The organism is Actinoallomurus soli (assembly GCF_024055715.1).
GTDB lineage: Bacteria > Actinomycetota > Actinomycetes > Streptosporangiales > Streptosporangiaceae > Actinoallomurus > Actinoallomurus soli.
Window position 1 is genome coordinate 113,421 of record NZ_JAMXMV010000008.1, and the last position, 225,341, is coordinate 338,761.

Genomic DNA, 225,341 nt, shown 5'->3' on the forward strand with positions numbered 1-225,341 from the left:
CGGAAGCTCCAGGCTCACTCACCTCTCTCCGGTCGCGGAACCGCCTGCTCGTCGTGGAGACCGTGCAGCGCCGCGGCAGGATCAGCAGGGTCGGCATCGCCCGGGCCACGGGCCTCTCGCGCACCACGGTCTCGAGCCTCGTCGCGGACCTGCTCGCCGAGGGCGTCCTCACCGAGGCCGACGGCACCGGACGCCGCGCCTCGCCCGGCGGCGGACGCCCCGCCACCCCGCTCACCCTCAATCCGGAGGGCGGCGGTGTCCTCGGCGTCCACCTGCGCCACGCCGGGATCCGGGTGCTGTTCGCCGACCTGTCCGGCGGGGTGCTCGGCGAGCGGTACCACGAGATCGACGTCGATCACCGGCCGGACGACGCGCTGGCCTACGTCGCCGACGCCGCGCTCGATCTGGTGGCGGCCGGGGGCCACGACGCCGGCCGCGTCTTCGGCATGGGGGTCGCGGTCTCCGCCCCGATCCGGTCGCGGTCGCACACGCTGCGGACCTCTTCGGTGCTGGCCGACTGGACCGGCGTCGACATCGCCGCGCGCCTGGAGGCGCGCGTCGGCATGCCGGTCCACGTGGGCAACGACGCGAACCTCGGCGCGCTCGCCGAGTGGACCTTCGGCGCGGGCCAGGGCGCCGACGACCTGATCTACGTGATGCTGTCCGACGGTGTCGGCGCGGGGCTCATCCTGGGCGGGGAACTGTACGAGGGGGCCACCGGATCGGCCGGCGAGCTCGGGCACATCCCCGTGGTCGACGGCGGCTACGTCTGCCGCTGCGGCAACCGGGGCTGCCTGGAGACGGTGGTCGGCCTGCGCGCGCTCACCTCGACCTTCGCGCACACGCGCGGACCGGACACCACGATCGCCGACGTGGTGGCGCTGCTCGCGGCCGACGACCCCGGCGCGCAGCGGGTCACCGCCGACGCCGGGCGCATGGTCGGCCGCGCCCTGGTCGGCATCTGCGCCATGCTCGAACCACGCCGCGTGGTGATCGGTGGCGAGGTCGCGGCGGTCGGCCGGCCCCTGCTGGAGGGCGTCCGTGACATGCTCGCCCGGCAGCTGCCTCCGCCGATCGGCCAGGAGGTCACCGTCACCGCCGGCCGCCTCGGCGACCGCGCCGAGGCGCTGGGCGCGATCGCGCTCGCCACCCAGAGCACGTCGGCGCACCTGCTGACCCGCTGACCTGCTGACCCCGGCCCCGAGCGGGACTTCTCCGCCCCGGGCCGGCCCGCCGGTTCCGGGCCGGAAGTCCGCTGGGACATCCCGGATCCGGCTCCGCCGGAGCGGCCTCTACGATCGGTCTGGGCGTTCAGGGAGGCGGCAGGATGAAGGTCTGGGTTCCGGACAAGGAGATGGCGGAGGCGCTGGCGGGCATCGCCGGAGCGGAGCCCGAGGTCTACCCGGGAGGAGACGATCTTCCCGGTGATCCGGCCGAGGTGGAGTTCTACGTCCCGCCGTTCGTCCCGACGCCGCAGAGCCGCGCGATCCTGGACCGGATGCGCGGGCTGAAGGTCCTCCAGCTGCAGGTGGCGGGCGTGGACGCCTTCCTGCCGCACGTCCCGCCGGGCGCCGTGCTCTGCAACGGCCGGGGAGTGCACGACGCGAGCACCGCGGAGTGGACGGTCGGGGCGATCCTCGCCGCGCAGCACGACTTCCCGCGCTTCGCCGACGCCCAGCGGGAGGGCCGCTGGGACTGGCACATGACCGACGCGCTCGCCGACCGCACCGTGCTGATCGTCGGGTACGGCTCGGTGGGCGCGGCGATCGAGCGGCGCCTGCTCCCGTTCGAGACCGAGGTCGTCCGGGTGGCGCGAACGGCGAGGGACGGCGTCCACCCGGTGGACGCGCTGCCGGAGCTGCTGCCCCGGGCCGACGTCGTGGTGCTGATCGTGCCGTTCACCGAGGAGACGACCGGCCTGGTCGACGCCGGCTTCCTCGCGCGGATGAAGGACGGCGCCCTGCTCGTGAACGCCGCCCGGGGCGCGGTGGTGGACACCGAAGCGCTGGTCGCGGAGCTGTCCCGGGGGCGGCTGCGCGCCGTGCTGGACGTCACCGACCCGGAGCCCCTGCCCGCGGGTCATCCCCTCTGGTCCGCGCCGGGGGTCTTCATCACTCCGCACGTCGGCGGCTCGACGCCGGCGTCGCGGCGACGCGCCGTCGCCCTCGTCCGCCGGCAGCTCGAACGTTACGTACGGGCCGAAACCCTAGAAAATGTCATCACCGGGGCCTACTGAATTCCGTAAAGGCTGCCCTTCCGGGCTTTTGCCGTTTCGAACGGAGCGCGGACCGGCGCTTTGCCGATTCGGGCGGTCGCGCGGAGAAAGCGGCCTGAAGCGCTCAGTGTCCGATTACGCAACGTCGCGAGTTGTCGCCGGGTGGACGCCCAGCCTCAATCGCTCCGTGACCTACGGACCGTACATTGAGCATCGAGGCTGACCAGAGTGACCGCCGCGCGGGCGCCGCCGGAGACCCCGGCACGTCCGCGTCCGGTGCGACCCACATCGGTGACGTCCCGTTCGCGGGTCGTCACCCTTACCGGCTGACACGGCATTCGACAGACAGGTTTACGGCGCACCGGAGACGGCCACGAGTCGTCACCCGAAAAGTCATGCGTTCGGCACCCGGCGCACCCGGTGCTCCGGAAGAATCTGATCAAGACTTAGAGAGCGAGTAAGTGATGACCGGCGAGCGGACCGAGCGGCGGCGCTGGGGGATACCGGCGGCCGCGCGGCCGTTCTACCCCATGCTCGCGCTCGCCGTCATCCACGCGGTCGCGTTCCTGTCCGGCCGGGGGATCGACCGGGCCTGGCTCACCGCCTGGGCCGCGGCGACCGCGTCGACCTCCCTGCTGTTCGCCATGTGGCGGGCGCCGCAGACCCCCGCCGGCAAGGTCGGCCGGGACACCTGGCGGTGGTTCGGCGTCGCAGGAATGGCCTGGTCCGCCGGTGCGGCGGTCCAGGCGATCTCCCGGATCGTCTTCAGCCGGTCCGCGGTGGCGGTCTCCCCGGCCGACCTGTTCTTCCTGATCGCACTCGGCGCGATGACGGCGGGCTTCGTCATGCCCATCGGCCTGCCGCGCAGCGCCCGTCCCTGGCTGCGCTACCTCGCCGACACGTACGTCTGCGCCTGCGCCCTGTTCGTGGTCGCCTGGGTGGCCGTGTTCGATCACCTGTACCGGCTGTCCGGTGAGGGCTGGGCGGACTTCCTCATCGAGCTGCGGTATCCCCTGCTCGACGCCGTGCTGGTCTGCGGGCTGCTGCCGATGGCGGTCGGCACGGTGCGCGGGTACCGCCGCTCCGCCATCGTCGCCTACTGCGCGCTCGCCGTCCTCACCGCGGCCGACGTCCTGTACGTCGTGGGCCGGCTCAACGGCCGCGGGCCGTACGACACCGCCGCCGACCTGGCGCACCTGGCCGGGCTGCTCTTCCTCGGCGCGGCTCCGTGGGTGCTGCGCCGGTGGCACGGCGACGCGACCCGGCGACGGCTGGTCGGGCCCGGCATCGCGCCGACCGCCACGGCCGCCGCCGCGGCGATCTTCGTGGCCGGGCACACGCTGACCGGCGCGCAGGGCCTGCGGCCGGTCGTCCCGATCATCGCGGGCTCCGCCGTCCTCGTCGTCCTGGCCCGCCTCGGCGAGCTCGTCCACGACAACGACCGGCTGCGGCGCGCCGCGCGGACCAGCGAGAAGCACTTCCGCGCGCTGACCGAGAGCATCAACGACGTCGTCGTCATCTGCGACCTCGGCGGCGTCATCGAGTACGTCAGCGCCGGCGCCCAGCCGTCGTACCACTACCCCGCCGAGGAGCTGCTCGGCCGGTCAGTGACCGAGCTCATCCACCCCGAGGACCTGCCGAAGGTCGTCGGAGCGGTGCGCCGGCTGCTCCGGGAGAAGGGCGACGACGTCGCCCGCCTCGCGTGCCGGGTCCGCGCCCCCGACGGCACCTGGCTGCCCACCGAGAGCACGATCTGCCGGTACGGCTCCTCGGGCGGCGGGGCCGCGGACCGGCTCCTGGTCACCGTACGGGACTTCAGCGAGCAGGCCGCGCTGCAGCGGCAGGTCACCCACCTGACGTTCCACGACGGGCTCACCGGCCTCCCGAACCGCGCCTACTTCGAAGAACGCGCCCGCGAGGTCGTGGAGCGGTCCCACGGCACGGTCGCGGTCATCTTCGTCGACCTCGACGGCTTCACCGCCGTGAACGACTCGATCGGCCACGCTGGCGGTGACCAGGTGCTGGCGCAGGCCGCCCGCCGCCTGCGAGCCGGGGTCCCGGCCGACGACACGGTCGCCCGCTGGGGGAGCGACGAGTTCGCCGTGCTCGTGGAGAACGCCACCGAGGTCCAGGCCGTCGTCGACCTCGGCGAGCGGCTCGTGCGGACGCTGGCGGGCGAGCCGTACCGCGTCGGCGACCGCAGCATCGTGCTGACCGCGAGCGTCGGGGTCGCCTTCACCGAGGACGGCATCGGCGGGCTCGAGCTCATCCGCAACGCCGACGTCGCGCTGTCCCGCGCCAAGGACCTCGGCGGAGGCCGGGTCGAGGTGTTCGCCGCCAAGATGCACGCCGACGTCGTACGCCGGCTCGAGCTCGGCGGCGAGTTGCAGCGTGCCCTCACCGAGCAGCGGTTCACGGTGGAGTTCCAGCCGGTGGTCGAGCTCGCCACGTCACGGGTCACGGGCGTCGAGGCGCTCGTGCGCTGGTGGCGGGACGGGGAGTTCGTGCCGCCCGAGGAGTTCATCGGCACCGCCGAGGAGTCGGGCCTGATGATCCCGCTCGGCAACTGGGTGCTGCGCGAGGCGTGCTCCCAGGTGGCCCGCTGGCGCGCGTCCGGCTGGGACATCGGGCTGTCGATCAACCTTCGGCCGCGCGAGATCGCCGCGCCGCGGTTCGTCGAGTCGGTGGCGACCGCCCTCGACGACAGCGGCCTGTGCCCCGGGATGCTCACCCTCGAGGTCGAGGAGGAGGTCCTCGTCGACGGCGGCGACGAGCTGATCGCCCGGCTGTCCGCGCTGCGCGACCTCGGGGTGCGGCTGGCCATCGACGACTTCGGCACCGGCTACGCCTCGCTGGCCTTCCTCCGGCAGCTGCCGGTCGACGTCATCAAGATCGACCCGTCGTTCGTCGCCGGCCTCGGCCGGGACGAGACCCTGACGCTGCTGACCCGCACGATCGTCCGGGTCGGCCGCGACCTCGGGCTGAGCGTCGTGGCCGAGGGCATCGAGCGGCCCGAGCAGCTCGTGCTCCTGAAGGAGATGGGCTGCCCGCGCGGTCAGGGATTCCTGGTCGCCCGCCCGATGGCGGCCCAGGGGGTCGAGGCGCTCGTGCGGACGAACCCGCGCGGCGAGGCGTCCATCCCGCTCCACGGCTCCGCTCTTTCCGCAGGCTGATCGCCGATCATCCCGAGAGCCACCGCGCCACATCCGCGTTGGTAGAAATCCTTCCTTTTGATCACGGTTCTGGAAAGATCTTGTCTCCGCTCGGGTCCTCTGCGATCGTTACCGCGACTTCACCCCGTAGCGCGGAGGCTGCCGATGAGCCTGCGAGGTCGTACCCTCGTCGCGGCGACCGTGGTCCTGGCCGGTCTTGGCACCGGACAGGCCCACGCCCAGCAACACGCACGTCCTGCCCCCACCACCCGCCAGCAGGTCTACGCCCAGGCGGCGCAGGCCTACCACGTCCCCGAGAACCTGCTGCTCGCCGTGTCGTACCTGGAGTCCCGCTGGGACGCCAACCAGGGGCGGCCGAGCATGAGCGGCGGCTTCGGGCCCATGCACCTCGTCGACGGCACACTCGTCCCGGCCGGTGAGCACCTCGCCGGCGGTCAGGAGGACCCCCGCGGCGACACGGCGCGTCCGGCCCTGCACCCCACGGCGCCGGCGACCTCCGCGCAGCAGACCGCGCGGACCGAGCAGACGCTGCAGGACGCGGCCCGCATCACCGGTGACGCGCCGAGCGAGCTGCGCACCGACCCCGCCGCCAACATCCGGGGCGGCGCCGCGCTGCTCGCGCGCTACCAGCAGGACTCGGGCGCGTCGCCGAGCGCCGACCCGGCCGCCTGGTACGCGGCCACCGTCCGGTACGGCGGCGGCGACTGGTTCGCCGGCCAGGTCTACGACCTAATCCGTACGGGCGCCTCGCGGACGACCGATGACGGGCAGCAGGTCACCCTGGCCGCCGACCCGGCCGTACAAAACCCGTCGAAGGCCGCCAACGACCCCGAGACCGAGTGCCCGAAGGACCTCGGCTGTGAGTGGGTCCCCGCGCCGTACCAGCTCCTCGACCCGAACGACCAGACGAACTACGGCAACCACGACCTGGGCGACCGGCCGAAGAGCCAGAAGATCGACTACATCGTCATCCACGACACCGAAGGCTCCTACGACACCAGCATCAACCTGGTGAAGGACCCGACCTACCTGGGCTGGAACTACACCATCCGGTCCGCCGACGGGCACGTCGCCCAGCACCTCAAGGCCAAGGACGTCGGCTGGCACGCCGGCAACTGGTACATCAACGCCAAGTCCATCGGCGTCGAGCACGAGGGCTTCCTGGCCCAGGGCGGCACCTGGTACACCGAGGCGATGTACCGCAGCTCGTCGGAGCTGGTGCGCTACCTCGCCCGGAGGTTCCAGATCCCGCTGGACCGGGCGCACATCCTCGGCCACGACAACGTTCCGGGGACCACCCCGGGCGGCGTGTCCGGCATGCACGAGGACCCCGGCCCGTACTGGGACTGGGCGCACTACTTCGACCTGCTGCACCGGCCGCTGCACGCCACCGCCGGGAAGAACTCCGGCGAGGTGATGATCCTCCCCGACTACGACGAGAACGTCGTCCCGTACACCGGCTGCGACGACAAGAACCCGTCGGCGCTCTGCCCGCCGCACGGCGGCGGCTCGATCATGCTGCACACGGAGCCCCGTGACGACGCGCCGCTGGTCAAGGACATCGGCAAGCACCCGACGACCGGCGGGACCGCGACGATGAGCGTGTACGACCACAGCGCCCGCGCGGCCACCGGCCAGAAGTTCGCCGTCGCGGACCGGCAGGGCGACTGGACGGCGATCTGGTACCTCGGCCAGAAGGCGTGGTTCCACAACCCGCCGAAGCAGCGGACGGCCGTCGGCGTTCACGGCCTGGTCGCCGTGGCCAAGCCGGGCGCGACCTCGGTCCCGGTCTACGGCCGCGCGTACCCGGAGCCGGCGGCCTACCCGGCCGGCGTGCCGGTCCAGAGCCTCACGCCCATGCAGTACACCTTCGCCGCGGGCCAGGCGTACGCCGTCGTCGGCTCCGAGCGCGGGGAGTACTACTACTCCAACACCTACGACCGGGCGGGCTCGACGGTCGTCAGGGGCGAGCTGAAGTACTACGAGATCCAGTTCGGCCACCGGGTCTACTTCGTCAAGGCCGACGACGTGGACCTGAAGCCGGTCCGGTAACGAGCCTCAGATCCGCGCCCACTCCGGAAGCCAGCCCTCTTCGGGCCCCGGGGTGGGCGCGGCCGCGTCCCGCAGGTGGTCGCGCAGCGTTCCCAGCGCGGGGTGGCGATTGACCGAGTGCCACGCGAGCGACCACGGGTAGATGGGCGCCGGGCGGCGGATCGGGATCCGCCGCAGCTCGGGACGCGCGGACCACGCGATGCGCATCCGGGGGCCGATGAAGGTCGTCAGGGTCGCCGAGTCGGTGATCGTGTCGAGCAGGTGCTCCATCCCGAAATCGGGCCCGGTCGCGTCGATGCGGAGCCCGAAGTCCTCGGCCATCGCCTCGTAGTAGTCGCCCCATTCGGTGCCGACGACGATGCCGGGCACCCACACCCGGTGCGCCGTGAGATCGGCCAGGCGGATCTCGGGGGCGGTGGCGAGCGGGTTCCGGTGTCCCACCAGGAGCTCCAGCGGCTCGTCGTACGCGCGCCGATGGGAGATCGCGGCCGGCAGGGAGCGGGGGTCGCGGACACAGCAGAAGGCCGCGTCGATCGTGCCGTCGAGCAGCGCGCCGAAGGCGGCCTGCGCACCCCCGAGACCGACGAGGTCGATCTCCACCTCCGGGTGCCGCCGGTGGAAGTCCAGCACGATGGCGGCCGAGGCCAGGCGCCGCTCGAGAACGTCGACGCGGAGCGCGCGGCGGCCCGGCCGGACGGACTCAACGGCGCCGCGCACCGCCAGGAGCACCGCCTTGGCGTGCGGCAGGAAGGCCCGGCCGTCCAGGGTCAGCTCCGCTCCGTGCCCGCCCCGCGTGAACAGGGGAACACCGAGGTACCGCTCCAGCGCGGCGATCCGCTTGGACACGGCCTGCTGAGTCACGCGGAGCTCGGCGGCCGCGTCCTGGAACCGGCCGTACTCGGCGATGAGGACGAACGCCCGGACCGCTTCGAGGTTCACCAGCGGAGCGTACAACCGGCGGTTGTGGGGCCGCCCGCCCGGTTGTTTGTGGCCGGGCCGCCGGCGGGTGTTGGATCGCTGACGGTCGACGGGCGGTCTGCGGAGAGGGGAGCACGGGATGGCGCGGGGCGAGGGGCTGGGACGGGACTTCGCGTGGCTGTGGCGCGCCTTCGCGGTCAGCACGCTGGGCACGTGGCTCGCGTTCGACGCGCTCCCGATCCTCGCGGTCCGGGTCGTCCACGCCAGCGCCGCGCAGGTGTCCCTCCTCGCCGCGGCCGGCGCGGTGGCCGCGGCGGCACTCGCCCTCCCGCTGGGCCCGTGGGTGGAGTACCGGCCGAAGCGGCGGCTGATGATCCGCGCGGACCTGCTGCGCTTCGTCGCGATGCTCAGCGTGCCGATCGGGTACGCGACGGGGACGCTGTCCTATCTGCAGTTGATCGTCGTGACCGTGGTCGTCGCCGTGGCCGACGTCGTCTTCACCGCGGCGGCCGGCGCGAACCTCAAGTCGCTGGTGGGCCGGCCGCACCTGCTGGAGGCCAACCGCCGCTTCGAGACCGTCACCTGGGTCTCGACGGCCATCGGCCCCCCGGCGGGCGGAGCGCTCATCGGGGCGCTCGGGCCCGTCGTGACGATCCTCCTCGACGCGGTCAGCTACCTGCTGTCCGCGCTGGGGATCCGCGCCATCGCCCGGACCGAGCCCGCGCCTCCCGTCCGGGCGGAGAGCGGCTCGCGCCTGGCCGACATCGGCGAGGGCTGGCGGGCGATCGCCGCCGACCGGGAACTGCGGCTGCTGTTCGCCAATGGCATGCTGGCCGGGGGACTGATCATGGCCACGGCCCCGCTGCTGATGTATCTCATGCTGCACGACCTCGGGTTCAGCACGCTTCAGTACGGGCTCGCGTTCGGCGTGCCCTGCCTGGGCGGCATCCTGGGCGCGCGGCTGTCCGGGCCCCTGGTCCGCCGGTACGGGCAGCGGAGGATCCTGCTCGTCTTCGGTGTCGGGAGGGTCCTCTGGCTCGCCGGGCTCGCCTTCACGGGGCGTGGCACGGCCGGTCTCCTCGTCGTGATGGCGACGGAGCTGGGGATCATCACGTGCATGGGGGTCTACAACCCCGTCATGGCCACGCGCCGCCTTGAGCGGACCGCCGACGACAAGACGGCCCGGGTCCTCACCACCTGGAGGGTCGGCTCCCGCGCGTCCATCGCCGGGATGACGGCCCTGTGGGGCGCCCTGGCTGGCCTCACGAGCGCCCGTACCGCCATCGCCGTGGCCGGCGTCCTGCTGATCGCGACGTCGTTCCTCCTGCCGTGGCGTACGGGGGAGGACGCGCCCCGCGGCGGGGAGGAGCACGGCCCGGCGGAGGTCGCGGACACGGCTCCGGAGGCGGCCGACGTCGGATCCGCCTGACCGGGCCCGCGGCCCTCAGCGGTCCTCGGTGTTCCTCTCGATGACCAGGTCGGCGATCTCCGCCAAGAGGGTGATCTGGCCGGGGGTGAGGTGGTCGAGGAAGAAGCGCCGGACGTCCTCCACATGCCGCGGGGCGGCGGCCGTGATCGCCTCTCGGCCCGCGGCGGTGACCACCACGTACGCCCCGCGCCTGTCGTCCGCGCACTCCTCGCGGGCGACCAGGCCGCGCTTCACCATGCGCGCGAGGTGGTGTGACACGCGGCTCTTCTCCCAGCCCAGGACGCGGGACAGCTCCTGGATGCGCAGCCGGCCGTCGGGCGTCCGGGTCAGCTCGGCCAGCACCGTGTAATCGGTGGCGGACAGCCCGAACCCGGTCTGCATCGAATGCCCGGCCCGGCTGACCAGCAGATCGCTCATCCTCAGGAGGCCGCGCCACGCCCGTTCCTCGGTCGCCGTCAGCCAGCGGGTCTCCGTGCTCATGAGACCACCGTACGGGGAAGTTGACGTGTCACGCTTCACTTCCGGAGCAAACGGCGACCACCGCCGTGTGAGCGAGGCCGGTCCCCGCCAGGCGTGCGAGGTCATCCGGGCCGCGGTGGGCCGGGCGGGCCGGATGTCGGCCGGCCCGGCCGCTGCCGTTCAGACCTGGGCGGCGCCGCCGTCGACGTAGAGCTCGGTGCCGGTGACGAAGCTGCTCTCGGACGAGGCGAGGAAGACGGCCACGGAGGCGACCTCCTCCGGCCGGCCCATGCGGCCCAGCGGCACGGTGCCCGCCAGCTGGTCCCGGAGCTGCGCGGCCTGCTCGTCGTCGGGGGCGAGCCCGTCGACGCCCGGGGTCGCGATCGGTCCCGGCGCGATGGAGTTGACGCGGATGCCGCGGCCCTTGAGCTCGTTGGCCCAGGTGCGGGCGAAGGACCGGATCGCCGCCTTGGACGCGCCGTAGACGCCGAACGCCTCGCTGCCCGCCGTCGCCGCGATGGAGCCGGTCAGGATGACCGACGCGCCGTCGTTCAGCAGCGGGAGCGCCTTCTGGACGGTGAACAGCACTCCCTTGACGTTCGTGCCGAACGTCGCGTCGAAGTGCTCCTCGGTGACCTCTTCGAGCGTCTTGAACTCACCGCCGCCGGCGTTGGCGAACAGGACGTCGATGCGCAGCCCCTGGTCGGCGAGGGTCGCGTAGAGGCTGTCGAGGTCCGCCAGGTCGGAGCTGTCGGCCTGGACCGCGGTCACCGATCCGCCGATGGCGGCGGCGGCCTCGTCCAGGGTCTCCTTGCGGCGTCCGGTGATGACGACGCGGGCGCCCTCCTGTGCGAACCGCCGGGCCGCGGCCAGTCCGATGCCGCTGGTGCCGCCCGTGACGACGGCGGTCTTTCCGTCGAGCTGTCCCATGGTTCTCTCCTGTTCGGGTTCGCCAACCCGGGTGGGTTGTTCAAGCTTCAACTAAGTTACCGCAACTAGGTGACGTGTCAACCAATTCCGCCGCAGAGAAAATGTGCAGCTCATACTGTTCAGGCTGAACTGGACAGTTTGGGCTGAAGGTTTTACCGTGGTCGGCATGGCAGAGATCGATCCGGCCGTCTCCGAATCGGCCGTCCGCGCGGCGCGCGAGGTCCGCGTGGTGGTCGGCCGCCTGCGCCGGCGGTTCCGGGAGACCTACGACACGGAGGGGCTGACGCCGTCGCAGACGTCCGCGCTGAGCAGGCTGAGCAAGGCCGGACCGGCGTCGGCGAGCGACCTGGCAGCCGCCGAACGCGTACGGCCGCAGTCGATGGCCGCCACGCTCGCGGTGCTGGAGGAGCGCGGCCTGATCCAGCGGCGGCGCGACCCCGGCGACGGCCGCCGGCAACTGCTCTCGGTGAGCGAGACCGGGCAGGCGTATCTGGAGGACAAGCGCCGCGCGGGCGAGGAGTGGCTGGCCCGCGCCCTCGAAGACGACTACACCGAGGGCGAACGACAGACCATCATCGAGGCGCTGGCCCTGCTGGACCGGCTGACGCACCGATGAGGGCGGAGGCCGAACGCTCCCGCCGTGCCGGGAGCGAGGCGGGGGAGGCCTTCGACCGCAGGCTGCTCGCCCCGATGATCCTCGGCGCGGTGCTCAACCCGATCAACTCCTCGATCGTCTCGGTCGCGCTGGTGCCGATCGGCGCCGCGTTCGGGGCGCCGCCCTCCCAGACGGCCTGGCTGGTCTCCGCGCTGTACCTCGCGACCTCGATCGGTCAGCCGGTGGTCGGGCGGCTGATCGACCTGTACGGGCCGCGTCGGCTGTTCCTCGCGGGCACCTCCCTGGTGGGGATCGCGGGGCTGGTCGGCCTCCTCGCCCCGAACCTGGGCGTGCTCGTGGTCGCGCGGGTGCTGCTCGGCTTCGGGACCTGCGCGGGCTATCCCGCCGCGATGCACCTCATCCGCAGTGAGGCGGAGCGTACCGGCAGGGGCAGCCCCGCCGGCGTGCTGACGGTGATCGCGGTCAGCACCCAGACCGTCGCCGTCATCGGTCCCACCCTGGGCGGACTGCTGATCGCGGTGGGCGGCTGGCGGACCACCTTCGCCGTCAACATCCCGCTCGCGGTGGCCGGCCTGGTCGTCGGCTCGCTGCGCCTGCCGAGGACACCCCTGCCCGAGCGGACTACCAGGGAGCGGCCGACGGCCCGGCTGGACCTGCCGGGGATGGCCCTGTTCGCCGTGACGCTGGTCGCGCTGCTGCTCTTCTTGATGAAGCCCGGAGCCGGTCACTGGTACCTCCCGGCGCTCGCCGTCGTGGCGGCGGCCGGTTTCGCCCTGCGGGAGTCGCGCGCGGCCGAGCCGTTCATCGACCTGGGCGTCCTCGGGGGCAACGTGCCCCTGCTGCTGACCTACGCCCGCGCGCTCCTCGCGTACGTCGTGTCCTACTCCTTCCTCTACGGCTACACGCAGTGGCTGGAGGACGGGCGTGGGCTGTCCGCGTCACAGGCCGGGCTGGCGCAGCTGCCGCTGTTCCTGACCGGCATCCTGGTCTCGACCCTGACCGGGCGGCACAAGGAGATCCGCGGCAAGCTCCTCGTGGGCGCGACCGGCCAGATCGCGGCCTGCGCGTTGCTCCTGCTGCTCCACCGGGGAAGCGCGGTGTGGCTGCTCGTCGCCGTGGCCATCGTCTGCGGCGTTCCCCAGGGGCTGAACAGCCTCGCCCTGCAGAACTCGGTGTACCACCAGGCCGACCCGGCGCGGATCGGCTCGTCCGCCGGGCTGCTGCGCACCTTCAGCTACCTGGGCGCGATGGTCTCCTCCGCCGCCTGCGGCGCCTTCTTCTCCCACCGCGCCGACACGGGCGGCCTGCACCACCTGGCCTGGTTCATGCTCGCCGCCGGGGCCGCGTTCCTGGCGGTCACCGTGACCGACCGCTCGCTGCGCCGGATCGGCAAGGACGACGACGAAACCTCCCTCCGGCCCGGAACGACCCGGGCCTGATCACCTACCAGAAATGGGAAAAAAATGACGGAGAACACCGCCCTGCTCGTCATGGACGTCCAGCAGGGGATCGTGAGCCGCGTATCGGACCCCGCCTACCTGCCGCGCGTGGTCCGCGCGATCGACGCGGCCCGCGCGGCCGGCATCCCCGTGATGCACGTCGTGATCGGCTTCCGCTCCGGCCATCCGGAGACGACCGAGCGGAACAAGGCGTTCGGGGCCCTGCCCGCGGGCGCCTTCACGCCCGAGGACCCCGGCGCGGCCGTCCACCCGGACATCGAGCCGCGGCCGGAGGACATCGTGATCACCAAGAAGCGGGTCAGCGCCTTCGCCGGCAGCGACCTCGAGATGGTCCTGCGCGCCCGCGGGATCGAGCATCTGGTCCTGGCGGGCATCGCCACCAGCGGCGTCGTCCTGTCGACGCTGCGTCAGGCCGCCGACCTCGACTACCGGCTCACCGTCCTCGCGGACGGCTGCCTCGATGGCGACCCCGAGGTGCACCGGGTCCTCACCGAGAAGGTCTTCCCCCGTCAGGCGGACGTGGTCTCCGTCGAGGAGTGGGTGTCGGCCCTGGCGTGACGCCGCCGCAGGCCGCCGGTCACGCGCTGGGCGTGGCCGGCGGCCACCGTGCGCGAAGCACCGGGTTGATCTCGTATAGTGAGACATACCGTCCAGGGATTTGACGCGGGCCGGGAAACCCACCATGGTTGACACCATGAACCGCAACCTGATTCTCGTACTTGGTCGGCGCGCAAGCTGACCGAGTAGATCGCTTGCGCGCTCCCCTCGACCGCCATCCGGCGCGAGGGGTTTTTTGTTGGCCATAACCCCGGCCCCGCGCACCGCGTCCCGGACGGCACCGCCCGCCCGGCACGCTCAGGGGCAGAGCCCAGCGCTCAAGACCACAAGGATGAAGCAGATGACCGAACGGATGACCGGATCCCAGGCGCTCATCAGAGCCCTGGAGGAGGTCGGCGTCGACACCGTCTTCGGGATCCCCGGCGGAGCCATCCTCCCCGCGTACGACCCCCTCTTCGACTCGCAGAAGATCCGCCACATCCTTGTACGGCACGAGCAGGGCGCCGGCCACGCCGCTCAGGGGTACGCGCAGGCGACGGGCAGGGTGGGCGTGTGCATGGCGACCAGCGGCCCCGGGGCGACGAACCTCGTGACGCCGATCGCCGACGCGTACATGGACTCGGTGCCGATCGTCGCGATCACCGGCCAGGTCGCGAGCGGCGCGATCGGCACGGACGCCTTCCAGGAGGCGGACATCTCCGGCATCACGATGCCGATCACCAAACACAACTTCCTGGTCACCGACCCGTCCGAGATCGGCCGTACGATCGCCGAGGCGTTCCACATCGCCTCGACCGGCCGGCCGGGCCCCGTCCTCGTCGACATCTCCAAGGACGCGCTGCAGAACGAGACCGACTTCACCTGGCCGCAGCCGATGCAGCTGCCCGGCTACCGGCCGGTGACGCGGCCGCACGCCAAGCAGGTGCGCGAGGCCGCCCGCCTGCTCGTCGAGGCCAAGCGGCCGGTGCTGTACGTCGGCGGTGGAGTGCTCAAGGCAGGGGCCGCCGACGAGCTGCGCGCCCTCGCCGAGCTGACCGGCGCCCCGGTGGTGACCACGCTGATGGCCAAGGGCGCGCTGCCCGACAGCCACCCGCTGCACATGGGCATGCCCGGCATGCACGGCAGCGTCGGCGCGGTGGGCGCGCTGCAGCGTTCGGACCTGCTGGTCACGCTGGGCGCGCGGTTCGACGACCGGGTCACCGGCCGGGTGGACAGCTTCGCCCCCGGGGCGAAGGTCGTGCACGCCGACATCGACCCGGCCGAGATCTCCAAGAACCGCCACGCCGACGTGCCGATCGTCGGTGACGCCCGCGACGTCCTCACCGACCTGGTCAACGCCGTGCGCGCCGAGCACGCGGCGGGCCGCAAGGGCGACTACGAGGACTGGTGGCGCCAGCTCAACGCCTGGCGCGAGACGTACCCGCTGGGCTACGACCAGCCGGAGGACGGCAGCCTGGCGCCGCAGTACGTCATCGAGCGCATCGGCAAGGTCGTCGGCCCGGACGCGCTGTACGTCGCCGGGGTGGGCCAGCACCAGATGTGGACCGCGCAGTTCATCGGCTACGAGAACCCCGGATCGTTCATCAACTCCGGCGGGCTCGGCACGATGGGCTACGCCGTGCCGGCCGCGATGGGCGCCAAGCAGGGCCGGCCCGACACCCCGGTCTGGGCGATCGACGGCGACGGCTGCTTCCAGATGACCAACCAGGAGCTGGCCACCTGCGCCATCGAGGGCATCCCGGTCAAGGTCGCCGTCATCAACAACGGCAACCTCGGCATGATCCGCCAGTGGCAGACCCTGTTCTACGACGGGCGCTACTCCAACAGCGACCTGCAGTCCCGGCGGATCCCCGACTTCGTCAAGCTCGCGGAGGCGTACGGCTGCGTCGGGCTGCGCTGCGACAACGCCGCCGACGTGGACGCCACGATCGCCAAGGCCATGGAGATCAACGACGTCCCGGTCGTGATCGACTTCGTGGTCCACCAGGACGCGATGGTCTGGCCGATGGTGGCGGCCGGCACCGGCAACGACGAGATCAAGATCGCCCGGGACATGGCGCCCGACTGGGAGAACGGTGACTGACTGACATGAGCAGGCACACGCTTTCGGTGCTGGTCGAGAACAAGCCCGGCATTCTCGCCCGGGTCGCCTCGCTGTTCTCCCGGCGCGGATTCAACATCGACTCCCTCGCCGTCGGCACGACCGAGCATCCGGACATCTCCCGGATGACGATCGTCGTCAACGTCGAGGAGCTCCCGCTGGAGCAGGTGACCAAGCAGCTGAACAAGCTGGTCAACGTCATTAAGATCGTCGAGCTGGACCCCTCGGCGTCGGTGCAGCGCGAGTTGGTGCTGATCAAGGTTCGCGCCGACTCCGAGACCCGCTCGCAGGTTCTGGAGACGGTCCAGCTCTTCCGCGCGAAGGTCGTCGACGTGGCCACGGACGCGGTCACGGTCGAGGCCACCGGCAGCAGGGACAAACTGGAGGCTCTGATTCGGGTCCTGGAGCCGTTCGGTATCAAGGAACTGGTGCAGTCGGGCATGGTGGCCATCGGCCGTGGCGCCCGCTCCATCACCGACCGCTCGTTGCGCGCCATCGAGCGCAGCGCGTGAGATCTAGAGAGGCAAGATCAAGTGGCTGAGATCTTCTACGACAACGACGCCGACCTGAGCGTCATCCAGGGCCGCCACGTCGCGGTGCTCGGATACGGCAGCCAGGGGCACGCGCACGCGCTCTCGCTCCGCGACTCCGGCGTCGACGTGCGCGTCGGCCTGCCGAAGGACTCCAAGAGCCGGGAGAAGGCCGAGAACGACGGCCTGCGCGTCGTCACGCCCGAGGAGGCCTGTGAGGAGGCCGACCTCACGATGGTGCTGATCCCGGACCACCTGCAGCGGCAGGTGTACGCCGACGCGATCGCGCCGTCCCTCGTCGAGGGCGACGCCCTGTTCTTCGGGCACGGTCTCAACATCCGCTACGGCCTCATCGAGCCGCCGGAGGGCGTCGACGTGGCCATGGTCGCGCCGAAGGGCCCGGGCCACCTCGTGCGCCGCCAGTACACCGAGGGCCGCGGCGTGCCGGTGCTCGTCGCCGTCGAGCGCGACGCCAGCGGCAACGCCTGGCCGCTCACCCTCTCGTACGCGAAGGCCATCGGCGGCACCCGTCCGGGCGCGCTGAAGACGACCTTCAAGGAGGAGACCGAGACCGACCTGTTCGGCGAGCAGGCCGTGCTGTGCGGCGGCGTCTCCGAGCTCATCAAGGCGGGCTTCCAGACCCTCGTCGACGCCGGCTACCAGCCCGAGGCCGCCTACTTCGAGTGCCTGCACGAGATGAAGCTCATCGTCGACCTCATGTACGAGGGCGGCCTGTCGAAGATGCGCTGGTCGATCTCTGACACCGCGGAGTTCGGCGACTACACCCGCGGCCCGCGCATCATCACCGACGAGACCCGCGAGGAGATGCGCAAGATCCTCAAGGAGATCCAGGACGGCACCTTCACCAAGGAGCTCGTGGAGGAGTTCGACGCCGGCCGGCCGAACTTCCTCAAGCGCCGCGAGGAGGAGCAGAACTCCCCGATCGAGCAGACCGGCGCCAAGCTCCGCCCGATGATGTCCTGGCTGCAGGACTGATCCACCGGACCGGCTGAACCTCGCCCCGGCGTGTGCGACCGCACCGCCGGGGCGACGTCGTCCGGGGGCGCGAAAGTCGGCAACCGCCGGAACCTCGGGCTTGGTCAATAGCACTTCGTAAGTCAGTGCTACGAATGCCGGTTCGGGGCGCGCCTCAACCTCATTTCGGCACAGACCGGCGGCGGGAAGGAGGATACTTACGGCGGTAAATGGGCGGTTTCGACGCCGGTGGTCGTGGGTGCCCGGAACCGTGCCCTGAGGCGCGAGAGCGGGACGGGCTCATGCGTAAGACATCTTTAGGACCCTCGAAGACCGAACACCACGAACGCCGGGCCGAGATCGACCCGACCGACTTCATCCCCCTCCTGGCCACCGACTTCGGCGGCATCTACCAGGTCTACCTCGCCGCCTCCGACGAGCGGCTGAAGATGCTGCGGCTGGCGATGAGCCTGCTCGCCGCGCCGTTCGCCGCGGTGGTCGCGCTGACCAGCGCCAAGGTTCTCGACCCGGCCGCGCTGACGTCCTGGCACCGCATCCCCGCGTACGTCTTCGCCCTCACGGCGATCTTCGGGGCGATGGGCGTCCTGCCGTACCTCCGCCTCATCGAGGCGACGTCCCGGCACCTGCGCACCGCGCGGGCGGTGAACAACTTCCGGCTGCTCTACGTCGAGGAGCTCCGCGACCACTTCAGCCAGGTCGGCTGGGCCCCGAACCTGCCGGTCGACCCCGCCTACCCGGAGGCGTTCGCGCCGACCTCCAGCTCCGGCCTCACCGCCATCGGGCTCGCGATCGTCGACGCAGCGTACATCTCGATCGGGCTGCTCGGGCTGTCGGGCGCACGGCCGACCATGATCGTCGTGACGGTCTGGATCGCGGTCACCGCCACGCTGCTGTTCCTCATCTACCACGTCCGCCTCGGCGCGGCCCGCCGGCGGCAGGGCCCGGCCAACCCGTACGGCTTCCCGTCGGTGGAGTCCTGAGGTGGAACGCTGGCACACGTGCGGCGAGGCGTGGATCGGCCTGATGCGGCACGTCTGGACGACGGGAGTGGCGGGCCTGGACGACCGGGGCCCGGTCATCGAGGCGCCGCCGCGGCTGTTCGAGATAGCGACGCTCGGCTGGGACGACCCGATCGTCCGCGCGTACGGCGACGCCGAGGCCGTCGCCCGCTACACCGCCAAGTTCACCCGGACGGACGTCGTGCCTCCCTTCAAGTACAGCTACGGGGCGCGGCTGCGCGACCTGCTCGGCGTGGACCAGATCGACTGGGTGATCGAGCTGCTGCGGGTCCGTCCGTGGACCAAGAGCGGGTGGATCTCCCTCACGGTCCCCGGCGAGCGGCAGGACGCCGTGCCGTGCCTCGCCGCCCTGGCGTTCCGCGTACGGTCCTCGCGCCTGTCGATGACCGCGACGTTCCGCTCGCAGAACGCCTTCACGAGCTATCTGAACTACCTGCCGCTGCGCGCGGTGCAGGTGGAGGTCGCCGGGGCGGTCGGCCTCCCCGCCGGGACGATGCGGGTCTTCGTCGACGTGCCGCACGTGTACATTGCCGACACCGGCGCCGTCACCGCCGTTCTGGCGCGGACCGCCATGCGCGGCGCCGCCTGAGCGAGCGCGGTCAGCGGCAGTCGTCCGGCGCGGGATCGCCGTGGAGGCGCGCCCTGATCCAGGCGTTCAGATCCGGGGCCGCCGAGGGCACGACGTTGTGGTAGGCGTGCGGGTAGAGCCGGTAGGCGATGACGCCGCCACGGCCGCACATCCGCCCGATGGCGGCCTTGGTCACCCCGGGCGGGATGATCGGGTCGCGCCCGCCCTGCAGGATGAGGACGGGGACGGCCCGGGGGAGCGCGCCGACGCTGTCGGCGGCCAGGCCGGTGGACCAGGGCGGTGTCGTGCGCGGATCCCGGGTGAAGACCTTGCCCGCGGACAGCTTGGAGTACGCCTCGATCACCTCGTCGTCACATCCCTTCTCCAGGACGCCCAGCCGGGCCCGGCCGGCGGCGGTCATGATCGACTCCAGCCGGGCCGACGGGTCGGCCGCGCTGTACCCGGCGGCCACCTCGACGAGCCGCCCGGTGCCGTAGTCGAGGTCCGTGACATGGCGCGCCAGCGCGGGCAGGTCGATGGGCGGTGACGCCGCCGCCACGCCGACGAGGCGGAGGCCGGGCGCGTAGGACGACGCGACCTCACCGGCGAACAGCGCCGCGTGCGCCCCCTGCGAGTGGCCGAAGACCACGACCGACCTGCCCAGGGCGGCGCCCGGCAGGCGGGCGGCGGCACGGACCGCGTCCAGGACGGAGTGCGCCTCGCTCTTCCCGACCAGGTAGGGATGGGGCCCGGGAGTGCCCAGGCCCTCGTAGTCGGTCGCGACGATCGCGTCGCCCGCCGCCAGCAGCGCGCGACCGTCCTCGATCCCGCCGATCGGGTCCGGGTCGGTGGACGGCGCGCAGGAGTCGCCCAGTCCCGTCGTCCCATGGGCCCACGCGACGACGGGCCGTCCTCCGGCCGGCGGCGCGCCCCCCGGGACGAACACCGAGCCGGACACGGCGATGTCCCGGCCCGCCGTGTCGCGCGAGTGGTAGAGGATGCGCCAGGCGCGCGCTCCCGCCGGCGCGGCGACCGATTCGCTGCGGATGAGGGTGCCGGGCGCTCGCCGCGGCAGGGGCACCGGCGGGCGGTAGAACGCCCAGGCGGGGCGCGGGTGCGGGCTCGCCTCGCCCGCGTCGGGATCCGTACCGGAACCGGAGCACCCGGTGAGCAGGATCGCTCCGGCGGCCCCGATGGAGATCAACCGTTTCATGCGTGACGACGCTAGGAGCGGCGCGGACGTCTGTCCTCGTGCCGGCGGCCGATCAGTGCCTCACCCGTTCGACGACCCGCCCGACCGGCGGACGGACCCCGGCTGCCCCGGATCCCCACGGCACGGCAGGCCGGCGGTGGGCGGCACGGCGGCGCCGGAACCCGTACGACACGGCCGCCCCGTCGTCGAATGGACGACCTCCGGTTCAGCCCGCCGGGGGAGGACCGCGCGGCCGTGACTGCCTACGGTCGGTGCCATGCAGGTGATCCGATGCGAGGGACTGACGAAGCGGTACGGCGACACCGTCGCGGTCGACCGGCTGGACCTGACGATCGGGGGCGGTCAGGTCTTCGGCTTCCTGGGGCCGAACGGCTCGGGCAAGACCACGACGATGCGCATGCTGCTCGGCCTCATCACGCCGACGGCCGGGCGGGCCTGGGTGAACGACCGGCCGCTCCCGGATCCGGACGGCCTGGCCCGGATCGGCGCGATGATCGAGGAGCCGGCGTTCCATCCGTGGCTGACCGGACGGCGCGCCCTCGACGTTCTCGCCCTGCACGGGCCGCCGCCGCGACGCCGTGACGCCGTGGCGGCGGCCCTGGACCGGGTCGGTCTGTCCTCCGTCGCGGACCGGAAGGTCAAGGGGTACTCCCAGGGGATGCGGCAGCGGCTGGGACTGGCGGCGGCGCTGCTGCGCGACCCGGCGCTGCTCGTGCTGGACGAGCCGACGAACGGCATGGACCCGGCCGGCATCCGGGAGTTCCGTGCCCTGCTGCGCGCTCTGGCCGACGACGGCACGACGGTGTTCCTGTCCAGTCACCTGCTCGCCGAGGTGGAGCAGGTCTGCGATCGGGTGGCGGTGATGAACCGGGGGCGCCTGGTCGAGGAGGGACCGGTCGCCGAGCTGGCCACGGTACGACGGCGGGTGCGGGTCGTCCTCGACGAGGGCGATCGGGATCGTGCCCGGGAGGTCCTGGCGGGGCGGCGGGCCCGTGTCGACGGCCCGGGGACGCTGCTGGTCGAGGAGGCCGACGGCCGTGAGGTCAACGAGGCTCTCGGCCGCGCCGGCGTGTGGGCCCGGGAGATCCTCGTCGAACGACCCGGCTTGGAAGAGGCGTTCCTGACCCTCACCGCGACCGAGGAGGACGACCGTGCGATCCCTGCGCGCTGAGTTGCGCAAGCTGAACCGGCCACTGCTGTACGGCGTCGCGTTCGCGGTCATGCTGTTCTGCGTTCTGCTGGCGGTGGGCGGCGCGTCCAACGCCGCGAAGAACGCCGCCGACGCCGGACGCGTGCCGTCCTCGTGCACCGAGTTGAGGATGCCGGAGGGACCGGCGTGCGAGGCCACGAAGGTGAGCGTCCGCGCGCGGGCGGCGCTCGACCGCGTTCGGCGGCTGCAGGACGCGAAGCGGACCGCGGCGCAGCTCGACCCGGCGGCCGCCGGCGCGGAGGCGGCCGGGCTCATGGCCTCGCTCCCCGGCGTGCTGGCCGTCGCCCTGCTCGCCGGCGGCCATGTCGGAGGCGAGTGGTCCGGACGGACCCTGAAGACCGTGCTCACCCACTGCGGCCGCCGCGAGCGGGTGCTCGCGGCGAAGCTGGTGAGCCTGTGGCTGGCCGCGGTGGGCCTCATCGCGGCGTGCTGGGCGGCGCTCGCCGTGGCCGGCCCGATCCTCGTACGGGCGTACCATCTGCCGTCCCCGCACGCCTCGGCGGCCGACGAGCTGCGGCACTCGGCAGGGCAGGTCGGGCGGGCACTGGCGGTCGTCGCGGTGTTCGCCGTGATCGGGGTGCTCGCCGCCGTCGTCACGCGCGGCTCCATCGGCACGATGGCCGCCACGGCCGGGATCTTCGTGACGGCGCTGGCGCTGGCCGGGCTGCCGGGCACCGCGCGCTGGACGCCCGCCACCTGGGTTCAGGAGTGGATGGGCTTCGCGGCCGGGCTCGGGTCGGTCACCACGCTGCCGGACAACTTCTGGTCGCGGTTCATCCCCGCGACCGGCTCTCCGCCGGGGCCGTCGGCCGGCCTGGCCGGCCTCGCGGCCACCGCCCTCGTCGGCGTGCTCGCGGCCGTCGTGCTCTTCCGCCGGTCCGACGTGGGCTGATGAGATCGTGATGGGACCGGCGAGCGGGAGGAACCGGCCCTGCCTGCCGGGGACGTGTGGGCGCGCCGGGTGGACTGGGAGGAGCCGGTCATGTCGGCTGGGGACGTGACGCCGTGCCGGGGGCCGAGCTGGAGGGACCCGGCCGTGCCCCGTGGGGTCCTGACGCCGCGCCGGGTCGACGCCGCCGTCGCGGCGGGCCTGTTCGCCTGGGGCGCGCCGGACGTCCCGTGGTGGTGGAAGCCGGCCTCGCACGTTCCGGTGACGCCCGTGGTGCTCGGCTACCTGGGCCTGGAGCTGGCGGCCTCCGTCCCGTTCCTGTGGCGACGGCGCGCCCCGGTGCCCGTCCTGCTGGCCACGAGCGGCGTGCTCGCGGTCCGTGCGGCCCTGCACCAGCACGCGATCGCGGCCTTCGCCGCGGTGCTGGTCGCCGCGTACGGGGTCGGCGCGTACGGCGTGCAGACGCGGAGACACGCACGGTGGCTCGGCTGGCTCGGACTGATCGCCGGAGCGGTCGTCGGCGTCATGGTCAACCTCCACCGCGTCGCAGGGGTGCCGTTCGCGCTGCTCGGCGCGGCCTTCCTCGCCGGGGACGCGGCGACCGCGCGCCGGGCCGAGGCCGCGCTCGCCGTGGAGGCCGCGCACCTGACCGAGCGCACCCGCATCGCCCGTGAGCTGCACGACGTCCTCGTGCACCAGCTCTCGGCGATCACCGTCCAGGCCGGTGCCGCCCGCCTGACCGGCTCCGCCCCGGCCGAGACGCTCGGCACGGTCGAGCGGCTCGCCCGCGAGGCGCTGAACGAGCTGAACCACCTGCTCGGCACGCTCCGGCGGGAGGACGAGAAGGGCGGCCCCCGGCGTCCGGTTCCCTCTCTGGCCGAGATCGGCGCGCTGATCGCGATGGCACGGGACGCCGGTGTCCCCGCGGACCTGGAGGTGACCGGCAGGGCGCGCGAGCTCAGTCCCGGCCTGCAGCTGTCGGCGTACCGCATCGTCCAGGAGTCGCTCACGAACGTCGCCCGGCACGCGCCCGGCGCCGCGACCCGGGTGACGCTGCGCTACCTCGACGACCGCCTCGCCGTCGAGATCACCAACGGGCCGCCGGGCCGGGGACGCCGCGGCGGCCGGTCGGCGTCCGGCGGCCGGGGCCTGCTCGGCATGCGCGAGCGCGCGGAGTCGCTGGGCGGGGATCTGCGCGCCTCGGCCACGGACCGGGGGTTTCGGGTGACCGCGGCGCTTCCGTACGGCGCGTGGAAGGGCGGATCATGACGGCGAGCGCGCCGATCAGCGTGCTGATCGCCGACGACCAGGCGCTCGTGCGCGCGGGTCTCGTCGCGTTGGTGGGCGCACAGGCGGATCTCACCGTGGTCGCCGAGGCGGCCGACGGCGCGGAGGCGGTGGCGCGCGCCCGCGAGGTCCACCCCGACGTCGTGCTGATGGACATCAGGATGCCCGTGCTGGACGGCCTGGCGGCGACCCGCCGGATCCTCACCGGATCGGCCGGCCCCGCGCCGCGCGTCGTCGTCCTGACCACCTACGACCTGGACGAGTACGTCTACGACGCGCTGTGCGCGGGGGCCTGCGGGTTCCTGCTGAAGCACGCGCCGCCGGAGGAGCTGCTCCTGGGCGTCCGCGCCGCCGCCGGCGGCGGCGCGCTCATCTCTCCGGCGGTGACGGGGCCGCTGATCGAGGCGTTCACCGGCAGGAGGCGCGCCCGGGCCCGGCCGCCGGTGGCCCTGGCCCGGCTCACCGCCCGCGAACGTGAGGTCTTCGACCTGGTGGTGGAGGGGAGGACGAACACGGAGATCGCCCGGATGCTGTCCATCGCCGAGACGACGGTCAAGACGCATCTCGGGCGCGTTCTGGACAAGCTCGGCCTGCGCGACCGGGTGCACGCCGTGATGTACGCGTACGAGAACGCGCTCGTCCCGCCCGGCACCCGGCGGTGAGGGCCGATCGGTCAGCGCCGGACGACGTCGGCGTTCATGTCGGCGAGGAACTCCTCGCTCTCGGCGTCGGCGACGTGGGCGAACAGACGAGGAAGCCCTGGATGTCGCTGAACGGGATGAGAGCGGCGTCGTCGCTCTCCGGGTCGATCACCATCGCCTGGACCTCGCCGCTGCGGGCGATTTTCGCCGGCCGCTGCCGGGCATCACCACGGTCGTCAGCATCGAGCGGTGGCCGGACCTGGCCCGGCAGGCCCGGCAGAGGCGGGACGGCAGGTGGCCGTCATGACCGTGATCCCCTTCTGCCATGCCCGCCGAGGAAGCCGTCCAGGCCTGAAGGTCAAGCAGCGGAGTCTGCAGATCGGTATCACCGAGGCATGCGCAAGTCCGCTCTCTCGGGATCAGAGGTCAAGCTCGGTAATGCTGTAGGGCGCGGAACTGGCGGCACCATGTGCGGTTTCTGCCGGGCAGGCCGCTGGGTTCGGGCTTGCACACGTACGGGCAGAACATGCTGTTGAGCACCCAGGGAGTGCTGTTCGGGCCGAAGTCCTTTGGCATCGCTGAGGCCTGGGTGATGCCGTAGGCGGCCACGGCCAGTTTCCCGGTGCTGCGGAAGCGCTCCATCTGGTCGGCCAGGAAGTTCTTGTTGTCCGCGTACCACGTGTTGGAGAGTAGGAAGTCGTTCCACTCCTGCTCGTCGAAGGGGCGCTGGGTGGCGTCCTTGATGACCTGCCACACGGGGGTCCCCTTCGCGATGCCGTGGCTGCGGGCGAAGGCAGGGTTCACCGCGTCGCTCATGTGCTGCTTCCAGAGCTGTACCAGGGAGAACTCGGTGGCGAGGAACCTCTGGTCGCTGCGGAGGAACGGCAGCACGTAGTCGAGGTACTTCTTCGCCGCGGCCGGGCCGGGTACGTGCGGGTGGATGTCCACGCCTGCGATGGACGGCGTGTGGGCGGTGAAGGTCATCCAGCGCCGCGTCTGCGCGGTTTCGGCGCCGGGCCGGTAGAGGGCGGTGAGCGCTCCCATGTAGATCTTGGTCTTGCAGTTCGCTCCGAAGTGCTTCTGCCGGTATTGGGCGGTGTGCAGGGCGAGCGCCTCGTAGAAGGTGTTGATACGGGGAGTTTCGCGGTCCGTCTTGCTCGTCTCGAAGAAGGGCTCGTTGCCGATGGTCAGGATGTCGACCTTGCCCATGGTCGCGGCCAGAACCTTGTCCAGCCGTGCCAGGGCGGTCGTCATGGCCGGGCTGCCGGGTGTGGGGATGGGCCTGTTCTGGTACTGGAACTTCGTGGTCAGTACGGTGCCGTAGCCGTGGGCGGCCGCCTGGAGCAACTTAGCGAATCCGGTCTGGGTCGCCGGGTTCCCCTGGTCGGCGTTGGACATCAGATAGAAGCCGCGTATCCAGGTGCCCGAGACCGCCTGCAGCTCGGCGTAGTCGATCTTCTCCAGAGCCTGGTTGACATTGGCGGCGAGTACGCCGGAGGCAGGCGGCGCGCTCACCGTGCCCGGGCTGGAGGAGGAGCCCGCGGCGGGAGAGGAATTGTTCCCGTCCGGGCCGCAGGCCGCCGTTCCCAGGGCCGCCAGCACGGCACCCCCGGACAAGGCAAGCATCTGCCGCCGGGAAGTCTCCCCGCGCTGCCGTCCCCTATCGAATCCCATTTCGCTCCCTCGCATGGGCCTGCCCGCCTCCCGGCTTGTCCGGCTCGTCCGTGCGGCCCCAACAGGTCCGGTTGAACCAGGCCATTACATATTAGGACGACACAATACCTATATCGCTTCTCGCCGAATTTCGGGATCACGGGGACGCAGGAACACCGACCGGTTCCTGGGCCCCAGTGACCGTACCGTCGGCGTTTTCGGTAAAGCGGATGACCAGAAAATGCTTGCGATCGGCTAGCGCAATCACCGAGAACGGCTGCCCATCCTTCAGGCCTGGCGCTTTGAAGTCCACCCGGGATCCAAAGGCCGAACCGAACTGCGGGCAGCGCCGGTGCCGGTCCTTGTCGAACGGGTCACGGCCGTGACCGGTGGGCGTCCTCACCCGTTCGCTGAATTTCCTGTTGTCGGGTCGGGTCTCGGTCCCGATGTTCGCGGTGTACCAGACGCGGAACGGCACGTCCGAGCAGACCGCGATAATGCCGTTCCCTTGAGGATCTGGATCCGTGTTGTTGAGCCTGTTGTTGACGTCGTTGGTGAAGACGGACGCGGCCAGCACGGCAATGCCCCCGAAAATACCGACCCCGGCGGCGATGGCGACGGCGACGAAGGCGAACCGGCGCGTGCGAACAAGCGGGAGCATGACCCTCCAGGTGTGTAGTCGAACCTAAGCCGCTTTGACGGACCAAACCCAGTAGGGCTACGGGGCGACGGCGGAGGGGATGACCCGGCGGGCGGTGCTGTGGCGGAGATCCCATCGGTGGCAGCACTCTTATCGGACACCGCCGAAAGCGATGAGCACGAATGGGAAGACTATGAAGAACGCACTGGCCACGAACCCGAGGATGATGCGCTGCCGTCGGTCCGAGCGCCGGTCAATGCGGGCGGTGGTGGAGGGGGAGTCGGGCAGGTAGATCACCGGGACGGCGAGGCCGATCGGCCGACGCCGGACGCCCGAGCGGGTGGGTTTGCATTCGTGCATATTGCCGTACGCGTCAGCGAAGCTCACCATCGCGAACGTGACCCAGCCGGCGGACTCGCCCGCTCCGGACCATTCCCTCTTGTAGCGGCTCACGGTCCCCTGGACCCGTATGCCCTGTCGCTGCAGCCGGCCCTGGAGCCGCACCTCACGTACCTGGACGACAAGGCACGCCAGCCCCGCCAGTACCGACAGACCCAGGAGTGCCACCGCCGCACCCGCCTTCCGCTCATGGCCAATCAAGGTGTTGCGACGAGAGGGAGAGCGGGACGGTTTGCGGACGTACGCGTGATCGTGATCACCCTCGGCGTCACCGGCAGGATCGGCCAGACATGCCTCCGGCGGGGGTTCTCCGGCTCGGGGATGCCCCCGGCACGCGCCACTGTCGGCCAGGGACCAGGAACTTCGACGAGGTGTTCACCTCGCTGGGCGCGCGGGTGACCCGCACACCGGTCCGCGCACCACGAGCGAACGCGATGGCCGAACGCCGGGTCGCCACCGTACGCCGAGAGTGCACCGACCGGATCCTGATCACAGGTGTCGTGACGGCCTCGCCCGGCGCCGGTGTGCGAGAACTCCTCCAGATGGGATCGCACACCGGCGTCGCCTATGAGGATCACTCGTGCCGGCGGCGGCGCGCTCATCTCTCCGGCGGTGACCGGGCCGCTGATCGAGGCGTTCACCGGCAGGAGGCGCGCCCGGGCCCGGCCGCCGGTGGCCCTGGCCCGGCTCACCGCCCGCGAACGTGAGGTCTTCGACCTGGTGGTGGAGGGGAGGACGAACACGGAGATCGCCCGGATGCTGTCCATCGCCGAGACGACGGTCAAGACGCATCTCGGGCGCGTTCTGGACAAGCTCGGCCTGCGCGACCGGGTGCACGCCGTGATGTACGCGTATGAGAACGCGCTCGTCCCGCCCGGCACCCGGCGGTGAGGGCCGATCGGTCAGCGCCGGACGACGTCGGCGTTCATGTCGGCGAGGAACTCCTCGCTCTCGGCGTCGGCGACGTGGGCGAACACCGGGACGTCGCTGGCCGGCAGCTTTTCCATCGTCGCCTGCAGCAGCTCATTGGCCAGCTGCGGGTCGGCGCCCTCGGAGACCACGACGTGCAGCATGATGCCCTCCACGCCGCTGGGCATCCGGACGTCGGAGATCCAGACCCGCTCGACCGCGGGGTAGTCCGAGAGCCGCTCGGCGACGCCCTCCTTCAGGGGCCCGACCAGCTCGTGCTCGCTGGCGCGGAACGCCACCTCGACGTCCTCGTCGACGCCCATGCCCTGGGTGACGAGGAAGCCCTGGACGTCGCTGAACGGGATGAGAGCGGCGTCGTCGCTCTCCGGGTCGATCACCATCGCCTGGACCTCGCCGCTGCGGGCGATCTCCAGCAGCAGGGCCGCGTCGGCGTGCTGGAACTCCTCGCTCGCGGACTTCTCGCTGTACGCCTCCGGGCGCGTGAAGGCGGCCAGCGCGACGGACTCGTCCTCCAGCTGCCCCACCAGGACCGAGCCGTCGGGGTTCGTCACGATGAGGACCCCGCCGTCGACGAGCGCGCGCAGGATCTCCTCAGGTTCACCGCGCTGAGCGAGCACGTCGGCCAGCTTCGGGTTTCCATTAGCCATACGCCCGACACTAGTGCGTGGGCGATGGCCCATGGGCCGATCCTGGCCACCGGACCGGTTATTCGCCTCGTCTCACTGGCATGTTCACCGGCCGTTACTACCATCGTGTAGGGCGAGGTCACGCCGAGGGCGCTCGGGATCGACGCACGCCCCCACGCCGTGCAGCCACACGTAGGGGGTCCTCGTGAGCAGGCCTGTGGTCCTCATCGCCGAAGAGCTCTCACCCGCCGGTCTGGCGCTCCTGGAGCCGGACTTCGAGATCCGCCGCGTCGACGGCGCCGACCACGACGCGCTGGTCGCCGCGGCCGCCGGCGCGGACGCCCTGATCGTCCGCAGCGCGAGCACGGTCGACGCGGCGGTGTTCGCGGCCGCGCCCCGGCTGCGCGTCGTGGCCCGCGCGGGAGTCGGCCTCGACAACGTCGACGTCGAGGCGGCGACCAGGGCCGGCGTCATGGTCGTGAACGCGCCGACCTCCAACATCGTGACGGCCGCCGAGCACGCGATCGCGCTGCTGCTGGCCACCGCCCGCAACATCCCGCAGGCCCACTCCTCGCTGAAGCGCGGCGAGTGGCGGCGCGCCGCGTACACCGGCGTCGAGCTGCAGGACAAGACGCTCGGCGTGCTCGGGCTGGGCCGCATCGGCGTGCTCGTCGCGCAGCGGCTCGCCGCGTTCGGAATGCGGGTGATCGCCTACGACCCGTACGTCCAGGCGGCCCATGCCGCGCAGCTCGGCGCGCGGCTCGTCCCGCTCGACGAGCTGCTGCGCGACAGCGACTTCATCACCGTCCACCTGCCGAAGACCCCCGAGACGCTCGGCCTGATCGGCGACCGTGAGCTGCGGCTGGTCAAGCCGTCCGTGCGGATCGTCAACGCCGCGCGCGGCGGCATCGTCGACGAGGACGCCCTCGACCTCGCGCTCAAGGAGGGGCGCGTCGCGGGAGCGGGCATCGACGTGTTCCGCACCGAGCCGTGCACGGACAGCCCGCTGTTCCAGCACGACAACGTCGTGGTCACGCCGCACCTCGGGGCGAGCACCCATGAGGCGCAGGAGAAGGCCGGCACCCAGGTGGCGCGCTCGGTACGGCTGGCGCTCGCCGGCGAGTTCGTGCCGGACGCGGTGAACGTACGCGGCGGCGTCGTCGCCGAGGAGGTCAAGCCCGCGCTGCCGCTGGCGGAGAAGCTCGGGCGGATCTTCACCGCGCTCGCCGGCGGCCTGCCCGTGCGCGTCGAGGTCGAGGCGCGCGGGGAGATCGCCGCCCACGACGTGAAGGTCCTGGAGCTGGCCGCGCTGAAGGGCGCGTTCACCGACGTCGTCGAGGAGGCGGTGACGTACGTCAACGCGCCCCTCCTGTCCCGGGCCCGGGGCGTCGAGGTGACGCTGACCGGCGACGAGGAGAGCCCGGACTGGCGCAACCTCCTGACGGTCCGCGGCACGATGCCCGACGGCGTGGTCGTCTCGGTCTCCGGCGCGCTGACCGGGCCGCGCCACGTGGAGCGGATCGTCGAGGTCAACGGCTACGCCATGGAGATCACCCCGGCGGCGCACATGGGCTTCTTCACCTACACCGACCGGCCGGGGATGGTCGGCGTGGTGGGCCGCCTGCTCGGCGACGCGGGCGTCAACATCGCCGGCATGCAGGTGGGGCGGCACGAGAAGGGCGGCCGGGCGCTGATCGCCCTGACCGTCGACTCCGCGCTGACCCCCGAGCTCGTCGACGCGATCGTCGAGGAGATCGGCGCCGAGCAGGGCCGCCGCGTCGACCTCTGACGGGGAGATCCACCGTCAGGGCGGGCGGCGAAGAATCCGCAGGTGGCAGGGGCTCACCCCGGAACGCGTCTTGCGATGTGAGATTCCTGGTCGCGAGGCGAGACACGCCGGGACGCAGCGGGTAGCGTCGGGAAGGTCATGCGGCGCTTCGTGCTCACCCTTCGCCGCCGTGGCGGGGCTTGATCCCGGGCAGGCCGGCGACCCGCCGCGGAGTGTGCCGCCGGCCGTCGGTCCCGCCTGATCCGCTCGCCCTGATGACGATCTTCACGGAGACGATTCCCATGAACGCCACTTCCGCTTGGACCCCAGCCGACGACGCCGCCGAAGAGGCGGTCAGAGCCGTGCAGACCGCGCTGGACCGCCGCGACAACGGCGGCGCCGCAGGCCGCTAGTTCCAGACGGCGCCGGCCTCAGACGGCCCCGACGCCGAGGGCCACCGCGCCGATCAGCGCGGCGTCGTCGACGAACCGCGCGGCCTCGACCGGCGGCGGGAAGGGCACGGCCCGGCCGACCGCCGCGCGTACGGCGGGCAGGAACGCCTCGGTCATCCCGCCGCCCACGACGACGCGTTCGGGATCGAGGAAGGTCGTCAGGTTGGCGACCGCCATCCCGACGGCCGCGGCGGCGTCGTCGAGCAGGGCGGCCACCGCCGGCTCGTCCCGGCGCGCGAACAGCGCCTCCGCGGTGACCCGCTCGCCGAGCAGCGCGGAGCCGCGGGCGGCCAGCCCGCTTCCGGAGGTGTACTCCTCCAGCGGCGCGCGTCCCTCCGCGTATCCCGGCTCGGCCGGTTCGCGCAGCAGGTACCCGATCTCGCCGGCCGCGCCGTGCGTACCGGGCACCACCCGGCCGCCGACCACCACCGCCGCGCCGGTCCCGGTGCCGAAGTTGACGTAGAGGCCGACGTCGGCGCCTTGGAGCCGTCCCCAGCGCAGCTCCGCGGCGGCCGCGGCGTTGACGTCGTTGTCGACGCGGACGGCCGGCACGCCGAGCCCGTCCTGGAGCAGGGCCGGCAGCGGCAGGTCGTCCCAGCCCGGCACGTTCGGCGCGAGGCGCACGCGACCCTCGCGGATCACCCCGAACGTCGACACGCCGGCCGCGGCGAGGCGGCCGGGCGTCTCGGCGATGAGGCCGTGCGCCGCGGCCAGGACCCGGCGCATCACCTCGTCCGCGCCGTCGGCGGCGCGGGTCGGCAGGCGCGTGCCGCGCAGCCGTTCCCCGGTGACGCTCGCCGTCGCGAGCGCCACCTTGGTCCCCCCGAAGTCGATCCCGAGCACGAACTCGCCGACCGACGTCATGCCCGTCGTCATGCGGCGGCCTGCCCCTGGGGCTCGGCGGGCCCGACGAAGGACTCCCTGATCTCCTTCGGCCCGAACGGCCAGGTCCTCTCGGCGCGGGCCCAGAGCAGGTAGGCGATGACGCCGAGGGCCAGCCAGGCGAGGGAGAGCAGGATCGGCTTGGCCCCGGCGGCCTGGTAGATGTAGACCCACCCGGCCAGCGCGACGATGCTCGGCAGCGGGTAGAGCCACATCTTGTACGGCCGGGGCAGGTCCGGCTGCCGCCTGCGCAGCACGGTGAGGGCGACGATCTGCGCGATCGACTGCACGAGCACGAACGCCGTGGTGAGCATGCTGATCACGTCGGTGAGGGTGAACAGCGAGCCGATCGCCGTGATGATGCCCATCGCGTACAGGCCGGCGGTGGGGAAGTGCAGGCGCGGGTGCAGCCGCCCGAACCACGGGAGGAACACCTTGTCGCGCGCCGCGTTGTAGGGCACCCGCGAGCCGCCGAGCAGCCCGGCGAAGACGGACGCGAACGCCGTGATGATGATGCCGACCGTGAAGACCTGCGCGACGCCCTTGCCCCAGGCGCGTTCGAGCACGAGCGAGGCGACCGAGCTGGAGTTCTTGGCCTCCTGCCACGGCACGACGCCGAGCACGCCGACCTGGAGCAGGAAGTACAGCCCCATGATGCCGAGGATCGCGTAGACGATCGAGCGCGGGATGACCCGGCCCGGGTCGCGGACCTCGGCGCCGAGGTAGGCGCTGGTGTTGTAGCCGAGGTAGTCGTAGACCGCGATGACCAGGCCGGCGCCCAGTCCGCTGAAGAACTTCGAGCCCGCGTCATGCGGGAAGCCGAAGGCCACGCTGCCGTGGAAGTGGGTGAACGCCGCGACGATCACGCCGAGCACCGTGACCAGCATGACGACGAAGAAGATCGAGGTGAGCTTGCCGACGTCGTCGATCCGGCGGTAGAGCGCCAGGACCACCAGCACGACGACGCCGACCGCGAAGACGTGCCCGAGTCCCGACAGCCCGTTGCCGTGGACGAGCGCGGGCCACAGGTAACCGGCGTACTGCACGAGCCCGATCGCACCGGTCGACATGATCAGCGGGATGAACAGCACCGCCGACCACACGAACAGGAACGGCATCAGGCGGCCCGTGCGGTACTGGAACGCCTCACGCAGGTAGAGGTACGTGCCGCCGGCGCCGGGCATCGACGCGCCGAGCTCGGCCCAGACGAGGCCGTCCGCGACGACGATGATCGCGCCGATCAGCCAGCCGAACATGGCCTGCGGGCCCTGCAGAGCGCTGACCATGGCGGGGATGGTGACGAACGGCCCGATGCCGCACATCTGGGTCATGTTCACGGTGGTGGCCTGGAACAGTCCGAGGCGTCGTTCGAACCCCGGAGCCGTGGGAGACGACATGACTCCCCACTCCCTTTCGTGGCGCGTTACCGCCTTCTCGCTGGTGAGCGACGTTGCAGAGAATGTAAGAGAGGCTCCCTAACAAAGCAAGCCCAGGGGGACGTGCGACACTTCCGTCAGCGACCCACGGGGAGGGGATGGCGGTGCCCAGCGGCGGGGAGACGGCCAACACGACGAGCGTGTTGCGCATCATGAACGAGCGGGCCGTGTACGAGCGGATCCGCCTGCTCGGCCCGGTCTCACGGCCGCAGCTGGCCGAGGCGACCGGGCTGTCCAAGCCGACGATCTCGCTGGCCCTCGCCGACCTGGAGCGCGCCGAGCTCGTCCGCCCGGTGGGGCACCGGACCGGCAACGCGGGCCGCGCCGCGCTGCTGTACGAGATCCGCCCCGAGGCCGGCTGGGTGATCGGCCTGGACGTCGGCCGCCAGTGGGTGCGCGCCGCCCTCGCCGACCTCGGTGGGGAGATCGCCGTACGGGAGGACGTCCCCGCGGACTCCGGCGACGCCGGCGCGTTGATCGACCAGCTCGGCGAGATCGTCGACAACCTCACGGCCGGGGCCGGAGGGCAGATCACCCACATCGTCCTCGGCACGCCCGGCGTGTACGACGCCGGCAACGAGCGCCTGCACCTCGCGCCGAACATCCCCGGCTGGAACGAACCCGGCGTCACCGCGAAGCTCGCCGAGCGGTTGCCCGCGCCGTTCGCGATCGAGAACGACATCGCCCTGGCCGCGCTCGGCGAGCAGGGCTACGGCCTCGGCGCCGACCTGCGGCACTTCGTCTACGTGTCGATCGGCACCGGCATCGGCATGGGGATCATCGTCGACGGCCGGCTGTACCGCGGCGCGCGCGGCGCCGCCGGGGAGATCGCCTTCCTGCCGATGGGGGAGACCGACCCGCTCGCGCACGCCGCGGACTCCCGGCGGCACGGGATGCTGGAGTCGGTCGCCTCGGCGCCGGCGGTGGTCGCCACCGCGCGGCGGATGGGGATGACCGGCGAGATCACCGCCAAGCGCGTCTTCGACGAGGCGCGCGACGGCGAACCGGCGGCGGTGCGCGCGGTGGCGCGGGAGGCCGACCACGTCGCCCACGCGCTGGCCGGTGTGATCGCCCTGCTCGACCCGGAGCTCATCGTCCTCGGCGGCGGGATCGGCGGGCACGGCGCCGACGTCTTCCTCGGCGAGGTCCGCGACCGGCTGGAGACGATGACCCCGCTGGGCGCGCCGCGCGTCGAGGTGTCGCCGCTGGGCGATGAGGCCGTCGTCCTGGGCGCGCTGGCGACGGGGCTGGCGACCGCCCGCGCGCTGGTGTTCGACCGGGCCATCACCGGCGCGGCCGACCTCCCCGGAACGGTCACGAATCGCCCATAGTTTGAGACGAGTTCTCATGGGATGAGACGAACCGCTAAGGTGCATGCATGGCTTCCCGCAGCATCCGGCTGGCCGTCGTTCCGGGCGACGGCATCGGCCCCGAGGTCGTCGCCGAAGGTCTCAAGGTCCTCGACGCGCTCGGCATGAAGATCGAGCAGACGCCGTACGACCTGGGCGCGACCCGGTGGCACAAGACCGGCGAGACGCTGCCCGACTCCGTGCTGGAGGAGATCCGGCAGCACGACGCGATCCTGCTGGGGGCCGTCGGCGACCCGAGCGTGCCGAGCGGCGTGCTGGAGCGCGGCCTGCTGCTCCGTCTGCGCTTCGAGCTCGACCACTTCGTCAACCTGCGGCCGGTCCGGCTCTACCCGGGCGTCGAGACGCCCCTCGCCGACACCCGGCCCGAGGACATCGACATGCTGGTCGTCCGGGAGGGCACCGAGGGCCCGTACGCCGGGGCCGGCGGCGTCCTCCGCAAAGGCACGCCGCACGAGGTCGCGACGCAGGAGAGCCTCAACACCGCGTTCGGCGTCGAGCGCGTCGTGCGCTACGCCTTCGAGCAGGCGGCCCGCCGCCCGCGCAAGAAGCTCACCCTCGTGCACAAGAACAACGTCCTGGTCTATGCGGGAGACCTCTGGTCGCGTACGGTCGACGCCGTGGCCGCCGAATTCCCCGACATCGACGTCGACTACTCCCACGTCGACGCCGCCACGATGTTCTTCGTCAGCCAGCCGGAGCGCTTCGACGTGATCGTCACCGACAACCTGTTCGGTGACATCATCACCGACCTGGGCGCGGCGGTGGCCGGCGGCATCGGGCTGGCCGCCAGCGGCAACATCAACCCCACCGGCGCGGCGCCGAGCATGTTCGAGCCCGTGCACGGCAGCGCTCCCGACATCGCCGGGCAGGGCAAGGCGGACCCGACCGCCACGATCCTCTCGGTCGCGTTGCTCCTGGACCACCTCGGGCTGACCGACGAGGCGCGCAAGGTCGAGCAGGCCGTCGCCGACGACCTCATCGAGCGTCAGGGCGCCTGGGCCGCGCGTTCGACCCGTGAAGCGGGCGACGACATCGCCGAGCGAGTAGCCGGCTAGGGCGCGCCTCTCCATAAGGAAACCCTCCGGGCGCGCCCCACGGCGCGCCCGTTTTGGGCTGCCGTGCGGTAAGGAGACTTGAACGCGACAAAAGGCGACAATGGGTACGGAGCGGCGACGAGGCCGTACCGCGAGAGGACCTCAGATGAGCATCGACTTCGACATCCGGCTCTCCGACCACCGCGTGTCGGCGGACGAGCGCGAACGACTCCTTGAGAAGCCCGGCTTCGGCCAGGTCTTCACGGACCACATGATCACGATCCGGTGGGACACGGAGCAGGGCTGGCACGACGCGCGCCTCGAGCCGTACGCGCCGCTGACCCTCGACCCGGCGACCGCGGTCTTCCACTACGCCCAGGAGCTGTTCGAGGGCCTGAAGGCCTACCGCCGGGCCGACGGATCGATCGTCGCCTTCCGCCCGTACGCCAACGCCGCCCGCTTCAACGCCTCCTGCGAGCGGATGGCGATGCCGCCGATCCCCGAGGAGACCTTCGTCCGGTCCCTGGAGCTCCTCGTCGACGCCGACCGCGACTGGGTCCCCACCCAGCAGGGCCACAGCCTCTACCTGCGTCCCTTCATCATCGCGACGCAGCGCGGCCTCGGCGTGAACAGCCCGTCCTCGTCGTACCTGTTCATCGTCATCGCCTCGCCCTCGGGCGCCTACTTCACCGGCGGGATCAAGCCGGTCTCGGTGTGGCTGTCGGAGGAGTACACGCGGGCCGCCCCGGGTGGCACCGGCGCCGCCAAGTGCGGCGGCAACTACGCCGCCGCGTTCGTCGCTCAGGCCCAGGCCGTCCAGGAGGGCTGCGACCAGGTCGTGTGGCTCGACGCCAACGAGCACCGCTGGGTCGAGGAGATGGGCGGCATGAACCTCTTCTTCGTGTACGGCTCCGGTGCGGACGCCCGCGTCATGACGCCTTCGCTGACCGGCACGCTGCTGCCCGGCATCACGCGGGACGCGCTCCTCAAGCTCGCCCCCGACCTCGGCGTCCCGGCCTCGGAGGACCGCATCTCCACCGACCAGTGGCGCGAGGGCAACGCCTCCGGGGAGCTGACCGAGGTGTTCGCCTGCGGCACCGCCGCCGTGATCACCCCGGTCGGCCGGGTCAAGAGCGCCAAGGACGAGTGGCTCATCGGCTCCGGCGAGCCCGGCCCGGTCACCATGCGGCTCCGCGAGGAGCTCGTCGGCATCCAGTTCGGCGACCGCCCCGACCCGTACGGCTGGATCCACAAGATCGCCTGACACGAACCCGCGGAGGCGCGTCTCCCGACGGGGACGCGCCCTCGGCCGGGCCGGCCGCCGATGCTCGTGTCCGCCGCGCCGCGCGCTACCGATCCGAGTCCCAGCGAAGGTCCAGCTCGGACCGGTAACCGGCGTGGTCGCCGGACTCGTCCTGTCCCCGGACCGTCGAGCCGGTGACATCCGATGCCCGGCGGACTTCGACCGCCCGGAAGGAGTAGCCGTCCTGATCGGCCTCCTCCCAGGTGAACAGGACGGCGTCCCGAGGGCGCAGCGCGCGGTAGCCGCCCGGGTCGGCGAGGCGGATGGCGGAGAAGTGCGCCCACACCTCGCCGGGCACCTCCGGCGAGGTCAGCACCCCCCAACCCGCTTCGTCGTCCCAGGAGGCGACCTGTCCCCGGACGGACCGTCGCTGCGTCATGCCCATGTGCTTCTCCCGGAGAGCGGCTAGCGGAGACGGCCGGGTCAGCCGGTCAGCCGGCCGGTGTCGATCGTGCGTAGACGTGGTCGTCGCCCCACAGGGGCGGATCCTGCGGCACGACCAGCACGTCCGGCCGGTACCGGTCCACCTGGGGACCGAGGAAGAGCGCGACGTCCTGCCAGATCTCCCAGCCGCGCTCGGTGACGAAGGGCATGAGCTGGAGCAGGAGCCGGAAGATGATCCGAGCGTGATCAGTGGTGGGCACCTCTCTCACCACGATCCGGCCGTCGATGACCTCGACCTTGCGGTCCGGCCAGCGCCGGCTGAGCTCCGCGTAGCGGCGCTCGACCTCGGTGCGTTCGTCGGTGTCCACGTCGATCGGCTTCTCCAGCACGATGGACATGTTCCCATCATCTCCCGTCGTCCAGAACGTAAAGTACGCGACAAGTCACGGAAGGTAGTCGATGGCGATGGTCGCGCGCAGGGGAATCGGCCGATAGTCCGTGTGATTCAGGTCCCCAGGTATGGTGAAACCGCTGGTGGACGAGTTGCGTCTCGGGTGATGAGACGGATGTGTCCGTCGCGGCGGGGATGTGGCAGACTCGGTGCCATCATGCGCAGCAGCCTGGTCATTATCGGCTGGCGCGCCGGCACCTAGACGAGCACTCCGCCGGCGCGCAGACCTCTCACGTCCCGTGAGGGGTCGTTTTGTTTTGCGGCGCCGGCGCACAATCCGGGACTACCAAGGGGATCGACCCATGCGGGATGACGGCTTCCACGTCTACGACACGACGTTGCGCGACGGGGCCCAGCAGGAGGGCCTCAACCTCACCGTGGCGGACAAGCTGATCATCGCGCGCCGCCTCGACGAGCTGGGCGTCGGGTTCATCGAGGGCGGCTGGCCCGGAGCCAATCCCAAGGACACCGAGTTCTTCCGGCTCGCCCGGACGGAGCTCGATCTCAAGCACGCGCAGCTCGCCGCGTTCGGCGCGACCCGCCGGGCCGGCGCGAAGGCCGCCGACGACCCTCTGGTGGCCGCGCTGCGCGAGTCCGGCGCGCCGGTCGTGACCCTTGTCGCCAAGAGCCACGACCGGCACGTCGAGCTGGCCCTCCGCACGACGCTGGAGGAGAACCTCGCGATGATCCGCGACACCGTCTCCCACCTGCGTGCGGAGGGCCAGAGGGTCTTCCTCGACGCCGAGCACTTCTTCGACGGTTACCGGTCGAACCCGGCCTACGCCCTGGAGGTCGTGCGGACCGCCGCCGAGGCCGGTGCGGACGTCATCGCCCTGTGCGACACCAACGGCGGGATGCTGCCCGACGAGCTGGCCGACGTCGTCGCCGCGGTCGCGGCCGAAGGCGCGCGGCTGGGCATCCACTGCCACGACGACAGCGGCTGCGCGGTGGCCAACACCCTCGCGGCCGTGCGCGCCGGGGTGACGCACGTCCAGGGCTGCGCCAACGGGTACGGCGAGCGCAGCGGCAACGCGAACCTCTTCACGGTCGTCGGCAACCTGCAGCTCAAGCGCGGCTACGACCTCGGTGTCGAGCTGCGGGAGATGACGCGGATCGCGCACGCCGTCTCCGAGGTGACCAACGTCGCGCCCAGCTCGCAGCAGCCGTACGTCGGCATGTCGGCGTTCGCTCACAAGGCGGGCCTGCACGCCTCGGCGGTCAAGGTCGACCCGATGCTGTACCAGCACATCGACCCGGAGCTGGTCGGCAACGACATGCGCATGCTGATCTCCAGCATGGCGGGCCGGGCGTCGGTGGAGCTCAAGGGCCGGGAGCTGGGGTACGAGCTGTCCGGCGACAAGGCGCGGCAGGTCGTGGAGCGGGTCAAGGAGCTCGAGTCGGCCGGTTACACCTTCGAGGCGGCGGACGCGTCGTTCGAACTCCTGCTGCGCGAGGAGGCCGACGGGGAGCGCACCCGCTACTTCGAGGTGGAGTCCTGGCGGACGATCGTCGAGCGCCGGCCCGACGGCGTCATGGTCAGCGAGGCGACCGTCAAGCTGCACGCCAAGGGCGAGCGGATCGTCGCGACCGGTGAGGGCAACGGCCCGGTCAACGCCCTGGACCGCGCCCTGCGGCTGGCCCTGGAGCGGATCTACCCGGAGCTGTCCGCCCTGGAGCTCGTCGACTACAAGGTGCGGATCCTGGAGGGTGCGCACGGCACCGACGCGCGCACCCGGGTGCTCATCGAGTCCAGCGACGCCTCCGGCGAGTGGGGCACCGTCGGCGTCGAGGACAACGTCATCGCCGCCTCCTGGGAGGCTCTCGCGGAGTCGGTGACCTACTGCCTCCTGCGCGCCGGATACGGCGCGTCCTGACGCACGGCCGGGCGGGTCACCCCTCCGGGTGACCCGACTCCTGGCTGTCAGGGCCGGAAGTGATCCTTGAGCCACGCGTCGAACTCGGTGGCCACGACCCGCTCGCCGGTCACGCCGTCCGAGTCCGCGGAGCAGAGCCAGCGAACGGGGTCCTCCATGATCGCCGGGTCCAGCAGGGCGTCACGGACCGCCGCGGGGACGTCGTCGGGGATCATCCCGGTGACCGTCGCGCCACCGGGCAGCAGCATGTTGACGGTGACACCGTGATCGGCGAGGTCCGCAGCCATGATCGCGGACAGCGACTCGGCGCCGGCGCGGGACGGCCCGTACGGGACGAAGCCCCGGCGCCGCATGGTCTCGTGGTTCATCGAGATGTTGATGATCTTGCCGTGGCCCTGTTCGACGAAGCGGGGGGCGACGGCGCGGGCGACGAGGAAGTACCCGGTGAGGTTGGTGTCGACGACGTCCCGGAAGCCGTCCGCGGAGACCTCCCAGAAGGGCTGCGGTTCGCTGAGGAAGCGGGGGTTGACGTGTCTCATCCCCAGGCCCGCGTTGTTCACCAGGACGTCCAGCCCGCTCAGCCTCTGGAGCGCCTCCTCGACGCCGCGGCGCACCGACGCCTCGTCGCGCACGTCCATGACGATCCCGTCGATCGAACCGGGGCTTCCGGACAGCGTGGACACGGCTCCGCGTACGCGGTCCGCGTCGCGGCCCGTGATCAGCACGCGGGCGCCGCCGTTGACGAGACCGCGCGCCATCGCCAGGCCGAGACCGCTCGTCCCTCCGGTGATGAGCACCCGAACACCTGCCACATCGGGCATGACGACCTCCTCCGGTGACTGCCGCGGTGGGGACGGGGACCCTCGCGGGTACGCCCGGTTCGCGGGACCTTGCCCGACGTACTCTAGGCTCCGTCGTCACGCAGAGTGCTCTGCCCCCCTGGGCGTCCGTCCGGTCACCGGCTCGCCGTCCTCCGGACCGGCCGGCGGGTCACCCCTTGGGCTCGGCCTGCTCGACCACCTCGAATGACCAGAGTTCGGCGCCGCTCGCGGCCGGGCCGCCGTGCCCATGGCCGTGTCCCTCGGCGGCCCCGCGCTCGGACGCGGCCTGGGCGTGTCCCTCCGCGAACGCCCGGCTCTCCGTCCAGCGCTGGAAGTCCTCCTCGCTGCGCCAGCGCGTGTAGACGAGGTAGCGGTCGGTCCCCTCGACCGGGCGCAGCAGTTCGAAGCCCTCGAAGCCGTCGGCCTCCTCGACGAGCCCGGCGCGACCGGCGAACCGGCGCTCCAGCTCCTCGCGCATGGGCTCGGGCACGGTCAGCACGTTGATCTTCACGACGCTCATGGGGAAATCCTCTCCTGACGCGCCCGCGGCTCCCCGCCAGGGGCACTCCGAAGGCCCCGGCGTGTCGTTGCGGTGTCGCGCGGATGCGCACGTGCCACGAAATGGGAACGTGCCTGTGCACGTGCAAATGAACGGCCGAATAGGGCGTGCATCGGCGGCGGTATGTCTGGATTCCGCCTCTTTGTAAGCCGATATCGTGATCACAATGAGTGGTCACCGTAGAGGTCGGGAACCGTTCGGAATCTAATTCTGTTTAACGCGGATCGCCACAGGTGAGAACCTCATCCTGGCGTCGTCGTCTAGAGGAAGAGACCTTCGGGATACCGAAAAGTCACCCGAGGTTGGAGAATCGGTAGCGGACGAAGGTCATTAAGCGCCAAACTCTCCCCGTACGGCCAGGGTCGTCGCGGCGCAAAAAAGCGACGGCCCCCTGTTGCAGCAGGAGGCCGTCGACTTCGGCAAGTCCGAATCTCAGGAGGTTCGAACGACCATGACTGTACGTGTCTTCGGCCGCAGTGGCCAGAGGAACGACGCGATGGGACCCGGTGAATCCGCGGCTCCGCGCGGTCCGCACTTCTCGCCGCGGACGGGGCTGATCGCCCTGTACGCCCTCGTCACCGCCGTGCTCGCCGGCGTGCTCACCTTCATCGGTGATCACCGGCCCGCGGCGGCGGTGGCGGCGGGCGGAGTCGCCTTCGTCAGCGCCTTCATGTTCTTCGACAAGATCATCGGCGATTGAGAGGTCGCATGCCTTCCAAGCGACGTACGAACTCGCTGCGGTACGACCGGGACGCCGAGCTCCGGCTGATCGCCGAGGCCGGCCACTGGCTGGCGGACGCCGGCCGCCGGCGGCCTGAGGCCGTCAAGTCGATCACGGCGATGCTGGACCGGCAGCAGCGGCTCGCCGCCTGCCGGGCCTTCGACCGGCCGCTCGAGTCCTCGTAGCCCACACCGGCGAGCGCCCGCCCGGACCCGGCCGTGCGGGCGCTCGCGCGTTCTGAACCAACCCGGCCCGCCGATCGTCAGAACCAGAAAGAGAGGGAGGTGGCGCGACGGTGGGTGATCGGGACGGCGAGGAGGTTCTCCCGCACCTGCGGGCGACCGAGGAGATTCCGCGCCCCGCGCGGCCCGTACCGGCGACCGACGTGCAGCTGCGGCCGGTCGTCCCGCCGCCTGAGCCGCCCGCCGCGCCGGCGACCGTACAGGAGAGCGTCCCGGCCTCCTACGACGCGCCCATGACCATCGCCGAGGGTGTCCCCACCTCGTACGACGCGCCGATGACCGTGGCCGAGGGGGCCCCCGCCCGACTCGACGCGCCACCGACCGTGGAGCAGGGCGTCCCCACCCCGCCGCCGGGCCCGTACGGCACGCCGGCGACCGTGGAGGAGCCGCTGCCGTACACGGGGGAGCAGGGCGCCCCCCTTCCGCCGGGCGGCCCGCGGCGGCCGTCGGGCACCTCGTGGCGGTCGCCGGACCCGGCCGGGACCCGCGGACGGGTCTCGCGGAGGCTCGCCCTGATCGTCGGGGGCGCGGCCGTGCTGCTGGCCGCGGTCGGGATCCTGGTCGTGGCGCACGGCACGTCGAGCCGCCCTGCGAAGGCGCCCGCCCCCTGCGGGCACGGGCCGTGCCCGTCCTCGCCGACCCACGTCGCAGCCGCCCCGGCCGCGCAGGTCGCGTACCGCACCGTCGAGCGCGACGCGGGCTACTTCGAGGGCACCGTCACGATCGCCAACCACGGGGACCGGCCGATGCGGTCCTGGACGCTGTCCTTCACGTATCCGGGCGCCGACATCCACAACACCTGGGACGCCGTACTGCAGCGGCGGGGAGCGGAGACGGTCCTCACCGGCACGGCGACGGCCCCGCCGATCGCGCCCGGGGCGTCCCTGCAGGTGCGGTTCGGGGGCTCCGGCACGCCGTCCATGCCGGCCGGCTGCCGTCTCAACGGCGCGCCGTGCGCCTTCGTCGCAGGCTGAGCCGCCGATTGCGGTGACCGGGCCCGGCCGGACCGAGGCCGGGGGCGGGCGCACTGCCGCGGTGTCGATAGCCTCGTATCGTGCGTATCGCGAGGTTCACCAAAGACGGCGGCCTGTCCTTCGGCGTGGTCGAGGACGACGAGACCATCGCCACCATCGCCGCCCACCCGTTCGGCGAGATCCAGCTCACCGGGGAGCGCCAGCCCCTGGCGGACGTGCGGCTGACGGCGCCGATCCTGCCGAGCAAGGTCGTCGCGATCGGCAAGAACTACGCCGAGCACGCCCGTGAGATGGGCGGCGAGCCGCCCGCCGAGCCGGTGATCTTCATGAAGCCGTCCACCGCGGTGATCGGTCACCGCGAGACGATCGCCTACCCGAGCCTGTCCGAGCGGGTCGACTACGAGGGCGAGCTCGCCGTCGTCATCGGCCACCTCTGCCGCGACGTTCCGGCGTCGCGTGCCGCGGACGTCATCCTCGGCTACACCTGCGCCAACGACGTCACGGCGCGCGACCTTCAGCAGCGCGACGGGCAGTGGACGCGGGCGAAGGGCTTCGACACGTTCTGCCCGCTCGGCCCGTGGATCGAGACGGAGCTCGACCCGTCGGACCTGGCCATCACCACCACGGTGAACGGCGAGACCCGGCAGTCGTCCCGTACCAAGCAGCTCCTGCACGGCATCCCCGAGCTGATCGAGTACGTCAGCCGGGTCATGACCCTCCTGCCGGGGGACATCATCCTCACCGGCACCCCGGAGGGCGTGGGGCCGCTGCAGGTCGACGACGAGGTGTCCGTGACGATCGAGAAGATCGGCACGCTCAGCAATACAGTGGTGTCCCGTGACTGACCCTTCTTCCCCGGAGCACGCCTCCGGCACCGTCAGAGTCCGGTTCGCGCCGTCGCCGACCGGAATGTTCCACGTCGGGGGAGCGCGTTCGGCGCTGCACAACTGGGTGTTCGCCCGCCAGCACGGCGGCACGCTCGTGCTGCGCATCGAGGACACCGACGCCTCCCGCAACCGCCCGGAGTGGACCGAGGGGATCATCCGCGCCCTCGCGTGGCTGGGCATCGACGAGGACGAGTACGAAGGGCCGTACTTCCAGTCCGCCAACGCCGACGAGCAGCGCAAGGCCGTCGAGCGGCTGCGCGCGGACGGCCGCGCGTACTTCTGCGACTGCACGCGCGACGACGTGATCGCGCGGACCGGCGACTCCTACCGCGGCTACGACGGCCACTGCCGCGACCGCGGCCTGGAGGCGGGCCCGGGGCGCGCCCTGCGCTTCCGCACCCCGGACGAGGGCGTGACCACCGTCGTCGACCTGATCCGCGGCAAGCCGACGTTCGAGAACGCCAACATCGAGGACTTCGTCATCGCGCGCGGCGACGGCTCGGTGCTGTTCATGCTCGCCAACGTCGTCGACGACATGATCCAGGGCATCACGCACGTCATCCGCGCCGAGGAGCACCTGTCCAACACGCCGAAGCAGCAGCTGCTGTGGGAGGCGCTCGGCGCGCAGCCGCCGATCTGGGCACACGTGCCGGTCGTCGTGAACGAGAAGCGGCAGAAGCTCTCCAAGCGCCGTGACAAGGTCGCGCTGGAGGACTACCAGGCCGAGGGCTTCCTCGCCGAGGCCATGCGCAACTACCTCATGCTCCTGGGCTGGGCGCCGTCCGGCGACCGCGAGATCGTCCCGTGGAGCGTGATCGAGGAGGAGTTCCGGCTCGAGGACGTCAACCCCTCGCCGGCCTTCTTCGACGTCAAGAAGCTGCGCGCGTTCAACGGCGAGTACATCCGGGCGCTGCCGGTCGAGGACTTCATCGAGCGGTGCGAGCCCTGGCTCCGCGAGCCGTACGCCTCGTGGTCGCCCGAGCGGTACGACCCGGCGGTCTTCGCCCGGCTCGCGCCGCTGGCCCAGACGCGTGTCGCGGTGCTGTCGGAGATCACGGCCATGGTCGACTTCGCGTTCCTGGACGAGCCGGTGATCGACGAGGCCTCCTGGAAGAAGGGCATGAAGGAGCCCGCCGCGGACATCCTCCGAGGTGCCCTGGAGGCCTTCCAGGACGCGGAGTGGACGGCCGAGGAGCTCAAGACGCGGGCCGAGGAGATCGGCGCCCGCCACGGCCTCAAGCTCGGCAAGGCCCAGGCCCCGATCCGCGTGGCCGTCACCGGCCGTACGGTCGGCCTGCCGCTGTTCGAGTCGCTTCAGATCATCGGCCGGGACCGCACCCTCGCCCGCGTACGGGCGGCACTCGACCGGCTCTCGGCGGAATAGCCGGACTCCCGACGGGCATGGACGGTCCCGCCACGACCGTCCACGCCCGAGGGAGCGTCATGAGCGACCGGCCCGAGCTGTCCTTGATCGGTTTCGTCCTGGACGCGCCCGACGCCCGCGAGCTCGCCGGCTTCTACCGGCGGCTGCTGGGCTGGGACACCGTCCACGACGATCCCGCGTGGGTGAAGCTGGCCCCGCCGGGCGGCGGACCGAGCGTGTCCTTCCAGACGGCGAAGGAGTACGTCCCGCCGACCTGGCCCACCGAGACGGACCACCAGCAGATGATGGCCCACCTGGACATCCGGGTCCACGACCTGAGCGCCGCCGTCGCGTACGCCCTCGAACAGGGCGCCGTCCTCGCCGAGCACCAGCCTCAGGAACGCGCCCTGGTCTGCCTCGACCCCGCCGGCCACCCGTTCTGCCTGGCCCTGCCCGGTTCCTGACCCCCACGCCTGGGGTGGGGCCCAGCGACCTAGTCTTGATCACCGTCCCCTCTGGGCCGGCCGGCCCGGTACAAGGAGTGCGATGAGCGACCGTCCGAGGTTGAAGCTGACCGGAGTCGTCCTGGACTCGACCGACGCGCGGGAACTCGCCGGCTTCTACCGGCGGCTGCTGGGCTGGGAGGCCGTGGAGGACGAACCCGAGTGGGTGGTGCTGGCGGCGCCCGACGGCGGAGCCGGCCTGTCCTTCCAGACGGACGAGGACTACGTACGGCCCGCATGGCCCGGCGATCGGGGCCACCAGCGGATGATGGCCCACCTCGACATCGCGGTCGACGACCTGGACGCCGCGGTCGCGCACGCCCTCACCCAGGGCGCCGTCCTCGCGGACTACCAGCCCCAGGACCACGTACGCGTCTGCCTCGACCCGGCAGGCCACCCGTTCTGCCTCTACCTGCCGAACTCCTGAGCCTCGGCGCCGAGGATTCTGGCTGCTGTGACGACCAGAAGCCACGGCGCTGAGCCTCGGGGTCAGGTGCGAGAGGTGAGCGTACGGGCCACCAGGGCGACCAGCAGGGCCGGGACGATCAAGTACGCGGTGCGCAGGCCGACCGTGTCGGACAGCCGGGCGAGGAGGAAGGGGGCCCCGCCGATCGCCAGACCGGAGGCCATCGCCGCCCGCGCCGCCGCCTTGTCCGGAGCATGCGGCCAGGCGGCGATCGTACGGCTCACGGTGGTGGGGTAGAGCAGTGCGACGCCCAGCCCGGCGACGGCCAGCCCGACGCCCGCGAGCGGCAGCGTCGGGGCGGCCCAGAACAGCGCGAACCCGGCCGCGGCGACGGCCGTGCAGCCGAGCAGCAGGGTCCGGTGCCCGTGCACCCGCCGGGTGACCGGGACCGCGAGGGAACGCCCGGTGGCCATGCCGACCAGGAACAGCGCCGCGACGGCGGGAGCCAGGCCCGATGAGGCGTGGTGCCAGTCACCGACCGCTGAGGCAGCCCAGAAGACCATGCAGAACTCCACGCTGACCGAGAGCAGCACCTCGATCCACGGACCGATCAGCGCGGCCCTGGAGCCCGCCGGGGCGTCGTCGGGAACGTCGGCGGCGTTCGGCATTGGCACGTTCCAGGAGAGCAGTGCGACGATCGCCAGCAGCACCAGCGGAGCCACCAGGTAGCCGGCCTGCCAGCCGAGACCGGCGGCGAGCGCCCCGGCCACCGCCAGCGGCGCCAGCACGGACACGGCGCTCGCCAGCCCGTTCGCCTCACCGACCGCCGCCGTCGGAGCATGTGGGTGCAGCGCGCCCAGCAGCGCGGGGACCAGCTGAACGAGCAGCGCCCCGCCGATCCCGAGGAGCAGCGCGCCCGCCAGGGTCAGCGACCGTACGGGCGTGGCCAGCAACAGCCCGCCTGCGATCATGCAGACGACCGAGATGCGGAGCGTCACGACCCTGCCGACGCGGCCGACCAGCGGCCCGCCCACCAGGCCGATCAGCAGGAGTCCCGCCGCGAAGAGCGTGGGGTAGAAGGCCACCTGCGCCCGGTCCACCCCGAGGTCGTCCTGCAGCGGCGCCAGCACCGCCCCCATCCCGTTGAGCAGGTAGCTCATACAGCTCAGCACGGCGTACAGCACCCAGGTCGCGGTGTCGCGCGTCAACCCGCCCGTCTGATCCACAAGCGGAGACTATCCGCGTCGGACGCTCCGGAACATGGCCGGACATCGCCCCCTCGGCGAGATCGCTCGCGGCATCCGCCGGCGTCGGATCGCGTTCGCGAGCACTGCGAAGGTCCGCTAGACTTCCTGAGGCGCTGGAGATCGGAAGATCCGCAGGCCAGTGGGGTATGGTGTAATCGGCAGCACGACTGATTCTGGTTCAGTTAGTCTAGGTTCGAGTCCTGGTACCCCAGCAAGTACCTGAGCAGGGCGGGAGTCTCACTGAGGCCCCCGCTTTTGTCGTTCCTGGGGTCGCCTGGGGACGTAGGGAGGAACAGTAGACCATGATCGTGCTCTCAGCGTTCTGATGCCGGCGTTTCGTCGGCTGTCGTAGCCGCGCGCTCGCGTCGGCCGTACGCTACGGCGCTGTGGACCCGGCTTACGGCGAGCTTCCCGCCGACGTCGAGATCTGCAGGCCTGTGACGAGCTAGGTCTGATGCGCCTGCCTGACAGCGTGTGCCAGCGCCTGGGCGATCCCCGTGAGCACTTTGTTCACCAACCGCCGTGCTCATTGTCGGCTGACGGCTCGGGTGATGCCGGCTACCACGGTCGTGGCCAGGATCCAGCCTGCCGCGATCAGTAGATAGGCGAGCCACTGGTAGAGGCCGTGGGGGTTGAACGCCTTCTCCTGGCCGAAGTCGATGATCGGCAGGAGTAGGTCGAGCGTGTAGATCAGGGCGTTGAAATCTGGCGCCTTGCCGGGTTCGACCGGCTGAGGGTGGTGGAGGCCGTAGACGACCGTTCCGGTGAGGAGGAGCGCGAGAAGCCAGGCCATGGCGCGTGTCGGTCGATAGCCGTAGCCGACGGTCACGTCTTGAACGGCGCCCCAGAGCTTGGCGTACCAGGACAGCGTTCTGCGGTGGCGGCGTTGCTTGGCCAGTTGCACGGTGCGTGCGCCGGCGTCGTCACCGATACGCCGGTATGCGGCGGAGAGTTGTTCGTAGGAGTGCGGCACGTAGCCGTCCTCATCGCGCTCCAGCAGCTCCAGTCGCTCGTCGGCGGGAAGCCGTGGACTGAGCGAGCTGAAAGTGAGACCGTCGAGCTTCACGCTGGCAGGCCATACGTCCGGAGTCGCCTCGATCAGGTCGAACTGTGAGCGGCGCAGCCTTACCGAGCCCTCGATGGGTGCCGCGTTGTGCAGCCAGAGCTCGCCGATCGCGCAGCTGCTGGCCCACAATGCCGTTCTTTCAGGGTTGGACAGGCGGGCCTCGATGAGGTCGAGATGTCCGGGGATCTTCGCGCCGCGCAGATCGACCGCTCCGCTGACGCGGAGCCGCGAGGCGCTCAGGTTCGTTCCGACCTTCAGGTTCTCGGCGTCCAAGGCGGTACGGCCTGGCTCGCTCAGTTCGGCCTCGTCCAGGTTGACGGCCCCCGCGACGGTTGCTCCGGCCAGCCTGACCGTTCCGTGCGCCACAAGGTGGGGTCCCCAGACGTCATCGTTGATGGTGGCGTGGTTGAGCTGCAGGACCGGGTTGCGTTCCAAGTCGTCGGAGCGTGCCCGACCGAGGTGCGCTCGGTCGAGGAAGAAAGCGCCGGAGATGCGCGCGCCACCGAGCCGTACTTCGCCGGGGATACGTGAACCGGTGATCCGGAGGACACCGTCAACGCGGATGGTGGCAGCGTCTAGAGCCGGAAGGTAGCACTCGCTGAAGTTGAGCTGGCGGACCGCCATGGCGTACAGGAGCGGAGCGCGTTCGAAGTAGCAGCCCCAAAAGCGAACCGCGTAGGGGACCTCCGCGTACCTCAGATCCAGCTGGCCGGAGATACGTACGCCCGCCAGGCGCAATGCCGCGACCTCCCCGTCAGCGGGGCGGCTGGTGAGAAGGAGCTTTCGGAGCACCTCGGCGCGTACCGTCCGATCGGGACCCCAGGAACGGCCTTCCTCGGCCTTGTCGTTGCCGGCGTCAGGAGACTCGACGCCCCGGCCGCGTGGAAACGCATCCCACACTTCGCGCTCGAAAGGTGTCAGATTGGCGATCCTCATCGGCCGGACCTTCTCGTGACGACGGCTGTCATGTCAACGGATCGACAGCAGACATGGGGGACCTGAAGCGATCACGGCTGCGCGAGTTCACCAGTCTCGACACCTGCCGCCGCGTCGGCGCGGAGTTCCGCCGCCCCTGAGCCACCCGAGGCAGCGCGGATCGCCGTATCCCGGCACCCCTGCGGCCGAGTGCTGTGAAGTCAGGCAGCACGGTGGGTCATCCGAACCATCTGAGACGCCGAGCAGTTGCGAGCTCATGACGCCGCGTGGCCGATACCGCCGGCATGAGGCCGTACGCTCCACCGCATCATTCCTGCCTTCCTCGACCTGCGCTATCACGGGATAGGGCGAAGGTGTGAAGCAACGTGCGGTCGCTCACGGCGTCGGAGTTCTGCTCGGGACCTACGCAGATTGCCTAGTCGGGCGGGACTGTTCGTAGGCTGATTGCCTAAGTCCGTGACTGGAAATCTCCGCACAGTGGACGAGGTCGCTGGAAGCGGATGGTGTGCGAAGGTGTGCACGAGACGAACGTTTGATTCAGAAGGTCTAGGAAGCACTCCGTGTACCGGCCCTACCGTCGGCGGGTGTCAACTTGCCGTGGGCTCCGAAATCGCGCCTAACAATCCGATCGATGGGAATCGAGCCGTGAACCTCAAGCGTATCGCCGTCGTCGCATCCGTCGCACTCTCCGGTGTCGGCCTTTTCGTCGCTCCGGCGCGGGCTGACACGGTGATCAGTGTCTGGGCGAACAGCGAGGCCGGCAGGATCGGCTGTACTGCCGTGGCCTCCTCCTTGGAGGCACGGAAAGAGCAGGCCGAAGGATACCCGGGGAATTGGTATTACTGCGCGCATGCACCCGATGGGTCGTGGGACGTCTACGAACGCTGAGTCGTCCCCGACCGGCCTACAGGGCGCAGGGCATGACCTGTCGTAGCGCCGAGCGCTCGGCGGCCTGAAAGTAGTGCTCAATACAAAGGAGAAATCTCGTGGGAGCTCGTATCAAGGCACTGGTGGGCCTGACCATGGCGGGGCTGGCCGCGTCCACTCTGGTCTCTCCGGCGGCGCACGCGAGTGCCGGATATTTCGAATTCTGCAACGTTCAGGGAAATATCCCCAGCCCGGTCTCCGAGTATGTGGCGTTCCCGTACCACGGATGGTACGCGTCGCCGATCATTACGTCGGGCGTGTCGCAGAGCCCGTGCTGGGTCACCTCGTTCGACGGTGTCGCCAACGATGAGGCTGTGGGCTACCGGTTGGTCAACGGCCAGTGGCTGGCCGTCGCCACGATGTGGTTCAACGACGGCCCCAATTCGGGCCCGTACAGGTTCGAATTCTGAGGTCTCCTGCCGTGGCCATGGCCCGGTCTCGCGATCGCGGACCGGGCCATGGCCTGTCATACGGCGGAGCGCGGGCGGTTGTCCGCGATCCAGGCGTCGATCTGCTCCCACCAGTCGAACAGCCACTGCTCCCGGCCGTCCTCGGGGATCTCCTCGCGCGGAACCCACCACCACCGCGCGCGCAGTGGCCGGTCCAGCGGGATGCTCCGCCAGATGTCCCCGGCGGTCATGAGGTCGTCGACCCCGGTGTGGGCGACGAAGACGACGTCGGCCTGCGGGGCGGCGTCGATCGCCGCGAGCGAGCCGGCCGGCCGCGGCGGCAGGACGTTCGCCATGTTCCGGGCGCGTTCGGCCGCGTCCCGACGGCCCTGCCGGCGTAGCCGGCGGATCGCGCGTACGCGGCGTCGTGGCGTGAAGTTCCCGCCCTCGGGGAAGATCAGCAGCGCGTCGTCGGGGCCGATGCCGGTCGCCAGCCGGCCGATCTCGTCGACGATCCCCTCGCGTGGTGCGGAGCCGTTCGGTGGGACGAAGGCGTTCGGCAGCCGGTTGAGCAGCACGTCGGCCGTGGGGTCGAGCTGCAGGGCGGCCTTCATGACGATCCGGGGCCGCCGCGCGTACACGTTGAGCAGGTAGTGCACGATCAGGATGGAGTCACCCGGCCCGCCGTGCCGGCTGAGCACGATCACGGGCCGTCCGGGAGCCACGCCGAGCGGTTCCTGGATCTCGACCACGAGCCCGAGCGTCCGGGCCGCGACGGCGTCGATGCGGGCGAGCAGCCATCCGCACAACGCGTAGTGCCGCGCCCGTACGGTCTCGGGGCCCCCTCCCGCCAGCCACAGGCCCAGGGACGCCGTGAGCACGGCGCATTCCAGGGCCAGCCAGCAGACCGTGAGGACCGCGACCCGCAGGAACCGGTGGCGGTGGCGGGCGGCCACCACGCCGATGAGCAGCAGCAGCGGCGAGACCGCCACCGCCGCGATCGCGATCGCGAACAGCAATGGGGTCAGGACCAGGCGCCTGACGAACCGCGGAGGCAGCATCGCAGGTCAGAGATCCGACGGATCCGACAGTCTCGACAGGTACGCGCGGCTCGCCTCGTACGCCCGCTCGATGTTCGTCTCGACCCGGGAGGCGTCGCGGTAGCGGAGCTGGGACAGGCCCACGCTCTGGCCGTTCGACCCGGTGGGCAGGAGGTGGACCGTGACGTCGTCCGGCAGTTCGGCCATCTCCTCGGCGAACCGGTGGCGCCGGGCGATCTCGAAGGCGACCAGCCCGACCTGCCAGGGCCTCGTCGGCGCGGTGAGGGGCTTCTCGATGCGGCCCACCTGCAGGACGTACACCGTCCGCGCCCCCTCTCGCAGAGCGCGGCCGATGGGGATGCTGTGCACGAGGCCGCCGTCGTAGAAGTGCTCGTCGCCGATGCGGACCGGCGGGAGGACGCCGGGGACCGCGCACGAGGCCAGCACCGCCGGGACGAGCGGGCCGCGCGTGAACCACCGCGCCTCGGCGCGTTCGATGTTGGCGGCCACACAGTGGAACGGCACGGCCAGGTCCTCGATCCGGTCGGCGGGGATCAGCGCGTCCAGCGCGGTCGCCAGGAGCTCGGTCGAGTGCAGGTGCGTACCGGAACGGATCAGGGTCGACACGCGGCTGAAGAACGAGCCGGCGAACACCGACCCCGCTCCCTTGCCCTGCCACGCCTGGGTCAGCAGGTCGGCGGCCTTCTCCGGGTCGGATGCCACGAACGCCCCGTTGAAGGCGCCGACCGAGGTCCCGACGATCAGGTCCGGCCGGATCCCCGCCTCGGCGAGCGCCCGCAGCATGCCGACCTCATGGGCGCCCAGCAGCCCGCCGCCACCCAGTACGAACGCGGTCTTGGGATCATTCACAGCGTCTCCCTGTCGAGAAGGCCACAGCCAGCGTCGAAAGACGACAGCGAGCCCCTCTTACCCCGATCGAGGCGATCGACGACCTTTGACCCGGTACGTACGAGCCGGGAGGAGCCGGCCACGGGGGAGACGGTCCCGCCGCGGCCGGTACGGAGGTCAGGGCAGGGTCCACTTCTGGTTGGCGCCGCCGTTGCAGTCCCACAGTTCGAGCTGGGTGCCGTTGGTGGTGCTGGACGCGGGATCGTCCAGGCAGCGGCCGGACTGGACGCCCTTGAGCGTGCCGTCCGCCTGCGGCGTCCACTGCTGGTTGGTTCCGCCGTTGCAGTCCCACAGCTCGACCAGGGTGCCGTTGGACGTGCCCTGGCCGGTGACGTCCAGGCACTTGCCGCCCGGCCCGCCGAGCCGCAGCATGCCGTTGCCCCACCACCACGTCTGGGCGGCGCCGCCGTTGCAGTCCCAGATCTGGACGCGGGTGCCGTCGGCGGTCGAGCCTGCGTTGTCGTCGAGGCACATGGCGGTCAGGCCGGACGTGACCGGGCCGAGGTGCTGCTGCCCTGCGGTGCCCGGCGTGAGGGCGAAGTTGTCGAACTGGTCGGTCTGGTAGCCGGTGACGCCGAGGCCCGCCTGGCCGGCGGTGTACGAGGCGTCGGTGGCGCTGCCGACGGTCACGCCGTCCACGGCGGCGGTCAGGGTGGTGTCCTGCAGTTTCAGCGACAGCCGGTGCCACCGGTTCAGCCCGAGCGCCGACGTGGTCCCGCTCGCCAGCGTCGTGAAGTGCCACGACGTGTCGCTCTTCACGATCGACCACGCCCCGCTGTCGGCGACCCGGAAATGGTAGGCGTTCAGGCCGTTGTTGTTGGTCCCCTGGAGGTTGACGCGGCCGAGCAGTTCGACGCTGCCGGACTGTTCCAGCATGGCGTCCGCGGCGACCGTGTAGTTGCCCCACGACCCGTCGCCCATGATCGTGTACGGCGCGGTGTACGACTCGCCGGTCCAGCGGATCGGCGTGGTCGCGGCCATCTGCCGTACGCAGGATCCGGACCGGCCACCGCCGCATGCCACCCGCTGGAACGCGCCGTTCATGTCGGAGAAGTACTTCGGCGAGGTGGTGGTGGCCGCGGTCTCGAAGTCGTCGGAGTACGGCAGGGCCATCGCGGCGGCGGCCGGAGGGGTCGCGGTGCCCTTGCCCTGCCCCGTCGTGGTGGTGAGGGTGTAGACGGTCCCGGGCTGGAGCGTCAGGGAGTACGCCCCGCCCGACGGCGTGACGTCCGCGACGTGCGCGAGCTGGTCGGCGGGGCTGGAGGAGTTCACCTTGGTGGACCAGACGTGGACCTGCCCGGTGGACAGGCCACCCGTCACGGTGAAGGACGCGGTCTGCGCCGCGGTGGCGTCGACCGTCTCGACCACGGTGGTGTAGTCCGTGTTGTTCGTCGACTTGAGCGTCACATAGCTGCCGTTGGCGCGGTCGCCGCCCAGGAAGCCGCTCGCGGAGTCGATGTAGTGCCAGCCGGGCTTGGTGAACTGGGTGGTCTGCGCGGTGACCCAGGTCGTCCTGCCGATGGAGTAGTTCCCCGACCACGGCTGCGCGGCGATCGACATGCCGTCGGTGCTGTAGTGGAGGTTGGGGTACAGGGCGGCGATGACCGGCCAGTTGATGTAGGAGGTCATCCGCCCGTCGATGTAGTCCCGGTTGATGGCACGCGCGACCGCCGGGGCGCCGCCGTCGGTGTCCTCCGAGCCGTTCTCACTCGCCCACAGCGGCTTGCCGAGGCCCTGCGCGGTGGAGGTGCTCGGGCAGGAGGTGAACGCGGTCATATAGCCGCAGGGGTAATGCGTCCCGACGATGTCGACGGCGTTCTTGAACGCCGGGTCGGAGGCCATGGCGTCGGCGACGTCCCACCCGCTGTCGGCCGCGACGACCTTGATCGACCCGTAGCCGTTCGCGGCGAGGGCGGACTTGAGGTTCTCGTACCAGCCGGCGTTCCAGTTGCGTTCGTTCCAGCCGCCGAGGTAGTCGATGCTCAGGTTGTGCTGTTTGGCGCAGCCGAGCCAGGACATCAGGTAGTCGATCATGTCCTGGGACCAGAAGTTCCCGCCGCCGATCCAGCCCGGCGCGCCCCAGGCGAGGCCGTACAGCCTGATGGCGGGGTTGCGGGCCTTGGCCTGCTCGGCCAGCCACCACTCGTACCCCTGGCCGCAGTCGACGGCGCCCCGGGTGTGCTCGTGGCTGGCCTCGGCGCCGTCGGTGGAGTTGGTGTCGCCGCCGATCTCGATCTTCAGCGTCTGCAGCGCGGCGCCGTACCCGGGCTTGAAGAGGTAGTCCAGCAACTGGCTCCGCTGCGGCTCGGGATAGTCGGCCAGCAGGCGGGAGTTCCCGCCGCCGCCGCTGATCGCGCCGACGCCGTCGAAGACCAGGCCGGGCTTGGTGCCGTCCAGGGTGATCGACGTGGCGACCGCGGCGTGGGCGGTACGGGCCGTCGTCACCCCGGCCAGTACGCCCAGCAGCAGGACCAGGACGGCGAAGAGAGGGATGCGAGGCCGTGCTGCGCGGGTCATGCCGACTCCCTTGGGCACCGTCACCGACGACGACCCCTCGGATCCGGCCGTTCGGCACCGACGGCCAGAAGCGGACGCCGGTCCCATCGGTTCGAAAGGTCGATCGGCCGGATGCTACGAAAGGGCTCCGGAGCGGTCAACGGCCGATGGCGAGGGGCCGGGTTCGCCCTGATGAGAGCCGCGTGTCCCGGCCGGCCGCCGTACGTCCTTTCATCGGTTTTCATGGGCACCGCCCGTGGGCCCGGCGGCACGCGTCTCCGTACGGGTGTCCGCACACCGCACCGTGTCGGTGCGTTCGTCGGATTAAGCACATATCGGCAGCTTTGCCGGGATTTGCCAAACGTTCGATTTCTCGCTCCCTTCCGGCCAACCGCGATCTTTAGCGTCCTCTTGCCGAAGATCGAGCCGAGGGAGACGCTCCCCTTGCTGATGATCAAGCTGAGGGAGACGCCATGCACGAAAGCCCCGCGGTCCGGGGTCGCCGAATCAAGAAGTCCTTCGGTGACGTGGTCGCGCTCGACGGTGTCGACCTCGACGTGGCGGCCGGTCAGGTCCACGGTCTGGTCGGTCCGAACGGCGCGGGAAAGACGACCCTCCTCGGTCTGCTCCTGGGCCTGGCGGTCGCCGACGGCGGCGAGCTGGAGATCCTGGGCACCCCGGTCGGCCGGACGCTCGCCGTCCCCGACGGCGTCGCGGGCTTCGTGGACGGGCCGGGCCTCTACCCCTCCCTGACCGCGCGGCAGAACCTCTCGGCCCTGGCCTCACTGCGCGGGTACGACGCGGGCCGGGGCGTCGACGACGCGCTCGAACAGGTCGGGCTCACCGACGTCGCCGACGACCGTATCCGGGGATTCTCCCTCGGGATGCGCCAGCGGCTCGGGCTGGCCGCCGCGCTGCTCACCAGACCGCGCCTGCTGGTCCTCGACGAGCCGGCCAACGGCCTGGACCCCGCCGGCAAGCACCACGTGCACCGCGTCATCACCGGGCTCGCCGCGGACGGGGTCGCGGTGGTCCTGTCCAGCCACCGGATGGACGACCTCGCCGCGCTGTGCTCCGAGGTCACCGTCCTCGCGACCGGGCGGGTCGTCTTCTCCGGGCCGGTGACCAAGCTCGCCGCCGAGAGCGGAGCGCTCGACTACCGGCTGCTCACCTCCGACACGGCGGCCGCCCGCCGGGTGGCACTGGACACGCCGGGGATCCGCGTCCCCTCCGGCGGCGACCGCGTCCAGCGGCCGGACGCCGACGTGCTCGTGGTCCGCGGGGCGGTGCCGGCCGTCGAGGAGCTGGTGGTGCGGCTGGTACGGGCCGAGGTGGCCGTACGGGAGCTGGCGCCCGTCGTCGCGCCGCTCGAGGCCGCGTTCCTGGCCCTGACCGGAGCCGTACCGACCGATGAGGAGGTCTCATGACCACCACCGTCACGCCGCCCGCCGTCGAGGCGCGGCCGGCGCCGGTGCTGCGCGGCTACCGGTTCGAGCTGGTCAAGCTGCTCTCCCAGTGGCGGATCCGCGTGCTGCTGCTCGCCTGCTGGATCGCCCCGGCGGGCTTCGTCGCGGCGGTCAGCCTGCAGAGCGTGCTGCCCGCCGACACGGTCTTCGGCCGCTGGATGCACGCCACCGGCTGGGCGGGGTCGCTCGTCGTGCTGGACTTCTCGCGCAGCTGGGCGCTCCCGCTGCTGACGGCGCTGGTCGCCGGTGACGTCTTCGCGGCCGAGGACCGGCTGGGCACCTGGCGTCACCTCCTCGTGGCGGTCCGCTCGCCGAGACGCATCTTCGTGTCCAAGGGCCTCGCCAGCCTCACCGTGCTCCTGCTGCTGGTGGCGGGGCTGGCCGGATCGAGCATCGCCGGCGGCCTGGCCGCGGTCGGGAACCACCCGCTCGTCGGCCTGGACGGCCATCTGCTCGCCCCGGCGGACGCGGCCGGCACGGTCCTGCTGTCGTGGGCCTGCGTGCTGGCGCCGACGCTGGCGTTCGCCGCGATCGGCCTCCTCGGCTCGGTGGCCCTGGGCCGCTCCACGATGGGGCTGCTGATGCCCGCGCTGCTCGCCTTCGCGCTGCAGCTCGCGCAGCTGCTTCCCCTGCCGGTGGCCGTACGGCTGGCCCTGCCGAGCCACGCCTTCCTCGCCTGGCGCGGCCTCTTCACCGGCCCGGCGCAGACGGGCCCCCTCTTCATCGGCCTCGCGGTGAGCCTGGCGTGGGCGGTCGTCGCGACCGTGGCGGCCTACCACCTGTTCCTGCGCCGTGACTTCACCGATCTGACGTACGACGGATCGGGCCGGCGCGTCCTCGTGGCGGGCGCGCTGCCGCTCGCCGCCCTGGTCCTCCTCACCTTCGCCGTCGTCACCGCGACGACCCCGGCCAAGGGCTCCGGGATCGAGCGGGCCAAGGTCGAGGGCTCGCTCGCCACGGCGTACGCCCACCTCTACCGGATGCAGACGCGGGAGCTCCATCGCCCCGACGTCACCGAGGCCCAGTTGCGGGCCACCGCGTCCTGCGACAAGGGCGGCTCCCGGGTCGCCGACCAGGGACCGGGCAACGACTGGCGGTGTGTCGTGTCCTGGCACCTCCCCGGCGCGACCGCCGTGGGCACCGCCATCTACCAGCTCGACGTCACCGCGGATGGGCGGTACGTCGCCGACGGAGACGGGCCGAAGGAGGTGAACGGCTACTTCCAGGTGCGCACCTCGACCGGGGACGCACCTAACCCCCTGTGGCAGTTCGACGGGAACGTCGACCTGCTCGCGAGCACTTCGAAGGACTGATCCATGCACGTCACCCGCCAGCGCGTCACGAAGAAGGCCCCCAGTGGGCTCTTCGGCCGACGCACCGGCCACCGCATCCGCCTGGTGGCCGCCGGAACCGCAGCTCTCGCCATCGCGAGCGCGAGCATCGCCTACGCCTCCACCGACGTCTTCGGCGGCAACCATGTCGGCTCCACCACCGACGCGGGTCTGCAGCTCGCGAGCGACCAGGCCCTCAACCCGATCGGTGACCGCCTGCTCGTCGACAACGGCAAGCTGCTCGCCTCGACGGTCAGCCCGGACGGCCGGTTCCTCGCGGCGCTCACCAACGACCGCTCGATCGCGCTGACCATCGTCGACCTGAAGAACTACAAGGTGCTGCAGCAGGCCGGGACCGCCTCCACCGCCGGCGTGCGCATCTCCAGCAACAGCGTCGGGCAGGAGGGACCGGCCTACTCACCGGACGGCAAGACCCTCTGGCTGCCGCAGCTCGACGGCTTCAGCCGGTTCCCGGTGAACGACGACGGCACCCTCGGCAAGCCGACGTCCATCCCCATCGCCGCGCAGGGCTCCAAACACGCGATTCCGGCCCAGGCGGTCTTCTCCGCCGACGGCAAGACCGTGTACGTGGCCGTCAACGGCCAGAACCGCGTCGTGGCGATGGACGCGGCGACTGGAACGATCCAGCAGAACTGGAACGTGGGCATCGCGCCGCGGGGCCTCGCGCTCGTCGGCGGCAAGCTCTACGTCAGCAACGAGGGCGGCCGTCAGGCCAAGCCCGGCGAGACGACGATCAACTCCTACGGCACCGACGTGCCCGCCGACCCGAAGACGGGCGCGACGACCACCGGCACCGTCAGCGTGATCGACGTCGCCGACCCGGCCGCCTCGGTCGGCTCCATCGAGGTGGGTCTGCACCCGACCGCGATGCACGCCGCCAGTGGCGCGCTGTTCGTCACCGACACGTTCGGCGACCAGGTCTCGGTCATCGACACGTCCAAGGACAAGGTCGTCCAGACGATCGCCACCCAGCCGTGGCCCGAGGCCAAGGTCGGCTACGCCCCGGACGGCGTGACCCTGACCAAGGACGGCCACCTGCTCGTCACCCTCGGGCGGGCCAACGCGGTCGCCGTCTACCGCTACACCAAGCCGCAGGAGCCGGTCAGCTACGTCGGCCTCCTCCCGACGGACTACTACCCGGAGGAGGTCACCACCGTCGGCGACGACGTGATCGTGACCAACACCCGCGGCATCGGTGAGCGCGGCCCGACGCGCACGATCAGCGAGGGCGCCGGCACCACGCCGGCCACGGGCCACAACACCCACGACTCGACCGGTTCGCTGCTCCGGTTCAAACTGCCGTCCGACCGGGCGATCACCAAGTCCACGGACACGGTCTTCGCGCTGAACGCCTGGGGCAAGCACGACGTCAAGGAGAGCCAGGGCAAGTCACGCAAGGCCGTGCCCGTCCCGAAGCGCCTCGGTGACCCGTCGACCATCAAGCACGTCTTCCTGCTGGTCAAGGAGAACCGCTCCTACGACCAGGTGTTCGGCGACGACACGCGCGGCAACGGCGACCCGACGCTGGCGCAGTTCGGCCAGAAGGTCACCCCGAACCAGCACGCCCTCGCGAAGCAGTTCGGCCTGTACGACAACACCTACGACATCGGCACGAACTCCGCCGAGGGTCACAACTGGCTGATGCAGGCCGACGACCCGGAGTACACCGAGTCCAGCGCCGGCGAGTACGAGCGCAGCTACGACACCGAGGACGACGCGCTCGGCCACCAGCGCTCCGGCTTCATCTGGACCGGCGCCCAGGCCGCCGGCAAGACGGTGCGCAACTTCGGGGAGTTCAACCAGTTCGAGACGATCCCGGCGGGCGCGACCTGGCAGAGCTTCTACTGTGACGCCAAGAACATGGACGCGACCGGCCAGGACACGACCCTGAAGACGGACACCGAGTCGCCGATCCCGTCGCTCAACGCCGTCACGGTGCACGACTACCCGAAGTTCGACACCAACATCCCGGACCAGTACCGGTACGAGATCTGGAAGCGCGACTTCGAGAAGAACGGCCCGGCCAACCTCAACATGTTCTGGCTGTCCAGCGACCACACCGGTGGGGCGCCGAACCCGGTCGCCCAGGTCGCCGACAACGACCTGGCCGTCGGCAAGATCGTGGACACCATCTCGCACAGCAAGTACTGGAAGGACTCCGCGATCTTCGTGATCGAGGACGACACCCAGAACGGCGTCGACCACGTCGACGGCGCCCGCGGCCCCGTGCAGATCATCAGCCCCTACGCCCAGCACGGCACCGTGGACAGCCACTACTACACGCAGATCACCATGATCCGCACCATCGAGCAGATCCTCGGGATCCACCCGATGAACCAGAAGGACAGCGCCGCCACCCCGATGGCCGGAGCCTTCACCACCACGCCCGACTACACGCCGTTCACGGCGGTGCCCAACCAGGTCTCGCTCACCGGCGGCCTGGCCACCCCGCCGGCCTGCGGCAACGACGTCCCCGCCGGGACGACCGCCGCGGCGGCCCGCTCCCTGGCGACGGCGTCGACCATCCCCACCGACATGCGGCACACCGCCGAGCTCTGGACGGCCTGGGAGCAGAAGCAGCAGCTGACCGGCCCGAACGCGATCCCCGACGTGGCCAACCCCCGGCTCATGAGCCACCTCACCTGGTACCAGGTGCACAACTGGAGCACCCCCTACCCGGGCGAGGACAAGATCTACACCCCGGACCAGGTCCCCGGCGGCTACCTGCCGGGCCCGGACGGGAACTGACCCCGGCAGAACCCCTCTCACGACGGCCCGCCGGAATCCCGGCGGGCCGTCCGCCTACCGGCACCACGGGCCAGGGCTGATCTCTAGAGATCGCCTGATCCGGCAGGAGTTTCGTTCTGACCGGTGCCGCGCCGTGGCGCCGTCAGTGGCGTCAGCACTTCGTCCACGATCGCCTGCACCTCTGCCTGGTCGACGGTTCCCTTCTCCAGCGACTCGGCGATGATCAGGCGAGGGCCCACGGACGCCACGCGCGGGGTGACGCACTGGTGGGCCGCCTCACCGCGGTCGGCGGCCGCCTGCAGAACGGCCAGCAGGATCCGCTGGTGCGGGAGGACGACCAGGCGGCGGACCTCATCGAAGATCTCGGGATGGCGGGCTCGCTGAGTCAGCAGGGGGCGCAGCGCTCGGCCTCGCGGCTCGTCCAGGACGCGGGCGAAGCGGCCGAGGAGCGCGATCAGGTCCCCGCGCAGGGAGCCGGTGTCGGGGGCGACGGGGTCGGCGAAGCCGGTGGACGGGTCGGTCAAGGCGGCGATGACCAGCTCCTTGGGAGTGGCCCAGCGGCGGTAGAGGGCCGACTTCCCGGTGCCGGCGAGGGGCGCGATCTTGTCGAAGGAGAGTTCCTCGAAGCTGGTGCACGCCAGTTCCTTCAAGGTGGCCTGGTAGATGGCGCGGGTCAGAGCCTCACCGCGACGCCGGGTGGCGCGGGGAGCGGCGGACCCGGGCGGCTGGGCCGCCGCGGCGGATGCATCGGGAGCGCGCGAGGTGGTGGCCACCCGTCGGTTATAGCCGCCAGGCGAGTGAGCGTCGACCAAGGGGCGGATGTACAGTCACGTTAGTGAACAAATCTGTCCCTTATTTTGGGAGCTTCCCCTGACGATGCCCACCAAGATCGCCCTGACCGATGTCCGGGTCTTCGACGGCCACCGGCTCACCCCTCCGCGCACCGTCGTCATCGATGGCGCGGTGATCGGCACCGACCCCACCGGCGCGCGGCGGATCGATGCCCCTGGCGCGGTGCTCCTGCCCGGCCTGATCGACGCCCACGTCCACCTGCACGGTCCGCAGACGCTGGACACACTGGCCTCCTGGGGCGTCACCACCGGATTGGACATGGCGTGCTGGCCGCACGAGCTCGTCATGTCCCTGCGCGAGGTCACCGGTTCCGCCGACTTCCGCACGGCGGGCCTGCCGGCGATCGGTCCCGTCGGCAACCACGCCCGCATGCCGGGCATGCCGGCCGAGGCCATCATCCTCACTCCCGAAGACGCCCGCAGGCACGTCGCGGCCCGTGCCGCCGAAGGCGTCGACTACATCAAGGGGGTCGCCGAGGCTCCCGGCGATGGCGGACCCACCCCAGAGGCCCTCCACGCCTTGGTCGCCGCCGCCCACGCGCACGGCCTGAAGGCCGTCGTCCACGCGGTCACCGTCGGCGCCTACACCGTCGCCGTCGACTCGGGCGCGGATTTCATCACCCACGCCCCGCTGACCGGCACCATCCGGCCAGAGGACATCGCCGCGATGCGGGCCGGCGACCAGGTCGCCATTCCCACCATCACCATGATGGAAGGCGTCCTGGCGGGCAGGGCCCCCATCGCCGACCTGCTCACCAGCGTGGCCGACCTGCATCGGGCGGGAATCGAGATCCTGGCCGGCACGGACGCCAACACCCAGCCCGGCTCACCCCACTCCGTCCCGCACGGCGAGAGCCTCCACCACGAACTCGAACTCATGGCCCGTGCCGGGATCGGTCCCGTGGACGTCCTGCGCTCGGCGACCGTCCTACCGGCCCGCGCCTTCGGCCTGACCGACCGCGGCGCCGTCGAACCGGGCCTGCGCGCCGACCTCGTCCTCATCGACGGCGACCCGACCACCGACATCACCGCCACCCGCAAGATCCGCGCCATCTGGTGCGCCGGCCACCGGATCACCCCTGCCGCCGGCGCCTGACCACCGGCCGCGCCACCACGGGCAGGACCGGCCCCACCATGCCGACGACCCGCACACCACAAGGGAAGACATGAGCAGCGACATCACCGAGATCACCCAACTCGTACTCCGCGAGCGGCAGGGCCGTGACCGTGGCTGGTGGGACCAGATGCGGTCCTGTTTCGCCGACGACGCGACCGTCCGCCTGAGCTGGTTCCGCGGCAGCGGCGCCGACTTCGTCACCGAGTCCGAGAAGATGGCCCGCCGCGGTGACACCACCGTTCACCGGCTCAGCCCTCCCGTCGTCCACCTCCACGGTGACCGCGCCCTGGTCGAACTGCCCGCCCTCATCGAGATGCGCACCGACCTCGACGGCACCGAGGTCGACCTCGTCTCCGCCGCCCGCCTCTACTACCGCGTCGAACGCCGCGACCGCTGGCTGGTGGTCCAGATCGACCCGGTCTACGAACGCGACACCCTCACCGCCGCCCACCCCGGCGTCCCGTTGTCCGTCGGCCCGCAGGACGTCGCGGCCTACCGGCCTGCCTACCGATTCCTGTCCTACGTGTTGTCCCGCCGCGGCTACACGATCGGCGACGACCTCTATGGAGACGACCGCCCCCAGGAGGCCGCCCGCTTCTACGACGACGCGCGTGCCTGGCTCAACGGCTGACGCTCCTTCGCGGCGGGCCCGAGGCGGGTCATCGGGCATCGTCGGTTCGTTTCGCGACGATCGCCACCGTGGTGTACGGCATCGTGAAGGCGCCTCCGAGCGCGTCGATGGCGGCCCCGACGCTGTCCAGGACCTCGGCCACCTTGTCCGCCGCGAGCCGGGTCAGCGGGCCCTGGGTGGGCAGTTGGTCCAGCCACTCGTCGCGGGTGTAGGTGCGCTCCCACTCGAAGCGCCACTGCTCCGGCTCGCCGAACCCGCCCGCCTCACGGATCCCGTCGCCGACCCTGCCGATGATCGTCTGGTACGCGTCCAGGGCCGATCGCGCCGCCCGCAGGTCGAACGGCGAGTCGGGCGCCACCCGCGCGTACACCGTGGCGAACGCCTCGGCCACTTCCGCCGGGAGGTCGGGCGTGTGCCAGAACGCGGCGAGCAGCCCGCCGGGGCGCAGCGCCTGCGCCGCCTTGGCCGCTCCCGCGACCGGGTCGATCCAGTGCCAGGCGGTCCCGGCCACGACCGCGTCGAAGCGCCGGCCGGCCGGGTCCCACGCCTCCAGGGTCGAGACCTCGGTCTCGACCCCGCTGCGCCGCGCGAACACGGCCATCCGCACGTCGGGCTCGACGCCCAGGACCGTGCAGCCGGCGGCCTGGAACTGCCGGGCCGCGATGCCGGTGCCGCAGCCGACGTCGAGCAGGTCGCGCCCGGGAGCGGCGGCCACGATCCGTTCCACCAGGGCGCCGGGATAGGCGGGCCGGGTCCGGTCGTAGCGCTCGGCGTCCACGCCGAACGACTCCGCGTACTCTCGGGCCTCATGGGGCCGGCGCCGAGGGGAAGGCGTCTGTTCCGAAGGAAGAGTGGGCATGCGCCCACTATGAGTGGGCGATCGCCCACTCGTCAACCGGGCAGAGAGAGGCGGGTTGCGCGGTGCCGACTGGAGTGGCCCTCCGCGACGTTCGTGAGCAGCTGTTCGACGCCGCCGAGCGCATCCTGCTGCGCGATGGGCCGAGCGCGCTGACCAGCCGGGCGGTCACCATCGAGGCGGGTTGCGCCAAGGGGGTCCTGCACCGGCACTTCGCCGACTTCGACGCGTTCCTCGCCGAGCTGGTGCTGGACCGGGCCGACCGGGTGAGCGGTCAGGCGGCCGCCCTGCGCGACTCCGCCGGTACGGGCACCGTCGTCGGCAATCTCGCCGAGGCGCTGACGGAGCTGTTCGGGTCGGTCGCCGTGGCCATCGTCGCCCTCGTCACCTTCCGCGACGAGGTGCGCGCCCGGCTGCGCGAGCGGTGGCCGGTCGGGGTTCCGGTCCTGAGGGAGGCCGGAACGATGATCGCCTCCTATCTCGCCGCCGAGCGTGAGCTCGGCCGCATCGCGGCCGACGCCGAGATCGATGTGCTCGCGCCCACCCTGATCGGCGCCGGGCATCTGCTGTTCGCCGACCGGAAGGGCGTACCCCCGGCGGCCGAAGCCGTCGAGAAGGTCGTGACCACGGTCCTCGCCGGCGTCCTGCGCTAGGGCCTGGTCAGAGGTCGTGTCGGGTGGCCGGCCTGCCGGGGTGGTGGCGGCGGGCGAGCCATAGGGTGAGATCTTTGGCGATCTTGCTGCGGTTGGTCTGGACGGTCAGTTCGTGCTCGCGGTGGCGGGGGTCGCGATATTCGACCTCGTAGCCGCCCTCCTCCAGTCGCGATACCGAGGCGTACCAGGCGGCTTCGGGGTCGGCGGGCGTGATGGTGACGAAGGTGTTCTCGGTGGCGTCGAGGTCTTTCAGCAGCATGAACAGGGCGTCTTCGGACGGGTCGTCAATGTGGTCGCCGTCCTCGGTGTCGGCCACGTAGTAGTCGGCGTCCATCGTTCCTCCGCACGCTCGCCCGGTCGCAGGCCGAGGATCCCATGCAGGCCCGTGCCCCCTGGCCGACCTCTCGCCACGCGAACGGCCGCACGACCAGGGGTCGTGCGGCCGTCGTGCGGTCCGGGTCGGCCGGCCGGCCACCGGACCGGGTGGTCAGCTCCCGGTGGAGATGAGCCGTCTCCAGGTGGCCGGGCCCACGATCCCGTCGACCGTCAGTGCCACCCGCTCCTGGAAGCGGCGCGTGGCGGTGTCGGTGTCCGGGCCGAAGACCCCGTCGACCTGGGCGGCCGTCTTGAGGTCACCGTGCTTCAGCAGCTCCGTCTGGGCCGCCTTGACGACCTCGCCCTGGGCGCCCTCGCGCACGGTGGAGCCGATCGTCGTTCCGTCGGTCAGCCTCTGCCAGGTCGCCGGGCCGGCGATCCCGTCGACGGTCAGCCCCGCGACGCTCTGGAAGCCGCGTACGACGCTGTCCGTGGCCGGCCCGAACTCCCCGTCGGCCGCGAGCGTGCGCCACTGGTCACGAGCGCCGCGCAGCAGGTACTGCAGCGTCGTGACGTTCGGCCCCGTGCCGCCCTGCCGTAGGACCGGCTATGCCGGTTCGGTCATGTGATCCACCTCCCCATGGTGGTTCCCCCGCCGTTCGGCGGGACATAGGGGGAGACGTGCGTCTGACCAGGAGAGTTTCCAGAAGTAAACGGCGAGTCGCCGTTCGGTCAGCGGTTCGTGGCCCTTGCGGAACAGCGGACCAGTGTCGTTCGGCCGCGAGGGCGCCGTTTTGTCGTTGCCGGATGCCAGGATCGCCGCATGTCGCCGAGAACGCTCAGCTCCGTCCTCCCCGCCGGGGACCCCGCGCCGGTCGATGAGCGGCCGGCTCCGGCCGTCCGGATCGTCCCGGCGGAGGACGCGCTGGCCGGACGGCTCGGCCGCACGACCCGTCAGGCGCTGGACCGGATCCGGGAGCAGAGCCATGACTCCCCTCCGACCCTGGATCACTGGGAGCGGCTCGCGGACTCGGCGTACGCCGGGTTCGCGCGGACGGCGCTGGAGGCCGCCGCCGCCCGGGCCGCCGCGATCCAGGCGGGGGACATCCCCTACGTCGCGGACAAGGCGTTCACGCCCGAGGAGGTCGCGGTGCTCGGCCGGGCCTGCCGGGTCGCCCTCCTCCGTGACGAGCCCTGGCTGCCGGAGCTGTTCGAGCGGCTCCTGCCGGCGATCGCCGTCGCCCCCACACCGGCCCGTACGCTCCCGTCGCAGGCGCTGCTGTTCGAGCTGGCCCGGTCGGCGCAGGAGTTCCCGACGCCCGAGGCCGCCGCCGCGCTGCGCGCCGTCCGCGGTGTCGTCCGCCACGCCGGGGTGCCCAAGCAGCTCGACCGCAACCTGAAACGGATCGACGCCGGGCTGAGCGAACGCCCCGAGGTCGCCTTCCGGCTGCCCGACCTCGGGTTCGGCCCGGACGGCGTACGGCGCGTGCCGTTCGGCGAGTACGAGGCGCGGATCACGATCGGTGACGACGTGACGCTGACCTGGCATCGCCCGGACGGGCGGGAGTCGCGCAGCGTGCCCGCGGCGATCCGGCGTGACAGGACCGCCCGGCTGGCGGAGCTGCGCGAGCTGGTCAAACGGACCCGTGCCCATCTCGCCACGCTCACCCGCGCCCTGGAGGCCGCGCTGCTCGGCGAGGCCGGGCAGCCGTACGGCCGGTGGCGCGTGGAGCAGGCGGAGCACCCGATCGGCCGTCCCCTCACCGAGCGCCTGCTCTGGGAGGTCGAGGTCGCTCCCGGGCAGTGGCGCGCCGGCCTGCCGGTGGAAGGCGGCCGCCGCTTCATCGACGCCGCCGGGGAGCCGTGGGCCGCCACGGAGGAGGACGCCGCCATCCGGCTGTGGCACCCGGCCCGCTCCACTCCGGAGGAGATCCGCTCCTGGCGCGACCACCTGACCGAGCGGCAGATCCGGCAACCGTTCGCGCAGGTGTTCCGGGAGATCTACGTGGTCGGCCCGGCGGAGCGGGAGACGCCGGGCTGCTCCACCCGCTACGCCGCGCGCACCCTGCGCTTCAGGGCGCTCTACGCGCTCATGAAGACCCGCGGCTGGGAGCCGGTCATGCTCGGCCCCTGGGACGGCGGGGACGAAGGGGAGGCGACGCGCGTGATCGCCGGTCGCGGCTGGCGCGGGCGCCTGTTCCTGAAGTACGCCGACGCCGCGCGGCACGAGGACCTCGCCACCACCGGCCGGGTCAGGTTCGAGCGCCGTACGGAGGACGGGTGGCGTGCGGCGGCACCGGCGGAGGTGCCCCCCACCGTCTTCAGCGAGTTGATGCGCGACGTGGACCTGCTCGTCGCCGCCGCCTCGACAAGCTGATGCCGGTCCGTCTGGTTTGGCGTCGATGTGATCACCCGGTAGAGTTAGGGACGTCGGAAGGCAGGGACGGACCGGTCCGGACCTGACAGCCGGCAGGGTCCTCCGGATCGCACCGGAAGCGGCCCGCTTCTCATGTAGGGCCCGGGTCCACCGAAACCCGGTTCGTGCAAGAGGAGAACGTCCGCTAAGCTGGGCGTCGCCCGCGAGGGAGACCGAGCGAGTGAGACACGAGGTCCCGTCGTCTAGTGGCCTAGGACGCCGCCCTCTCAAGGCGGTAACGCCGGTTCAAATCCGGTCGGGACTACGCAGGTCGAAGACCTGATCACCCAAGGGTGGTCAGGTCTTCGTCGTTTTCCGGCATTCTCCGAGGGCCGCCCGCGCGGACGCACCTCGGGTGCCCGCCGGTCTCGGCGGCGAGCGAAGCGAACGCCCCGTGAAGTGTCGTCGGTCACAGCGGTGAGCAGGGCGAGTGCGCCTCGGGCCTCGCCGGCCTCGGTGGTGAGCTAGGCGAACGTCCAGCCAGGCGAACGTCCCCTAAGGTGGCGTCGGTCACAGCGGTGAGCAGGGGAACGCGCCTCACGCCTCGTCGATCTCGGCGGTGAGCAGGGCGACGACCTGGTCCTGCGACATCGCCGCGCCCCGGGCCCGTGCGGCGGCGAACGCCTCCGCGCCGAGGAGCTCCCGGCCCCGGGCGGTGACCCGCGCGACGTCGGGGTCCCCCGCCAGGGACAGACCGCGCAGCGCGGCCGCGGACCCGAGGAGAAGGGCGGCCCGCTCACCCTCACCTCCGAGCACCGCCGGTCCGGCGAGGGCCTCGGCGACATGGGCCATGATCCGGGAATCCCTCTGGGGGAGACCGGCGGCGAGCGCCCGGCGGAACCACGCCCCCGCCTCGGCGACATCGCCCGCCGCCTCGGCGACCCGGCCGATCCCGATCAGCGCCATCGCGCGGGAGTGGCGGACGATGAACGCCTCCGCCGTGCACCGGCTCAGCGCGGCCTCGAAGTGACGGCGGGCCTCCGCCAGGTGGCCGCGGAGCCGGGCGACCTCTCCGAGGCCGATCAGCGTCTCCGCGATCTTCTCGACGCCGCCGGACCGGCGGGAGAGGGCGTGGGCGTGCTCGTAGCATTCCCCGGCACCGTCGAGGTCACCGCGGCGGATCAGCATCTCGCCGCGGAGCTGCAGGCAGTCCGCCATGTCCTCGGCCGAGTCGAGCCGCCGGACGTGCTCGTACGCCTCGTCGAGCAGGGCGCGCGCCGTGTCCCAGTCGCCGCGCCACACGGCGAGGCGCGCGCGTTCGCCCAGCATCGCCGACAGTCCCCAGCGATCACCGAACGCGCGGAATCCCGCCTCTCCCCGCGCGAACTCGCCTTCGGCCCCGGCGAGGTCGCCGACGAGGAGATGGCGGTACCCGTAGCCGAAGTGGCGCAGGGCGCGGGACCACGGGTCCCGGCCCATCCGCGCCTCCTGCAACTCGGTGTTGGTCGCGGACGGCCCGGCGTTGAGCGCCCACAGGAGGGTCGACATCGGCCGCAGCGTCGGCCGGTCCGAGCCGAGATCCGCCATGAGCGAGTCGATCCGGCGCCGGTAGTACTCCACGGCCGGATCGTCTCCGCCGCCGTGGAGCGCGAGCATGACGCACAGCGCGTACTCCTCGGCCGCTTCGGGCGGCGGCTCGTCGCCCAGCAGGGCGAGTAGCTCGATGGCCACCGAGGCGCCTTCGCTGCGCAGCCCGCGCAGCCACCAGTAGGCCGACATCGCCGCCAGCATCCGCAGCGCCCCCGCGTGGTCGGTGTGCACCAGCAGGCGGAGCGCCGCCAGCAGGTTGCCGCGCTCGGCGTTCAGACGGGCCAGCCATTCCAGCTGGTCGGCCCGGCGCAGGTGGGGTTCGGCCGACTCCGCCAGTTCGAAGAAGTACGCGGCGTGCGCCGCGCGTGCGCGCTCGGCCTCGCCGGCCTCGGCCAACCGTTCGGCGCAGAACTCACGGATGGTGTCGAGCATGCGGTACCGCCCGCCATCGCCCTCGACGAGGGACTTGTCGGCGAGGTCGGTGAGCAGATCGTCGGCCTCCTCCTCGGCGAGGCCGCAGACCCGCGCCACCGCCTCCGGCGTGGCACCGCCCGCGAACACGGTCAGCCGCCGGGCGACCAGGCGTTCGTCCGCGCCGAGCAGGTCCCAGCTCCACTGCACCACGGCGCGCAGGGTCCGGTGGCGGGGGGCCTTGGTCCGGTCGCCTCGCGACAGCAGCCGGAACCGGTCGTACGGCGCGGCGGGATCGCCCGGCGCCGCCCCGGAGTCCACGCTGTCCCCGCCCGTTCCGGCCCCGCCCGTTCCGATCCCGCCCGTTCCGATCCCGGTCGTTCCGGCCCCGGTCGTTCCGGCCCGGGTCGTTCCGAGGCGGGCGGCGACCTCATCGACGGTCAGCGTGCGCAGCCGGGCGGCGGCCAGTTCGATCGCGAGGGGCAGCCCGTCCAGTGCGGCGCAGATGCGCGCCACCGCGGCGACGGTGGCGGCGTCGAGCTCCAGACCGGGCCGTACGGCGGCCGCCCGGTCCGCGAACAGCCGCGCGGCCGGATAGGCGAGCGCGTCGGCCGGATCCACCTCGGGCGGCGGTGCGGCGAGCGGCGTCAGCGGGCACAGCGCCTCGCCGGTGATGCCGAGGGCCTCGCGGCTGGTCGCCAGCACCCGCAGGCCCGGACAGGCACCGAGCAGCCGGTGCACGAGCCTCGCCGCCTCGTCGATCACGTGCTCGCAGTTGTCCAGGATCAGCAGGAGAGCGCGGTCGGCGATGGCCTCGACGAGCCGTTCCGCCGGATCGGACTGCGCGCCGACGGGGACGGCCATCAGGCCGGCCTCCCGTACGCCCAGCGCGTCGATGACCGCCTGGGCCACCGCGCCGTCCGGGCCCGCGCCGTCCTCCGGGCGGCGCTCGACCGCGGCGAGGTCGACGAACCGGACCTCACCCGGTGCTCGGCCGCCCGCCTCGACCGCCAGGCGGGTCTTGCCGGTTCCGCCGGGGCCGACGAGCGTGACGAGGCGCTCGGCGGCGAGCAGGCCGCCGATGCGGGCCAGCTCGTCCTGACGCCCGACGAAGCTGGTGAGCTGGGCGGCCAGCCCTCCGCGGGCGGCCGTCTCGCGGGACGCGGGCGCTTCCCGGCCGGCCGCTCCTTCCCGTACGGCCGGTTCCTCGGGGTGGACCGCTTCTTCACGGTCGGCCGGCTCTTGACGATCGGCCGGCCGGTCCCGATCGACCGGTTCTTCGCGGGGGCCAGGGGGCCGTTTCCGGGGCGGATGGGCGGTCAGGGACGGGTCGGCCCGGAGGATGGCGAGGTGGACCTGGACGAGCTCCGGTGAGGGATCGGCGCCGAGCTGGTCGGCGAGCGTACGCCGCGCGTCCTCGAACACCGCGAGCGCCTCGGCCTGGCGGCCGCCGCCGTACAGGGCGCGCATGAGCAGGCCGCGCAGGCGCTCCCGCAGAGGATGGGCGGCGACCGGCTCCCGGAGTTCGATCACCAGGTCGCGGTGGTCGCCCAGGGCGAGCAGCGCTTCGGCGTAGTCCTCGAACGTCTCCAGCCGCAGATCTTCGAGCCGGGCGGCCTGCGCCTCGGCGAACGGCGCGGCGGCCATGTCGGCCAGAGCCGGTCCGCGCCACAGGTCGAGGCCCTCGCGCAGGAGCGCTGCGGCACGGCTCGGATCGCCGGCCGTCAGGGCGCGCCGGCCGTCCCGCGCCAGCCGTTCGAAGCGGAGGGCGTCGACCTCGCCGGGATCGACCGCGAGACGGTACCCGGCGGGATGGAACTCGACCAGGTCCCCTGACCCGTCGGCGGTGCCGAGGCCGCGCCGCAGCCGGGACACCTGGGATTGCAGGGCGTTCGGCGCGCCTGCCGGGGGCTCCGCGCCGTACAGGCCGTCGATCAGGCGTTCGACGGTCACCACGTGGCCCGCGTCGAGGAGGAGCAGGGCCAGCAGGGAGCGTACGCGCGGCCCTCCGACCGAGACCGGGGATCCGTCGGAGGCGCGGACCTCCATCGGGCCTAGGACGCGGAATCGCATGCCCCGATTGTGGCGGATCATCGCTGGTGATCAGGTCGACGGCGGAAGCAATGTTGACGAAAATCAATGTTGACCGGTATCGACGACCCTGGCCAGCATCGCGGTATGCCCTTTGACGACCTGGCTCGGCTGTTCGAGGCCGCCCCGTCCCAGTTCGCCACTTCGCCGCTCTACGGCCGCCTCGGCGCGGTCGTCGCGGCGGACGAGCGGCTGTTGGCGATCGCGGCGGAGGCCCGCCCCGGGCAGCTTCCCTCCAACCTGCTGTTCGCCTCCGCGCACTATCTGCTGCTCCGCGATCCCTCGCACGACCTGGCGGCCTGGTATCCCACGACGGGTGCGGCGCGGCCGCCGGAGGACGATCCGGGCCCGGCGTTCACCGACTTCTGCCTTACCCGGCGAGCGGACATCGTCGAGTTGATGCACGGCCGCCTCGTCCAGACGAATGTGGTGAAGCGGGCGACGGCCCTGCGGCTCGGGCTCGCTCGCGTCGCCCGCCTGACCGGCGAGCCCGTCACGGTGATCGAGGTGGGCTGCAGCGCGGGTCTGTTGCTGCGGTTCGACGAGTACCACTACGACTTCGGCGGGCGAACGTGGGGGGAACCCGCCTCACCGGTCGAGATCCGTACCCGCTGGGAGGGCGCCGCGCCGGCGCCGGACCTCGGTCCCCTGCCGGCCATCGCCGATCGGGTGGGCGTGGACCTGCACCCGGTGGACGTCACCGACCCGGACGAGCGGCTCTGGCTCCGCGCGCTGATCTGGCCGGAGAACCGCGCCCAGGCCGACCTCCAGGACGCGGCGCTGCGCGTGGTCGCCGCGGATCCGCCGAGGACCGTCGCCGGGGACGCGGTGGAGGTGCTTCCGCGGCTCGTCGCGGAGGTGCCCGCAGGCACGCCGGTGGTCGTGTTCCATGCCGCGACCCGCCTGCACGTGGCGGCGGACCGGCGCGATCGGTTCGACCAGACGATCGCGGCCGTCGGGCGGACGCACGCGCTGTTCCATCTGTCCCTGGAGGCGGAGCCCGATCTCGCCGGGGTCGCCTTCGCGCTACGCCTGCGACACGGCGACGGCACCGAACGGCTCGCCATCGCCGATGGCCACGTCGAGTGGATCGCCGAGCCGCCGGCCCGGTGACCGCGACGTGGACCGTCGGCCCGGATCACGGTGAAACGGCGGTGAAAGGGGACCGGTCGGGCGGCGGTGAGAGCGGCGTGGCGGTGAGAGCGGCTGGGATCAGGCGATCGAGAATGCGGCCCAGACGGCCTTGCCGCCGCCCAGCAGGGGAGTCCAGCCCCAGGCCCTGCTGATGGCGTCGATGATGTGCAGGCCTCGTCCGGTCTCGGCGACGAAGTCGGGCTCCCGCATCCGCGGGGCCCGGTCCGCCGGGTCGGTGACCATGCACACCAGGTGGCAGCGGTAGCGGACGAGGACGAGCCGGAGGGCCTCTTCGGCGTCGGCGCCGCAGCGCAGGCCGTGGCGGACCGCGTTGGTCACGAGCTCTGACACGACCACGGACGCGTCGTCGTAGAACCGGGCGAGACTCCACTCCGCCAGAGTCGTCTTCGTGACGTGCCGGGCGATCTTCGGTGACTCGGCCTCCGCGGGCAGATTCCGGGTCGCCACCCACGGGCGCTCGGGAACCTGATGCGGGGGGTTGTCGAGACGCGTCAGCCAGTCATCCCAACCTCGGTGGGCGAGGGGGATACCGGTGGTCTCGCGGAGCGGAGACTTGGTCATTGGCGAACCCTGGGGGAAGTCGTGTTCGTCGCGAGGCGCCCGGTGCGCCGCTTCCGCTATCTTGCTCCTCAAGTCGTGCATATGCAAGCACGCTTGCACACTCAAATGCACGTGCATCTGAGCGTGCAACATGGGGGGAGCGGCGCCCGGCCGGCGCCATGAGGCGCGACCGGGCATTCACGACAGAGGCCAGGAGGGGCGAGATGTATCAGGCCTACAACGGAATGTCGGCGGCGCTGCTGCGCGAGGTCAGCTGGCTCAAGAGCAGGGCCAGCAACCCGAGCGGCAACTGCGTCGAGCTGGCGGAGCTGCCCGACGGCGCCATCGCGGTGCGGAACTCCCGCTTCCCGGACGGCCCGGCGCTGCTCTACACCCGCGCCGAGATCGACGCCTTCATCCAGGGAGCCAAGGACGGGGACTTCGACCACATGCTCCTCTGAGGCCACAGCGGACGCGCGGCGTCACATGCCCCTCTGACGGGGCGTGTGTCGCGTTGACCTGAGCACTTTGCAATCAGTGCCTCCGGTGGGACACTGGGCGGATTCCGGTGTCCTGAGGGGAGCGCATGATCGGTTCTGCGCCTGATGGCGAGAAGGCCGTGAGCAGCATGTTCGGTCATCATCGTGGTGGTCCGACGGTGCTGCGTATTGTGCTGGGGGCGCAGTTGCGGCGGTTGCGTGAGGCGCGGGGGATCACGTGTGAGGAGGCCGGTGAGGCGATCCGGGCGTCGCATTCGAAGATCAGCCGGATGGAGTTGGGGCGGGTTCGGTTCCGGTCGCGGGATGTGGCGGATCTGCTGAGTTTGTACGGGGTTGCCGATCAGGAGGAGCGGTCGGCGATGCTGGCGTTGGCGGAGCGGGCGAATGAGGCGGGGTGGTGGCATTCGTACTCCGATATTCTGCCGGGCTGGTTCGAGGTGTACATCGGGTTGGAGGAGGCGGCGTCTCGGATCCGTGCGTATGAGGTGCAGTTCGTTCCTGGGTTGTTGCAGACCGAGGATTATGCGCGTGCGGTGACGTTGCTGGGGCATCCGGATGCGCCGGGGCATGAGGTGGAGCGGCGGGTGGGGTTGCGGATGCGGCGTCAGTCGTTGCTGTCGGGGGAGGATCCGCCGCATTTTTGGGCGGTGGTGGATGAGGCGGCGTTGCGGCGGCCGTTGGGTGGGGTCGCGGTGATGCGGCGGCAGTTGGAGCACCTGATCGAGGTGACGGAGTTGCCGCATGTGACGTTGCAGGTGGTGCCGTTTCATCTGGGGGGTCATGCGGCGGCGGGTGGGCCGTTCAGTATTTTGCGGTTCGCGGAGCCGGATTTGCCGGATGTGGTGTATTTGGAGCAGTTGACCAGTGCGTTGTATTTGGACAAGCGTGAGGATGTGGATGATTATCTGGCGGTGATGGAGCGGTTGTGCATTGACGCCGAGCCCGCCACCCGCATCCGCGACACCCTCGGACGCATCCTCAAGGAGCTCTGACCTCAGGGCTCTGACCTCGAGACTCAGGGCCTGCCCATTCGGATCCCACGGCCGGCGCCGCTCGCGAACGGGCCGTCCGAATACGGGACGAAATGCAGCAAGCCGCCGATCATCAGGGCGGTCGGCTTCAGCGCCCTGCGGCTTTTCCGCCCTGCTCGACGCGGCGGCGCGCGTCCGCCTCCTCGGCGTGACGGCGGGTGTCATCGGCGGTGCGCGCGGCGCGGTCGTACTCCCGCTCGGTGACCTGCGCGTGGCGGTCGGCCTCCACCCGTTCCCCCTCGGCGGCCTTCACCTGTCGCCGCAGCCCTTCGAGGCGCCGCTCCAGCTCTCCGACGTTCCCTTCCAGCTCTTCGAGGCGCCGGTCGGCGGCCGCCACGGCCTCCCGTGCGGCGTCCCGCTCGGACCGCCACTGGGTGAGCGAGCGTTCGGCCTCCTCGGCCCGCTCGGCGGCGGCCCGTGCCTCCTCCGCCAACCGGCGCGCCCGGATGCGGGGGTCCTCTTCCGGCGCGGCGCGCTTCTTGCGCCTTTCCTTCGGCGCCGCGGCTCCCCGGCGCTGCGTCACCGACGGCGCCACGGCCCCCAGCGGGCCGAAGCCGGCGTGGCTCAGCGGGTGTTCCAGCCGCCCGGCCCGTACGGCCTCGGCCGCCGACGGATCCGCGATGGCGGCCTGCAGCGTGTCCTCGACCTCACGGCTCTGGGCCTCGTTGAGCGGCCGGTCCGCCTCCTTCGCCAGCGCCCGCGCCCGGCGCACCAGCCCGTCGACCAGCGTGCCGCGCTCGCGCTCCAGCTCGCCGACGTCCCCGCCGGACGACCACGCCTCGCGCATCCGCTCGCCGAGGTCGAGCAGCGGCTCCACGCCGCCGTCACGGACCAGGTGGTTCACCGCCCACGCCGAGACGGTGGGACGGCGCAGCGCGGTGAGACGCCGGGCGTCCTCGCGCGGCAGCTCGCCGGCCAGCCGCTTGCGCGTGGCGGTGAACTCGGCCGGGGAAACGCCGTAGAGCCGGTCGGCGGCGGTGTCGAAGTCCACCCTTCCATGATTCCCCCTGGAAAAGGCGACACAAGGTGTCCGCTTTCGCTGCCAGCATCCCGGCGACACGACACGACACGAGAGGGGCGAGCATGTCGTTGCAGGGAAGGGTCGCGTTGGTCGCCGGGGGCACCCGCGGGGCGGGGCGTGCGGTCGCGGTCGAGCTCGGCAGGGCGGGGGCGACCGTGTACGTCACCGGCCGGACGACGCGCGAGCGGCGCTCGGAGATGAACCGTCCCGAGACGATCGAGGAGACCGCCGAACTGGTGACGAAGGCGGGTGGCGAGGGCGTCGCCGTCGCGGTGGACCACCTGGAGATCGACCAGGTGCGCGCCCTGGTCGAGCGCATGGACGGGGAGCGTGGACGGCTGGACGTGCTCGTCAACGACGTCTGGGGCGGCGACGTGTACCTCCGGTTCGGCCGACGGCTCTGGGAGCACTCCCTGGAGGAGGGACTGCGGATGCTCCGCCTCGGCATCGACACGCACGCCATCACGAGCCACTGCGCGCTCCCGCTGCTCATCCGCAGGCCCGGCGGCCTGGTCGTCGAGATGACGGACGGGACGGCGGAGTTCAACGCCGCCTACCGCGCCGACGCCGGTTTCTTCTACGACCTGGTCAAGACGTCCGTGCAGCGGATGGCGCTCGCCCAGGCGGAGGAGCTGCGCCCGCACGGCGGCACGGCCGTCGCGGTCACGCCGGGCTGGCTCCGCTCCGAGGCGATGCTGGAGCTGTTCGGCGTCACCGAGGAGACCTGGCGGGACGCCACCGCCGCGGAGCCGCACTTCTGCATCTCCGAGTCGCCGGCGTACGTCGGCCGGGCCGTCGCGGCGCTGGCCGCCGATCCCGGCGTGGCCCGCTGGAGCGGCCGGACGCTGTCGAGCGGGGGACTCGCGGAGGTGTACGGCTTCACGGATGTCGACGGCACCCGGCCGGACGCCTGGCGGTACATCACCGAGGTCCGGGAGGCCGGCCGCCCCGCCGATGACACCGGCTACCGCTGATGCGCCCGCATCCATCCTTACCGACCACCTGATCGACCACCTTGCCGAGCTGGAGGCGAGGCTGGCCGGCGGCCAGCCGATTCCCGACCGGTGGCACGCGTCGGCGGTGACGACCCCGGTCGATCTGGCACCCTTCACCGAGCAGGATCTGGACGAGGCGAGGAGCCGGCTGACCCCGGCTCGCCCGGATCTGGGCCGACCGGCTGAACTCGCTGACGCCGGACCGGCTCGACCGCTCACCGGGCGAAGGGTGGAGCTTCCGGCAGCTCGCCTTTCACGTGGGCGAGGGGGTCTACTACGCCGACGCGGTCGGGGACCTGTCGGCGCTCGGGGTCGACGGCTGATCCCGGGCTTCACCGGAATCGGCGTACAGACGGTGCATCCGCCGGGCGGCGTCCGCGAGGAGGGCCCGCAGCTCGGGGGGCGCCAGGACCTCCGCCTCCGGGCCCAGGCGGAGGATCTGGGAGTAGGCCACCTCGGCGGACTCGACGGGCAGGACGACGGTGACCCGGCCCGCGCCGTCGGGCGGGCTCGCCGACGCCATGGCGTCCGGCAGGGCGGCCGGATCCGCGACGTGCCGTAGCGCCCGCAGGCCCGCCGGGGTCAGCCGGACGGTGACCCGCGCCCTGAGCAGCGAGCGCTCGAACTCCTCCGCCCGCTGGTCCCAGAACGCCGCGAGGTCGAAGCCCTCGTCACGGGCGAACCGCTCGGTCCCGGTCCGTACGTCCTCGAACCGGTCCACCCGATAGACCAGGCACCGATCGCCCGTGCGGCCGACGGCGTACCAGACCCCGGCCTTGAGCACCAGGCCGTACGGCTCGAGGGTGCGCTCGACGACCCGTTCGCCGCGCCGGTAGCGGACTGTCGTGACGCGGTCGTCCCATACGGCACGGGAGAGCTCCGGCAGCAGTGGCGGCCGGTCGGCGTCCCGGAACCACGCGGGGGCGTCGAGGTGGAAGCGCTGCGCGGCGGTGGCGGGGGCGTCGCGCAGCTCGGGCAGCAACGCGGCCGAGACCTTCAGCCGGGCGGCGAGCGCGGCGTCGCCCAGGCCCATGTCGCGGAGCGGGCCGGGCACCCCCGACAGGAACAGCGCCTCGGCCTCGGCCCGGCCCAGTCCGGTCAGCCGGGTGCGGTATCCCTCCAGCAGCCGGTACCCGCCGCCACGGCCGCGGTCGGCGTACACCGGCACGCCCGCCTCCGCGAGCGCCAGCATGTCGCGGGTGATCGTGCGCTCGGAGACCTCGAGCCGCCGGGCGAGCTCCGCGGCGGTCATCGACTCCCGGCCCTGCAGCAGGAGGATCAGGGAGATGAGCCGCGCCGCGCGCATGCCCCGAGGTTAGCGCCCGCCGGTGTGCGCCGAGGGTTCGTGTCGTGACGACGACGAGGATCCTCGGCGCTGAGCGCCGGTCTCCTCGAAGCGGCGGGCCGAGGCGTTCCCCTGGGCCATGCGGCGCAGCGCGAGCAGGACCCGTTCGTACAGGACGTTGGTTGCGATGGCGGCCTGCACGACGGTCTCGCGGTCCTCGGCGACCGACAGCCCGCCGACCTCGTGATCGGCGATGCGCTCGGCGGCCTCGATGTACGGGCGCAGGTCGCGCAGGACGATCGGCAGGCCCAGCCGGCGCAGCGCGACGAACGCCTGCGCGAGCAGGTCGCAGGCCGGCGCGTCGGGCTGCACGCGCCAGCCGAGCTCGGCGACGACCGCGTCGACGTCCTGCCGGGCGGCCCGCCAGTCGGGGTCCTCGGGCTGCGGCTCGGCGCGCGGGCCGAGGGCGCACTGCGTCTCCTCCAGGAGCCGGTGGAGCGCGACGGTGTCGTCGTCCACGGCGGCGACGATCTGCTGGACGGACGCGACGGGCAGGCCGCCGACCTCCCGGAGCGCCTTGATGAGCCGCAGCCGGTGCAGGTGCCGCCCGTCGTATTCCGCCCGGGTCGCCGCGGTGGCCGTGCCCTTCGGGAGAAGGCCCTCCCGGATGTAGTACTTGATCGTCTGAACCGGCAGCCCGCTGCGGTCGCTGAGCTCGGAGATCTTCATTCGCCCCCCTGCCGGGACACTAGCGCCGTACGGCCGCCGGGGAGTCGTGGTTGCGGGTCTCGGTATCCGAGGCTCAGCCGCGGCGCATCGTCTCGGAGATCTTCTCCGCGGCGGCCAGCACGGGCGGGGCGTGCATCCGGCCGGGCGCGCGGGACAGACGCTCTATCGGGCCGGACACCGAGATGGCGGCGATCACGCGGCCGCCGGTGCCGCGGATCGGCGCGGAGACCGAGGCGACGCCCTGCTCGCGCTCACCGACGCTCTGCGCCCACCCGCGGCGGCGTACGGACGCGAGGGTCGTGGCGGTGAACTTCGCGCCGCGCAGCCCCCGGTGCAGGCGGTCGGGCTCCTCCCAGGCCAGCAGGATCTGCGCGGCGGATCCGGCCGTCATCGGCAGGGCGCTGCCGACCGGGACGGTGTCGCGCAGGCCGCTCATCCGCTCGGCCGCCGCGACGCACACGCGGACGTCGCCCTGCCGCCGGTACAGCTGGGCGCTCTCGCCGGTCAGGTCGCGCAGCTGGGTCAGGATCGGCTGGGCGATGGCGAGCAGGCGGTCCTCTCCGGCGGCGGCGGCCAGCTCGGCCAGCCGGGGGCCGAGGATGAACCGGCCCTGCGTGTCGCGGTGGACCATGCGGTGGTGCTCCAGCGCGACGGCGAGCCGGTGGGCGGTGGGCCGGGCCAAGCCGGTGGTCTGCACCAGCTGGGCGAGGGAGGCCGGGCCGGCCTCCAGGGCGTTCAGGACGAGAACCGCTTTGTCCAGCACGCCGACTCCGCTAGAGTTGTCCATGCTTCGATACTGCCGTCTCGGAATCTGAGATGCAAGTCGCGGTCAGAGGAGCTACCGAACCGGAAGAGGTGGAGTGATGGGCCGAACACTCGCGGATAAGGTCTACGACGCGCACGTCGTACGGAGCGCCGAGGGCGAGCCGGACGTCCTCTACATCGATCTCCACCTCGTTCACGAGGTCACCAGCCCGCAGGCCTTCGACGGCCTGCGCATGGCGAACCGCACGGTCCGGCGCCCGGACCTGACGATCGCCACCGAGGACCACAACGTCCCGACCACGGACATCCTCGCGCCGATCGCCGACCCGGTGTCGCGCACCCAGGTCGAGACGCTGCGCAAGAACTGCGCCGAGTTCGGCGTCCGGCTGCACCCGATGGGCGACGCCGGCCAGGGCATCGTGCACGTCATCGGCCCGCAGCTGGGCCTGACCCAGCCGGGCATGACGATCGTCTGCGGCGACTCGCACACCTCGACGCACGGCGCGTTCGGCGCGCTGGCGTTCGGCATCGGCACCAGCGAGGTCGAGCACGTCCTCGCCACGCAGACGCTGTCGCAGCGCAAGCCGAAGATGATGGCCGTCACGGTCAACGGCGAGCTGCCGTACGGCGTGACCGCCAAGGACCTCATCCTGGCGATCATCGCGAGGATCGGCACGGGCGGCGGCCAGGGCCACATCATCGAGTACCGCGGCGAGGCGATCCGGTCGCTGTCGATGGAGGGCCGTATGACGGTCTGCAACATGTCCATCGAGGCGGGCGCGCGGGCCGGCATGATCGCGCCGGACGAGACGACCTTCGCCTACCTCGAGGGCCGCCCGCACGCGCCGTCCGGCGCCGACTGGGAGGCCGCCAAGGAGTACTGGCGGTCGCTGCGCACCGACGACGACGCGGTGTTCGACAAGGAGGTCGTCATCGACGCCTCCGAGCTCACGCCGTTCGTCACCTGGGGCACCAACCCCGGCCAGGGCGCGCCGCTGGCCGCGAGCGTGCCGGAGCCGTCGTCCTTCGCGGACCCGACGCACCGCGCCGCCGCCGAGCGCGCGCTGGAGTACATGGGCCTGACCGCCGGCACCCCGCTGCGGGACGTCACGGTCGACACCGTGTTCGTCGGGTCCTGCACGAACGGCCGGATCGAGGACCTGCGTGCCGCGGCCGAGGTGATCAAGGGCCGCAAGGTCGCCGACGGCGTGCGGATGCTGATCGTGCCCGGCTCCATGAAGGTCAAGGCGCAGGCCGAGGAGGAGGGCCTGAACGAGGTCTTCACCGCCGCGGGCGCCGAGTGGCGCGAGGCGGGCTGCTCGATGTGCCTGGGCATGAACCCCGACCAGCTCAAGCCGGGGGAGCGCAGCGCCTCGACCTCCAACCGCAACTTCGAGGGCCGGCAGGGCAAGGGCGGCCGTACCCACCTGGTCTCGCCCGCCGTCGCCGCCGCCACCGCCGTCACCGGGCGTCTGACCGCCCCGGCCGACCTGTAATTCGGGAGCCAGCCATGGAAGCCTTCACCACGCACACGGGCCGCGCCGTGCCGCTGCGGCGCAGCAACGTCGACACCGACCAGATCATCCCGGCGGTCTGGCTCAAGCAGGTCAGCCGCACCGGCTTCGAGAAGGGCCTGTTCGCCGCCTGGCGCGAGGACCCCGAGTTCGTGCTGAACCGCCCGGAGTACCAGGGCGCGTCGATCCTCGTCGCCGGGCCCGACTTCGGCACCGGCTCCTCCCGCGAGCACGCCGTCTGGGCGCTGCAGCAGTACGGCTTCCGCGCCGTCGTCTCGGCGCGGTTCGGCGACATCTTCCGCAACAACGCCACGAAGATGGGCCTCCTGCCGATCCAGCTCCCCGAGGACGTCGTCGAGGGCATGCAGGACAAGATCGCGGCGAACCCCGCCAAGGAGTTCACCATCGATCTGGAGGCCCGCGAGCTGCGCTGCGACGAGGGCGGCGTGCAGACGTTCGAGATCGACGACTACACCCGCTGGCGGCTGCTGGAGGGCCTGGACGACATCGGCCTGACCCTGCGTCACTCCGACGCCATCGGCGACTACGAGGCCAAGCGGCAGCCCTGGCTCCCCGTGACCGCCTGATCGCACGTCCCCGTACGGTGGAGGGGCCGGCAGCGTACGCTGCCGGCCCCTCCTGCCGTGTGCGCCTGCTCCTCCGGCTCCTGCAGGGCTTCGCCGTCGGCGGCGAATGGAGCGGCTCGGTGATCATCGTGCTGGAGTCCGCTCCCCCGAACCGGCGCGGCTTCTTCAGCGCCTGGCCCAACACCGGCGGCTTCTCCGCCCAGATCCTCATCACGGCGATCTTCGCCTATGTCTACACGCCGCCGGACCACCAGCTGCTCAGCTGGGGCCGGCGAATCCCGCCGGGAGATCGCCTCGATCCTGTCCGGCGGTCTCACCCCGTTCGTCGCCACGGCCCTCGCCGGTTCCGACGGGTCCCGGTGGCCGTTCGTCGCCGGGTACGTGATGGTCGGGGCGCTGATCACCATGCTCGCCGTCTGGAAGGCCCCGGAGTCCTTTCGCCGCGACCTGTCCACCACCGGCGAGACCGTCCGCCGGCGGAAAGACGTCCGCTCGCGGAAAGACGTCCGCCCCCGCGCCGTCTCCGGCGCGGGGGCTCGCCGTCAGCGCATGATCGTCGTCAGTACGTCGGAGCCCAGGCCCAGGAGCAGCTGGGCGTGCAGGCGGTGGTAGATCATGCGGCCCTCGCGGCGGGAGGTGACCAGGCCGACCTGGCGCAGGCGCTTGAGATGTCGGGAGACCTGAGGCTCGGAGATGCCCATCCGGGCGGCCAGCTCTGACGTCGTGATGGGCTCGCCGAGCAGGTGCCGGCACATCTCGAAGCGGCCGGGTTCGGCGATGGCGGCGAGCCGGTCGCGGATCAGGGACTGCGAGACCGCCGGGCGCTGCTCCCAGTCACCGCCCACGAAGTGCACGACGATCGGCAGGCCGGGGTCCAGTTTGAGGATGATGTGCGGCCAGCCGTGCACGGTGGGGACAAGGAAGCAGCCGTGGTCGCTGACCTTGCCGAACGCCGACTGCAGCTTGTCGTAGCGGACACGCGTCGGCCGCTCGGTGACGCTGGCCGTCGGGGTGACCGAGGCCAGGACGGTGGCCAGAGGCTCGCGTCGCAGTTGGCCGCGCACCCGCGCTGCCGTGTCCTTCAGATGCGGACCGACACGCCGCCACTCGGCGTCGAAGAAGGCTTCCGCGCAGCATGTGAGCGTTTCGACCAGTCCGTCGCGGAAAGCCTCGGGGTCGTCGATCAGGGCGCGGGCGAGCTCGCCACGCGAGAAGGAGTGGCGCTCGCTGGCCTTGATGAAAGCCTCCTGCCGGGCGGCGTCCTGCAGGTCGTCGGCACCTTCGAAGGTCGTGCCGCGGATCCCGCTCGCCGCGAGCGAGAGGAACATCCGCTGGTCGCAGCGTGTAAGGGTGTGCAGCTCGGCGGTCAGGTCGCGGTCCAGTGGTCCGCGCAGCGGGAACAGCAGCCGGCAGCGGTATCGCGCCCACAGTGGGGCGTAGTGGTTCAGCCGCTCGACGACGGGCTCGGGGAGCCGCTCCCGCACCGACGCCAGCCACGCCCGCGACTCCGGGTGGTGTTCGGGCTCGGCCAGCGTGTGCAGGCAGGCCAGCAGCTCGGACAGCGGTGAGGCCCCGGCCGTGAAGTGCACGGGCAGGGCCTCATCGACGTCGAGCGTTACCACCACGCCTGCATATTAGGGTGCGGATCGGTACGGCCCCGGGCCACACCCGCAACCCCGATACGGCCCTGGCCCACTCCGGCAGCCGGTTCGGTCCCGGCTCACTCTGGCAGGACGTGCACCGACAGCCACGAGGGGTGGTCCGGGGAGAGGTGGACGGTGTTGACCGCGACCACCCGCCGTCGCTCGGTGGCCTCCGGCCCGCCGGTCCCCGGGTTGACGTCGAAGCGCGGGAAGTTGCTGGAGGACACATCCAGCCTGATCCGGTGCCCCGCCGCGAACAGGTTGCCGGTGTCCGGCGCCGTCACGGTGATCGAATAGACCTCGCCCGGTCGCATCGGCGACGGTTCCGTGTAGGAGTCACGGTACCGGCAGCGGAGGATCCCGTCGGTGAGGTTCATCGCATAGCCGTTGGGATAGTCGTCGTTGGCCGGATGCACGTCGATGAGCCGCACCGTGAAATCGGTGTCCGGCGCGCTCGATGACACCGAGAGCCGCACCTCCACTGGCCCGGCGACCACGATGTCCCGTTCGAGCGCCTCACTCTGGAAGACCAGTACGTCCGGCCGGCTCGCTAGGGGAAGGTAGGGCGGCTCACAACCGAAGGTGTCCTCCGTCGGTGTCTGGTCGAACGCCCCGCCCACCATCACGGGCTCGCCGGAGGTGACCTGCCCGCCGATCGTCGGCACCGGGTTCGCTGGGTCGAAGTCGTACTCCAGCCGGTCATCGACGCCCGCGGTCGGCGGCTCGGTGCTGAGTTCCCCCCGCTGCCGCAGGTACAACCGGAGCGGCGTCGCCTCCGGCGGTGGCCAATCTCCGGCCGCTCGCCAGTGCCCGCCGTGGTCGAGGCGGCCATCGGCGGTGCGCCGTCCGCTGCCGCCGCCCATCACGAAGTACCGGACCGGCGGGTCGACCGGCTCCTCCGGCGGGGCCCCCACGTCATCCGGCTGTACACCGAGGTGCCGGGCGAACCAGCGGGCGCGGAACTCCAGGTAGTCGGCAGCGAGGTTGCCGTCGAGGGTCGCCTCGGGGCCGAAGTCGACGTCCCCGGCGTGGGGGACACTGCGCGCGCCGTGGGTCCACGGCCCGATCACGAGGTGAACGGGGCTGGACTGGACCGCACCGAGCCGCTGATAGTTCTCGACGGCCGTCCGGACATAGGGGTCATACCAGCTCACCATATGGAGACTCGGCACGTCGGGGAACCGATCGTAGTAGCCGCGGCCGAACAGGCCCAGCTGCTGCCAGAACTCGTCGAACGCACCGCGCTCCCACTGGTGCAGCAGGTAGTCCTCGTACTCCGGCGTCGCGCGGAGCGGTGACGCGCCGCGCCGCCACGGCGTGACACGGAACCAGGCACGCAGGTCCTGGGAGCGCAGGGCGGCCGCGACCACCGGGTCGCGCTGGGCGGCGGTGCTGTTCAGCGCGTGCCGGTACGCCCACGTGGCCTGCTTGAGCTCGAAGGCGCCGCCCATGCGGATCCCGGTCTCGTACGCGCTGGCGAACCCGCCGGAGTCGACGAACATCGCCGCGAGGTGGTTCGGAGACAGCGCGGCCAGCGCGGTCTGCGTGTGGGCGGAGTAGGAGACGCCGGTGGTGGCGACCTGACCGTCGCACCAGTCCTGCGCGCCGATCCACTCCACCGTGTCGTAGCCGTCCTCGGCCTCGCCGAGGTACTTCACGAACGTCCCGCCGGAGTCCCCTCGTCCCCGGCAGTCCTGCCGTACGACGTTGAACCCCTGCCGGGCGAAGTAGGCGGCGGACTCGGCCGGCATGATCGGCCGGCCGTCGCGGTCGAGGCCGTCCGACTCGCGGCGGGTCCGCCGTCCGTACGGGGTGCGTTCCAGCAGCACCGGGCGCCGCCGCGGCCGCGGGTCGGCGGTGTAGAGGTCGGCCACCAGCTCGACGCCGTCGCGCATCGGGGTCCGTACGGCCCGCCGCCACACCGAGCCCCCGTCCGGCAGCGGAATCCGATCCGCTGCCGGCTCCGTGTTCACCGATGTCATCTGGCCGGCTCAGCTCCCCAGCTGGCTCTTGAGCGCGGGCCACGTGGCGACGAGGCCGTCCGCCGGTGGTTCGGTGAACCACTTCTTGTAGATTCGCAGAAAGGTGCCGTCGCCGACCATCGCGGTGAGCTGCCCGTCGACCGCCTGGAGGAGCTTGGTGTTCTTCTTCTGCACCGCCATCGACGTCGGGTGGTCGACCGGGGCGGAAAGCGCGATCTTCAGCTTCGTGTACTGCTTGAGGTAGGCCTCGGCGTCCGGGCCGCCGACCACGAAGGCGTCGAGGTTGCCCGACAGCAGCTGCGAAACGGCGGCGTTCTGGTTCGCGAACTGCACCTTCCGGGCACCGGGCATCTTCTGCTCGACGAACGCCTCCTGCACGGCGCCGGTCACCACGCCGACCTTCTTGCCGCGGAAGTCCGTGACCTGGGAAGCGCTCTCGTCCTTCCGGGTGACGACGGCGGTGGTGCTCCAGTACAGCGCCTTGGTGAAGGCGACCTGTTTCTGACGCTCCGCGGTGACGCCGAGCCCGCTCGCGGCCAGGTCGTACTGCCCCGAGGTCAGCCCCTGCAGCGCGGCGGGGACCGTGCTGGCCTTGTAGTTCACCTTGAGCCTGAGCCGCTTGGCGACCTCGTCGGTGATGTCGACGATGTACCCCTGCGGCGCGCCGGCCTTGGATGCGGTCGCGAAGGGGGGCTGGTCGGTGGAGACGGCCGCCTCGATGGTGCCCGCGGTCTCCAGGCCGTACGGGTCGTTCTTCGAGGATCCGCCGCCGCAGGCGGTGAGGGACAGGGCGGCGGCCGCGCCGACCGCGAGCACCCGGATTCTGATCATTGTTCTTCCTTCGGGGGTGGTGGGGGTTCAGAGCACCTGCGCGAGGAATTCGCGGAAGCGGGCGCTCGGCGGGTCGTCCAGCAGTGCGCGGGCCTCGCCGTCCTCGGCGATCAGCCCCTCGTCCATGAAGATCACGCGGTCGGCGGCCTCCCGGGCGAAGCCGATCTCGTGGGTGACGACGACCATGGTCATGCCGGATCCGGCCAGCTCGCGCATGACCGCCAGCACCTCCTTGACCAGCTCGGGGTCGAGTGCGGAGGTCGCCTCGTCGAACAGCATCACCTCGGGCCGCATCGCGAGGCTCCGCGCGATCGCCACCCGCTGCTGCTGCCCGCCGGACAGGTTCGCGGGCCGGTGGCCGGCCAGTTGGCCGAGGCCGAGCCGCTCGAGCTGGGCACGCCCGATCTGCTCCGCCTCCGCCTTGGGGATCCTCTTGACGTGCCGGAGCGCGAGGGTGACGTTGTCCAGCGCGGTGAGGTGGCCGAAGAGGTTGAAGTGCTGGAACACCATGCCGATCCGGGTCCGCGCGGCGTCGATGTCCACGTCCGGGTCCGTGAGGGTCACATCGCCGACGACGATGCTGCCCGCGGTCGGCTTCTCCAGCAGGTTGAGGCACTTGAGCATGGTCGACTTGCCCGACCCCGAGGGGCCGAGGACGCACAGCACCTCGCTGGGCGTCACGTCGAAGGTGACGCCGCGCAGCACCTCGGTGCGGCCGTACGACTTGCGCAGGTCCCGGACACTGATCGCCGGGCTGAAGTGGGCTGGGGCCGGCCGGGAGGTCGGTCGGAGTCGGTCGGTCGGGAAAGGTTCGTCGGGAAAGGCCGGTCGGCCGGGCATCGTCGTCATGCTCATCCTTCCGCGAGCGCCGGCTCGGGCCGCAGGTCCTCCGCGCCCGATCGCACGGGCCGGCCCTCCCGCATCCGCCGGTCCAGCCAGTTGACGAGGTACGTCAGCGGGATGGTGATCGCGAGGTAACAGAGCCCCGCGGCGACGAGCGCGGACGCGTTGTAGCTGGCGGCCTGGCGTTCCTGGGCGATGAAATACAGCTCGCGCTGCCCGGCGCCGAGGCCGAGCAGGTAGACCAGGGAACTCTCCTTGACGTCCACGATGAACTGCCCGGTCAGCGCGGGCAGGACGTTGCGGACACCCTGCGGCACGATGACGAGCCGCATGGTCTTCAGGTAGGACATGCCGAGACTGCGGCCCGCCTGCATCTGCCCGGCGGGCACCGCCTGGATGCCCGCACGGAAGATCTCCGCGCAGTACGCCGCGGAGATCAGGCCGACGGCGACCACCGCGTACCCGAGCGGGCTGCGCCCGAACGGCCGGATGCCCGCCGCCGGTAGGCCCAGGCCGATCAGGCTCACCGTCACGATCGCGGGCAGTCCCCGGAACACGTCCACGTAGATCCGGGCCGGGAGCCGGACCAGTCGCTTACGCGACAGCAGCAGCACCGCCAGCAGCATGCCGCCGGACAGGCCGAAGAGGATCGCGAGCACCGCGATCAGGAGGGTGTTCCGCAGTCCCTCCCCGAGGAGTGAGGGCAGAACGCCGGCTATCTCCGACCAGTCGAAGAAGGTATGGAAGAAGTCGTGCACGGCCACTCCGATCTCATGATTCGCCGTTCGCCCCGGGCGCCGTCGGCGTTTCGCAGCATAGGCGCGGCTCAGGCCGCTGACCGGGACGATTGCGCCTAACCGATAACTGTGATCCTACGAACGGGCGGCCGTCTGAGCCCTGGTGCCCGCCACCGGGGCACACGGCGATCGTGTCCGCCCGCCCTGTCGCCCGGCGCGGGCGCGGTCAGCGGCAGGGGGCGGCCGTCGAGTCGCGGACGACGAGCCGGACGGGAAGGAGTGGCCTGCGGAACCCGTAGTGTTGACGGCCTGAAGTGGGTCGTGGACGTCGATTTGGAACGGTTCTTCGACCGGGTCGACTTCGATGTGCTGATGGCGCGGGGCCGGATCCGGGAGCTGGGCATCCCCGACCGCAACGCGCGGGAGTGGGCGACCAGCAGCAGGGGATACTGGCGGATCGCCGGGTCGCCCGTCCTTCAGGTCCTGCCCAACGAGCACTGGAAAGACCTTGGCCTGATCGGACTCCGCGAGACCTGGCACAGGCTCAAAACCACGGCTTGACGAACCGCCGGATGCGGGCCCGCATGTCCGGTGGTGTGAGAGGAGGGCCGGGCGACCCCGCCCTCCTACTCGATTCGCGACCCCACGGCGTGCCTCCGTGGGAATCAGTGACGAGGTGTGATGATGGCAACACCGTCTGGCCCCGCGTGGGACGACCCGCGTCTCAACGCCCTCGCCCGGCGGCTGCGTGAGGCGCACACGCGGGTGGCCGACCTCCCGGGTGTGCGTAAACCGCGGCTGACCAGGCAACTTCTGCTGATCACCGATCTCGCCAAGCGGGACCCGGCGCTGGCCGTCAAGCGGCTCGAATCCTTCATGATCGAGCTTGATGACGATGAAAACGCATCTTGAATGGCGCTTCTACCTGCGACACAGGCGCAAACACCTGCCATGGGTGATTGTATAGATGCCCTGAGGTCCCCTAGTTTCGAGCGAGCAAGGGGGAAGAGGAGCGAACCCATGAACAAGCGCGAACTCGTCGACGCGATCGCCGATCGAGTCGGCAGCAAGAAAGCGGCGACCGAAGCGGTCGACGCCATCCTGGACACCATTCAGGAGACCGTGGCCAAGGGTGAGAAGGTGGCCATCACCGGTTTTGGATCTTTCGAGAAGGCCGATCGGCCCGCTCGCGAGGCCCGGAACCCGGCGACGGGCGCCACGATCAATGTCCCCGCGACCTCGGTTCCGAAGTTCAAGGCCGGTTCGGATTTCAAGAACCTGGTGGCCGGCGCCAAGAAGGAATAACGGCGTGTCGACGGCGCCCGGCGGAGCCACTCCGCCGGGCGCCGTCGTGGTCCCCGGGGCGCTTCTACGGCAGCGGGAACGTCGACAGTGTGATCACCGTGATGCGGTCGCCTTCGACCGCGAGGTTGACCCGCTGCCCGAACCGCAGCAGCCGCAGGCCGCCGGCCTCGAACGCCGCCGTGTCGAAGGCCATCTCGCTCCCGTCGTCCAGCAGCACGCTGCCGGTCCGCGTCTCGGCGTCGTACGCCTTCACCGTGCCCTGCATGCCGCACAGACTAGAGCGTCCGCGCGGGCAGGCCGGTACCGAGCCGCCGGCGGGCCGCCTGGCCCACGCCGTCGCGCCGCGACCGGCCCGCACGCTGCCTGGATCCCACAGTCGCGCCGTGACCGGCCCGCACGCTGCCTGGATCCCACAGTCGCGCCGTGACCGGCCCGCGCGAGGTCAGTCCGATGGGGCCGACGGGCAGGGAACCGGCAGCAGAGGCGCCACGGACGCCGTCCGCGGGCCCACCCCCAGGACGAGTGCGGCCCGCAGGTCGTCGATCGTGTCGACGTCCTGACGCACGCTGAGGACCTCCTCCAGCGTGAGCTCCCGCGCACCCAGGGACCGGTGCCGGGCGCGGGAGTCCGTTCCGAACGCCGGCGCGAACACCGCACCGGGCCGTGCCGTGTACAGCGTGGTGCCGACCCCGGCGAGGTCGGGCAGGAAGGCGTTCGGCGCGTCCTCGGCGGCCGCCAGGACGAGGTCGAGTTCGGCCGGCCGCAGGGCCGGCAGGTCGGCGGACATCGCGCAGACACCGGCCTCCGGTGCCAGCGACCGCGCCCGCTCGACGCCGTGGACCAGCGCAGGGTTCAGCCCGGCGTCCGGTTCGTCCGGCACGATGTGGGCGCCCAGCGCCTCGAGCGCGGGCGCGGCGACCGGGTCGTCGGTGACCACCACGACCCCCCGGACCCGCGGGCATCGCAGTGCGGCGGATACGGTGTCGGTCGCGATGGCCAGCGCCAGCCGCTCCCGGTGAGGGCCGACGGCGCCGGACAGCCGTGACTTCGCGCGGGCCAGCGGTTTGACCGGCACGACGAGCATCCACATGAGGCGATGGGTACCAGACATCGTGGGTCGACACTACGCGGAAACACCCGCGACACTTGACGACACCCCCGGCACGGCCGGGACGAAGTGAGGAGGAGGGCATGGGTCAATCGCCCGTCTGGCGCGCGATCGTCGTGGGGATCCTGCGGCCGCTGCTGTTCACGCTGTTGAAGCGGGACTGGAAGGGGCAGGACAACGTCCCCCGCAAGGGCGGAGTGATCATCGCCGTCAACCACCTGTCGTGGTCCGACCCGCTGGCCCTCGCCCACTTCATCTACAAGGCCGGCCGCTTCCCGGTGTACCTGGCCAAGGCCGGGGTGTTCAAGGCCCCGGTGATCGGCCGCATCATCCGCCGGACCGGGCAGATCCCGGTCTACCGCGACCGGTCCGACGCGGCGCTGGCGCTCCGGGACGCCGAGAAGGGCCTGCGCGCGGGGGAGTGCGTCATCTTCTACCCGGAGGGCACCTGCACGCGGGACCCGGACCTGTGGCCGATGACCGGCAAGACCGGCGCCGCGCGGATGGCCCTCACCACCGGCGTCCCGGTCATCCCCGTGGCGCACTGGGGCGCGCACATCCTCTGGCCGTACGGCACCAAGAGGTTCCGGCCGTTCCCGCGCAAGACGATGCACGTCATCGCCGGTCCGCCGGTCGACTTGTCGAAGTACGAGGGCCGTCCCCTGGACGCGGAGACGCTGAACGCCGCGACGGCCGACATCATGCGGGCCATCGCCGACCTGCTCGGGGAGCTGCGCGGTGAGCCCGCGCCGGAGAAGCTGTACGACCCACGTGAGGCGGCCCGCGCCAAGCGCGCCGAGAAGCGCGCCGACGCCGACGCCACGGCCGCGGCCGGCGCCGACGCCGCGGCCGGTACCGACGCGGCGGACGCCGCGGACACCGACGGGACCGACACGGGCAAGGAGGCCAAGGCCTCTTGAAGATCGCGGTGCTCGGGGCAGGGTCATGGGGGACCGTCTTCGCCAAGGTGGTGGCCGACGCGGGCGGCGACGTCACGGTGTGGGGGCGCCGCGCGGAGCTGGTCGAGGCGATCAACGACCGGCATGAGAATCCCGACTATCTGCCGGATCTACGGCTCCCGGACCGGCTGACCGCCACCACCGACCCCGCCGAGGCGCTCGCCGGCGCGACCTACGTCATGCTGGCCGTGCCCGCCCAGACGCTCCGGCCGGGGCTGGCGGAGTGGCGGCCGCTGCTGCCCGCCGACGCGGTGCTGGTGAGCCTCATGAAGGGCATCGAGCTCGGCACCTGCAAGCGGATGAGCGAGGTGATCCGCGAGGTGGCCGACGTGCCCGAGGAGCGCGTCGCGGTGATCACGGGCCCGAACCTCGCCCGTGAGATCGCCGCCGAGCAGCCCTCGGCCGCGGCCGTGGCGTGCGTGGACGAGGCGACCGCGCAGAAGCTGCAGCTCGCCTGCATGACGCCGTACTTCCGCGCCTACACGAACTCCGACGTCATCGGCTGCGAGCTCGGCGGCGCCGTGAAGAACGTCATCGCCCTCGCCGTCGGCATCGGGGTCGGCATGGGCATGGGCGACAACGTACGCGCGCTGCTGATGACGCGCGGCCTGGCCGAGATCGCCCGCCTGGGCGCGGCGCTCGGCGCCGACCAGCACACGTTCGCGGGGCTGGCGGGGATGGGCGACCTCGTCGCCACGTGCAGCTCGCCGTTGTCGCGGAACCGCACGTTCGGCGAGAACCTCGGGCGCGGGATGAGCCTGGAGGAGGTCGTCAAGGTCACCCGGCAGACGGCGGAGGGCGTCAAGTCCTGCGACGCGATCCTCGAACTGGCGCGGCGTCACCACGTCGAGATGCCGATCACCGAGGCCATCGTCGCCGTCATGCACGGCGGGCTCAGCCCGGCCGACGCCGGTCGGCTGCTGATGTCGCGCACTCCGAAGCCCGAACGCTACGGCGTCTGATCGCAGGGCACCTCTTTCCCGTCGAGCGGGGAAGAACATCACGAGACGAAATGACGTGTAATGTCGGTGCCCGCGACTGTCGGTGCAGGTGAGAAGAGGTGGATCGATGGGCAGGATCCGGGTCGCCGTCGTCTTCGGCGGGCGTAGTTCGGAGCACGCGATCTCCTGTCTCACCGCGGGCAGCGTGATGGCCGCGATCGACAAGGACCGGTACGAGGTCATCCCCATCGGGATCGCACGCGACGGCCGGTGGGTGCTCGCGTCCGACCAGCGGCTCGCCATCGAGGACGGCAAGCTGCCGGAGGTCGCCGAGGACGGGCTGCCGCTGGCGCTGCCGTTCGACCCGGACAGCCGTGGCCTGGTCGTCGTGGAGCCGGGGCAGGTGCCGCGCACGCTCGGCGACGTCGACGTGGTCCTCCCGCTGCTGCACGGCCCGTACGGTGAGGACGGCACGATTCAGGGCCTCCTCGAACTGGCGGGCGTGCGCTACGTCGGGGCCGGGGTGCTCGCGAGCGCCGCGAGCATGGACAAGGCGTACATGAAGCTGGTCTGGCAGGGCTGCGGGCTGCCCGTCGGCCCGTACGTCGTCGTCAAGGACCGGCAGTGGCGGCGGGAGCGCAAGCAGGTCGTCGACGAGATCAAGGAGCTGGGCTGGCCGGTGTTCGTCAAGCCGGCGCGGGCGGGCTCGAGCATGGGCATCTCCAAGGTCGAGTCGGAGGACGCGCTGGAGGCCGCGGTCGAGGCCGCGCGCGAGCACGACCCGAAGGTGATCGTCGAGGCGGCCGTCCCGGGCCGCGAGATCGAGTGCGGGGTGCTCGAAGGGCTGGACGACGAGCCGGCCGAGGCCAGCCTGCCCGCAGAGGTGCGCGTGGGCTCCGGCCACGACTACTACGACTTCGAGGCCAAGTACCTCGACGACGGCCTCGCGCTCGACATCCCGCCGAAGCTCCCGCCGGCGGTGATCGAAGAGGTCCGGCGGCTGTCGGTGCAGGCGTTCGACGCGCTGGGCTGCGAGGGGCTCGCCCGGGTCGACTTCTTCTACACGCCGGACGGCCGGCTGATCCTCAACGAGATCAACACGATGCCCGGCTGCACGCCCGCCTCGGCGTTCCCCAAGATGTGGGCGGCGACGGGCCTGGACTACCCGGCCCTGGTCGACCGCTGGATCCGCACCGCCCTGGCCCGCCCCCTCGGCCTGCGCTAGCGCCGGTACGGCCCCGGGCGCGCGTCCGGGGCCCGTACGGCGTCGGGCTCAGCAGGTGTTGAGCATGCTGGTCAGCGCGGTCTTCTCCGCGCTCTGCAGGGTCAGGCCGTAGTACCACTTGACCTGGATCCAGGCGCGTGCGTACGTGCACCAGAACGACGTCAGCGACGGCTTCCAGGTGGTCGGGTCCTGATCGCCCTTGGCCTGGTTGACGTTGTCGGTGACGGCCCACAGCTGGGGCTCGTTCAGGTCGTTGGCGAACGCCTGGCGCTGCGCGGTCGTCCACGCCCACGCGCCCGACCGCCAGGCCTCGGCGAGCGGGACCAGGTGGTCGATGTCCACGTCCGAGGCGGCGGTCCAGGTCGCTCCGTCGTACGGGCTGTACCACTTGCCGGAGGTGGCGGCGCAGCTCGAGTCGGTCACGACGTTCGTGCCGTCCCGTTTGAGCACCTCTTCGCGGGTGTTGCAGGTCCCGCTGATGGTGATCCAGTGCGGGAACAGGGAGCGGTCGTAGGTCGACTGGTGGCTCTCGGCGGCGACGGTGAGCGTGGCCAGCCGTGACGCGGCGGTGCTCGCGGAGGGGATGTTGGGCGGGGTGGCGCCCGCCGTTCCGGCGGTGCCGGCCGTCAGCGCGGCGACCAGCGCCAGCGCGCCGGTGACGGCGGCGAAGGCTCGCTTCACGAGCTCTCTCCTTCTGCCCGCTGCTCCGGCCAGGCGGGGGACTGGTCAGATACGGAGCAGTCGACATACGGAGAGTCGCCGAACGCGACAGACGCGGAAATATCATCTGTTGCTTGCTAAGGCTGCTGAGTTCGTAGCAAATCGCCCATGACGCCGCACGGCCTGGGCGAAGGGCCGCCCGCCTCCGCTCGCGCCGGGGGAACGTTCAGCGCCGGCCCCCGCCGCGTACGGCCCGCTGCCGCCCGTACGTCGCGGAGCGTTCACCTCCCTTGTGGATCACCCCGGTGAAGGGCAGTTGACGGGGGTTTAAGCGCGGTGAAACCAGCCCGAAACAGCACCAAGTGCAGGATTGAGGTGTTCCGAGAGCCGGCGAGAGAAGGGACCGACACATTGCTGTTCACGCCCGCCGCCCCGGTCCCGACCGTGCGGGACACGCCCGGTCACGATCGCTGGCATCCCGACCTCCCGCCCGTCGCCGAACTGGTCGCGGGTGGCTCCGTCCGGATGCGGTGCCAGGGCGGCGAGCCGCTGTGCGGCCCGGTCGGAGTGGTCGGCGCGGAGCCCGGCGACCTCCTCATGGTGGAGGTCCTCGGCATCGGCCGTACGGACGGCCGCTCGACCGCCGGAGCGCACCCGGGAATCCTCGGTCTCGCCCCGTCGCACGCGATGCTCCGGGACCCCGCGGGCGATCCGGTCGGCGCGGTCCTCGGCCCCGTCCCGCCGGCCACGGCCGGACACGCCCACGTCGCGGCGTACCGCGACCGGGCCTCGTGCCGGGCCCTCACGTCACGGTCGCAGATCCTGCTGCCCGTGCACGTGCCCGGCGCGCGCATCTCCGTCGGGGACCTGCACTTTCCCGAGCGGGGCCGCTGCCGCACCGCCGGCGGCTGGATCGACCTGCGGGTGCATCTGACCAAGCGGGGAGTCGAACGGTTCCGGGTCACCGAACCGGTGCTCATGCCGCTCACGACCAGTTCCCTGGACGCGACCGTCGCCGGCCTGACCGCCGACGTCGCCTAAGGCTCGCGCGGAGGCGCGAAGGAGGAGGTGAGTGCCTAGCGGATAGCGTTCGGATACCGTCAGGAGGCACCGACGCCGGGGGGAGCGATTCGTCTCCCGCACCCCCCGGCGTTTCCTGTGCGCGGCGCCGGCCCGGTCCGACGACCGGTGACCGCTCTCGTACGCGGCGCCGGCTCGCGAAACGACCCGGTGACCGCTCCTGTGCGCGGCGACCGCGTCAGCCGCTCGCCTGGTCGGTGTCCTGGAAACTTCCCCAGCCGTGCCAGCGGTCGATCTCGATCCAGGCGCTGACCCGGCCGCGGTCCCGCTGCGGATACGGGCGGCCCGTGTACTGCTCGGACAGCCGGTCGATGTCGGCCAGGTCCTCGTCGTCGCGCATCTCGGTCACGCGGCCGATGAGGGACACGTGGGTGTACCAGTCATCGGAGTCGAGCACCGTCAGCGTGACCCGCGGATCGTTCCGGATGTGGTCCAGCCGCTTGCGGCTCTCGTCCATGTTGATCAGGATCCGGCCGTCGTCCCAGAGGTACCAGGTGGCCGTGGAGACCGGCTGCCCGTCGGACCGCACGGTGGCGATGACGGCGGGGTTGGGCTTCTTCAGCATGGCGATCGCGTCCTCGGGAAGCGGCGGCTTCGACATGACGCGTCCTCCTTCCGCGCTGCGCGGCCCACGCCGGCGGGCCACGCCAGATGATCGACGGGATGCACCTCCACGCTGCCACACCCGGCGGCGGCCTCCCGCAGCACCCCTCTCAGGACGCCGGCGGCCGGTCGTCGCCGAGAGCGGCCAGGTGGGCGGTGAGGTCGTCGGCGAACCGGCCGAGGAGACGGCCGAAGGCCTGCCGATCCTCGGGGGACCAGCCGGCGAGGGCGCCGGCGAACCAGCCGAGCATGGTCGTCAGGTAGCGGTCGGCGGCCGCCGCCCCCTCGGTGGTCAACTCGATCAGGCGCGCCCGCTGGTCCTGCGGATCGGTGACCCGGCGGGCCAGCCCGCGCCGCTCCAGCACGTTCATCTGGCGGGTGACGTGCGGCCCCACGACCTGCATGCGTTCGGCGATCTCTCCGACGCGGAGCGGCCGGTCGGCCATGTGCAGGGTCACGAGGATCGTCATCGCCGGCCGGTCGATGGCGATGCCGACACGTTCCATGGTCCGCTCGACCAGGTCGCTGCGCCTCATCACCTGGCCGAGCTGTGTGAGGCGGGGGAGGACCGCCAGCAGATCGATCTCGGCGGCCCCGAAGCCGTCGGCGGATTGCTCGTCGTCCATGAAACCTTCTTTGGATACCTAAGTTAGGTATATAGTCTCGGTGGCGGCGCGGAGATCTGGGGTCATCGCGCCATTGAAAAGGATACCTAAGGTAGCTATATAGTCGTGCGTCCCGGCGTGCGGCTGGGAGGAGCAGAGATGAGCAGCTCGACGAGAGGCACGGTCCTGATCTCCGGAGCCAGCATCGCCGGCCCGGCCCTGGCCTTCTGGCTCGGCCGGTACGGCTTCGACGTCACGGTCGTGGAGAAGGCGGCGGCACTCCGCAGGGGCGGATACCCCATCGACATCCGGGGCACCGCGCTCGAGGTCGTCCGGCGCATGGGGATACTGTCCCGGCTACGGGCCGCCCATGTCGACACCCGCCGGATCACCTTCCTGAACCCCGACGGCAGTCCGATCACCTCCCTCCGGCCCGCCGCCTTGGCCGGCGGCGACGAGAGCAGCGATCTGGAGGTGCGCCGCGGGGATCTCGCCGACGTCCTGTACGACGCGATCCGCGACGACACCGAGTTCCTCTTCGACGACTCCATCGCCGCCCTCGACGATCGCGAGGGGGGAGTGGACGTGACCTTCCGCGGCGGGGGCCGGCGCACCTTCGACCTCGTCATCGGCGCCGACGGCCTGCACTCCAACACCAGGAGCCTGGTCCTCGGCCCGGAGGAGCCGTTCCACCGTTACCTCGGCTACTGCTTCGCGGGATTCACCCTGCCCAACGACCTCGGGCTCTCTCATGAGGGCGTCATCTGGAACGAGCCCGGCAGGGCCGCGGCCCTCTACGCCGTCGGCGACGGCGACGGCGACGAGCTGTTCGGCTTCCTGCCCTTCGCCCGCCCCGAGCCGCCTTTCACCGCCTTCCGCGACCCGGACGCGCAACGCGACCTCGTCACGTCGGTCTACGCCGGCGACCGGTGGGAGATCCCGCGCCTGACCGCGGCGATGCGCACCGCCGACGACCTCTTCTTCGACGTCGTCAGCCAGATCCACCTGCCCCGCTGGTCGGCCGGACGCGTCGCGCTCGTCGGGGACGCCGCGCACGCGCCGTCGTTTCTCACCGGGCAGGGCACGAGCCTCGCACTGGTCGGCGCGTACATGCTCGCCGGTGCGCTGGCCACCGAACCGGACCACACGGCGGCGTTCGCCGCGTACGAGCGATCCACCCGCACGTTCGTCGAGATGAACCAGGCGCTCGTCACCGAGGGGAACGCCGCGCTCTTCCCGAGCACGCCGGAGGCCCTGGCCGCGCGCAACGAGGCGCTGCGCGGGCTCGCCGCCTGCCCGGCGACACCGAACGCCCCGAGCACTCGGCGCTCACCCTGCCCGACCTCGCCGTCGCGCACTGACCGGGGAGCGCAAGAGAACGGCCCGGTCCGCTGCTCGCGGACCGGGCCGTTCGTCGTCTTCGCCGGGGCGACCGCGTCACGCGGCCAGGGGCACGTCCATGCGCTGGGCCATCTCCCGCATGCGGCGCAGGGCGGCCAGCTCCATCTGCCGGACCCGCTCGGCGGACACGCCGAGCCGGCTGGCGATCTCCCGGCGGCTGTGCTCGGTGCCGTCCTCCAGGCCGAACCGTGCCCGCAGCACGGTCGCCTCGCGCGGCTCCAGGCGCTCCAGCATGTCGTCGATGATCTCCAGCTGGACGCCCGCCATGGCCTCGTCCTCGGGGGAGGGCGTCGTCTCGTCCGCCAGCAGGTCGCCGAGCGAGGTCTCCTCGTCCTCGCCGACCACCGCGTCCAGGCTCGCCGGGGTACGGTCCCACTGGTCCAGCTCGCCGATGCGCTCGACCGGCAGGTCCAGCTCGGCGGCCAGCTCCTCGTTGGTCGGCTCCGAACCGGTCAGCAGCACGAGCTCGCGGCGGGCCTTGCGCAGCCGGTTGACGTCGGTGTGCACCGCGCCCGGCAGGCGTACGGACCGCGACGAGTTGGCCAGCGCCCGGCCGATGGCCTGCCGGATCCACCACGTCGCGTAGGTGGAGAACTTGAAACCACGCCGCGGGTCGAAGCCCTCGACCGCCCGGATCAGGCCGATCGTGCCCTCCTGGATCAGGTCGAGCAGGCTCAGGCCGTCTGTCGGGTACCGCCGGGCGACGCTGACGACGAGGCGGAGGTTGGCCAGGATGAAGCGGTCCTTGGCCGCGTCGCCGCGGGCGGCGACCTCTTCCAGCTCCTCGCGGGTCGCGCCGTCCGGCATCGTGCCCTCGTCGAGGTGGTTGTGGGCCAGCAGCCCGGCCTCCATCGCCAGGGCGAGCTCGATCTCCTCTTCGGCGCTCAGCAGCGGCGTGGCGGCGATCTCGTCCAGATAGGCCCCCAGCAGATCGCCGTCGGCCGCCCGCCCCGGGCGCCTGACGCGCCTGCCGTCACTCGTGGTCGCCGCCATGGCCACCTCGCTCTCACATCGAATCCCAAACGGATCAACGCGGATGTGCCCTCTGCTGTTCCGCGATACCCGATTGCGGGCAGCCTCAACATGACAGAGAGCACCCGAGGCGTTGCCACGGGTGCTCTGTGCCATGGTGCGTCATGGCGACCGACGCGAAGGTCTCAGGCGCGGACGGCCTGGATCTCCAGCGTGATGTCGACCTTGTCGCCGAGGAGGGCCTTCTGGCCGCCGGGCAGCGGCACGTTGAACTCGATGCCGTAGTCCTTGCGGTTGATGGAGCCGGTGGCGGTGAAGCCGGCGCGCGTGCCGCCCCACGGGTCCTCGCCGACGCCGTTGAACTCGACCTCGAGGGTGATCGGCTGGGCGATGCCCTTGATCGTGAGCTCACCGTCGAGCAGGTTCGTGTCGCCCTCGACGCGGACGCCCTTGCTCTGGAACGTCATCGCGGGGTGGTTCTCGATGTCGAGGATGTCGGCGGACCGGACGTGGTTGTCACGGTCGGCGTTGCGGGTGTCGATCGACTTGAGCTGGATCTCGGCGGTGGCGGTGGAGGCCGCCACGTCCTCGGCGATCTCGATGGCGCCGGAGAACTCGGTGAAGGAGCCGCGAACCTTGGACATGAGGTGACGGATGCTGAAGGTCACCTCGGAGTGGGTCGGGTCGATGTTCCAGGTCCCCGCGGTGAGGCCCAGCTCGGTGGCGGTAACGCTCATGATGGCTCCTGTGCTTGAATCTTCAACGACTGATGCGGGCCAGTTTAGTTGAAACTTCAACTGAACACAACACCGTTTCAGAGTTTTCAACCCCGCACCGGGCCGGTCTCATCCCGCCCCGCGGCCGACGTCCGCCGGGACGGTCAGAGCGACACCCGCGCCGCCGTCCGGCGGCCTCCCCCCAGGATGCCGTACGCGCAGGGGGCGATGCCCTGCTCAGTAGGCGGTGAGCCCGCCGTCGACCACGAGTTCCGAGCCGGTGACGAACGAGGACTCGTCGCAGGCGAGGAAGAGGAAGGCGGGGGCGATCTCGTCGGCGCGGCCGGCTCGGCGCATCGGGGTGCGTTGGATGTCCGGCTGCTGATCGCCCTGCTCGTCCAGGATGTCCTGGATCATCGGCGTCGCGATCACCCCGGGATGCACGGAGTTGACCCGCACTCCCTGCCGGGCGTACTCGACCGCGGCGGTCTTGCTCAACAGGCGCACCGCGCCCTTGGACGCCTGGTAGGCCGCGGCGGCGCCGCTTCCCACGAGTCCGAGCACCGACGAGGTATTGATCACCGACGCGTTGCCGCTCGCGCGCAGCAGCGGCATCGCCGCCTTCATGCCGAGCCACGTGCCCTTCTGGTTCACGTCGATGACACGGTCCCAGGCCTCCTCCCGCGTGTCCTCGATGCCCGGCCAGTCCACGATGCCGGCGAGGTTCACCAGCACGTTCAGCGCGCCGAAGCGGTCGCGTACGACGCCGATCGCCTTGTCCCACTCCTGTGAAGAGGAGACGTCGAGGCGGACGGCGACGACCTCGGCGCCGCCCGCCTCGATCCGGCGGGCCAGGTCCCGCAGGGGCCCGTCGGCGACATCGGTGATCACCAACCGAGCGCCTTCGCGGGCGAACAGTTCGGCGGTCGCGGCGCCGATGCCGCCGGTCGCGCCGGTGATCAGCGCGACCTTGCCGGCGAGTCGTCGTCCTGTCATGGGAGATCCTCCGGATTCTCGTTCAGCGGCCGTCCGGCCGTGTGCCACCGAGTCTGCGCAGGTCGGCAGGCGGTGACCAGGACGTGCGCTGCCTGGGTGCGGCGCACCCAGGCAGCGCACGGGCAGCACGCGCAACCGCCTCATAGCCTGGCCACATGGACGACAACCACCTGGGAGGATTCCTGCGCGCACGCCGCGCCGGGCTGCAGCCGGAGGAGGTCGGCATGGCGAGCCACGGAACCCGCAGGGTCGCCGGGCTACGCCGCGAGGAGGTCGCCGTCCTGGCGGGAGTGAACACCGACTACTACACCCGCCTGGAACAAGGGCGCGAGCGCCACCCCTCACCGCAGGTGCTCGACGCCCTCAGCCGCGCGCTGCGCCTGGACGTGGAGGCCCGAGCACACCTGTACCGGCTGGCCGGGGCGGCGCAGGGCGACCGGCCCTGCGCCTACGTCGCCGGCCAGGTCAGCCTCGCGCTGCGCCGGCTGATGGACGGCTACCCCAACACTCCGGCGTACGTCATGAACCGGACCCTGGACATCCTCGCCACCAACGCTCTGGCCGACGCCCTCTACGCCCCGTTCGATCCGGCGGACAACCTGGCCCGCATGACCTTCCTCGACCCCGCGGGCCGATCCTTCTACACGGACTGGGACCGGGCGGCCCAGGCCACCGTCGCCAACCTCCGCCAGGCGACCGGCTTCGCCCCGAACGACCCGCGGCTGGCCGAACTCGTCCGTACCCTCACCGATCAGAGTGCGGACTTCGCCCGCCTTTGGAACGCCCACACCGTCCGAGGCAAGACCCGGGACGCCAAGCGCTTCCTGCACCCCGACGTAGGCCCTCTCACGCTCACCTACCAGGCCTTCGACGTACGCGACGCCCCGGGCCAGCAGCTCGTGATCTACCATGCCGAACCGGGCGGTGCCGGCGCCCAGGCCCTGGATCTCCTCGGCTCCATTCACGCGACCCGGCACCGGGCCGAGCCCCGCCCCCACCGCTGATCGGCCGACGCGGGACGTCGACCTGCCGTCTCCACGCTCGGCCGTCAGAGGCCCTCGCGGTCGGGACGATCAGGGGGTGACGCGGGCGAGTGCGCCGATCTCGAGCGCAGTCCACAGCGCGCCGTCGGGGCCCAGGGTGATGCCGTGCGGCTCCGAGTTCGCCGTCGGCAGTTCGTACACGTCGATCCTGCCGTCCGGTGCGGTGGAGCCGACGCGGTTACGGCCCCATTCGGTGAACCACAGCCGGTCGTCGTCGCCGGGGGTGATGGCGTGCGGGCGGGCGGACCGGTCGGGCAGCGGGAACTCCTCGATCAGGCCGTCGGCTCCGATCCGGCCGATCTGGCCGGCGGCGATCTCCACGAACCACGATCCGCCGTCCGGCCCGGCGGCGATGCCGAACGGCCCGCAGTCCGGGGTGGGCGGCGAGAACTCCGTGACGGTGCCGCCGGTCGTGATCCGTCCGATCCGGTGCGCCTGGTACTCGGTGAACCAGAGCGCACCGTCCGGCCCGGTGACGATGATCGTCGGCCCGCACGCCGGATCGAGCCGGTGGCTCGTGGGCTCGGCGCCGGGAACCAGCCGCCCGATCCGGCCACCCTGGACCAGGGTGAACCACAGCGCGCCGTCGGGGCCGGTCGTGATCGCGTACGGGCCTGCGCCCTGGTCGGCGACGACCTGTTCCTCGATGGACACGGCTGTCATCGGCTCTCCTGGGATTCGTTGGTGGTCAGACCGAAGAACTCCTCACCCGCCGGGGCCTGAAGCGCGTCGAAGGCCGCCACGAGTCTCCTCTCCTCCCACTGGAAGTGGGATTCGAGGATGGCGGTCAGCCCGTCGAGCTCCCGCCCCACGTGTTCGGCGTTCTCCGGGGTGAGCGTCGCGAGGAGGGGTTGCAGCCTGTGGAGGATGTCCGCGACCAGCCGGTGATCTCGCCGCAGCTCCTCCAGCACCGGATTCAGCTCGGGGAACTGCTCGCCGAGAATCTGGAACGCGGTGGTGTCCTCGCTGGTGTGGTGCCGGGTCAGCGCTTCGCAGAAGGCCGCGCAGTGTGCCTGGAGCGGCACCGGCGCGGCGCCGCCGGTATGGTCCGCGACCTCGTCGCGGAGCCGCGCCAGCTCGGCGCGGAGCCATTGATGAACCTCGACCAGCTGCCGGCCGAGCGCCCGTGCTCGGTCACCGTACGGCTCGGGGGAGGGCGGGGTCGGCTCAGGGTTCAAGGAGGGCATGCAGCAACTTTCGATCAAGGAGAACAGGCAGAAGGGATCACCGAAACCGGCCGCGCGGCGGGCGGACGGAAATGGTGAATCTGGTGCGGACCGCGGTGGGGGACGTGAGCCCCGGCGTCGTTCAGTGAGAGAGAAGACGTGGACGCATGGCGGTCTCCTTGATCACGGTGCCTCCATGCCGACGCCGTCCACCTGGCGCCGACACGCGGCACGCGGAGTTACCTATCACGGTGCCGGGAGACGGACAACCCTCCGCCTCGGCGCCGGCGGTTCCGCCGGGTGGCGGCCGACGCGCGGCGAGGCGGCCCGGGCCCCCGCGTCGGGCCGCCTCGCCGGGCGGATCAGGCGAAGACCGTGCCCGTCTCGGTGAAGAGCGACTCCAGGACCCGTAGGGCGCGCCACGCCTTCGTCATGCCGAACCGAGCGGAGAACCGTACGACGGCGCGGGCCTCGTCGGGGGTCGCGCCGGCGGCCAGCGCGCGCGTGACGTGGAGGCGGAAGCTCTCGTCGAGCGTCTGGTAGAGCACGTCGACCGTCATCGTCGCGAACGCGCGTTCCCGCACGCTGAGCAGGTTCATGCCCGCGCGCATGCGGGACTGCAGGTCCATGTAGCCGGCGAACGGAGCGTCGAGGTTGCGGACGGCCCGCCGGGCCGGTGCGGGGATCGGGCTCTCCTGGCCGTCGGCGTTCACCTCATGGCCGTGGCCGGTGGGGCCGGTCAGGCCCTGCTCCTGCTCGATGCCGGTCAGCCGGGCGAGGGCGGCCAGCGCCGCCGGATAACCGCTGTCGTACGCGATGAAGCGGAGAAGCTCCCGCAGGTCGTCGGCCGACAGACCGTGCCCCCGCGCCATCGCGACGTGGGTTTCGAACGGCAGCCCGAGGGTCTGCCCGCAGACGTCGGCGACGAGGGACAGCAGGATCTTCTCCCGCGTCGACAGCTCTGGGAGCTCGTCCCAGAGCATGCGGTCGGTCGCGGCGCTCATCTCCGCGAACACCGGGTCCAGCGCCTTCAGCTGTGAGTCGGATGGGAAGCGCATGACGCTCCTTCGATAAGTGAACGGCTGTAGCGCTACGACTGTAGCCTGACGAGCGTCCTCCTACAATGGCGGACCTATGGACGAGATCTCTTCGACGCGAGGCGAGACGGGGGAGGCCCCGAGCGCGCCCAGGGCGCGCACCCGCGGCCGGAACCCCCGTGGCCAGGGCGAACGCCTCCGGGACGAGATCGTGTCGGCCACTCTCCGGCTGCTCGACGAACTCGCCGACGACGAGGCGCTGTCCATGCGGGCGGTGGCACGGGAGGTCGGCGTCGCCGCGACCTCCGTCTACATCCACTTCGAGGACCGGGACGCGCTCGTGTACGCCGCGCTGGAGCGCTGCCACCGCGATCTGGTGCGCGGCCTCGACCGGGCCGAGGCCGCCGCCGGCGACCCGGCCGCCCGGCTGCGCGGCCGGCTGCTCTTCCTCGGTACGTGGGTCGGCGAGCACGCCGGTCTCTACAAGGTCCTCCACGAGAGCACCATCAACCAGCGCATGCACCTGGCGTTCAAGGACGAGCTGGCCGAGCGCACCACCGCCGCCGTCCAGCGCTGCATCGACGCGGGCCTCGCCCCGGCCGACGACGCCACGGCGGTGGCGCTGGACCTCAGGGCGGCCGTCCACGGCGCCGTCTCGATGCGCGTGAACGAGCCCGACCTTCCCTGGCCGCCCCTGCAGGAGCAGATCGACCGCTTCCTCACCAAGCTCGTCGGCATCCGCCCGCTGAAATAGACGATCCCCCGTCCTTGGCTCCGGTGTTCAAGGACGGGGGACGCTTCGGGGGGGCGTTACGCGCTTCGGTCGAGTGTCGCGACTTCGACGCAGTTGCCGCCGTTCTCTCCGCTGCGGCTCGACTTGCGCCAGTCGGTGCTGTTCAGGTCCATCGTTCCTCTGCCGTTCTGCGAATGAACTCGATCGACTCGTTCTGGGGCATGGCGTTTGCCTTGATGGATTCCCATGCCTCTGAGAGGATTGCCAGGTCGTCCCGGCCGCTCGTGACGATTCCTCTCACGGCTGTCTCCACGTAGGCCACGTCGTTCCCGTCGACGGTCGCGATGGTGAAAGCTCCCAGGCTTCGGGGGTTCACCGCCGAGCGTACAACTTGGATCGTGAGCCGGGGAGATGGCGAATCTGCCAGCGCCATCAGCTGGTCGTACATGGCTTTGGCGCCGCCGCGCTCCCGGTAGAACACCGCCTCGTCGAGCACGAAGTGCAGCGCCGGTGGCGTTTCCCGATGCCTGATCGACTGCCGGTCCATCCGCGCCGCGACGGCGGCCTCGTCTCCTTGCAGGAGCGCCCGCGCGTACTCGTCCGTCTGGAGCAGTCCCGGAACGAGGGCGACTTCGAACGATCGGACGAGTGCGGCTCGCCTTTCCTCTTCGAGCCAGGGGCGGAACCAGCCCGGTAGGGACTCGTTGTCGAGTTGGTCGTAGACGGCCATGAGGGCGCCGCGGGGGAGGTTGAGGTTCTCCTCGATGGAGGCGACCTGTTCGCTGCGGGGGCGGAGCTGGCCGGTCTCGAGGTTGCTGAGCCAGCCGTCGGAGTAGCCGAGGCGGTTGGCGAGATCCTTTTGCAGTATTCCGGACGCATCGCGATAAGTGCGTACGAGTCGTCCGAGAGTGACGAGCGTCGGGCTGGTCTGTCGGCCCATGACATCCCTTTCGCCGGATTTTACGGTGCTCCACGCCTCACCGGCGCGCCTTGTGCATATCGGCCCCGTCGGTAAGGCCGTTCTCAGCGTAAACGTCATCGGCCATTGTTGGGAGGGAAATCAGGAACGGAGGAACATTCTCATGCGATGTCGAAGAATCGCGGGGGACATCCGAACCTACTCCGCTACATGGCCATGACGTCGCCGGATGAGCTCAAGCGGTCCGTCGATCGGCTCCGGGAGGTTCTTGAAGCGCTCGGCCCTAGGGGAACGTCGGTCGCGGTCGATCTCACGCTTCTCGACCGCCTCGTACGGCGTTATCCGGCAGCCGCTCGCAGAAGCCTCGAACTGCACGAAAGAAAGGAAGAATCGCGATGATTTCGGGGTCGGATATCGACCGGGAGGACAAGTGGCGGCCGTTCGGTGGCCGGGTGGCCGCCAGGCGGCCGGGAATGCTGCGGTGGGAACGCCGTTTCGCCGGAACACCCGACGAGGTGGGCGCCGCCCGTACGTTCGTGAGCCAGTTGTTCGCCGACGCCCCGTTCGCCGCGAACGCGGCGTGGGTCACCGGGGAGCTGGCCACCAACGCCATCCGCCACTCGGCCTCGGGGCGTCCCGGCGGGACGTTCACGGTCGCCCTGTACCGCTGGCCGACCTTCGGCGAGATCCACGTCATCGACGCCGGTGGGCCGAAGGAACCCCGCCTTCCGCGGCAGGACCCGGTCGGGGCCGCCCTCGCCGACGGGGGTGACCTCCCCGAGAGCGGACTGGGCCTGTACGGGATCGGCGCCCTGGCCGACCGGTACGGCACCTACCGGCACGCGGACGGCAGCCGCGCGGTGTGGGCGCGCCTCCGTTTCGACCGATCCGCCTGAAAGGGCAAGGCGACATCGCCGCCTCCCGTCGCCGTACAGCCGCCGTGGCGGCCACGACCCGGCTCGTCAGCGCCGCTGTTGACCGGCCGAATCGGGCGATTCAGGCGTGAGGCCGTCCGTGACAGCGGCCAGGTGGCGCCGACGGCGGCAAGGCGTCCGCAGGGGCGGCTGGTCGAACAGCAGCAGAGGCAGAGCCTGGCAGAGGTGGTCGGTGATGCGGTGAGATCCGGGACGGCAGTACTCACTTACTGCGGAAGGTGAACATACGCCGCGAGGAGAACGGTTGCGGTTCTCCGACGAAACGGTGCATGCCGACCCCGAAATCCCAGGAGGCATCGGACAACCATTGCCGTTCGAAACCCTGTTCCTCGAACCAGGCGCAGATTTGTGGTACCTGATCGGGGGCTGAGCGACGGCGCGTCCAGATGACGCTACCGCCGGTCTTGCACAGCTCTCGGCATCCGCTGATGGTGCGCTGAATGTCCTCATCGAGGATGTTCCCGAAGACACCACAGGCAAGAACGACGTCTGCCGGCATCATGCCTTTGTATTGGTCGAAGAGCCCGGCGTCGGCCGCAACCACCTCGACTTTGTCCAACCCAGCCGACCGGGCCGTATTTTCCGCGACTGCCACGTTGCGAGGATCCAGCTCCACCAGACGGGCACTGACATCGTGACGGCGAGGGTGATCGGTCAGTACACCCAAGATGTCGTGGCCTTGGCCGGCACACATGCTGATGACCTTGAGGGAACCAGGCCCGGCGTTATCGAGGGCCTCAACTATTCGTGCCTGAACGATGGGCAACCGCTGTGCCAGCCGCGAGCCTGGCTGGTCGTAGTCCTCATGCCAGGTATGCCAGTCCACGCCCGTACTTTACCGCGGTCGCTGCGGCAGCTCCTGAACCACACCTCGGGGATCGCCGATCACCGTAAAAGCTCGCGCAGACATCGGCGACATTGGCACTGGGTGCTGCTCTGCCCGTGGTTTCCGCCGGTTCTTCCAGTGCGACGACGTCCGACTGCGATGCCGCGGTCGGGACGGTCGGCTCGCCCCGGCACCCATCGGCGGCGAACCGTCGGCGGCGAACCGACCCACCTCGTGCTGCCCGACGGCGAGCGGAGTCGCTGCCGCGAATCTTCCGCCAAATCGGTTGTAACCGGAGTCGATCTCCATCCCGTCTTCTGGGGCAAGGGAGCGCGCGCCCCGGCCGGAAGGAAGGTGCGAGATGGAAGAGAGGCTGCGGGAGATGTTCCGTCAAGAGATGTCCGCCGAGCAGGAGCCGCCGCTCGGTGGATTGGTCGAGGGCGCCGTACGCGAAGGCCGGCACCGGCGGCGGCAGCGGAGGGCCTGGCTCACGGCGGGCGTGACCGGAGCGGCGGCGGCCCTGGCCGTCACCGCGTTCGCGGTCATGCCCGGCAACGCCGGCAGGTCGGCCGGGACCACGGCGAGCGCGACGACCGGTGGGTCCACTGGGACGAGCGCGAAGGGGAATACGATCCCGGCTCCTGTGCTGGCGGCCGAGTCGACCTCGACCGTCATCAAGCAGCCGAGTGGCCCGAAGCTGCCGGTCACCGACGCCGCGGCGGTGGAGCAGCTCATCCGGCTGCTCCCGAAGGGCCGGACCAGCGGCTACGCCAAGGGACCGCAGGCAAAGGGCCGGTACGCCTTCGGCCAGGTCTACCTGGACACCGGCAAGGGACCGGGCATGGTCCGGGTCTTCATCTACAAGGGCGGGCTGGGTGCGGAAGCGTGCCGCACCAAGCGCACCGCCCACGACGTGGCCATCCTGAAATCCCTGCGGGATCACATGCTCAAGGGCGAAAAGACCGAGGCGGAGCGCCGGCAGACCGAGCAGTGGTACCAGAAGAGGTTGGCGGACAAGCTGCCCGGCTGCCGCGACCTGCCCGGCGGTGGCCGGGCCCAAGTCACGGCGAACCCCACCGGCAGTGAGGTCGCGGTGGACCACGGCAACGGCGTCACCGTGCAGATCATGACCACCAACTGGCTGGCCTGGAACGGTAAGGAGAACCCGCCCGGGACCGTCGCGCTGACCCCGGCGCAGGCGCTCAAGATCGCCGCAAACCGGGCGTGGGGCGCCAAGATGGATGCCGCGCTCGTCAAGAAGGCCGCCACGGACTACCCGGCCCTGCCCACCGTCAACTGACCGACCGCCGGTACGGCGGGCCGCCTCCCGGCGGCCCGCCGTACCGGGTCGCCCGTGAAGGGACCTCGATGCGCGACGACGACGCGTTCTGCGAATTCGCCGAGGCGGCCGGTGACCGGTTGCGGCGGACGGCCTTCCTGCTCGGCCACGACTGGCATCTCGCCCAGGACCTGACCCAGATCGCCCTCGCCCGGCTGTACGTCAAGTGGCGCCGGGTCGACGACCCGCACGCGTACGCGAAGAAGATCATGTTGCGCGCGTTCCTCGACCACAAACGTCGGCGCAGCACCGACGAGGTCACCACCGCGGAGGTCCCCGAGACGCCCGCCGACGCCGACCAGGGGGACCTGCGTCTCACCCTCCTCACCGCGCTGGGGCACCTGGCGCCGCGTGAGCGGGCGATCGTCGTGCTCCGCTACTGGGAGGACATGAGCGTCCGGGACGTCGCTCGCCTGCTCCGCATGTCAGAAAGCAACGTGAAGGTCCAGAGCATGCGGGCCCTCACGAAACTCCGCACTCTTCTGAACGAGGAGACCGAGGCCGACGCGACGACCGGCCGCTTCTGAGCGCGGCCTGACTACTCCCCGCGGGCCATCACGTCCCTTCCCCCGGCACTCTTTGCTCTGCTCACTCGGGGTATGCACCTGGTCCGGTCCAGTGCATACCCGAGGTGAGCAGAGCAAAGGTCCTGCGGAAAGCATGGGGGCCTGGACGCCCGCCACCGGACGACCGGTGCGGTGGCCGACACGAGATCCGACCGATCGCTCGGAGAACCCGCGCCCTGTGCGCCCCTAGGGTGGGGGAGTGGCCAGGACTGATGAACGCTGGGCGTTGGGCGGCGATCTGAGCGTCGCGAGGATCGGGTACGGCACGATGAAGCTGACCGGGTGGCCGCGCGGCGACCGGCCCGCCCGTGAGACGGCCCTGGCCGTCCTGCGCCGGGCGGTGGAGCTCGGGGTCGACCATCTCGACACCTCGAACTACTACGCGCGCGACGGCGTGGCGGCCAACGAGCTGATCCGCGAGGCACTGTCCCCGTACCCGGACGACCTGGTGATCGTGACGAAGGTGGGGGCGCTGGTCGAGGGTTCGGACATCGCCCTGCCCGCCGAACGGAAGACCGGCCTCACGCCCGACAACCTGCGTCGCGGCGTGGAGGCGAACCTGCGCTCGCTCGGCGTGGACCGCCTGGACGTGGTGAACCTGCGGATGGGTGACCTCGACCGCTCCGAGGCGTCTCTGGCCGGGCCCCTCGAAACGCTGCTCGCGTTGCGCGAGGAGGGCCTGATCCGCCACCTGGGCGTCTCGAACGTCACGGCGGAGGAGTTCGAGCAGGCCCGCGCGATCGCGCCGATCGCCTGCGTCCAGAACCTCTACAACGTCGCGCAGCGGGACGACGACCCGCTCGTCGACGCCTGTGCGGCGGCGGGCATCGCGTACGTGCCCTTCTTCCCGGTCGGCGGGTTCACGCCGGTCACGGCCGGAAGCCTGGAGGCCGTCGCCGCCCGCCACGGGGCGACCGTGCCCCAGGTGGCCCTCGCCTGGCTACTGGCCCGGTCCCCGAACATCCTGCTGATCCCGGGAACGAGCTCGCTGGAGCACCTGGAGGAGAACATCGCCGCCGGCACGCTGAACCTGAGCGCAGAGGACCTCGCCGAGCTCGGCTGAGGGCCCGCTCTCCTCAGGCGTCGTCCCCGGCCCGTACGGGATCGGCCTCGACGACGGACAGTTCGCCCACCGACTCGGACAGGGCGGTACGGGCGTCGTCGCCGATGCCCGCGTCGGTGATGAGCACGTCGGCGTCGCCCAGCCGCGCGATCGTGGACAGGCCGACCGTGCCCCACTTGGTGTGGTCGGCGAGGACCGCGAGGCGTCGTGCCGCGGCCACCATCGCCCGGTCGGTCTCGGCCTCCATGAGGTTCGGCGTGGTGAACCCGGCGCGGGTGCTCATGCCGTGGACGCCCAGCAGCAGCAGATCCACGTTGAGCGACCGGATGGCGCTGACCGCGACCGGGCCGACGAGCGCGTCCGAGGGCGTGCGGATGCCGCCGGTCAGGACGACCGTCTGGTCCGCGCGGGCGGCGCGGTGGAACACGTCGGCGATGCGCACCGAGTTCGTGACCACCGTGAGGTCGGGCACGTCCGTCAGGTGGTGGGCGAGGGTCCACGTGGTGGTGCCGGCGGACACGGCGATGGCCGTGCCGGGGCGTACGAGCCGGGCGGCGCGGCGGGCGATGGCATCCTTCTCCTGCCGCTGGCGCACCGACTTGGCCGCGAAGCCGGGCTCCTCGGTGGACGCGGTGCCGATCGTCGTCGCGCCGCCGTGAACCTTCGCGACGAGCCCGCGCTCGGACAGCACCTCGAGGTCACGGCGGATCGTCATGTCCGAGACGCCGAACTCCCGGACGAGGTCGGCCACGCGGACGCCGCCGCGCTGCTGGACCCGCTCAAGGATCGCCTGCTGCCGCTGCTGGGCCAGCATCGTCCCTCCTTCACGCGGCCGGGTGCCGGAGGCAGCCTCCCGCCGGAACCCGACAGGTGTCAACGCTGTCCGACGGGCCACAAATTTGGATCTTGTTGGTTCGTGTTCGGCGAGGTACCAACGGTCATGCGCACAGTTCGATCTCTGACCTCCGCCGTCACCGCGCTTGCGATGGGGGCCGCCACCGCCGTCGCGCTCGCCCTCTCCTCCGCCCCGCCGGCCGCGGCGCTCGACAACGGCCTGGCCCTGACCCCGCAGATGGGCTTCAACAACTGGAACGCCACCCACTGCGGGGCGGACTTCAACGAGGACATGGTCAAGGGCATCGCCGACCTGTTCGTGTCCTCGGGCCTGAAGGACGCCGGCTACCAGTACGTCAACCTCGACGACTGCTGGGCCGAGCAGAACCGCGACGCGAACGGCGACCTGGTGCCGAACAGGACGCGGTTTCCCAGTGGGATCAGGGCGCTCGCCGACTACGTCCACTCCAAGGGCCTCAAGCTCGGCATCTACAGCAGCGCGGGCACTCTGACCTGCGCGGGCACCATGCCCGGCGCACTCGGCCACGAAGAGCAGGACGCCAGGACGTGGGCGTCGTGGGGCGTCGACTACCTCAAGTACGACAACTGTAACAACCAGGGCGTGGACGCGATCCAGCGCTACACGAAGATGCGCGACGCGCTGAAGGCCACCGGACGGCCGATCCTGTACTCCATCTGCGAGTGGGGTTCCAACCAGCCCTGGCTGTGGGGCAAGGACGTCGGCAACTCCTGGCGCACCACCGGCGACATCTCCGACAGCTACTCCTCGATGCTGTCGATCGTCCACCAGAACATGGCCCTGGCCCAGTACGCCGGGCCCGGGCACTGGAACGATCCCGACATGCTCGAGGTCGGCAACGGCGGCATGACCGGCACCGAGTACCGCTCGCACTTCAGCCTCTGGTCGATCATGGCGGCCCCGCTGCTGATCGGCACCGACCTGCGCAAGGCGTCCGCGGCCACGATGTCCATCCTCGAGAACAAGGAGGTCATCGCCGTCGATCAGGACCGGCTCGGCGTCCAGGGCGCGCCGATCAGCACGGACGGCGGCCGCGACGTCTTCGTCAAGCGGCTGGCCAACGGCGACCGCGCGGTGGCGCTGTTCAACGAGGCCGACTCCCCGCAGCGGATCGCCACCTCCGCGAGCGCCGTGGGCCTCCCCGGCGCCGCCGCGTACACGGTGCGCGACCTGTGGGCGCACACCACCCACGAGACGGCCGGCGTCATCGCCGCGACCGTTCCGGCGCACGGCACGGTGATGTACCGCGTCGCGGCGGACCGGTCCTGGGCGGAGTACCCGCCCGCCGTGGACCTCGGCATCGGCCTGCCGGTGGCCTACCCGGGCGCGCTCCCCATCCTTCAGCCCGGTACGGGCGCCACGGTGACCACCACCGTCGCCAACGCGGGCCGACGGCCCGCGCTCCGTGTGAACGCCACGCTCACCGGCCCCGGCGGCTGGACGGTCCAGGCCACCTCGGCGCGGACCCGCCCGGCCCTGCCGACCGGGAGTTCGCTGACCACGAACTGGACGGTACGGCCCCCGGCCGACGCCGCGCCCGGCACGTACACGCTGACCGCCCGGGCCGGGACCGCCGATGAGACCCTGACCGGTGACGTCCAGGTGACGGTGCGGAAGCTGGACGCGCCGCCGTCCGGCACCTCCTACCTCAGCGACCTGACGTGGGTGCGGGCGGCGAACGGCTGGGGCCCGGTCGAGAAGGACCGCAGCAACGGCGAGACCGGGGACGCCGACGGCAACCCGATCACCATCAACGGCGTGGTCTACCAGAAGGGCCTGGGCGCGCACGCCCCCAGCACCGTCGAGTACTACCTCGCCAAGCGCTGCACGGCGGTGTCCGCCGACGTCGGCGTGGACGACGAGAAGACCCAGAACGGCTCGGTCACCTTCGAGATCTGGGCCGACGGCACCAAGGTCGCCGACAGCGGCCTGCTCACCACGGCCGACCCGGCGAAACACCTGACGGCGGACGTCTCCGGCGCGCAGTTCGTCAGGCTGATCGTCACCGACGGCGGCAACGGCGTCGACAGCGACCACGCCGACTGGGCCGACGCGAAGGTCACCTGCGCCTGACGCTCCCTATCACGCGGGGCGGCCCGCGGGCCGCCCCGCCCGCATTCGGGGCGCTTATCCCGATGCGGTGGGGTAGGCATGTCTCATCGGCGATCTCGGGGAGGAGACACATGCTGGGACTGCCGGACGGCGTCACGGCCTGCCTGTTCGACATGGACGGGGTGCTGACCCGCACCGCCACGGTGCATGCCGCGGCGTGGAAGGAGATGTTCGACGAGTTCCTGCGGGAACGGGAGGGGCCGTCGTTCCGGCCGTTCGACCAGGTCAAGGAGTACGACGAGTACGTCGACGGCAAGCGCCGGGAGGACGGGACCCGGTCGTTCCTGGAATCGCGCGGCATCACGCTGCCCGAGGGCTCGCCGGACGACCCGCCGGGCGCCCCGACGATCGAGGGGCTGAGCAAGCGGAAGAACGAGCTCGTGCTGCGAAAGCTCGCCGAGGACGGCGTCGAGGTGTACCCGGGGTCCGTGCGCTACGTACGGGCCGCCCGCGAGGCGGGCCTGTCCACCGCGGTCGTGTCGTCGAGCGCCAACACCGCGCAGGTCCTGGACGCCGCCGGAATCGCGGACCTGTTCGACGCGCGGGTCGACGGGCTGACGGCCAAGGAGCGGGGCCTGGCGGGCAAGCCCGCGCCCGACATGTTCCTGGCCGGCGCCGAGGCGCTCGGCGTGCCGCCGTCGCGGGCGGTGGTCTTCGAGGACGCCCTGGCCGGTGTCGCGGCCGGGCGCGCGGGCGGCTTCGGGTGCGTCGTGGGCGTCGACCGGATCGGCCAGGCCGCGGCGCTGAAGGAGCACGGCGCGACCATCGTCGTCAAGGACCTGTCCGAGCTGCTGGACCGCGACGGCGAGGGGGAGCGCGCATGATCCGGCAGGCCGCCTACACGGTCGAACCCTGGTGCGTCCGCGAGCAGAGCCTGGACCTGGACACCCTGGCGCAGAGCGAGTCGGTGTTCGCGCTGTCCAACGGCCACATCGGCCTGCGCGGGAACCTGGAGGAGGGCGAGCCGCACGGCCTGCCCGGCACCTACCTGAACTCGGTGTTCGAGCTGCGGCCGCTGCCCTACGCGGAGGCCGGGTACGGCTACCCCGAGTCCGGGCAGACCGTCATCAACATCACCAACGGCAAGGTGATCCGGCTGCTCGTCGAGGACGAGCCGTTCGACGTCCGGTACGGCGAGCTGCACTCCCACGAGCGCGCGCTGGACTTCCGCGCGGGCACGCTGACCCGCGAGGTCGAGTGGAAGTCCCCGGCGGGGGACTCGGTGCGGGTCCGCACGGTCCGGCTGGTCTCCCTGGTGCAGCGCGGCGTCGCCGCGATCCACTACGAGGTCGAGGCGGTGGACCGGCCCGTCCGCATCGTCGTGCAGTCCGAGCTGGTCGCCAACGAGTCCCTGCCCGACCTCGGCAAGGACCCGAGAGTGGCCGGGCGGCTGGAGAATCCGCTGGTCGGCGAGGAGTCGGTGGCCGACAAGGACACCGCGGTCCTCGTACACCGCACCCGCCACAGCGGCCTGCGGGTCGCCGCGGCGATGGGCCATGAGATCGACGGCCCCGAGTGCACGATCACCTCCGACAGCTTCGAGGACGTCTGCCGCTACACGATCGCCACCCGCCTCCAGCCGGGTCAGCGGCTGCGCGTGGTCAAGTACCTGGCCTACGGCTGGTCCAGCCAGCGGTCCCGGCCCGCCGTGCACGACCAGGTGATCGCCGCGCTGGCCGCGGCCAAGATGACCGGCTGGGACGGGCTCGTACGCGAGCAGCGCGCGTTCCTCGACGACTTCTGGGCGGGCGCCGACGTCGAGGTGGAGGGCGACGCCGAGGTCCAGCAGGCCGTACGGTTCGGCCTCTTCCACACGCTCCAGGCGGGCGCCCGCGCCGAGCGCCGCCCCCTCCCCGCCAAGGGCCTGACCGGCCCCGGCTACGACGGTCACACGTTCTGGGACACCGAGACGTTCGTGCTCCCGCTGCTGACCTACACCCGGCCGGAGGCCGCCGCGGACGCCCTCCGCTGGCGGCACGCGACCATCGACCTGGCCAAGGAACGGGCCGAACTGCTCGGGCTGCGGGGCACGGCGTTCCCGTGGCGGACGATCGCCGGGCAGGAGTGCTCCGGCTACTGGCCGGCCGGGACGGCGGCGTTCCACATCAACGCGGACATCGCCGACGCCGTCATCCGCTACACCGACGCCACGGCGGACGAGGACTTCTCCCGCGACGTCGGCCTCGACCTCCTCGTGGAGACCGCGCGCCTGTGGCGCAGCCTCGGTCACCACAACGCGAAGGGGAGGTTCCGCATCGACGGCGTCACCGGCCCCGACGAGTACAGCGCGATCGCGGACAACAACGTCTACACGAACCTCATGGCCCAGCGGAACCTCCGGGCCGCCGCCGACCTCGCCGAGGACTACCCCGAGCAGGCGCGCCGCATGGGCGTCACCGAGGAGGAGACCGCGGACTGGCGGGACGCCGCGAACGCCATCGTCATCCCCTACGACAAGCGGCTCGAGGTGCATCCCCAGAGCGAGGGCTTCACGCACCACGCGCGCTGGGACTTCGAGAACACCCCGCCCGACCACTATCCGCTGCTGCTGCACTATCCGTACTTCGACATCTACCGCAAGCAGGTCGTCAAGCAGGCCGACCTCGTGCTGGCCCTGCACCTGCGCGGCGACGCGTTCACCGAGGAGGAGAAGCTCCGCGACTTCGTCTACTACGAGGGCCTGACCGTCCGGGACTCCTCGCTGTCGGCCTGCACCCAGGCGGTCATGGCCGCCGAGACCGGGCACCTGGAGCTCGCCCACGACTACATCGGCGAGGCCGCGCTGATGGACCTGCGGGACCTGGAGCACAACACCCGCGACGGCCTGCACATCGCCTCCCTCGCCGGGACGTGGACCGCGCTCGTCGCCGGCCTGGGCGGGATGCGGCAGTACACCGCGCGGCTGACCTTCGCGCCGCGGCTGCCTCCCGGGATCTCGCGGCTCGCGTTCCGGATGCGGTTCCGCGGCCGGCGCCTGAAGGTCACCATCGGCCACGACGAGGTGGTGTACGAGCTCCTGGGCGGCGAACCGCTGGAGATCGACCACTACGGGGAGCCCGTCCGGCTCGACGGCGGCGCCGTACGGGTCGGCGTGCCGTCGCTCCCGTCGCGGCCCAGTCCCACGCAGCCGCCCGGCCGCGAGCCCGCCCGCCGCGACAAGACCGTCGCCAGGGGACCGCGCGCCGAGTAGGGGACTCCACGGGCGGGCGGGGACCCGCCCGTGGCACCCGATGCGAAGGCGTGCGATCTGTGTGATCATCCCCACAGGTGTCGGAGGGAGGCCGCGTGGACGTACGTCAGATGCGCTACGTCCTCGCCGTCGCCCAGACCGGGAACGTGCGCCGGGCCGCCCAGCTGCTGAGCGTCGCGCAGCCGACGCTCTCGCAGCAGCTCGGCATCGTCGAGCGCGAGGTGGGCGCGCCGCTGTTCGAGCGCACGGCGCGCGGCATGCACCTGACGCCGGTCGGCGAGGTCTTCGCCGCCCACGCGGAGGAGGTTCTCGGCGTCTTCGACCAGGCGCTCACGGCCGTCTCCGAGGCGGTGGCGGGCGAGTTCGGCGGACTGCGCCTCGCGGTCGCCGACGGGCTGTCCGACGTCGTGCGGGCGATCCTCGGCACGCTGCGCGGTCTCGCCCCCGGGGCGCGCGTGCGGATGACCCGGATGCGCACCGCCGAGCAGGTGGCGCACATCGTCGGGGAGGACGTGCAGGCGGGGCTGGGCTACCGTCCGGTGCCCGCCGCCGACGGCGTCTCCCGCCTGGTCGTCCACCGGGCCCCGGTCCGCGCGCTGCTGCCGCGCGGCCACGCGCTCGCCGCGCGGGAGTCCCTCTCCCTGGCCGACCTCGCCGAAGAACCGCTGATCCTGCCGAGGACCGCCGAGGCGGCGCGCTTCGTCGACCAGTTCGCCGGGCGCGGCCTGCATCCGCGGTTCGGCCCGGCGGCCTTCGGCCACGATCTGGTCCCCCTGCTCGTCGCGGCGGGGGAGGGCTACACCCTGTGCGTACGCGAGGCGGCGCAGGTTCCGGCGGGGCTGGTGTTCCGGCCGATCCTCGAACCCATGCCGCCGATCGAGGTCGTCCTGCTGTGGCGGCGTGACGCCGGAGGCGCCCTGCCCGCGCTGGTCGCGGCCGCGCGGCACCTCACCCTGTAGGCGGGGCGTGCCTCACAGGGTCGCGTCGGAGTTGGCGGGGACGGTGGCCTTGATCGCCGTGGTCAGTTCGTTCAGCACGTCGCCGGGCGGGGTGTACTTGGGCGGCACGGTCACCTCGACGTACGCGTGTCGGCCGACGGCGGTGAAGGTGACCGGGCGGTCCGGCGGCACCGGCAGCCAGTTGATCCCGTTGATCACGGCCAGCTCGGACGTCTTGTGCAGCCCCACCGGACGGGTGACGCCACAGCGCACCACGATGGCCGGCGACCCCCACGCGGTGACGAGGTCCGAGCGCGGGCTGGTCGACCGGCGTTTCAGGCCGTGCAGACGCTGCGGCAGCCGGTCGTGGAAGGCACGGCACAACGACACGATCGACGCCGGCGGCCGGGGCACCGGGACCTCGACATCGCTCGCACCGCACCCCGCCGCGACCACCGACAGCATCGCCACGACCGGGAGCGTCCGCCGCGGCCGCGCCGGCGCCCGCCCCCCCGTCCTGGGGAGACACACGGTGGTGCAGACTTGCGGCGGTGCGGACAACGGGCTCAGATGTGGACGATGGGGCAGGTCAGGGTGCGCGTGATTCCCTCGACCGACTGGATCTGGGCGACGACGAGCTTGCCGAGCTCGTCCACGTTGTTGGCGGTCGCCCGGACGATGACGTCGTACGGTCCGGTGACGTCCTCGGCGAGCGTGACCCCGGTGATCTCGGAGATCGTGCGGGCCACCTCGGCCGCCTTGCCGACCTCGGTCTGGATGAGGATGTAGGCCTGCACCATCACGTCCTCCCTTAAAACGGCCATCAGCCGCAACCGTACCGTGTCTTGATCGGAGGTGGGTCATCAGTATCGGGGAACTCGGCGAGTTCGGGCTGATCGCTCGAATCACCGGACGTCTGGGCCAGGGGCCCGAAGTGGAACTCGGGCCCGGAGACGACGCCGCCGTCGTGCGCGCGCCCGGCGGACGTGTCGTCGCGACGACGGACCTGCTCGTCGAAGGCCGGCACTTCCGCCGCGACTGGTCGCCGCCGTACGACATCGGGCGGAAGGCCGCCGCGCAGAACCTCGCGGACGTCGTGGCGATGGGAGCCCGGCCGACCGCCCTGCTCATCGGGTTCGGGGCTCCGCCGGACACGGCGGTCGACTGGGTCGACGCGCTGTGCGACGGGCTGCGGGACGAGTGCGCGCAGGCCGGCGCGTCCGTCGCCGGAGGCGACGTCGTGCGCGCCGAGACGGTGGTGCTGGGCGTCACCGCGCTCGGTGCCCTGGACGGCCCGGCGCTCACCCGGTCCGGCGCCCGGCCCGGCGACGTCGTCGCGGTGGCCGGCCGGCTCGGGTACGCCGCCGCGGGGGTGGAACTGCTGTCGGAGGGACGGAGGGAGCCGGCCGACCTCGTCGACGCGCACCGGCGCCCCCGGCCGCCGTACGCCACCGCGCTGGGCGCCCGTGAGCTCGGGGCGACGGCGATGCTCGACGTCAGCGACGGCCTCGTCCAGGACCTCGGGCACATCGCGGAGGCGTCCGGGGTGCGGATCGAGATCGACGCGGCGGCCGTGCCGGTGCCGCCCGTGCCGGACGGGCTGCGGCTGGCCCTCACGGGCGGTGACGACCACGCGTTCGCGGCGACCTTTCCGAAGCGGCTGCCGCTGCCCGCCGAATGGCGCACAATCGGGAGGGTGGTCGAGGGAGCCGCCGAGGTCGTCGTGGACGGACGCACTTACGATGCCGGGGGATGGGACCATTTCCGGCTGACCTAGCGGTGAGTTGTCGCAGTTCGCATCGGCGGTCTGGTAGGCATGGGTCGTGTGCTTTTGGTATACATCCCGAGACCGGAGAGGGACGGGATGGGACGACACACCAGGAAGCCGGAGGACGGCCCGCGAGCGGTTCCGGAGGATGACCGCTCAGGCCGGAACCGGAGGCTCGGCAAGGTGCCGCTCCTGCCGACGGTCGCCGGTGTCCTGGCGATCGGTGCGATCGTCTCCGCCGTCAGCACGCAGCAGATCTCACTGAACTTCGCGGGCGGCACGCCGTCGGGCGGCGCGTCGCCGATCGTGACGGTCTCCGGCGGGCCGGAGCACTCCTCCGGCAGGCGCACCGCACGGAACGACGCCTCACAGAGCGGCCGGGTCAGCCGTGGCGCGGCACGCTCCGGCGTCGCCGTCACGGTCCGGACCACCTCCGCGTCGGCGCGCGGCTTCCAGGGCGAGGCGACGATCGTGAACCAGGGCGCCACCGCGATCCGGGGCTGGACGCTCGTCCTGCGGTACGCCCACGCGCGGATCACCGCCGTCACCGGGGGCACCGCCGTCCGCACCGGGACGGTGCTGATCGTCCGCAACCCCGCCGCTCGGCCCGCCATCGCCGCCGGCCGGTCGGCGACCGTGCGGTTCACCGCCACCGGGACCGGAACGGCGCCGTCCGGCTGCACCCTCAACGGGCGTTCCTGCCGACCGTAGAGTTGTCGGCATGACGACACCGCCCCGGGTCCTGACGATCGCCGGCTCCGACTCAGGAGGCGGCGCGGGCATCCAGGCCGACCTGAAGACGATGCTCGCCCTCGGTGTGCACGGAATGAGCGTGATCGCCGCCGTCACCGCGCAGAACTCCCTCGGCGTCCAGGGCTACTGGGAGCTCCCTCCCGAGGCCGTCCGCGCCCAGCTCGACTCGGTCCTGTCCGACATCGGGGCGCAGGCGATCAAGACCGGCATGCTCGCCTCCTCCGTCCTCGTGGAGACCGTCGCCGAGGCGCTGGCCGGCGTCGACGTCCCGCTCGTGGTCGACCCGGTGGGGGTCTCCAAGCACGGCGACGCGCTGCTGGCGCCGGACGCGGTCGGCGCGGTCCGCTCCGCGCTGCTCCCGCTGGCGACCGTCGTCACCCCCAACCTCTGGGAGGTCGAGCAGCTCACCGGCGTCAAGGTCGAGGACGAGGACGGCATGCGCCGGGCCGCCGAGGCGGTCAAGGAGCTCGGCCCGCGGTGGGTGCTGATCAAGGGCGGTCACCTTCCCGGCGCCCCGGTCGACCTGCTGTTCGACGGCACGGAAGAGCACCGGTTCCCCGGCCGGCGGCTCGACAACATGCACACGCACGGCACCGGATGCACGCTCGCGTCGGCCATCGCCTCGTACCTGGCGCACGGCGAGGACGTCGTGACCGCGGTCGGCCGGGCGAAGGAGTACGTCACCGGCGCCATCGAGCACGGCTTCCCGCTGGGCGGCGGCATCGGGCCGGTCGACCACGGGTGGGAGTTCCACCGCGCCGGGCCGGTCGCGCGCTTCTGACGAATGAGGGGGTTCCGCGTGTCACGCGGAACCCCGGTTCTTCCCGGCCTCGATCTCGGCGAGGTGACGGGCGATCAGCAGCCGCAGCCGAAACCGCCGGGCCCCCACGCAGTGGGATAGCCCCAACCGCCGGGGTAGCCCCAACCGGTCGGATAACCCCACCCGCCGGGGTAGCCCCATCCGCTGGAGAAGCCCCAACCCCATCCGTCGCCGCGAATCTGGCCGGCGACGTGGCCGGTGGTGGCGTGGTGCGGTGTGGCCGCGACCGTGTGGTGCGGTGCGGCGGTGATGGTCTGCGCGCCGGCGGCCGGAGCCGCCCCGAGAGCCAGAGCCGTGGCTCCGGCGAAGGCCGCTCCCGAGATGGCGAGAGCCATCCGCTTCCTGTTCCTCATCAAGGACACCTCTTTGCTTGATCGACGGACAGGGCGGGTTGCACACGCTCTCGGCAATTAACCGATATGCGGCGCTATCCACAGTCCAGCCGACCTCGGATCACGCCCAGTATCAACCCATAAATACTCAAAGATTGGGATTTAACCTTCGCTTTGCGAAAGTGCAGCGCGGGCTTGAGCGGTCGCGGTTCGGCGGTCGCCGGGCCGGTCCGCAGGCCCGTCCCGACCCGGTGCGACCAGGCGCTTCGCCCGGCCGCCGTGGTGCGTAAAGGCGGCGGAGATCGTGTCCAAAGGGGGCCGCGCAACGCCCCCGATGTGGGTCAAATAGCGTCGCGTGGAGCTTACGCCGGTTGATTCCCACAAGCGAACGTTGTGCAGTTGAACTCAGAGCGGACCACATAAAAGCGACAATCGTCTGAGCGTCCGGCGGCCCGGGCCCGCCCGAGCGCCGCCGGACGAAAGGCGCGGCGACACGAGGGGCGAGAGGGGGTGTCCTCGATGCGCGGAGCGAAGAAGCCGGCGGTGGCCCTGGCGGGACTGGCCTTCGCCGGAGCCATGGCGTTCGCCGGCGGCACGGCCGGAGCGTCCTCACCTACGACCGTTTCGCATCACGTCGCCGCCGGCCACGGCGGAGACGGCTGTGACAACTGGGGGGACTGCTGGGACACCTGGGGATCCGGCGGCGCCCTGTGGTGAGCCGCCGCGGTGAACCGCGCCGTGGCCGGCCGTGCCGGCGCCGCCCCGCCCGGGGCACGCGCGCCGGTACCGGCGCGATCAGGTCACCGGGACGATCCTCGCGTCGAGGAGGCGGCCCTCGTCGATGTCGAGCAGGCCGATCGTGCCGTGCGGCTGGCGCCGGCGGTCGGTCGGGGAGCCGGGGTTGAAGATGCGCAGTCCCTCGCCGGACTCGTCCAGCGGAATGTGCGAGTGGCCGAAGACGACGAGCCGCGCCTCCGGGAAGCGGTGCCGCATCCGGCGGAGCCGGCCCTTGGCCGGGCCACTGTCGTGGATCACCGCCACCGGAAGCCCGGCCAGTTCCAGCTCCAGGACCTCCGGAGCCCCCCACGCCGCGACGTCCGCGCCGTCGTTGTTGCCGCGCACGGCGCGTACGGGGGCGTAGGCGGCGAGTTCGTCGAGCACGGAGGGCACGCAGACGTCCCCGGCGTGCAGGATGAGGTCGGCGTCCCGGAGGTGCGCGGCCACCGCGGCCGGACAGCCCCGCCATCGCCGGGGAGCGTGGGTGTCGGCGAGCGCCACGACTCTCATGGGGCGCATGATGCCCGGAAGCGACCGGTGCACACCGGTGGCGGGAGCCGCCCGTGACATGCCGACGGCCGGTCCGTGTGTGGAACGGACCGGCCGTCGACGCGTGCCCGGTGAGAGCACGGCTTGTGGGCGCCTATGCGGCGCTCGGAGGGGGTGTCAGCGTGCGACGGGCCGGGTCACCTTGCCGGCCTTGATGCACGACGTGCAGACGTTGATCCGCTTGGTGGTGCGGCCGACGACCGCTCGCACCCGCTGGATGTTCGGGTTCCAGCGGCGCGGGGTGCGGCGGTGCGAGTGAGAGACGCGCATGCCGAACCCCGGCCCCTTGCCGCAGATTTCGCAGACAGAAGCCATGGGATGCGCTCCAAAGTGTTTGGAAGGGAAGCCCGGAGTTCGGGCGCTCGTCAAAAGGGTCCCCGACGGGACCCAGAGCTCAAGACTAGCCGACACTCGCCCGGAGACGCGAATCGACCAGCGCGCACACGCGGCCCGTCGTCCCACGAAGACGCCGAAAGTCTAGAGTTGTCCGTCTGGGAGGTGGCGTGGGCGAGGTTCTCGACGCCGCGGCGGTGCGACGCTGGTGCCGGTTGGCGGCGGACGCGCTGGGCCGTACACGCGCGGGGATCGACGCGCTCAACGTCTTCCCGGTTCCCGACGGCGACACCGGGACCAACCTCCACCTCACGCTCCTCGCGGCGGCGGAACGCCTCGACGGCCTGCCCGGGGACGCGGACGCCGCGATCGCCTGGCGGACCCTCGCCGAGGGCGCGCTCGTGGGCGCCCGCGGCAACTCCGGAGTGATCCTCAGCCAGATGCTGCGCGGCATGGCCGACGTTCTGGGAGCGGGCGGCGGCCTGGACGCGGCCCTGCGGAACGCCGCCGACCTCGCGTACGGCGCCGTGGCCCATCCGGTCGAGGGAACGATGCTCAGCGTCCTGCGCGAGGCGGCGGAGGCGGTCTCCCCCTCGGCCTCGCCCGCAGCCGATCCCGGTGGCACCGCGTGGGTGGAGGCGGCTTCGCTCTCGCCCTCGGTCGACCCCGGCGCCGATCCCGGTGGAGCCGCCTGGGCGGCGGCGGAGCGGGCCCGTGCCGCGCTGCGGCGGACCCCGGATCATCTCGACGTGCTGGCGCGCAACGGCGTGGTCGACGCGGGCGCGGCCGGGCTGTGCGTCGTCCTGGAGACGCTCGCCGCCGTGGTCAGCGGTGACTACCCCGAGACGTACGACGTTCCGCGCCGCAGCCGGCAGCCGCCGGAGGCCGTGCCGCGAACCGCCGAGGGCGGCGCGTACGAGGTGATGTACCTCCTGGACGCCGGTGACGGCGCGGTGGCTGAGCTGCGCGGGGAACTCGACGCCCTCGGCGACTCCCTCGTCGTGGTCGGCGGCGACGGGCTGTGGAACGTCCACGTGCACACCGACGACGCCGGCGCGGCCGTCGAGGCCGGTCTGCGCGCCGGCCGCCCGTACCGGATCCGGGTGACCTACCTCGACGCGGCGGAGGACCGCCCCGCCCGGCGCACCGGCCGGGGCGTCGTCGCCGTGACCGCCGGGGACGGGCTCGCCGCGCTGCTGGAGGAACACGGCGCCCGGGCCGTGCGCCGTGCCTCCGGAGACGTGCCCGGCCTGGCCGAGCTGACCGAGGCGATCGTCGAGGCCGGGAGCGAGGTCGTCGTGCTGCCGGACGACGGCACGGTGCTGGCCGTCGCCGAGGCCGCGGCCCGCCGGGCGCGGGAGGAGGGCGTGCACGCGGCGGTCGTTCCGGCGACGGCGTCGGTGCAGAGCCTGGCGGCGCTCGCGGTCCACGACCCGCTGCGCCGCTTCGAGGACGACGTGATCGCCATGACGCGCGCCGCGGGCGCGACGCGGTCCGGCCGGCTCGAGACCGCACGGAGCGAGGCGGTGACGAGCGCCGGAATGTGCCGGCCCGGCGACGTCCTCGGCCTTGTGGACGGTGACGTCGCGCTCATCGGCGCGGACGCCTCCGCCCTGGCGGCGGGCGTCCTCGACCGCATGCTGTCCCCCGGGAGCGAGCTGGTCACGCTGATCGCCGGCGACGGCGCTCCGGGCGATCTCGCCGACCGGGTGCGCGAGCGTCTGCACGCCGTCCGGCCCGACGTCGAGGTCGCCGTCTACCACGGCGGGCAGGACCGCCATCTCCTCCTCATCGGCGTCGAGTAGGCGCGTACCGGGATCGCCGCCGGGGCGGGTGCGCGCCGCCCTGTCCGGCCGAGCCGGTAGAACAGAGGGAGCCGGGCTGGTAAGAGGAGTGATCCGTGACGACTCTCGACGCGCCGCTGGTGAAAGTGGTGGGTCCCAAGGCGGCCAAGAAGCTGGCCGCGCTGGACCTGCACACGGCCGGCGACCTGCTCCGCCACTATCCGCGCCGCTATGCCCAGCGGGGCGAGCTGACGGACCTGGTCGGCCTGGCCGAGGGCGAGTACGTCACGGTGATGGCGGAGGTCGAGAAGGTCCAGGGCCGCAAGATCACCAGGCGCCCCGGCTACCTCCTCGAGGTGGTCGTGACGGACGGCCGCGGGCGGCTGACCCTCACCTTCTTCGGCACCGGTGCGCGCGTCCCGGAGCGGGAGCTGCCTCCGGGCACGCGCGGCCTGTTCGCCGGAAAGGTCTCGTTCTACCGGAGCGGCAACGGCATCAAGCGGCAGCTCGTCCACCCGGAGTACAAGGCGGTCGACTCCCGTGAGGGCGCCGACGCGGCGCGGGAGTTCGCCGAGGAGCTGATCCCCGTCTACCCGGCCACCAAGGGCCTGACGTCGTGGCAGATCGGCGACTGCGTGCGGATGGCCCTCGACACCGTCGACGTGGGCCCCGACTCCCTGCCGGAGGCCGTACGCCGGCGGCACCGGCTGGTCGGGCTCGCCGAGGCCTACCGCGGCATCCACCGGCCCGCGGACATGGCGGAGGCCGGCCGCGCGCGCAGGCGGCTGAAGTGGGACGAGGCGTTCGTCCTGCAGACCGCCCTCGCCCGGCGGCGGCGGGATGCCTCCGCCCTGCGGGCGACGCCGCGGCCGCCGCGACCGGACGGGCTGCTCGCCGAGTTCGACGGGCGGCTGCCGTTCGAGCTGACGGAGGGCCAGCGGGCCGTGGGCGAGGAGATCGCCGCCGACCTGGCCCGCGAGCACCCCATGCACCGCCTGCTGCAGGGCGACGTCGGCGCGGGCAAGACGATCGTCGGCCTGCGGGCGATGCTGCAGGTCGTCGATGCGGGCGGGCAGGCCGCGCTGCTCGCGCCCACCGAGGTTCTGGCCCAGCAGCATCACCGGTCGATCGTGAGCATGCTCGGGCCGCTCGCCGAGGCGGGCCGGCTCGGCGGGGCCGAGCACGGCACCCGTGTCGCCCTGCTGACCGGCTCCCAGGGGGCGAAGGCGCGGCGTGAGGGCCTGCTCGACGCCGCCTCGGGCGCGGCCGGCATCGTCGTCGGCACCCACGCGCTGCTGCAGGAGCACGTCCAGTTCGCCGACCTGGGGCTCGTCGTGATCGACGAGCAGCACCGGTTCGGCGTCGAACAGCGCGACGCGCTGCGGGAGAAGGCGGCCGGAGGCCGTCCGCACGTCCTCGTCATGACCGCGACGCCGATCCCGCGGACCGTCGCCATGACCGTGTACGGCGACCTGGACACCTCGTCGCTCACCCAGCTGCCCGCCGGGCGGTCCCCGATCGCGACCCACGTCGTCCCCACGGCCAACCGGGCGTACTGGAACCGCGCCTGGGAGCGCATCCGCGAGGAGGTCGCCCAGGGGCGGCAGGCGTACGTCGTCTGTCCCCGCATCGGCGAGGCGGAGGGCGACGAGGGCGACGTGATCGCCGGGGGGCAGGACCCGGACCCGGACCAGGAGCAGGAGCAGGAGGGCCGCCGGCCGCCCCTGGCCGTGCTCGACGTCGCGCCGAAGCTCTCCGGGGGACCGCTGAAGGACCTGCGGATCGGGGTCCTGCACGGCCGCCTGCACCCGGACGACAAGGACGCCGTCATGCGGCGGTTCGCCGCCGGGGAGGTCGACGTCCTCGTCGCCACGACGGTCATCGAGGTCGGCGTCGACGTGCCCAACTCCACGGTGATGGTGATCCTGGACGCCGACCGGTTCGGGGTCTCGCAGCTGCACCAGCTGCGCGGCCGGGTCGGCCGCGGCAGGCACGCCGGGCTGTGCCTGCTCGTCACGGACGCGGACGAGGGCTCCAAGGCCCGCGAGCGCCTCGACGCGGTCGCCTCCACCCTCGACGGGTTCGAGCTGTCCCGGCTCGACCTCGAACAGCGCCGGGAGGGCGACGTCCTGGGCGCGAGCCAGTCCGGGCGGCGCTCCAGCCTCCGGCTGCTGACCCTCCTGCGGGACGAGGAGATCATCAAGGCGGCGCGCACCGAGGCCGCGGCCCTCGTCGACCAGGACCCGGAGCTGGCGGACCACCCGGCCCTCGCGGCGGAGCTGGCGGCCCTGATCGACGAGGAGCGCGCCGAGTACCTCGAGAAGACCTGAGGCGCGCCGGCTCGCGGGCAGGCCCGTGAATTCGCGGGCGGGCGATATCCCTACTATCTCGGTTGACAAACTAGGGAGACTGGTTCAGGCTGGAAGCGTGTACCGGAGAGCTCCGTTGATCGTGCGGCTCCACGTCGACCTGCGGCGACAGGCCAGCGCCCTGTGTCCCCCGAGCTGAGCCCCCATCACCGGGCCGCGCCCGCCGCGGCCGCGCCGCGCGCACGGTAGGCCGTGTCCTCCGACGCGTCCCGGCGCCCGTCAGACGACTCTCCGGAGGATCACATGACCGTCATCGACCTGCCGGTGCACTCGCCGGCGCTGCGCGCGGAGCAGCAGGCCGGCAACACCCTCGCCCGTGCGCTCGGCGACCGGGACGCCCGCGTCCGCCGGGCCGCCGCCGGCGCCCTCATCGACGAGCAGGAGGTCCTGGTCGGCGAGGAGGGCGTGCGGGCCCTCGTCCAGGCCGCCGACACCGGCGCCGACTCCTACGTGCGCGCGGTCGCGGCGGAGCTCGTGCGCGCCATGCGGGCCGCCGCCTGGGACATCTACGCCGGCGCCCTGCGCCGCGAGGACCCCGGCCGCGCCGAGACCATCCGCGGGTTCCTCCTGCTGAGGGCCGCCGCCGAGCTCGCCGAGATCGCCCTGGCCGACCCGTCCTGGCGTATCCGTGAACGCGCGGTCGCCGCCCTCGGCTCGCTCGGTCCCCGGGCCGCGATCGGCCCGCTGAGCAGCGTGCTCGAGGACGAGGACGAGGTCGTCGCCGTCCGCCTGGCGGCCGTGCGGGCGCTGGCCCCGTGGGCGCCCGACCGCCACTACGCACGGACGGCCCTGACGGCCGCGCTGAAGGACGCGGACCCGGGCATCCGCGCCGAGGCCCGCTGGGCCCTGGCCACCCCGCCCTACCGTCCTTGACCGCGCGGACGACGCGCCGGGCGGGTCGTGGCCGCGATCTCCCGTCTGTGGTTACTCTCCCGCAGTGGAGCAGAAGCGCGACTTTCCGGTCCCCGTCGCCGCCGCGCCCGCCTACCTGATCGCCGTCCTGGCCGCAGTCTCGGGCGTCGGCGCCCTCTTCGTGCTCGTCCTCGTGGGATACCTCCTGGTCGCGATGCGACGGATCTCGGAGGAGGCCGCGGCCGGTGCCGTCTTCGTGATCTTTCCGGCCCTCGGTCTGGGCCTGCTCGCCTCCGCGGTCGGCATGGCGTTCCTCGCCCGCGCGGAGTTCCGGCTGCTGCGCACTCCGCCCGTCTTCACGGCCGAGGGCGTACGGCTGCGGGTCTTCGCCCGGCGCGGCTACGACGTGTTCGTCCCCTGGGACCGGGTGACGCGGCTACGGATCGCGGAGAAGGGCGCCCGGCCGTACCTCCTGGTGGACGTCGCCGACACGGAGGACCTGACGCACGGGGACCCGGGCCGGGCCGAGCGGCTGCGGCGGACGGCCGAACGCTTCGAGGGCGCGGCGGTCGCGTACGCGCTGCGCGGCGCGCTGATCGGCACCCGGGACCTGGGCGCGGTCGTCGACCGCCTCAGCGGGGGGACCGTCGCCCTCGACCACTGAGCCGCGCCGGCCGGGCGATGGGCAGACTGGGGGAGTGACCCGACTCATCGCAGGAACGGCCGGCGGGCGGCGCATCTCCGTCCCCTCCGGCCGCGACACCCGGCCGACCAGCGACCGCGCCCGCGAGGGGCTGTTCGCCACCGTCCACTCGCTGCTCGGCGACCTCGCCGGCCTGCGGGCGGCCGACCTGTTCGCCGGGTCCGGAGCGGTGGGGCTGGAGGCGCTGTCGCGCGGCGCGGCCCACGTCCTGCTCGTCGAGTCGGCGCCGCGCGCGGCCAAAGTGATCAAGGCGAACATCGCCGCCCTCGGCCTGCCCGGCGCCGAACTGGTGACCGACCGCGTCGAGCGGGTGCTGCGGCAGCCGCCCCCGGAGCCGTACGACCTCGTCTTCGCGGATCCGCCGTACGCCGTGACCGGCGAGGCGGTCACCCGGATGCTGGAGGACCTGCGCGACAACGGCTGGCTGGCCCCGGACGCCCTGGTGGCGGTCGAACGCGCGACCCGCGACGAGCCGGTGCGCTGGCCGCCCGGGTACGAGGAGAGCAGGGCCCGCCGCTACGGCGAAGGGACGCTTTGGTACGGTCACGCCGCAGGTCACTGACGGCTCCTCAGCGAAGGGTGCTCACCTCGTGCGCCGTGTTGTCTGTCCGGGCTCGTACGACCCCGTCACCAATGGCCACCTCGACATCATCAGCCGGGCGTCGCGGCTGTACGACGAGGTCGTCGTCGCGGTCCTCATCAACATCTCCAAGAAGAGCCTCTTCACCGTCGACGAACGCGTCGAGATGATCGCCGAGGTGACGAAGCAGTACGGGAACGTGGTGGTGGAGAAGTTCCACGGGCTCACCGTCGACTTCTGCCGCGAGCGGGACATCCCCGTCATCGTGCGCGGTCTGCGGGCGGTCAGCGACTTCGACTACGAGCTGCAGATCGCCCAGATGAACCATCAGCTGGCCGGGGTCGAGACGATGTTCATGGCCACCAATCCGCTGTACTCCTTCCTGTCCTCCAGCCTGGTCAAGGAGATCGCGCAGTACGGCGGGGACGTCTCCGGGCTGGTGCCCGAGCCGGTCCAGCAGCGTCTCATCCGGCGGTTCTCCGAGTCCTGAACGCGTGCGGAGCCGCCCGGTCCGCCGGGCTCTCAGGGACCTCCGAGTTGGGAGAACGCCCCGCACGTTGGTAACCTTGCCAATCGACCTTGTACGACGGCGGTGATTGCGCCATGCCTCACGGAAGCAGGAAACACCTGACCCGCATCGATCCCCGGGCCCCGTTCGTGATCGACACGACGACGCTGGGCCGCAGACCGGGATCGATGCGCGAGGATTCCAGGACCGTGCCGGCTCCGGCGGATCTCGGCGTCGAGATGGTCGGTGTCCCCGAGGGCGCCGACGTCGAGCTGGACTTCCGGCTCGAGGCGGTGATGGAGGGCGTGCTCGTCTCGGGCACGGCGCGGGCACCTCTCACGGGAGAGTGCGCGCGCTGCCTGGAGCCGGTCACCTCGTCGATCGAGGTGGACTTCCAGGAGCTCTACGTCTACTCCGACACTCGCTCCGGCGAGAGCGCGGGAGAGGACGAGCGCCGTCTCGAGGGAGATCTCATCGATCTCGAGCCGGTGGTCCGGGACGCGATGGTGCTCGCACTGCCGCTGTCCCCGCTGTGCCAGGACGACTGTCCCGGCCTGTGCTCGGAGTGCGGGGTGCGGCTGGCCGACGCCGAGCCGGACCACCACCACGAGGCCGTCGACCCCCGGTGGGCGGCATTGCAGGGCATGTTGGATCAACGACAAGAAGACCAGGAGGGCTGACGTGGCCGTACCTAAGCGTAAGAAGTCGCGCAGCAACACGCGGCACCGTCGCTCGCAGTGGAAGACCCAGGCGCCGACGCTCGTGCGCTGCCCGCAGTGCCGCGACGAGAAGCTGCCGCACACCGCGTGCCCGACCTGCGGCACCTACAACCGCCGCCAGGTCGTCGACGTGGCCTGAGTGACGTTCCGCGGGGGCGGCTCAGCCGCCGCCCCCGGCTCGTCTCGCGATGAAGACTCGCCCGAGGCCGTGGCGGACGCCGGAGACATCCGGCGTGCGCCTCGCCCTCGCGGAACCTTCCTCGGAGGAAGCACCGTGAGTTTCCCGCCCGCCATGGTCCTCGTCATGGGGGCCGCAGCATGAAGACCGACAATTCGGCGTCCGACCGAGGCCCGCTGGTGGCGGCCCTGGGCGTCAGCCCGGACCCGGCGCTCCTCGAACGCGCCCTCACGCACCGCTCCTTCGCCTACGAGAACGGCGGCCTGCCGACCAACGAACGGCTGGAGTTCCTCGGCGACTCGGTGCTCGGCCTGATCGTCACCGACACCCTCTTCCGCAACCATCCCGACCTGCCCGAGGGCCAGCTGGCCAAGCTGCGGGCCGCGGTGGTGAACATGCGGGCGCTGGCCGGCGTGGCGCGCACGCTCGGCCTGGGCGCCTACATCCGGCTCGGCCGCGGCGAGGAGGGCACCGGGGGCCGCGACAAGTCCTCGATCCTGGCCGACACCCTCGAGGCGCTCATCGGGGCCGTCTACCTCGACGCGGGGCTGAAGGCGGCCGCCGAGCTGGTCCACCGGCTGTTCGACCCGTTGATCACCCGCTCGGCCAGCCTGGGCGCGGGCCTGGACTGGAAGACGTCCCTGCAGGAGCTGACCGCCACGGAGGAGCTCGGGGTGCCCGAGTATCACGTGGAGGAGAGCGGCCCGGACCACCAGAAGACGTTCCGCGCGGCGGTCGTCGTCGGCGGCACGGAGTACGGCCGCGGCGAGGGGCGCAGCAAGAAGGAGGCCGAGCAGCAGGCGGCCGAGGCGGCTTGGCGGACCATCCGCGAGTCCTCGGGCACACAGGACTGACGCGTGCCCGAGCTACCCGAGGTCGAGGTCGTACGGCGGGGCGTGGAGCGCTGGGTCGTCGGCCGTACGGTCCGGACGGCCGAGGTCCTGCACCCGCGGTCGGCGCGCCGCCACACCGAGGGCCCGGCGGACCTGGCCGCGCGGATGACCGGACGGACCATCGCGGCGGCGCGGCGACGCGGCAAGTACCTCTGGCTGCCGGTCGGCGACGACGAGGCGCTGCTGGCCCATCTCGGCATGAGCGGGCAGCTGATCGTCGATGATCCGGACCGGCCGCCGGAGAAGCACCTGCGCGCCCGGTTCACCTTCACCGACGGGGGACCGGACCTGCGCTTCATCGACCAGCGCACCTTCGGCCACCTGATGCTCACGGCCACCGAGGACGGCATCCCCGAGCCGATCACGCATATCGCCCCGGACCCGCTGGAGGACGCCTTCGACGAGGAGGCGTTCCACCGCGCGCTGCGGCGCCGGCGTACGGGGGTGAAGCGCGCGCTCCTCGACCAGACCCTGATCAGCGGCGTCGGCAACATCTATGCCGACGAGGCGCTGTGGCGCGCCAAGCTGCACTGGGCGCGGCCGACCGAGACGCTGACGCGGGCGGAGGTGACGCGCCTGCTGACGGGTGTCCGCGAGGTGATGGCCGCCGCGCTGAAGGCGGGCGGCACCTCCTTCGACAGCCTGTACGTCAACGTGAACGGCGAGAGCGGCTACTTCGAGCGGTCGCTCAACGTCTACGGCCGGCGCGACGAGCCCTGCGCGCGGTGCGGCAGTCCCATTCGCCGCGACGCCTTCATGAACCGCTCCTCCTTCACCTGCCCCACCTGCCAGCCACGCCCCCGCCGCGCCCACTACTGACCTCCGCGGCCGGAGCCGTACGTCCTCGGGCGCGCTCTACGATCGGGGAATGGACGAGCACGTACGGCTGACGGCCTGGGTACGCGGACGGGTCCAGGGCGTCGGCTTCCGGTGGTGGGTGCGCTCCCGCGCTCTGGAACTGGGACTGCTCGGCTCGGCGAGCAACCTGGTCGACGGCCGGGTCGAGGTGATCGCCGAGGGGCCGAGAAAGGCGTGCGAGGACCTTCTGGGTCTCCTCCGGGGCGGAACGACACCGGGGCGTGTGACCGGTGTGTCAGAGCGCTGGACCGAGTCGCGTGGCGGCCTTCGAGGCTTCGTCGAACGGTGATCGGTCTGGGAGGTCTGCTAAACTTGTACGGACAGGTTGTTACGGGTCTGTGACATCTGTCTTGACCGGCTTCCCTGCCGGTGCGACCCTAGTTGTTACGCGCACCTCAAGAAGATTCTCGTGCGCGACCATTCCTGCTGGTCACTCAGCGTGGAGGACCCTTAATCATGGCGAAGGCTCTACTCGGCCACGTCGGCGGTCCCGACCCCCGCATGGTTGCGGAGATGCGGCGCCTGCAGCAACGTGTCCGTGACCTGGAGGCCGAGCTCGTACGGCTCCAGTCCGAAAACGACGCGCTTGCCGCTGTTGCTGACAACGAAGTCATGGCGCTCGCTACCAAGGACCGCGAACCGGCACTGACCTGAGGTCAGCGCCGAGCGCGTAAAAGGGACGTCGACAGACGTCCCTTTTTGTTGGCCGCGTACCGCGTTTTCGGCCGCATTCGACCGGGCCGCGCCCTCACCACGGCACATCCGGCTGCCGGATACCCGGCTTCGGCGCGTGTCGGCCGGTATCGTGCTGATACGGCCGGGGCGCCGGTGACGCCCGGCACGGGTGGTCCACCCGTCGGCGGTGGCAGAAAGGATCGGTGGGCGCTTGTACTTGAAGAGCCTCACGTTGCGGGGTTTCAAGTCCTTCGCGTCCTCGACCACACTGCGCCTCGAGCCGGGGATCACCTGTGTCGTCGGGCCGAACGGCTCGGGCAAGTCCAACGTCGTCGACGCGCTCGCCTGGGTGATGGGCGAGCAGGGCGCCAAGTCGCTGCGCGGCGGCAAGATGGAGGACGTGATCTTCGCGGGCACGTCCTCGCGTCCGCCGCTCGGCCGCGCCGAGGTCGTCCTGACGATCGACAACTCCGACGGCGCGCTGCCCATCGACTACTCCGAGGTCACGATCAGCCGGCTGATGTTCCGGTCGGGCCAGAGCGAGTACTCCATCAACGGCGACCCCTGCCGGCTGCTGGACGTCCAGGAGCTGCTGTCCGACTCCGGCATCGGCCGCGAGATGCACGTCATCATCGGGCAGGGCCAGCTCGACCGGGTCCTGCACTCCGGCCCGGAGGGGCGACGGGCGGTGATCGAGGAGGCCGCGGGCGTCCTCAAGCACCGCAAGCGCAAGGAGAAGGCCCTGCGCAAGCTCAACGCGATGCAGGCCAACCTGACGCGCGTGCAGGACCTCACCACCGAGCTGCGCCGGCAGCTCAAGCCGCTCGGCAGGCAGGCGGAGATCGCCCGGCGGGCGGCGGTCATCCAGTCCGAGCTGCGGGACGCGCGGCTGCGGCTCCTCGCCGACGACCTGGTCACCCTCACGGCGAGGCTGGAGCAGGAGGCGGCCGACGAGGCGACGATCCGCGAGCGCCGTGCGGCCGTCGAGCAGGCGCTGGCCCAGGCACAGCAGCGGGAGGCCGCCCTGGAGGCCGAGGCCGCCGAGCAGGCGCCGGTCCTCGCCCGGGTGCAGGACACCTGGTACCAGCTGTCGTCGCTGCGCGAGCGCCTGCGCGGCGTCGGTGAGCTCGCCGCCGAGCGCCACCGCAACGCCGTGGAGGCCCAGGCGGAGGAGCGCCGGGGCCGCGACCCGGAGGACATGGAGCGTGAGGCGGCGGAGATCCGGGCGCAGGAGGAGGTCCTCGGCGCCCGGCTCGAGGCGGCGCAGGACCTCCTCGCCGAGGCCGTCGACCGGCGCGCCGCCGCCGAGGCCGCGCTGAAGCAGGAGGAGTACCGCCTGCAGGACGCCGCCCGCGCCGCCGCCGACCGCCGCGAGGGGCTGGCCCGGCTGCGCGGCCGGGTCGAGGCGCTGGGCAGCAAGGTGCAGGCCACGGAGGCGGAGATCGGCCGGCTGGCCGAGGCCCTCGCGGACGCGCGGGAGCGCGCGGCGGCGGCCCAGGCCGAGTACGAGTCCCAGGACACCGAGACCGCCGAGGACCCGGAGCTGGCCGCCGAGCACGAGCGCGCCCAGGAGGTCCTGGAGCAGGCCAAGGAGGCCGTCGAGCACGCGCGGGAGGCCGTGGAGGAGCCCCGGCGGCTCCTGAAGGAGGCGCGGGACCGGGTGGCCGCCGCGCGGGGCGCCGACCAGGCGGCGCAGAAGGAGGTCACCGCGCTGCAGGCACGCGTGGAGGCCCTCGACCAGACGATGGGCAGCGCGGCGGACGGCGGGGAGGTCCTGCTCGCCGCCGGCCTCGACGGCGTGCTCGGCACGACCGCGTCCCTGCTGTCGGTCGAGCCGGGCGCCGAGATCGCGATCGCGGCGGCGCTGGGCGCGGCCGCCGAGGCCGTCGCCGTCGCCTCGCTCGACACCGCCGAGGCCGCGCTGACCGTGCTGCGCGCCGAGGACGCCGGGCAGGCCGGTGTCGTCGTCGGCGCCGGACCCGACGGCCACCGCGAGCCGCCCGCCCTCCCGGACGGCGCCCGCCCGGCCGCCGACCTGGTCACCGCCCCGGAGACGCTGCGGGCCGCGATCCGCCACCTGCTGGCGGACGTCGTGATCGTCGAGGACCTGCCCGCCGCGGCCGCGCTCGTACGGTCCCGGCCCGAGCTGCGCGCGGTGACCCGCGACGGGGACCTCCTCGGCGCGCACTGGGCGGTCGGCGGTGGCGGCAAGCGGCAGAGCCTGCTGCAGATGCGGTCCGCCCGCGACGAGGCCGCCGAGCGGCTCGCCGCCGCGGAGGCCAGGGCCGAGGGCACCGCCGTCGCGCTGGAGGACGCCGTCGCGGCCGAGCAGCGGGCCCAGGCCGTGCTGGAGGCCGCCCAGGCGGCGGTCGGCGAGGCCCAGAGCGGCGTGAACCGCGCGCAGGCGGGCCTGGACAAGGTGCGGGCCCGGATGCGGGAGGCGGCCGCCGAGGCCGCCCAGGAGGCCAAGCAGGTGGCCCGGCTGCAGGCCGCCGCCCAGGCCGCCCGGCAGGAGGCCGAGCGCCTCGCCCGGTCCCTGACCGCCGCCGAGGAGGCGCGGGACCGGGACCTGACCGCGGCGGCGGAGCTGCGCGAGCGCCTGGAGATCGCCGAGGCGGAGCCCCTCGACGAGGACGACCAGGACACCGCACGCCGTGACGAGCTGAACGACCGGTGCCAGGAGCTGCGGTCGGCCGAGATGGAGGCGCGGCTGAACGTCCGCACCGCCGAGGAGCGGGTCTCGGCCATCGCGGGCCGGGCCGACGCGCTGGAGCGGGCCGCCGACCGCGAACGCCAGGAACGCGCCCGCGCCGCCGAGCGCCGCCGCCGCCTCGCCCGTGACGCGCGGGTGGCGCAGGCCGTGGGCGTCGGCGTCCAGCGGGCGCTGGCCGGTATCGAGGTCTCGATCGCCGCGGCCGTGGCCGAGCGGGAGACCCACGAGCAGGCGCGTACGGCCCGCGAGGAGGAGCTGAAGGCCGTACGGACCAGCGTGCGCCAGCTCACCGGCGAGCACGAGAAGCTCGTCAACGTCGCGCACGGCAGCGAGGTCGCCCGGGCCGAGCAGCGGCTGCGCCTGCAGCAGTTCGAGGAGCGGGCGATGGAGGAGTTCGGGCTGGAGGTGGCCGTGCTCGTCGCCGAGTACGGCCCCGAGCAGCCGGTGCCCCCGGCCCCGGACGCCCCGGAGGACGCCGCGCCCGAGCCGTACGACCGGGCCAGGCAGGAGAAGCGCGCGAAGCAGGCCGAGCGCCAGTTGGCCCAGCTCGGCAAGGTCAACCCCCTCGCGCTGGAGGAGTTCGCGGCGCTGGAGGAGCGGCACGCGTTCCTGACCTCACAGCTGGAGGACCTGAAGAAGACCCGCCGGGACCTGCTCACCGTCGTCAAGGAGGTCGACGACCGGGTCCAGCAGGTGTTCGCGTCGGCCTACGAGGACGTCGCGCGGGAGTTCGAGGGCGTCTTCTCCCGGCTGTTCCCGGGCGGGGAGGGGCGGCTGTCGCTGACCGACCCGGAGGACCTGCTCACCACCGGGGTCGAGGTGGAGGCGCGGCCGCCGGGCAAGAAGGTCAAGCGCCTGTCGCTGCTGTCCGGCGGCGAGCGCTCGCTCGTGGCCATCGCGTTCCTCGCCTCGATCTTCAAGGCGCGGCCGTCGCCGTTCTACGTGCTCGACGAGGTCGAGGCCGCCCTGGACGACACCAACACCCAGCGGCTGCTCGGCATCTTCGAGGAGCTGCGCGAGTCGTCGCAGCTGATCGTGATCACTCACCAGAAGCGCACGATGGAGGGCGCGGACGCCCTGTACGGCGTCAGCATGCGCGGCGACGGCGTGACCCAGGTCGTCAGCCAGCGCCTCCGGGAGCCCGAGCCGGCCTGACCGATCGATGCCTGTACCGTCCTCACGAGGGCGTGGGTTGGCCTGCGGTGGGATTCTCCGGTCTTGTCGTTGTACGGCCGGTACGGCAAACAATTTGCAGGTTTTGTACCATCTTGTCCCAAATCGCGCTTGGCTTCGCTAGAGTCACGGCCGTCCCACACGGCGCGATTGACACCCTCGGAAAGGTCACCGTGGACCCTCAGCTTCTCAAAGACAACTTCGCCCAGGTCGGCGGCCATGGCATGGACGTGGCCGAGTACTTCTACGCGGACCTGTTCGAGCGCAACCCGCACTACCGCTCCCTGTTCCCGGCGTCGATGAGGCGCCAGCAGGAGGTCCTGCTGGGCGCGCTCAGCCAGATCGTGGCCCTGGTGGACGACCCGGAGCGGCTCGTCCCGTACCTGGAGGAGCTCGGCCGGGCGCACGCCGGGTTCGGCATCCACGCCGAGCACTACCCCGAGGTCGGCGCCAGCCTCGTCGCGACGCTGAAGTACTTCAGCGGCGACGACTGGACCGCCGAGCTGGAGAAGGACTGGGTCGAGGCGTACGGCGTGGTCTCCGACGTCATGATCAAGGCCGCCGGACAGTAGAACGCCGCGGCGACGGATCGCCCGGCTTCAGGAGAATGTGTGGATGCTCAACGACTGAAGGACAACTTCGCGCAGGTGGCGCAGCACGGTGACGCCGTGGCGCTGTTCTTCTACTCCGATCTCTTCCTGCGCAACCCGCGGCTGCGGGAGATGTTCCCCGTCGGCATGAGCCACCAGCGCGACCGGCTGCTGGCCGCGCTCGGACGGATCGTGTCGCAGGTGGACGACCTTCACAACCTGGTTCCGTTCGTGCAGCAGCTCGGCCGGGACCACCGCAAGTACGGAGTGGAGGCCCTGCACTATCCCGAAGTCGGGGCCAGCCTCGTCACCACCCTCCGCTACTTCTCGGGACGCTCGTGGACCGAGGAGCTGGCGCGGGACTGGACGGACGCGTACAACCTGGTCTCGAAGGTCATGCTCGACGCCGCCCAGGAGGACGCCTCGGTGCACCCGTCCTGGTGGAACGGCCAGATCGTCGCGCACGAACGCCGGCGCTTCGACCTGGCGGTGTTCCGGGTCCTTCCCGACCGGCCGTTCGCGTTCCAGCCCGGCCAGTCGGTCTCGCTCGAGGTTCCGGCCCGGATGCGGATGTGGCGCTACTACTCGATGGCCAACGCCCCCCGGCCCGACAACACCCTGGACTTCCACGTCCAGCTGATCGACGGCGGTCCGGTCAGCCCGGTCCTCGTCCGGGCGCTCCGCGTCGGCGACTGGATCAAACTGGGCCCGCCGGTCGGCACGATGACCTTCAACGAGCGGTCCGGACGCGACGTGCTGCTCATCGGCGGCAGCACGGGCCTGGCGCCGCTCAAGGCGATCCTCGAGCAGATCGCCGCGCTGCCCAACCCGCCGCGCGTCCATCTCTTCTTCGGCGCGCGGTACCTCGACGGGCTCTACGACCTGGACGATCTGCAGAAGCGGGCGGCCGGGATGCCGTGGCTCACCGTGATCCCGGCGGTCTCCGACCAGGACCCCGGCCCGGCGGCCGAGCACGGCACGCTGCCCGACGTCGTCGGGCGGTTCGGGATGTGGCAGAACCATGACGCCTATGTGTGCGGCTCGTCCGGGATGATCGACGCGACCGTCGATCGGCTCCTACAGCTCGGGCTGAGCCAAGACCGCATCCGAATCGACAAGTACGCGGACGCTTAAGAGGAGACGAATGACCTCCCCCGAAATCCACGCCGCTCAGCGCCTCACCCCGGCTGAGCTGCAGGCGGTCAACTTCCAGCGCGCTCCGCTCGGCCGCCGGGGATTCGACGAAGAGCAGGTGAGGGCGTTCCTGGGCCAGGTCGAGCAGGAGCTCGTCCGGGTCCTCAACGAGAAGGCGGACCTGGAGAACGAGGTCGGCCGCCTGCGGGAGCGCCTCGCCGGCGGCGGCCCCGACGCCGGCGCGATCCAGCCCGAGGACGCCCACATCCAGGCCGTGCGGATCCTGTCGAACGCGCAGCAGACCGCGGACCAGTACGTCGCGGACGCGCAGCGGTACAGCCGGGAGATCGCCGAGGAGGCCCGGCGCGGCCGGGACGAGATCCTCGCCGACGCCCGGTCCCGCGCCACCCTCGTCCTCGAGGAGGCGCACCGGCAGGCGTCGTACGCCGCGGAGCAGGTCGCCCCGTCGACCGAGCCCATGTCCGGCGACGAGCGCCGGGACCTCGAACGCGAGATCGCCTACCTGCGGACCTTCAGCGACGTCTACCGCACGCACCTGCGCAGCTACCTGGAGGCGCTGCTGCGCAACGTCGAGGAGTGGGAGAAGTCCGAGCGCGACTCCCTCGCCGGCACCCGCGCGGCGCTTCCCCGGATGAGCTGACGGCGGGCCTCCCGCCACGCCGTACGCAAGACTCGGAGAATGTTCTCGGCGCCGATGGGAACGTCGGCGGATGCCCCGGTTCGCCGGGGCGCCTCGGGGATGTTCTCCGAGCCTTCCGCTCGAGCACGCGCGAGGACGACGTGGCCGGGCGGACGGTGACCGGGTAGGGACGGGAGGGGGAACCCGTTCCTTCTGCGAGACTGGGACACGCTATGGAATACGTCATTCTCGCCATCGCCATCGTCGTGCTCGCCGTCGCGACGGGCGTGTTCTTCCTGGTCCGGGGCGCGCGCGGTGCCGCACCGCCGCCGCGCGCACCGGAAGCGCCGAAGGCGCCGGAGGCACCGCGCGGCGGCACGGCCGTCATCGAGGAAGAGGAGGTCGTCGCGCCGCCCACGCGGGCGCCGACCCCCGAAGCACCGCCCGCGCCACCCGCGCCGCCCGAGATCGAGATCCCGCCGCCGTCCGCCGGCCGCCTCATCCGCCTGCGGGCACGGCTGTCCCGATCCCAGAACGCCCTCGGTAAGACCCTTCTCACCCTGTTGTCCCGCGACACGCTCGACGACGACGCGTGGGACGACATCGAGGACACCCTCGTGCAGGCCGACGTCGGCGTCGCGCCCGCCCGGCAGATCGTCGACGACCTGCGGACCAAGGTGAAGGTCTACGGCACCCGCACCCCGGATGAGGTGCGCGGGCTGCTGAAGGACGAGCTCCTCGCCCAGATCGGCAAGGACTGGGACCGTTCGCTGCGGACGCAGCCGCACGGGACCCAGCCCGCGGTGATGCTGGTCGTCGGCGTCAACGGCACCGGCAAGACCACCACCTGCGGCAAGCTCGCACGGGTCCTCGTCGGGGACGGGCGCAGCGTCCTCCTCGGCGCGGCCGACACCTTCCGCGCCGCCGCCGCCGATCAGCTGCAGACCTGGGGCTCCCGGGTCGGCGCCGAGGTGGTGCGCCGGGAGGAGGGCGCCGACCCCGCGAGCGTCGCGTTCGAGGCGGTCAAGAAGGGCATCGAGGACCGCGTCGACACCGTCATCGTCGACACCGCCGGCCGGCTGCACACCAAGACCGGGCTGATGGACGAGCTCGGCAAGGTCAAGCGCGTCGTCGAGAAGCAGGCCGAGGTCGACGAGGTGATCCTCGTCCTGGACGCGACGACCGGGCAGAACGGCCTGCGCCAGGCCCGGGTCTTCGCGGAGGTCGTCAACGTCACCGGCATCGCGCTGACCAAGCTCGACGGCACCGCCAAGGGCGGCATCGTCATCGCGGTCCAGCGGGAGCTCGGCGTCCCGGTCAAGCTCGTCGGCCTCGGCGAAGGTCCCGACGATCTCGCGCCCTTCGACCCCGAGGCCTTCGTCGACGCTATCCTGGGTGGCTGACCGGCCCTTCTTCCGCGACCGGCCACGGCCCACCGGCCCCGGCCGGTCGCGCGGGAACCGATCGATCGGGGGTCCCGGCCGGTCCTGTGAGGACCGGCCGGCCGCCACGGGCGGTCGCCGTCGTCAGGGGCGGTCAGCTCTCCTTGAGGGCGTCGGCGACGGCGGTGCTCAGGTCCAGCCGGGCGCCGCCACGGAACTCCCTCCCGAAGGCCCGGGACCCCAGCGACTCACGGGCGCGCGTCTCGCACTGCTGGTGCGAGCAGGCGTGGTACGGCAGCTGGGTCGGCGAGAAACCCAGCTCGTGCCAGACCCGATCCGCCGCGCCGAGCAGGCGGGCCGCGCGCTCCTGGGCCCCACCGGCCCCCGCGGTCCACGCCAGGACCTCCAGGAACTGGGCGAGCCCCCAACGGTCCTCGATGACGGACCAGGGCGCGGCGACCTGCAGCATCATCGTCTCCGCCCGCCGCCAGTCGCCCTGCTTCCACGCGGCGATCCCGATGGCGAACAACGCGTACGCGCGGAACAACGGCGCGTCCCGGGCGTCGCACAAGGCCATGAGCTCCTCGCCCAGCGCTGCCCCGAGATCCGGATCCCTGGCGACGCAGAACATCGACGCGAGGTAGAGGTTGATCCCGACGGCGTTGAGGTCCCCGGCGTCCCAGTGGCGGAGCCGGGCCTGTTCCAGCAGGGCGAGCCCGCGCCGGTCGTCCCCGGCCGACAGCGCGGCGATGCCGGAGACCGTCGTGGCGAACGCGGCGGCCGTCGCGTCCCCCCTCTCCGCGGCGAGGGTCTGGCATTCCTCGATCCGGGTGACCGCGGCGGGAAGATCACGTTGGTGCAGGGCGAGCAGGGCGTCGGCCCACAGGGCGGTGAGCCGTGCGCGCCCGGGAGCGGGAACGAGCCGCAGTCCTCGTTCCAGCCAGTGCCGTCCCTCGGTGAGGGCCCCGCCGAGCAGCCAGAACCCCCACAGGCCCGAGGCGACCTCCAACCCGGCCGGCGCCGAGACCGGCCGGCCGTAACACGTCTCCATCGCCGCACGGAGGTTCGGCAGTTCGATCTGCAGCGTGTGGAAACGGTCGAGCTGGTCGGAGGTCATCTGGTCGATCCGGCAGCGTTCGACCAGCGACCGGTAGTGGGCGCAGCACCGGCCGCGCAACCGCTTCTCCTCGATGCCGGTCAGATTCTCGCGGCCGTACGCGCGGATGCTGTCCAGCATGCGGTACCGCGTGCCGGCCCGGGAGCACTCGGTGATCAGGATGGACTTGTCCACCAGCCCGGCGATCAGATCGAAGATCTCCTCACGTTCGATCTCCCCGCCGGCGCAGACCTCCTCGGCGGTGTCGAGATCCACCCCGCCCGGGAAGGTCGCCAGGCGTGCCCACAGGTGACGCTCGGCGGAGGAGCACAGGCTACGGCTCCAGTCCATCGTGGCGCGGAGTGTCTGCTGGCGGGGCGGCGCGTCACTGTCACCGCCGGTGAGAACGGCGAAGCGGTCGTCGAGTTCGCCCAGGAGCCGGTTGAGCGGGGTTTTCCTCAGGCGGGTGGCGGCAAGCTCGATCGCCAGCGGGATGCCGTCCAGGCGCTGGGAGATGCGGGCGACGGTGGCGGCATTGGCGGAGGTGACGCTGAAGCCGGGGCACACGGTGACGGCCCGGTCGGTGAAGAGCCGTACCGCCTCGTTCCGGGCGATCGAGCGGGTCGGCGCGTGCTCGTCGGCGACGGGCAGGGAGGCGATCGGCAGCACCTGTTCGCCGAGCACACCGAGCCGGTGACGGCTGGTGGTCATGATCCGCAGACGCGGGGCGGCCCGGAGCAGCCGGTCCACGAGACTCGTGCAGGATTCGAGGAGGTGCTCGCAACCGTCCAGCAGGAGCAGCATCCGCTTGTCGGCGAGGCGCCCGAGGAGGAGCGGCATCGCCTGCCGGTCCATCTCCCGTATCCCCACGGCGGCGGCCACGGTCGGCACGAGGAGGCTGCCCTCCTCGAGCGTGGAGAGTTCCACGATCTGTACACCGTCGGGGAACCAGCCTCGCACGGACTCCGCGGCGCGGAGCGCGAGCCGTGTCTTGCCGACACCGCCGGCACCCGTGAGCGTCAGCAGACGTGTCCGGGGGAGGAGCCGTCTCACCTCGGACAGCTCACGGCCGCGGCCGACGAAGCTCGAGCGGTGAGTACACCGGCGACTCCTGGCCAGTACGTCCTGAGCAGGCATGTCTTCTCGCGGTATGGAGGTCGGTGATCGACGGGATCATCGCGGCCGGCGCCATGGGCTCGTCGATCGCTCGATGCGGGCCCAGGGCCGGATCGAGCGATGGCCTGTGCGGCTCCCGCACTCGAGATCGGGGAGCCTCTTCGTTGAGTTCTGCGGCCCGCGCCGCGATCCGCGCGGGGACTGAATCCGAGTCTACGCAGTGTCGCTCGGCGGGGTCCGTGCCGTGCCCCACCGGCGCCCCGGCGGCCGTGCGGCCGTGCGGCTAAGGTGGCAGGAAGACGGTAGCGGAGGTTCCGCTGCCGCGACGCGGGGACGGCCGTCTCAAGACGCCGTTCCGACCGGGAGAAGGTGGTGGCTCGCGCGAGGTCGCGAGCCTGACACGTGGACGTTACCGGCGTTCCCCCGAAGGACCGGCTTGGACCCGGGCGGGTCACCCACGCGCTGTGGGGGGCCGCTCCCTACCCCGCGGTGATGGCCGACACCGACGGCCTGGTGGTCGAGCTGAACGAGGCCGCCGCTTGTCTGTTCCCGCGCGCGGAGCCGGGCGCGACCCTCGCCGCGACGACGCCCCGGTGGCTCGCGGAGGCGAACCGTACGGCGGAAGGGCTCGGTACCGAGGGCGAACCGGCGTGGGGCCGGGTGGGACGGCGCAGCTTCGAGGCGTACCCGAGCCGCACGCCGGACGGGAACGTGGTGTGGTGGCTGGTCGAGGACACCGCCCGGCGGCTGGCGGAGATCCAGCTGTCCACGGAGCGCGGGCGCACCGCGCTGCTGGCGGACGAGTCGAACGCCCTGCTGTCGACGCTCGACATCGACCGGTGCATGGAGGTCGCGGTACGGCTGGCGGCCGAGCATCTGGCCGACGCGGCCGTGCTCATGCCGCCCGTTCTGGACCGGCGGCTGCCGGCGGCCTTCGCCGTCCGCGGGGGCGAGGTCTACCGGCGCACGGTGCCGGCCGACCCCGCCGACATGGCCGGTCTGAGCGAGGCGCTGCAGGGGTTCCCGCCGGTCCCCTCCCGCTGGATCGATCCCGGCCGGTTGCCGTCGTGGGCCGTGCCGGAGGGCTTCGGCGGACCGGTCGGCGCGGTCGTGGTCACACCGCTGCCCGGGCACGGCATCGCGGAGGGAGCGTTGATCCTCCTGCGCCGCGGCGACGGGCCCGGATTCAGCCGGAACGAGGAGGTCTTCGCCCGGCTGTTCGCGGCACGGGCGGGCGCGGCGCTGTCGGCGGCCCGCGCGTACACCGAGCGGGCGGAGATCAAGACGATCCTCACGCGCGAGCTGCTGCCGCCCCAGCTGCACCGCGTCCACGGCGTGGACATCGCCGGTGGCTACCGCGCGTCGTTGCGCGGCGAACTCGTGGGCGGTGACTTCTACGACGTCCATCCGGGTGAGGACGAGGACGCCGAGTCCCTCGTCGTCCTCGGCGACGTGTGCGGCAAGGGCCTGGAGGCGGCGATCACCACCTTCAAGATCCGCATCACGCTGCGGGCGCTGCTGCCCATGGCGGCCGACCACCTGCGGACGCTCTCGCTGCTCAACAAGGCGCTGCTCACCACGGAATGGGGCCGGTTCGCCACCCTGGTGCTCGCCTCGGCGGTGCGCGCCGGAGACCGGGTGCGGCTGCGGCTGACCAGCGCCGGGCATCCGCCGCCGCTGATCGTGCGGCGCGACGGCGTGGTCGAGGAGGCCGCCACGCGCGGCTCCCTGATCGGGGCCGTATCCGACGTGCACGCGACGACCGCCGGGGTCGAGCTGGCACCGGGGGAGACATGTGTGCTCTACACCGACGGCATCACCGAGGCCCGCGGCGGACCGCTGGGCGACACCCTGTTCGGCGAGCACCGGCTGAAGGACGCGCTGTCCGAGTGCGCCGGGATGCCCGCCGAGGCCGTCGTGGAGCGCGTGCAGATGCTCGCGGCCGAATGGGCCGGTGACCGCGAGCACGACGACATGGCCGTCGTGGCGATCAGCGCGCCGCGCACCGGTCCTTCCGCCGCGGCCGAGCGCCGATCAAGCGCGCCGCGCACCGGTCCTTCCGCCGCGGCCGAGCGCCGATCAAGCGCGCCGCGCACCGGTCCTTCCGCCGCGGCCGAGCGCCGATCAGCCGACGAGGAGACCCGACGATGACCGCTTCAAAGCCGGACCGTATCCGCACGGACGTCCTCTCCACCCGCCTGTGGGACGCCGTTCGTGAAGGCGATGAGTACGCCGCCGCCGACGTCCTGCTGCCGGCGGTGGACGCCGGGCTGAACGCCGAATCCGCGCTGCTCGACGTGATCGCGCCCGTGCAGGAGAAGGTCGGCGCCGAGTGGGCCGCCAACCGGATCAGCGTCGCCCAGGAGCACACCGCGACGGCCATCAACGACCGCGTCATCGCGGCCCTCGCGTACCGCGCGTCCGCGCGCATCCGGCCGCGCCGGGGCCGGGTCACGGTCGCGTGCGCCGAGGGGGAGTGGCACGCCCTGCCCGCCCGCCTGCTGGCCGAGATTTTGCGGCTGCGCGGCTGGCAGGTCGACTTCCTGGGCGCACACGTCCCCGTCGCCAACCTGATCGACCATCTGTACCGCAGGCGCCCCGACGTGCTGGCCCTGTCCTCCTCCATCCCCACCCGCCTGCCCGCCGCGCACCACGCGATCACCGCCTGCCAGGCGGCGGGCGTCCCGGTCATGGTCGGCGGGGCGGCGTTCGGCCCCGGCGGCCGCTACGCCACCCGGCTGCGCGCCGACGGCTGGGCGCCCGAGGGCCGTACCGCGGCGCTCCGTCTCGGCGAGATCGTCGCACGGGCCCACGTCCCGCCGGCGGCCCGCGAGCCCCTGGACGACCTGCCGCACCTGGCCGACCAGGAGTACACCCTGGTCACCCGCAACGTGAACCGCCTGGTCGCCGCGGTCCTCGCCACGCTGCCGGACCGGTTCCCGGACATGGCCGACTACAGCGACCGGCAACACCGGCACACCGCCGAGGAACTCGCCTACGTCACCGAGTGCCTCGGCGCCGCTCTTTACCTGGACGACTCGGACCTGTTCCCCCGCTTGGTCGCCTGGACCGCCGACATCCTCACCGCGCGCGGCGTCCCGGCGCACTCGCTGGGCCCGGCCCTGGACCTGCTGACCGAACAGCTCAAGGACTTTCCCCGCGCCGTCGCCCTGCTGCGCGACGGCCGCGCCGCGCTCCGAGGTGTGCCTTCCGCCCGGCCGTGAGACGCCGCTGAGATCGACGGCGCCGCCGGTTCACGCGACCGGTGCCCGCGGCGCGCCCGGTGCCCATGGCGCGCGCCGGGTCATCGACGGCCTGGGCGGGCCCCGGGAGCGGAGTCGGGAACCTCTTCGTTGAGTTCCGCGACCCACGCGGCGATCTGCGCGCGAGAGGTGAAGCCGAGCTTGCGCAGGATGCGTTCCACATGCCCTTCCGCGGTCCGCTGGGCGACCACGAGGGTGGCGGCGATCTCCTTGTTGCTCATCCCCTTCGCCACCAGCCGGGCGACCTCCGTCTCCCTGCGGGTCAGCGGTGACAGGGTGCGATCGGCGGGGGCGCCCGGCGCGGTCCGGACCTCGGTCTCCCGGAGGGCGTACGCCGTCGTCTCCGCCGCGGAGAAGCCGCGACCCTCCTCGAAGAGCGCGTCGAACCGAGGACCGGCGAGCCGGTCCCGTACCGCCGTCTCGTATCGCTCGCGGTACCCCGCGAGGTACGCGTACGGGGGCCCGCCCAGCGCGCGCCGGATCTCCCGGAGCGCTCCGAGCAGGCGGGCGGCGCGCTCCGGGTCGCCCTCGTCTGCGGCGATCCAGGCGAGGACCTCCACGCACAGCGCCATGCCGAGACGATCGTCGAAGGGCTGTTTCAGGCGGATGGCGTGCTGTTCGAGCTCCGTCGCGCGCTTCAGGTCGCCGCGCCGCCAGACCTCGATCCCGTAGACGGACAGCGCGTAGGAGCGGAACCAGTGGTCCTGTCTGGCCTCGCAGAGCCGCAGGCATTCCTCGAACAGGGCGACGGCCTCCTCCGGACGGCCGAGCAGGGAGTACGCCGTGGCCAGGTACATCGACGAGTTGGCGACGCCCTTCTCGTGCGCCAGTTCGCGATGGCGAGCCAGTGCGTCCTCCAGGATCGCCGCGGCCCCGCTCAGATCGGAGCGGATCAGCGCGGCCAGGCCCGCGACGTAGTCGCACTGGGCCAGGACGACCGGCTCGTCGCGGGCGAGGGCCCGGCTCTCCCGGAGCATCGGCTCGGCGGCCGCGAAGTCGCTCTGGAGGACGGCCAGCCGGGCGGACACGCACAGGGCGGCGGCGCGGGCGGCCGGAGGGGCGGAGTCGGCTCCGAGCAGCTTCTCGAGCCACCGTCGTCCCTCGTGGAGGAGGTCGGCCGCGATCCAGTAGAACAGCAGGCCGGAGGCCATGTCGAGGCCGACGTGGGCCTCTCCGGGCGTGACGAGGCAGTGATCGAGGGCGGCGCGGAGGTTGCCGTGCTCGGTTCGCAGCCGGTTGAACCACGACACCTGGTCGGGTCCGAACCAGTCGTGTTCGGCTCGGGTGATGAGGTCGCGGTAGTGGTCGCGGTGGCGTTGTTGGACTCGGGTGGTGGTGCCGGAGGCGTGGAGGCGTTCTCGGCCGTATTGGCGGATGGTCTCCAGGAGGCGGTAGCGGACGGTGCCGGAGTGTTCTTCGCGGAGGAGGATGGATTTGTCGACGAGTCCGATGACGAGTTCGAGGATGTCGTCGCGTTCGATGCCGTCGCCGGCGCAGACGGTTTCGGCGGCTTCGAGGTCAAGGCCGCCGGAGAAGACGGAGGTGCGTTCCCAGAGGAGGCGTTCGGGTTCGGTGCACAGGCCGTAGCTCCAGTCGATGAGGGCGCGCAGGGTCTGGTGGCGGGGCAGGACGGCGCGGGAGCCGGAGGTCAGGAGGCGGAAGCGGTCGTCGAGGCGGGCGAGGAGCTGGTGGACCGACAGGGCGCGCAGGCGTACGGCGGCCAGTTCGATGGCCAGCGGGAGGCCGTCGAGGCGGTGGCAGATGCGTTCGACGGTGGGGAGGTTGTCCTGGGTGAGGGTGAAGCCGGGGACGACCGCTTCGGCGCGTTCGGCGAACAGCCGCACGGCGTCACCGACGACGACGCCGGAGTGGGAGCCGGCGGCGGCCTGACCGGTCACCGGCAGGCTGGGGACCGAGAGGGTCTGCTCGCCGGCGACGCCGAGGGCCTGGCGGCTGGTGGCCAGGATCCGCAGGCGCGGGCAGGCGCGCAGCAACGCCTCGGCCAGGACCGCGCACTCGCCCACCAGGTGCTCGCAGTTGTCCAGGATGAGCAGCGCCTGGGCGTCCTCGAGGTGGTCGACGAGCACCTGCAGCGGCGGCCGGACCGAACGATCGGGAATCCGCAGGGCCTCGCACACCGCCGGGACCAGCAGGCCCGGATCGTTCAGCGCGGCGAGCTCGACCAGCCACACGCCGTCGGGGAACGCCCGGTGGACGAGTGTGCCCACCCGGGTGGCGAGCCGGGTCTTGCCGACGCCGCCGACCCCGGACAGGGTGACGAGCCGTGACACGGACAGGAGACGTTTGACCTCGGCCACCTCGTGCCGACGCCCCACGAAACTCGTCACCTCGGCCGGGACCCCGTGGATCTGTCCGGGCCGGGTGGTGTCGAAAGCCCCCGTCATACCATCGCCTCGGGACCGGATCCGGCGCGGCCATCGTCGCTCCGGAGGGACGGTCCAGGTCACAGCGTATGTGCGCCCTGCCGGTGAGCCGGCATCCGGGCGCGGCCGCGCCGCCCGCCACGGTGCCCGTGGTGCCGGAGTGACCGGAATGGTGCACATGCCCGGAGCCGCACGAATTCTTGGCCATTTGCAGTGAGGAAACCGAAACACACCTGAAACACCGGCTCGCAGGGTTTCACACCGCCGAAACACTCATGCCCCGTCGGTGAAACCGCGCTGCTCGAAGCTCCAGATCAGTATCGACCAGAGCAGTAACGATCACCTCACCGAAGGGACGACCGCATGCCGCCGGACGTTCTCAAACTGATGAATTCGGGCGACACCGCCTGGCTGCTCGCGAGTGCAGCCCTCGTGCTCCTGATGACCCCCGGCCTCGCGTTCTTCTACGGTGGCATGGTCCGGTCGAAGAGCGTCCTGAACATGCTGATGATGAACTTCGCCACGATCGGCATCGTCAGCGTCCTGTGGGTCTTCTACGGTTACTCCCTCGCGTTCGCCAAGGACGTGGGAAACCACGGGTTCATCGGCGGCCTGGGCAAGGTGGGCCTCAAGGACACCCTGATCTCCGCCTCCGGCACCTCGCCCGAGCTGGCGTTCGTGGCCTTCCAGCTGATGTTCGCCATCATCACGCCGGCTCTGATCAGCGGCGCGGTCGCCGACCGCGTCAAGTTCGGCGGCTGGTGCGTGTTCGTCGCCATCTGGGCGACGGTCGTCTATTTCCCGGTCGCGCACTGGGTGTTCTTCTTCGGTGACACGACGACCACCAAGGACGGCGGTTTCCTCGCCGACCACATCGGCACCCTCGATTTCGCCGGCGGTACCGCGGTCCACATCAACGCCGGTATGGCCGGACTCGCCCTGGCTCTGGTCGTCGGCAAGCGCGTCGGCTGGCCGAAGGAGCCGATGCGGCCGCACAACGTCCCGTTCGTACTGCTCGGTGCCGGTCTGCTGTGGTTCGGCTGGTTCGGGTTCAACGCCGGCTCCGCGCTGGCGGCCAACGCCCAGGCGTCCGTGGCGTTCGTCAACACCCAGGTCGCGACCGCGGCGGCGGCGCTCGGCTGGATCATCACCGAGCGGATCCGGTACGGCAAGCCGACCGCGCTCGGCATGGCGTCCGGCGCCGTTGCCGGCCTCGTCGCGATCACTCCCGCCTGTGCCGCGGTCAACCCGGTGGGCGCCGTCATCCTCGGCGTCATCGCCGGCGCGCTCTGCTCGGTCGCCGTGGGCCTCAAGCACAAACTCGGCTTCGACGACTCGCTCGATGTCGTCGGCGTGCACGCGGTCGGCGGCGCGGCGGGCGCCCTGCTCATCGGCTTCCTCGCCACCCCGACGGTCACCGGCATCCTCACCCCCGCCAAGGGCGACGGCCCGGCCGGCCTGTTCTACGGCGGAGGGCTGTCCCAGCTCGGAAAGCAGGCGATCGGCGTGGTGCTGGTCGCGGTGTACTCCTTCGTCATCACCTGGATCATCGCCAAGATCCTCGACAAGGTGATGGGCCTGCGGGTCAGCGAGGAGGACGAGGTGTCCGGCATCGACCTCGCCGAGCACGCCGAGAGCGCGTACGAGTTCGGCCCCTCCCACGGGTCCGGCGGCGGATCGGGCATCCTGGCATCGCTCACCGTCGATCGCTCCAAGGCGGCCGGTGACAATGGATCGGGCGGCGGCAAGACGCCCGTGGACCCGGGCGAGAAGAAGGTGGAGGCGGAGGCATGAAACTCGTCACCGCGGTGATCAAGCCTTTCAAACTGGACGACGTCAAGGCGGCGCTGGAGACCTTCGGCGTACACGGCCTCACGGTCAGCGAGGCCAGCGGGTACGGCCGCCAGCGCGGCCACACCGAGGTGTACCGCGGCGCGGAGTACAAGGTCGACCTCGTACCCAAGCTCCGTGTCGAGGTCCTCGTCGACGACGAGGACGCCGACGACATCGTCGACGTGATCGTCAAGGCGGCTCAGACCGGCAAGATCGGTGACGGCAAGGTCTGGTCGGTCCCGGTCGACACCGTCGTCCGCGTCCGTACCGGGGAGACCGGGCCGGAGGCGCTGTAAGCGTGGCGGATGTGATCGGGGGAACGCACGGCCCGGTGGGTGGGGTCGCCCTGCCGGGCCGTGCCCTCTCCAGGCCGCGGGCGACCGCCGAGGCCCGCGCCGCGCTCGGGGCGGCGCGGGCCGACCGCGCCCGCGACCTGGACCGCGGCCTGGCCCGCCTGCTCGGCGCCGAGGCCGACGTCGCGCTGGTCGCCGTCGGCAGCCACGGGCGCGAGGAGCTCACCCCGGGCGGCGACCTGGACCTGGTCCTCCTGCACCGGGACCGGTCCGACGTGTCCGCGCTCGCCGATCGCCTCTGGTACCCGATCTGGGACTCCGGGCAGCGCCTCGACCACTCGGTGCGCACTCCCGCGGAGGCACGGGCCGTCGCCCGCGAAGACATGAAGGCCGCGCTGGGCCTGATCTCCGCCCGGCACATCGCCGGCGACCCGGCCCTCACCCGTGGCCTGCGCGAGGTGGTGCTCGCGGACTGGCGTGCGGATGCCCGGCGGCGGCTTCCGGAGTTGCGCGAGATGGCCAGGTCCCGCTGGAGCCGCTACGGAGAACTGGCCTTCCTGCTGGAACCCGACCTGAAGGAATCCCACGGCGGGCTGCGCGACGTCCACGCGATCCAGGCGGTCGCGGCGGCCTGGGTGGCACCCGGCCCGACGGACGCGGTCAAGGCGGCGTACGCTCTCCTGCTCGACGTCCGGCACGCGCTCCATCAGCACACCGGCCGCGGCGGCGACCGTCTCGTCCTGCAGGAGCAGGACGCCGTGGCGGCCGCCCTGGGCCTGCTGGACGCGCACGCCCTGCTGCGCTCGATCGCCGAGGCCGCCCGCACGATCACGTACGCCGGCGACCAGGTGTGGCGGACGGTCGCCCGCCTCTCTTCCCCGCCGGGCCGTCCCGTCCGCAGGCCGCTCGCCGACGGCGTCGTCGAGCAGGACGGGGAGGTCGTCCTGGCGCTGGGCGCCGACCCGCGCAGGGACCCCGTACTCGGCCTCCGCGCCGCCGCGGCTGCCGCGCAGGCGGGACTGCCGCTCGCCACGGCGACCGTCGAACGCCTGGCCGAGGAGATGGCACCGCTTCCCGACCCTTGGCCGCCGGACGCCCGCGACGCGCTCGTGACCCTCCTCGGCGCCGGGCCGCCCGCGGTCGGGGTCTGGGAGGCGCTCGACCAGGCCGGCCTGATCGTCCGGCTCCTGCCCGATTGGGAACGCGTCCGCAACCGGCCCCAGCGCAACCCCGTGCACACCTACACCGTGGACCGGCACCTCGTCGAGACGGCCGCCCGCGCCGCCGCGCACACCCGGGACGTGGCCCGGCCGGACCTCCTGCTGGTCGGCGCCCTGCTGCACGACATCGGCAAGGGCTGGCCCGGCGACCACTCCCGTACGGGCGCGGTCATGGCACGGGACCTCGGCCGGCGCCTCGGCTTCGACGCGGCCGACGTACGGGCGCTGGAGTCGATCGTCCGCCACCATCTCCTGCTGCCGGAGACCGCGACCCGCCGCGACCTCGACGACCCCGTCACGATCGAGACGGTGGCCGAGACCGTCGGGGACCCCGTCGTGCTCGAGACGCTCGCCGCCCTCGCCATCGCGGACGGGCAGGCGACCGGCCCGGCGGCGTGGGGCGCGTGGAAGGCCCGCCTGGTCGCGGAACTGGCCCGCCGTGTCGCCGCGGTGCTCGCCGGAGCGCCGCCGCCCGTCGCGCCCGACCCCGCCCCCGAGCAACTGGCCCTCGCCCGCCACGGCGGCGGCGCCGTACGGGTCGCCGGGTCGCGGATCACGGTGGTCGCGCCAGACCGCCCGGGTCTGCTCTGGCAGGCGGCCGGCGTGCTCGCCCTGCACCGCCTCGCCGTCCGCGGGGCCCGTACGGCGTCCTGGGCCACAGCCGCCGCCGGCGTGGAGGCCACCAGAGCGACCGGCCGCCCGGAGACCGACGCGGCGAGCGGTCGTGCGGAGGCCGATGGAGCGGGCCGTGGCGGCGAAGCCATCGGGGCGGACGGTCGTACGGAGACCGGCGGAGCGCGCGGACCGGCGGGTCGTGCGGAGGCCGATGGAGCGGGCGGTCGTGCGGAGCAGGCGGACACGGCCGTGCTCGAGTTCCTCGCGGTCCCCGAGTACGGCTCCGGCCCCGACCCCGCCGCGCTCGAGGCCGACCTCCGGCGCGTCCTGGCCGGGCGGCTCGACGTCGCGGCCCGGCTGGAGCGCCGCGCCCGGTCGTACCGGCCTCGCAAGGGCGTTCCGGTGCCTCCACCGCGCGTCATCTTCCTCGACGACGCCTCGGACACGGCCACCGTCATCGAGGTGCGCGCCCACGACCGGCCCGGCCTGCTCTGGCGCATCGGGCACGCCCTCGGCTCCTGCGGCGTGCAGGTGCGCGCCGCCCGGGTGGAGACGCTCGGCGCGGAGGCCGTCGACGTCTTCTACGTCGTGGACGACGAGGGGCGCCCGCTCTCCGACCGGGCCCTGCGGGAGACGATCCGCGAGGCCGTCCTCGAGGTGGTCCGTTGAGTCGCTGACCGCAGGATGAAGATCCACGGAACTGGCCGTGCGGCCCATTGACGGTGCCTGCGGTCCGGGTGAGGCTCCAGGGGGTCCAAGATCCCCAGGAGGTCTGCGTGCCCAACGTTTCGCTCATCCGCGCGGCCGTGCCGGTCCTCACCCTCACCCTCGCCGGGGCCGCCGTGACACCCGCCGAAGCCGTGACACCCGCCGGGGCCGCGGCGGCGCCCGCCGGCACGGCCGGCGCGCTCACCGTCGACCGCGGCCACGACCGCACGATCACCTTCCGTACCCGCCGCGACGGCGAGGTGCTCGCCGCCGTCACGGCAGCGGCCCCGGGCGTGTCCTGGGCCGTCAAGGGCCGTGAGTCGGCTGTTCTGTCGCTGTTCGTCGACGGCCGGTACGCCACCGACGACGTGGTTCCCGCGGCCTTCCCGATCAAGCGGGAGTTCGCCCTCGGCCGCCTGCGGGCCGGCCGCCACACGCTGCGGCTCCGGCTGGCCGCCGACCGGTCGCCGGGCCGGAGCGTACGCGTGAGCGGTCTGGCGTTCCGTACGGTCGCGGCCGGGTCGCCGGCGTACACCGACCTGGCGCACGCGCCCGTGCTGTACGGCCGCAACGGCACCGGCGGCACCTCGACCGGCCCCTTCCAGAACGCCGCGACCGACACGCCCCTGGTCGCCTGGCACGAGGACGTTCCCGCCGCGACGCCCGGGCACCGCCTGCTCACGTACTCCTACATCTGGAGCAACGAGGACGGCGGCACGTCCACCCCGCAGCTCATGGCGCGCTGGGGCCGGACGACCGACATCGAGTGGATCTACCAGGTCGAGGTGGACGCGCAGGGCAGGCGGGTGCCCGGCACCGCCGTCTTCCAGGCGCCGAACCACGTCACGCAGCAGTTCGCCGGCACCTACGAGGGCGATCACCCGCTGCTGCAGACCTGCACGCTGAACAACAACATCTGCGACAAGGTCGACGACCCGATGCGGTTCTCGCTGTCGACGGCGCAGGTCCTCGACGCGACCACGGAGGCCCGCGAGCAGATCATGGACCGCAACCCGTGGACGTACTGGGTGGCGGCGGCGGAGGCGCGCCGTGAGGGGAGGGTGGCGGCGGACCCGCCGACGACCTCCCAGACCCTGATCGCCGACCCGCGCGACTATCTCTACCTCGTCGTCCGCAAGCAGACCCTCGACCCGCCCAACGGCACCGACTGGGTCGGGCTGTCCATCGGCGTGCGGCTCAAGGGCGACTCGACCCTGTACCGCTCGGACCACCTGTTCCCCGACCGGTCCATCAACCGGGACCTGCCCGCGGCGACGACCGTTCAGCTTCCGCCCGGGACGACGCCGTCGGACGTGGCCGAGATCGTCGGCATCCGGGTGCCCGCCACGGCGAAGGACACCGGCGCGACGATCAAGGTCCAGGCGATCAACCGGGCGTTCTTCCTCGGCCGGAACGACCTGCCCGGCGCCTCGTTCGTCTCCGGTCCCACGCCCGCGACCCTCACCCCGGACCAGCCGACCGCCGTCCTGTACGACGCCCTGAACTCCGCCCGCTGACGCGCGCCGCCGGGGAGGGCGGGCCGGCCCTCCCCGGCGGCGGTGTCTCAGAAGGGGTCGGTGAGCTCGCCGAGCTTGGAGGTGAGCCGGAGGTTCTCCGAGTAGTCGACCGGAACGGTGATCACCGAGACGGTGTCCTCCTCCAGGGCCTGGCGCAGCGTCGGCAGGAGGGCGTCCGCGGACTCGACGCGGTAGCCGCGGGCCCCGAAGCTCTCGGCGTACTTGACGAAGTCCGGGTTGCCGAACTCGACGTTCGAGTCGTGGCCCATCTCCAGGTCCATCTTCCACTCGATCAGCCCGTACGCCCGGTCCTCCCAGATCAGCACGGTGATCGGGAGCTTCTCGCGGACGGCCGTCTCCAGCTCCTGGGAGTTCATCAGGAACGCCCCGTCGCCGGTGGCGGCCAGGACGTGCCGGTTGGGGTAGGCGAGCTTGGCCGCGAGGGCGCCCGGGACCGCGAAGCCCATCGACGACAGGCCGTTGGAGACGAGCAGCGTGTTGGGCTCGTACGTCGGGTACATCCGCGCCATCCACATCTTCACGGCGCCGGTGTCGGCCAGGACGATGTCCTTGCGGCCCATCGCCTCGCGGATGTCGGTGACGATCCGCCGCGGCGACATGGGGAACCGGTCCTCGTGGCGGCCGCGTTCGAGCTCCTCGTGGAGCATCCGCCGGATCTTCTCGCCGGTGCCACGGGCGTCGAAGCGGCGGCGTACGGCGTCGGTGAGCGCGCGCAGGGAATTGCGGATGTCGCCCTGGATGCCGACCGTGACGGGGTAGTGGTCGTCGACCTCGGCCGGGAACCGGTGAATGTGGATGATCTTCTTGTCGGCGTGCGGGTTGATCTTGACCGGGTCGAACTCCTGAAGCTCGTACCCGACGCAGATCAGCACGTCGGCCTCGTCGAAGCCGAAGTTCACGTAGTCGTGGCGCATGAAGCCGACCGCGCCCAGGGCGTGGTCGTGGTCGTCGGGGAAGACGCCCTTGCCGTTGAAGGTCGTCGCCACCGGGATCCCGAGCCTCTCGGACATGCGGATCAGCTCGTGGCTCGCGCGGTTCCGGGTCGCGCCGTGGCCCGCCAGGATGATCGGCTGCCGGGACATCGCGATGACGTCGGCGGCGCGGGCCACCTGGGACGCGGAGGGCTCCTCCGGGCGCACGATGTTGATCGGCAGCGGCTTGAGGGACGGGTCGACCTGGGCCGACTCGACGTCCTCGGGGATCGCCAGGTACACCGCGCCGGGCCGCTCCGTCTGCGCCACCTTGAACGCCTTGCGCACCATCTCCGGCAGGGCCTCCGGCGTCGGCGCCATGTCGGCCCACTTGGTGATCGGCCGGAACAGCGAGACGAGGTCGATGATCTGGTGCGACTCCTTGTAGATGCGGTCCAGGCCGACCTGCGCGGAGATCGCGACGACCGGGGTGCTGTTCGTGGTCGCGTCGGCCACCCCGAGCTGCAGGTTGATCGCGCCCGGTCCGAGCGTCGCCGACGCGACGCCCGGACGGCCGGTCAGCCGCCCGTACATCTCCGCCATGAACGCGGCGCCCTGCTCGTGGCGTACGAGGACGTATCGGATCGAGGATTCGTTCAGAGCGTCGACGAAGTGGATGTTCTCCTCACCCGGGATGCCGAAGACGTACTCGACGCCCTCCGCCTCCAGGCAGCGGACCAGGAGCCGGGCGGCCTCCACCTGCGAGTCCATGCGGACTTCCTCCCCTTTTCACCGGCATGTTCACCTATCTGGGCCAAGTGCGCCGCTCGGATCGGCATTCCGTGATGTGGCCGATCACACTCCCGGGCCGGCGGGGAAGGCCCGTCGGGCCGCCGGCGGCCTCTGGCAGGACCGCGAACGTCGTGCCAGAGTGATCGGTGGCGGTCGGCACCCGGGGGCCGCCGAGCGGATAGTGTTGAGGGTCGATCCCCGAAGCACCCTAGGACTGGTCCAGACACGTGTTCGAGACGCTTTCCGACCGGCTGACTACGGTCTTCTCCTCGCTGCGCAGCAAGGGCAAGCTGTCCGAGGCCGACATCAACGCGACCGCGCGCGAGATCCGCGTCGCCCTGCTCGAGGCCGACGTGGCGCTGCCCGTCGTCAAGGACTTCATCGCGCAGATCAAAGAGCGGGCCCGCGGCTCGGAGGTCTCGCAGGCGCTGAACCCGGCCCAGCAGGTCGTCAAGATCGTCAACGAGGAGCTCATCAACGTCCTCGGCGGCGAGACGCGCCGCGTGCGGTTCGCCAAGACCCCGCCGACCGTGATCATGCTGGCGGGTCTGCAGGGCTCCGGTAAGACCACCCTCGCCGGCAAGCTCGCGCGCTGGCTGAAGAGCGAGGGGCACGCGCCCCTGCTCGTCGCCGCCGACCTCCAGCGGCCCAACGCCGTCCAGCAGCTGCAGGTGCTCGGCGAGCGGGCGGGCACCGCGGTGTACGCCCCGGAGCCCGGTAACGGCGTCGGCGACCCGGTGGAGGTCTCCCGCCGGTCGATCGAGCACGCCCGCCACGCCCAGCACGACGTGGTCATCATCGACACCGCGGGCCGCCTCGGCATCGACGAGGACATGATGCGCCAGGCGGCCGACATCCGCGACGCGGTCCGCCCCGACGAGATCCTCTTCGTCGTCGACGCGATGATCGGTCAGGACGCCGTGGTCACCGCGCAGGCGTTCCTCGACGGCGTCGGCTTCGACGGCGTGGTGCTGACCAAGCTCGACGGCGACGCCCGTGGTGGCGCGGCCCTCTCGGTCCGGCACATCACCGGCCGGCCGATCATGTTCGCCTCCACCGGTGAGAAGCTCGAGGACTTCGACGTCTTCCACCCGGACCGCATGGCGGGCCGGATCCTCGACATGGGTGACATCCTCACCCTGATCGAGCAGGCCGAGAAGGCGTTCGACGCCGAGCAGGCCGAGAAGATGACCTCGAAGTTCGCTTCGGGGGAGGACTTCAGCCTCGAGGACTTCCTCGAGCAGATGCAGATGATCCGCAAGCTCGGCCCGATCAAGAACCTCCTCGGCATGATGCCGGGCATGGGGCAGATGCGGCAGCAGATCGACCAGATCGACGACCGCGACCTCGACCGGATCGGCGGCATCATCAACTCGATGACGCCCGAGGAGCGGCAGAACCCCAAGATCATCAACGGCTCGCGGCGGGCGCGCATCGCACGCGGCTCCGGCGTGAGCGTCACCGAGGTCAACAACCTCGTCACCCGGTTCTTCGACGCGCAGAAGATGATGCGCCAGGTGGCCGGCGGCATGGGCATCCCCGGCATGCCGGGCACCCGGCGCAAGCAGGCCAAGGCGGCCGCCAAGAAGGGCAAGGGCAAGGGCAAGCAGCGCAGCGGCGATCCGCGCAAGCGCGCCCAGGAGGCGGCGGGCAAGAAGACGCAGCGTGCCGACGGCGCGCCCCAGGGCCTCCCGCCGGGCCTCGGCGGAGGGCTTCCGGGCCAGCTGCCCCCCGGTTTTCAGATGCCGGACCTGTCGAAGCTCCAGGGCAAGAAGAAGTAATCGCCGCGAGCGTGCGGCCCTCCGGGTTCTCGGAAGGCCGCACGTGCGGCCGACGGATGGCCGTACGCCTGTGACCGGCGGAAGGCCGCAGGTACGGTGCCCGGCGGACGGCTGCACACGCATGCCCGGCGGAAGGCCGCAGGTACGGTGCTCGGCGGACGGCCACACTTGCGTGCCCGGCGGGCAGGTCAGTCGCGGCCGAGTTCGCCGTCGACGCGTCGCCAGATGCCCAGCGGGTTCCCGTCGCGCAGTTCGGCGGGCAGCAGTTCCGCGGGCGCGTCCTGGTAGCTGACGGGGCGCAGGAAGCGTTCGATCGCCAGGGTCCCGACCGACGTGGTGGCCGGCGCGGACGTGGCGGGGAACGGCCCGCCGTGCACAACCGCGTGCCCGACCTCGACGCCCGTCGGCCAGCCGTTGAAGATCACCCGCCCGGCGGTCAGCTCCAGCAGCGGCAGCAGCTCGGCGGCCTGCCCGTGATCCTCCGGTGTCGCGTGCACGGTCGCGGTGAGCTGGCCCTCGAGAGCCTCGGCGATCTGCAGGAGCTGGGCGTGGTCCCGCACCCGTACGACGATCGACGCGGCGCCGAAGACCTCGTCCTGGAGCGAACCATCGGCCAGGAAGGCGTCCCCGTCCGTGACGAACAGCGCGGCGCGCCCGCCACAGGCGATCGTCGCGTCGTCGCCGCCGCGCGCCACCTCGGTCACCGCGTCCGTGCCCTCCAGCCGCCGGACCCCGTCGTCGTACGCCTGGCGGATGCCCGCGTTCAGCATCGGCGCCGCCGCCGTCTCCCCGAGCGCCGCGGCCGCCGACGCGACGAACGGGTCCAGTCCGTCGCCCTCGATCGCGAAGACCAGGCCGGGGCTCGTGCACAGCTGGCCGGCCCCCGTGGTCAGGGAGGCGACGTACGCCGGGCCGAGATCCTCGGCCTTCTCCCGGAGCGCGCCTGGCAACAGGAACACCGGGTTCACGCTGGACATCTCCGCGTACACCGGGATCGGCACGGGACGCGCCGCCGCGGCCGCCACCAGTGCCAGGCCGCCCTGCCGGGAGCCGGTGAAGCCGACGGCCCGGATCCGCGGGTCGGTGACCAGCGCCACGCCGAGCTCCCGGCCGCCGTGCAGCAGCGAGAAGGTGCCCTCCGGCAGACCGTGCGCGGCGACCGCCGCCCTGATCGCCCGGCCGACCAGTTCCGAGGTGCCCGGGTGCGCCGGGTGCGCCTTGACGACCACCGGAGCGCCCGCGGCCAGCGCCGACGCCGTGTCACCGCCGGCGACGGAGAAGGCCAGCGGGAAGTTGCTCGCCGCGAACACCGCCACCGGGCCCAGCGGGATCCGCCGCTGCCGCAGGTCGGGCCGGGGCAGCGGGGTCCGGTCCGGAACGGCCGGGTCGACGCGGGCGCCGAGCCAGCCGCCGTCCCGTACGACCCGCGCGAAGAGCCGCAACTGGTTCGTGGTCCGCGCGAGCTCGCCCCTGACCCGGGCCTCCGGGATGCCGGTCTCGGCGGTGACCCGGTCGATCAGCTCCGCGCCGAGCGCGTCGATCCGGTCGGCGATCCCCTCCAGGAACGCGGCGCGGGTCTCCTGATCGGTGTTCCGGTACGTGCCGAACGCGTCCCACGCCAGGGCGGCGGCGCGGTCGACGTCGGCCGCCACGCCGAAACGGTACGCCGGCTCGAGACGCTCGCCGGTCCGCGGATCGACCGCGTGGAACTCCTCACCCGACCCTGGCACGTCCCGCGCGCCGATCAGTTGATCTCCGGTCAGAGCGGACGTCGTGTCATGTACGGTCATCGGCTGAAGCTCACTTTCATCGCAAAAAGGCCGCCAACTCCATCGTTGCGTACCCTTATTCCTGAGCCGCCCACATGGCGGGCCGTGCGCCCGTCATCGGGCGATCGCCGACCGTGACGCGCGGGGGGCTGATCGATTGCCACTTCTCCGTCATCGTCTGGCAGAATGGCAGGCTGGAAAACCGGACCGTGTGGGGCCCTCTCTCACCTGCGCACCGGTGTCCACCCGAGCGGCGGTTCCGGTCCCCACCCGGGGCTGATCCACTCATTTATTTCGAATCTGGAGAACACCACACCCGTGGCAGTCAAGATCAAGCTCAAGCGTCTGGGGAAGATCCGGGCTCCGTACTACCGGATCGTCGTCGCCGACTCCCGCACCAAGCGTGACGGGCGTGCGATCGAGGAGGTCGGCAAGTACCACCCGAAGGAGGAGCCCTCGCTCATCGAGGTCGACTCCGAGCGGGTGCAGTACTGGCTGGGCGTGGGCGCCCAGCCGACCGAGCCGGTCCTGTCGATCCTGAAGATCACCGGCGACTGGCAGAAGTTCAAGGGCGAGCCGGGCGCGGAGGGCACGCTGAAGGTCGCCCAGCCCAAGCCCGACAAGCAGGAGGTCTTCCAGGCCGCCGTCAAGGAGACCCTGGACGACGCCGAGGGCAAGGCGACGACGCCCAAGTCCAAGAAGAAGGCCGAGCCGAAGAAGGCCAAGAGCGAGGCGGAGGAGTCGGCGTCGGCCGAGGAGACCTCCGAAGCCAAGAGCGAGGCCTAAGGTGCTCGAGGAGGCGCTCGAGCATCTGGTCCGCGGAATCGTGGAGCACCCGGACGACGTCCGGGTGCGTGCCCGCCGGCTTCGCAACGGCAGGGTTCTCGAGGTGCGCGTGCACCCCGACGATCTCGGCAAGGTCATCGGCCGGAACGGCCGCACGGCCAAGGCCCTGCGCACGGTGATCGGCGCCCTCGCGGGCGGCCGGTACATCCGCGTCGACCTCCTCGACCTCAACGAGGCCCGATAGTGCTCGCGGTCGGCATCCTCCGCGGGATCGGTACGACCGCCGGCGGAGCGGCTTGATGCTGCTCGCCGTCGGCCGTATCGGCCGGGCCCACGGGGTCCGCGGCGAGGTGAGCGTCGATACGAGCACCGATGACCCCGGCACGCGTTTCGCGCCGGGGTCATCGCTCATCACCGATCCGGCGCGCCTCGGGCCGCTGACCATCGAGTCCGTACGCCCGCACGCCGGCCGCCTCCTCGTACGGTTCGCCGGAGTCGAGGACCGCACGGCCGCGGAGACGCTGCGCGGCACCCTTCTGCTGGTCGACTCCGCGGACATCGCGCCCAGCACCGACCCGGACGAGTTCCACGACCAGGAGCTCATCGGTCTCGTCGCGGTTACGCCCGACGGGACCGAGGTGGGCGAGGTCGTGGACGTCGAGCATCTCGGCCAGGACCTCCTGGTCGTCCGGCGGCCGGGTGGTGACGCGCTCATACCCTTCGTGCGCGCCCTCGTTCCCGAGGTCGACGTGCCCGGGGGGCGGATCGTCATCGACCCCCCGCCCGGCCTGCTGGAATGACGCCCGTCCCGGGCGCTCGCCACTCCGCGTCGCCCGGCGGCCGACGGCCACACGGCCCGATGCCCACGGGCCGGACGGCGTCCCCGGCCTGGACGGACCGTACGGCCTGGGCGGACCGTACGGCCTGGGCGGACCGTACGGCCTGGGCGCCGTCGATCGCCCGTACGGGCAGACTTGATGAAGGACACACGGAGCGCCCATGAGACTCGACATCGTCACGATCTTCCCCGAGTACTTCGCGCCGCTCGACGTCTCCCTCCTGGGCAAGGCGCGACGGCGCGGTGACGTCGACGTCCACGTACACGATCTTCGCGGCTGGGCGCACGACCGTCACCGGACCGTCGACGACACCCCGTACGGCGGCGGCCCCGGCATGGTGATGAAGCCGGAGCCGTGGGGTGAGGCCCTGGACGCCGTCGTACCTCCTCCGTCGAGCGCGCGTCTCGTCGTTCCCACGCCGAGTGGACGCCCCTTCACCCAGGAACTCGCCGTCGAGTACGCCGCTGAGCCCTGGCTCGTCTTCGCGTGCGGTCGCTATGAGGGGATCGACGCCCGCGTCATCGAGGACGCGCGGGAGCGGATGCCGGTCGACGAGGTCAGCATCGGCGACTACGTCCTGGCCGGTGGCGAGGTGGCCGTCCTCGTGATGGTGGAGGCGGTCAGCCGCCTGCTGCCCGGCGTGCTGGGCAACGCCGACTCGGTGACCGACGACTCCTTCGCGCCCGGCCGGATGGAGGCCCTGCTCGAAGGGCCCGTGTACACCAAGCCGGCGACCTGGCGCGGGCGCGACGTCCCCGAGGTGCTGATGTCCGGGAACCACGCCGCGATCGCCCGCTGGCGACGTGATCAGGCGCTGCGGCGCACCGCCGCCAGGCGGCCCGAGCTGATCGGCCGGAACGCGCTGGACGAGGCCGACCGACGGGCCCTCGCGGAGGCCGGTTTTCCGGTTGACGCCGAACGTATGGCACACTGAGACGTCACCCCGGTGTTCGACGCTGGGCGTGTCCAGACTTCCAGAAGATCGCATCGCGCGTCGGCGTCCCTGGCCGCGCGCGTTTCACCACGAGGAACCGCAGTCATGCACACCCTGATCCAGGAGATCGAGAAGGCCGCGATGCGGTCTGACGTACCGGACTTTCGCCCGGGTGACACGCTCAAGGTTCACGTGCGCGTGACCGAGGGCAACCGGAGCCGCATCCAGATCTTCCAGGGTGTGGTGATCCGGCGCCAGGGCGGCGGTGCCCGCGAGACCTTCACCGTCCGCAAGGTGAGCTACGGCGTCGGCGTCGAGCGGACGTTCCCGCTCAACAGCCCGTCCATCGACAAGATCGAGGTCGTCACGCGCGGTGACGTGCGGCGCGCCAAGCTCTACTACCTCCGCGAGCTGCGCGGCAAGGCCGCCCGCATCAAGGAGAAGCGCGACAACTGAGCGGGTTTCGTCCCGCTGTCGGCCCCGGCCCGTCGATCGACGGTTCGGGGCCTTCTTGTCGCCACGGTGGAGATTTCCACGGACGCGGCAGGCGACACGCTGACGTTGGCCGCCACCGAGGCTCACGGGCATTAGGCTTCCCCTGATGACTGACGACGAGCAGGGCCTGCGCGAGCCCGCGGCCACCGCCGGTGACACGCGCCACGACGCTTCGCAGCACGGCCTGGAGGGCGCGCGCTCCGACGACCGGGAGGCGGGGGATCCGCGATCGGCGGCCGGGACGGCCGGCGAGCCGGGATCGTCCGAGCCGGCCGGATCGGCCCGTCCGGCGGCGTCATCCGGGTCTGCGGGACCGGACGAGCCCTCGGGCGGCGAGGCGTCCGATGACGGCAAGCGCTCCCGGAAGAAGAAGCAGGGCTCCTTCTGGAAGGAACTGCCGATCCTGATCGGGGTCGCCCTCGCTCTCGCCATGGTCATCAAGGCGTTCGCGGTCCAGGCGTTCTACATCCCGTCGCAGTCGATGGAGAACACCCTCAAGGTCGGCGATCGGGTCCTGGTCAACAAGATCGTGTACCACACGCGCGACATCAAGCGCGGTGACGTCGTCGTCTTCAACGGCCTGGACTCCTGGGACCCGGAGGTCCAGTATTCCAAGCCGAGCAACCCGGTGACGAAGGTCCTGCACGCCGTCGGGAGCGCCTTCGGAGTCGTTCCGGGGGAGAAGGACTACATCAAGCGGGTCATCGGAGTGCCCGGCGACCACGTGGCCTGCTGCGACGCCCAGGGCCGCGTCACCGTCAACGGTCATCCGCTCGAAGAGACGGGCTACCTCTACACCGATCCGGTCACTCACGAGCAGAACAAGCCGTCCGACACCAAGTTCAAGATCACCGTGCCTGCGGGCCGGCTCTGGGTGATGGGCGACCACCGGGAGGTGTCCTACGACTCCCGCGGGCACCTGGGCGACCCCGGCGGCGGCACGATCCCCGAGAACCGCGTCGTCGGACGGGCGTTCATCGTTGTCTGGCCCGTCACCCGCATCAAGCTGCTGTCGATCCCCCAGACGTTCGGCCAGCCGGGGCTGGCGCTCGCCGACGGCGCACTGCCCGCGGTCCCGCTGGCGATGGGTTTCGCCGGTGCGCTGCCGGTGACGCTGCTGCGCAGGCGCCGTCGCCGTGGCGGCTCGCTCCCCGGCGGACGCCGGCGCCTCCGGCGCGCCGGCCCGAAAACGTCCTAAGGAGTGACCGGTCGCGCCGAGCGCCCGCCGTGCGGGGAGTTCCGCCCCGGCCGGGCCTTTCCGCGACGTACCCTGCCTGATGTGTACATCGATGTCCGAGCCCACCGCCCTCGTGGTCTCACCCCGCGACGGGACGTCGGCATGTACGCCTACGAGCGAGTGGTGGAACGCTGCGGTCTCGGGCCGGTGGCCGGGGTCGACGAGGCCGGCCGGGGCGCCTGCGCCGGGCCGCTGGTCGTGGCCGCCGTGATCCTCGCGCCGGAGCGTCGCCGCCGCGTCGAGGGGCTGGCCGATTCCAAGCTGCTCACCGCCGCGCGCCGGGAGCGTCTGTACGAAGAGATCACGGCCACGGCCGTGGCCTGGCACGCCCTCATCGTGCCACGCGAGGAGATCGACCGGGTGGGCCTGCACCGGTGCAACGTCGCCGGAATGCGACGGGCGCTCGCGGCGTTGAGCGTCGAGCCCGGTTACGTCCTGACGGACGGGTTCCGCGTGCCGGGCCTTTGCGCGCCCGGGCTTCCGGTGCCCAAGGGCGATCGGGTGGCGGCGTGCGTCGCCGCGGCGTCGATCGTCGCCAAGGTGACCCGGGATCGGATCATGATGGAGTTGCACGAGCGTTATCCGATGTACGGCTTCGGCGTTCACAAGGGCTACGTCACTCGTGCCCACGCCGCGGCGTTGGAGGAGTATGGACCTTGTCCTGAACATCGGCTCTCCTTCGTCAACGTGGCCCGGGTGGCCGTGGCGGAGCCGGGACCGGAAATCGATGCCTCAGACGCTGGGGAGATCGATTGGGAGGCGTCACACTATGAGGACACCGCCGACCAGGCGGACGTCGCCTGAGCCGCGGTTCGGGGAGGGAACGCGAGTATGAGCGCAGAAGACCTCGAGAAGTACGAGACCGAGATGGAGCTCCAGCTCTACCGCGAATACCGCGATGTGGTCGGTCTCTTCACGTACGTCGTCGAGACCGAGCGTCGCTTCTATCTCACCAACACCGTTGATCTGCAAGTGCGCAGCACGGACAACGGCGAGACCTTCTTCGAGGTGACGATGCAGGACGCGTGGGTCTGGGACATGTACCGCCCTGCGCGCTTCGTCAAGAATGTTCGGGTTGTGACCTTCAAGGACGTGAACATCGAGGAGCTGGCCAAGAGCGACCTGGAACTGCCCAACGGCTGACATGGCGCCGCAGGCGGGCGGCACACCCGTGCCGCCCGCCTCGCACGACCACCTCCCGGCCGTCACAGGATCACCTATCGCCCGTCCCGTCCGATCAGCGGCCGAGGTCGCGCATGACCGCCTATCGCCGGCCCCGTCCGATGAGCGACCGCAGTCGCGCACGACCACCTATCCCCGGTCCCGCACCGATCGGCCGTTCCGTACGATCATCAACGCCCGTCTCGGCCGATCACCGACCACCATCGAGGACGAGTACCGATCGGCTGTCCCGTGCGATCATCCACCGGTTGTTCTCGTACCGCCTCCGGCCGCCGGCTCGCCGGCATCCGCTCAGCGGTCCGGGGGGCGGCGGCGCAGTCTCCACCCCTTCGCGCATCGCTCGACGAATCCGGCCGCCGACAGGGCACCTAGACCGGCGAGCGCGGTGTCGAGATCGACACCCGCGGCCACCGCGATCCGTGCCGTACCCGCTCCGCCGCGCGCGGGGATCGCCTCGAGGACGTCTCTGGTCACCGGGTCGAGCCGGTCTCGGTCGAGAACGGGCCCCCGTCGCTCCGGCGCGAGGTCGTCACCGATGAGACCGACCATGTCGAGGACCTCCGCGGTGTCGGTGACGCAGACGGCCTCGCCCCACTCCCGCAACAGGACATGGCATCCGGCGGAAGCCGCCGAGGTCACCGGCCCGGGCACCACCATCACGGCGCGACGGAGGTCGCGGGCGTGCCGTGCCGTGCTGATCGCTCCGCTTCGGCGCGCCGCCTCCACCACCACGGTGCCGCGGGTCAGCGCCGCGATCGTGCGGTTGCGCACCAGGAAGCGGCCGCGGGTCGGTGGAGCACCGGGTGGCAGCTCACTGACCAGGAGCCCGTAACGAGCGATCTCCGCGAACAAGCCGGCGTGGGAACTCGGATAGGTCACATCGAACCCGCAGGCGAACACGGCCACGGTCAGGCCGTCCGCCGCGAGCACCCCCCGATGTGACGCCGCGTCGATGCCGAACGCGCCCCCGGACACCACCGTCCATCCCCGCTCGGCCAGCTCGGCGCCCATCTCGGCGGCGACGTTGATCCCATAGGAGGTGGCGGACCGGGAGCCGACCATCGCCACCGATCGCAGACAGCCGAACCGCAGATCCTGATCACCGCGCACCCACAGCGCGTACGGCCGGCGGTCGCCGAGGTCATCGAGCTGGGACGGCCATTCCGCGTCGCCCGGGCAGATGAGCCGTCCCCCCAATGCGTCGCATTCGGCGAGGAGACGCTCCGGGTCGGCGTCGGGCAACCTGGCCCGCCAGGCGGCGAACCGCCGAGCCGCACCGTCCTTGTCGGAACCGGCCGGATCGGTGCCCGGCGGCGAGCCCGAGCGGACGACGTCCAGCGCACCGATCGCTCCCTCCTTCCCGATGAGACGCCCTAAGAGCTCATCACCGGGCTCGGCGATGCGGGTCAGGAGAGCGCGGGCGAGCCGTTCCTCCGCTGAGATCATGGTGCCTCCTCTGGGGACGAGTGGGGATGCGCCCCTCTGGCAAGGGAGAGCGCGACTCCTGAATGGCGAGGGAAGCGCGCCCTCGCGGCGAGGGGGCGCGGCTCTTCGGCGGAGTCGCTCGACGGCCCTTCAGCGCCCCTGCCACAGCCCGAACGCCTCATCGACCTCGCTCTCGGTCGGTGCGTCCTTTCCGGTGAGGTCCGCGAGGGTCCACGCGACCCGCACGACGCGGTCGAGACCACGCGCGCTGAGCCGCCCATCGGCCAATGGCCCGTCGAGCGCCGCGAGCGCCCGATGCGGTGGTGCGAACCGGCGCCGGAGCTCCCGGCCGGGGACGTCGGCGTTGGTGTGCCAGGGGAGGTCGGCCAGCCGTCTGCGAGCCCGGTCGCGAGCGACCAGCACCCGCTCGGCGACCGTCGCGCTCGACTCGGCCAGCTGCAGGTCGTAGCGCAGCTCCGCACGGGTCACCTCTTTCAGCTCCGATTTCAGGTCGATCCGGTCGAGCAGCGGTCCCGACAGTCGGCCCAGGTACCGCTCGCGCATCGTCGGCGGACACTTGCAGTCGCGGGTCTTGGCGGCCGCGCACGGGCAGCGATTCGCCGCCAGCAGCAGCGTGAACCGAGCCGGGAATCGGGCCGTCGCCCCGGACCGGGCGATGACCACCTCCCCCTCCTCCAGCGGCTGGCGTAAGGCATCCAGCACTCCGGCTGCGAATTCGGGGCTCTCGTCCAGGAAGAGAACACCTCGGTGCGCCAGTGACACCGCCCCCGGCTGGATGAGCCGGTTGCTGCCTCCGCCGACCAGAGCGGCCCGCGACGCCGTGTGGTGCGGGGCGCAGAAGGGCGGATGGGTGATCAGAGGCTGTCCGGTCGGGAGGCCGCCCGCCACGGAGTGGATCGCGGTCACCTCCAGGGCGGCGTCGTGGTCGAGCTCCGGTAGCAGGGTGGGCAGGCGCTCGGCCAGCATGGTCTTCCCGCACCCGGGTGGACCGGTGAGCAGGAGATGGTGGCCACCGGCGGCGCTGACCTCGAGCACCTTGCGCGCGTCGGCCTGACCGCGCACGTCGGCCAGGTCGAGATCGCCGCGCCGCGCCCGCGAACGAGCCGCCAGGCCGTTGAATCGCGACGGCGTCGCCTCCTCCTCGGCGGGGTCGTCCTCCATCTCCTCCGGAAGCGGCTGGTCACGGAGCCGGGCCACCAGGGCCCGCAGTGAACGCACCCCGATGATCTGCACGCCGGGAACGAGCGACGCCTCGGCGAGGTTGGCCTTCGGCACGACGACGGTCTCGGCCCCCGCGTCCGCGGCGGCGAGCACCGCGGGCAGCACTCCCGCCACGGGACGAACCCGGCCGTCGAGCCCCAGCTCGCCGACCATCACCGTCCCCGCACAGGCCTCGGCGGGGAACGCGTCCTCCGCGCCCAGCAAGGCCACTGCGATGGCGAGGTCGAAACCGCTGCCGCGTTTCGGCATGCTCGCGGGGAACAGGCTGACCGTGACGTGCCGGTTGGGCCACTGCTCACCGCTGTTGAGGATCGCCGCCCGGACACGGCTGCGCGCCTCATTGAGCGCGGTGTCGGGCAGGCCCACGAGGTGCAGACCCGGAACGCCGCTGGTGATCGCGGCCTCGACGTCGACGAGTGCCCCGTCGACGCCCAGCAGGGCGACGGCACGAGTTCGCGCCAGTGCCATCGTCAGCACACCCCCTTCAGATGGTCGACGGTGAAGCGGCCGGGCCCGTCGGCGAGCAGGCCGATGACATCGATGCGGGCGGTGACATGGCCGACGCCGTGGGCGGCCAGCCAGCGGCCCGCCAGGCGCCGTAGTCGCGCGGCCTTGGCGGGCGTCACCGCCTCGACGGGCGTGCCGAAGGCGATGCTGGAGCGGGTCTTGACCTCGCACACCACCAGCTCGGCGCCGTCGCGGGCCACGATGTCCAGCTCGCCTTCGCCACAGCGCCAGTTGCGGTCGAGGATCCGCCAACCGAGCCGGGCCAGGTGCTCGGCGGCGGCCTGCTCGCCCTGCCTGCCGAGCGTGTCCTTCGCCTGCATGTGCTCACCTCCGACATCGACGGTGCCGGAGCGCGCCCCGCCAGTGTCGGCCGAATCCGGTTCTGTGGATAAGCGGCGCGGCGGTGCGGTCACTTGATTCGCCGTTCCGGGTCGCGCAGGGTGTCCTCCGTACGGTGGGTCGTGCAGCCGGCGCCCGCTTCGGATACGAGGCCGCTTCGCGACCCCGGCTGGGACGAGTCCCCGAGGGAGCGCCATGGGAGCGGACGAGGAGACCGGCGTGACGCCCGCCGACCGGTCCCGATCGGGTCTCGCCGAGTCGCCCGGTGTGAAGAGGGGTGGCGAGCCGGCCGAGCAGCAGTCCCCGGCCGGCCCCGCCGAGAACTTCCCCGCCGACGAGTCCCCTGGGGAGATCGGCACCGAGGGCGGCGAGGTGGTGAGCGGGGAGGACGATGAGGCGGCGAGCGGGGAGAGCGCTGAGGCCCTGCGGACGGAGGGCGGCCAAGGGGCCGGCGCGGACAGTGGTGCGCCGCTGAGCGCCGAGGGCGGCGCGGCGTTGCGTGCGGGGGGCGGCGCGGCGTTGCGTGCGGACGGCGGCGCGGCGGTGAGCGCGGAGAATGGTGCGGCGCTGAGCGCCGAGGACGGTGCGGAGTTCGGTGCGGTGCTCGCCGGATTCGAACGCCACCTGCGGGCCGAACGCGGTCTGTCCGGTCACACCGTCCGGGCCTACCTGGGCGATGTCGCCGATCTCCTGGCGCATGCCCACCGGATGGGCCTGGGAGACCTCGCGGGCCTCGATGTCCGGATGCTCCGTGCCTGGCTGGCCGCACAGCATGCCCTGGGCAGGTCGCGGGCGACGCTGGCCCGCCGTACGGCCTCGGCGCGAGTGTTCACGGCCTACGCACACCGCCGCGGGTTGCTGCCGACCGATCTCGGGGCGTTGCTGGGCATACCGAAGCAGGGAAGGACCCTGCCAAGGGTGCTGCGGCAGGACGAGGCCACCGCACTGCTCGAACGGGTGCCGGCCCGAAGCTCGGGCGACGCGGACGAGGACGCTCCCGTCGCGGGCACGGACGGCGGCGCCGACGCCGTCGCGCTCCGCGACCAGGCCGTGTTCGAACTGCTGTACGGCTCCGGAATCCGGATCGGGGAGTTGTGCGGCCTGGACGTCGATGACATCGACGCCGCGCGCCGTACGATCCGGGTGATCGGCAAGGGGGACAAGGAGCGGACGGTCCCGATGAGCGCGCCCGCCGCCCGGGCGGTCGAGGCGTGGCTGGTGCGGGGCCGCCCCGCCCTCGTGCACGAGCACAGCGGCCCGGCGCTGTTCCTCGGCGCCCGTGGGGGCAGGGTGCATCCCACGGTCGTCCGCCGCGCCCTGCACGACCGGCTCGCGGAACTCGGGCTGCCCGACATGGGCCCGCACGGCCTCCGGCACAGCGCGGCCACCCATCTCCTCGAAGGAGGCGCGGACCTGCGCAGTGTCCAGGAGATCCTCGGACACTCCTCCTTGGCGACGACGCAGATCTACACCCACGTCTCGGCGGAACGGCTGAGGGCCGCCTACCGGCAGGCCCATCCGAGGGCATGACGCCGCCTCCCATTCCCGAGCGACCGTATGTGATCGCTACCCGCCTCTCCGCGATGAGCGATGGCCGGACTGATCGTCCGGTGAACGTCCCGATCACGCTGTGACCTGTGACTCCTTGACCGATTCGCGGCCGGGATCACCGAGTCTTCGGCGCGTGCCGGTCTCGGCCGCCCGGTCGCTCTCCCGGCGATCTCCCGCAAGGCGATCGTCGGCGGTCTGACCAGGTGGCGGTGCCGTCGCCGTAGTGGCGCTCGCTGATCCGGCCGCAGGTCTGATCACGGTGGTGGCGATCGCGCGGAGCACGGCCCGGATGGAGACCCGGCGCCGTCAGCGGGACGAGCGGTCCTCTGGGTGCGGGTGGTGGTGGCGGCGAAGGCGGGTGGGGATCCGGTTCCTCCGCCGGCGGGTGTGGAGTCCGAAGAGAGCGAGCCCCGCTGCTGCCGTGATGGCGACGGGGTCGACGATCGCGCCGATCCCGGTGGTCGCGCCGACCGGTCGCATCGCCGGAGCCGTGCCGACCGGAGTCCTCGACGGGAGAGGGGCGTCCGGTGATGAGGCGGGCGACCGCGCGATCGGCCGGAGAACCGGCTGGCGTTGAGCCTGCTGGGCGGGGCCGGTCGGCGTGCGCGGCCTTCGTCCTTCCCCACCGGTCACGGTGACGTCCGGCGAGGAGTGCCACCAGGGGAGAAGCCGCACGGGGCCGAGACCGAGGAGCGAGAGCGGGTCGAGGTAGGAGTCCCCCCGCAACAGGCCCCAATGCAGGCAGCTCTCCCGCCCACAGTGACCGAGCACCGCTTCCACCACGCCGATCCGGGTGCCCGCGACGACGGTCTGCCCCGTGCGGACGACCGGCCGTACGGGGAGGTAGGTCGTGCGCAGCGTGCCGTGACTGATGGTGAGCACTCCACGTCCGGCCAGGTCGCGGGCGAAGGTGACACGCCCCGCGCCGGCGGCGAAGACCGGTCGGCCGGGAGGCGCGGCGAGGTCGACTCCCCGGTGCCCGGGCTCCCACGGATGAGCGGGCGGGTCGAACCGGCGCAGCACGGGCGTGGGCGGGCGTAACGGCCACTGCCAGCCCGCTTCGCCGGACCTGGGGGGAATGGCCGGCGCGGCCAACCGGACCGGTGTGACCCTCGGAGCGAGGGTGACGTTCGCGGCCCCCGCGATCCGTGCGGCGGCGAGGACGATCGCGGCAGGCGTGACTTGCGCGCCAGTGGGGTTCACCACAGCGGTCGCGACTGGCGCGGTAGGCGAGACGGAGGCGGCGATCGCCACTGCCCGGGTCTTCGCGGCGTCGGCGGCTTGCGCGGCCATGGTGACCGCGGGAGCCGTCATGACGTGCAAGGTCGTCGCGATCGGCGCGGAGATCGGGAGTGGTGCGGCCATCGCGATCGGTGCCGCCGTGACCAGGAGCATTGCGGGCAGGACCATGGGACACAGCATGCTCGGGCCCCTCGCACCCGGGCCAGGGCCCGGATCGAAGCTGTGGAAAACCCTGGGTTCGAGCCGCGGAGTCCACGGCGGGGTGAGCCGCCGGTACACTTGCCTCAACGGTCGCATGACCGAATTCACGCGTCCGCCGGCCACCGATCCGTTGGTGGGGCGGCCCTCTCGGTCCATGACACGCGTCATGGCTGGGGCGCGCACGGACGCAGAACAACCGGGACGTGGCCCAGAGAGCGACTGGGCCGGACAGGAGGACCACGGGCATGGCACCCGTCGTCACCATGAAGCAGCTGCTCGAGAGCGGCGTCCACTTCGGGCACCAGACCCGCCGGTGGAACCCGAAGATGAAGCGTTTCATCTTCACCGAGCGCAACGGCATCTACATCATCGACCTGCAGCAGTCGCTGTCCTACATCGACCGCGCCTTCGACTTCATCAAGGAGACGGTCGCCCACGGCGGCACGATCCTGTTCGTCGGCACGAAGAAGCAGGCGCAGGAGTCGATCGCGGAGCAGGCGCAGCGCGTCGGCATGCCGTTCGTCAACCAGCGCTGGCTGGGCGGCATGCTCACCAACTTCTCCACGGTGCACAAGCGCCTGACGCGTCTGAAGGAGCTCGAGGAGCTCGACTACGACGACGTCGCCGGCTCGGGTATGACGAAGAAGGAGCTTCTCATGCGCAAGCGTGAGAAGGACAAGCTCGAGCGCACCCTCGGCGGTATCCGCGACATGGCCCGCGTGCCGAGCGCGGTGTGGGTCTGCGACACCAAGAAGGAGCACATCGCCGTCAACGAGGCCCGCAAGCTGGGCATCCCGGTGGTGGCGATCCTCGACACCAACTGCGACCCGGACGAGGTCGACTACCCGATTCCGGGCAACGACGACGCCATCCGCAGCGTCAGCCTGCTGACCCGCGTGGTCGCGGACGCCGTGGCCGACGGCCTGATGGCCCGCGCCGGCGCCGCCCCGTCGGGCGAGGAGAAGCCCGCCGCCGTGGGCGCGGAGGAGCCGCTGCCCGAGTGGGAGCGCGAGCTGCTGGAGAGCAAGGGCGAGTCGGGTGAGGCGGCCGAGGCCGCTCCGCAGGCGCAGGCCGAGGCTCCGCAGGCCGAGGCTCCGCAGGCCGAGGCTCCGCAGGCCGAGGCTCCGGAGGCCGCGCCGGCCGAGCAGCCGGAGACCGGCTCGGAATCCTGACGGCCCACGACCGACGACGAGAGAGACAAGACCACAATGGCGAACTTCACCGCCGCCGACGTCAAGAAGCTCCGGGACACGACCGGTTCCGGGATGATGGCCTGTAAGAAGGCGCTCGAAGAGGCCGAGGGCGACTTCGACAAGGCGGTCGAGCTGCTGCGTCTCAAGGGTGCGAAGGACGTCGGCAAGCGCGCCGAGCGCACCGCCGCGAACGGCCTGGTCGCCGAGCACTTCAACGGCTCCGGCGACGGCGCGATCCTCGAGCTCAACTGCGAGACCGACTTCGTCGCCAAGAACGAGGGGTTCATCGCCCTGGCCAACCAGATCGTCGAGTTCGCCGCGCAGAGCGACGCGGCGGACCGCGACGCGCTGCTGGCCGCCGAGATCGAGCCGGGCAAGACCGTTCAGCAGCTGATCGACGAGAACAGCGCCAAGATCGGCGAGAAGCTCGAGCTGGGCCGTTTCGCCCACTTCAAGGGCGCTTACGTCGCCAGCTACCTGCACAAGTCCGACCCGTCGCTGCCGCCGGCGACCGGCGTGCTGGTCGAGCTCGACACCGAGGCCCCCGAGGTGGCCAAGGAGATCGCGCAGCAGATCGCGGCGATGTCTCCGAAGTACCTCACCAACGACGACGTCCCGGCCGACGTCGTCGCCAAGGAGCGGGCGCTCGCCGAGCAGATCACCCGCGACGAGGGCAAGCCCGAGCAGGCGATCCCGAAGATCGTCGAGGGCCGGGTGAAGGCCTACTTCAAGGACTTCGTCCTCGTCGAGCAGCCGTTCGTGAAGGACCCGAAGAAGACGGTCGGTAAGGTCCTCCAGGACGCCGGGGTGAACGTCCAGCGCTTCGCCCGGTTCCGGGTCGGTCAGCTCTGACGATCCGCCCCGAGGACCCGAGCCGCTGAGAGACAACGAAGGAGCCGCCGCCGTGCAGGACAGTAAGACCACCGACACGACGGCGGCTCCGTCGTCCCATGGCTGGAAGCGGGTGCTTCTGAAGCTCTCCGGCGAGGCCTTCGCCGGTGGCGAGGCGCTCGGCATCGACCCGGCGGTCGTACGGCACATCGCCGAGGCGATCGCGGAGGTCGTACGCGAGGGCGTGCAGGTCGCCGTCGTCTGCGGCGGCGGCAACATGTTCCGCGGCGCGCAGATGTCCGCGCAGGGCATGGACCGCGCCCGCAGCGACTACATGGGCATGCTCGGCACCGTGATCAACTGTCTGGCGCTCCAGGACTTCCTCGAGAACAAGCTCGGCCTGGACACGCGGGTGCAGACGGCGATCACGATGGGCCAGGTCGCGGAGCCGTACATCCCGCGCAGGGCCATCCGTCACCTCGAGAAGGGGCGGGTGGTCATCTTCGGTGCCGGCCTCGGCCAGCCGTTCTTCTCCACCGACACGGCCGCGGCGCAGCGGGCGCTGGAGATCAATGCCGACGCCGTGCTGAAGGGCACCCAGGTCGACGGCGTGTACGACTCCGACCCGAAGAAGAATCCGGACGCCTTCCGGTTCGACCGGCTGGAGTACGGCGAGGTCCTCCAGCGCGGTCTGAAGGTCATGGACGCCACCGCGATCAGCCTCTGCATGGACAACGGCCTGCCCATCGTGGTCTTCGACCTGATGGGTCAGGGCAATATCGTGCGGGCCGTCCGCGGTGAGAAGATCGGCACATTGGTAAGTCCGGCGGAGAGCTGAAACGGGAGCCGAAGGTGATCGACGAGATCCTCCTCGAGGCCGAGGACAAGATGGAGAAGGCCGTCACGGTCGCCAAGGATGACTTCAACGGCATCCGTACCGGTCGCGTGACGCCTGCGATGTTCAACAAGATCACGGCGGATTACTACGGGACGCAGACGCCGATCAACCAGCTGGCGTCCTTCACGCTGCCCGAGGCCCGCATGGTGATCGTCCAGCCGTACGACGCGTCGTCGCTGTCCGCGATCGAGAAGGCCATTCGCGAGAGCGACCTCGGTGTCAACCCGGGCAATGACGGGAAGATCATCCGTGTGGTGTTCCCGGAGCTGTCCGAGGAGCGCCGCAAGGAGTTCATCAAGGTGGCCGGGCACAAGGCGGAGGACGCGCGGGTCTCGATCCGCAACATCCGCCGCCACGCCAAGGACGCCCTCGACAAGCTCGCCAAGGCCGGCGACGCGGGCGAGGACGACGTGCGGCGGGCGGAGAAGGAGCTCGACGACTTCACGCACAAGCACGTCGCCAAGATCGACGAGCTGCTCGAGCACAAGAAAGCCGAGCTTCTCGAGGTCTAGTGGGACTCGAGCAGGCCCCCACGCCCGCCCCGGAGATCCCGGAGGTACAGGCGGAAACGGGCAAGAAGCGTAGACCAGGCCGGAACCTCCCCATCGCGGTCGGGGTCGGCCTGGGTCTCGGCGCCGTCGTCCTGGTGTCCCTGTACACCATCAAGGAGATCTTCCTCGGCGTCGTCGTCGTCTTCCTCGGCGTCGCCGCGTGGGAGCTCATCCGCGCCTTCGGCACGCGGAGCATCCGCATCGCGCCGGTCCCGCTCATGGCGGGCGGCCTGGCGATGCTCGTCTGCACCTACGTCTGGGGGACGACCGCGCTGGTCGCGACGTTCGCCCTGACGGTGCTGGCCATCCTGCTGTGGCGGCTGGCGGGGGGCCAGGAGGGGTACGTCCGGGATGCGACGGCGAGCGTGTTCGCCGCCGCGTACGTCCCGTTCCTCGCCGGGTTCGTGGTCCTCATGCTCCACGCGGACGACGGCCCGAACCGCATCATCGTCTTCATCGCGGTCACGATCGCCAGCGACATCGGCGGCTTCTTCGCGGGCTCGTTCCTGGGCTCGCACAAGATGGCCCCCGCGATCAGCCCGAAGAAGACGTGGGAGGGGTTCACCGGCTCGTCGCTGACGTGCATGGTGGTCGGTGGCCTGCTGCTGCCCTGGCTGCTCGACGGAGCCTGGTGGCAGGGCGTCATCGTCGGCGCCGCCGCCGTCTGCTCCGCCACGCTCGGCGACCTCATCGAGTCGATGATCAAGAGGGACCTCGGCATCAAGGACATGGGGACCCTGCTGCCCGAGCACGGCGGCGTCATGGACCGCCTCGACTCACTGCTCGCCACCGTGCCGGTCGTCTGGCTGCTCTTCCAGGCGTTCGTCCCCGCCTGAGCCCTCTTCTCGAATCCTCCGGCCACCGTCGTGGACGGTGGCCGGGGACGGGTGCCGCCCGCCCCGCCGCCGTACCGCTGCCGTCGTCTCGTACGGCCTGGCCGTCGATGTTCTCGGGCGCCCCCGTCGTACGGCCGCCACCGTCTCGGACGGCCTGGTCGTCGAACTCATCCCGCCACCGTCGTACGGTCCGGCCGCCGGTGTCTCGCCCGGGCGGCCGTCGTACGGTCGCGGCGGTCAGTCCTCGCCGACGATCCAGCTGCGGCCCTTCCGGGCCAGCCGTTCGATCAACGCGTCCGGTCCCTCGTCCTTGCCGAACTGCCGCTCCGCCTCGGTGATCGGCACCAGCCACAGCCACTGCACCGGGTCGCCGCCGAACGAGAATCCCTTCATGTCCGGGGCGGCCGGGCCCGCCAGGCGGCCCGGGTCGTCGAGCAGCAGCACGCCCTCCCAGTTCGAGCCGAGCGGGAAGGTCTTCGCCTCGTGGTACCACTTCACGTTGTCCCCTGCGGCGAAGGACGTCACCGCGCGCCACGGGTACTGGGCCAGCCAGGGGAAGATGCTGCCCGCCCGCTGACTGGGCAGGGTCGTGGCCACGGCGAGCTCGATACGGGCGTGATCGCCGACGTTGTCCTCGTACAACTCCACGGTGGGCATCCGCTGGCAGCTCATGCCCACGGTGCTCAGCACCCGGTAGGACCGGTCGTCCAGGGCCGGTCGCTCCGACACTCCGACGATGGGGTGCTCGCCCCCGCCCGATCCGCTCCCCGGCCGGGCGCGCCACTGCCGGCCGACGTCGTGCCAGTAGTACCCGCCCGGCCCGAGACGGCCGAGCAGATGCCCCAGGACCGACTGCTGGAACCCCTCCCAGGCGCCGGCCCCGCTCCGCCACTCCCAGAACGCCTGCGCCTGCAGGATGCGCGGGCCCAGGTCCTCGATCTCATCGTCCAACGCGAACGCGAACGGGCTCTGCCCGAGCGCCTCACGGCTGTAGCCGGGCAGCCCGCGGTCCATGTCCGACCAACCGGGGATCACGCAGAGCGGCTGCCCGTCCTCCAGGACCGCCGCGCCGTCGCCCTCCTCGAACCAGACGATCTCCAGCGACCGCGGATCCGGCGCCGGCCGCCCCTTCGGGTGCTTGGTGTGACCCGACGGCATGGCGGGCACCAGGCCCGCGTTCAGCCGCGCGAGATCGGGGTGGGGAGACGCGTCCTGATGGTTGGCGATCCAGGCCGCGGCCACGGTATGTCCGTCGCTGCGGCGGAGGTACGCCGCCGTCGCGATGTGATCGGACTCGACTTCGAGGACACGGCTTCCGTAGGGGCTGGTGTCACTGATCAGGACACGCGTCTCCTGCGGCGTTCTGCGCAATACCGGCATAGACGGGACTGTAGTGAGTGTGCGGCCCCCGGAGCGGCATTGACAGCGGCATTGACCTTCACGGTCGATCCCGGGGTGGAGGCCGGGCGGCGGCGTACGAAGCGCTGCCCGGCGTCTGCCACACTGGAACGGACATGCCCGCTCAGCTCACCTTCGCCGCTCCGCGCCGGGCGAAGCCACCGCGCCATCTCGCCGATCTGTCCTGGGACGAGCGGCGTGAGGCCGTCGGGGCGCTCGGCGAAAAACCCTTCCGCGCCGACCAGCTCTCGCGTCACTACTTCGGCAGGCTCGCCGACGATCCGGCCGACATGACCGATCTGCCGGCCCCCGTCCGGGATCGTCTCGTCACCGAGCTGATGCCGTCCCTGCTCACGTCGGTGCGTGATCTGACCTGTGACGACGGCGCCACCCGCAAGACGCTGTGGAAGGCGTTCGACGGCACGTTCGTCGAGTCCGTCCTCATGCGCTACCCCGACCGGGTGACCATGTGCGTCTCCTCCCAGGCCGGCTGCGGGATGAACTGCCCGTTCTGCGCGACCGGTCAGGCCGGTCTCACCCGGAACCTGTCGACCGCCGAGATCGTCGAGCAGGTCGTCGCCGGCGCCCGGGCGCTGGACCGCGGTGAGATCAGCGGTGGCCGCGGCCGGGTGAGCAACATCGTCTTCATGGGCATGGGCGAGCCGCTCGCGAACTTCTCCACCATCGTCCGGGCGATCCACCGGTTCAGCGACCCGAGCCCGCGCGGGCTGGGCATCTCCCAGCGCAACATCACGGTCTCCACGGTCGGACTGGTCCCGAAGATCCACCAGCTCGCCGACCTTGACCTCAAGGTGCGTCTCGCGGTCTCGCTGCACGCGCCGGACGACGAGCTGCGCGACGAGCTCGTGCCGATCAACACCCGCTGGAAGGTCGCGGAGGTCCTCGACGCCGCCTGGACGTACGCGGACCGCACCCGGCGCCGGATCTCGATCGAGTACGCCCTCATCCGGGACATCAACGACCAGGCGTGGCGGGCCGACCTGCTCGGGCGGCTCATCAAGAACCACCCGGTGCACGTCAACCTGATCCCGCTCAACCCCACGCCCGGATCGAAGTGGACGGCGTCGCGCCCGTCGGACCAGACGGAGTTCGTCCGTCGTCTGGAGGCCCACGGCGTCCCCGTCACCGTACGCGACACGCGCGGTCAGGAGATCGACGGCGCCTGCGGCCAGCTCGCCGCCAAGACCGTCGAGTAGCCGCCGACCGCCCGGCGGATCGACGACATCGGCCGACGGTCGACGGCCTCGACCGGCGCCGGGCGGAGCGGCTCAGTGCGGCCGCTCGGTGGCGGGTACCGCGGCCAGCAGTCGCCTGGCCTCGGCGGCGAACTCGGCGTCGACCAGCAACTCGTATCGGTCGGCGACCACCGCGCTCGTCGACGCGAACGCCTGGCGGCGCAGCCCGTGCGCGACCCCGGCGAACACCGCACCGAAGATCGCGCCAAGGATGATCGCTGAGACCACCGCGCCGGCGTGCCAGGGGCTGACGATCCAGAACACCAGCCCGATCAGCAGACCGACCCAGGCACCGGAACTCGCGCCGGCCGCCAACGCCTTGCCGACCGTCCAGCGGCCGAGCACCTGCTCTTCCAGCCGTAGCCCGCAGCCGACGATGGTGACGTGCTCCACCGGGAAGTTCCGGTCCGCCAGGATGTCCACGGAGCGCTGTGCCGCCGCGTGGCTCGAGTAGTCGCCGAGCACCACCTTGTTCGGCCCGGCGAGATTCCCTGCCGTCATCTCTAGTCCCCCCGATCCATGTGACGACCTACCTGTCAGATATTCCGCCGACCGTACGTCGCACACCCTTTTTCCGGTTTGCGATGGGTCGTCGATCCGCGTTTCAGGGAGAATGCGGCCATGCCGGACTTCCCGCTCGCCGCCCGCGGTTACCACCGTCATCAAGTGGACGCGTTCGTCGCCCGGATCGAGGGGACGCTCGGCCGTGCCCAGCTGTTCGCGCCGCCGGTCACCGCGGCCGAGGTCGGCGAAGTGCGGTTCGCGATCGTCCTGCGCGGCTACCGGGTCCAGGCGGTCGACGAGCGGCTCGAGGAGTACGTGCGGGAGCTGGAGGTCAGGGAGAACGGCGAGGGGCGGCGGCTGTCCGCGGCCGAGGCGGACCGGCTGATCGGGCTCGTCCGCAACGTACGATTCGTCACCACCCGGCTGAACGAGGGGTACGACGAGCGCGAGGTCGACGACTTCCTGGACCGGCTGATCGCCGACCTGCGCGGGCGCAGGCCCCGGTCGGCCGACGTCCGGGCCGCGCGGTTCACCACGACCCGGCTCCGGCCCGGGTACGCCCAGCCCGACGTGGACGGCTTCCTCGACCACCTCGCAGCCGAGATCGACCGTTTGAGCTAGGCGTGCCCGGTGGACCCACCGGGCACGCGCTAGGCGCGCGTACGGCGCAGGCGGGCGTACAGCGCCGTCGCGAGGACCGCCCAGGCGAGCGTGCGCAGCGCGAACCACGGCAGGGCGCCGGTGAACGCGGACGGCCCGCGCCCGGCCGCTCCCATCCACTCGATCATCGGCACGGTGACGACCCGCAGCGGGCCGAGCCCCAGCAGGAGGTCGGCCACATAGATCCCGAGCAACACGAGGATCGACCGGCCGGGGGAGTGGATGATCGCCCGGCCGGCGAGCGCTCCGAGCGCCGTGGCGGCCAGCGCGGACAGGGGCAGCAGGGCCATCGCCGGCAACAGCTGCGACGTCCGTACGCCGGATCGCGCGGCCTCGACGAGGGGAACGGCGCCGGCGATCAGCGCCAGGCAGACGTTGAAGGCGAACGCCGCGGCGAACCCGCACGCCATCGCCCGCCACCGGCCGATGGCGACCACGCCGATGTGCCGCTGGGCGTCCGGCTCGGTGTCCAGGAGCCCGCGGGCCGCCCAGGCGCAGATCGGGAAGTACAGGGCCGCCAGGTCGCCGATCGCGGTCAGTGCCCCGGACCGGGCCTCCGCCGGAGTGCCGCCGAGCGGGCTCGAGAAGACGATCCCCAGCAGCAGCGCGAGGGCGAGCACCGGAGGCAGGGCGCGCGTGGACCGGGCGTACGCGCTGAGCTGGAACCGCATCGCGGCGATCACCGGAGCCGCGCCTCGTAGCCGTCCGCCTTGAGGCGGCCGACCAGGTCCTCCGCCTGCGAGCGGGGCAGGATCACCTCGACCACCGTGTGCTCCTCGGGCAGGTCCCCTTCGTGGACCGTCTGATCCTCGACCCGCCAGCGCACGACGCCCGGCACGCTTCGCAGGTCGCCCTGGTGGTCGCTGACGATCACGGACGATCCCTCCGCGGCGAGCTCGGCCAGCAGCGCCGGCAGCGCGGCGCGGGTCCGCGCGTCCAGGCCGGCGAACGGCTCGTCGAGCACGAGCAGTCCCGGCGCGGCCAGCAGCGCCTGGATCAGCCCGGCCTTGTGCGCGCTGCCCTTGGACAAATCCGGCAGCCGGGTGTCCAGGAGGCCGCTGAAGCCCAGCCGTTCGGACCACTCCCCGATGCGCGCGGCCGGAACGCCCCGTACGGCGGCCATGTGCCCGAGGTAGGCCCGCGCGGTGAACGGCTGATCCGCCGGGAAGCGTTCCGGCGCGTACCCGACGGACGGCGGCCGGTCGCCGACGCCTCCCCGGACCGGGGGCACGACCCCGGCGACGAGCCGGAGAAGCGTTGATTTGCCCGCTCCATTGCGGCCGTTCACCTCGATGATCCGGCCACGGGGTACGGTCAGCGTCACGTCGCGCAGAACCCATGGAGCGCGGCGGCGGTACCGGAAGGCCACCTGGTTGAATCGCACGGGCCAGGAGCCTATTGCCGGCCGATAAGACGACCGTAAGCGGAAGAATGCCCACCATGGACTGCCTGTTCTGCGAGATCGTGAAAGGGGAGCGGCCCGCTCACGTGGTCCTCGACGACGGCCCCGTCGTCGCGTTCCTGGACACCCGGCCGCTGTTCAAGGGGCACACGCTCCTCGTGCCGCGCACCCACTACGAGACCCTCGCGGACCTGCCGGCCGACCTCCTCGAGCCGCTGTTCGCCGCCGGGCAGCGGCTGTCGGCCGTCATGGAGACCGCGCTCGGCGCGGCGGGCTCGTTCGTCGCGATGAACAACCGGATCAGCCAGAGCGTGCCCCACCTGCACGTCCACGTCGTTCCCCGGAACCGCAAGGACGGGCTGCGCGGGTTCTTCTGGCCGCGGACCAAGTACGACTCCGACGACGAGGCCCGCGCGTACGCGGACCGCATCCGCGGTGCGCTCGGATGATCACGGTGACGCCCGAGACGACCGGCCCGGAGGCGAGCCCGGGGCGTGCCCGGCGCGACGCGATCGTGGTCGGCGCGCTCGTCGTCGCCGCGGCGGCGGTCTACTCGGTCTTCGCACTGGTGCGTTACCACACCTTCCGTACGACGACGTACGACCTGGTGATCTTCGATCAGGCGGTGCGCTCGTACAGCCGGTTCCACCTGCCCACCGCGATCGTCAAGGGCGTTCACAACGGCTTCGGCCCGCACTTCTCCGTGCTCGGCGACCACTTCTCGCCGATCCTCGCCGTCCTGGCGCCGCTGTACTGGATCCACGACGGGCCGCAGACGCTGCTGGTCGCCCAGGCCGTGCTCCTGGCGCTGACGATCGTGCCGCTGTGGAGGTTCACGCGGCGGCGGCTCGGGGCGTGGGGGGCGCACTGCGTCGCGGGCGTGTACGCGCTGGCCTGGCCGGTGGCCGAGACGGTCGCCTTCGACTTCCACGAGATGGCGTTCACGCCCGTGCTGTCCATGCTGATGCTCGAACGGCACGACGCGGGCCGCCGGCGGCAGTGCCTGCTGGCCGCCGGCGCGCTGCTGCTCGTCAAGGAGGACATGGGGCTGCTCGTCGCCGGCTTCGGGCTGTACCTGCTGACCCGGCCGGGGGAGCGGCGCCTGGCGGCCGTCTTCGTGGCCGCCGGTCTCGGCTGGACGTGGCTGGCCTCCCGGGTGCTGATCCCGGCGTTCGGCGGTGCGGCCGACTACTACTGGGCCTACGACGCCCTGGGCCGGGACCTGCCGCACGCCGCCGCGCACGCCCTGACGCATCCGTGGACCGCGCTGAAGCTCCTCGTCACCCCCGGCGTCAAGGCGACCACCATGGCATGGCTCATCCTGCCCCTCCTCCTGGTCCCGCTCGCCTCGCCGATCACCATCGCGGTGCTGCCCCTGCTGGTCGAGCGGATGCTCGCGAACCGCTTCGGGAACTGGTGGGAGCCGAGGTTCCACTACAACGTCGCGCTCACGGCCCTGCTCGTCGCGGCGGGCGTCGACGGCGCCTGCCGGCTGTCCCGGCTGCGCCTGCCCGGCCCACGCGCGCGCCGCCTGAGCCTGCCGCCCGGCCCACGCGCGCGCCGCCTGAGCCTGCCGCCCGGCCCACGCGCGCGCCGTCTCCGCCTCGACCTCCTCTGGCCGGTCGCCGCGCTGCTGGCCGCCGCCGTCGTCGTGCCGCGGTTCGCCTTCAGGAACTTCTTCGACCCGGCGTTCTACCGGCGGGACGCGCACGCCCGCGCCGCCGCCGACGCGGTCGCCGCCGTGCCCCGCGGCGCCCTGGTCGAGGCCGCCAACGTCGTGGGACCGCAGCTGTCCGGCCGGGCACGCGTGCTGCTGTGGGACACCCGCGTCCGCTGGGCGCCGTGGGTGGTCGCGGACACGGCCCGCGCGACGTTCCCCTTCCCGGCCCTGGGGGCGCAGCGCGACCGCGTACGGTACCTGCTCCAGCGGGGGTACACGATGGTGCTGCGCGAGGACGGCTGGGTGGTGCTGCACGACCCGGCCGCGACTCCGGACCTGCGCGCGACCCGCTGAGATCGCGCGAGGCTCAGTCGCCGGTCACGCCGTCGAGCATCTCGCGGAGGATGTCGATGTGCCCGTTGTGACGGGCGGTCTCCTCGATCATGTGGCCGAGCACCCAGCGCAGCGTGACCGTGCCCCGGCGGTGCTTCCCCTGGGCCTCGGCGTCGAGGCTCAGCGACGCGGTGATCTCCCTCGCGCGGGCGCACTGCTCCTCGTACTCGGCGAGCAGGCGGGCCAGCGGCACGTCGTCGACCCGGAACTCCCGGTCCGGGTCCTCCGGGGTCCACGGGGCGTCGTCGGGGCGGTCCAGCATGACGCGCTCGAACCAGGCCCGCTCGACCCAGCGAAGATGGCTGACGAGGCCGGCCACGGTCATCAGCGGAGAGGTGGGCAGGAGCGGGCGGTGGGCGAGTTCGTCCGTGAGGCCGTCGCACTTGAGGTGGACGGTGGCGCGCTGCCAGTCGAGCCAGGCGGTGAGCAGGGTCCGCTCGTCGCCGGCGTTCGGTGTCTCGATGCGATCCATGACCGCCGATCGTCCCTGGGCGGGGGAGGCTCTGTCCACCGGATAAGGGGCGGGCCCCCGGAAGATGCCGCGCTTCCGGGGGCCCGCGAGCGGGGAGGGGGTGGAAAAGATCAGTAGACGTTCACTCCGTACGCCGAGAGCGCCTCGGTGACCGGCTGGAAGAAGGTCGTGCCGCCGGAGGTGCAGTCGCCGCTGCCGCCGGAGGTCAGGCCCAGCGCCGTGCCGCCGGAGTACAGCGGGCCGCCGCTGTCGCCGCCCTCGGCGCAGACCGTGGTCCTGATCAGCCCGCTGACGGTGCCCTCGGAGTAGTTCACCGTCTGGTTGAGCGCGGTCACGGTGCCGGAGTGGATGCCGGTGGTGCTGCCGCGGCGCGTCACCGACTCGCCGACGTACGCGTTGCCGGCCGAGGTGATGTCCACGCTGCCGACCGTGCCCGGGTGCGAGACGCCGCTGGCGTAGGCGACGATCGCGTAGTCGTTGCCCGGGAAGCTGCTGGCCCGGGTGGTGCCGATCAGCGAGGTGTGGCTGGAGTTGCTGTACCACGTGGAGGCGATGTTGCCGCAGTGCCCGGCGGTCAGGAAGTAGTACGTGCTGCCGCTGACGACGTTGAAGCCCAGGGAGCAGCGGTACTGGCCGCCGTAGATCGCGTCACCGCCGGAGATGTCCGTGTGGAAGACGCCGGGCAGGTACTCCATCCGGACGGCGCTGCCGAGCTGCTGCGCCGCGGAGGTGACCTGCACCAGCTTGGACCCGGTGACCGAGCTGTCGACGGACAGCACGACCTGGTCGGTGGTGGGGTCGACGGCCCAGGCCGTCCCGGGCACCTTGGCCGTACGGTCGAGGAAGCCCATGGCCTGCTGGAGCCGGGCGCCGCTGAACGGGACGATCTTCGGTACGGCGCCGGCCTTGCGAACCGCCGAGGCGTCCGACTTGGAGCTGACCGTCACGACGAGCTTCTTCGCGGACCGGTCGAAGTACGCGCCGGCGGAGCGGGAGCCCAGCTTCTGGGCCAGCTTCGTGGCGAGGTGTGACGTATCCGCCTGCGAGACGGCTGCCTGGGCCGACGTCGCGAGCAGGGAGCCGCCGATGAGCGTGGCGGCGGCCGCGACGAGTCCAGCGCGCCGAGGAGCAGTGAATCTCACACGAGCCTCCCTCAGGGGTGGCGGGCGCGCCCCGGTGGCGTGCCCGAGGGACGGCGTGGGCAATGGCGCTCGGCTCACGGGCGGAGGGGGCCGCCCGGGCGGGGTCGAGATCCGATTACCTGGCCTGCGCAGATCTTCACAAACCCAGTCAAAAGCCGCAAGGTCAAACGTTAGTCCAGAATCGGTCAGCCGGGAACATCCGCATACTAGCTGGTATCTGGGCTGCCGAGGAGGTGAGGATCGGCCGTTCGTCATCCACCGCGTCAAGTCACGGGTCAGGGCCGGGCCCATGGGAGAGGGGCCGCGAAGGTCAAGGGAACCTGAGAGTTGGCTGTGAGTCCCAGGGCCGAGCGTGGTAACGGGCCCGGCATGTGAGAGTCTTGGCTAGCAATGGACCATCCGGAATTCACAGCATTTGTCCTGGTCGCAGGCATGATCCTGGCCGCCGTGGCGCACTGGCGCCGCTGGCGGCCGTCGCTGCCCGTCGCTCTGGCGGTCGGCATCGCGCTGCGGCTGATCCTGCTGATCTCCGCGTCGAGCGACTCCTGGCAGCCCGTCGACTACAACGAGGGCTTCCGGGCGGCCGGCCGGGCGATCCTGCACCATCAGGACCCCGTGCTGGCGAGTCAGGGATCGTGGCACTTCCTGCCGATGATCCCGTACTTCTACGCCCTCGTGCTGGCCACCGGCCTGCCATGGGAGATCGCCGGCCGGGTCTGCACCATCATCGCGGACGTCGTGCTGATCGTCCTGGTCGGCCGTCTCGCCGGACGGAAGCACGCCGCGTCGGCGCGGTTCCAGTACGCCTGCAACCCGATCGCCATCATGATCGCCGTCATCCACGGGCAGGTCGAGCCGATCTCCCTGGTCTTCCTCGTCGCCGCGTACATCCTCGCGCAGTCGTCCCGGGCCGGCGCCGAGAAGGGCGGAACCGTCCTGAACGGCGCCTGGGCGGGCGCCCTCTTCGGGTTCGCGCTCTCGGCGAAAAGCTGGCCGATCATCCTGCTCCCGGTGGTCCTCGCGATCCTGCCCACCTGGCGGCAGCGCCTGTACGGGCTGGTCGCCGCCGGCGCCGTCCCCGTGTTCTTCCTCGTGACCCTTCCCCTCGTCGTGAGCTCCAGCTGGTCCAACATGCTGGACGTCGCCCGCTACCTCGGCGAGGTACGCCCCATCGTCGGCGAATGGGGCTGGACCGCCTGGATGACGGGCGGCGACTGGACCCTGGCCCCGACGGCCGCCAAGGTCGGCCAGATCATCCTCTACAGCACCATCGCACTGGTGATGTGGCTGTGGTGGCGGGCCGACCGCATCGACCAGACCTCCGCGATCCTTCTGGCGTTCATGCTGGTCACGCCACGGATGGGCGCGCAGTACCTGATGTGGTTCGTGCCGTTCCTGTGCGCCCGGCCGACCCGGTGGAGCCGGCCCGCGATGGCCCTGGCCGCCGTGTGGGCGGGCGCCGGGTACATCTACCTGACGCAGTTCGACGACAACGGCTGGTGGAAGAACCACGAATGGTGGGCCATGAGCTCGGTGGCGGTCATCGCGCTCCTGGCCCTCGCCATGCCCTGGCAACGCCGCCGGCCGCAACCCGCCGAGGGGATCCTCGTCCCGGAGACCGAGCTCGTCCCCGCGGCGAAGTGACCGCGCCCGGCGGGGCTCGTCGGTTTCCGGCGCGCGCCGGGGCCCGGAATCGGACCGGGTGGGAGCGTGAGCCGGAGCGGGGCCGCTCAGGCGAAGACGGCGGTCACCGTGTGGCCGTGCTCCGGATCGCCGGTCCATCTGACGCGGGTGGCGAGGTCGGCGACGATCGGCAGCCCGCGGCCGTTCTCGGCCAGATCGTCGTCGTGCCGTTTCCGGTGGGGGCCGCTGTCCTCCAGTGAGCCGCCCTGGTCGGTGACGGAGACCGCCAGGCAGCCCTCGCCTCGCCGGACCTCGACGACGAACGTGCCGCCGGGGCGGCCGGAACGGGTGTGGATGAGGGCGTTGCCGGCCAGTTCGGCCACGGCCTGGACCGCGTCGTCGGCCTGCCGGCAGTCCTCCAGGAGGAAGGCCACGAACCGGCGGACGAGCCGTGCCTGATCCGGGCGGCCGGGGAAGGCCCGGCGCCAGCACATCGGGGCGGTGAATGCGGTCGACGTCGTCTCGTGGAGCATGGCGGTCACGGTGGTGCGCCCTCCCGTCGAATGGGCTGAGTACAGGGATCACGCCCGATCTCCCCATGGCCTGGGGAGAACGACACGGGCCCGCCGGGCGGGCCGGGGCGGGGCCGGACCTGCCCGAGTCCGGTGGGCTCAAGCCGCCGGCGACGCGGGGACGCGCCTGCGGCTCACCGCCGTGTCCAAGCCGAGCAACTCCCTCGATCACATCGCGTGTTCGGGTTCTTACGCATAGTGCTTCCCTGCTGCGTGTGCACGCAAGTGGTTCGCTGAGAATTCTCACAATCTACTTTGCAGTAACTATCCGAAATCGATTGCTCGCAGTAAGTGACGTCGTCACACTGGGTACGTGCCGGATCCTTCCCCCACGATCCGCGAACGCCGCATCGCGATCGAGCTGCGCCGTCTTCGCGAACAGACCGGACTGACCCTCGACCAGGCGGCCGAGCGACTGAGCTGGAGCCGCGCCACCCTCGGCCGGATGGAGACCGCCATCCGGCGGATCAAGCCCGTGGAGCTGCAACGGTTACTCAACGTCTACATGGTGGACGGCCGCCGTCGCGACGACCTCGTCGAGCTGGCCCGTGGAGCCCACGAGCGCGGCTGGTGGGATCGTTACACCGACACCCTGCCCGCCGCGTACGCCACCTACATCGCCCTGGAGGCCGAGGCGCGGTCACTGCGCTGCTATGACGCCCTGGTCGTCCACGGCCTGCTGCAGACCGAGGACTACGCGCGGGAGGTCATCCGCGCCGGCCTCATGCAACTCGCCCCCGACTCCGAGGTCGAGCGACGGGTCGAGGTGCGCCTCAACCGGCAGATCCTGCTCACCGAGCGGAAGCCCCCGCTGGATTTGTGGTGCGTCATCGACGAGAACGTCCTGCGTCGCATGATCGGCGGACCGAGCGTCATGCAGACCCAGTACGCCCACCTCGTCGAACTCGCCGAACTCCCCAACGTCACCATCCAGGTCCTGCCGCACGAGGTGGGTGCGCATCCGGGCGCGGCGGGCCCCTTCGCCATCCTGCAGTTCCCGGAGCGCTACATGCCCGACGTGGGCTACATCGAGGCCCTCAGCAGCGCCCTGTACCTCGAGGACGACGCCGACGTCCACGCCTACTCGCTCGTGTTCAACCGACTCGTCGCCGAGGCCATCGGCATCGACGAATCCGCCGCCGTCCTCCGTCGCCTGGCGGCGGAACGACCCTAGGGAAAGGCCCAGATGACCCGGTCCGAGCAGTCCACGACGCCCGTGTGGCGCAAGTCCATCCGCAGCAACGCCTCAGGGGGCTGCGTCGAAGTCACCTGGTTCGAGGGGATGCTCCCCGGCGACCCCGGGGAGAACATCGCTGGAGAGGCCGGCCTTCGGTCGGAGTGAGGCCCCCAGGGCCGCCGACAGGCGGTCCGGGGGGAGGGCGTGGGCGGTGAGGCCGTCGCGGCCGGTCATGGTCTCGGCGGCGAGCAGGGCGTTCACGATGGCCTCCTCGGTCGCCTCGATCGCGCCGTAGAAGAGCGGATCGATGTAGGCGTCCGCGAGGGCCTCGACGGTCAGCACGCGGGGCGGGCGCACGCCCAGCGCGTCCGAGGGCAGCCGCCCGCGGTTGGCCGTCGAGAACGCCAGGAAGCCGTCGCCGCTGGTGTTCTCGCCGGCTCCGCCCGTGCGGGCGACCCCGAGCCCGGCGTGCTGGGCGAGCCGGCGGCACTGGTGGGGCAGCAGCGGCGCGTCCGTCGCGACGATCCCGATGATCGACCCGGCGCCCTCGAACTCCGGGGGGACCGGCCGGGGCACGTCGTCGATCAGGACGGGGACGCCGGCGACGGTGAGCCGCTCGCGCCGCCCGTGGTTCGCCTGGACGAGCACGCCGACCGTCCAGCCGCCGTCGACGACCCGTGAGGCGGTGCCGATCCCGCCCTTGAAACCGTGACAGATCATCCCGGTGCCGCCGCCGACGTTGCCCTCGGCCACCGGGCCGGAGGCCGCGGCGTCGTACGCCTCCCGTACGTGGGCGGCGGTGACGTGCTGGCCGTCGATGTCGTTGAGCACGCCGTCCCACGTCTCGCCCACGACCGGAAGCCCCCACGCTCCCCGGCCCCGCCCGCGCACCTCGATCTCGATGAGCGCGTCGCGCACGACTCCGACGCTGTGACTGTTGGTGAGCGCGATCGGCGTGGTCAGCATGCCGCTCTCGCGGACCCACGCCATGCCGGTCAGCTCGCCGTTGCCGTTGAGCCAGTGATGGCCCGCGTACAGCGGCTCGTCGAAGATCGAGCCCGCGTGCGGCAGGATCACGGTGACACCGGTCCGCACCGGCCCCTCGCCGACGCGGAGGGGTCCCTCACCCCGGACGAGCGTCGTGTGCCCGACGCGTACCCCCGCCACGTCGGTGATCGCGTTGCCGGGCCCCGGTGTGCCGCTGCCGACGAGGACGCCCAGGTCGCGGGCTCTGGTCATGGGAGCCTCCCGGAGGATGCCTGACGTGTCCGATACGCGATCATGACACCGGACGGGCGGAACGCGCGCCGGAGGCCGATACGGCAGCCTCAGGTGCGGTCCTTGCGGAGGGCGTCCAGGGCGAGCAGGGCGACGTGCAGGGACGCGCACGACTCGACGTCCTCCAGGTCCGCGCCGAGCACCCGTTCGATGCGCCGCAGCCGTTCGTACAGCGCGGGCCGGGACAGGTGGGCCCGCTGTGCGGCGAGCACCTTGTTGCGCCCGCTCCCGAGGTAGACGCCGAGCACGTGGACGAGGTCGCTGCCGCGCTGCGCGTCGTAGGTCAGCAGCGGGCCGAGCTCGCGTTCGGTGAACGTCTGCAGCCGCGCGTCCTCGCGGAGCAGGTGCAGCAGGCCGCGGAGCCGCAGGTCGGGCAGACGGTAGAACAGCCGGCCGTCGTTGCGCCCGGCGGCGACGTCGGCGACCTGCTCGGCCTCCAGGAACGACCGGCGGACGTCGCGTACGGACTCGACGGTCGACCCCACGGCCATGACGAACTCCTCCGCGCCGCCGCGCGCCCGCGCGGCGCGGCCGGCCGCCGTACGGTCGCGGCCCGCCGGCGCCGGCCCGCAGTGGTGGGCGCGGAGGCGTTGCGCGACCTCGCACAGGACGTCGTCCTCGACGGCGCGGGAGGGCAGGGAGGCCAGCACGCCGACCCTGGCCTGCGGCGAGCTCTCGTCGAGGGCGCCGACGAGAGCGGACAGGTTCGCCTCGCGGCAGGCCGCGGCCGTCGCCTCGGCCAGGTCGGTGAGCGACGCCGCCGACGCGCCGTTCGCCAGGCCGAGCGCCGGCGGAGGGCCGGACGGGGCCGGCGGGCGGGGGAGCACCACGATGCCGAGCAGGCGACGGCCGGTGAGCGGGACGCCGAGGGCGCGGGCGCGGGCCGCCGCCTCCTGCGGGTCGGCGTACGCGTGCGCGAGGATGCCGCTGATGATCGAACCGTGCGCCTGGCGTTCGAGGCTCTCGGCGTGCCGGTCGAGCAGCCGCCCGAGGGCGAGGGTCGTCGCCGCCCGCTCGATGAGGACGACGTCGCGGGGCGAGGGCGGGTCCATCGAGGTGATGATCAGCCGCCCCCAGTCCTCACCGCGCGCGCCGACGACGGTGACCAGCCACCGGGAGGACTCGTCGTATGCGGTGCGCTCCTCGGGCCGTACGGACCGCGAACGCGTCTCCCAGCCGGTCAGCAGCTCGGCCGGGTCGGAGCCGGCCAGCTCGGCGGCCAGGACCTGGTGGGCGAGGTTCTCCAGAACGACGGGGCGCGCGACGAGGGTGGCCACCTGCCGGACCACCTCGGCCGGCGGCGCGCCGTCGACGGACAGCTGGGTGAAGACCTCGTGCAGCTTCTCCGAGGCGCGCAGCTCGGCCAGCTGCGCGTCGATGATCCGGGCGTGCACCGCCTCGGTGACGTCGACGAACGGCGTCTCCCGCGCCCAGGCGATCAGCGGGAGGCCGTGCTCCTCGGCCGCCGCGACCAGCGCGTCGGGCAGCGTGCGCGCGTACTTGCGGCCGAGCTCGACGATCAGGCCGCTGACGCCGACCTCGGCCAGCTCGGCGACGTACGCGCGCAGGCGCTGCGGGTCGTCCGGCAGCGCGATGCCGGTGGTGAGCACCAGCTCGCCGCCGCGCAGCAGGTGGGCGATGTCGGTGACCTCGGCGGAGTGCACCCAGCGGACGCGGGCGTCGAGGTGGTCCGCGCCGGCGATGATCCGCGGCTCGCCCCGCCGGACCGCGTCGAGCCGCAAGACGTCGGCCAGAGTGGGCAGCACATCTGTGATGCTATGCAAACGCCGACGTGAGGAGGTACCCGATGGAGCGGCTGGACGCCGACGCGATCGACCGCGAGATGGCGACGGTCCCCGGCTGGGAGCTGGCAGAGGACGCGATCGTCAAGACCCTGAAGTTCGCGGACTTCGCGGAGGCGATGGCGTACGTGAACCGTGTCGCGGAGGTCGCCGAGGAGCTGAACCACCATCCGGACATCACGATCCGCTGGAACCGGGTCACCCTGACGCAGAGCACGCACGTCGCGGGCGGTCTGACGGAGTACGACTTCCGGCTCGCCCGTCGCCTCAACGAGCTCTGATCGAGCGAGCGGTCCGGCCGGCCGACAGATTGCCAGTTGTGGCGGGCCGGTGCTGACACTCTGCTGGCTGGTGCGTTCGGGTGGTCAGCGGGAAGACTCGTGTCATGTCGGACTTGCTTGCACGCCATCGCGCGGTCATGCCGAACTGGATGGCCCTCTACTACGACGAGCCGATCGAGATCGTCAGCGGGAAGGGCAGCCGCGTCACCGACGCGGACGGCCACTCCTACCTGGACTTCTTCGCCGGCATCGTGACCAACACGCTCGGCTACGACCTCGCCGAGGTACGTGAGGCCGTCGAGCGGCAACTCCGCACCGGAGTGGTGCACACCTCGACGCTCTACCTGATGCGCGGCCAGGTGGAGCTCGCGGAGAAGATCGCCCGGCTCTCCGGCATCGACGACGCCAAGGTGTTCTTCACCAACTCCGGCACCGAGGCGAACGAGACCGCGCTGCTGCTCGCGACGTACGTCCGCAAGAGCAACCAGATCCTCGCGATGCGGCAGGGCTACCATGGCCGGTCCTTCGGGGCGATCTCGGTCACCAGCAACCGGACGTGGAAGAACAACGCGCTCTCCCCGCTCAGCGTGTACTTCCTGCACGGCGGGGACCGGCACCTCCCGCAGTTCCGCGGCCTGTCGGACGAGGACTACATCAAGGTCTGCGTGGAGGACCTGCGGCACACCCTCGCCACGGTCACGGCGGGCGACGTGGCGGCCGTGATCGCCGAGCCGATCCAGGGCGTCGGCGGCTACACCTGCCCGCCGGACGGGCTCTACGCGGCGTACCAGGAGGTCCTCTCCGAGCAGGGCATCCTGTTCATCGCCGACGAGGTGCAGACCGGCTGGGGCCGGACCGGCCAGAACTTCTGGGGCATCCAGAACCACGGCGTGACGCCGGACATGATGACCTTCGCCAAGGGGCTCGGAAACGGCTTCGCCATCGGCGGCCTCGTCGCGCGCCGCGAGCTGATGGACTCGCTCCACGCGACCGGCCTGTCGACGTTCGGCGGCAACCCGATCTCCACCGCCGCCGCCAACGCGACGCTCGACTACATCCTCGACCACGACCTGCAGGCCAACGCGGCGAAGGTCGGCGGCCAGATCATCGACGGCCTGCGCGAGGCGGCCGCCCGCATGCCGTACGTCACCGAGGTGCGCGGCAAGGGGCTGATGTTCGCGATCGAGCTGACCGAGCCGGAGCTCGCCGCGCGGATGCTGGAGGAGACGAAGGCCCGCGGCCTGCTCATCGGCAAGGGCGGGCTGTACGGCAACACGCTCCGCATGGCGCCGCCGCTCACCCTCACCGAGGACGAGGGCAGGGAAGGCCTCGGCATCCTCGTCGACGCGCTGGAGGCGATCGCGTGAAGCAGATCACGCACTGGATCGGCGGCAAGCGCTGGACCGGGACGGCGGAGCGGCACGGCGACGTCTACGACCCGGCGACCGGGCAGGTGAGCGGCCGGGTGGACCTCGCCTCGGCCGAGGACGTGGACGCGGCCGTCGCGGCCGCGCGCGAGGCGTTCCCCGCCTGGCGGGACGCGTCGCTCACCAAGCGCGCGGGCGTCCTGTTCGCCTTCCGCGAGCTGGTCGCCCGGCACCGCGACGACCTCGCCGCGCTGATCACCTCCGAACACGGCAAGGTACGGGCCGACGCGGCGGGTGAGGTCGCCCGCGGCCTGGAGGTGGTGGAGTTCGCCTGCGGCATCCCCCACCTGCTGAAGGGCGGCTACTCCGAGAACGTCTCCACGCGTGTGGACTCCTACTCCATCCGCCAGCCGCTGGGCGTCGTCGCCGGCATCACGCCGTTCAACTTCCCGGCGATGGTGCCGATGTGGATGTTCCCGATCGCCATCGCCTGTGGGAACACCTTCGTGCTCAAGCCCTCGGAGAAGGACCCGTCGGCCTCGCTGCTCCTCGCCGAACTGTGGCGGGAGGCGGGACTGCCCGACGGCGTCTTCAACGTCGTGCACGGGGACAAGACGGCGGTGGACGCGCTGCTCACCCACCCCGACGTGAGTGCGGTGAGCTTCGTCGGCTCGACCCCGATCGCGCGGTACGTCTACGAGACGGGCACCGCGCACGGCAAGCGGGTGCAGGCCCTCGGCGGCGCGAAGAACCACATGCTCGTGCTGCCCGACGCCGACCTGGACCTGGCCGCCGACGCGGCCGTCTCCGCCGGGTTCGGCTCGGCGGGGGAGCGGTGCATGGCGATCTCGGCGGTCGTCGCGGTCGACCCGGTGGGCGACGAGCTCGTCGCCAAGATCAAGGAGCGGGTGGCGAAGCTGACCGTCGGCCCCGGCGACGACGACCGCTCGGAGATGGGCCCGCTGGTCACCGGGCCGCACCGGGACAAGGTCACGTCCTACCTCGACAGCGGGGTCGCGCAGGGCGCCACGCTGGCCGTCGACGGGCGCGAGCACGAGCTGCCGGACGGGTCCGGATTCTGGCTGGGCCCGACGGTCCTGGACCACGTGACGCCCGAGATGGACTGCTACCGCGATGAGATCTTCGGTCCCGTCCTGTCGATCGTACGGACGGCGTCGTACGAGACCGGCATGGAGCTGATCGCCGCCAACCCGTACGGCAACGGCACCGCCGTCTTCACCAACGACGGGGGCGCGGCCCGGCGGTTCTGCAACGAGGTCGAGGTCGGGATGGTCGGCGTGAACGTCCCGATCCCGGTGCCGATGGCCTACTACTCGTTCGGCGGGTGGAAGGCCTCGCTGTTCGGCGACACGCACATGCACGGCACGGAAGGCGTGCACTTCTACACCCGTGGGAAGGTCGTCACCTCCCGGTGGCTCGATCCCTCGCACGGCGGAGTGAACCTGGGCTTCCCCACCAACGGGTGACCGTCCGGGGACGTGACCGCACCCGCCGAGGCGGGTGCGGTCACGCGTGCCGGTCCACCGGCCGCCGTGCACCGGCCACCCGCCGTGCACCGGCCACCCGCCGTGCGCCGGCCACCCGCCGTGCAGGGGCGACCCGTCGTGCACCGGCCACCCGTCGTGCACCGGCTGCCGTCCGGCGGCGCTCTCCGGCGGTGCCGTCCGGGGCGGCTCGTCCCCGCATGACGTTATTGGGCGAAAAAGCGGCGCATGACCTTTGCCGTACTGGGTGGGAAATTCGGACGAGTGCATCGTGAATTCATTTCACGTGCCAGGGGAGTTCCGGTCGGCTTTAAAACGGCGTCCTGTCACCTGGAGGTCTAAGCGGGGTGGCGGAGGGTGGCCTCCGGCGGCGGGGTGGGTCACCATGGGCGAGGGGTTCGTGTACGGGGGTTACGCAAGATCATCAAAGCGGGGTTCCCGTGTGCCGGACGATCGTGAAAGGTCACGGCGCCGACGGTGGGGTATTGGTTCGCACTAACCCGGCTGTTTGACAGGCAAAACTACAAATACTAGCTGGGCCCCTTGACCTGCTCTGTGGCATACGACACACTCGGTCTTGTCGATAGCTGTTGGCGCAAACTTCAGAAGTTCCCCGGTTGCCAGGGAGCACCCCATGTCTGCCGACGACTCGCCCGACCAGACGCCGTTCTCGCTGCTCGCCGTGTTGGCGGCGCGCTACCCGGAGTGGACGATCTGGTTCGGCGAGGCCACCGGCCACTGGTGGGCGCTGCCCCCGCACGACCGGGAGCCGGGTGTGTTCATCGAGGCTCCGACCGTGAAGGAGTTGGTGGAGTCCATAGAGGCGCTCAAAGCGCGCCCACGAGTCCCCTACCAGAGCGGCGGCCCGTCCCCGGGCGCGGCGCGGAGCAGGCTTCCCGCGGCCTCCAGGCCCGGCGGCCCGTTCCGATGACCCGCCACCCGCGATCGACGCGGCCGCACCGAAGCCGCGGTCTCAGGCGAGCATTTGCCGGTCACGCCGCCTCCCCCTCCAACACCTCCGTGACAGGCGTGACTTGCAGAGGGGCGCTCTCCTGAGGCCGCAGGGAGTCCGGGCAACCGTGTAGCCCCCGGCACGGTTGCCCGGACCTCCACCTCCTACCTCGTGGGTCCGGTCGGCACCGGCGCACCCGAGTCGTTACGCTCGCCGCAGACGTTCGCGATGAGGACAGGAGCGGCATGAGGCGTTCACGACGGCGCACGGCAGCCGTGTGGGCCACCGTGCTGGCCGCCGTGCTCGGCCTGGCCGGCTGCAGCGGTGGAGGCGGCGGTCACCCGGTGAAACAAGAGGTCGTCCGGGCGGCCGACACGGTGGGACCGGGTGAGGGCTCGGTCGCCCTCCTGACCTGGAGCGGCTACGCCGAGGACGGCTCCAACGACCCGCGCGTCGACTGGATCACGCCGTTCCAGAAGAAGACCCGGTGCCGGGTGGACATCAAGTACGCGGCCGATCCGCAGGAGATGCTGCAGCTGATGTCCAAGCCGAACCTCCACTACGACGGCGTCGTGGCGCCGCCGGAGATCGCCGGGCAGCTCGTGGCGGATCGCCAGGTCGTTCCGGTCAACCCCGACCTCATCGACGGGTACAAGGACCTCGAACCCGCCCTCCGCGCGCAGCTGACCAAGGGCGGCAAGCCGTACGGCGTGCCGTTCACCTGGGGAGCGAACCTCCTCATGTACGACCAGCGCGCCGTGCACCCGGCCCCGGACAGCTGGGGCGCGCTGTTCGACCCCGCGGAGGCCAAGAAGTACTCCGGCCGCCTCGTGGTGCGCGACAGCCCGCTGACGCTCGGCGACGTCGCCCTCTACCTCAAGGCCCACCAGCCGAAGCTGCACATCAAGGACCCGTACGCGCTGACTCCCAAGCAGCTCGCCGCGGCCGCGTCCGTGATCAGCAGACAGCACCCGTACGTCAGCACCTACTGGCTCAATCCGTCCGACGCCATCGCCCCGTTCGCCGACGGGCAGGCCGCGCTGGCCCAGGCCTGGCCGTACCAGGTCGACGTGCTCAGCCGGAGCGGTCGCCCGGTCGCCGGAGTGACGCCGCGCGAGGGCGTCACCGGCTGGATGGACGCGTGGATGATCGGCGCCCGGGCGGACCACCCGAACTGCATGTACCAGTGGTTGAACTGGGTGAGCTCTCCCGAGGTGCAGCAGCAGGTGGCCGAGTGGGACGGCGTCGCGCCGGCCAATCCCGAGGCGTGCGGCCACGACCGGTTGCGCCCGCAGTTCTGCAGCGCGTACCACGTCGGCGACCGGGCGTACCTCGACAAGATCGTCTTTTCCCGTACGCCGACGGAGGACTGCGGCGGCGGTGGCGAGAACTGCGCGGATTACGCCGCCTGGACCCGCGCCTGGCAGGCCGCCCGTCGGTGAGCCCGGGGCCGCGCCGGGGTCTCCCCTGAGACGAGGAGACGCGCGCACCCGCGGCGAGAACATGGGCTCCCCGAGACAGGGAGACGCGGTCCCGGAGACGGGCGCGCCCTGAGACGAGGAGACGCGCGCTCGGCCGCCCCCGCCGAGCGCGCGTCTCTCATCGGGCGTCCCGGGCTCCCCCCGGACCCGGGACGCTCCTTTTCCGGTTAGGCCCTGATCTTCGCGCGCCGGCCCCGGGTCTGCTGGACCGGGATCCGCAGCGCCGGGGCGCAGTCGTCGCAGGCGAACACGCGAGAGTCGTCCGGCAGCCGGCCGACGTGGACGCGCGGTCGAGGCCACTTCTTGTGGCAGATCACGCATGCCTCGCCCCAGCACTGCTCGATGGTGAGACCCTTCGGATCGAATGTCGGTGTGGAACGGGCCATGACGTCCCCCCAACTCCTCGGCTCCGTTCGGCCTCCATTTCTATCGGGGTGCTGGTGAGGCGTAAGTGTGAGAAACCACAAGGCGTCGCAAAGCCTCGGCGAATTGCCGGGCGCATACGATTCACCGGGATTAGCGCTGGGTTTTGGTCAGCACTCAACTGTCATGGATGTCGGCCGGAACTCCGATCGGCGTGTCCATCCTCATCCGGGCTGACAGCGGAGCGTGAGCTGTGCGATTCTGCTGACGGTGCGGAAGTATGTGATCATGGGCGTGCCGGGAAGCGGCAAGAGCACTCAGGCCGGCATGCTGGCTCGTGACTTCGACCTGGTGCAGATAAGCGTCGGCGACATCTTCCGATGGCACGTCAAGCAGCACACGAAGATCGGGGCTCAGGTGCGCCGGGTCATGGCGGCCGGGCAACTGGTCGGCGACGACCTCGTCGAGCGGATCGTGCGCGACCGCCTCGAGCAGCACGACTGGAACTACGGCTTCATCATCGACGGGTTCCCACGCAGCCGTCGCCAGGCGGAGTTCTTCCTGGAAAGCTACGACATCGACGGCGTGATCTACCTCGACCTGCCGGACTCGGAGGTCCGCCGCCGGGTTCTGTCGAGGCGGCTCTGCTCTGTATGCGGCATGGACTACAACCTCATCGAGGACCGTCCGAAACGCGCTGGTCGGTGCGACGTCTGCAACGGCGAACTGGTCACCCGCGAAGACGACACTCCCGAGGCGCTCGCGGCCCGTTTGCGCGACTACCACGAGAAGACCGACCCCGTCCTGGACCTGTTCCGGCGCAAGGAGTACATCTTCGTCGTCGACGCCCGCCGCGACCCGGAGACCGTGCAGCGGGAGATCCGCGAGCGGCTCGGTCTCAACGGGCGGCACCCCGCCCGGTCCGCCGAGGACGGTCAGGACCGGATCAGCGAGACGACCGGTTCCGATTGACCTCACGGAGATCGCCGCCTCCGATCGACCTGAGGGAGTCGGCCGGTTCGGATTGACGCGCGTGCGGCCGAGTGCTGGCCTGGGAGCATGACCGACGCCGAGGACCTCGTCCGCCGCGCCCGCGACGACAACCCACCCGGAGGCAACCGCTTCCTCGGCCTCCTGGAGGCGTCGGCGGTGCCGCGCGAGCGGCTGAGCTGGCTGGCGGGGGAGCAGTGGCACATCGTGCGCAGCGACCGCCGCAGCTTCGCCCTCTTCGCCGCGCGGTTCCCGGAGCCGCCGGCGGGCGACCTGTTCCTGGCGCTCGCGGGCGGCGAGGGCACCGCGCTCGGCCTGCTGACGGGGTTCGCCGCCGCGCTCGGCTGGACGGAGGAGGACCTGCGGGCGTACGAGCCGCGCCCCCTCGCCCAGGCCTACCCGGCGTACCTCGCGTGGAGCGCGCTGTCCGGCACGCGCAGCGGCCTCGCCCTCGCGATGCTGGCCAACCTCCAGGAGTGGGGCGCGTACTGCGGGCGCGCGGCGAACGCGCTCACGGCGCGTTACGGCCTCGCCGAGGAGGACGTGGCCTTCTTCCGGTACTTCGCCGTTCCGCCGCCGGGCTTCGCCGAGCAGGCCACCGCCGTCATCGAGCAGGGCCTCGCGGCGGGTGAGGATCCGCGGGAGGCGTTGCGGGCGGCCCGCCTGCTGCACGCCTACGAGTCGGCGTTCTGGACCGCGCTCGCCGAAGGGCTGTGACGTCACGCACCGTCGACGATCCGGCCTTCCGCGACGCCGTGACCGGAACCCTCGCGCGGCTGCCCCGCGACCAGGTCCGGGGCGTCGCGAGTTTCTGGAGCACCGGATCGCTGTGGCAGCGGATGGGGGACAACACCGGCGCGGTGGCCGCGGGGCTGCAGAGCACCGGCCGCATCATCACCAACGCCGCCCTCCTGCTGGCCGTCGTGATCGCCGCCTTCATGACCTCGGGCATCTCCATCACGCTGATCGGTGTGGGCCTGCTCGTCGCCGTGGTGGCCGACGCCACCCTCGTACGGGCGCTGCTCGTGCCCGCGACGATGCGGCTCCTCGGCCGGCCAACTGGTGGCTGCCCAGCCCGCTCCGGCGCCTGCACGCGCGGGTCGCCCTCCGCGAGTCCGCCTGAGCCGACCACCGCGGGCCCGCCGGCCGTCGCCCTCGCCGCGCCCGCCCTCGTCGAGCCCGCTGGGCCCAGCCTGTCTCCCTGCCGAGCCCGCCTCCGGCCGCGCTCGCCGTCGGCCCGGGGCGGGCCGGGGGCGGGTCAGCGGCCGGTGTCGGCGCGCAGCCTCTTCTCGAAGCAGACGCTGCGCAGGGGGTGCGGGCCGAACGGCGCGATGCGAACGTAGCCGCTGTACTCGTACAGGCCGGCGTCGCGCAGGTCGGTGGCCTTGAGGCGCGCGGTCCGGCAGCCGCGCCGCCGGGCGAGGTCCTCGGCCGCTCGCAGCAGCAGCCGGGTCACCCCGAAGCCGCGGTACTCCGGCCGTACGTAGACGTGGCCGACCTCGGCGATCTGATCGGCGGAGCCGCCCCCGGCGCCGACCCAGCGCAACCCGACACAGCCGATCGACGTGGCGCGTTCGCGGGCGACGAGGAAGGTCGTTCCCGGCGCGGCCGGTGAGGGGCGGTCGGTGGCCGCTCCGAATCGGGCGGCCAGCTCGGCGGCCTGCTCGACGTGCAGGCCGGTCACGATCGGGTCGTCGAAGGACGCCTCGACCAGTTCCACGCGGGGGCTGTTGATCATGCCGCGTCAGAGTAGGGAATCCGGCGCTCTGGCGGCGGTGGTTTCGCGTTCACGCCCGCTGGGCCTCCTCGTAGATCCGGTGGACCGCGGCCCCGAAGTAGGGGCCGTACATCGTCGCCGGGTCATCGGAGTACTTGAAGCTGTTGACCGAGGTGACCACGCCGACACCCGTCCTGGCGTCGAACCGGGTGAGCCACGGCCCCCCGCTGGCGCCCTCGGACATGTCGCAGCGCAACCCCTGATCCTGGGTGAGGCGGTGCGCGTCCGGATGGGTCCGCCCGCTGCAGTAGGCCAGCCGCTCGCCGTCGTAGCGTCCGCCCGTGGGGTACCCGAAACCGTAGGCGACGGTGCCCCGCGGCTGGTCGAACGCGATGTTCTGGGCGCCGACCACGTCGGTGACGTGGCGCCCGTCGGCGGTGGCCAGCGCGACCATCGCGACGTCGTGGTTCTCGTCGTGCCGGCCCGACCATGCCTTGGGCGCGAACATGCGCCGGGCGGTGAACGCGCCGTACGGGCGGCGTCCCTGGTCGTATCCGGGCACGTAGATCCAGTTACGGGCCCAGACGCCGGCGGCGTTCTGCACGCAGTGGCCGGCGGTGACGACGAGGTCGTGGTTGGCGCCGTCGACCGTGCCCGCCGAGCACACGTAATCGGCGCCGTCGATGGTGAAGAACACCTTGCCGGTGGTGGCGCGGACCGCGCCGGGTGACGCCCAGGGCGTGCCCGGCCCCTGGGCGGAGCGCCGGTCCGGGGAGAGGGCGCCGGCCACCGCGAGTGGACTTTTCGGGGGCGGGGTGCCGGTCACCGCGAGGGGAGTCGCCGGGGAAAGGGCGCCGGTCGCCGCGACCGGCGCCTCCAGGGGCAGGGCACCGGTCACCGCGAGCGGAGCCTGGGGCGGCCGCCGCAGCACCCGGTCGGGAGGGGTGAGCGCACGGGTCATGCGCTGGACGGTCCAGTACCGCAGGATCGCCGACCGGCTCATGGCGATCACGTGGTCGGACACGCCCGTCACGCCCGGCCCGGACTGGGAGGCTCCGGTGCCGAGCGTGCCGAGGAGGGCGCCGGCGGTGGACACGGCGTAGGTGATGCGCGCGGCCTTGGACATGGGTCGAAAGTCTGCATGACCCCTGGTGGCCGCATGATGACTTGGAGTAAAGCCCCGCCCTCGATCAGGTGTTCTGTGCTTTGTCATAGAGGGCCTTGACGGCGGCGCCGAAGTACGGCCCGAACATCACGTTCGGGTCCGCGTCGTACTTGAAGGAGTTGACCGAGTTCTGGGTGCCGGCGCCGGTCCGGGCGTCGAAGCCGAGGAACCAGGGCCCGCCGCTGGACCCGGCCGTCATATCGCAGGTCAGCCCCACATCATGGCTCTTGGTGTCGTCCTTGGCCCGGCCGCTGCAGTAGACCAGCCTGGACCCGTCGTACGGGGCCTGGGCGGGATAGCCGAAGGCGTACATCCGGCGGCGCCGCGGCTGGTTGAACGCGATGCCCTGCCCGCCGACGACGCTCGTCAGCGTCCGGCCCTCCTGAGGATCGACCGTCGCGGCGCCCACGTCGTAGTCGAGGTCCTCGTGGGCCTCCCACTGCGGGGTGGTGAGGGTCCGCGCCGCCGTCCACTTCCCGTACGGCGCCTGACCGTCGTGGTAGCCGGGGACGAACATCCAGTCGGTGTGCCAGGCGCCGTCGAGCCGGACGCAGTGCCCCGCGGTGATCACCGTGCTCTGGTTGCCGCTGGTCACCGCGTCTCCGGAGCAGGACGCCGGGCGTCCGGCGTACAGGAAGAAGACCCGTCCGATGGTCTGGGCGACCCTGCCGCCGGAGGTCCAGGTCGCTCCGGTGGACGGTGCCGACGCGGCCGTCTCGGCGGGGCGCCCGCCGGGGACCAGCCCGCGCACGGCGGCCAGGGCGACGAGGGTGTCCAGCGGACGGGCCCGGCGCATGCGGGTGGGTGTCCACCACCGCAGGAGCCGCTCCCGGTCCGTACGGGAGTCCGCCATCGGGTGGACGGCCGGTCCGGCTGCGTCCCGGCCTGGGAGGGGGGACAGGCGCGGACGGTCGCCGGGCCGGTCGGTGCGGCCGATGCGGCCGTCGGGCTCGTCGGTGCGGCCGGGAGACCGCTCGCGGAGCCCGAGGCCGGGAACGGCGTCCGACGCGGCGCCGCCGGACACGCCCGGGCCGGGCGGTCCATCGGCGGGGCGCGCGGTGCCCGCCCGGGAGGCGGACGGGGAAAGGGACAGGAGCGCGCCGGTCAGCACGGACACGGCCGCGAGGCGGGGGGACTTCGTCATGACCCTGGTGCCCTTCTGCGGCCGTCATGGGGGACGCGGCCGCGATCGTGAGACGGTCGCCGAACCCTAGCGCGAAGCGTGTTCAGTTGACTACGCATAGAAATCACCACATTCCAGGGCCCGTCCCGGTTTGCGGGTGGGGGTCGCCGACCGGACGCGGGGAACGGGGGACAATGGGGGGCGTGACGCCCGACGACAGCCCGTCCACAGCCGCCCGCCGAGACGTCGTGATCCTCGGCTCCACCGGATCGATCGGCACCCAGGCCATCGACGTGATCCGCCGTAACCCCGACCGCTTCCGCGTGGCCGGGCTGGCCGCCGGCGGAGGCCGGGTCGACCTGCTCGCCCGCCAGGTCCTCGACCTGCGGCCGGATGTGGTCGCCGTCGCCCGGGGCTCGGTGGCCGAGGACCTGCAGCTGGCGCTCTACGCCGAGGCGCAGAAACGGGGCTACTCCGCGGGGGAGTACCGCCTGCCCAGGCTCCTCGCCGGGCCGGGCACGATCGCCGAGGTCGCCGCCTGGCCGTGCGACGTCGTGCTCAACGGCGTGGATGGCGCGGCCGGCCTCCGGCCGACCCTCGCGGCGATCGACGCCGGACGGACCCTCGCGCTGGCCAACAAGGAGTCGCTGATCATCGGCGGCCCGCTCGTCAAGCGCCGGGCCAAGCCGGGCCAGATCGTGCCGGTCGACTCCGAGCACTCCGCGCTGGCCCAGTGCCTGCGCGGCGGCACGCGCGGCGAGCTGCGCCGCCTGGTGGTCACCGCCAGCGGCGGGCCGTTCCGGGGACGGACGCGCGCCGAGCTGGCCGACGTGACACCGGAGCAGGCGCTCGCCCACCCGACCTGGGACATGGGGCCGCTGATCACGGTCAACTCCGCGACGCTGGTCAACAAGGGCCTGGAGGTCATCGAGGCCCATCTGCTGTTCGACGTGCCGTTCGACCGGATCGAGGTGGTGGTGCACCCGCAGTCGATCGTGCACTCGATGGTGGAGTTCGTCGACGGGGCGACGCTCGCCAAGGCGAGCCCGCCGGACATGCGCCTGGCGATCGCCCTCGGCCTGGCGTGGCCCGACCGGCTGCCCGACGTGGCGCCCGCCATCGACTGGACGCGGGCGCAGACGTGGGAGTTCTTCCCGCTCGACGACGAGGCGTTCCCCGCCGTGCGCCTGGCGCGGGAGGTCGGCTCGGCCGGAGGCACGGCCCCGGCCGTCTACAACGGCGCGAACGAGGAGTGCGTCGCCGCCTTTCTCGCCGGAAGGCTGGCGTTCCCGGCGATTGTCGACACGGTCGCGCGGGTAGTGTCCGAGCACATGACCGCTCCGGGCCCTCTGATCAGGGAGGATTCGGACGGCGGGCTCACCGTGGAGGATGTGCTCGCCGCCGATCGGTGGGCGCGGACCCGAGCACGGGAGCTGACGTCTGGTTGACCTATCTGCTCGGAGCGCTGGCCTTCGTCCTCGCGCTGCTCCTGTCGGTGGTGCTGCACGAGGCGGGGCACTTCCTCACGGCCAAGCGCTTCGGCATGAAGGCGACGCAGTTCTTCGTGGGGTTCGGGTCGACGCTGTGGTCGCGCCGCCGGGGCGAGACCGAGTACGGCATCAAGGCCATCCCGCTGGGCGGCTTCGTGAAGATCGTCGGGTACACCCCGCTGGAGGAGATCGACCCCGCCGACGAGGCGCGGGCCTTCCACCGCCGGCCGGCGCTCCAGCGGGCGATCGTGATCGTGGCCGGCGTCGTGGTCAACCTCCTCCTGGCGTTCGCGCTGATGGTCGTCCTCGCGGCGGCGGTGGGCGTCCCGGACGGGGCGAACGCCACCACCGCCGTACGCCGGGTCTCGCCGTGCGTGCCGGTGAGCGGCTCGGCCTGCACGGACCGCGACTCGGTGTCGCCCGCCGCGGTGGCGGGCCTGCGGCCGCGCGACCGCGTCCTGTCCTTCGCCGGAACGCCGGTCCGCGACTGGAACGGCCTGTCCGGCCTGATCCAGCGGACCGCGCCGGGCACGAGCGTGCCGGTGGTCGTCGAACGCCATGGGGCCCGGCGTACGGTGACGGTCCGGATCGGGCGGCTGGACGGTCACGGCTACCTCGGGATCGAGCCGGTGGCGCGCGTCCGTACGCTGGGCCCGGTCGCGTCGGTGCGGTTCGCGGGCCGGTTCACGGGCCAGATGACGGCGGCGATCGGCGGGATCGTCGTCGACATCCCGAAGGCGATCCCCAAGCTGTTCTCCCGCGAGCGCGCGAACACGCCCGGCGGCCAGGCCGGCAGCGTCGTGGGCGGCGCCGAGGCCTCGGGGCAGGTGTTCGCCTCCGGCGAGACCTGGCGCACCAAGCTGGGCATGTTCCTGCTGCTCGTCTCGTCGCTCAACCTCTTCGTCGGCCTGATGAACCTGGTTCCGCTGCTGCCGCTGGACGGAGGTCACCTGGCGGTGGTCTGCTACGAACGGATCAAGGCGTGGGTCTTCCGCGTGCGGGGCCGCCCCGATCCGGGCCCGGTCGACCTCACCAAGCTGATGCCCGTGACGTACGCCTTCGTCGTCCTTCTGGTCGGACTGGGGGTCCTGCTCATCCTCGCCGACCTGATAAATCCTCTCAAACTCCCCCAGTAAGCCCTCGCGTGTGCAGCATCCCCGCCGGTTGCCTAGTCTTGGAACCACTGCCGAGCACCCACTGGAAGGAGGGCGCGGCGCACGGAGCGTGAGCTCCACGCCGCGTGTCCGATGACCGTCGATCTTGGAATTCCGCAGGCCAAACCGAGGCCGCTCGCTCCGCGACGCAAGTCGCGGCAGATCATGGTCGGCAACGTGCCGGTCGGCGGCGACGCGCCGGTGTCGGTCCAGTCGATGACGACCACCCTGACCGCCGACGTCAACGCGACGCTGCAGCAGATCGCCGAGCTGACCGCGGCCGGCTGTCAGATCGTCCGCGTCGCGGTGCCGTCCCAGGACGACGCCGACGCGCTGCCCGCGATCGCCCGCAAGTCTCAGATCCCGGTCATCGCCGACATCCACTTCCAGCCCAAGTACGTCTTCGCGGCGATCGACGCGGGCTGCGCGGCGGTGCGGGTGAACCCGGGCAACATCAAGAAGTTCGACGACAAGGTCGGTGAGATCGCCCGGGCCGCCAAGGACGCGGGCGTCCCCATCCGCATCGGCGTGAACGCCGGGTCGCTGGACAAGCGCCTGCTGGAGAAGTACGGCAAGGCGACCGCCGAGGCGCTGGTGGAGTCCGCGCTGTGGGAGTGCTCCCTGTTCGAGGAGCACGACTTCCGCGACATCAAGATCTCGGTCAAGCACAACGACCCGGTCGTGATGATCAACGCCTACCGCCAGCTCGCGGCCCGCTGCGACTACCCGCTGCACCTCGGCGTGACCGAGGCGGGCCCGGCGTTCCAGGGCACGATCAAGTCGGCGGTGGCCTTCGGCGCGCTGCTGGCCGAGGGCATCGGCGACACCATCCGGGTCTCGCTGTCGGCGCCTCCGGTCGAGGAGGTCAAGGTCGGCATCCAGATCCTGGAGTCGCTGAACCTCCGCGAGCGCGGCCTGGAGATCGTCTCCTGCCCCTCCTGCGGCCGTGCCCAGGTCGACGTCTACTCGCTGGCCGACGAGGTCACCGCGGCGCTGAAGGACTTCCCGGTCCCGCTGCGGGTCGCGGTCATGGGCTGCGTCGTGAACGGCCCGGGTGAGGCGCGCGAGGCCGACCTCGGCGTGGCGTCCGGGAACGGCAAGGGCCAGATCTTCGTGAAGGGCGAGGTCGTCAAGACCGTGCCCGAGTCGCAGATCGTCGAGACCCTCATCGAGGAGGCCGTCCGGATCGCCGAGGAGATGGGCGTCGACGTCACCGGCGACGGTCCCGGCGTCGACGTCGCGGTCTCCTGACACGCCTGACTCAGGTCCCTTTACGGCCCTTCCGGAAATGCTCCGGAAGGGCCGTCATCATTTCTGATTCACAATGATTACCTCGTTCATCACCTAAAGCGGCATTTCCGGAATTTGTCACAATTCGGCATCCTTGATCCCTGACTCTTGATCACCCCACGTGCGACCCGCGCACAATGCCCCGGCATCCACCGAATTGCGGGGCTCAGTGAGGAGCCATGCGGAGGAGGGGACACGTGAGGAAGCTCGTAGTGGTCACGGCCGCGGTCGGCCTGACCCTCAGTGGCATCGGTACGGCGGGAGCCGCAGGCCGTACGGCCGCGCCGACGCCCGCCCCGGCAGGGGAGTCCGCCGGGGCCGTGGCCGCCGGGATCGCCTGGACGCCCTGCCCGGACAACGACCCGATCGAGGGCAGCAAACTTCAGGGCCTGGAGTGCGGCACCCTGAAGGTCCCGCTCGACTACGCCCATCCGCACGGCCGCCAGATCACGCTGGCGCTGACGCGGGCGAAGGCGACCGACACGCAGCACTACCAGGGCATCGTCCTGCTGAACCGCGGCGGCCCCGGCGGGCACGGGCGCGACCTGCCGACCCGGTTCGCCAAGGGCACGTACGGCCTGCCGACGTCGGTCGGCGCGACGTACGACTGGATCGGCTTCGACCCGCGCGCCGTCGGCGCGAGCTCCATCGACGGCAGCGGCAAGGGCATCATCTGCGACCCGTCCTACCAGGCGCCCGGCAAGGCCCGGCCCGACTACACGCCGGCCTCCAAGACCGAGGAGCTGGCCTGGCGGGCCAAGGCGAAGAAGTACGCCCAGGACTGCGGCAAGCGGTACGGCTCCGCGCTGAAGTACCTGACCTCCGCCAACTGGGCGCGCGACATGGACGCGATCCGGGCGGCCCTCGGCCAGCACAAGATCAGCTACTACGGCTGGTCCTACGGCACCTACCTCGGGTCGGTCTACGCGTCGCTGTTCCCGACCCACGTGCGCCGGATGGTCCTGGACAGCGTCGTGCGGCCCAGCGGCGTCTGGTACGACGACAACCTCGACCAGGACGTGGCGTTCCAGAAGCGCTTCGAGACCTTCCTGACCTGGATCGCCAAGTACGACGCGGTCTACCACCTCGGCGCCACGCACGCGGCGGTCAAGGCGAACTACTACAAGATCCGCGCGGAGCTAGCCAAGGACCCGATCGACGGGCAGCTCGGCCCCGACGAACTGGACGACACCGTCCAGGCCGACGCGTACCGCGACTACACCTGGGTCGACCACGCCCAGGCGCTGTCGGACTACTTCGTCAAGCACGACCCGCAGCCGCTGCTCGACCAGTGGGGCGGCTTCCCCACCGACGACTTCCTCACGCAGAACAACTACGCCGTCTACGAGGCCGTGCAGTGCGTCGACCGGCAGTGGCCGACGAACTGGGCGACGTGGGATCGCGACAACTGGCGGCTCTACCGGCAGGGCAATAAGTTCCTGACCTGGGGCAACGCCTGGTACAACGCGCCGTGCGCCTACTGGCCGGTGCCCGGCGGCACCCCGGTGAAGATCCAGGGCAGGAAGGGCCTGCCCCCGATCCTCCTCGTCCAGGCCACGAACGACGCGGCCACGCCCTACCCCGGCGCGGTCGAGATGCACAAGCGGTTCCCGAACTCCCGCCTGCTGGTGGAGAACGGCGGCATCAACCACGGCGTGGCCCTGACCGCGAACGGCGACACCTGCGCCAACACCCTCGTCTCCGCCTACCTGGGCTGGGGCGCGCTGCCGCCGAACAGGCCCGGCGCCGACGCCCGCTGCCAGGCCCCGGCACTGCCGGTGCCGGGCGCGGCTCCCGCCACGGCCACTTCGGCGAAGGCCGACGCGGCGGCGACCCGCGAATAGTGATCACTGAGTAGAGTTCCGAGAGCCCCCGGCCGCCTCGGCCGGGGGCTCTCGCAGTTCGCGGCGGCGCTCGAACCCGGCCGGTCCCGGCCGGTCTTCGCCACGCCCCTCCCGGCCGCGGCCCGGAATCACCACCATCGTGCGTACGCACGACGGGGAGTCCGGCCCCGGACTTCCCGTGTGAAAGGGGTTACGTGAACAAGCTCGCCATCACGACGGCCGTCGCCGGAGCCGGGGTGGTCACCCTGAGCCTCGCGCCGATCACCGCGCAGGCGCGTCCCGCCGGACCCGCCGCCGGGCCGGCCTGGTCGTCGTGCACCGAGGAGAGCCTCGACGGGCTCGAGTGCGCCACCCTCAGCGTGCCGCTGGACCACGCCGCTCCGAACGGCTCGCAGATCACCCTGGCGCTGTCCCGCGCCCGGCACACCGGCACGACCGGCTACCAGGGCGTGCTCCTGGTCAACCCGGGCGGGCCCGGCGGCACCGGCCGCGACTTCGCGCTGCGCGTCGCGAACCATCTCCCCGCCGGCCTGCGGGCCGCCTACGACGTCATCGGGTTCGACCCGCGCGGCGTCGGCGGCAGCAGCCCGTCGCTCAGCTGCGATCCGGGCTACTTCAAGCCGGTACGCCCCGACTACGTGCCGCGTACGCCGTCGCTGGAGTCCGCCTGGCTCGGCCGGTCGGCGGCCTACGCCCAGGCGTGCGGGCGCAAGTACGGCTCGCTGCTGTCGCACCTGACGACCGTCGACGCCGCTCGCGATCTGGACGCCATCCGGGCGGCCCTGGGCGACAAGCAGATCAACTACTACGGCGCCTCGTACGGCACCTACCTCGGCGCGGTGTACGCCACGCTGTTCCCGGCACGCGTGCGCCGCATGGTCCTGGACAGCAGCGTCCGGCCGAGCGGCGTCTGGTACGCCGACAACCTCGACCAGGACCGGGCGTTCGAGGGCAACATCAACGCGCTGTTCGCCTGGATCGCCAGGTACGACGCGGTCTATCACCTGGGCACGACCGAGCAGGCCGTACGGGCCGCCTTCTACACGACCCGCGAGAAGCTGACGGCCGATCCGGCGGGTGGCATCGTGGGCGCCGACGAGCTCGACGACACCTACCTCGTCGCCGGCTACATCGACCTCGGGGCGTACTGGCCCTACCTCGCGAGCGCGCTCGCCCGCTACCGGGCCGGTGACACCGCGGCGCTGGTCGACGCCTACAACCGGTTCGGCGCCACCACCGACGACAACGGCTACGCGGTCTACAACGCCGTCCAGTGCACCGACGTGCGGTGGCCGAGGGACTGGGCGCGGTGGCGCCGGGACAACGGGAGGCTCTACGCCGCAGGTGTCCGGTTCGAGACGTGGGCCAACGCCTGGTACAACGCGCCGTGCGCCTTCTGGCCGGCCAGGGCCGGACGGCCGGTCGACGTCGGCCGTACGCGGGGCCTGCCGCCCGTGCTGCTCTTCCAGGCGACCAATGACGCCGCCACGCCGTACGCCGGCGGGGTCGAGATGAGCCGGCGGCTCGCGGGCTCGCGCCTGGTGATCGAGGACGGCGGGCGTACGCACGGCATCGTGCAGCGCGGCAACGCCTGCGTCGACGAGAAGTTCGACGCCTTCCTCGCGACCGGCGCCCTGCCGGCGGACCGGTCGCACTGCGCGCGCCTGCCCGAGCCGGTGCCGCCGTCCGCGGCCGGGATCCGCCCGCTGACCGCGGACCGGTTCCCGCCGGTCCTCCGCCGTCCTTAGCGGATGACGGCGGCGGGTCCCCGGCGGTGACGGCCGCCGGGGACCCGTCCGCACGGCGGGGATCCGCTTTCGCGGTGCCGCGAACCCGTTTTCGCGGCGGCCGGAACCGGCGCGCCGTCACGATCGAACAACGGTTACAGCAGCCTCTTCCGTCCCTTTTCTCGCACCGGACACAATTCTTCGCATTCCTACCAGTGCGGGCTTCTCACGCGCCCGCACGCAAGGGGGTCATGTGAAGAGACTCGTTGCCATCGCCGCCGCCGCGGGCGTCGGACTGTCCGGCGCGGCGATCACCGTTTCGGCGCAGGCGGAGACGGCCCAGGCGGCCGGCACGATCGCCTGGGTCAAGTGCCCGGCCGACCAGGCGTACCTCGACAAGGCCGAATGCGGCCAGCTGTCGGTACCGCTGGACTACCGGCACCCGAACGGCAAGAAGATCTCGATCGCGGTGTCGCGGCTCGAGCACACCGACACCAAGCACTACAAGGGCGTACTGCTCGCCAACCCCGGCGGCCCCGGCGGCAGCGGCCTGTACCTCGCCGGCGGACTCGCGAGCTGGTTCACCGGCGTCGGCCACCCGGAGGTCCCGGCCGAGTACGACATCATCGGGTTCGACCCGCGCGGCGTCGGGCTGAGCCAGCCGGCGCTGACCTGTGACCCGCACTACTCCGACCCGATCCGGCCGGACTACGTGCCGCACTCGGCGAAGGACGAGGAGAAATGGAAGGCCAGGTCGAAGGCGTACGCCCAGGCCTGCGCCAAGAAGTTCGGCTGGCTGCTGCCGCACCTGCGCACCACCGACGCGGCCCGGGACATCGACTCGATCCGCGCCGCGCTGGGGCAGAGCAAGATCAGCTACTACGGCTTCTCGTACGGCACCTACCTCGGCGCGACGTACGGCACGCTGTTCCCCAAGCGGGTGAAGCGGATGGTCCTCGACGGCAACGTCGACGTCCGCGAGGTCTGGTACGACGCGCAGCTGTCGCAGGACAAGGCGTTCGAGCGCAACATCAAGCTCTTCTTCGGCTGGGTCGCCAAGTACGACTCCCACTACCACCTCGGCAAGAAAGAGGCCGACGTGGAGAAGAAGTACTACAGCATCCGGTCCGCCGCGTTCAGCAAGCCGATCGGCGGCAAGCTCGGCGGTGACGAGCTGGACGACACGGTCCTCAACGCCGGATACAGCGTCGGCTGGTACGAGCCGGTCGCCGACGTTCTCTCGGCGTGGGCCGACAAGGGCGACGCGGACCCGCTCGTCAGCCTCTACACGGACTACATCCAGACCCCCGACGACAACGGCTTCGCGGTGTACAACGCCGTCCAGGCGGCGGACGCCAAGTGGCCCCGGTCCTGGAGCACGTGGCACAAGGACGCCGTCAAGCTCTACGACAAAGAGGGCATCCACTACAACACCTGGCCGAACGTCTGGTTCAACGCGCCGATCGCCTACTGGCCGTTCCAGGGCGGCCCGGCGCTGAAGATCAAGGCCAAGGGCATGTCCACGGCGCTCCTCGTCCAGTCCACGCTGGACGCCGCGACGCCGTACCCCGGCGGCGTGGAGATGCACAAGCTCCTGCCGTCCCGTCTCGTCGCCGAGATCGGCGGCAAGACCCACGCCAACACGCTCAACGGCAACGCCTGCCTCGACGACAAGGTCGCGGCGTACCTGAGCGACGGCACGCTGCCGAAGAACAAGCCGGGCAGCGGACCGGACGCGACCTGCAAGGCGCTCCCGGACCCCGTCCCGGCCGGTGCCGCCGCCATGGCGACCCGGTCGATCGCGCCCAAGGTGCCCGCCCGGCCGCTCATCGGCCGTCCGTGACGCGCGATGACCCGCGGTCCCACTGACCGGGACCCGCACGTGAGGACCCCCGGCTCCGGCCGGGGGTCCTTCCCGTCTCACCGGCCGCCGGGGCGAAGCCGGGCGCGGCATGCCGCACCTGATTACCGATCTTGCCGTGTTCCTCCCGTACCCTTACAACGTGAGCGGAGCGAACGTGTCGACACGCCGGTCCGCCTCCCCACGCTCCGGATCACCCGCCCGGGAGAGAACGTGAGTCCGATGCTGCGCACGTCTCCGGTGCGGCTCCTGGACGACCGCCACCGTGAAGCGGTCCTGGAGATCCTCGACGCCGATCCGGTGTCGAACGTCTTCGTCGGCTCGCGCGTGCACGCCGCCGGCGTCGATTCGGGCCGCCTCGGCGCCGAGCTGTGGGGGTACCACCGCGGCGGCCACCTGACCTCCCTGTGCTACTCCGGCGCGAACCTCGTCCCGGTCGCGGCCGACCGCGAGGCCGCGCGGTCCTTCGCGGACCGGGCACGCTCGCAGGGACGACGCTGCTCGTCGATCGTCGGCCCGGTGCCCGCGGTGACCGAGATGTGGAACACCCTGCGCCCCTTCTGGGGACCGCCCCGCGCGATCCGGGCCGCCCAGCCGGTCATGTCGACGGTGTCGCCGCCGCCCGTCGAACCGGACCCGGCCGTCCGCCGCGTCACCATGAACGACTTCGACGTCCTCTACCCGGCGTGCGTGGCGATGTTCACCGAGGAGGTCGGCGTCTCGCCGCAGGCGGGCGACGGGGGAGTGCTGTACCGCGCCCGCGTGGCCGAGCTGATCCGCTCCCGGCGGGCCTTCGCCCGCATCGAGGACGGCCGCGTGGTGTTCAAGGCCGAGATCGGCGCCGTCACCCCGTACGCCTGCCAGGTCCAGGGCGTCTGGGTCAACCCCGAACTGCGCGGCCGGCGGTACGCCGTGCACGGCATGGCCGCCGTCGTCACCGAGGCCCTGCGCAGCATCGCCCCCGCGGTCACGCTGTACGTCAACGACTTCAACACCCCGGCCCGCGCCACCTACCGCCGCGTCGGCTTCCAGGACGTCGACACCTTCATGTCCGTCATGTTCTAATTCGCCGCCACGACCAGCGGCCGGCAAGCGGCCGACGATTTCCCCATTTTCTGCTGCAGCAATCCGTGCCCGCGTCGACGCGTGCTCAGATCTGGGCTGGCTCGAAATCTGGATGGAGCGAGCCGCGACGGCGACGTCCATCGATGAGGTGTTCGGTTGATCGCCGTCTCACACGGCGGCCTTCAACGATCGATCAGCGGCCTGTCCGTGCTCAGTCGAGGGGGCGCGGCCCCGGCCGATAGCGGGGCTGTCCGGAGAGGGCTGGGCTTGTGTCTTGTGAGCGTGACCCGCGCTCACCATCGTCTTCGTCCTATGAGTGGACCGGCGATCCGGTCGACATCGAGTCCTCGAAGATCTTGGCCGACGAGCGGTGCCCGTCGCGAAGATCAGAATTTCAGCGGTGGGCGTCTGCTTCGATGAGCCATCGTCTGGCCTGGCGGGCCGTATGCAGGCGAATGACGGTCACGTCCGGGTGGCGGGTTGCGCGATCGGCGGTCTGGGCTCTTCTCCCGTCGAACTGGGACCAGGCCCAGCGGATCGGGTGGTCCGCCCGGAGCCAGTCGCGGACGCTCTCCTTGTTGCCGTTCCACAAGGGGCGCCGGTCGACGGCGCGGAGGACCGAACGCCGGATCACCCGCCACATCACCGTGCGGCGCGGCAGGTCGAGCCAGATCACCGTGTCGGCGCGGTCCCAGAGCAGGTCGCCGAGGACGCGGTGGTACTGGTCCTCGGTCACCCAGCGATCCTGATCGCTGAACTCCTTCACGTCGGACTCGAACTCCGGCCGCGGTACCCAGCCGGGTCCGTGGTGCAGGGCGTCCAGCTCGTAGTGGGGGAGTCCGTATCGCTCGGAGAGCCTCCGGGCGAGTGTCGTCTTGCCGGCTCCCGAGATGCCCGCGATCAGCACCCTGTCCATCGGATCGATCCCCGCCTCCCCTGTTCCGACCCCTCGGAGAACGCTACCGACCATGCGGCCGCGCGGTGAGGGCACCCGCGCCGGGGAACCATAGCCGCTGAGTCTCCGGATTGCGGCCGATGGGTGACGACGTGGCGAGGAGGGGGCTTCCCATGAAGATCAGGACGCAGCGGGACGTCGAGGTCGCCGAAATAACGGTAGGTGACGGGCGGCGCGGCAACGCGCTGGCCAGCGCCGACTGGCGGGAGCTCGAGCAGACCTTCCGGCGCCTCGCCCTCGATGCCGAGCTGCGGGTCGTCGTCGTCCGCGGCCAGGGTGGAATGTTCAGCTCCGGGTCGGACGTGCGGGAGTGGGTCGAGGCGGACGTCACGGACGTGGCGGACAGCTTCGCGGCCATGGAGGCGGCGTTGACCGCCATCGAGGATCTTCCCGTCCCGGTCATCGCCCAGGTGGAGGGCGTCGCCGCCGGCGCCGGGTGCCAGCTCGCGCTGGCCTGTGACCTGCAGGTGATGGCGGAGAGCGCGCGGATCGGGATGCCGATCGCGCGGCTCGGCATCCTCGTCAGCCCCGCGTTCGCCGCCCGGCTGGTCGTGCTCGCCGGGCCCGGCGTCGCGCGGGAACTCCTCTACACGGGCCGTCTGGTCTCCGCCGCCGAGGCCATGAGGCTGGGGCTCGCCACCCGTTGCGTGCCGGACGCGGAGCTGGCCACGGCGACCCGCAGGCTGGTGCTGGGCATCACGCGCCATCCGGACGCGGCCGTACGGGCCGCCAAGCACGCGGTCGGGGCCGTGCTCACGCCCGCGTGGGCGGCGGCGAAGGCGCAGGCGGGCGGGCCTCCCGTCGCGTTCGAGGACTTCCAGCGGGGGATCGCGACGTTCCTCCGGGACCCGCGCGCGACCTCTCCCTGACGCGGCTGGCGGCGGCCGAGGACCTCGGTGAGGCCCTCTCGGCGGCCGGGCGCGTCGGGCGGTCTGCGCGTGAGGCGCCTCAACGGCCGGACGTGTCGGGCGGTCTGCGCGTGAGGCGCCTCAACGGCCGGGTGCGCCGGGCGGTCTCCGCGTGAGGCGGCTCAGCGGACGAGGACGTCGAGCAGGCGGTCGAGCTCGGCGGCCGGGTCGGCGGTGAGGCCCGAGTGGACGGGGCCGGGCTGCACGACGGTGCTGCGCGGCGCGGTGAGCCAGCGGAACCGCGAGCCGAGGGACTCGCCGGCGGCCTGGCCCGCCTGCGGTCCGCCGCAGCAGACGCCGTCGACCGCTCCCAGCGCGGCGCGCACCCCGTCGACGTCGAGGTCCGGGGCCAGGGCGCGGAGCCGTACGTCGTCGACGTGGGTGCGGCAGCCGAGGAAGTCCTTGGCCTGGCAGTAGAGGATCACTCCGACGTTCACGGTCTCGCCGCGTTCGACGCGGGGGATCACGCGCAGGATGGCGTACTCGAAGATGTTCATGAGAGCCATTTCGGTCGGGCCGACGGGCGGTGCTCGGTCCGGGGCGTCGCCGGGCGGGCCTCGCCCACCTCGGGCAGCCAGATCTCCGGGGTGGCCGCGCGGGTCCGCAGGTGGGCGACGTAGGCGGCCGCGACCTCGGCAGGGGAGCCGAAGCCGGGCTCGTCGGCCAGCCACTCCTCGGGCACGAGGGCCACGACCTCGCGGAGCAGGTCCTCGGTGACCTTCGGGCCGAGGTCGCGGCCGGCGCGGGCCAGACCGGCGTCGTCGACGAAGGTCGTCAGGACGTGGTCGCTCGCGTCGTACGGCCGGGAGATCAGCTTCTCCGCCGATGCCCAGGCGTGGTGGAAGTACAGGCTGGCGCCGTGGTCGATCAGCCAGACGTCGCCGTGCCAGACCAGGAGATTGGGGTTGCGCCAGCTGCGGTCGACGTTGCCGATCAGCGCGTCGAACCACAGCACGGACGCGGCGAAGTCGGCCTCGGGGGCCCAGGCCAGCGGGTCGAAGCCGAGGGAGCCGGGCAGGTAGTCGACGCCGAGGTTGCGGCCGGGGCTGGCCTTGAGCAGGTCCTGGATGTCCGGGTCGGGCTCGTGACGGGCGATGGCGGGGTCGATGTCCACGGTGACGAGGTCAGGCACCCGGAGCCCGAGCCGTCGGCCCAGCTCACCGGCGATGATCTCCGCGATGAGGGCCTTGCGGCCCTGCCCGGCGCCGTGGAACTTCACGACGTACGTGCCCAGGTCGTCGGCTTCGACGATGGCGGGCAGGGACCCGCCCTCCCGGAGGGGTGTCACGTAGCGCGTGGCGGTGACGTTCGGCAGCACGAGGGCAACCGTACCGGGCGTGTGGCGGCATGCGAGCACGACGTGCGCGCATGCCGGCCCCCGCCGCTGACGCGCACACGCTCCGGTGATCGAGGCAATCGTATGAACGCGCGCGCCGGAGAGATGATGCAGATGTCACACACCGTGTTGACGCGTTGAACAATGCCATATCTAATATATTGCATGCCACCTGAACGGCTCCGTCCTCTCGACCGGTCCCTCCTGCGCGACCAGGCGTACCGCATGCTCCGCGACGCGATCGTCGAGGGCGACCTCGCGCCCGGTGAGATCATTCGCGACGGCGAGCTGGCCGAGCGGGTCGGGCTGTCGCGCACGCCGGTGCGCGAGGCGCTCGCCCGTCTCGCCGACGAGGGGCTCGTCGAGACCAAGCCGCACGCCTACACGCGGGTCACGCCGCTCGTGCTCCGCGACGTACGGGACGCGTACGTCGTCGTCCGGGCCATGCACGAGCTCGCCGTACGCGCGGCGGTGCCGGTTCTGACCGAGCGGCACCTCGAGACGATGCGCGCCGCGAACGCGCGGTTCGCCGCCGCCCTCGACGAGGGGGACGTGCCCGCCGCGCTGGCCGCCGACGACGAGCTGCACGACGTCCCGGTCGCCGCGGCGGGCAACCGCGCGGTGGCCGCGACGATCGAGCGGTACGTGCCGCTGATCCGGCGGCTGGAGCGGCTGCGGTTCGGCTCGCTCCCGGGCCGGCGTTCCATCGCCCTGCACGACCGCCTGATCAACGCCTGCGCCGCGGGCGACACCGAGGCGGCCGCGGCCGCCACCGCCGAGATCTGGGCCACGCTCGGCGACCTTCTGGATGAGGAGACCTCGTGACGACACTGGACGACTTCCCCCGCGAGCGCCTGCTGTTCGGCCCCTCGCCCGTGCATCCGCTGCCCCGGCTGACCGGGTACCTCGGGGGCGGGGCGAGGCTCTGGGCCAAGCGCGAGGACTGCAACTCCGGCCTGGCGTTCGGCGGCAACAAGACGCGCAAGCTGGAGTACCTCGCCGCCGACGCGCTCGCCCAGGGCTGCGACACCCTCGTGTCCATCGGCGGCGTGCAGTCCAACCACACCCGGCAGGTCGCCGCCGTGGCCGCCCGGCTCGGCCTGAAGTGCGTCCTGGTCCAGGAGAGCTGGGTCGACTGGCCCGACGCCGTCTACGACCGGGTCGGCAACATCCTGCTGTCCCGCCTGCTCGGCGCAGACGTACGCCTGGTGGAGGCCGGGTTCGGCATCGAGTTCAAGCAGAGCTGGGAACAGGCCCTGGAGGACGTCCGCGCCCGTGGCGGCCGGCCGTACGCCATTCCGGCGGGCGCGTCGGACCACCGTCTCGGCGGCCTCGGCTTCGCGAACTGGGCGCGCGAGGTGGAAGAGCAGGAGCGGGAGCTCGGCGTCCGCTTCGACACGATCGTCGTCTGCTCGGTGACCGGGAGCACGCAGGCCGGGATGGTCGCGGGCTTCGCGGGCAAGGGTCGCCGGATCATCGGCATCGACGGCTCCGCCAAACCGAAGGAGACCTGGGAGCAGATCGCCCGGATCGCCCGGAACACCGCCGAGCTGATCGGGACGGAGGTCGCCGACGACGAGATCGTCCTCGACGAGCGGTACCACGCCGGGACGTACGGCATCCCGGACGAGCGGACCCTGGAGGCCATGCGGCTGGCCGCGCGGCTGGAGGGGATGATCACCGACCCGGTCTACGAGGGCAAGTCCATGGCCGGAATGGTCGATCTGGTGACGAACGGGGAGATCGAGGCAGGATCCAACGTCCTTTACGCTCATCTCGGAGGGCAACCCGCGCTGAACGGATACAGTGCGCTCTTCCGCTAGCTGATGGGCTGACATCCAGGACGTTCGTGACAATGGGGTCGCGGGTGTGGACCTGGCCGGCGTCGTCTGGACCACTCACCGCTGGAACAACCGGCCAGCACGACGCCCCTGAACATCGCCAATCCGCGCGACCCTGAAGTGAGAACGCTTCAAGAATCCCGAAGTTACGTCACAGACCTGCGGAGCACCCGAAGGAGGAAGAACCCCCTGGCTACGGGGTCAGCGGCTCAGCGGGGCTCAGAGGAACTCACGGGATGTCGCACAATCGAGGACACTCGGCCGTGTCCAGGTAGTCCGTGACGGCCCCGTGAGGGTGTCAGACCTGGCCGTATCCGCCGTCGACCTGGTAGTCGGCGCCGTTGACGTGGGAGGCTGCATCTGAGGCGACGAAGGCGATGACGGCGGCGACCTCTTCCGCGGTACCGGCCCGGGTCATCGGGGTCCCGGTGCCCATCGTGGCGATGAGCGCCTCGCGTTCCTCGGCGGTGGCGGCCAGTCGTGCGATACCGGGCGTGTCCGTCGGGCCCGGGCTCACCACGTTCACTCGGATCCCGCGTGGGGTCAGCTCAAGGGCCCAGGTACGGGCGAGGGCGCGGACCCCGGCCTTGGAGGCCGCGTAGAGACTCCGCCCGCGCGACGCCTTGTGCGCGGCCATCGAGCCGGTGAGGACGATGACGCCACCGTCCGCCAGCAGCGGCAGCGCCTTCTGGACGGTCATGATCGTGCCGGTGATGTTGACGTCGAAGACCGACCTGATGACGTCCTCGGTGATGGTTCCCAGCGGTGCGGTCGCGATCGCCGCCGCGTTGACGACCAGCACGTCCAGCCGGCCGCTGCGCTGCTCCACCTGCGCGAAGAGCCGGTCGAGGTCGTCGGCCGAGCGCGAGTCGGCCCGCACCCCGATGACATCACCCGGTATGTCCGCGGCCGCCGCCGTCAGGGCGTCCTGGTCCCGGCCCGTGATGTAGACGGTGCCGCCCCCTTCGGCGATCTTCCTCGCGGTGACGTGGCCGATACCGGCACTCCCGCCCGTCACGACCGCGACCTTGTTGCGAAATTCGTTGCTCATGGAACTCGTCGTCCGTTCATCTGGGTAGCCGTTCCGAAGGGAACGTCCTGGGGAACACAGGCGGTACGAGCCTGCGCCTTGTGCGGACACCGGTTCCAGAAGCCTGCTGATACTGGTACTGGCAGCACCAAGCCGACGCCTCCCGGCTCTGGCACAGTGGACATGTGCCGACAACCACGAACCGGACCGAACTGCGGGAGTTCCTGCGCTCACGACGCGCGCGGGTCTCACCCGAGGACGTCGGCATACGCCCGGGAGTCCGGCGGCGCACCCCCGGACTGCGCCGCGAGGAGGTCGCCCAGCTGGCCGGTGTCGGCATCACCTGGTACACGTGGCTGGAACAGGGGCGGCCGATCAACGTCAGCTCCCAGGTGCTCGACGCGGTGGCCCGCACGCTGCTTCTGGATGCCGCCGAGCGGGACCACCTCTACCGTCTGGCCGAGGTCCCCCAGCCTCCGGTCACCAGCGATCCGCCGACCGAGCTCCCCGGCCACCTCGACACCGTCCTGGAAGCCCTGGACCCGTTGCCCGCCATGTTGGTCGACGCCCGCACCGACGTGCTGCGCTGGAACCGCGCATACGCCGCCCTGCACCCCGCTCTGGTCAGTGCTCCGCCCGGCAAGCGCAACACCCTCTGGCACCTCTTCGCGGCACCGGAGGGGCAGCACCGCATCGTCAACCGCGACGAGCAGGCGCCCGAGGCCGTGGCAGGGTTCCGCTATCGCTACAGCCAGAACATGGGCGACCCGCAATGGCAGGACTTCGTCACCCGTCTGTGCACCGCCAGCCCGCTGTTCTCCCGGCTCTGGGCCACGCACGACGTCGCTCCACCGCGCCTGTGTGACAAGCGCTACGACGTTACGGGGATCGGCGAAGTGAGCCTGCGTGCCACCGGCATGGAACTGACCGACCACCCCGGTGTCCGCCTCGTCGTCCACACCCCCACCGACAGGCGCAGCCGCGAGAACATCGACCGCCTGCTGCGCCGGGCGACGCACCTGTGACGAATGGACCGAGGCCCGGGTGCGGGCCAAGCCCCACCAGCTGATCCGACAAACTCGGTGGCAAAACGCCTTCAACCGCCTCCAGCACTGCTACGAACGATGCGAGAACGTCATCGACGCATTCTTCGACCTCGCCGACGCCATCATCACCCTGCGTAGCCTGATCCGCCGCGCCTGGACCACTCACCGCTGGAACAACCGGCCAGCACGACGCCCCTGAGCATCGCCAATCCGCGCGGCTCATAAGACAACGTTGTCAACGACGGGTTGATCGCCGTGATCTTCTTGTGATCGGCGGCCTTCCCCGGATGGCCACGGTGGTGGGCGAGAGAGGCGGTGCTGACCTGGTGATCTAAGGGCCGGAACTCCCCCGACGGCTCGGCCGTTGACACTTCGGGTGGACGGACGGTGCCCAGGGCAGGGATGATAACGATGTCTCAACCTGGCGGGCTATGCCGCCAAGCGGCCGTCAACCCGCCGAAATCAGGGTGCGACGAACAGGGCTGAGCGATCTCTGGCAGAAGGGCTCTGGTGGACAAGCAGGACAGGCGGCGCAGGCCGACGATCTCAGACGTGGCGGCCGCCGCCGGAGTCAGCCCGAAGACGGTGTCCCGTGTCATCAACAACGAGCCGGGCGTGCGCGCCGAACTGGCCGATCAAGTGCTCGAGGTGATCAGCAAGCTCGGGTTCCGCCGCAACACCATGGCCAGCTCACTGCGCTCCGGCAGGCAGACCGCGACCATCGGGCTGATCATCGAAGACCTGGCCAACCCGTTCTACTCCACGATCGCGGCGGCGGTGGCCAACGTCGCGCGCACCCACGACACCCAGCTGATCACCGTCAGCTCGGAAGAGGACCCTGACCTCGAGCAACGTCAGTTCCTCCAACTGTGCCAGCGCCGGGTGGACGGCATGATCATCGTGCCCGCCGGCTCGGACCACTCCTACACCCGGTCCGAGGTCGAGATGGGCATGCGGATGGTCTTCCTGGACCGTCCGCCGTCGGGCATCCTGGCCGACAGTGTCGTCATCGACAACGCGGCGGGGGCCCGGGCCGGCATCATGAGCCTGCTCGAGGACGGGCACCGCCGGATCGGGGTCGTCATCGACTCCCCGATCATCTACACCGCGCGCGAACGGCTGGCCGGCGTACGCTCGGCGCTGGCCGACGCGGGCATCCCCTATGACGACGCCCTGGTCGAGGTCGGCGTCACGAATCCCGATGAGGCCGCCCACGCCATCGCCACCATGCTCGACGGCGTCGACCCGCCCACCGCGTTCTTCACCGGCAACAACCGGAGCACCATCGGTGCGATCCAGGAGTTGTACCGCCGTGACAGCGACGCCGCGCTGCTGGGCTTCGACGACTTCGAACTGGCCACACTGATGCCGCGCCCGCTGACCGTGATCGCGTACGACGTGCAGGAACTCGGCCGCGCAGCCGCCCTCCGGCTGTTCGAGCGGATCGGCGGGGACACCTCCTGGCCGTCGGAGACCGTGATTCCCACGCACCTGGTTCAGCGGGGCGTCCAGCTTCTGAAGTCCTGACGCCGGCGCGCGGGACGTGCCGCCGGCGGTCACCCGCGCCCCGGCGAGGGAGCCGCGCGGGCGGCCGGTCAGGGCGAGGGCGGTGGCGTTCGGCATGACCGCACCGGCGCGGGAGGGAGTACCGCCTCGATGAGCGATGCCCCCTCCGTGATCCGGCGCCCTACCGCGCGAAGCGCAGGTCGAGGAAGCGGGCGCGGTTGTTGTTGACGTTCGCGTACAGGTCGTCGATCTTCTGGCTGTTGACGTTGTAGGAGATCACCAGCTCACCGGGGCGGCTCAGCTCCGGGTGCGCGGCGATGTTGTACGGCGCGTAGATGTCGCCGCCGCCCTCGGGGGCGGTGTACACGTCGGTGCGGTTCGTGAACGGACCGACGGGTGTCGGCGCGGTCGCCACGTAGATGTCGTGACCGAGGTAGGCGTCGGAGGTGGTGAGGACGTAGAAGCCGTTCACCTCGGTGACGCTGTACGAGGCCCCGACGTTGTCGGTCACGCGCGCCGACGTGGTCGGGTCGTGCGACCAGCCGGAACCGGTGTAGAACTCCCACGAGCGGTCGACGAGGTGGCCGACGCGGGCCCGCGCGACGTGCATGTGGCCCGACTCGGCGCCGTAGATGTAGATGTAGCCGCCGACGCGCGTCAGCTCGACGCCCCACGACACGTTGCCCTCGTCGTAGCTGTGGGTCACCTTCGCGCTGCCCAGGTCGCGGGAGAAGGAGGCGATGTCGGTCCTGACCCACGCGAAGTTCCACGGCGGCGGGTCGTCCGTGGGGACCTGGGCGTACTCGAACAGACGCAGCTTGCCGCCGTCCATGATGCCGTCGCCGTTCCAGTACCAGACGTCGTTCGTTCCCGAGGGATCCCACGGCGGCGTCGTCGGCGTCTCGCCGACGAGCGACCGCGGTACGTCGTGCGTCCCTCCGGTCAACGTGGTCTCGGGAGGCCCGTCGCGTCCGGCCGTGACGATGGTGTTGTGCACGAAGCCCGCGTCTTTCGGCAGGCTCTCGTCGGCGTTGACCGGGCCGAGGAAGGTGTCGTTGAGGAGCCATGCGACGCGCCCGCCCGGCAGCGTCGCCGAGTACGTGCCGTCCGATGCGGCCCAGCCGCGATGGTTCGTCCAGCCACCACCGCTGTCGCCGAACGCGCGCCAGGCGGCGTTCAGGCGCTCATCAGGGACGACGCTCGTCACCACCGGTGCCTGCCGGGTGCCGGCGCCGTGCCCGGACTGCGTCGGGGTGCTCGCGAGGGCACTCGGCGCGAGGGTGCCGGTACCGAGCACCGCCGCGGCCAGAACGGCCGTCGCCGGCCCCACGCGAGCACGCCGGCGACTGCGTCCGGCGGCTCGGAGGCAATGAGCGGGCCACCTACTACGCGTCATGGAATCGCCTCCTGATTCCTCTCCTCGCTGACATCGTTGTCATCGGTGGACCCGTGTACGGTCCGGGCGGTCAGTGCTGAGCGAGCAGCTCCACCTCGGACAGTCTCAGCGCCTGGCCGTCCGTGGGCGGGTCGAACTCGAACCGTACGTACTGGTAGCTGCCGGTCGCGTCACTCGGCGTGAAGGCCCGCGTCTGCTGGCGCCAGGTGAACTGCTCTCCGCTTCGGCGGTCCACCTCTGTCCAGTGCGTCCCGTCGGTGGAGACGCTGACCTTCCAGCCCGCCGGATCGCCGCCGGTCTGGGCGGTGCTGGTGAGCGTGTACTGGGCGATGGAGTGCGGCTGGTCGAACCGGTAGGTGACGGATGCCGATCCGGCGGCGAAGGTGGTCGCGGTGTTCGAGTCGTTGTCGAACAGTGCGGCCGGGTCGGTGCCGTCGTTCGTCGTGGCCGTTCCCTTCCCCGAACCGGTCTGGTCGGCCGGCGGGTCGGCGACCTTGGACCCCGTGGTCAGCGACGGCGGTGCGGCCGAGGGCGCGGTACCCCAGCTCGAGGGGCGCGGGCCCATCTGCAGATCGATGTGCCCACCGCGGGTCAGGTCGGCGTGCTGGAGATAGGTCTTGTCCCAGCTCTTGCCGTTGATCCGCATCGACTGGACGTAGATGTTCCGGTCGGAGTCGTGGTGCGCGGTGATGGTCAGCGCACGGCCGCCGGCCGGGCGGATGGTGACCCGCTCGTACAGGGGCGATCCGATGGCGAAGGTGGGCGAGCCCTGCTGCAGCGGGTAGATGCCGAGCGCGTTGTCGATGTAGAACGCCGACATCGAACCGTTGTCCTCGTCACCGGGGTAGCCCTGGCCGATCGTGCTGCCGGTGAACAGCCGGCCGAGCGCGTCTCGTACGTGCGCGGCGGCCTTGGCCGGCTGTCCCACGTAGTCGTACATGTAGGGCACGTGCATCGACGGCTGGTCGTTGAAGGCCCACTGCCCGATCTGGTCGTCCCGGGACTCGAACATCTCGTGGTAGGCACCGCCCCAGCCGCCGCCGTACTGCGCGGTCTCCGGGGTGGCGAAGAACTGGTCGAGCTTGGCGGCGAGGCCGGCCCGGCCGCCGTAGAGGTTGGCCAGACCGTTGCCGTCCTCGGGAACGAGGAAGGCGTACGTCCATCCGTCGCCCTCGGTGTAGTCGGTGGAGTTCCAGTCCAGCGGGTTGTAGGTGCCCGGCGCGTGCTCCCAGCTGCCGTCGGCGTTGCGCGGCTGGAAGAAGCCGGTGGACTTGTCGAACAGGTCGACGTAGTGCTGGGCCCGGTCGCGGAAGTACCGGTAGTTGTCCTGGTACTCACGCCGGTGCGGGTCGTCGGCCGCACTGGTCTGGTACAGCTTCAGCGACATCTGGGAGATGCCGTAGTCGGCGATGTAGTCCTCCAGCGAGACCGACGCGCTGGACCCGGTCGTCTGCGGGGTGTAGCCGAGGAAGGTTGAATGCGCCATGTCGGGCCGGCCGGTCAGCCCGGACGACGGGATGGTGGCGTCCTTGACCGCGGCCTCGTACGCGCTGCGGACGTCGAAGTTCGTCACCCCGCGCAGGTAGGCGTCGGCGATGGCCACGTCCGAGCTGGTGCCGCTGAAGCCGAGGTAGCCGGGCGCCGTCCACTGCCCGATCCAGCCGCCGTCCCGGTACTGCTGCACGAATCCGTCGATCATCTCGCCGGTCAGCTTCGGGTAGAGCAGCGCGTCCAGCGACCAGGCGGTCCGGTAGGTGTCCCAGAAACCCTCGTTGGCGTACGGCTTGCCCTTCACCACCGCCGATCCGGTGGTGGTGGGGGTCGCGTGGCCGGTGCCCGAGCGGTACGGGCTGGCGTAGCGGTAGTCGGGGGCGGCCTGGGTGCCGGTGTTCTCGAACAGCTCGTTCGGGTACAGGTTCAGGCGGTAGAGACTGGAGTAGAGGCTGGTGAGCTGGTCCTGGCTCGCGCCCTTCGGCTCGATCACGCCCAGTGCCTCATCCCAGGTCCGCTGCGCCGCGGCGTGCACCTGGTCGAAGCCGGCGTCGCCGACCTCGAGTTCGAGGTTGTGCTTCGCCTGGTCGACGCTGATGAAGGACGTGGCGATCCGCATGGTCAGCCGGTGGTCGGCGCCCAGGTCGAAGCCCGCGTATCCGGAGACGTTCGCCCCGCCGCCGCCGGTCAGCGTGCCGTTACCGGTCATCGGCCGGTCGAAGGTGGCGTAGACGAACATGCGGGGCGCGCCCCAGAACCCCGAGACGTCGGAGTAGCCGCTGACCACGCCATGCGCGCGGTCGATCGTCAGACCGCCGTTGTCGTTGACGTTGTCGAAGATCAGGCTGTTCTGGCCGGAGGGGAAACCGAACCGCATCACGGCGGCGTGATCGGTCGGCGTGATCTCCCCGCGCAGGCCGTTGTCGAAGGTCACGCCGTAGTAGTCGGCGCGAGCCGTCTCATGGTCGTGGCTGAACGCCAGCGCGCGGGCGGCGCGGTCGGCCGTCGCCGGGACGGCGGACGTGGACGGCATCACCTGGAACGTCTGATGATCGGCGACCCAGATGCTGGGCTCGTGGCTGACGGAGAACGCCTGCAGCTCGGGCTCGTTCGCGGCGTTGTTGCCCTTCTGGTACGCGTAGATGATCCCGGTGCTGCCCGCGTCGGTGACCGGAGTCCAGAAGTTGAAGCCGTGCGGGAGCGCGGCGGCCGGGATGTCGTTGCCCCGCGAGTAGTCGCCGGTGGAGTTGGTGCCCCGCGTGGTGATGACGCACGTCGACGGGTGGTGGGCGCAGTCGTTCGCCGGGGGCGCCGGTGCGATGTCGATGTCGTCCAGCCAGCCGGCGAAGTGCCCGGGACCGGACGGGTCGTCGTAGCCGACCAGGACGCGGGTGATGGTCTTGCCGGCCGCGACCCGGCCGATGTCGGCGGCCACCGCGTTCCACTGGTCGGTGTGCAGGACCTTCGCCGCTCCCTGCGCCCGCGGGCTCAGGCCCTTGCCGTTCTGGTCGGTGGCGCCGAGTTCGCTGAGGTAGGTGCCGTCGCTGAAGGCCAGGTCGACCGCGACG

The 225,341-nt window shown here is 71.6% G+C and carries 211 protein-coding genes, 2 tRNA genes and 5 pseudogenes (2 of these 218 cut by a window edge); 136 read left to right on the forward strand and 82 right to left on the reverse strand.

What is annotated here, in order from left to right; all coding sequences use genetic code 11:
• From NDW01_RS21155 to NDW01_RS21170, 4 genes are all read left to right on the forward strand, one after another.
• Positions 1-1,184 carry the 3' portion of an ROK family transcriptional regulator gene (locus NDW01_RS21155; protein WP_252822996.1) on the forward strand. The gene continues 4 nt to the left of window position 1, outside the view, so only the last 1,184 of its 1,188 coding nucleotides appear in the window; the start codon falls outside the window, past its left edge; it ends in the stop codon at positions 1,182-1,184.
• Between the two features lie 143 nt (positions 1,185-1,327).
• A complete protein-coding gene (locus NDW01_RS21160) occupies positions 1,328-2,236 on the forward strand; it encodes a 2-hydroxyacid dehydrogenase (protein WP_252822997.1) in 909 nt (302 codons plus the stop codon).
• Between the two features lie 443 nt (positions 2,237-2,679).
• Positions 2,680-5,388 (forward strand): putative bifunctional diguanylate cyclase/phosphodiesterase, encoded by a 2,709-nt coding sequence (locus NDW01_RS21165; RefSeq protein WP_252822998.1) that lies wholly within the window; start codon positions 2,680-2,682, stop codon positions 5,386-5,388.
• Positions 5,389-5,532: 144 nt separating this feature from the next.
• A complete protein-coding gene (locus NDW01_RS21170) occupies positions 5,533-7,440 on the forward strand; it encodes an N-acetylmuramoyl-L-alanine amidase (protein WP_252822999.1) in 1,908 nt (635 codons plus the stop codon).
• A 6-nt stretch (positions 7,441-7,446) separates the two neighbouring features.
• On the opposite strand, the gene NDW01_RS21175 is transcribed toward NDW01_RS21170, so the two are convergent.
• Positions 7,447-8,379 (reverse strand): LysR family transcriptional regulator, encoded by a 933-nt coding sequence (locus tag NDW01_RS21175; RefSeq protein ID WP_252823000.1) that lies wholly within the window; start codon positions 8,377-8,379, stop codon positions 7,447-7,449.
• Between the two features lie 118 nt (positions 8,380-8,497).
• On the opposite strand from NDW01_RS21175, the gene NDW01_RS21180 reads away from it, so the two are divergent.
• The gene (locus NDW01_RS21180) at positions 8,498-9,787 is read left to right on the forward strand and encodes an MFS transporter (RefSeq protein WP_252823001.1); all 1,290 of its coding nucleotides are present in this window, start codon (positions 8,498-8,500) and stop codon (positions 9,785-9,787) included.
• 15 nt (positions 9,788-9,802) lie between these two features.
• On the opposite strand, the gene NDW01_RS21185 is transcribed toward NDW01_RS21180, so the two are convergent.
• Positions 9,803-10,267 carry a MarR family winged helix-turn-helix transcriptional regulator gene (locus NDW01_RS21185; RefSeq protein WP_252823002.1) on the reverse strand — a complete coding sequence of 155 codons (465 nt, stop codon included), beginning with the start codon at positions 10,265-10,267 and terminating at the stop codon, positions 9,803-9,805.
• Positions 10,268-10,426: 159 nt separating this feature from the next.
• Positions 10,427-11,176: a glucose 1-dehydrogenase gene (locus tag NDW01_RS21190; RefSeq protein WP_252823003.1), complete on the reverse strand. Its 750-nt coding sequence runs from the start codon at positions 11,174-11,176 to the stop codon at positions 10,427-10,429.
• 166 nt (positions 11,177-11,342) lie between these two features.
• Here NDW01_RS21190 and NDW01_RS21195 point away from each other — a divergent pair, with 166 nt between their 5' ends.
• The 8 genes from NDW01_RS21195 (at position 11,343) to NDW01_RS21230 (ending at position 19,045) form a co-directional block, all read left to right on the forward strand.
• Positions 11,343-11,792, forward strand: a complete 450-nt coding sequence (locus NDW01_RS21195) for a MarR family winged helix-turn-helix transcriptional regulator (RefSeq protein ID WP_252823004.1) — start codon at positions 11,343-11,345, stop codon at positions 11,790-11,792.
• Positions 11,789-13,231: an MFS transporter gene (locus tag NDW01_RS21200; protein WP_252823005.1), complete on the forward strand. Its 1,443-nt coding sequence runs from the start codon at positions 11,789-11,791 to the stop codon at positions 13,229-13,231. The genes NDW01_RS21195 and NDW01_RS21200 overlap by 4 nt, the downstream gene beginning before the upstream one ends.
• 24 nt (positions 13,232-13,255) lie before the next feature.
• The gene (locus NDW01_RS21205; protein ID WP_252823006.1) at positions 13,256-13,810 is read left to right on the forward strand and encodes a cysteine hydrolase family protein; all 555 of its coding nucleotides are present in this window, start codon (positions 13,256-13,258) and stop codon (positions 13,808-13,810) included.
• Positions 13,811-14,048: 238 nt separating this feature from the next.
• A complete protein-coding gene (locus NDW01_RS21210; RefSeq protein WP_256512628.1) occupies positions 14,049-15,893 on the forward strand; it encodes an acetolactate synthase large subunit in 1,845 nt (614 codons plus the stop codon).
• A gap of 5 nt (positions 15,894-15,898) precedes the next feature.
• Positions 15,899-16,423 carry an acetolactate synthase small subunit gene (gene ilvN / locus NDW01_RS21215; protein WP_252776070.1) on the forward strand — a complete coding sequence of 175 codons (525 nt, stop codon included), beginning with the start codon at positions 15,899-15,901 and terminating at the stop codon, positions 16,421-16,423.
• Between the two features lie 30 nt (positions 16,424-16,453).
• On the forward strand, positions 16,454-17,437 hold the full coding sequence (gene ilvC, locus NDW01_RS21220) for a ketol-acid reductoisomerase (protein ID WP_252777402.1): 984 nt from the start codon (positions 16,454-16,456) through the stop codon (positions 17,435-17,437).
• 281 nt (positions 17,438-17,718) lie between these two features.
• Positions 17,719-18,417, forward strand: a complete 699-nt coding sequence (locus tag NDW01_RS21225; protein ID WP_252776071.1) for a hypothetical protein — start codon at positions 17,719-17,721, stop codon at positions 18,415-18,417.
• A 1-nt stretch (position 18,418) separates the two neighbouring features.
• A complete protein-coding gene (locus NDW01_RS21230) occupies positions 18,419-19,045 on the forward strand; it encodes a thymidylate synthase (RefSeq protein WP_252776073.1) in 627 nt (208 codons plus the stop codon).
• 10 nt (positions 19,046-19,055) lie between these two features.
• On the opposite strand, the gene NDW01_RS21235 is transcribed toward NDW01_RS21230, so the two are convergent.
• Complete coding sequence (locus NDW01_RS21235) at positions 19,056-20,237, reverse strand: lipase family protein (protein WP_252823008.1); 1,182 nt, start codon at positions 20,235-20,237, stop codon at positions 19,056-19,058.
• Positions 20,238-20,493: 256 nt separating this feature from the next.
• On the opposite strand from NDW01_RS21235, the gene NDW01_RS21240 reads away from it, so the two are divergent.
• The 4 genes from NDW01_RS21240 (at position 20,494) to NDW01_RS21255 (ending at position 24,285) form a co-directional block, all read left to right on the forward strand.
• Positions 20,494-21,408, forward strand: a complete 915-nt coding sequence (locus NDW01_RS21240; RefSeq protein WP_252823009.1) for an ABC transporter ATP-binding protein — start codon at positions 20,494-20,496, stop codon at positions 21,406-21,408.
• Positions 21,389-22,339, forward strand: a complete 951-nt coding sequence (locus NDW01_RS21245; RefSeq protein ID WP_252823010.1) for an ABC transporter permease subunit — start codon at positions 21,389-21,391, stop codon at positions 22,337-22,339. Before NDW01_RS21240 ends, NDW01_RS21245 begins: the two co-directional genes overlap by 20 nt.
• A 90-nt stretch (positions 22,340-22,429) precedes the next feature.
• On the forward strand, positions 22,430-23,605 hold the full coding sequence (locus tag NDW01_RS21250; RefSeq protein ID WP_252823011.1) for a sensor histidine kinase: 1,176 nt from the start codon (positions 22,430-22,432) through the stop codon (positions 23,603-23,605).
• Positions 23,602-24,285: a response regulator gene (locus NDW01_RS21255; RefSeq protein ID WP_252823012.1), complete on the forward strand. Its 684-nt coding sequence runs from the start codon at positions 23,602-23,604 to the stop codon at positions 24,283-24,285. Before NDW01_RS21250 ends, NDW01_RS21255 begins: the two co-directional genes overlap by 4 nt.
• Before the next feature lie 405 nt (positions 24,286-24,690).
• Here NDW01_RS21255 and NDW01_RS21260 read toward each other — a convergent pair whose 3' ends face one another.
• From NDW01_RS21260 to NDW01_RS21270, 3 genes are all read right to left on the reverse strand, one after another.
• Positions 24,691-25,881: a hypothetical protein gene (locus tag NDW01_RS21260; RefSeq protein WP_252823013.1), complete on the reverse strand. Its 1,191-nt coding sequence runs from the start codon at positions 25,879-25,881 to the stop codon at positions 24,691-24,693.
• A gap of 193 nt (positions 25,882-26,074) precedes the next feature.
• Positions 26,075-26,578: a hypothetical protein gene (locus NDW01_RS21265; protein ID WP_252823014.1), complete on the reverse strand. Its 504-nt coding sequence runs from the start codon at positions 26,576-26,578 to the stop codon at positions 26,075-26,077.
• Between the two features lie 129 nt (positions 26,579-26,707).
• A complete protein-coding gene (locus NDW01_RS21270; RefSeq protein WP_454923420.1) occupies positions 26,708-27,010 on the reverse strand; it encodes a hypothetical protein in 303 nt (100 codons plus the stop codon).
• 513 nt (positions 27,011-27,523) lie between these two features.
• Here NDW01_RS21270 and NDW01_RS21275 point away from each other — a divergent pair.
• Positions 27,524-27,847, forward strand: a complete 324-nt coding sequence (locus tag NDW01_RS21275; RefSeq protein ID WP_252823015.1) for a response regulator transcription factor — start codon at positions 27,524-27,526, stop codon at positions 27,845-27,847.
• A gap of 11 nt (positions 27,848-27,858) precedes the next feature.
• On the opposite strand, the gene NDW01_RS21280 is transcribed toward NDW01_RS21275, so the two are convergent.
• Complete coding sequence (locus NDW01_RS21280) at positions 27,859-28,533, reverse strand: SseB family protein (protein WP_252823016.1); 675 nt, start codon at positions 28,531-28,533, stop codon at positions 27,859-27,861.
• Between the two features lie 184 nt (positions 28,534-28,717).
• On the opposite strand from NDW01_RS21280, the gene serA reads away from it, so the two are divergent.
• Positions 28,718-30,301 (forward strand): phosphoglycerate dehydrogenase, encoded by a 1,584-nt coding sequence (gene serA, locus NDW01_RS21285; protein ID WP_252823017.1) that lies wholly within the window; start codon positions 28,718-28,720, stop codon positions 30,299-30,301.
• Between the two features lie 254 nt (positions 30,302-30,555).
• Positions 30,556-30,693 (forward strand): hypothetical protein, encoded by a 138-nt coding sequence (locus NDW01_RS21290; protein ID WP_252823018.1) that lies wholly within the window; start codon positions 30,556-30,558, stop codon positions 30,691-30,693.
• Between the two features lie 18 nt (positions 30,694-30,711).
• Here NDW01_RS21290 and NDW01_RS21295 read toward each other — a convergent pair whose 3' ends face one another.
• Both NDW01_RS21295 and NDW01_RS21300 read right to left on the reverse strand, forming a co-directional pair.
• Positions 30,712-31,608 carry an ROK family protein gene (locus tag NDW01_RS21295; protein ID WP_252823019.1) on the reverse strand — a complete coding sequence of 299 codons (897 nt, stop codon included), beginning with the start codon at positions 31,606-31,608 and terminating at the stop codon, positions 30,712-30,714.
• Positions 31,605-33,011, reverse strand: coding sequence for an APC family permease (locus tag NDW01_RS21300; RefSeq protein ID WP_252823020.1), 1,407 nt, complete (start codon positions 33,009-33,011; stop codon positions 31,605-31,607). Before NDW01_RS21300 ends, NDW01_RS21295 begins: the two co-directional genes overlap by 4 nt.
• 137 nt (positions 33,012-33,148) lie before the next feature.
• On the opposite strand from NDW01_RS21300, the gene NDW01_RS21305 reads away from it, so the two are divergent.
• The 3 genes from NDW01_RS21305 (at position 33,149) to NDW01_RS21315 (ending at position 36,718) form a co-directional block, all read left to right on the forward strand.
• Entirely contained in the window at positions 33,149-34,381 is a 1,233-nt protein-coding gene (locus tag NDW01_RS21305) for an ROK family transcriptional regulator (RefSeq protein ID WP_252823021.1), read from the forward strand.
• A gap of 47 nt (positions 34,382-34,428) precedes the next feature.
• Positions 34,429-35,475: a 3-isopropylmalate dehydrogenase gene (locus tag NDW01_RS21310; RefSeq protein WP_252823022.1), complete on the forward strand. Its 1,047-nt coding sequence runs from the start codon at positions 34,429-34,431 to the stop codon at positions 35,473-35,475.
• A 145-nt stretch (positions 35,476-35,620) separates the two neighbouring features.
• Positions 35,621-36,718, forward strand: a complete 1,098-nt coding sequence (locus NDW01_RS21315; protein WP_252823023.1) for a branched-chain amino acid aminotransferase — start codon at positions 35,621-35,623, stop codon at positions 36,716-36,718.
• A gap of 85 nt (positions 36,719-36,803) precedes the next feature.
• Here NDW01_RS21315 and NDW01_RS21320 read toward each other — a convergent pair whose 3' ends face one another.
• Positions 36,804-37,136 (reverse strand): S1 domain-containing protein, encoded by a 333-nt coding sequence (locus tag NDW01_RS21320; protein WP_252823024.1) that lies wholly within the window; start codon positions 37,134-37,136, stop codon positions 36,804-36,806.
• 52 nt (positions 37,137-37,188) lie between these two features.
• Positions 37,189-37,539 carry a Uma2 family endonuclease gene (locus NDW01_RS21325; RefSeq protein WP_252823025.1) on the reverse strand — a complete coding sequence of 117 codons (351 nt, stop codon included), beginning with the start codon at positions 37,537-37,539 and terminating at the stop codon, positions 37,189-37,191.
• A 355-nt stretch (positions 37,540-37,894) separates the two neighbouring features.
• On the opposite strand from NDW01_RS21325, the gene cimA reads away from it, so the two are divergent.
• Complete coding sequence (gene cimA / locus NDW01_RS21330; RefSeq protein WP_252823026.1) at positions 37,895-39,466, forward strand: citramalate synthase; 1,572 nt, start codon at positions 37,895-37,897, stop codon at positions 39,464-39,466.
• A gap of 47 nt (positions 39,467-39,513) precedes the next feature.
• Here cimA and NDW01_RS21335 read toward each other — a convergent pair whose 3' ends face one another.
• A complete protein-coding gene (locus NDW01_RS21335) occupies positions 39,514-40,287 on the reverse strand; it encodes an SDR family NAD(P)-dependent oxidoreductase (RefSeq protein WP_252823027.1) in 774 nt (257 codons plus the stop codon).
• A gap of 169 nt (positions 40,288-40,456) precedes the next feature.
• On the reverse strand, positions 40,457-40,807 hold the full coding sequence (locus NDW01_RS21340; RefSeq protein ID WP_252823028.1) for an antibiotic biosynthesis monooxygenase family protein: 351 nt from the start codon (positions 40,805-40,807) through the stop codon (positions 40,457-40,459).
• A 535-nt stretch (positions 40,808-41,342) separates the two neighbouring features.
• Between NDW01_RS21340 and NDW01_RS21345 the strand changes: the two genes are divergently transcribed.
• The 7 genes from NDW01_RS21345 (at position 41,343) to NDW01_RS21375 (ending at position 45,963) form a co-directional block, all read left to right on the forward strand.
• On the forward strand, positions 41,343-41,546 hold the full coding sequence (locus NDW01_RS21345) for a hypothetical protein (RefSeq protein WP_252823029.1): 204 nt from the start codon (positions 41,343-41,345) through the stop codon (positions 41,544-41,546).
• 8 nt (positions 41,547-41,554) lie between these two features.
• Entirely contained in the window at positions 41,555-41,752 is a 198-nt protein-coding gene (locus NDW01_RS21350) for a hypothetical protein (protein ID WP_252776121.1), read from the forward strand.
• Between the two features lie 110 nt (positions 41,753-41,862).
• Positions 41,863-42,783, forward strand: coding sequence for a cellulose binding domain-containing protein (locus NDW01_RS21355; RefSeq protein WP_252823030.1), 921 nt, complete (start codon positions 41,863-41,865; stop codon positions 42,781-42,783).
• Positions 42,784-42,863: 80 nt separating this feature from the next.
• A complete protein-coding gene (locus tag NDW01_RS21360) occupies positions 42,864-43,628 on the forward strand; it encodes a fumarylacetoacetate hydrolase family protein (RefSeq protein ID WP_252823031.1) in 765 nt (254 codons plus the stop codon).
• Entirely contained in the window at positions 43,621-45,054 is a 1,434-nt protein-coding gene (gene gltX, locus NDW01_RS21365) for a glutamate--tRNA ligase (protein WP_308211751.1), read from the forward strand. The genes NDW01_RS21360 and gltX overlap by 8 nt, the downstream gene beginning before the upstream one ends.
• A 59-nt stretch (positions 45,055-45,113) precedes the next feature.
• Positions 45,114-45,497: a VOC family protein gene (locus NDW01_RS21370; protein ID WP_252823032.1), complete on the forward strand. Its 384-nt coding sequence runs from the start codon at positions 45,114-45,116 to the stop codon at positions 45,495-45,497.
• An 82-nt stretch (positions 45,498-45,579) separates the two neighbouring features.
• A complete protein-coding gene (locus NDW01_RS21375) occupies positions 45,580-45,963 on the forward strand; it encodes a VOC family protein (RefSeq protein ID WP_252823033.1) in 384 nt (127 codons plus the stop codon).
• A gap of 62 nt (positions 45,964-46,025) precedes the next feature.
• Here the strand turns inward: NDW01_RS21375 and NDW01_RS21380 are convergent, their stop codons facing one another.
• Complete coding sequence (locus NDW01_RS21380; protein WP_252823034.1) at positions 46,026-47,168, reverse strand: MFS transporter; 1,143 nt, start codon at positions 47,166-47,168, stop codon at positions 46,026-46,028.
• Between the two features lie 161 nt (positions 47,169-47,329).
• On the opposite strand from NDW01_RS21380, the gene NDW01_RS21385 reads away from it, so the two are divergent.
• Positions 47,330-47,401 (forward strand) — tRNA-Gln (locus tag NDW01_RS21385).
• A 314-nt stretch (positions 47,402-47,715) separates the two neighbouring features.
• Here NDW01_RS21385 and NDW01_RS21390 read toward each other — a convergent pair.
• On the reverse strand, positions 47,716-49,191 hold the full coding sequence (locus NDW01_RS21390; protein ID WP_252823035.1) for a hypothetical protein: 1,476 nt from the start codon (positions 49,189-49,191) through the stop codon (positions 47,716-47,718).
• A gap of 645 nt (positions 49,192-49,836) precedes the next feature.
• Here NDW01_RS21390 and NDW01_RS21395 point away from each other — a divergent pair.
• On the forward strand, positions 49,837-50,079 hold the full coding sequence (locus NDW01_RS21395) for a hypothetical protein (RefSeq protein WP_252823036.1): 243 nt from the start codon (positions 49,837-49,839) through the stop codon (positions 50,077-50,079).
• 98 nt (positions 50,080-50,177) lie between these two features.
• The gene (locus tag NDW01_RS21400; RefSeq protein ID WP_252823037.1) at positions 50,178-50,528 is read left to right on the forward strand and encodes a hypothetical protein; all 351 of its coding nucleotides are present in this window, start codon (positions 50,178-50,180) and stop codon (positions 50,526-50,528) included.
• 56 nt (positions 50,529-50,584) lie between these two features.
• Here the strand turns inward: NDW01_RS21400 and NDW01_RS21405 are convergent, their stop codons facing one another.
• From NDW01_RS21405 to NDW01_RS21415, 3 genes are all read right to left on the reverse strand, one after another.
• Positions 50,585-51,568, reverse strand: coding sequence for a 1-acyl-sn-glycerol-3-phosphate acyltransferase (locus NDW01_RS21405; protein WP_252823038.1), 984 nt, complete (start codon positions 51,566-51,568; stop codon positions 50,585-50,587).
• Positions 51,569-51,574: 6 nt separating this feature from the next.
• The gene (locus NDW01_RS21410; RefSeq protein WP_252823039.1) at positions 51,575-52,417 is read right to left on the reverse strand and encodes a patatin-like phospholipase family protein; all 843 of its coding nucleotides are present in this window, start codon (positions 52,415-52,417) and stop codon (positions 51,575-51,577) included.
• Positions 52,418-52,573: 156 nt separating this feature from the next.
• Positions 52,574-54,973 carry a ricin-type beta-trefoil lectin domain protein gene (locus NDW01_RS21415; protein WP_252823040.1) on the reverse strand — a complete coding sequence of 800 codons (2,400 nt, stop codon included), beginning with the start codon at positions 54,971-54,973 and terminating at the stop codon, positions 52,574-52,576.
• Positions 54,974-55,425: 452 nt separating this feature from the next.
• Between NDW01_RS21415 and NDW01_RS21420 the strand changes: the two genes are divergently transcribed.
• Genes NDW01_RS21420 through NDW01_RS21430 form a run of 3 tightly spaced genes read left to right on the forward strand, consistent with a single transcriptional unit; the run spans position 55,426 to position 60,518 of the window.
• Positions 55,426-56,379 carry an ABC transporter ATP-binding protein gene (locus NDW01_RS21420; protein WP_252823041.1) on the forward strand — a complete coding sequence of 318 codons (954 nt, stop codon included), beginning with the start codon at positions 55,426-55,428 and terminating at the stop codon, positions 56,377-56,379.
• A complete protein-coding gene (locus NDW01_RS21425) occupies positions 56,376-57,731 on the forward strand; it encodes a hypothetical protein (RefSeq protein WP_252823042.1) in 1,356 nt (451 codons plus the stop codon). Before NDW01_RS21420 ends, NDW01_RS21425 begins: the two co-directional genes overlap by 4 nt.
• Positions 57,732-57,734: 3 nt before the next feature.
• The gene (locus NDW01_RS21430; protein WP_252823043.1) at positions 57,735-60,518 is read left to right on the forward strand and encodes a hypothetical protein; all 2,784 of its coding nucleotides are present in this window, start codon (positions 57,735-57,737) and stop codon (positions 60,516-60,518) included.
• A gap of 83 nt (positions 60,519-60,601) precedes the next feature.
• On the opposite strand, the gene NDW01_RS21435 is transcribed toward NDW01_RS21430, so the two are convergent.
• Positions 60,602-61,291 carry a TetR/AcrR family transcriptional regulator gene (locus NDW01_RS21435; protein ID WP_252823044.1) on the reverse strand — a complete coding sequence of 230 codons (690 nt, stop codon included), beginning with the start codon at positions 61,289-61,291 and terminating at the stop codon, positions 60,602-60,604.
• A gap of 103 nt (positions 61,292-61,394) precedes the next feature.
• On the opposite strand from NDW01_RS21435, the gene NDW01_RS21440 reads away from it, so the two are divergent.
• Both NDW01_RS21440 and NDW01_RS21445 read left to right on the forward strand, forming a co-directional pair.
• Positions 61,395-62,465 (forward strand): amidohydrolase family protein, encoded by a 1,071-nt coding sequence (locus NDW01_RS21440; RefSeq protein ID WP_252823045.1) that lies wholly within the window; start codon positions 61,395-61,397, stop codon positions 62,463-62,465.
• A gap of 70 nt (positions 62,466-62,535) precedes the next feature.
• Positions 62,536-63,117: a nuclear transport factor 2 family protein gene (locus NDW01_RS21445; protein WP_252823046.1), complete on the forward strand. Its 582-nt coding sequence runs from the start codon at positions 62,536-62,538 to the stop codon at positions 63,115-63,117.
• A 28-nt stretch (positions 63,118-63,145) separates the two neighbouring features.
• Here the strand turns inward: NDW01_RS21445 and NDW01_RS21450 are convergent, their stop codons facing one another.
• Complete coding sequence (locus tag NDW01_RS21450) at positions 63,146-63,895, reverse strand: class I SAM-dependent methyltransferase (RefSeq protein WP_308211752.1); 750 nt, start codon at positions 63,893-63,895, stop codon at positions 63,146-63,148.
• A gap of 143 nt (positions 63,896-64,038) precedes the next feature.
• Here NDW01_RS21450 and NDW01_RS21455 point away from each other — a divergent pair, with 143 nt between their 5' ends.
• On the forward strand, positions 64,039-64,626 hold the full coding sequence (locus NDW01_RS21455; protein ID WP_252823048.1) for a TetR/AcrR family transcriptional regulator: 588 nt from the start codon (positions 64,039-64,041) through the stop codon (positions 64,624-64,626).
• A gap of 7 nt (positions 64,627-64,633) precedes the next feature.
• Here NDW01_RS21455 and NDW01_RS21460 read toward each other — a convergent pair whose 3' ends face one another.
• The 3 genes and pseudogenes from NDW01_RS21460 to NDW01_RS44380 form a co-directional block, all read right to left on the reverse strand.
• Positions 64,634-64,960 (reverse strand): hypothetical protein, encoded by a 327-nt coding sequence (locus NDW01_RS21460; protein WP_252823049.1) that lies wholly within the window; start codon positions 64,958-64,960, stop codon positions 64,634-64,636.
• A gap of 153 nt (positions 64,961-65,113) precedes the next feature.
• Positions 65,114-65,323 carry a peptidoglycan-binding domain-containing protein gene (locus NDW01_RS21465; protein ID WP_252823050.1) on the reverse strand — a complete coding sequence of 70 codons (210 nt, stop codon included), beginning with the start codon at positions 65,321-65,323 and terminating at the stop codon, positions 65,114-65,116.
• Positions 65,324-65,410: 87 nt separating this feature from the next.
• A pseudogene (locus tag NDW01_RS44380) lies at positions 65,411-65,506 on the reverse strand (hypothetical protein); the annotation flags it as partial.
• Between the two features lie 258 nt (positions 65,507-65,764).
• Here NDW01_RS44380 and NDW01_RS21475 point away from each other — a divergent pair.
• Positions 65,765-67,318: a DUF4132 domain-containing protein gene (locus tag NDW01_RS21475; RefSeq protein WP_252823052.1), complete on the forward strand. Its 1,554-nt coding sequence runs from the start codon at positions 65,765-65,767 to the stop codon at positions 67,316-67,318.
• A 231-nt stretch (positions 67,319-67,549) separates the two neighbouring features.
• Positions 67,550-67,622 (forward strand) — tRNA-Glu (locus NDW01_RS21480).
• A 272-nt stretch (positions 67,623-67,894) separates the two neighbouring features.
• On the opposite strand, the gene NDW01_RS21485 is transcribed toward NDW01_RS21480, so the two are convergent.
• Positions 67,895-71,371 (reverse strand): AfsR/SARP family transcriptional regulator, encoded by a 3,477-nt coding sequence (locus NDW01_RS21485; RefSeq protein WP_252823053.1) that lies wholly within the window; start codon positions 71,369-71,371, stop codon positions 67,895-67,897.
• 105 nt (positions 71,372-71,476) lie between these two features.
• On the opposite strand from NDW01_RS21485, the gene NDW01_RS21490 reads away from it, so the two are divergent.
• Entirely contained in the window at positions 71,477-72,502 is a 1,026-nt protein-coding gene (locus NDW01_RS21490) for a DUF2332 domain-containing protein (RefSeq protein WP_252823054.1), read from the forward strand.
• 99 nt (positions 72,503-72,601) lie between these two features.
• Here the strand turns inward: NDW01_RS21490 and NDW01_RS21495 are convergent, their stop codons facing one another.
• Positions 72,602-73,105: an ATP-binding protein gene (locus tag NDW01_RS21495; protein WP_252823055.1), complete on the reverse strand. Its 504-nt coding sequence runs from the start codon at positions 73,103-73,105 to the stop codon at positions 72,602-72,604.
• 203 nt (positions 73,106-73,308) lie between these two features.
• On the opposite strand from NDW01_RS21495, the gene NDW01_RS21500 reads away from it, so the two are divergent.
• Positions 73,309-73,545 carry a DUF397 domain-containing protein gene (locus tag NDW01_RS21500; RefSeq protein ID WP_252823056.1) on the forward strand — a complete coding sequence of 79 codons (237 nt, stop codon included), beginning with the start codon at positions 73,309-73,311 and terminating at the stop codon, positions 73,543-73,545.
• Positions 73,546-73,670: 125 nt separating this feature from the next.
• Positions 73,671-74,576 carry a helix-turn-helix domain-containing protein gene (locus tag NDW01_RS21505; RefSeq protein WP_252823057.1) on the forward strand — a complete coding sequence of 302 codons (906 nt, stop codon included), beginning with the start codon at positions 73,671-73,673 and terminating at the stop codon, positions 74,574-74,576.
• A 127-nt stretch (positions 74,577-74,703) separates the two neighbouring features.
• Here NDW01_RS21505 and NDW01_RS21510 read toward each other — a convergent pair whose 3' ends face one another.
• Positions 74,704-75,606 carry a hypothetical protein gene (locus tag NDW01_RS21510; RefSeq protein ID WP_252823058.1) on the reverse strand — a complete coding sequence of 301 codons (903 nt, stop codon included), beginning with the start codon at positions 75,604-75,606 and terminating at the stop codon, positions 74,704-74,706.
• A 92-nt stretch (positions 75,607-75,698) separates the two neighbouring features.
• Between NDW01_RS21510 and NDW01_RS21515 the strand changes: the two genes are divergently transcribed.
• On the forward strand, positions 75,699-76,610 hold the full coding sequence (locus NDW01_RS21515; RefSeq protein ID WP_252823059.1) for an SDR family oxidoreductase: 912 nt from the start codon (positions 75,699-75,701) through the stop codon (positions 76,608-76,610).
• 295 nt (positions 76,611-76,905) lie between these two features.
• On the opposite strand, the gene NDW01_RS21520 is transcribed toward NDW01_RS21515, so the two are convergent.
• The 3 genes from NDW01_RS21520 to NDW01_RS21530 form a co-directional block, all read right to left on the reverse strand.
• The gene (locus NDW01_RS21520) at positions 76,906-77,937 is read right to left on the reverse strand and encodes a helix-turn-helix transcriptional regulator (protein WP_252823060.1); all 1,032 of its coding nucleotides are present in this window, start codon (positions 77,935-77,937) and stop codon (positions 76,906-76,908) included.
• 9 nt (positions 77,938-77,946) lie between these two features.
• The gene (locus NDW01_RS21525; protein ID WP_252823061.1) at positions 77,947-78,645 is read right to left on the reverse strand and encodes a MerR family transcriptional regulator; all 699 of its coding nucleotides are present in this window, start codon (positions 78,643-78,645) and stop codon (positions 77,947-77,949) included.
• A gap of 73 nt (positions 78,646-78,718) precedes the next feature.
• Complete coding sequence (locus NDW01_RS21530; protein ID WP_252776182.1) at positions 78,719-79,432, reverse strand: IclR family transcriptional regulator; 714 nt, start codon at positions 79,430-79,432, stop codon at positions 78,719-78,721.
• A 76-nt stretch (positions 79,433-79,508) separates the two neighbouring features.
• Between NDW01_RS21530 and leuC the strand changes: the two genes are divergently transcribed.
• Positions 79,509-80,906, forward strand: a complete 1,398-nt coding sequence (gene leuC / locus NDW01_RS21535; protein WP_252823062.1) for a 3-isopropylmalate dehydratase large subunit — start codon at positions 79,509-79,511, stop codon at positions 80,904-80,906.
• 14 nt (positions 80,907-80,920) lie between these two features.
• Positions 80,921-81,511 (forward strand): 3-isopropylmalate dehydratase small subunit, encoded by a 591-nt coding sequence (gene leuD, locus NDW01_RS21540; RefSeq protein ID WP_252823063.1) that lies wholly within the window; start codon positions 80,921-80,923, stop codon positions 81,509-81,511.
• 542 nt (positions 81,512-82,053) lie between these two features.
• Here the strand turns inward: leuD and NDW01_RS21545 are convergent.
• From NDW01_RS21545 to NDW01_RS21565, 5 genes are all read right to left on the reverse strand, one after another.
• Complete coding sequence (locus NDW01_RS21545; RefSeq protein ID WP_252823064.1) at positions 82,054-83,136, reverse strand: ArsR/SmtB family transcription factor; 1,083 nt, start codon at positions 83,134-83,136, stop codon at positions 82,054-82,056.
• 95 nt (positions 83,137-83,231) lie between these two features.
• Entirely contained in the window at positions 83,232-85,127 is a 1,896-nt protein-coding gene (locus tag NDW01_RS21550) for a CocE/NonD family hydrolase (RefSeq protein WP_252823065.1), read from the reverse strand.
• A gap of 18 nt (positions 85,128-85,145) precedes the next feature.
• Complete coding sequence (locus NDW01_RS21555) at positions 85,146-85,967, reverse strand: substrate-binding periplasmic protein (RefSeq protein WP_252823066.1); 822 nt, start codon at positions 85,965-85,967, stop codon at positions 85,146-85,148.
• Between the two features lie 27 nt (positions 85,968-85,994).
• Positions 85,995-86,816, reverse strand: a complete 822-nt coding sequence (locus NDW01_RS21560) for an amino acid ABC transporter ATP-binding protein (protein WP_252823067.1) — start codon at positions 86,814-86,816, stop codon at positions 85,995-85,997.
• A gap of 2 nt (positions 86,817-86,818) precedes the next feature.
• The gene (locus NDW01_RS21565; RefSeq protein WP_252823068.1) at positions 86,819-87,574 is read right to left on the reverse strand and encodes an amino acid ABC transporter permease; all 756 of its coding nucleotides are present in this window, start codon (positions 87,572-87,574) and stop codon (positions 86,819-86,821) included.
• A gap of 294 nt (positions 87,575-87,868) precedes the next feature.
• Here NDW01_RS21565 and NDW01_RS21570 point away from each other — a divergent pair, with 294 nt between their 5' ends.
• The 3 genes from NDW01_RS21570 (at position 87,869) to NDW01_RS21580 (ending at position 88,852) form a co-directional block, all read left to right on the forward strand.
• Positions 87,869-88,108: a hypothetical protein gene (locus NDW01_RS21570; protein WP_252823069.1), complete on the forward strand. Its 240-nt coding sequence runs from the start codon at positions 87,869-87,871 to the stop codon at positions 88,106-88,108.
• Between the two features lie 123 nt (positions 88,109-88,231).
• The gene (locus tag NDW01_RS21575) at positions 88,232-88,459 is read left to right on the forward strand and encodes an SCO5555 family protein (RefSeq protein WP_252823070.1); all 228 of its coding nucleotides are present in this window, start codon (positions 88,232-88,234) and stop codon (positions 88,457-88,459) included.
• Positions 88,460-88,567: 108 nt separating this feature from the next.
• Positions 88,568-88,852 (forward strand): HU family DNA-binding protein, encoded by a 285-nt coding sequence (locus tag NDW01_RS21580; protein ID WP_252776189.1) that lies wholly within the window; start codon positions 88,568-88,570, stop codon positions 88,850-88,852.
• A 64-nt stretch (positions 88,853-88,916) separates the two neighbouring features.
• On the opposite strand, the gene NDW01_RS21585 is transcribed toward NDW01_RS21580, so the two are convergent.
• On the reverse strand, positions 88,917-89,117 hold the full coding sequence (locus NDW01_RS21585; protein ID WP_252776191.1) for a hypothetical protein: 201 nt from the start codon (positions 89,115-89,117) through the stop codon (positions 88,917-88,919).
• A gap of 177 nt (positions 89,118-89,294) precedes the next feature.
• Positions 89,295-89,963 carry a 2-phospho-L-lactate guanylyltransferase gene (gene cofC, locus NDW01_RS21590; RefSeq protein WP_252823071.1) on the reverse strand — a complete coding sequence of 223 codons (669 nt, stop codon included), beginning with the start codon at positions 89,961-89,963 and terminating at the stop codon, positions 89,295-89,297.
• 80 nt (positions 89,964-90,043) lie between these two features.
• On the opposite strand from cofC, the gene NDW01_RS21595 reads away from it, so the two are divergent.
• The 3 genes from NDW01_RS21595 to NDW01_RS21605 all read left to right on the forward strand — a co-directional run bounded on the left by NDW01_RS21595 (position 90,044) and on the right by NDW01_RS21605 (position 93,085).
• Complete coding sequence (locus NDW01_RS21595; protein WP_252823072.1) at positions 90,044-90,880, forward strand: lysophospholipid acyltransferase family protein; 837 nt, start codon at positions 90,044-90,046, stop codon at positions 90,878-90,880.
• Positions 90,877-91,881 carry an NAD(P)H-dependent glycerol-3-phosphate dehydrogenase gene (locus NDW01_RS21600; protein ID WP_252823073.1) on the forward strand — a complete coding sequence of 335 codons (1,005 nt, stop codon included), beginning with the start codon at positions 90,877-90,879 and terminating at the stop codon, positions 91,879-91,881. Before NDW01_RS21595 ends, NDW01_RS21600 begins: the two co-directional genes overlap by 4 nt.
• Before the next feature lie 106 nt (positions 91,882-91,987).
• Positions 91,988-93,085 (forward strand): D-alanine--D-alanine ligase family protein, encoded by a 1,098-nt coding sequence (locus NDW01_RS21605; protein WP_252823074.1) that lies wholly within the window; start codon positions 91,988-91,990, stop codon positions 93,083-93,085.
• A 48-nt stretch (positions 93,086-93,133) separates the two neighbouring features.
• On the opposite strand, the gene NDW01_RS21610 is transcribed toward NDW01_RS21605, so the two are convergent.
• A complete protein-coding gene (locus NDW01_RS21610; RefSeq protein ID WP_252823075.1) occupies positions 93,134-93,766 on the reverse strand; it encodes an HNH endonuclease family protein in 633 nt (210 codons plus the stop codon).
• A 390-nt stretch (positions 93,767-94,156) separates the two neighbouring features.
• Between NDW01_RS21610 and NDW01_RS21615 the strand changes: the two genes are divergently transcribed.
• Complete coding sequence (locus NDW01_RS21615; protein ID WP_252823076.1) at positions 94,157-94,786, forward strand: acetamidase/formamidase family protein; 630 nt, start codon at positions 94,157-94,159, stop codon at positions 94,784-94,786.
• 217 nt (positions 94,787-95,003) lie between these two features.
• Here NDW01_RS21615 and NDW01_RS21620 read toward each other — a convergent pair whose 3' ends face one another.
• A complete protein-coding gene (locus NDW01_RS21620; protein WP_252823077.1) occupies positions 95,004-95,426 on the reverse strand; it encodes a PPOX class F420-dependent oxidoreductase in 423 nt (140 codons plus the stop codon).
• Between the two features lie 112 nt (positions 95,427-95,538).
• The gene (locus NDW01_RS21625; protein ID WP_252823078.1) at positions 95,539-96,054 is read right to left on the reverse strand and encodes a MarR family winged helix-turn-helix transcriptional regulator; all 516 of its coding nucleotides are present in this window, start codon (positions 96,052-96,054) and stop codon (positions 95,539-95,541) included.
• Positions 96,055-96,192: 138 nt separating this feature from the next.
• Between NDW01_RS21625 and NDW01_RS44385 the strand changes: the two are divergent.
• Positions 96,193-97,116, forward strand: a pseudogene (locus tag NDW01_RS44385) (FAD-dependent monooxygenase); the annotation flags it as partial.
• 354 nt (positions 97,117-97,470) lie between these two features.
• On the opposite strand, the gene NDW01_RS21645 reads toward NDW01_RS44385, so the two are convergent.
• From NDW01_RS21645 to NDW01_RS21655, 3 genes are all read right to left on the reverse strand, one after another.
• Positions 97,471-98,427: a sigma-70 family RNA polymerase sigma factor gene (locus NDW01_RS21645; protein WP_252776217.1), complete on the reverse strand. Its 957-nt coding sequence runs from the start codon at positions 98,425-98,427 to the stop codon at positions 97,471-97,473.
• A gap of 164 nt (positions 98,428-98,591) precedes the next feature.
• Positions 98,592-99,143, reverse strand: coding sequence for a YceI family protein (locus tag NDW01_RS21650; RefSeq protein WP_252823082.1), 552 nt, complete (start codon positions 99,141-99,143; stop codon positions 98,592-98,594).
• A gap of 216 nt (positions 99,144-99,359) precedes the next feature.
• Positions 99,360-100,118 (reverse strand): SDR family NAD(P)-dependent oxidoreductase, encoded by a 759-nt coding sequence (locus tag NDW01_RS21655; protein WP_252823083.1) that lies wholly within the window; start codon positions 100,116-100,118, stop codon positions 99,360-99,362.
• 155 nt (positions 100,119-100,273) lie between these two features.
• Between NDW01_RS21655 and NDW01_RS21660 the strand changes: the two genes are divergently transcribed.
• A complete protein-coding gene (locus NDW01_RS21660) occupies positions 100,274-101,122 on the forward strand; it encodes a helix-turn-helix transcriptional regulator (RefSeq protein ID WP_252823084.1) in 849 nt (282 codons plus the stop codon).
• Between the two features lie 69 nt (positions 101,123-101,191).
• Here the strand turns inward: NDW01_RS21660 and NDW01_RS21665 are convergent, their stop codons facing one another.
• From NDW01_RS21665 to NDW01_RS21675, 3 genes are all read right to left on the reverse strand, one after another.
• Positions 101,192-101,824: a Vgb family protein gene (locus NDW01_RS21665; RefSeq protein ID WP_252823085.1), complete on the reverse strand. Its 633-nt coding sequence runs from the start codon at positions 101,822-101,824 to the stop codon at positions 101,192-101,194.
• Positions 101,821-102,348 carry a hemerythrin domain-containing protein gene (locus tag NDW01_RS21670; RefSeq protein ID WP_252823086.1) on the reverse strand — a complete coding sequence of 176 codons (528 nt, stop codon included), beginning with the start codon at positions 102,346-102,348 and terminating at the stop codon, positions 101,821-101,823. The genes NDW01_RS21665 and NDW01_RS21670 overlap by 4 nt, the downstream gene beginning before the upstream one ends.
• Before the next feature lie 341 nt (positions 102,349-102,689).
• Complete coding sequence (locus NDW01_RS21675) at positions 102,690-103,385, reverse strand: carboxymuconolactone decarboxylase family protein (protein ID WP_252823087.1); 696 nt, start codon at positions 103,383-103,385, stop codon at positions 102,690-102,692.
• A 76-nt stretch (positions 103,386-103,461) separates the two neighbouring features.
• Here NDW01_RS21675 and NDW01_RS21680 point away from each other — a divergent pair, with 76 nt between their 5' ends.
• Complete coding sequence (locus NDW01_RS21680) at positions 103,462-104,118, forward strand: TetR/AcrR family transcriptional regulator (protein ID WP_252823088.1); 657 nt, start codon at positions 103,462-103,464, stop codon at positions 104,116-104,118.
• A 56-nt stretch (positions 104,119-104,174) separates the two neighbouring features.
• Here NDW01_RS21680 and NDW01_RS44390 read toward each other — a convergent pair whose 3' ends face one another.
• Positions 104,175-104,270, reverse strand: coding sequence for a DUF397 domain-containing protein (locus NDW01_RS44390; protein WP_406567748.1), 96 nt, complete (start codon positions 104,268-104,270; stop codon positions 104,175-104,177).
• Positions 104,261-105,136 (reverse strand): helix-turn-helix domain-containing protein, encoded by an 876-nt coding sequence (locus NDW01_RS21685; RefSeq protein ID WP_252823089.1) that lies wholly within the window; start codon positions 105,134-105,136, stop codon positions 104,261-104,263. The genes NDW01_RS44390 and NDW01_RS21685 overlap by 10 nt, the downstream gene beginning before the upstream one ends.
• Positions 105,137-105,411: 275 nt before the next feature.
• Between NDW01_RS21685 and NDW01_RS21690 the strand changes: the two genes are divergently transcribed.
• A complete protein-coding gene (locus tag NDW01_RS21690) occupies positions 105,412-105,912 on the forward strand; it encodes an ATP-binding protein (RefSeq protein ID WP_252823090.1) in 501 nt (166 codons plus the stop codon).
• A 241-nt stretch (positions 105,913-106,153) separates the two neighbouring features.
• On the opposite strand, the gene NDW01_RS21695 is transcribed toward NDW01_RS21690, so the two are convergent.
• On the reverse strand, positions 106,154-106,777 hold the full coding sequence (locus NDW01_RS21695; protein ID WP_252823091.1) for a class I SAM-dependent methyltransferase: 624 nt from the start codon (positions 106,775-106,777) through the stop codon (positions 106,154-106,156).
• A gap of 361 nt (positions 106,778-107,138) precedes the next feature.
• Here NDW01_RS21695 and NDW01_RS21700 point away from each other — a divergent pair, with 361 nt between their 5' ends.
• The 3 genes from NDW01_RS21700 (at position 107,139) to NDW01_RS21710 (ending at position 109,745) form a co-directional block, all read left to right on the forward strand.
• A complete protein-coding gene (locus NDW01_RS21700) occupies positions 107,139-108,077 on the forward strand; it encodes a hypothetical protein (RefSeq protein ID WP_252823092.1) in 939 nt (312 codons plus the stop codon).
• Positions 108,078-108,145: 68 nt separating this feature from the next.
• The gene (locus NDW01_RS21705) at positions 108,146-108,643 is read left to right on the forward strand and encodes a SigE family RNA polymerase sigma factor (RefSeq protein WP_252823093.1); all 498 of its coding nucleotides are present in this window, start codon (positions 108,146-108,148) and stop codon (positions 108,641-108,643) included.
• Positions 108,644-108,881: 238 nt separating this feature from the next.
• A complete protein-coding gene (locus NDW01_RS21710; protein WP_308211754.1) occupies positions 108,882-109,745 on the forward strand; it encodes an oxidoreductase in 864 nt (287 codons plus the stop codon).
• 13 nt (positions 109,746-109,758) lie between these two features.
• Here NDW01_RS21710 and NDW01_RS21715 read toward each other — a convergent pair whose 3' ends face one another.
• Entirely contained in the window at positions 109,759-110,559 is an 801-nt protein-coding gene (locus tag NDW01_RS21715; protein ID WP_252823094.1) for a DeoR/GlpR family DNA-binding transcription regulator, read from the reverse strand.
• Between the two features lie 126 nt (positions 110,560-110,685).
• On the opposite strand from NDW01_RS21715, the gene NDW01_RS21720 reads away from it, so the two are divergent.
• From NDW01_RS21720 to NDW01_RS21735, 4 genes are all read left to right on the forward strand, one after another.
• Positions 110,686-112,692 (forward strand): NPCBM/NEW2 domain-containing protein, encoded by a 2,007-nt coding sequence (locus tag NDW01_RS21720; protein ID WP_252823095.1) that lies wholly within the window; start codon positions 110,686-110,688, stop codon positions 112,690-112,692.
• 110 nt (positions 112,693-112,802) lie between these two features.
• Positions 112,803-113,555, forward strand: coding sequence for a beta-phosphoglucomutase family hydrolase (locus tag NDW01_RS21725; protein ID WP_252823096.1), 753 nt, complete (start codon positions 112,803-112,805; stop codon positions 113,553-113,555).
• The gene (locus NDW01_RS21730; RefSeq protein WP_252823097.1) at positions 113,552-115,921 is read left to right on the forward strand and encodes a glycoside hydrolase family 65 protein; all 2,370 of its coding nucleotides are present in this window, start codon (positions 113,552-113,554) and stop codon (positions 115,919-115,921) included. The genes NDW01_RS21725 and NDW01_RS21730 overlap by 4 nt, the downstream gene beginning before the upstream one ends.
• Before the next feature lie 95 nt (positions 115,922-116,016).
• Complete coding sequence (locus NDW01_RS21735) at positions 116,017-116,880, forward strand: LysR family transcriptional regulator (protein WP_252823098.1); 864 nt, start codon at positions 116,017-116,019, stop codon at positions 116,878-116,880.
• 12 nt (positions 116,881-116,892) lie between these two features.
• On the opposite strand, the gene NDW01_RS21740 is transcribed toward NDW01_RS21735, so the two are convergent.
• Entirely contained in the window at positions 116,893-117,324 is a 432-nt protein-coding gene (locus NDW01_RS21740; RefSeq protein WP_252823236.1) for a DUF3515 domain-containing protein, read from the reverse strand.
• Between the two features lie 101 nt (positions 117,325-117,425).
• Positions 117,426-117,659 carry an Lrp/AsnC ligand binding domain-containing protein gene (locus NDW01_RS21745; protein WP_252777405.1) on the reverse strand — a complete coding sequence of 78 codons (234 nt, stop codon included), beginning with the start codon at positions 117,657-117,659 and terminating at the stop codon, positions 117,426-117,428.
• A gap of 62 nt (positions 117,660-117,721) precedes the next feature.
• On the opposite strand from NDW01_RS21745, the gene NDW01_RS21750 reads away from it, so the two are divergent.
• From NDW01_RS21750 to thiD, 3 genes are all read left to right on the forward strand, one after another.
• On the forward strand, positions 117,722-118,636 hold the full coding sequence (locus NDW01_RS21750) for a thiamine-phosphate kinase (RefSeq protein WP_308211760.1): 915 nt from the start codon (positions 117,722-117,724) through the stop codon (positions 118,634-118,636).
• Positions 118,637-118,810: 174 nt separating this feature from the next.
• Entirely contained in the window at positions 118,811-119,338 is a 528-nt protein-coding gene (locus NDW01_RS21755; RefSeq protein WP_252823099.1) for a cellulose binding domain-containing protein, read from the forward strand.
• A gap of 10 nt (positions 119,339-119,348) precedes the next feature.
• Positions 119,349-120,161, forward strand: coding sequence for a bifunctional hydroxymethylpyrimidine kinase/phosphomethylpyrimidine kinase (gene thiD / locus NDW01_RS21760; RefSeq protein WP_252823100.1), 813 nt, complete (start codon positions 119,349-119,351; stop codon positions 120,159-120,161).
• 74 nt (positions 120,162-120,235) lie between these two features.
• Here thiD and NDW01_RS21765 read toward each other — a convergent pair whose 3' ends face one another.
• Complete coding sequence (locus NDW01_RS21765; RefSeq protein WP_252823101.1) at positions 120,236-120,553, reverse strand: hypothetical protein; 318 nt, start codon at positions 120,551-120,553, stop codon at positions 120,236-120,238.
• Between the two features lie 498 nt (positions 120,554-121,051).
• On the opposite strand from NDW01_RS21765, the gene NDW01_RS21770 reads away from it, so the two are divergent.
• Positions 121,052-121,249 (forward strand): hypothetical protein, encoded by a 198-nt coding sequence (locus NDW01_RS21770; RefSeq protein ID WP_252823102.1) that lies wholly within the window; start codon positions 121,052-121,054, stop codon positions 121,247-121,249.
• Positions 121,250-121,327: 78 nt separating this feature from the next.
• On the opposite strand, the gene NDW01_RS21775 is transcribed toward NDW01_RS21770, so the two are convergent.
• The gene (locus NDW01_RS21775; protein ID WP_252823103.1) at positions 121,328-121,819 is read right to left on the reverse strand and encodes a metallophosphoesterase family protein; all 492 of its coding nucleotides are present in this window, start codon (positions 121,817-121,819) and stop codon (positions 121,328-121,330) included.
• Positions 121,820-121,975: 156 nt separating this feature from the next.
• Positions 121,976-122,173: a 50S ribosomal protein L28 gene (rpmB, locus tag NDW01_RS21780; RefSeq protein ID WP_252776270.1), complete on the reverse strand. Its 198-nt coding sequence runs from the start codon at positions 122,171-122,173 to the stop codon at positions 121,976-121,978.
• A gap of 188 nt (positions 122,174-122,361) precedes the next feature.
• Here rpmB and NDW01_RS21785 point away from each other — a divergent pair, with 188 nt between their 5' ends.
• The 17 genes from NDW01_RS21785 to ftsY all read left to right on the forward strand — a co-directional run bounded on the left by NDW01_RS21785 (position 122,362) and on the right by ftsY (position 139,963).
• Positions 122,362-123,996, forward strand: coding sequence for a DAK2 domain-containing protein (locus NDW01_RS21785; RefSeq protein WP_252823104.1), 1,635 nt, complete (start codon positions 122,362-122,364; stop codon positions 123,994-123,996).
• A 95-nt stretch (positions 123,997-124,091) separates the two neighbouring features.
• Positions 124,092-126,305, forward strand: a complete 2,214-nt coding sequence (recG, locus tag NDW01_RS21790) for an ATP-dependent DNA helicase RecG (RefSeq protein WP_252823105.1) — start codon at positions 124,092-124,094, stop codon at positions 126,303-126,305.
• Between the two features lie 282 nt (positions 126,306-126,587).
• Positions 126,588-127,217: a HEAT repeat domain-containing protein gene (locus tag NDW01_RS21795; protein WP_252823106.1), complete on the forward strand. Its 630-nt coding sequence runs from the start codon at positions 126,588-126,590 to the stop codon at positions 127,215-127,217.
• A gap of 64 nt (positions 127,218-127,281) precedes the next feature.
• On the forward strand, positions 127,282-127,860 hold the full coding sequence (locus tag NDW01_RS21800; protein ID WP_252823107.1) for a hypothetical protein: 579 nt from the start codon (positions 127,282-127,284) through the stop codon (positions 127,858-127,860).
• A 34-nt stretch (positions 127,861-127,894) separates the two neighbouring features.
• Positions 127,895-128,461 carry a 16S rRNA (guanine(966)-N(2))-methyltransferase RsmD gene (rsmD, locus tag NDW01_RS21805; RefSeq protein WP_252823108.1) on the forward strand — a complete coding sequence of 189 codons (567 nt, stop codon included), beginning with the start codon at positions 127,895-127,897 and terminating at the stop codon, positions 128,459-128,461.
• Between the two features lie 28 nt (positions 128,462-128,489).
• The gene (gene coaD / locus NDW01_RS21810) at positions 128,490-128,969 is read left to right on the forward strand and encodes a pantetheine-phosphate adenylyltransferase (RefSeq protein ID WP_252776281.1); all 480 of its coding nucleotides are present in this window, start codon (positions 128,490-128,492) and stop codon (positions 128,967-128,969) included.
• A gap of 113 nt (positions 128,970-129,082) precedes the next feature.
• Positions 129,083-129,667, forward strand: a complete 585-nt coding sequence (locus tag NDW01_RS21815; RefSeq protein ID WP_252823109.1) for a YceD family protein — start codon at positions 129,083-129,085, stop codon at positions 129,665-129,667.
• 1 nt (position 129,668) lies between these two features.
• Positions 129,669-129,845: a 50S ribosomal protein L32 gene (gene rpmF, locus NDW01_RS21820; protein ID WP_252776286.1), complete on the forward strand. Its 177-nt coding sequence runs from the start codon at positions 129,669-129,671 to the stop codon at positions 129,843-129,845.
• Between the two features lie 179 nt (positions 129,846-130,024).
• Positions 130,025-130,738: a ribonuclease III gene (rnc, locus tag NDW01_RS21825; protein WP_252823111.1), complete on the forward strand. Its 714-nt coding sequence runs from the start codon at positions 130,025-130,027 to the stop codon at positions 130,736-130,738.
• A 3-nt stretch (positions 130,739-130,741) separates the two neighbouring features.
• Positions 130,742-131,596: a bifunctional DNA-formamidopyrimidine glycosylase/DNA-(apurinic or apyrimidinic site) lyase gene (gene mutM / locus NDW01_RS21830; protein WP_252823113.1), complete on the forward strand. Its 855-nt coding sequence runs from the start codon at positions 130,742-130,744 to the stop codon at positions 131,594-131,596.
• A gap of 49 nt (positions 131,597-131,645) precedes the next feature.
• The gene (locus NDW01_RS21835; RefSeq protein ID WP_252823114.1) at positions 131,646-131,924 is read left to right on the forward strand and encodes an acylphosphatase; all 279 of its coding nucleotides are present in this window, start codon (positions 131,646-131,648) and stop codon (positions 131,922-131,924) included.
• A gap of 167 nt (positions 131,925-132,091) precedes the next feature.
• Positions 132,092-132,289, forward strand: a complete 198-nt coding sequence (locus NDW01_RS21840) for a hypothetical protein (RefSeq protein ID WP_252776295.1) — start codon at positions 132,092-132,094, stop codon at positions 132,287-132,289.
• Between the two features lie 232 nt (positions 132,290-132,521).
• Entirely contained in the window at positions 132,522-136,178 is a 3,657-nt protein-coding gene (gene smc, locus NDW01_RS21845) for a chromosome segregation protein SMC (protein WP_252823115.1), read from the forward strand.
• A 191-nt stretch (positions 136,179-136,369) separates the two neighbouring features.
• Positions 136,370-136,768 carry a globin domain-containing protein gene (locus NDW01_RS21850; RefSeq protein ID WP_252823117.1) on the forward strand — a complete coding sequence of 133 codons (399 nt, stop codon included), beginning with the start codon at positions 136,370-136,372 and terminating at the stop codon, positions 136,766-136,768.
• A 39-nt stretch (positions 136,769-136,807) separates the two neighbouring features.
• Positions 136,808-137,920, forward strand: a complete 1,113-nt coding sequence (locus NDW01_RS21855; RefSeq protein ID WP_252823118.1) for a globin domain-containing protein — start codon at positions 136,808-136,810, stop codon at positions 137,918-137,920.
• A 10-nt stretch (positions 137,921-137,930) separates the two neighbouring features.
• Entirely contained in the window at positions 137,931-138,581 is a 651-nt protein-coding gene (locus NDW01_RS21860; protein WP_252823120.1) for a DivIVA domain-containing protein, read from the forward strand.
• 212 nt (positions 138,582-138,793) lie between these two features.
• On the forward strand, positions 138,794-139,963 hold the full coding sequence (gene ftsY, locus NDW01_RS21865; protein WP_252823121.1) for a signal recognition particle-docking protein FtsY: 1,170 nt from the start codon (positions 138,794-138,796) through the stop codon (positions 139,961-139,963).
• 133 nt (positions 139,964-140,096) lie between these two features.
• On the opposite strand, the gene NDW01_RS21870 is transcribed toward ftsY, so the two are convergent.
• Positions 140,097-142,091: an ATP-binding protein gene (locus tag NDW01_RS21870; RefSeq protein ID WP_252823122.1), complete on the reverse strand. Its 1,995-nt coding sequence runs from the start codon at positions 142,089-142,091 to the stop codon at positions 140,097-140,099.
• A 555-nt stretch (positions 142,092-142,646) separates the two neighbouring features.
• On the opposite strand from NDW01_RS21870, the gene NDW01_RS21875 reads away from it, so the two are divergent.
• Together NDW01_RS21875 and NDW01_RS21880 are read left to right on the forward strand one after the other, a co-directional pair.
• On the forward strand, positions 142,647-144,305 hold the full coding sequence (locus NDW01_RS21875) for a PP2C family protein-serine/threonine phosphatase (RefSeq protein WP_252823123.1): 1,659 nt from the start codon (positions 142,647-142,649) through the stop codon (positions 144,303-144,305).
• Positions 144,302-145,378 carry a cobalamin B12-binding domain-containing protein gene (locus NDW01_RS21880; protein WP_252823125.1) on the forward strand — a complete coding sequence of 359 codons (1,077 nt, stop codon included), beginning with the start codon at positions 144,302-144,304 and terminating at the stop codon, positions 145,376-145,378. Before NDW01_RS21875 ends, NDW01_RS21880 begins: the two co-directional genes overlap by 4 nt.
• 80 nt (positions 145,379-145,458) lie before the next feature.
• On the opposite strand, the gene NDW01_RS21885 is transcribed toward NDW01_RS21880, so the two are convergent.
• Complete coding sequence (locus NDW01_RS21885; protein ID WP_252823126.1) at positions 145,459-147,822, reverse strand: ATP-binding protein; 2,364 nt, start codon at positions 147,820-147,822, stop codon at positions 145,459-145,461.
• A gap of 342 nt (positions 147,823-148,164) precedes the next feature.
• Here NDW01_RS21885 and NDW01_RS21890 point away from each other — a divergent pair, with 342 nt between their 5' ends.
• The 4 genes from NDW01_RS21890 (at position 148,165) to NDW01_RS21905 (ending at position 153,987) form a co-directional block, all read left to right on the forward strand.
• Entirely contained in the window at positions 148,165-149,595 is a 1,431-nt protein-coding gene (locus tag NDW01_RS21890; RefSeq protein ID WP_252823128.1) for an ammonium transporter, read from the forward strand.
• Positions 149,592-149,930 carry a P-II family nitrogen regulator gene (locus NDW01_RS21895; RefSeq protein ID WP_252776317.1) on the forward strand — a complete coding sequence of 113 codons (339 nt, stop codon included), beginning with the start codon at positions 149,592-149,594 and terminating at the stop codon, positions 149,928-149,930. Before NDW01_RS21890 ends, NDW01_RS21895 begins: the two co-directional genes overlap by 4 nt.
• 2 nt (positions 149,931-149,932) lie before the next feature.
• On the forward strand, positions 149,933-152,431 hold the full coding sequence (locus NDW01_RS21900) for a [protein-PII] uridylyltransferase (protein WP_252823129.1): 2,499 nt from the start codon (positions 149,933-149,935) through the stop codon (positions 152,429-152,431).
• A gap of 107 nt (positions 152,432-152,538) precedes the next feature.
• A complete protein-coding gene (locus tag NDW01_RS21905) occupies positions 152,539-153,987 on the forward strand; it encodes a hypothetical protein (RefSeq protein WP_252823130.1) in 1,449 nt (482 codons plus the stop codon).
• A 47-nt stretch (positions 153,988-154,034) separates the two neighbouring features.
• On the opposite strand, the gene NDW01_RS21910 is transcribed toward NDW01_RS21905, so the two are convergent.
• On the reverse strand, positions 154,035-155,690 hold the full coding sequence (locus tag NDW01_RS21910; protein ID WP_252823131.1) for an acetolactate synthase large subunit: 1,656 nt from the start codon (positions 155,688-155,690) through the stop codon (positions 154,035-154,037).
• Between the two features lie 248 nt (positions 155,691-155,938).
• Here NDW01_RS21910 and ffh point away from each other — a divergent pair, with 248 nt between their 5' ends.
• A complete protein-coding gene (gene ffh / locus NDW01_RS21915; protein ID WP_252823132.1) occupies positions 155,939-157,492 on the forward strand; it encodes a signal recognition particle protein in 1,554 nt (517 codons plus the stop codon).
• A gap of 188 nt (positions 157,493-157,680) precedes the next feature.
• Here the strand turns inward: ffh and NDW01_RS21920 are convergent, their stop codons facing one another.
• A complete protein-coding gene (locus NDW01_RS21920) occupies positions 157,681-159,282 on the reverse strand; it encodes an aldehyde dehydrogenase (NADP(+)) (RefSeq protein WP_252823133.1) in 1,602 nt (533 codons plus the stop codon).
• A gap of 297 nt (positions 159,283-159,579) precedes the next feature.
• Here NDW01_RS21920 and rpsP point away from each other — a divergent pair, with 297 nt between their 5' ends.
• From rpsP to NDW01_RS21960, 8 genes are all read left to right on the forward strand, one after another.
• The gene (rpsP, locus tag NDW01_RS21925; RefSeq protein ID WP_252776330.1) at positions 159,580-160,047 is read left to right on the forward strand and encodes a 30S ribosomal protein S16; all 468 of its coding nucleotides are present in this window, start codon (positions 159,580-159,582) and stop codon (positions 160,045-160,047) included.
• Position 160,048: 1 nt separating this feature from the next.
• Positions 160,049-160,291: an RNA-binding protein gene (locus NDW01_RS21930; RefSeq protein ID WP_252776333.1), complete on the forward strand. Its 243-nt coding sequence runs from the start codon at positions 160,049-160,051 to the stop codon at positions 160,289-160,291.
• Positions 160,292-160,346: 55 nt separating this feature from the next.
• Positions 160,347-160,847, forward strand: coding sequence for a ribosome maturation factor RimM (gene rimM, locus NDW01_RS21935; protein ID WP_252823134.1), 501 nt, complete (start codon positions 160,347-160,349; stop codon positions 160,845-160,847).
• Between the two features lie 199 nt (positions 160,848-161,046).
• Positions 161,047-161,820, forward strand: a complete 774-nt coding sequence (gene trmD / locus NDW01_RS21940) for a tRNA (guanosine(37)-N1)-methyltransferase TrmD (protein ID WP_252823136.1) — start codon at positions 161,047-161,049, stop codon at positions 161,818-161,820.
• A 105-nt stretch (positions 161,821-161,925) separates the two neighbouring features.
• Positions 161,926-162,276 (forward strand): 50S ribosomal protein L19, encoded by a 351-nt coding sequence (gene rplS, locus NDW01_RS21945; RefSeq protein ID WP_252776340.1) that lies wholly within the window; start codon positions 161,926-161,928, stop codon positions 162,274-162,276.
• A gap of 145 nt (positions 162,277-162,421) precedes the next feature.
• A complete protein-coding gene (lepB, locus tag NDW01_RS21950) occupies positions 162,422-163,513 on the forward strand; it encodes a signal peptidase I (protein WP_308211755.1) in 1,092 nt (363 codons plus the stop codon).
• A gap of 81 nt (positions 163,514-163,594) precedes the next feature.
• Positions 163,595-164,356 carry a ribonuclease HII gene (locus NDW01_RS21955; protein WP_406567749.1) on the forward strand — a complete coding sequence of 254 codons (762 nt, stop codon included), beginning with the start codon at positions 163,595-163,597 and terminating at the stop codon, positions 164,354-164,356.
• Between the two features lie 27 nt (positions 164,357-164,383).
• On the forward strand, positions 164,384-164,695 hold the full coding sequence (locus NDW01_RS21960) for a DUF2469 domain-containing protein (protein WP_252776343.1): 312 nt from the start codon (positions 164,384-164,386) through the stop codon (positions 164,693-164,695).
• 330 nt (positions 164,696-165,025) lie between these two features.
• On the opposite strand, the gene dprA is transcribed toward NDW01_RS21960, so the two are convergent.
• The 3 genes from dprA to NDW01_RS21975 all read right to left on the reverse strand — a co-directional run bounded on the left by dprA (position 165,026) and on the right by NDW01_RS21975 (position 168,228).
• Positions 165,026-166,180 carry a DNA-processing protein DprA gene (dprA, locus tag NDW01_RS21965; protein ID WP_252823139.1) on the reverse strand — a complete coding sequence of 385 codons (1,155 nt, stop codon included), beginning with the start codon at positions 166,178-166,180 and terminating at the stop codon, positions 165,026-165,028.
• Between the two features lie 129 nt (positions 166,181-166,309).
• Positions 166,310-167,869, reverse strand: a complete 1,560-nt coding sequence (locus NDW01_RS21970; RefSeq protein WP_252823141.1) for a YifB family Mg chelatase-like AAA ATPase — start codon at positions 167,867-167,869, stop codon at positions 166,310-166,312.
• A gap of 2 nt (positions 167,870-167,871) precedes the next feature.
• Entirely contained in the window at positions 167,872-168,228 is a 357-nt protein-coding gene (locus tag NDW01_RS21975; protein ID WP_252823142.1) for a YraN family protein, read from the reverse strand.
• Positions 168,229-168,442: 214 nt separating this feature from the next.
• Between NDW01_RS21975 and NDW01_RS21980 the strand changes: the two genes are divergently transcribed.
• On the forward strand, positions 168,443-169,777 hold the full coding sequence (locus NDW01_RS21980; protein ID WP_308211756.1) for a tyrosine recombinase XerC: 1,335 nt from the start codon (positions 168,443-168,445) through the stop codon (positions 169,775-169,777).
• A 327-nt stretch (positions 169,778-170,104) separates the two neighbouring features.
• Here the strand turns inward: NDW01_RS21980 and NDW01_RS21985 are convergent, their stop codons facing one another.
• Positions 170,105-171,208, reverse strand: coding sequence for a M23 family metallopeptidase (locus NDW01_RS21985; RefSeq protein WP_252823143.1), 1,104 nt, complete (start codon positions 171,206-171,208; stop codon positions 170,105-170,107).
• A gap of 278 nt (positions 171,209-171,486) precedes the next feature.
• On the opposite strand from NDW01_RS21985, the gene rpsB reads away from it, so the two are divergent.
• Genes rpsB through NDW01_RS22010 form a run of 5 tightly spaced genes read left to right on the forward strand, consistent with a single transcriptional unit; the run spans position 171,487 to position 175,550 of the window.
• Positions 171,487-172,413 (forward strand): 30S ribosomal protein S2, encoded by a 927-nt coding sequence (gene rpsB, locus NDW01_RS21990; RefSeq protein ID WP_252823145.1) that lies wholly within the window; start codon positions 171,487-171,489, stop codon positions 172,411-172,413.
• A gap of 36 nt (positions 172,414-172,449) precedes the next feature.
• Entirely contained in the window at positions 172,450-173,286 is an 837-nt protein-coding gene (gene tsf / locus NDW01_RS21995; protein WP_252823146.1) for a translation elongation factor Ts, read from the forward strand.
• A 52-nt stretch (positions 173,287-173,338) separates the two neighbouring features.
• A complete protein-coding gene (pyrH, locus tag NDW01_RS22000; protein WP_252823147.1) occupies positions 173,339-174,103 on the forward strand; it encodes a UMP kinase in 765 nt (254 codons plus the stop codon).
• Positions 174,104-174,117: 14 nt separating this feature from the next.
• Positions 174,118-174,675, forward strand: a complete 558-nt coding sequence (gene frr, locus NDW01_RS22005) for a ribosome recycling factor (protein WP_252823149.1) — start codon at positions 174,118-174,120, stop codon at positions 174,673-174,675.
• Positions 174,675-175,550 carry a phosphatidate cytidylyltransferase gene (locus NDW01_RS22010; RefSeq protein ID WP_252823150.1) on the forward strand — a complete coding sequence of 292 codons (876 nt, stop codon included), beginning with the start codon at positions 174,675-174,677 and terminating at the stop codon, positions 175,548-175,550. The genes frr and NDW01_RS22010 overlap by 1 nt, the downstream gene beginning before the upstream one ends.
• Positions 175,551-175,787: 237 nt before the next feature.
• Here NDW01_RS22010 and NDW01_RS22015 read toward each other — a convergent pair whose 3' ends face one another.
• Entirely contained in the window at positions 175,788-176,930 is a 1,143-nt protein-coding gene (locus NDW01_RS22015; protein WP_252823151.1) for a suppressor of fused domain protein, read from the reverse strand.
• Positions 176,931-177,064: 134 nt separating this feature from the next.
• On the opposite strand from NDW01_RS22015, the gene rlmN reads away from it, so the two are divergent.
• A complete protein-coding gene (gene rlmN, locus NDW01_RS22020; RefSeq protein WP_252823152.1) occupies positions 177,065-178,165 on the forward strand; it encodes a 23S rRNA (adenine(2503)-C(2))-methyltransferase RlmN in 1,101 nt (366 codons plus the stop codon).
• 72 nt (positions 178,166-178,237) lie between these two features.
• On the opposite strand, the gene NDW01_RS22025 is transcribed toward rlmN, so the two are convergent.
• Positions 178,238-178,705: a general stress protein gene (locus NDW01_RS22025; RefSeq protein ID WP_252823153.1), complete on the reverse strand. Its 468-nt coding sequence runs from the start codon at positions 178,703-178,705 to the stop codon at positions 178,238-178,240.
• Between the two features lie 120 nt (positions 178,706-178,825).
• Between NDW01_RS22025 and NDW01_RS43550 the strand changes: the two genes are divergently transcribed.
• Positions 178,826-179,329 (forward strand): DivIVA domain-containing protein, encoded by a 504-nt coding sequence (locus NDW01_RS43550; RefSeq protein ID WP_305883798.1) that lies wholly within the window; start codon positions 178,826-178,828, stop codon positions 179,327-179,329.
• Positions 179,330-179,358: 29 nt separating this feature from the next.
• Here the strand turns inward: NDW01_RS43550 and NDW01_RS22045 are convergent, their stop codons facing one another.
• Positions 179,359-180,051 (reverse strand): hypothetical protein, encoded by a 693-nt coding sequence (locus NDW01_RS22045; RefSeq protein ID WP_252823154.1) that lies wholly within the window; start codon positions 180,049-180,051, stop codon positions 179,359-179,361.
• Entirely contained in the window at positions 180,048-180,752 is a 705-nt protein-coding gene (locus tag NDW01_RS22050; RefSeq protein ID WP_252823155.1) for an ATP-binding cassette domain-containing protein, read from the reverse strand. The genes NDW01_RS22045 and NDW01_RS22050 overlap by 4 nt, the downstream gene beginning before the upstream one ends.
• Positions 180,753-180,808: 56 nt before the next feature.
• Between NDW01_RS22050 and NDW01_RS22055 the strand changes: the two genes are divergently transcribed.
• Together NDW01_RS22055 and NDW01_RS22060 are read left to right on the forward strand one after the other, a co-directional pair.
• The gene (locus NDW01_RS22055; RefSeq protein WP_308206824.1) at positions 180,809-181,219 is read left to right on the forward strand and encodes an HIT family protein; all 411 of its coding nucleotides are present in this window, start codon (positions 180,809-180,811) and stop codon (positions 181,217-181,219) included.
• A complete protein-coding gene (locus NDW01_RS22060; RefSeq protein WP_252823156.1) occupies positions 181,216-182,784 on the forward strand; it encodes a DUF2079 domain-containing protein in 1,569 nt (522 codons plus the stop codon). The genes NDW01_RS22055 and NDW01_RS22060 overlap by 4 nt, the downstream gene beginning before the upstream one ends.
• A gap of 13 nt (positions 182,785-182,797) precedes the next feature.
• On the opposite strand, the gene NDW01_RS22065 is transcribed toward NDW01_RS22060, so the two are convergent.
• Positions 182,798-183,295 carry a DinB family protein gene (locus NDW01_RS22065; RefSeq protein WP_252776388.1) on the reverse strand — a complete coding sequence of 166 codons (498 nt, stop codon included), beginning with the start codon at positions 183,293-183,295 and terminating at the stop codon, positions 182,798-182,800.
• Positions 183,296-183,405: 110 nt separating this feature from the next.
• Positions 183,406-184,437 (reverse strand): S1 family peptidase, encoded by a 1,032-nt coding sequence (locus NDW01_RS22070; RefSeq protein ID WP_252823157.1) that lies wholly within the window; start codon positions 184,435-184,437, stop codon positions 183,406-183,408.
• 432 nt (positions 184,438-184,869) lie between these two features.
• Between NDW01_RS22070 and NDW01_RS22075 the strand changes: the two genes are divergently transcribed.
• Positions 184,870-186,081 carry a glycosyltransferase 87 family protein gene (locus NDW01_RS22075; RefSeq protein WP_252823158.1) on the forward strand — a complete coding sequence of 404 codons (1,212 nt, stop codon included), beginning with the start codon at positions 184,870-184,872 and terminating at the stop codon, positions 186,079-186,081.
• 86 nt (positions 186,082-186,167) lie between these two features.
• Here NDW01_RS22075 and NDW01_RS22080 read toward each other — a convergent pair whose 3' ends face one another.
• A complete protein-coding gene (locus tag NDW01_RS22080; RefSeq protein ID WP_252823159.1) occupies positions 186,168-186,593 on the reverse strand; it encodes an ATP-binding protein in 426 nt (141 codons plus the stop codon).
• A gap of 352 nt (positions 186,594-186,945) precedes the next feature.
• On the opposite strand from NDW01_RS22080, the gene NDW01_RS22085 reads away from it, so the two are divergent.
• Positions 186,946-187,806 (forward strand): helix-turn-helix domain-containing protein, encoded by an 861-nt coding sequence (locus tag NDW01_RS22085; RefSeq protein WP_252823160.1) that lies wholly within the window; start codon positions 186,946-186,948, stop codon positions 187,804-187,806.
• Between the two features lie 12 nt (positions 187,807-187,818).
• Positions 187,819-187,974, forward strand: a complete 156-nt coding sequence (locus NDW01_RS44395; protein ID WP_406567750.1) for a DUF397 domain-containing protein — start codon at positions 187,819-187,821, stop codon at positions 187,972-187,974.
• 57 nt (positions 187,975-188,031) lie between these two features.
• Here NDW01_RS44395 and NDW01_RS22090 read toward each other — a convergent pair.
• Together NDW01_RS22090 and NDW01_RS22095 are read right to left on the reverse strand one after the other, a co-directional pair.
• Positions 188,032-189,048 (reverse strand): annotated as a pseudogene (locus tag NDW01_RS22090) (DmpA family aminopeptidase); the annotation flags it as partial.
• A gap of 89 nt (positions 189,049-189,137) precedes the next feature.
• Complete coding sequence (locus NDW01_RS22095; RefSeq protein WP_252823162.1) at positions 189,138-190,853, reverse strand: PucR family transcriptional regulator; 1,716 nt, start codon at positions 190,851-190,853, stop codon at positions 189,138-189,140.
• Positions 190,854-190,894: 41 nt separating this feature from the next.
• On the opposite strand from NDW01_RS22095, the gene NDW01_RS22100 reads away from it, so the two are divergent.
• From NDW01_RS22100 to NDW01_RS22120, 5 genes are all read left to right on the forward strand, one after another.
• Positions 190,895-191,170, forward strand: a complete 276-nt coding sequence (locus NDW01_RS22100) for a 4a-hydroxytetrahydrobiopterin dehydratase (protein WP_252776402.1) — start codon at positions 190,895-190,897, stop codon at positions 191,168-191,170.
• A 104-nt stretch (positions 191,171-191,274) separates the two neighbouring features.
• Positions 191,275-192,537: an aspartate aminotransferase family protein gene (locus NDW01_RS22105; protein ID WP_252823163.1), complete on the forward strand. Its 1,263-nt coding sequence runs from the start codon at positions 191,275-191,277 to the stop codon at positions 192,535-192,537.
• Positions 192,534-194,024, forward strand: coding sequence for a CoA-acylating methylmalonate-semialdehyde dehydrogenase (locus NDW01_RS22110; RefSeq protein ID WP_252823164.1), 1,491 nt, complete (start codon positions 192,534-192,536; stop codon positions 194,022-194,024). Before NDW01_RS22105 ends, NDW01_RS22110 begins: the two co-directional genes overlap by 4 nt.
• Positions 194,025-194,676: 652 nt before the next feature.
• Positions 194,677-194,973 carry a hypothetical protein gene (locus NDW01_RS22115; RefSeq protein WP_252823165.1) on the forward strand — a complete coding sequence of 99 codons (297 nt, stop codon included), beginning with the start codon at positions 194,677-194,679 and terminating at the stop codon, positions 194,971-194,973.
• A 266-nt stretch (positions 194,974-195,239) separates the two neighbouring features.
• Positions 195,240-196,436, forward strand: a complete 1,197-nt coding sequence (locus NDW01_RS22120; RefSeq protein ID WP_252823166.1) for an extracellular solute-binding protein — start codon at positions 195,240-195,242, stop codon at positions 196,434-196,436.
• A 206-nt stretch (positions 196,437-196,642) separates the two neighbouring features.
• Here NDW01_RS22120 and NDW01_RS22125 read toward each other — a convergent pair whose 3' ends face one another.
• A complete protein-coding gene (locus tag NDW01_RS22125; RefSeq protein WP_252776411.1) occupies positions 196,643-196,861 on the reverse strand; it encodes a hypothetical protein in 219 nt (72 codons plus the stop codon).
• Positions 196,862-197,108: 247 nt separating this feature from the next.
• Here NDW01_RS22125 and NDW01_RS22130 point away from each other — a divergent pair, with 247 nt between their 5' ends.
• The 3 genes and pseudogenes from NDW01_RS22130 to NDW01_RS22140 form a co-directional block, all read left to right on the forward strand.
• The gene (locus tag NDW01_RS22130) at positions 197,109-197,810 is read left to right on the forward strand and encodes an adenylate kinase family protein (protein ID WP_252823167.1); all 702 of its coding nucleotides are present in this window, start codon (positions 197,109-197,111) and stop codon (positions 197,808-197,810) included.
• An 87-nt stretch (positions 197,811-197,897) separates the two neighbouring features.
• Complete coding sequence (locus NDW01_RS22135) at positions 197,898-198,545, forward strand: thiaminase II/PqqC family protein (RefSeq protein ID WP_252823168.1); 648 nt, start codon at positions 197,898-197,900, stop codon at positions 198,543-198,545.
• 125 nt (positions 198,546-198,670) lie between these two features.
• Positions 198,671-198,951, forward strand: a pseudogene (locus tag NDW01_RS22140) (MMPL family transporter); the annotation flags it as partial.
• Positions 198,952-199,086: 135 nt separating this feature from the next.
• On the opposite strand, the gene NDW01_RS22145 reads toward NDW01_RS22140, so the two are convergent.
• The 3 genes from NDW01_RS22145 to NDW01_RS22155 all read right to left on the reverse strand — a co-directional run bounded on the left by NDW01_RS22145 (position 199,087) and on the right by NDW01_RS22155 (position 201,854).
• A complete protein-coding gene (locus NDW01_RS22145) occupies positions 199,087-199,566 on the reverse strand; it encodes a GNAT family N-acetyltransferase (protein ID WP_252823169.1) in 480 nt (159 codons plus the stop codon).
• Between the two features lie 49 nt (positions 199,567-199,615).
• Complete coding sequence (locus tag NDW01_RS22150; protein ID WP_252823170.1) at positions 199,616-200,671, reverse strand: trypsin-like serine peptidase; 1,056 nt, start codon at positions 200,669-200,671, stop codon at positions 199,616-199,618.
• A gap of 64 nt (positions 200,672-200,735) precedes the next feature.
• Positions 200,736-201,854 (reverse strand): trypsin-like serine peptidase, encoded by a 1,119-nt coding sequence (locus NDW01_RS22155; protein WP_252823171.1) that lies wholly within the window; start codon positions 201,852-201,854, stop codon positions 200,736-200,738.
• 173 nt (positions 201,855-202,027) lie between these two features.
• Between NDW01_RS22155 and dxr the strand changes: the two genes are divergently transcribed.
• The 7 genes from dxr to NDW01_RS22190 all read left to right on the forward strand — a co-directional run bounded on the left by dxr (position 202,028) and on the right by NDW01_RS22190 (position 212,264).
• The gene (gene dxr, locus NDW01_RS22160; protein WP_252823172.1) at positions 202,028-203,281 is read left to right on the forward strand and encodes a 1-deoxy-D-xylulose-5-phosphate reductoisomerase; all 1,254 of its coding nucleotides are present in this window, start codon (positions 202,028-202,030) and stop codon (positions 203,279-203,281) included.
• Positions 203,278-204,459, forward strand: a complete 1,182-nt coding sequence (locus tag NDW01_RS22165) for a M50 family metallopeptidase (RefSeq protein ID WP_252823173.1) — start codon at positions 203,278-203,280, stop codon at positions 204,457-204,459. Before dxr ends, NDW01_RS22165 begins: the two co-directional genes overlap by 4 nt.
• Positions 204,460-204,570: 111 nt before the next feature.
• Positions 204,571-205,728 (forward strand): flavodoxin-dependent (E)-4-hydroxy-3-methylbut-2-enyl-diphosphate synthase, encoded by a 1,158-nt coding sequence (ispG, locus tag NDW01_RS22170; RefSeq protein WP_252823174.1) that lies wholly within the window; start codon positions 204,571-204,573, stop codon positions 205,726-205,728.
• 236 nt (positions 205,729-205,964) lie between these two features.
• Entirely contained in the window at positions 205,965-207,611 is a 1,647-nt protein-coding gene (locus NDW01_RS22175; RefSeq protein WP_252823175.1) for an alpha/beta hydrolase, read from the forward strand.
• 194 nt (positions 207,612-207,805) lie between these two features.
• Positions 207,806-209,359 carry an alpha/beta hydrolase gene (locus tag NDW01_RS22180; protein ID WP_252823176.1) on the forward strand — a complete coding sequence of 518 codons (1,554 nt, stop codon included), beginning with the start codon at positions 207,806-207,808 and terminating at the stop codon, positions 209,357-209,359.
• Positions 209,360-209,591: 232 nt separating this feature from the next.
• The gene (locus NDW01_RS22185; RefSeq protein ID WP_252823177.1) at positions 209,592-211,181 is read left to right on the forward strand and encodes an alpha/beta hydrolase; all 1,590 of its coding nucleotides are present in this window, start codon (positions 209,592-209,594) and stop codon (positions 211,179-211,181) included.
• Between the two features lie 240 nt (positions 211,182-211,421).
• Positions 211,422-212,264 carry a GNAT family N-acetyltransferase gene (locus NDW01_RS22190; RefSeq protein WP_252823178.1) on the forward strand — a complete coding sequence of 281 codons (843 nt, stop codon included), beginning with the start codon at positions 211,422-211,424 and terminating at the stop codon, positions 212,262-212,264.
• Positions 212,265-212,658: 394 nt separating this feature from the next.
• On the opposite strand, the gene NDW01_RS22195 is transcribed toward NDW01_RS22190, so the two are convergent.
• Positions 212,659-213,180: a P-loop NTPase family protein gene (locus NDW01_RS22195; RefSeq protein ID WP_252823179.1), complete on the reverse strand. Its 522-nt coding sequence runs from the start codon at positions 213,178-213,180 to the stop codon at positions 212,659-212,661.
• A 152-nt stretch (positions 213,181-213,332) separates the two neighbouring features.
• On the opposite strand from NDW01_RS22195, the gene NDW01_RS22200 reads away from it, so the two are divergent.
• Positions 213,333-214,088: an enoyl-CoA hydratase/isomerase family protein gene (locus tag NDW01_RS22200; protein WP_252823180.1), complete on the forward strand. Its 756-nt coding sequence runs from the start codon at positions 213,333-213,335 to the stop codon at positions 214,086-214,088.
• Between the two features lie 161 nt (positions 214,089-214,249).
• On the opposite strand, the gene NDW01_RS22205 is transcribed toward NDW01_RS22200, so the two are convergent.
• Positions 214,250-214,624: a DUF3037 domain-containing protein gene (locus tag NDW01_RS22205; protein ID WP_252776448.1), complete on the reverse strand. Its 375-nt coding sequence runs from the start codon at positions 214,622-214,624 to the stop codon at positions 214,250-214,252.
• Positions 214,621-215,445, reverse strand: a complete 825-nt coding sequence (locus NDW01_RS22210; RefSeq protein ID WP_252823181.1) for a HipA family kinase — start codon at positions 215,443-215,445, stop codon at positions 214,621-214,623. Before NDW01_RS22210 ends, NDW01_RS22205 begins: the two co-directional genes overlap by 4 nt.
• Positions 215,446-215,628: 183 nt before the next feature.
• Between NDW01_RS22210 and NDW01_RS22215 the strand changes: the two genes are divergently transcribed.
• The gene (locus NDW01_RS22215) at positions 215,629-216,288 is read left to right on the forward strand and encodes a GntR family transcriptional regulator (protein ID WP_252823182.1); all 660 of its coding nucleotides are present in this window, start codon (positions 215,629-215,631) and stop codon (positions 216,286-216,288) included.
• Positions 216,285-217,286 carry a 1-aminocyclopropane-1-carboxylate deaminase gene (locus NDW01_RS22220; protein WP_252823183.1) on the forward strand — a complete coding sequence of 334 codons (1,002 nt, stop codon included), beginning with the start codon at positions 216,285-216,287 and terminating at the stop codon, positions 217,284-217,286. The genes NDW01_RS22215 and NDW01_RS22220 overlap by 4 nt, the downstream gene beginning before the upstream one ends.
• A gap of 316 nt (positions 217,287-217,602) precedes the next feature.
• On the opposite strand, the gene NDW01_RS22225 is transcribed toward NDW01_RS22220, so the two are convergent.
• Positions 217,603-218,355, reverse strand: a complete 753-nt coding sequence (locus tag NDW01_RS22225; protein ID WP_252823184.1) for an SDR family NAD(P)-dependent oxidoreductase — start codon at positions 218,353-218,355, stop codon at positions 217,603-217,605.
• A gap of 164 nt (positions 218,356-218,519) precedes the next feature.
• On the opposite strand from NDW01_RS22225, the gene NDW01_RS22230 reads away from it, so the two are divergent.
• From NDW01_RS22230 to NDW01_RS22240, 3 genes and pseudogenes are all read left to right on the forward strand, one after another.
• Positions 218,520-219,359 carry a helix-turn-helix transcriptional regulator gene (locus tag NDW01_RS22230; protein WP_252823185.1) on the forward strand — a complete coding sequence of 280 codons (840 nt, stop codon included), beginning with the start codon at positions 218,520-218,522 and terminating at the stop codon, positions 219,357-219,359.
• A 46-nt stretch (positions 219,360-219,405) separates the two neighbouring features.
• Positions 219,406-219,579: pseudogene (locus NDW01_RS22235) on the forward strand (IS5/IS1182 family transposase); the annotation flags it as partial.
• 311 nt (positions 219,580-219,890) lie between these two features.
• Positions 219,891-220,907, forward strand: a complete 1,017-nt coding sequence (locus NDW01_RS22240) for a LacI family DNA-binding transcriptional regulator (RefSeq protein ID WP_252823186.1) — start codon at positions 219,891-219,893, stop codon at positions 220,905-220,907.
• 160 nt (positions 220,908-221,067) lie between these two features.
• Here the strand turns inward: NDW01_RS22240 and NDW01_RS43895 are convergent, their stop codons facing one another.
• Together NDW01_RS43895 and NDW01_RS22250 are read right to left on the reverse strand one after the other, a co-directional pair.
• Positions 221,068-222,216, reverse strand: coding sequence for a DUF5005 domain-containing protein (locus NDW01_RS43895; protein ID WP_252823187.1), 1,149 nt, complete (start codon positions 222,214-222,216; stop codon positions 221,068-221,070).
• Positions 222,217-222,352: 136 nt separating this feature from the next.
• Positions 222,353-225,341, reverse strand: the 3' portion of a protein-coding gene (locus NDW01_RS22250) for a GH92 family glycosyl hydrolase (RefSeq protein ID WP_252823188.1). Its footprint extends 926 nt past the window's final position; only the last 2,989 of its 3,915 coding nucleotides appear in the window; its start codon lies off the right edge, out of view; its stop codon occupies positions 222,353-222,355.

Bases quoted from the DNA above. Each gene is read 5' to 3' on its own strand.
- NDW01_RS21160 (WP_252822997.1), top strand. From the start codon at position 1,328: ATGAAGGTCTGGGTTCCGGACAAGGAGATGGCGGAGGCGCTGGCGGGC.
- NDW01_RS21165 (WP_252822998.1), top strand. From the start codon at position 2,680: ATGACCGGCGAGCGGACCGAGCGGCGGCGCTGGGGGATACCGGCGGCC.
- NDW01_RS21170 (WP_252822999.1), top strand. From the start codon at position 5,533: ATGAGCCTGCGAGGTCGTACCCTCGTCGCGGCGACCGTGGTCCTGGCC.
- NDW01_RS21180 (WP_252823001.1), top strand. From the start codon at position 8,498: ATGGCGCGGGGCGAGGGGCTGGGACGGGACTTCGCGTGGCTGTGGCGC.
- NDW01_RS21185 (WP_252823002.1), bottom strand. From the start codon at position 10,267: ATGAGCACGGAGACCCGCTGGCTGACGGCGACCGAGGAACGGGCGTGG.
- NDW01_RS21190 (WP_252823003.1), bottom strand. From the start codon at position 11,176: ATGGGACAGCTCGACGGAAAGACCGCCGTCGTCACGGGCGGCACCAGC.
- NDW01_RS21195 (WP_252823004.1), top strand. From the start codon at position 11,343: ATGGCAGAGATCGATCCGGCCGTCTCCGAATCGGCCGTCCGCGCGGCG.
- NDW01_RS21200 (WP_252823005.1), top strand. From the start codon at position 11,789: ATGAGGGCGGAGGCCGAACGCTCCCGCCGTGCCGGGAGCGAGGCGGGG.
- NDW01_RS21205 (WP_252823006.1), top strand. From the start codon at position 13,256: ATGACGGAGAACACCGCCCTGCTCGTCATGGACGTCCAGCAGGGGATC.
- ilvN (WP_252776070.1), top strand. From the start codon at position 15,899: ATGAGCAGGCACACGCTTTCGGTGCTGGTCGAGAACAAGCCCGGCATT.
- NDW01_RS21225 (WP_252776071.1), top strand. From the start codon at position 17,719: ATGCGTAAGACATCTTTAGGACCCTCGAAGACCGAACACCACGAACGC.
- NDW01_RS21235 (WP_252823008.1), bottom strand. From the start codon at position 20,237: ATGAAACGGTTGATCTCCATCGGGGCCGCCGGAGCGATCCTGCTCACC.
- NDW01_RS21240 (WP_252823009.1), top strand. From the start codon at position 20,494: ATGCAGGTGATCCGATGCGAGGGACTGACGAAGCGGTACGGCGACACC.
- NDW01_RS21250 (WP_252823011.1), top strand. From the start codon at position 22,430: ATGTCGGCTGGGGACGTGACGCCGTGCCGGGGGCCGAGCTGGAGGGAC.
- NDW01_RS21255 (WP_252823012.1), top strand. From the start codon at position 23,602: ATGACGGCGAGCGCGCCGATCAGCGTGCTGATCGCCGACGACCAGGCG.
- NDW01_RS21265 (WP_252823014.1), bottom strand. From the start codon at position 26,578: ATGCTCCCGCTTGTTCGCACGCGCCGGTTCGCCTTCGTCGCCGTCGCC.
- NDW01_RS21275 (WP_252823015.1), top strand. From the start codon at position 27,524: ATGAGGATCACTCGTGCCGGCGGCGGCGCGCTCATCTCTCCGGCGGTG.
- NDW01_RS21280 (WP_252823016.1), bottom strand. From the start codon at position 28,533: ATGGCTAATGGAAACCCGAAGCTGGCCGACGTGCTCGCTCAGCGCGGT.
- NDW01_RS21290 (WP_252823018.1), top strand. From the start codon at position 30,556: ATGACGATCTTCACGGAGACGATTCCCATGAACGCCACTTCCGCTTGG.
- NDW01_RS21295 (WP_252823019.1), bottom strand. From the start codon at position 31,608: ATGACGACGGGCATGACGTCGGTCGGCGAGTTCGTGCTCGGGATCGAC.
- NDW01_RS21300 (WP_252823020.1), bottom strand. From the start codon at position 33,011: ATGTCGTCTCCCACGGCTCCGGGGTTCGAACGACGCCTCGGACTGTTC.
- NDW01_RS21305 (WP_252823021.1), top strand. From the start codon at position 33,149: ATGGCGGTGCCCAGCGGCGGGGAGACGGCCAACACGACGAGCGTGTTG.
- NDW01_RS21310 (WP_252823022.1), top strand. From the start codon at position 34,429: ATGGCTTCCCGCAGCATCCGGCTGGCCGTCGTTCCGGGCGACGGCATC.
- NDW01_RS21315 (WP_252823023.1), top strand. From the start codon at position 35,621: ATGAGCATCGACTTCGACATCCGGCTCTCCGACCACCGCGTGTCGGCG.
- NDW01_RS21320 (WP_252823024.1), bottom strand. From the start codon at position 37,136: ATGACGCAGCGACGGTCCGTCCGGGGACAGGTCGCCTCCTGGGACGAC.
- NDW01_RS21325 (WP_252823025.1), bottom strand. From the start codon at position 37,539: ATGTCCATCGTGCTGGAGAAGCCGATCGACGTGGACACCGACGAACGC.
- cimA (WP_252823026.1), top strand. From the start codon at position 37,895: ATGCGGGATGACGGCTTCCACGTCTACGACACGACGTTGCGCGACGGG.
- NDW01_RS21335 (WP_252823027.1), bottom strand. From the start codon at position 40,287: ATGCCCGATGTGGCAGGTGTTCGGGTGCTCATCACCGGAGGGACGAGC.
- NDW01_RS21340 (WP_252823028.1), bottom strand. From the start codon at position 40,807: ATGAGCGTCGTGAAGATCAACGTGCTGACCGTGCCCGAGCCCATGCGC.
- NDW01_RS21345 (WP_252823029.1), top strand. From the start codon at position 41,343: ATGGGACCCGGTGAATCCGCGGCTCCGCGCGGTCCGCACTTCTCGCCG.
- NDW01_RS21350 (WP_252776121.1), top strand. From the start codon at position 41,555: ATGCCTTCCAAGCGACGTACGAACTCGCTGCGGTACGACCGGGACGCC.
- NDW01_RS21370 (WP_252823032.1), top strand. From the start codon at position 45,114: ATGAGCGACCGGCCCGAGCTGTCCTTGATCGGTTTCGTCCTGGACGCG.
- NDW01_RS21375 (WP_252823033.1), top strand. From the start codon at position 45,580: ATGAGCGACCGTCCGAGGTTGAAGCTGACCGGAGTCGTCCTGGACTCG.
- NDW01_RS21390 (WP_252823035.1), bottom strand. From the start codon at position 49,191: ATGAGGATCGCCAATCTGACACCTTTCGAGCGCGAAGTGTGGGATGCG.
- NDW01_RS21405 (WP_252823038.1), bottom strand. From the start codon at position 51,568: ATGCTGCCTCCGCGGTTCGTCAGGCGCCTGGTCCTGACCCCATTGCTG.
- NDW01_RS21415 (WP_252823040.1), bottom strand. From the start codon at position 54,973: ATGACCCGCGCAGCACGGCCTCGCATCCCTCTCTTCGCCGTCCTGGTC.
- NDW01_RS21420 (WP_252823041.1), top strand. From the start codon at position 55,426: ATGCACGAAAGCCCCGCGGTCCGGGGTCGCCGAATCAAGAAGTCCTTC.
- NDW01_RS21425 (WP_252823042.1), top strand. From the start codon at position 56,376: ATGACCACCACCGTCACGCCGCCCGCCGTCGAGGCGCGGCCGGCGCCG.
- NDW01_RS21430 (WP_252823043.1), top strand. From the start codon at position 57,735: ATGCACGTCACCCGCCAGCGCGTCACGAAGAAGGCCCCCAGTGGGCTC.
- NDW01_RS21440 (WP_252823045.1), top strand. From the start codon at position 61,395: ATGCCCACCAAGATCGCCCTGACCGATGTCCGGGTCTTCGACGGCCAC.
- NDW01_RS21445 (WP_252823046.1), top strand. From the start codon at position 62,536: ATGAGCAGCGACATCACCGAGATCACCCAACTCGTACTCCGCGAGCGG.
- NDW01_RS21460 (WP_252823049.1), bottom strand. From the start codon at position 64,960: ATGGACGCCGACTACTACGTGGCCGACACCGAGGACGGCGACCACATT.
- NDW01_RS21475 (WP_252823052.1), top strand. From the start codon at position 65,765: ATGTCGCCGAGAACGCTCAGCTCCGTCCTCCCCGCCGGGGACCCCGCG.
- NDW01_RS21485 (WP_252823053.1), bottom strand. From the start codon at position 71,371: ATGCGATTCCGCGTCCTAGGCCCGATGGAGGTCCGCGCCTCCGACGGA.
- NDW01_RS21490 (WP_252823054.1), top strand. From the start codon at position 71,477: ATGCCCTTTGACGACCTGGCTCGGCTGTTCGAGGCCGCCCCGTCCCAG.
- NDW01_RS21495 (WP_252823055.1), bottom strand. From the start codon at position 73,105: ATGACCAAGTCTCCGCTCCGCGAGACCACCGGTATCCCCCTCGCCCAC.
- NDW01_RS21500 (WP_252823056.1), top strand. From the start codon at position 73,309: ATGTATCAGGCCTACAACGGAATGTCGGCGGCGCTGCTGCGCGAGGTC.
- NDW01_RS21505 (WP_252823057.1), top strand. From the start codon at position 73,671: ATGATCGGTTCTGCGCCTGATGGCGAGAAGGCCGTGAGCAGCATGTTC.
- NDW01_RS21515 (WP_252823059.1), top strand. From the start codon at position 75,699: ATGTCGTTGCAGGGAAGGGTCGCGTTGGTCGCCGGGGGCACCCGCGGG.
- NDW01_RS21520 (WP_252823060.1), bottom strand. From the start codon at position 77,937: ATGCGCGCGGCGCGGCTCATCTCCCTGATCCTCCTGCTGCAGGGCCGG.
- NDW01_RS21525 (WP_252823061.1), bottom strand. From the start codon at position 78,645: ATGAAGATCTCCGAGCTCAGCGACCGCAGCGGGCTGCCGGTTCAGACG.
- NDW01_RS21530 (WP_252776182.1), bottom strand. From the start codon at position 79,432: ATGGACAACTCTAGCGGAGTCGGCGTGCTGGACAAAGCGGTTCTCGTC.
- leuC (WP_252823062.1), top strand. From the start codon at position 79,509: ATGGGCCGAACACTCGCGGATAAGGTCTACGACGCGCACGTCGTACGG.
- leuD (WP_252823063.1), top strand. From the start codon at position 80,921: ATGGAAGCCTTCACCACGCACACGGGCCGCGCCGTGCCGCTGCGGCGC.
- NDW01_RS21555 (WP_252823066.1), bottom strand. From the start codon at position 85,967: ATGATCAGAATCCGGGTGCTCGCGGTCGGCGCGGCCGCCGCCCTGTCC.
- NDW01_RS21560 (WP_252823067.1), bottom strand. From the start codon at position 86,816: ATGACGACGATGCCCGGCCGACCGGCCTTTCCCGACGAACCTTTCCCG.
- NDW01_RS21575 (WP_252823070.1), top strand. From the start codon at position 88,232: ATGGCAACACCGTCTGGCCCCGCGTGGGACGACCCGCGTCTCAACGCC.
- NDW01_RS21580 (WP_252776189.1), top strand. From the start codon at position 88,568: ATGAACAAGCGCGAACTCGTCGACGCGATCGCCGATCGAGTCGGCAGC.
- NDW01_RS21585 (WP_252776191.1), bottom strand. From the start codon at position 89,117: ATGCAGGGCACGGTGAAGGCGTACGACGCCGAGACGCGGACCGGCAGC.
- cofC (WP_252823071.1), bottom strand. From the start codon at position 89,963: ATGTCTGGTACCCATCGCCTCATGTGGATGCTCGTCGTGCCGGTCAAA.
- NDW01_RS21595 (WP_252823072.1), top strand. From the start codon at position 90,044: ATGGGTCAATCGCCCGTCTGGCGCGCGATCGTCGTGGGGATCCTGCGG.
- NDW01_RS21605 (WP_252823074.1), top strand. From the start codon at position 91,988: ATGGGCAGGATCCGGGTCGCCGTCGTCTTCGGCGGGCGTAGTTCGGAG.
- NDW01_RS21620 (WP_252823077.1), bottom strand. From the start codon at position 95,426: ATGTCGAAGCCGCCGCTTCCCGAGGACGCGATCGCCATGCTGAAGAAG.
- NDW01_RS21625 (WP_252823078.1), bottom strand. From the start codon at position 96,054: ATGGACGACGAGCAATCCGCCGACGGCTTCGGGGCCGCCGAGATCGAT.
- NDW01_RS21645 (WP_252776217.1), bottom strand. From the start codon at position 98,427: ATGGCGGCGACCACGAGTGACGGCAGGCGCGTCAGGCGCCCGGGGCGG.
- NDW01_RS21650 (WP_252823082.1), bottom strand. From the start codon at position 99,143: ATGAGCGTTACCGCCACCGAGCTGGGCCTCACCGCGGGGACCTGGAAC.
- NDW01_RS21655 (WP_252823083.1), bottom strand. From the start codon at position 100,118: ATGACAGGACGACGACTCGCCGGCAAGGTCGCGCTGATCACCGGCGCG.
- NDW01_RS21660 (WP_252823084.1), top strand. From the start codon at position 100,274: ATGGACGACAACCACCTGGGAGGATTCCTGCGCGCACGCCGCGCCGGG.
- NDW01_RS21665 (WP_252823085.1), bottom strand. From the start codon at position 101,824: ATGACAGCCGTGTCCATCGAGGAACAGGTCGTCGCCGACCAGGGCGCA.
- NDW01_RS21670 (WP_252823086.1), bottom strand. From the start codon at position 102,348: ATGCCCTCCTTGAACCCTGAGCCGACCCCGCCCTCCCCCGAGCCGTAC.
- NDW01_RS21675 (WP_252823087.1), bottom strand. From the start codon at position 103,385: ATGCGCTTCCCATCCGACTCACAGCTGAAGGCGCTGGACCCGGTGTTC.
- NDW01_RS21680 (WP_252823088.1), top strand. From the start codon at position 103,462: ATGGACGAGATCTCTTCGACGCGAGGCGAGACGGGGGAGGCCCCGAGC.
- NDW01_RS44390 (WP_406567748.1), bottom strand. From the start codon at position 104,270: ATGGACCTGAACAGCACCGACTGGCGCAAGTCGAGCCGCAGCGGAGAG.
- NDW01_RS21685 (WP_252823089.1), bottom strand. From the start codon at position 105,136: ATGACGTTTACGCTGAGAACGGCCTTACCGACGGGGCCGATATGCACA.
- NDW01_RS21690 (WP_252823090.1), top strand. From the start codon at position 105,412: ATGATTTCGGGGTCGGATATCGACCGGGAGGACAAGTGGCGGCCGTTC.
- NDW01_RS21700 (WP_252823092.1), top strand. From the start codon at position 107,139: ATGGAAGAGAGGCTGCGGGAGATGTTCCGTCAAGAGATGTCCGCCGAG.
- NDW01_RS21705 (WP_252823093.1), top strand. From the start codon at position 108,146: ATGCGCGACGACGACGCGTTCTGCGAATTCGCCGAGGCGGCCGGTGAC.
- NDW01_RS21715 (WP_252823094.1), bottom strand. From the start codon at position 110,559: ATGCTGGCCCAGCAGCGGCAGCAGGCGATCCTTGAGCGGGTCCAGCAG.
- NDW01_RS21720 (WP_252823095.1), top strand. From the start codon at position 110,686: ATGCGCACAGTTCGATCTCTGACCTCCGCCGTCACCGCGCTTGCGATG.
- NDW01_RS21725 (WP_252823096.1), top strand. From the start codon at position 112,803: ATGCTGGGACTGCCGGACGGCGTCACGGCCTGCCTGTTCGACATGGAC.
- NDW01_RS21730 (WP_252823097.1), top strand. From the start codon at position 113,552: ATGATCCGGCAGGCCGCCTACACGGTCGAACCCTGGTGCGTCCGCGAG.
- NDW01_RS21740 (WP_252823236.1), bottom strand. From the start codon at position 117,324: ATGCTGTCGGTGGTCGCGGCGGGGTGCGGTGCGAGCGATGTCGAGGTC.
- NDW01_RS21745 (WP_252777405.1), bottom strand. From the start codon at position 117,659: ATGGTGCAGGCCTACATCCTCATCCAGACCGAGGTCGGCAAGGCGGCC.
- thiD (WP_252823100.1), top strand. From the start codon at position 119,349: ATGACGACACCGCCCCGGGTCCTGACGATCGCCGGCTCCGACTCAGGA.
- NDW01_RS21765 (WP_252823101.1), bottom strand. From the start codon at position 120,553: ATGAGGAACAGGAAGCGGATGGCTCTCGCCATCTCGGGAGCGGCCTTC.
- NDW01_RS21770 (WP_252823102.1), top strand. From the start codon at position 121,052: ATGCGCGGAGCGAAGAAGCCGGCGGTGGCCCTGGCGGGACTGGCCTTC.
- NDW01_RS21775 (WP_252823103.1), bottom strand. From the start codon at position 121,819: ATGAGAGTCGTGGCGCTCGCCGACACCCACGCTCCCCGGCGATGGCGG.
- rpmB (WP_252776270.1), bottom strand. From the start codon at position 122,173: ATGGCTTCTGTCTGCGAAATCTGCGGCAAGGGGCCGGGGTTCGGCATG.
- NDW01_RS21795 (WP_252823106.1), top strand. From the start codon at position 126,588: ATGACCGTCATCGACCTGCCGGTGCACTCGCCGGCGCTGCGCGCGGAG.
- NDW01_RS21815 (WP_252823109.1), top strand. From the start codon at position 129,083: ATGCCTCACGGAAGCAGGAAACACCTGACCCGCATCGATCCCCGGGCC.
- rnc (WP_252823111.1), top strand. From the start codon at position 130,025: ATGAAGACCGACAATTCGGCGTCCGACCGAGGCCCGCTGGTGGCGGCC.
- NDW01_RS21835 (WP_252823114.1), top strand. From the start codon at position 131,646: ATGGACGAGCACGTACGGCTGACGGCCTGGGTACGCGGACGGGTCCAG.
- NDW01_RS21840 (WP_252776295.1), top strand. From the start codon at position 132,092: ATGGCGAAGGCTCTACTCGGCCACGTCGGCGGTCCCGACCCCCGCATG.
- NDW01_RS21860 (WP_252823120.1), top strand. From the start codon at position 137,931: ATGACCTCCCCCGAAATCCACGCCGCTCAGCGCCTCACCCCGGCTGAG.
- ftsY (WP_252823121.1), top strand. From the start codon at position 138,794: ATGGAATACGTCATTCTCGCCATCGCCATCGTCGTGCTCGCCGTCGCG.
- NDW01_RS21875 (WP_252823123.1), top strand. From the start codon at position 142,647: ATGGCCGACACCGACGGCCTGGTGGTCGAGCTGAACGAGGCCGCCGCT.
- NDW01_RS21880 (WP_252823125.1), top strand. From the start codon at position 144,302: ATGACCGCTTCAAAGCCGGACCGTATCCGCACGGACGTCCTCTCCACC.
- NDW01_RS21885 (WP_252823126.1), bottom strand. From the start codon at position 147,822: ATGACGGGGGCTTTCGACACCACCCGGCCCGGACAGATCCACGGGGTC.
- NDW01_RS21890 (WP_252823128.1), top strand. From the start codon at position 148,165: ATGCCGCCGGACGTTCTCAAACTGATGAATTCGGGCGACACCGCCTGG.
- NDW01_RS21895 (WP_252776317.1), top strand. From the start codon at position 149,592: ATGAAACTCGTCACCGCGGTGATCAAGCCTTTCAAACTGGACGACGTC.
- NDW01_RS21910 (WP_252823131.1), bottom strand. From the start codon at position 155,690: ATGGACTCGCAGGTGGAGGCCGCCCGGCTCCTGGTCCGCTGCCTGGAG.
- NDW01_RS21920 (WP_252823133.1), bottom strand. From the start codon at position 159,282: ATGACCGTACATGACACGACGTCCGCTCTGACCGGAGATCAACTGATC.
- rimM (WP_252823134.1), top strand. From the start codon at position 160,347: ATGCTGCTCGCCGTCGGCCGTATCGGCCGGGCCCACGGGGTCCGCGGC.
- trmD (WP_252823136.1), top strand. From the start codon at position 161,047: ATGAGACTCGACATCGTCACGATCTTCCCCGAGTACTTCGCGCCGCTC.
- rplS (WP_252776340.1), top strand. From the start codon at position 161,926: ATGCACACCCTGATCCAGGAGATCGAGAAGGCCGCGATGCGGTCTGAC.
- lepB (WP_308211755.1), top strand. From the start codon at position 162,422: ATGACTGACGACGAGCAGGGCCTGCGCGAGCCCGCGGCCACCGCCGGT.
- NDW01_RS21960 (WP_252776343.1), top strand. From the start codon at position 164,384: ATGAGCGCAGAAGACCTCGAGAAGTACGAGACCGAGATGGAGCTCCAG.
- dprA (WP_252823139.1), bottom strand. From the start codon at position 166,180: ATGATCTCAGCGGAGGAACGGCTCGCCCGCGCTCTCCTGACCCGCATC.
- NDW01_RS21970 (WP_252823141.1), bottom strand. From the start codon at position 167,869: ATGGCACTGGCGCGAACTCGTGCCGTCGCCCTGCTGGGCGTCGACGGG.
- NDW01_RS21975 (WP_252823142.1), bottom strand. From the start codon at position 168,228: ATGCAGGCGAAGGACACGCTCGGCAGGCAGGGCGAGCAGGCCGCCGCC.
- NDW01_RS21980 (WP_308211756.1), top strand. From the start codon at position 168,443: ATGGGAGCGGACGAGGAGACCGGCGTGACGCCCGCCGACCGGTCCCGA.
- NDW01_RS21985 (WP_252823143.1), bottom strand. From the start codon at position 171,208: ATGGTCCTGCCCGCAATGCTCCTGGTCACGGCGGCACCGATCGCGATG.
- rpsB (WP_252823145.1), top strand. From the start codon at position 171,487: ATGGCACCCGTCGTCACCATGAAGCAGCTGCTCGAGAGCGGCGTCCAC.
- tsf (WP_252823146.1), top strand. From the start codon at position 172,450: ATGGCGAACTTCACCGCCGCCGACGTCAAGAAGCTCCGGGACACGACC.
- NDW01_RS22015 (WP_252823151.1), bottom strand. From the start codon at position 176,930: ATGCCGGTATTGCGCAGAACGCCGCAGGAGACGCGTGTCCTGATCAGT.
- rlmN (WP_252823152.1), top strand. From the start codon at position 177,065: ATGCCCGCTCAGCTCACCTTCGCCGCTCCGCGCCGGGCGAAGCCACCG.
- NDW01_RS22025 (WP_252823153.1), bottom strand. From the start codon at position 178,705: ATGACGGCAGGGAATCTCGCCGGGCCGAACAAGGTGGTGCTCGGCGAC.
- NDW01_RS43550 (WP_305883798.1), top strand. From the start codon at position 178,826: ATGCCGGACTTCCCGCTCGCCGCCCGCGGTTACCACCGTCATCAAGTG.
- NDW01_RS22055 (WP_308206824.1), top strand. From the start codon at position 180,809: ATGGACTGCCTGTTCTGCGAGATCGTGAAAGGGGAGCGGCCCGCTCAC.
- NDW01_RS22060 (WP_252823156.1), top strand. From the start codon at position 181,216: ATGATCACGGTGACGCCCGAGACGACCGGCCCGGAGGCGAGCCCGGGG.
- NDW01_RS22065 (WP_252776388.1), bottom strand. From the start codon at position 183,295: ATGGATCGCATCGAGACACCGAACGCCGGCGACGAGCGGACCCTGCTC.
- NDW01_RS22075 (WP_252823158.1), top strand. From the start codon at position 184,870: ATGATCCTGGCCGCCGTGGCGCACTGGCGCCGCTGGCGGCCGTCGCTG.
- NDW01_RS22080 (WP_252823159.1), bottom strand. From the start codon at position 186,593: ATGCTCCACGAGACGACGTCGACCGCATTCACCGCCCCGATGTGCTGG.
- NDW01_RS44395 (WP_406567750.1), top strand. From the start codon at position 187,819: ATGACCCGGTCCGAGCAGTCCACGACGCCCGTGTGGCGCAAGTCCATC.
- NDW01_RS22100 (WP_252776402.1), top strand. From the start codon at position 190,895: ATGGAGCGGCTGGACGCCGACGCGATCGACCGCGAGATGGCGACGGTC.
- NDW01_RS22105 (WP_252823163.1), top strand. From the start codon at position 191,275: ATGTCGGACTTGCTTGCACGCCATCGCGCGGTCATGCCGAACTGGATG.
- NDW01_RS22115 (WP_252823165.1), top strand. From the start codon at position 194,677: ATGTCTGCCGACGACTCGCCCGACCAGACGCCGTTCTCGCTGCTCGCC.
- NDW01_RS22120 (WP_252823166.1), top strand. From the start codon at position 195,240: ATGAGGCGTTCACGACGGCGCACGGCAGCCGTGTGGGCCACCGTGCTG.
- NDW01_RS22125 (WP_252776411.1), bottom strand. From the start codon at position 196,861: ATGGCCCGTTCCACACCGACATTCGATCCGAAGGGTCTCACCATCGAG.
- NDW01_RS22135 (WP_252823168.1), top strand. From the start codon at position 197,898: ATGACCGACGCCGAGGACCTCGTCCGCCGCGCCCGCGACGACAACCCA.
- NDW01_RS22145 (WP_252823169.1), bottom strand. From the start codon at position 199,566: ATGATCAACAGCCCCCGCGTGGAACTGGTCGAGGCGTCCTTCGACGAC.
- NDW01_RS22150 (WP_252823170.1), bottom strand. From the start codon at position 200,671: ATGTCCAAGGCCGCGCGCATCACCTACGCCGTGTCCACCGCCGGCGCC.
- NDW01_RS22155 (WP_252823171.1), bottom strand. From the start codon at position 201,854: ATGACGAAGTCCCCCCGCCTCGCGGCCGTGTCCGTGCTGACCGGCGCG.
- dxr (WP_252823172.1), top strand. From the start codon at position 202,028: ATGGGGGGCGTGACGCCCGACGACAGCCCGTCCACAGCCGCCCGCCGA.
- ispG (WP_252823174.1), top strand. From the start codon at position 204,571: ATGACCGTCGATCTTGGAATTCCGCAGGCCAAACCGAGGCCGCTCGCT.
- NDW01_RS22190 (WP_252823178.1), top strand. From the start codon at position 211,422: ATGCTGCGCACGTCTCCGGTGCGGCTCCTGGACGACCGCCACCGTGAA.
- NDW01_RS22195 (WP_252823179.1), bottom strand. From the start codon at position 213,180: ATGGACAGGGTGCTGATCGCGGGCATCTCGGGAGCCGGCAAGACGACA.
- NDW01_RS22200 (WP_252823180.1), top strand. From the start codon at position 213,333: ATGAAGATCAGGACGCAGCGGGACGTCGAGGTCGCCGAAATAACGGTA.
- NDW01_RS22205 (WP_252776448.1), bottom strand. From the start codon at position 214,624: ATGAACATCTTCGAGTACGCCATCCTGCGCGTGATCCCCCGCGTCGAA.
- NDW01_RS22215 (WP_252823182.1), top strand. From the start codon at position 215,629: ATGCCACCTGAACGGCTCCGTCCTCTCGACCGGTCCCTCCTGCGCGAC.
- NDW01_RS22225 (WP_252823184.1), bottom strand. From the start codon at position 218,355: ATGAGCAACGAATTTCGCAACAAGGTCGCGGTCGTGACGGGCGGGAGT.